This window comes from Methylobacterium sp. E-066 (assembly GCF_022829635.1).
Lineage (GTDB): Bacteria > Pseudomonadota > Alphaproteobacteria > Rhizobiales > Beijerinckiaceae > Methylobacterium.
The window spans coordinates 1-229,499 of record NZ_JAKSYO010000172.1 but is presented as its reverse complement, the minus strand read 5'-3'; the positions used below and the strand labels follow the sequence as shown (position 1 = coordinate 229,499).

Below are 229,499 nucleotides of genomic sequence, written 5' to 3'. Positions count from 1 at the left end.
TCACCGGCACCGTCGCCCCGAAGGCGCCGTTGCGGAACAGGCTGAAGGTCGTGCAGCCGGGCGCCGCGGTCGCGGCCGCGGCGCAGCCCCGCTGGTACGGGTTGATCCGGTACTGTGCCAGCGAGGAACGGGCGGCGAGATTGGTGTCGAGCGTGCTGTTGATCACCTTCAGGGTGAAGCGATTGTCCGGCGTCGGCGTGTAGCTCGCCAGAAGATTGATGGTCTGCGTGTCGAAGCTGGCGTGGTCCTGATAGCCGTTGCTGCGCACATCGCTGGCGAACAGGCTGATCTCGAACGGGCCGCTGGCCTTGCCGACGGTGAAATAATTGCTGAGGTAGCCGAAGCTGCCGGCGTCGGTCCCGATCTCGTAGCCGTCGATCTCCCGGCCGGTGCGGGTGCGGAACGCGATGGCGCCGCCCGTGGCGTAGTTGCCGAACAGGGGCGATTGCGGGCCGCGGAACACGTCGATGCGGCTGTAGGCCCGCGGGTCGGTCAGGTCGAAGCGGGACGCGCCGTCCGGCTGCGTGAGGATGAAACCGTCCTCCAGCACCACGGTGTTCTTGATCACGCCGGTGGAGCGGGCGTTGTTGCCGCGGATCGAGATGATCACGTCGCGTCCGCCATTGCCCTGGCGGACGGTGACGCCGGGGCTGTTCACCAGCACCGAGCCGATGCTGGTCGCCGGCCGGTTCGTGATGGTGTTGTCGCGCCCGATTCCGGTAACGACCTGGCCGACCGGGTGCTCGATCACCGAGGGGGCCGAGCCCTGGGGCGCGGCCACGCCGAACGGCACGGCGATGGCGGGTTGGCCGGCGCCAGGACCGGCCTCGCCTTCGACGGAGAGCTCGTCCAGCGTGACGGCTTGCTGCGCCGTTGCGGGTATGGCGGTGCCGGCGAGGAGCACGGCCAGCGTGCCGAACCGCGATGCGGCCTGGTGGATCGACATCTCAAAAGTCTCGTCTGATCGGTCGTGGGGCCGGACGGCGCGGTCGCCGCCCGAATGGAAGCCGTGATCAGGCGGGGACGGGTGGCGCGCGCGGTTGGCCTGCGACGCGCGGCGCCAACTTCGGATGGGACGGGGGCGGGATCGGCCAGACCGGCGCGACCCAGCGCAGCAGGCGGGCGAGACCGGGAGCTTCCGGATTGGGCGGGGGGACCATCCCGGCGCGGCACAGCCGGCACACGTCGCAGGTTGGCGGCGCCATCGGCTGGTCCACCGAGGCGCCGATTTCATCGCCTGCCGGTGGGTGACCGCACAGGATCGCGCCTTGCAGCCCGGGCACGGCCAGCGCCATCCGCAGGGCGGCCGCCGGCGCGAGGGCCTGCACCCACAGGGCGAGCAGGATCAGCCCGGTCCCGAGGAAGCCGGGCCGCCTGTGCAGAGTCATGCGGTCGGTCGACACGGGCATCGAGCCCGCTATCGTCAGATCAGGCCGCCTCGCGCCTGCGGACCATCTGCACGGCCAGATCGAGCCCGATCATCCCCAGGATCGCCAACCCGGTCAGGGGAAACAGCACCCCGAGCGCGGCGATCACCAGGGTCACGGTCGCGACCACGCGCCGATCCCGCGGCCAGGGCGGCACGCCGAGGCCGCCGGCCGGGCGGCGCTTCCACCACATCGTGGCGGCGGTGACGGCGAGCAGGATCGTGGCGAGGCAGAAGGCCAGCATGGCGAGCTGGTTGGCCCGGCCCCAATGCTCGCCCTTGTGGATCCCGATCCCGTACTGGACCGCCCGCCCGACCGGGCCGAGCTCGGCAAAGTGCACGTCGACCAGGGGCGCGCCGGTATATTGATCGAGGGAGATCAGCCGCTGCTGGGCGACATCATGCGGGTAGGCCGCCGCGGCGTAGACGCCATCGGCGCCGACCGGCAGAGCCAATTCGTAGCCCCGCGGCATCCCCAGCCGGGTGACGATCGCAGCAGCCTGATCGATCCCGATGGGCTCCGCAGCCCTGGCAGCCGGCTGCGAGCGCGGCACCGGCGCGTCCTGCAGGGTCCAGCCGGCATCCGGCAGCCGCGCCCGCATCGGCACCTTCGAGACCGGACGGTTGGCCCACAGGATCGCGGGCTGGCCGAGCCCGGCGGCGTTCGACCAGGTACGCAGCTGCTGCCCCCACCAGATCGACCAGGGCAGCCCGGTGATCGCCAGGAACAGCAGGCCGCCCCCGGCCACGAGCCCGGTCACGGCGTGCAGGTCCCGCCACCAGACCCGGCGGTTCGGGGTCCCGCGCAGGCTGACGACGCCGCCGGTCTGGCCGCGCGGCCACCAGAGATACAGGCCCGTGATCACGAGAACGATCGCGAAGCCCGCCACCACCTCGACCAATGCGTTGGCGAAGGGGCCGAAATAGCTGAGGCTGTGCAGCCCGCGCACGACCATCATGAACTCGCCGTCGCGGTCGACGCGGTCGAGCACGGAGCCGGTATACGGGTCGAGGTAGACGAGGCGCTTGCGGCCGTCCTTCGACAGGGTGACCACGGCCGAGGCGTCGGGCGCGGCGGGGTCCGTGTAGGAAACCGGTACCGCGTCCGGCTCCACTTGCAGGGCGTTGAAGATCAGCCGGTCCGGCCCGAGGGGCGCCGTCGCCTGGATGACCACGCGGGTCCGGTAGGCGAACAGGCTGCCGTTGATCTCGTCCTTGAACAGGTAGAGCGCCCCGGTCGCCGACAGGCTGATCAGGAACGGCAGGCACAGCAGGCCGGCATAGAAGTGCCAGCGCCACACGGCGCGATAGACGGCCTCGCGGGAGGCACGCAAAGCGGCGACGGCCCCGAAAGCGGGGGCGCTGCCGTGCAGGAGAATCGACATGGGAACAGTCCGGGCCTGAACGATCGGAAAGCGGGATCGTCAGGCGGCGGGCGGACCTCGGGCAGAGGTGGCTGAAGGCGGTGGACCGGTCTTCGGTCGCTCGGCTTCCGGTCGCCAGGCCAGGCGCAGAGCCGGCGCGAACGGCCACGCGACGGCGACCGGCTCGGACGGGGGCAGCGCCACGCCGACCGCCTGCACCAATGTGCAGCACGGATGGGCATGGAGCGGAGCCGCCCCGTCATCGGGCGTGCCGGAATCGTGCTCGGCGCACAGAACCGCGCCGGGGGACCCGAAGGCATGGGCCGGCGTTGCGAAGCCGAGGAAGGCCTGAATCAACAGCGCGTAGAGCGCGACCATCCCGATGATCGCGCGGCCTTGGACCATCTGGGGCAGGCACCGGCGCATGGCCTGATTGTTAGGCATCGCCGCCGCTGCACGTCAACGGGGCGTCGACGCTCGGTCGCCCGTCATGAGGCGTCGCGGATTTTTCGGCTGTGGACCTCAAGCCCTCAGACAGGAGGACCTGTCGCCCGCGCGCCTCACATGCCGGCCCGCCCAGCGCTCGCCCCGACCGAGTCGCCCGCGTTCAGTGGCAGACGACCTGAACCGTGAAATCCCGGGCCTTCTCGGCGATCCCGGCACCGTCCATCGGGTCGGTGGTGCGTACGGTGATCGGAGCCTCGACACCGTTCGCCTCCAGAAAATTCAGGGCGATCGTCGACTTGATCGCGAAGTTCACGTTCTGCGGCACGTCACCCGAGGCGAAGGCCACCTGCTTGGATTGGACCACCCCGATGACGTTCCCGTACTGGTCGAGCGCGGGGCCGCCGCTATTGCCCTGGTGAACCGGCGCGGAGATCTGGATCTTGCGCGTGTCGTCGCCCGATCCTGCGGTGGCCGTCACGTTGCCGATGGTGAAGTTGCCGGTGGAGGCCAGGACATCGCTCTGCGGGTAGCCGTAGACATAGACGTTCTCGCCGAGCCGCGCCCGGACCGACAGGGGCGGCACGGCCTTCTGCGGGGTATCGGTGGCCAGCACCGCCAAGTCGTTGGTCGCGTCCCGCGCCACGAGCCGCGCCGTCAGTAAGGGACGGCCGGGCTGCCGGACGGAAAAGTCCGAGCAGGATTCGACGACGTGGTTGTTGGTAAGCAGGTGCCCGCGCTCCGAGACGTAGAAGCCAGTCCCGGTGCTCACCATGCCGGCCTCGAGCTTGCGCGGTTTCGTCAGCCCCGGCGCCTCCTTGGCGGCGGCACTGATCACGTCCTTCTGGCAGCCCATCACGGCGTCGAACGCCTCCGTGGACCCGACGAGGGACAAGACCGCGATCTGCCGCCCCTGGAAGATCACGCTGATGCTGCCGGCATTGGACAGATCGGCGACGAACCGCTCCTTGAGGCCCGACTGGAACAGCCCGTGGGCCTCCCCGCGCTCGAAGCCCGTGAAGGTGCCGCGCCACTTCTCATGACCGGCGATCATCTGGATGTCGTACTGCCCCCCGACCTCCAGCGAGCGCCATTTAGCGTTCGTGAGCGCGAGGTAGGATGAGCCGCGCGCGCCGCCGAAGCCGAACCACAGGGTCGTGCCGTCCCCGTAACTCGCCGCCGCGAGGCAGCCGCCGAGGCTCTCGCTGTAGCCGATCGACCAGCCGGCCACCTTTCCGAAGGTCTTGTCGACCGTGAGGTTCGGTGGAGCTGGCGACGCCGCGGCCGGCGGCACCGCAAGGCCGACAGCCAACAGGAAAGCCCAGGCAACCTTCGATCGGGACATGCGGTCGGTCCGGCGTGCGGCGGGGGCGGGACGGCTCAGCGGGTCTGGTTCACGGAGGTGGTGGCGCTGCCCTGCGGCGAGGCGAACGGATCGGCCGACGCGTTCACCACCTGCGCTCCGGACGGGCCGGCGGCCGGCGGCATCGGACGCTGGCGCGCAACCTTCCGGCGCGGCGCATGACGCACCTCGTGGATGACCCGGACCGTGCGCCTGGGAACGTGGTAGACCACCACCGGCCGCTCCCGAGCCGCCTGCGCGGCGATCGAGCCGGCGATGACGCCGCCCAGCACGCCCCCGGCCAGCCCACCGAAGATGGCGCCGGCGCTCTGCGCCTGCGCGGGCATCGGCGCTAGGCCGACCATAGCAACGGAGCCCGCCGCGCAGACGGCAACCAGGAAACGCCGCATCATAAGCTTGCCCTCAACAGACCAGAATCGAATCACGATCCGCGGAAAGCTTATCTCGATGCCGGTCGTTGTGAAGTGGGCAAGTCCACGCCTGCGTATTTAAGGTTGCTGCTGAACTAACTGGTGCGTGATGATCTGCGTAGACAATACGGACGGATCGATGGAATTAGTTGGAGGCGTCGTTAATATTGTATCGCGCCGATCTGTTCGAGGGACGGCAGCCGATCCTTGAAACGCACCGGGCGGCGGACTCGCGCAGGACGAAGCTGGCGTTTGGTCGGAAGGATACGGGCCCGACGGATCGGATAAACAGTGCCGTGCCTGCCTCCGTGGAAAGACGCACGCTCGACCTTCCGGACCGAGACATCATCCGTTGTACCGGATGGGGCAGTCGCGCATTTTACATGCAGAAACTGCGGTCGGGTTCAGGCTGGCTATCGATACGGCTGAAAGGCCGAAAACTTAGGTGGCTGGGGGACCTGGATTCGAACCAGGACTAGAGGAGTCAGAGTCCACCGTTCTACCGTTAAACTATCCCCCACCGCGCCGGGCGGCCTGAAAGCCACAACCGGACAGCACCCGCGCCGACTTGGCGGCCCCGGGCGTGGCGGTGAGATATGCGGAATGGCGTGACAGGTCAACCGGGCGTTCTGCGGTTGACGCGGCGACCAGGGCAGCCATAACCGGAGGGCCGCAGGCGCGGCCGGGAAGGGTGGCCGAGTGGTTTAAGGCAGCGGTCTTGAAAACCGCCGTGGGGGCAACTCCACCGTGGGTTCGAATCCCACCCCTTCCGCCAGCACTCCGCTAAGTGGCTGATTTTCCACGAAGCTCACAGATATCAATGGCTTGCGACTAGGCGGCTGCTACCCCGTGGTGCTATCCGGGAGCATGAGCGACGTGAGCCGTCACACCTATCTGGCGCAGCGCAAAGGTAGCGCAAACTGGTACTTCAAGGCCAAGGTTCCCCGTGATCTCATAACTGCGTGGGGAAAAGAGCAGGTGTGGAAGACGCTCCACACAGCCGACCTTGCGGAGGCCAAAAGGCGTGTCCGCGACGAAGCCGACGCCTTTGACAAGCAGTGTCGCGCCCTTCGCGATCGGGCTGCAACAGACGGGTTGGAAATCGTTGGAAACGTGGCCCTTACGTCACTAACGGAGGCCGCCATCCGCGGAATGGTGCTCACGTGGTTCGACACTATTGATGCAGAGCGAGAAAGACGGCACGAGGTAGCAGTGCCCCAGGATCGGGCTGAAGCGCTTATCACGCTCGCTCAAGACGAAAACGACCTTACAGACCCTGACGACCTTGGCCTTGATGCCGCGTATCAGACTGCCGTTCGCCTTCTCCAGGCGCACGACGTTCGCCTCGTGCGGCGCCCGCTCGATCCAATTCGCACCTCCCAATCGCGTATGCCCTTCGTGGTGGCGCGCGAGGATGCAGCTTCCGCTCAATTCCGTCAGTTGCTGGCATTGCTACGCCGGGGACAGTTGGAGGATCTTCGCCGCAGCAGGGCGCGCCTATCAGACGACTTCCGAGAAATGGCGTTCGACCCGGCATTCGCGCCTAAGACGATACCGAATTCTCGAACTTTGGCACAGGCGATAGCTTCCTTCCGAGCCGAGCCACATCGAGCCACCCTCATCGCCAAATCGCAACAGACCTACGATGTCGTGTTTCGCCTCGCGAGTGAGCTGTTTGGGGCTGAGCGGTCCATACGTGATATTGGCCGGGAGGACTGCAAGTCGTTCCGTTCGACTGTGCAGGCGTTACCACCGAATGCCAGCAAACGCTTTCCTGGGAAGACGTTAGTGGAGGTTGCGAAGCAGGAAATGCCGGCTGCGGATCGGCTGCGCGATACGACCGTGAACCACTATCTCACCTCCCTGGCCACGCTCTTCAACTTTGTCGAGAAGGAAGGCTGGATCTCGCAGAACCCGGCCAAGGGCCTCGCGCTGAAGGGGGTGAAGAAGCGCCGCCGACGCGATCCGTTCACTGCCGCGGAACTCACGGCGATGTTCCAAGCGCCGCTCTATACAGGCTGCCAGGATGACGAGAATGGATACGCAAAGCCGGGACCGAACAAACCGCGTCGCGGGCGTTTCTGGATACCGCTGCTTGGGCTCTACACCGGAATGCGCCAAGGCGAGATCGCGCAGTTACAAACCAGCGACGTGCGTCTGTTCCAGGGCGTCCTCTGCATCTTTATCACTGCGGACGGCGACGATGTTGACGAAGCGGACCGCAAGCGTGTGAAGACGGAGGCAGGCGAGCGCTACGTGCCAGTGCATCCCATGCTGGAGCAGGTTGGCTTCGTTGAGTACGTGGAGAGAATGCGCAATGCCCGAGGAGAGAGACTGTTCCCAGACATCGTGCGCGGTGCCGATGGCTATTTCAGCCCTTTCTCAAAATGGTTTTCGCGCTTCCTAGATGCGGAGGAGGTGAAGCGTGACCGCAACGCTTTTCATTCTTTTCGGCACACCTTTCGAGATGCGATGCGCGAGGCGAGCGTGCCGCCCGATGTCGTGACGGCCTTGGGTGGATGGGTTCGAGGCGGAATGGAAGAACACTATGGGAGCGGGCGCATAACCGCCCCTGTGCTTCAAGAGCAGATGCGACGCATCCGCTACGATGGGCTGGATCTCTCACACCTGACTGATCGCTGATGCGCGGGATCCTGCCGGGCGATCACATGGGGGAAGCCGCTAGACGAGGTCAGTGAAACCGGTTTCACCGGCATGCCGCCGGAGCGCTACGCCGGAGCCGCACCCCCGGCCATTCCGACGAACCCACGCTCAATGGTGGGCTCCGACCTGCCGCCTGCCTCGCTCGACCTAGGGTCCGCTCGTACACCGCCCTGCACAGATAGACCCTATTTTCGTCTCCACGGTCCGGGGGCTGCTTCCGGATCCATGAACGCGATTGAGCATTCATGCCGGGTCGGTGCCACGTCGTCCCATGATCCCGTTCGTTGCGGGTAGCCTCTTCGACCGGTACATCATCGGATGGCGACGGAGGTGGGAATGGATGTATCTGTAGCGGTGGACACCCTGTTCGGTGGAGCGGTACCCGAACGCGAGACGGAACTCCGGACGCTTTGGGGACAGCAGGTCGACAGGGTCCGACTGCTCGATGCGGAGAAGTTTCTGCTCCACCAACTTTATGGCACCATCCAGGTCAACGAAATCGCCCTTCGCCAGATATGGCTGACCGGCTACGCCGCTTGGCGGGCCATCGAGGCGTATAGCGATCCGCTGAAGGATGCCTCGCAGAACCATCGCGCGTTCGATCCGCTCGCGTGGAACACCGACCCCACTCAGGCCGGGCTGGATGCCGATTTCGACGGTGTTCTCGGCGAGGTCGGCAAACTCTCCAAGGTCCGTTCCCTGAACGATTTCGATTGGCCGGCGGACGTGCCATTTCCCGAGGTTGGATTGAAGCTGCCCGTCGCCGGTGAAAAGGCTGCCTTCGACCTCGTTTGCATGGCCGGTGCATACGTGTTCGCGCATGAGATACGGCATGCGCTGTTCGAGGCCGCAGGCGATGCGCCGGATGACATCCTGAAGGAAGAACTCGCCTGCGATGCTTGGGCGCTCGGCCTGATGCTCGACGGGGCCGAGGATTATGAGCGACAGCATCACCCTGACCTACACGGATCGGTCAGGGCCAAGCGGATCCTCGGTATCCTCATCGCGCAACTCACGATCCTGGCGGTGACGCCCCGCCCCCTTTGGGATAACTCGACCGATCACCCTTCGGTCCGGGATCGCCTCCGGGCGGTCCTCGACGCGGTGACGGACCCCACGCCGGATTGGTTCTGGCTGAGCGTGGCGTCGATGCTCACGGCCTTCTCACGCTACCTGGGGACCCTCGGCGCTCCGGTGGTCTGCCCAGCGGATTGTCGGGTACTGGCCTATAACCTGTGCGACGGTTTCCGGTCGGCATGACACAGGCCTCGCGGAGATGGGCGGTTCGGCATCGCACGGCTCTACTTCGGCATGGGGATGGGTGCATCATCGCGGCAGCCGGCGGTCGGACACGTGGAAACAAGCGTGACGGGCGACGCCGTCTAGATGCCCAGGCCTTCCTCCAAATCGGGATCCTCGATCGGTTCCGGATCCGCAGGGGACCCCTCGCCGACCCCCCCGAGGTAATCCAGGTCGAAGGCCTGCCGGCTGGTCACGCTCACGTAGTCGTCCAGTAGGGCCGCCGCGTAAGGCATCCTGATTCGCCCGCACCGCCTCAGCCTCCATGTCACGCGATCCGGTGCGGCTACCGTCCTGCCGTCGGGCGTCGCCGTCGCTACAGGCTCGCGGACGCCCCTGAAGACGTGCTTGAAATTGTCGCCCGTAGAGAACGTGAGTTGGAGCGCGGGATCGAGGGACACCGGTTGCCTTCCTGCCGGAGGGCGCTGCCAGGGCGTCTTGAGAGCGGCGTCGGCTGCCGATGTTCTCGCTGAGTAGACGTCGTTCTGCCCTTGGAGCATGCCCTTGGGCGGTCCATGCCCCGCATCGACGCGGACACGACCGTCCGGGCGGAAGGATGCGAGGTCTAGGATGGAAAGCCTGACATTGGTCGCCGTGCGGAAATCGCAGGCGTACTGGATGCCGTCGAGGATGAACGGAAGGCGCGGAGCCTTCGGGTCCGTCCTGGTCTTCGGCTTCCCGGTTATGTCCTGAAGGAAGACGAGATATCCCGTATCCTGCTGCCGGGATTGGCCCGGTCGCAAGGAAATGTCGCAGGGTTGCCCCAAGAGCAGGAACTTCTTCTTGAAGGCCCTGGTCACCTGTTCCTCAAGGTCCATCTCGAAGACATCGCCGCAGGTGATGGGCGCCAGGGAGACGTTGATCAAGTCGTCGGATTCCCAGACCTCGGCCTTTCGAAAATCCGCGAGCCGAGGATCGGGCGCCAAGTCCCCCGGCGGTAGGGGGACGGTGCGGAGAGAGCGCATCCTTTCCGCGCTCGCCTGGATTTCCGGTTGCGTTCCGAACAGCACGCGCAGGCTGCGGGAGAGGTGGGCGGTAAGGGCGCGCTCGACGACATGCAGTTCCGAAGCACCCTCCTTGAAGGCGCGATCGACCACATGGAATTCGAGTTGATCGGCCGGAATACCGACCAATCCGGAAGCCGCCTGCTCGAACGCATCGGCGAGATGGTCCCGCGCATGCCAAAGGACCTCGTGAACGCTCCGACGCAGGCCGGCGCGCTTGACGGCGACCATCAACGCCTCTTGGGGTCCGACCCCGGTCGTCTCGTCGGCGAGCCGCTCCTTGGCGATGACGCAGATCGGGATGTCCAGGGTCTTCGGGTTCGTAGCGCCTTCCTGTATCAGCGCACGAAGCTCGATCTCCTTGGTCTCCTCGGCGGCCGCGGTGACGTCGTGGGTGAGGATGAAGGCCGTCCCCTTCGAGCCGGCCACGGCGAGGGCGATGAGGATGTCTACGCCCTCGGTCTTCGAACCCCTCGCGTTGTTCAGGTCGACCACATAGCTGACGTGTGCGTCGCCGGCTGCGCAAAGCTTCCTCATCTCGACGAAGGCATGGCCGAAATCCCACCGGTCGGCCGCCTTGACGTCGAGCAGGTCGCAGACCTTCTCGATCGTGGACGACGAGAGTTCCTTGCCCGCCTCTCCCATGCTCCTCAGCGCGTCGAAGAAGATGGCCTTGATTTGCCGGTTCCTCTCAGCCCCGGCACCGTCGAGGATCTCGGTCAGATCGACTTTCGCTTCTTCCAGGAGGTTGTCGCGCAGTTCCACGAAGGGCTCGGCTTCGGGAAACCCACACGTCTGGGTGACCTCGACATTGTCGAGGAGCATCGCCGCGAGACGGGCGGGCGTCTCGTTGAAATAGTCGTCGATCCAAACCACGCGGCTGGATCCGAGGCTGGTGAGAACGGCCCTGACATCCAACACGGTTAACGACCCTCGACGATGACGGGACTGAGGTTGACGCCGAACCGGTACAGGCGGCCCTCTGGGTTCCGGTCGGGAAGAAGGACGATGTCGCAGCCCTCAGCCTGAAGAAGGTTCTGAGCGATGAAGAGCCCAAGGCCCTGGCCCGTGGCGCCGTCGGTCTTGCCCGTCACGAAGATCTCGAACAACGAGTCCTCGTACCGGGGCGCTACCCCGGGTCCCGTGTCGGACACGATGAAGCCGGTGGGTCCGATCTCGACGGCTACGACCTTTTCCCGGACGATGCCTGCCTCGGCCTCCCCTCGCGAGAGCCAGTAGGTCGAATTCCGGACGAGGTTGTCGAGAACCTGCAAAAGGCGGCTCCTGTTGGTGCGGATCGTCGGGCCTTGCCGAGTGGTCACCTCGGTGCGGATACCGGCCCGCTCGAACGTGGCGGCCCTGTTGGACAGGTACTCGGTGACGAAGGTTTCCAGGGAGAATGTTTCCTTGGCGGCCCTAACCCTGGGCATCATCGGATCGATCAACGCTGCCGCCTTCCTGATCTCGGTGCAGGCGCCGCGGATGGCACGGAGGTTCGGGAGGAGGGTCGCGTCGATGCCGGACGACTTCGCGGACTTCTCCAGAAGGACTACCCGTTGCTGGATCTCCGTGAGGTGTGTCCGAAGCTCGTGGGCGAGGCCGCGGGCACTCATACCGACGGCCGCAGCCTCGAACAGCGACGAAATCCGGTCCTTGTTCTCGTCGAGCTGTAGCTGAAGGATCCGCAGGGCGGCATGGGAGTCCTCGTCGGGCTTGAGACGGCTTTCTACGTCCCGGAACGCGACGTAGGCATCCCTCGCCACTCGCAGGGCCTTCGCCGTCAGGTCGGACCGGTCCTCCGCCGCCGATTGCTTTTCCAGCTCGGCGATCTCGTCCGACAGGAAGTCGGCAGCGGTTTCCGCCAGCACCTTCGCATCCTCGGCGGTTCGCCTGCCGCGCTCCATCAAGTCGAGCGACGCCTCGGCCGTGATCGGTCCTTTCTTGACACTGTTCCTGATTTCGTTGCGGTGATGATCGTCGAAGCCGCGCCTGACGTTCTCAAGCGCTTCGTTGGCGAAGATGCGGCACCGCAATGCAACTTGCATAAAACCGCGAAACGCGGCGTTCTCGACGAACCCCTCGCGGTCCGATTTTTCCGTCAAGCGGTAGTTGTGCTCGCCCGTCAGGTTGAAATAGCCGACGGTGTTGTTGACCCTCATCTGGTATGTGCTGCCGGAGGTCATACCCTCCGCGAGACCGAGCCAGTCGCCTTGCGAGCGCACCCGAAACCCGTCCCTCAGGATCGTCACGCCGGCCATTTCCCGGATGAGCTCCCTGTCGAGGGGCATTATCGATTGCGATTGCAGGTCCTCGGATCCAGAGGTTTCCAGGTGGTAATAATAGAAGGCGCCTTCGAAAGGCCCCGGATCCTCAACGGGCTCATCCTTCGCGACAATCAGTTCGACCCATGGCGTGGTGTTCGTTAGGACGGCAAACCAGGAGCCGTCCTGAGGGAAGGATACGGTATCATACTGTTTCATTCTTGGGTATTTCAGAAGAAACTCCGAGAATGCTTTGCCATTGTCAGGAAGAAACGCCTCCGCAGACTTGTCCTTCATCTTGCCTTTTCGGGTTGGCGCGAACAGCCGCCTCCTGAACTTCGCCGTTGAAACCAACCGCAGGACGCCCGTATCCTTGTCCCTGATCCAGTCGAACGTGAATTGCGCGATGGCCTTATTCAGCACGTCATCGGTCACGGTGGTGAGGGATTGCTCCGGGCCGTTGATCCCGAGCGTCACCCTGAACGTCGCCTTGGCCTCAAACGGGGAGATGAGGCGTGCCAGGCCGCGTGTGATCTGGGTGGCGCGATTCCCCTCGGTCCACTCCTTCAGGTTGTGAAGCCCTAGCACCGACACCCGGGTGCCCTTGAACATTCCTGGGTTCGGTTCGGTGGTCATCATGACTGGGATCTGGTCGACGGTCCGGGCCGTCTCGCAATCCGCCCACCTGAATTGCGCTACCTCAAGCGGTCCGTCCTTCGAGGTGGCCGTCTCGATCAAGAGGATGTCGCCTAGCTTCATCGATCCCAGCCGACCGAGACCCTTGTCGCCGAGAGGAGTGCGGAGCTTGACGGTCTTGGGTTTCGGTCCCTCCGTGACACGCTTGACGGATCCGCTGATGACGAGCCATGAGGATCGAAGCTGCGCACGTGTCAGGCCTTCGCCACTATCCTCGATGGTGACGCGTCCGGTATACCTGAGGTGTCGCGTGATCGCTGTTCCGGATGCGAGCACGGCATCCTCGGCAACAGGATCGCCTCCCGCGTCCCGGATCTCGACGCGAACGTTCTTGGCATTCCTGCGGAAACGTCCCAACGCATCCGAGGACCCCGGCTCGACCCTCACGCCGACCTCGGTCGTGGAGACCTCGATCCTGCAACTCGGGGAGTCCGCGTCGTAGGCGTTCTTCACGCATTCGAGGATGGCTTGCTCGACGTCGGTGACAAGTTCGCTGCCGAGCTGGATTAGGACGTGCGCACCGATACGGAGCGCTGGGGAGGGCTCTTCCTCGCTCAAGCGAACTCGACGACGGTGGTCGTCTCCGACGTGATCATTGCGCCCATATTATTCCTCGATGGCATACGCTTACCCGGCACTCGCCGATGCAGCGAGGCTACCGATTTGCCACCGAGATAGCACGCCATCTCGTTACAGATCGCATCGAACGGAACGAGCAGGCCGGCGGCGGTCCTGTTTCCGGTGGTAAGGACCCAATGGGCGCTGCCAGGGGAGGTTTCCCTCAGATGCCTGAGGGCTTCTAGGAAGTCGGCCATGAAGTTGGCGACCTTACGGATCCGTGACCCACGCCCATCCGCGTCGGCGGCCTCGATGAAGGCGTCGAGGCTCGGCGAGATCCCCTTCACCTTGTCGGCCTTGGATCTCGCCTCCTTCAGGGAGCCTCCGAGACTGGCGGTATCCAGGCTGTGAGTGCTCGCGGTCAGCGGCTTGGCTCGGGCGTGGAGGTCGCACGCCGGTATCCAGCGTATGGCGAGGTAGGAGAATTGGCCGTAGGGGATCGTGGTGCCGTTATCGCCGTAAGGTGGCGAGGTCACCAGGATCTGGTGCACTGAGCCGGGCCGGCCAACGGATGCCCTTCGGACGTCGTCGCAGATGAGTTGGATGTCCGGGCTTCGCCGGGCGCGATCGGCGATAAGCGTGCGATACGCGCCGATCCTCTGGAGCGTCTGGCAGAGGTTCGCCTCGAACACCGAGGTGATGCGGTCGGCGTCGACGCGATCGTGGGGGCTTCGAAGATGGAGCTTGTAGGTGCTGGTACGGCTGTTCGAGCACACGCGGATCGTCTCGGCGAACGCGGTCCACATGACCTTTCGCGATGGCTGATCTTCGACGGACATGATCGCGCGGCGGATGCGGGACAACCTTACGGCGGCGGGCTCGTCGAACCACTTCGAAAGGCCTGGGAACGCCACGTCGACGCTGAACGCATCGTCCGCGCGGATGGCCAGCAGGATGGTCTGGGCCGCGCCCTCGACGTTCGCGCCGTCGTCGATCGCCGCCTTCGCCTCGCAGACCAGGACCGCGAGGGGATTGATGTCCACGCCGGTGAAATCGAGGCCGCGCAGGAGCGCTTCGGTCATGACTGTGCCGGAGCCGACAAAGGGATCTACGACCCGGCAATCAGGTCCTGTCGAGCCTAGGATCGCATCAATGATGTCGCCCTGCATCCGAGGGACCATCATGGCGGGGTAGCGAAGCAAGCCATGCAGGTTCGGGCGCGCGTTCGCTCCCGTCTGCCCCCACGATATTGGTGGCGAGGCCTCAAGGTCGCGAAGTCGTTGTCCGAGCGAGGTCGTCACGTTCCGGGTTCTTTCTGGACGGTCGGGACGCTTGCAGCCCCTCGCTTGTGCGAATCCATGATGAACGGCCAAGATGAAAATAGCCAGGTCATTCGCGCCATCGACATGGTGGAAAAGGCTCCTATTCCCACTATGCACGCTGTTTCGACGGCGGCGGACCCAGCGATCGAGTAGGTCCGCCGCGCGGGATGCGCTGCACTGTAGGAGCAGGCGCATGGCAGCCAAGAGCGGCTACCATGCGCTGTTGGCTTTCCCGTCATGCGAGCTTTGGAGATTGCCGTGGCGAGGCGTGGGTCGCCTCGATCCGCCTACGTCCGACCAGATCGGCCGCACGGACGCGTTCGCGTCGCCTACGCTCGATCTGAGCCGGACCGGATAACCCACCAAGGCGGGATGATTGCTCACGGGGTCGCCCCCCGGTATCCGGCACGGCGTGCGCCCGTCCCGTCGGCGGCGTTCGCCTGGTCCCGGGCGTCGGGCATCTCGTTGGAGGCGGCGCTGCGGGTGGGCGGACTGGACATGGCATCCTGTGGCATGGGGGGCAGTCGCTTTCAACGAGCGACGAGGCCCGGTCGACAAGGGGCCTCGCTCGGTTTCGATGCCTTTCCATGCAATCGATCCGATCCCTCGGTGCGCCTCGAAATCTTTCCGGATCGCTGGGGTCCATGCCGTCGAAGTCGCCACCGTGTACCGACCTCAGGGCGGGGATCTCGACGGGGCGCAGGCTGTCGCGCTGCCGCCTCCACTGGGCCTCGCGCTCGGCCTCGTCCAGGGCGGCCCTGCCCAGGGCGAAGAGGACGGCCCTGACGATGCGGTCGAAAGCGGGGGCGCCGAAGGTTCTTGACGCGTTCGGCGCCGCTTCGTCGCCGTTCACCTCGGGGTTGCGAGCCGGGCAGTAAACCCGGCGGAGCTGCTTGCAATGGCTCGGGCAGTCATGCGCGGCATCCTGACCGCCGGTGTTAAAATCTGAAACTTAAAATCAGCGGATGTCGTACCGCCTACAGACGACCCAAGAATGTTCGTGCCGAAGGCTCTGCTTCGGTACACGCTACCGCTTGGCCGAAAGGCAAATAACCATCAATTGACAAGATTTTATATATTGGAACAATGCCGAAAAATTTCTGTTGTGACGAAGGTTGAATATGGCATTCAGCACTCCAGGAAATCTTGCATGAAGAAGTTCACACTCGCCCTCTCCGCATTGACCGCCCTTGGCGGCATCGCACTCGCGACCGGTTCGGCCTCCGCCGCCCCGATGTCCGTCAACGGCCTCCAGTCCGAGAGCGGCGTCACCCAGGTCCGGATGATGCAGAGCGACCGGATGATGATGAAGAAGCGCATGATGCGTAAGCAGATGATGAAGCGCCGCATGATGAAGAAGCGGATGATGAACCGCGGCATGTGATCGGCGACGCTTCCGGAGGCTCCGTTACGGGGGCCTCCGCCCTGGACGACCGACATTCCGAGGACGACCGTTTGCCTCGCACCTACCTGACGCGCTCCGCGCCCGACACGGGCGAGGTCGAACGCCGCCGATGGATGTTCCGGCATCCCGTCGTGATCCGCCTCACCCATTGGGTCAACGCGGTCTGCCTCCTGGTCCTGCTGATGAGCGGATTACAGATCTTCAACGCCCACCCGGCCTTGTACTGGGGCAAGGTCTCGACCTTCGACACGCCACTGATGGCGATGTCCTCCACCGAGGATGACCCGCCCAAGGGTGTGACGACGGTATTCGGACACGGCTTCGATACAACGGGTTGGCTCGGCTCCTCGGTCGGCTCCAACGGCGAGGCCGCCGACCGCGGCTTTCCGGCCTGGTCGACCCTGCCGAGCGACCAAGACCTCACCGGCGGCCGGTCCTGGCACTTTTTCTTCGCCTGGGCCTTCGTCCTGAACGGCCTCGCCTACGTGCTCTATGGGTTGGTCAGCGGGCAGCTCCGGTTCCGCGTGATCCCATCGCGCGACCAGATCCGGCACTTCGGTACGTCGGTGTGGGAGCACCTGACGCTGCGCTTCCCGCAAGGCGACGAGGCCAAGCGCTACAACGTCATCCAGAAGCTGACCTACCTCGTCGTGCTGTTCGTGCTCCTGCCGGTGCAGGTCCTGGCCGGCCTCGCGATGTCCCCGGCGATGGACGCGGCCTTCCCGTTTCTGTTGACACTGTTCGACGGGCGCCAGTCGGCCCGCACGGTCCACTTCGTCGTGGCGGCCCTGCTGGTCCTGTTCGTGATCGTTCACGTCGCCCTCGTCCTGCTCTCGGGCTTCTGGAACAACATGCGCGGCATGCTCACCGGCTGGTTCGTGATCGAGCGCAAGATCGAGGCGGCACCCGTCACTGGGGAGACCCGCGCATGAGCCGCCTTCCCAGCCGACGCGCCCTCCTGACGGGGGCTTCCGCCATGGCCGCGGCGGCCATGCTCGGCGGGTGCGACCGCCTCGGTAACGCCGAGTGGTTCAAGCGTACCCTTCAGACCGGCGAGGACGCCAACCTGTTCGTCCAGCGCCTGCTCCTCACCGACCGGACTCTAGCCCCAGAATATGCCGAGGCGGACATCTCGCCGTGGTTCAAGCCGAACGGCACCGAGGACCCGCCGGACAAGGCCTACAAGGCCCTCGCGAAGGCCAAGTTCGCCAAGTACCACCTGGAGGTCGATGGCCTCGTAGAGGCGCCCTTCAAGCTGTCCCTGGCGGACCTCCGCAAACTTCCCGCCCGCACCCAGGTCACCCGGCACGACTGCGTCGAGGGCTGGAGCGCCATCGGTAAGTGGACTGGGGTACCGCTCGCTGACCTCCTGTCCCGGGCCAAGCTCAAGCCCGAGGGGCGCTACGTGGTGTTCCACTGCGCCGACACCATGGACCAGGGCAATGCACTCGAAGGCGGGGGAGAGGGTGAGGAGACCGACGAGGCCCCCGCCGGCAATGCCAACCCGAGCATGACCAAGCAATCGGGCAGCGGGGAGAGCAGGAAGGATGCTGGCGGCCAACAGGCGTCGGAGGACACCGCGGTCAGCGGCGGATCGCCGGTCCGGTACTACGAGAGCATCGACCTCGTCGACGCGTTCCACCCGCAGACGATCCTCGCCTACGACATGAACGGGCAAGCGCTTCCGGTCTCGAATGGCGCCCCGCTGCGCCTGCGCGTGGAACGCAACCTCGGCTACAAGCAGGCGAAGTACGTGATGCGCATCGAGGTGGTCGAGAGCTTCGCCCACCTCGGCGAAGGCAAGGGCGGCTACTGGGAGGACCAGGGCTACGCTTGGTACGCCGGCATCTGAGTTGGCGCGGACGTGACGTCTACGTCTCCGCGAGCATTGGAAGCGCAGCTCTCTCGTGGCGAACTCCGGTAGGGTCTTCCCGGTGACATCCGGCGCTTGCAAAACTGCAAAGTACGGTCGGCCCCGCGCCGCGTAGCTGGCTATCAGACCGGCGACGCGGCCTCGAAGCGTCCGATACGAGGGGCCCGCGGACCTAATTGGCACTCACGGCCTGACGAAATCTGCGACCGACCAATGTTCGGACTGCAGCGCGAACATTGAAGGACAATGCCATCATGTTCCTACATTCCGAACGCCTCGGCACGGGCCGGCCGCTACTGATGGTCCATGGACTGGGAGCCAATCTCCGCACCTGGGATCCGCTCTTGACCGCATTGCGCGGATCGCGCGAACTGATCTTAGTCGACCTGCCGGGGCATGGCAGATCGGCCCCGCTCGCGGGCCGGCAGACGGTGGAGGCCTTTGCGGACGCCCTTGCCGGCTTCGTGCAGTCGCAAGGCCTGACGACAGCGGACCTTGTCGGCAGTTCGGTGGGGGGGCGGCTGGTTCTAGAACTGGCGCGGCGGGGCATCGGTCGGCACTGCGTGGCGCTTGATCCCGGCGGTTTCTGGCGCGGGTGGGAAACGCGTTGGTTACACTGGACGCTCGCGGCATCGATACGCCTGGTTCGGTTGCTACGGCCCTTCCATCCCGGCCTGTCGCGCCACGCCGTCACCCGTACGCTGCTGCTAACCCAACTGTCGGCCCGTCCGTGGGTGCTGCCACCGCAGCTTGTCGCAGGGGAGTTGCAGAGCCTGGCGGCCACACCGGTGTTCGATGCGATGCTGCGTGAGCTGGCACGCGGGCCGTTGCAGCAGGGTTCCGCAAAGACCCCCGGCCTCGTCACCATAGGCTGGGGCCGCCAAGACCACCTGCTGCTGCCGCGTCAGGCTGCACGCGCCCGGGTCGCCTTCCCGTCAGCCCATCTGCACTGGTTCGAGCGCTGCGGCCACTTCCCGCATTGGGATCAGCCTGCCGAAACGGCGCGTGTAATCCTTGAAACGGTTGGGAAGGATGCGCCTTGAAATGGCTTGTGCACACCCGAGCCCACGGTCGTCCACGGGTCGTCGAGCATCTCGGCCGAGCTTGCCGCCTCCGCCCTGGAGCCGGTCCATGGTCCGGTCTTCTATTGCTGCGAAAACGAAGCAGCGCTTGTTAGTCAACTCATAGCGCAGCCGAACCCAAGCAGACTTTCGACGGACGCGAAGCCGTCCTTGGTCGGGAACGGCCCCCGGCCCCCTCGGTTTTCGGAAGGGGATGCCGTTTTGCGATTCGATACTTCGAACCTCGAACACGCTGCGCTCTTTCCGGCCGCGGTCCGCTTCAGTTCCCCGATCACCGTGAGGAAGATCATGACCTACCTTCGATACGCACCCGACATCGAGAAGCCCGCCGCGGACGAGCAGGAGACCATCGACGGCATCATCAACGGCATGACGCAGCAATCGGAGACCGTCGAGGCACGCGAGCACCATGCCGTGCGCGCCAGCCACGCCAAGAGCTCGGCCTGCGTCACCGGCGAGTTGACGATCGCCGCCGGCCTGCCGCCCGAACTGGCGCAAGGGCTCTTCGCCAGCCCCGGCACCCACCCCGTGGCGGTGCGCTTCGCCCAGGGTCCGGGCGAGACCCTGGGCGATCGGGTCTCCACCCACCGCGGCATGTCCATCAAGGTGTTCGACGTCCCCGGCGAGAAGCTGCCCGGCCACGCCGTCGACACCCAGGACTTCGTCCTCGCGACGGGTACCACCTTTCCGTCGGGGACGGCGGCCGGCTTCCTGCGGGACGGCACCGTCATCGGCAAGTCCACGGGATTGCCGGAAGGGGTCAAGAGTGTGGTCTCGTCGACCATGCGCAACCTCAACCGGGCACTGCACGCCTTCGGGACGGAGAGCGCCCTCGCCGACTTCTTCGGCCATCCCTACAGCCACCCCCTCGCCGACAGCTACTTCAGCCAGGCGCCGGTCCGCTTCGGCGATTACGTTGCCAAGCTCGGCGTCGTGCCGTCGACGGAAAGCCAGCGCGCCTTATCCGAATGGCGTCTCGACCCGCACCAGGACGAGGACGGCTTCCGCCACGCGACGGTGGCATTCTTCCAAGACCACGAGGTGATGTTCGAGCTGAAGGCCCAGCTTTGGGCCGATGCTGAGCAGCAGCCCATCGAGGACGCCTCGGTTGACTGGCCGGTCTCGATCAGCCCTTACCGCACCGTCGCGACGCTGCGCCTGCCGCGCCAGGAAGCCTATGCGCCGGGCCGCGTGCGCTACTTCGACGAGGTGATGACCTTCCGCCCGGCCCACAGCCTCGCGGCTCACCGGCCACTCGGTTCCGTGATGCGGGCGCGCCTTCAGGTCTACCGGGCGTTAAGCGACTTTCGCCACCGCAAGAATGGCGTTGCATCGGAGGATACGGCAAGTATCGGTCACGTACCGGCCTAGCTGTAAAAGTCTAATGCTCGGTACCCGCTCCGAACGTCCGCAAAGAGTGAGCAGCAAACTCGATCGCCGGATACCGAACATGCAAAGCTATCGACGACTATTTGTGCTTCGTAGTTTCGCTGTCGGCGAGGACCATGAATAGGCCACCCAACGGAAAACAAGCGCCCCGCAGGGCGCTTGCGCTTGTTATCAATTTGCCTCCCAGCCGATAGTGCATGAGCCTAGTTCGCCCGGGCGACCTCGACGAGGTTGTCCGAGAACGACGGGGCATGGCCCATGTCGGTGAAGGCCCCCGACGAGATGCTGTTGACCGTGCCCTCGTTGAGCTGGCGCCAGTAGCCTAGCGTCGCGACCACGATGCCGGCCTTCACGTCCTCGGTGATGCGCGCCACGCCCTTGAAGGCGCCGCGGTCGTTGGCGACCTGCACCCGGTCGCCATCCCGGATGCCGCGCACATCGGCGTCGGCCTGACAGATCATCACGAACTGCTTGCCCTGGCCCTTCTGCTTGTCCTCCATGTTCGCGTAGCAGGAGTTCAGGAAGTAGTGGCTCTTGGGCGAGACGATGTTGAGCGGGAAGCGCTTGGCAAGTTCTGGGTTGTTGGTGTGGGACTCGCGCGGGCCGAGGTAGTCGGGCAGCGGATCAAGTGCCTCGCCGGGCTGGAAGCCCTCGTACATCTGCCGGAACGGCGGGGCGACGAAGTTCGTGGCGCCTTCGACCATGAACATGCACTTGCCGGTCGGCGTTGGGAAGTTGCCCTCCCGGTGCGGGGCGCGGTCGTCCGGCGTGCCGACCTTGAGGCGGGCGAAGCCGTGCTCGCGCATGTACTGGAGGTCGATGCCCTCGCAGGCCGGGGCGTTCCAATCGACGTAGTGCTCCAGGCACTCCGTGTCGGTCCACTTGAAGTTCTCTTCCTCGAAGCCGAGCCGGGCGGCGAGCTGGCGGAAGATCTCGTTGTTCGGGACGGCCTCGCCGGGCGCATCCGCGCATTTGGTGTTGTAGGTCAGGTAGAGGTGGCCCCAGGACAGGATCATGTCCTCCATCTCCGCGCCCATCGTGGCGGGAAGCACGATGTCGGCATAGGATGACGTGTCGGAGATGAAGTGCTCGGCCGAGACCATGAACAGGTCCTCGCGCATCAGCCCGGCGACGATCTTGTCGGTCTCGGGCGCCTGCGTGACGGGGTTCGAGTTCCAGCACATCATCGACATGATCGGCGGGTCGAGCTTCAGCTCGCCGGTGAGCGCGCGTCCGATCTGAAGGTTGCTGATGACGCGGGTCCCCTCCGGGATCAGGTCGGGCCGGCACATCACGTCGAACTTGTAGGGATGCTCCCAGACGCCGAATTGCGTGACGCCGCCGCCGACGTGGCGCCAGGCACCCGTCAGGGCCGGGATGGACGACACCGCCCGGATGGTCTGGCCGCCGCCGTAATGACGCTCCAGCGCCACGCCCATGCGGATGCCGACCGGCTGCTCGGTCGCCATCTCGCGGGCGAGCTTGCGGATGTCCTCGGCCGGGACGCCGGTGATCTCGGCGGCCCACTCCGGCGTACGCGGAGCGGCCCGCTCCTTCAGTTCTTCGAAGCCGACCGTGTAGTTATCGACATAGTCCTGGTCGACGAGGCCCTGCTCGATGATTGAGTTGATGAGCGCCATGGCAAGCGCGCCGTCCGTGCCGGGCTTCGGTGCGATGTGCCAGTCAGCGGCCTTGGCCGTGCGCGAAGCGTAGGTGTCGATGACGACGACCTTGGCGCCTTGTCTCTGAGCGTCCTTGACGATGGCCCAGTGGTGCAGGTTCGTGCTGACCGAGTTGCAAGCCCAGATCACGATGTACTTGGAGTGGATGTAGCTGTCTGGATCGAGCCCGGCCGTCGGGCCGACCGTGAGGAGCCAGGCCGTGCACGAGCCCTCGCCGCAGAAGGTGCGCTCGGTCACGGTGGCGCCCATGCGGTTGAAGAAGGCGTCGCCGCCGTTCAGCCCGTGCACGAGGCCCTGGTTGCCGAGGTAGCTGTAGGGCGCGATGGCCTCGGGCCCGTACTGGTCGATGATCGCTTTCCAGCGCGTCACGATGGTGTCGAGCGCCTCGTCCCAGGTGATCCGCTCGAACTGCTTGGAGCCTTTCGGGCCGACCCGCTTCATTGGGTAGAGCAGCCGGTCCGGGTGGTAGTGGCGCTTCTCGTAATCCTTCAGCTTCACGCAGAGGCCACCGCGGGTCATCGGGTGGTCCGGGTTGCCGCGGACGCTCAGCAACTCCCCGTCCTTGACCTCGAACAGCATCGAGCACGTGTCCGGGCAATCATGCGGGCAACCGCCGAAGAAGGTCTCGGTCAGGCTCTCGGCCTGAGCGACGAGCAGGGAGTCGGGCTTGACGATCTCGTTCATGGTTCCTCCACGGCCGATCGTCTCGTCTTATTGTTCATGACGAGCCGGCCCGGTGCCTGGGCAGGATGCACTTAAGTGCGAAGAATTCCAAATTCAGGTCTCGGGTTGAGGGCCGAACCGGCATAAGTTCGTAGTGCCAACCGATTTATCGCGGCGCGTGTGTCGCTGCAGCCGGCGTTCGGGGCCATGACATCGAGGTAACTTCGGCCCCAGGGCGACTGGCGCCAGGATTTCTATTGGCTCGAACGGTTGAGGTCTGTGGCGGAACATCTGCTTCGAGGCGCAAACCCAAGGGCCGCTCCCAACCCCAAGCTGCTGTTCCGGTTTGGAGACATTGCGGACGGTAGAGGTTCAGTGAAACCGGTTTCACTGGGTTGATCAGATCGGATTAAAAATCCGAAGCTTTGCGGATTTCAACGAACGTGCACCAAACATATGGGCCCTAGCTGTGAAAAGGCTTTCCGCTATATATATGCGGAAAGATCCGGAAAGGGTTTCGCCAAAAAACTCCTGATTTTGACTAGGATTGAGCAGGCATCCAAGTTCGGATCGCCATAAAATTACGGCGGATAGTGTTTCTCCGTCGGCCTCGGACCTGCTTGGCCAAGATCCCTGATCGAACGCATCATTCCAGCAAAGTCGGTGCGTAGGCGGTAATGAGCCACATTGCGCGTCTGGGTCGATCGGACCCGAATTAGCAGCCGCCGTCTGATCAATTGAGGGACTAGGTGATCAAGGTCGGCATGTCCGGTCGGGATGATCCCGCCGTGAGCGAGCAGGATGCTCAATACTTTGGTAAGGAGGGGCCCACTCCCACACACGGCTGATAAGTGATCAATAAGCATGACAAGCTTATGAGCCGGTGCTCCCCGCGGGATACATTCCTGAAACTCTGCCACCCATCGTGCCAAACGTTTCGCCGCCTCTGCGGAAGTCCCGCTGAGTAGTTCGGCCATCCCATTTGGGCGTCTGGCGTACCCTGTAGACTGCAGGCCTGAAATAGCAGCGGGCTCTTTTTGGAACCGGACCTCGACGCGCACGCGATCGAGTGTCTTAGCGTAAAGGACCAGGTACGCACCTTGGCGATCTAAGCTCATTGAAAGGGATCGGGCGTTGTCCTGACGCATAGTTTCGGTACGCACGTAATTTTGGTATTGTCGAACTCGGATGCTCCGGCTCAAGCTTAGAGCGTAGGGCTCAACGCGTCGAACGACCTCGATCGCATTGACGGTTTTGTACTCTTGATAATGCTCGACTTGCCGGAGGCTCCAGGTTGCGGCCGCTGGCATAACCAACAGCGACTCGTCTTTATCTGGTGCGGTTTCCCAATCGCCACCGACATCGTGAACAAGGCCGATTTTCTCTTCCAAACACCGAGTAACTCCGTCAGCGTAGTCCTGAACGAATTGCGGCCAATTTAAGCGAATGGCTGCCGCAATGAGATTTTCCGGGATGACATTGTCTGACCCGTCTAGGGTTTGCTCCCGCAGCGTGTGGGTGCGATCGGGCCACGCTTGCAGTTCATAGGACGTAAGCGTGGGTACTCTTCCAGCTGACACCTCGGCAGCCAAATGAGCAAATAGACGCGTTGGATTGAGGATCACCTCGGCGTTACCGCGGTAGGCATGGAGCCGATGCGGGCCACGCTGTTTTGTACCATCCGTTTCCGGCCGGACCCGCCAGAAAGATAGCTTTGCGCTGAAGAGCCATTCCTTTGGCTGGAACGTAATTGTGTGCATACCGGTCGGTGTTAGTCCAAACCGAAATGATCCAATCTCTTTTCGATCTTGGAGGTATTCATAAAGATCACCCACTGTGCGGCGAATTGCGATGGTCGGCACATCTAAACGCACACGGTCTATCCAAAGGGGATCGAGCTGGGCGTTCTGGCTGGTGAAACCGGTTTCACTGGGGGAAAAGGTTCGGAGTCCTGTTACGCGTTCGCGATGGCGTAGGGGCGTCTTCGAGGGCTTTCGCATCAGAAAAAGCGATATCACTGGGCTTCTGTAGAAGCACTAGGCAAATCAGCACCTTCGTACGCGGCTTGCGGAGCCTCGCGTATCGTGGCCACCGAGCAGCATGCGCACGGGGAAATGCTTATTAGCTTGTCGATGGTCGTCAATCAGGGCTGCGGATGTGTAGCGGCGTCTTGATACCGGGGTGAGGACAGCCCTGTCGACGTGGCATCGAATCCATAAGTTCGAATTCCGAACCCTCCCCCAATGTCACAGCTGCTTCAAGCGGATTCACCGGGCTGATTAGCTGATCATCGATTGGCAGGGTGTTGTTTTCTGCTACACCTGGGTGCTACACCGCAACATCAGGCGCTTGTTCCAAGTCATTGATTTCGTTGGTTCGAGAAGTTGCGGGCGATTGTCCCACCCCTTCCGCCAGCCTGGGATAAATGCGAGACCGCCTCGTCCACGCGCGGCGGCTCCCGCCGGTGGATCCGATACAGCGAGCCGAACGCCGACGCGGCGGGAGGGGAACAGCAGACCCATCCGCTGCCGAACCGGCCTCTCCGGCGTAGCAGCTGGCACATGGTTGCGTAGCGCGTGCCGGTAGCCATGATGCAGCAACTTCGAGCGCCGAACGTCGCGATCGACCCCGCGAGGCCGTCGTGCACGAACCCTCTCTGCTTCCTCGGGCCCCGTAGTCCCTGGATGCGTCGGCCGCCAATGTGCGAACCACTATTCTAGCCGACCGGATTGGTGGGACCGAACATCTAGCGAGCCCGGCGCAGCAACTCATCTTTGCACGCCCCGGGCCCGAGCTCCGGCACCAGGACGAGCCGTCGATACGCCCGATAACGCAAATCCCGGCCGGATTTACGCGTCCTTAACCCTGCATTCGCAATCTCCGCGCGACGGGAGGGCGTGGAATGCTCGATCAATATGGCGGGCGGGCAACCGGTGCGCCCCGGGACGCTGCCTCCATGCGCAGCCTGGCCAAGGCTCGAGACCACCGCGCCTCCGGGCGATTCGACCGGGCCGAATCCAGCCTGCGCCGCGTGCTCGGTGCCGAGCCTGACCATCCCGAAGCGCATTACGAGCTCGGCCAGATCGCGGCGCGAACCGCCCCGGAGAAGGCCGTCACCCATTTCGTCACGGCGCTGCGGGGTGCGCCCGAGCGTCCGGGCTATTGGCTGGCGCTCGCCACCGCCCTGCTCGCCGTCGACCGGCAGCCCGACGCGCGGGCGATCCTGGAGCGCTACAAGGCGCAGAGCTTCGGCCCCGAGGCGCAAGCGCTGAACGCGACCTTCATTGCGAGCACCTTCGCGGCCGCTCAGCTCCGCTACGACCGGGGCGAGCACCGCCCGGCGGAGGCGCTGCTCGATCTCGTGCTGCTCCTCGACGACACCCACGCCCATGCGACCTACCTCGCCGGCGCCATCGCGGCCCGCACCAACCGGCCCGAACTCGCCTATGACCTGATCAGCATCGCGCTCTACCGCGAGCCCAAGAACCCGCTGTTCTTCAGCGGCCTCAGCTCGGTCCTCACCAACCGCGGCGACCACGACGGCGCCATCTCCGCCCTGGAGAAGGCCCTCGAACTCGATCCCGACTTGGCGATGGCGCATGCCAACCTCGCAGGCGTCTACCAGCGCCGGTTCCGGTACGGCGAGGCCCTGCGGCACGCCGAGCGCGCGATCGTCCTGGAGCCCGGCAATGCCGGCGCCCACAGCAACCGCGGCAGCGCCCTGCTGGCCCTCGGCCGTCTGGGCGAGGCCGTGGAGGCCTTCGACCGCGCCCTGAGCCTCGATCCGTCCAAGCTGTTCGTCGCCTCCAACCGCCTGTTCGCCAAGCTCTACGCCGCAGACATCCCGCACGCGGAATACGCCGCCGACGCGCTGGCCTATGGCCGCCGCTACGCGGACCCGCTGCTTCGCCGCCGCCCCTTCGCCAACGATCGCGACCCGGATCGCCGCCTGCGCGTCGGCTTCGTCTCGGGCGATTTCTGCAACCACGCCCTCGTCCGCTTCTTCGAGCCGTATCTGCGCGCCATCGACCGGGACGGCATCACGGCGCTGGCCTACATGACGCATGCGAGCGAGGACGCGGTCTCGGAGCGGCTCAAGCCGCTGTTCGACGGCTGGCTCAACCTCGCCGGCCTCGACGACGACGAGGCGGCCGACCGGATCGAGGCCGACGCCATCGACATCCTGGTCGACCTGTCCGGGCACAGTGCCGGCAATCGCCTGCTGGTGTTCGCCCGCAAGCCCGCGCCCGTGCAGGTGACCTGGATCGGGCATCCCGGAACCACCGGCCTGACGGCGATGGATTATCGCCTCACGGACCCGATCACTGATCCGCCCGGCCTCGCCGAGCCCCTGCATGCCGAGCGGCTCTGGCGCCTGCCGCGGGTGACCGCCACCTATGCCGGTGTCGACGATCTGCCGCCGGTGCGCGCGCGCGCGCCGTTCGAGGATGCCGGCCACATCACCTTCGGCTGCTTCAATCGCCTGACCAAGGTCTGCGACGACGCGCTGACGACCTGGGCCGCGATCCTGTCGGCGGTCCCGGATGCGCGGCTGTTCATGGTGGTGGGCGACATCGGCACGCCGGAGGTCCGTGAAGCCGTCGAGACGCGTCTCACCGCGGCGGGCCTGCCCCTCGATCGGGTGATCTTCCAGCCGCGGGTCAACAGCGGCTACCACGAGCTCTACCACCGGGTGGATATCGCCCTGGATCCGTACCCGTATAACGGCGGCACGACGAGCTACGACACCCTGTCGATGGGCGTGCCGTTCGTGACCCTGCGCGGCGGCCACGCGGCGGCGCGCACCGGCGTCTCGGTGCTCACCGCGATGGGCCTGCCGGAGCTGATCGCCGACAGCCAGGCGGATTACGTGGCGATCGCCCGGGATCTGGCCTGCGACCGTGCGCGCTTGCGGACGGTTCGGGAGGGGCTGCGCGAGCGCCTGCATGCCAGCCCGCTGATGGACCACACCGCCCTGGCCGCCGATGTCGATGCGGCGTTCCGGGGGATGTGGCGGGCCTGGCTGTCCGAGGGGCAGGCCTGAGACGCGGCCCCGACGGTAGCACAAGGTAGCGAATTCGGTCTGGGATCGGCGGAGCGTCCGCGCTCGCGCGAAGGGGTTGCGACGTCGCTGGAGATGCGCCCGATCGCGCCAGGCGCAGGGGCGAGAAATCCTTAGTCTGACGCGCTGAACGGCTCTCACCGTCCGGCGCCGCCCGCTCCGAGCCCGGTGCTGGTCGCTGGATCCTGCGCACGCTGTTCAGCGGATCCCGAGGGCGTCAGAACCCGTGACGCGGCAGTCGGCTGCCCGCAACGATCCTGTTCGTCCCGCGATTGAGGGCCGCCCGTGATCGGCCTTTGGGCAGCAGGGTCTGGGCCCGGATGGCGAAGCTCGGGCCGGCCGCAGGCGCTATCAAATGAATCGACTTAACATTTGACGGCCGAATATCAGTCGACCGCTAAGTCGTCTTACTAAGCAATCCGGACTTGATCGCGTTGCCGCCAGAAATAAAACGATCGCCATCTTGATATAGAGTGAGAGCAAGAGATCGAACGATTGCTGTTCGTCTCCGGAAAAGACTCATTAACGATGTCGCGCAGATACATTTTTTGGAAGATCGAATTAAGGTCTCAGCAAGTCGCCGGGCGATACACCGCGGGAGCCGCCAATAAGACGGCTTCGCGATCAAAAGGATCGACCCGATGTCTTCCAGCGTCACCCTCACCGCCGCCACCCGCCAGAACCTGCTCTCCCTGCAGGACACGGCGTCGCTGACCGCGACCACTCAGAACCGGCTCTCCACCGGCCTGAAGGTCTCCTCGGCCCTCGACAACCCGGTGAGCTTCTTCACCTCGCAGTCCCTCAGCCAGCGCTCGGGCGATCTCGGCAACCTGCTCGACGGTATCTCCAACGGGATCCAGTCGATCCAGGCCGCCAACCAGGGCATCACCTCGATCCAGAAGCTGGTCGATCAGGCCAAGTCGGTCGCCAACCAGGCGCTGTCCACCCAGATCACCACCACCGGCACCGCCTCGACCGCCTACTCGGCGCCGGCCGCCAACACCACGCTCAACCTCTACGTCAACGGCTCGGCGACCACCGTCGCGCTGGCCTCGACCGACACCCTCGACCAGGCCCTGACCAAGCTCAACACCGCGGTCGGCGCCGGCAGCTTCTCCAAGAGCACCGACGGCACCAAGATCGTGATGAACGCGTCTTCGGACGTGGAATTCAAGAGCTCGGCCGACCAGACCGCGCTGGGCTTCTCGGGTGGCACCGCCTCCTCCGGCCCGACCTACGGCACGACCGCTGCGGCCGGCCAGAGCTCGGACCTGAGCGTGTCGGGCGTCTCGGCCCGGGCGACGCTCGCCTCGCAGTACAACAGCCTGCTGACCCAGATCGATCAGCTCGCCGGCGATTCGAGCTTCAACGGCACGAACCTGATCAACGGCAAGGGCGACAACAACAACCTGACGATCAACTTCAACCCGAAGGGCAACTCGAACCTCACGGTCAGCGCGACCGACGAGACCTCGAGCGGCCTGGGCCTGACCTCGATCACCACGACCTCGGCCAAGACCTCGACGGTCGGGCAGGGCAGCTTCCTGCTCAACGGCGACATCAACACCACCCTGGGCAAGTTGACGACCGCCTCCAGCCAGCTGCGCACCGACGCTTCGACCTTCGGTTCGAACCTGTCGGTGGTGCAGAACCGCCAGGACTTCAGCAAGAACCTGATCAACGTGCTCGACACGGGCGCGTCGAACCTGACGGCGGCGGACCTGAACCAGGAGGCTGCGAACTCGCAGGCCCTGTCGACCCGTCAGTCGCTGGGCATCTCGGCCCTGTCGCTGGCGAACCAGGCCCAGCAGGGCATCCTGCAGCTGCTGCGCTGAGCATCAGCCGCATCGAAGTCGGAACGGCCGGGGCCACGCCCCGGCCGTTTCCGTTTGCGCGTCCGGTTCAGTTTCTTTTGGATGGGGAGGCCCCCGCCCGCCGGAGCGCGTCCGCCAGGGCCCCGCCGCCGGTTGCCGGCGTCGGGTTGGATTGCATCCGGCGCGGGTCGGGCGACGGTTCGCTGGTGCGCCGCGCCTGTGATCCCGGCTCGATCGGATCGTCGAGCCGCATCGACAGGGCGATGCGCTTGCGCGGGACATCGACGCTCAGCACCAGGACCCGGATGACCTCGCCGGTCCGGACCACCTCGGCGGGCGAGGCGATGCGCCGGCGCGCCATCGCGGAGATGTGGACCAAGCCGTCCTGGTGGACGCCGATATCCACGAAGGCGCCGAACGCAGCGACGTTGGTGACCACGCCTTCGAGCTGCATGCCGGGCCGGAGATCGCCGATGGTCTCCACACCCTCCTGAAAACTCGCCGTCTTGAAGGCCGGGCGCGGATCGCGGCCGGGCTTTTCCAGCTCACTGATGATGTCGCGCACGGTCGGGGGGCCGAAGCGGTCGTCGGCGAAGGCTTCGGGCGAGAGCTGGCTCAGGGTCGCGGTGTTGCCGAGCAGCACGCGGATGTCGCTCTTGGTCGCCTGCAGGATCCGGCGCACCACGGGATAGGATTCGGGATGGACCCCGGAGGCGTCGAGCGGATCGCCGCCACCCTGGATGCGCAGGAAGCCGGCGGCCAGCTCGAAGGTTTTCGGCCCGAGACCCTGCACCTTCTTGAGGGCCGTCCGCGTCCGGAACGGACCGTTGGCGTCGCGGTGCGCCACGATCCGGTCGGCCATCGACGTGCCGAGACCCGAGACCTGAGCCAGCAGGGCAGGGGAGGCGGTGTTCACGTCGACGCCCACCGCGTTCACCGCATCCTCGACCACCGCCGAGAGCTGGCGCGACAGCTTCGTCTCGCTGACATCGTGCTGGTACTGCCCGACCCCGATCGATTTCGGATCGATCTTCACCAGTTCGGCGAGCGGATCCTGGAGCCGGCGGGCGATCGAGGCGGCGCCGCGATGGGACACGTCGAGATCGGGCAGTTCCCGCGAGGCGATCTCCGAGGCCGAGTAGACCGAGGCGCCGGCCTCCGAGACCGTGACCTTCGCCAGCGTCAGGTCGGGATTAGCTGCCACGATTTCGGCGGCCAGCCGCTCGGTCTCCCGAGACGCGGTGCCGTTGCCGATGGCGATCAGCTCGACGCGGTGCTGGCGGCACAGCCGACCGAGGCTCGCCACCGCCTCCTTCCAGCGCCGCTGCGGCTCGTGCGGGTAGGTGGTCTCGACCGCCACGATCCGGCCGGTCGCATCCGCCACCGCGACCTTCACGCCGTTCCGGTAGCCGGGATCGAGCCCCAGCGTCGCCCGCCCGCCAGCGGGGGCGGCGAGCAGCAGATCCTTGAGGTTGCCGGCAAAAACCTTCACGGCCTCGTCCTCGGCGCGCTCGAACAGGCGGGTGCGCAGGTCCTGCTTGATCCCGGTCCGGATCTTGGTCCGCCAGGCGGTGCGCACGACCTCCATCAGCCAGGCATCCCCCGGCCGACCCCGGGCCGCGATACGATGCCGGCTGCAGATCGCGGTCTCGAACGGGCCGGGCTTCCCGGGCTCCGAATCCTCGCCTTCGGCGGTGAGATCGACATCGAGCACGCCTTCGCGTTCCCCGCGAAAGATCGCCAGGATCCGATGCGACGGCATCCGCTCCAGCCGCTCGCTCCACGCGAAGTAATCTGAAAACTTCGCGCCCTCGGCGGCTTTGCCCTTGCGCATTTTCGATGCGAGCTGACCGCTCCGCCAGAAATCCGCGCGCAGGCGGCCGACCAAGTCGGCATCCTCGGCGACATGCTCGATCAGGATCGCCTTGGCGCCCTCCAGGGCGGCCTCTGTGTCGGCGATGCCTTTCTCAGCGGAAACGAACGCCGCCGCCGTCCGCTCGGGCGCGATCTCGGGCTTCGCCAGCAGCGCCTGGGCCAGGGGTTCGAGGCCGGCCTCCCGGGCGGTCTGGGCCTTCGAGCGGCGCTTGGGCCGGTAGGGCAGGTAGAGATCCTCCAGCCGCGCCTTGGTGTCGGCGGCGGCGAGGGCGGCGGCGAGCGCCGGCGTCAGTTTTCCCTGGGCGCGGATGCTCTCCACGATGGTGGCGCGGCGCTCGTTGAGGTCGCGCAGGTAGCCGAGCCGCTCGTCGAGCTTGCGCAACTGCGCGTCGTCGAGACCGCCGGTGTTCTCCTTGCGGTAGCGGGCGATGAACGGGACGGTGGCGCCGCCATCGAGCAACGCCACGGCGGCGGCGACCTGCGCCTCCCCGACCCCGAGTTCTTCGGCGATCAGCGCGTTCACGGATGTCATGCGGGCTCCGGCAGGCGAAGGGCGGGGCCCTGCCATAGCCCCCGCGCCGTCGGATGCAAGGCGCCCGGGAGAAGCCGGTCAGGCGTCGCCAATCCGCGCATCGGAGGCGGCTTTGACGGTTTGGGCGAAATCCAGAACGCGACGTCGCTGCGAAGAATCCGTGATCGACAGCATGAGCTGGAGCAATTCTTCGGCGTCCGCGAGGTATTTGGGGGCCGTTTCGCCGAAGAATGTTTCAGGCGCGCAGCCCAGCGTTTTGGCGAGGTTCTGGAGTGTTCGGCGCGACCGGTCGACCGAGGATCCGCTGCCGTCCGCCATTGATTCGATCCGCTTCGTCGCCCCAGCAAGCGATGCCGCACAGACATCCGCTGACGAGGGCAACAGGTGACGGGAGTGGACTCCGATCGAACCGAGCACCTACGCGCGCAGGAATCGGGGTGACGATCGGATAGCGGGGCGCGGAGGCTGCAAAGCGATGCAAGACGCCCGCGTTGAGCGCGGGTGGATCGAACCCATTCCGGCTACCCCGGTCAAGGGATCCGGTGCGACATTCACGCGTGCGTACAGATTCAGACACTCAAGCGGCTGAGCGCAATGAGAGCATCTCAGCCTCCAGATCCCCCGCCGGCATCGGTGGCCGTCATCACCTCGTCACCCGCGCGTGCTGAGTTTTTGGCGGCACGTTGTGAATCGGCGAGCAGCCCGTGCGCTTCGAGATTCGCGCCAGCAACCGGTCGCACTGGTCCTGGGTCCTCGTGAACGAGACCGAGGAGACGGTGGTCGAGTCCCGGCGCGATTTTCCGTCCCAGGCGCAGGCGACGGCGGCGGCGATGGCGTTCGCGCAACTCGTCGCCAGGGCCGGGCGCAGTCTCGCGGGGGTGCCGCGCGCCGGCGGATTTTTGTGAGGCTCCCGGCTCAGGTCCGGTGACGCAGCAGACCCATCACACTCCAGCAGGCGATGAAGCAGCCGACCCCCATGGCGCCGAGGCAGCTGATGGTGCGCACCGGTTCGCCGCGGGCCAGCACGATGGCGATGGCGAGGGGCAGCAGCAGGAACGCGAGCAACAGGGTCATGGAGAGCTCCGTTTGGATCGGCCGACCCTAGGAGCCGTTGGTTAATCACTCCTGACGACGGCCGCCGGCCGGTCCGCCTCGGGCCGGTGACCTCTCGATCCGCGCTGTCCTCCATCCGGGTCCTGCGGCGATCACGAGGGCCAGCCGCCGGCTCACCCGACGCGATACTGGTCGTCGCTCACCGGTTCCAGCCACGTCACCGCTGTGCCGTCCAGGCGCTCCTGGATCGCGATATGGCTCATCGCCGTCGCCGCGGTGGCGCCGTGCCAGTGCCTCTCGCCAGGCTCGAACCAGACCACGTCGCCGGCTGCGATGTCTTGGATCGGGCCGCCCTCCCGCTGCACCCAGCCGCGGCCGAAGGTGACGATCAGCGTCTGGCCGAGCGGGTGCGTGTGCCAGTTGGTGCGTGCCCCCGGCTCGAAGGTCACATGCGCCCCCGCGACCCGGGCGGGATCCGGCGCGGAGAAGAGCGGGTCGATCCGGACGGTGCCGCTGAACCAGTCGGACGGGCCGGCCCCCGAGGGCTGCGATCCGCTGCGCTTGATCTCCATGGGATGTCTCCTTCGATCACCGTCAGGACCTGTTCAGAGCGACCAACCGCCATCGACCGAGATCGACGCGCCGGTGACGAAGGCGCCGAGGTCGGAACTCATCAACAGCACGGCCTCGGCAATTTCCTCGGGTTTGCCGAGCCGGCCGACCGGCTCCAGGTCGATCGCCTTCTGGATGTCGCCGCCGGTGAAACGGTCCATCATCGGCGTCTCGATATTGCCGGGCAGGATCGCGTTCACCCGGATGTTGGCCTTAGCGTAATCGAGCGCGGCCGATTTGGTGAGTCCGATGATGGCGTGTTTCGACGCCGCGTAGCTCGCGCCGCCGGTGACGCCCCGGATGCCCGCCCCCGACGCGGTGTTGACCACCACGCCGCCGCCCTGGCGCAGCATCTGGGTGATCTCGTGCTTCATGCACAGGAACGTCCCGCGCAGGTTGATGTCGAGGATGCGGTCCCAGTCCTCGAGGGTGATGTCCGCCACGGGGGCAGCGATATTCTCGACCCCGGCATTGTTGAACGCGATGTCGATCCGGCTGAAGGTCTCGACGGTGCGCGCCACCGCGGCCTCGACCTGCTCCGGCAGCGCGACGTCGCCGGCGAGAACCAGAACGTCGGCGCCCGCTTCCCGGATCGCGTCCGCGGTCTGCTGGAGGGCGGCTTCGGTCCGGTCGAGGATGGCGACGCGGGCGCCCTCCCGGGCGAAGGCGATGGCCGTCGCCCGTCCGATGCCGCTGGCGGCCCCGGTAATGAAGGCGGTTTTGCCGGGAAAGCGGTTGGCGTTGGACATGGCCTGACCTCATCGGTTCTGAGCGGATCGTCGCGTCGGGACCGATGTAGCGGCGGCGGCAGGGGCCCGTGAGGACCCAGCGCCTCATTGCAGCGATGAGCAGTGCTCATCGTGCGCGGGCCGGTGGCTGCCCGCTACAGGCCGAGGGGACGCAACTCGCGGATGAGGGCGATCAGCAGGCGCAGGCCGGTCGGGAGCTGGCGCCGGCCCGGATAGTAGATGTGGAATCCTGCGCCCGCGGGGGACCAATCGTCCAGGACGGTCCGCAGGGCGCCGTTGCTGATCAGCGGCGCCACGCTGGGCTCCGGCAGGTAGGCGAGCCCCGCCCCGGCACGGGCGAGGGCGACCACAAGCTCGGTGCTGTCGAGGGTCAGGGCGCCCGGCACATCGATCGCCACGGTCGCGTCGGCTTTCTCGAATTCCCAATGATAGATCTGGTCGTTGCCGAGGCGGATCCGCAGGCAGCGGTGGCTGCGCAGGTCGCCCGGCACCTTGGGCACGCCGACCGCCTCCAGATAGGCGGGCGCGCCCACGACGCGCCAGCGGATGTCGGCGGACAGGCGCTGAGCGATCATGTCCTCCGGCACCGTGTCACCGTAGCGGATCCCGGCATCGGCCCCGGCCTCGACCACGTCGATCAGGTGGTTCGACACGCGAATGTCGATCTCGACGTCCGGATAGCGGGCGAGGAAGATCGGCAGAACCGGGGCGAGCAGGAGGACGCTCGCATGTTCCAGGACGTTGAGCCGGATCCGGCCCGCCGGCGCACCGCGATGGCGGTTCAGTGCCTCGACCGCCGAGCCGATGGAGGCGAACGGGGCATCCACCGCGGCGAACAGCTCCTCGCCGGCGGCGGTGAGCGTGACGCTCCGGTTCGTCCGGTTGAGCAGGCGGACCCCGAGCCGCGTCTCCAACCCCTTCAGGGCATGGCTCAGCGCCGAAGCGCTGACGCCCAGTTCGAGACCGGCGCGCCGGAAGCTGCGATGCTTCGCGATCGCCAGGAAAGAGCCGACATCGGCCAGATTGGCACGGTTGCGCTGCACCGGGCGGTTGTGGCTTCGCGCAGGGTTCAGCGCAACCGTGGTGAGTGGTGTTCAACGTGGATGGAGGGCTGCGCTGGCGCGGTCGCCGATCGGAACACCAGGAAATCTTGCCGAATCCCGATCGGCGCCCCTCCCACCCGATCCCCTCACCCCCTCGGCGGCGCCGCCCTAATCCAGCCGCACCAGCCGGTCGAGGAGGGCGCGGTCGTGCAGCAGCGCCATGCGCTCCTTGGGCGAGAGCCAGGCCCGGGCCTCGGCGACAGTCTCGGCTTCGCAGATCTTGGCGGTGGCCAGCGTCTGGTCCGGGTCGATGGCGCCGCGGGGGCGGGACAGGCCGGCGGGCAACATGGTCGCGTGAGCCTCGGCCAGGGCGGGGTCGGCGTGGAGGGCCGCCAGGGCATCGGCCTCGTCGAGGCCCTGGGCGGCGTTGCGGGCAGCCAGGGCGCCGGCCCGGGTGGCGATCTCCGGCGGCGACGCCTCCTCGGGGGTGGCGAGCAGAAGGCGGCGCTTGAGGGCGAGGCCGAGGCCGAGCTGGCCGCTCGCCCAGGAGATCGGGATCGCCAGCACGAGGCCCACGATCGTCGGGCTCATCCACAGGAACAGCGAGGTCGCGAGCGCGAAGGCTGCGATTCCGGCGACGAGGCCGAAGACCATGTGCCAGCGGTGCCGGGCGACGATGTCGCGCATCGGGATCGAACCGTCGTCCCGGCGCTGCGGGTTCCAGCCGGTGTCGCGGCCGAGCAGGATGCCCATCACCGAGCCGGACTGGATCACCATCGCCACCGGGGCGACCAGGGCCGAGAGCAGGATCTCGACCAGGCTCGACAGGACCAGCCGGCCGGCGCCGCCGCAGGCCCGGCGCACCGGCCCGTCGAGGAGGGCCAGGATCAGGCCGAGGAATTTCGGCGCCAGCAGCACCGCCATGGTCAGGCCGAACAGCTGGAGCGCGCGGACCGGATCGAACCTCGGGAAGACCGGCGAGAACCCGGCGCCGCCGAAATAGTCCGGTCGCTCGGTGGCGGTCTGCAGGACGAGCAGGATACCCACCACGAGCTGGCACAGCCAGAGCGGGGAGGCGAGGTAGCCGGCGATGCCGGTGGCGAAGTGCTGGCGGGTCGCCGGGTGCAGGCCGGCGGCGCCGATCACCCTTGCATGCTGGAGGTTGCCCTGCGCCCAGCGCCGGTCGCGCACCGCCACGTCGATCAGCGAGGGTGGGCTCTCCTCGTAGGAGCCCGGCAGGCGGTGCAGCATGTAGACCGCCCAGCCGGCCCGGCGGATCAGCGCCGCCTCGACGAAATCATGGGACAGGATGTGGCCGCCGAAGGGCGGCTTTCCGGGCAGGTCGGGCAGGCCGCAGGCTTGCGCGAAGGCGCGGGTGCGGATGATGGCGTTGTGGCCCCAGTAATTGCCGTCGCGGCCCGACCAGGCCGACAGCCCGGCGGCGATCACCGGCCCGTAGATTCGGGCGGCGAATTGCTGGAGGCGGGCGAACAGGGTGTTGCGGTTGATGATCAGCGGCAGGGTCTGGATGATGCCGGCATCCGGGTCGGCCTCCATGGCGGCGGCGAGCGCGACGATCGCCGCGCCGCTCATCAGGCTGTCGGCGTCGAGCACCAGCATGTGGTCGTAATGGCCGCCCCAGCGGGTGACGAAGTCGCCGATATTGCCGGCCTTGCGGTGATGGTTCTTGGGCCGGTGGCGGTAATACAGCCGGGCGCCGGGGCCGAGGCGGCGGCGCAGTTCGAGGAAGGCGCGCTCCTCGGCGATCCAGGCATCGGCTTGCGTCGAATCCGAGAGCACGAACCAGTCGAAATGGTCGCCGAGCCCGGTGGCCTCCACGGCTTCGCGCATGGCCTCGACGCCGGCGAAGGTCCGGGCGGTGGCCTCGTTGTAGACCGGCATCAGCACGGCGGTCCGGGTGTGGAGCGCGGCCGGGACCGGGTTCGGGCGCGGCCGGCGCAGCAGCATCGCGAAGCCGAGCAGGCCGCTGGTGAAGGCCAGCGCGATCCACGAGAAGGTCAGGCAGAACAGCACCACCAGGACGAGCTGGAGGGCGGTCGGGCTGCCGGAGACGGACACAGTCTCGACCATCTGCCAGCCGCCGTAGCCGGTGAGCGCCAGGGCGCCGCCGAACACGAACAGCCGGGCCGCCCACGGACTTTTCGGCTTGCGCACCGGCCGGTGGGCCGCTGTGCGATCCCAGCGCGCGAGATCCTGCACCGGCATCGCCAGGGGCGCTTCCGGCGGCATCGCAGCGGTATTCTCGGACCGCGCGGGGCCGGCATCCGGTCGGGATGCGGGCGGCGGCAGGGTGATGGTCTCGTCCAGGTGCACGGTCGGGTGTGATCCTCGGAGTGATGGGCGAAAGGAAATCACGGCGTCCAGCGGTACAGCCAGGTCTCGCTGGCTCTTTCCTGGCCGCGCCGGAGCCCCAGACGCAATTCGCTCGCCCGCTCGCTGCCGGGATCGAGCTCGAACAACACCCGCAGGGTCCGGCGCTCTGGATAGTGGAAGCGGTCTTGCCGGGTGATCGTCCCGGTCGAGGCAGTGAGCGCGATCTCGATCTCGTCCGGCCGGGTCAGCCCGTCGCCCTCGAAATCGACCGCGAACAGGCGGCGGTTGCCGGAGCTGCCGCGGCCGGCGCGGCTGTCCTTCACCCGGGCGAGCTCCGGCGGCAGCGGATCGGGCCAGCCCTTGGACCAGTGCTGGCGGCAGAGGAAGCGCATCTCGCCGCCCTTGGCGAGCTTCGCCTTCGGGCGCCAATAGGCGAAGACGTTCTCGTTCAGCTCGGAATCGCTGGGGATCTCCAAGAGCGTCACCGCGCCCTCGCTCCAATCGTCCTGCGGCTCGATCCACAGGGACGGGCGCTGCTCCCAGTGCCGCCGGTCGTCCTCGAAATCGGCGTAGGCGCGGGCGCGCTGCATCAGGCCGAACCCCTTCGGCCCCCGGTCGAGGAAGGCCGAGACCTGCAAGGCCTCGGGATTGTGCACCGGGCGCCAGATCGGCTCGCCGTAGCCGTTGCGGATCGCCAGCCCCTCCACCGAGAAGGCGGCGGCGCGCAGATCGTCGACCTTCTGCCGGTCGAGGGGACCGAACAGGTAGCTGCCCTGCATGCCGCCGAGCCCGATATGGTCGAGCTCGGCCCGGGCGAACACGGTCCCGTCGATCCCGGCCACGGAGGCCTCCTTGCCCGGCGTCAGCGTCAGCCGGAACGCGGCGGCGGCGGATTCCGACTCGACCAGCGCGTGGACGGTGATCGGCTGCCCGGGCGCGGGTGCCTCGATGAACAGGGCCCGGAACAGCGGGAATTCCTCGCCGCGGGAATCGGCCGGTCGCAGGGCGAGCGCCCGGGCGTTGATGCCGAAATCCTGGCCCTCGGCCACCAGGCGGAAGAACGAGGCGCCCTGGAACAGCGCGAAGTTCGACAGGTCGCCGCCGTCGCCGAACCGGGCGCGCAGGCGGAAACCCGAGAAGGCGGTGTCGGCGGTCAGGTCCGGCAGGGCGATGTTGGCGGCGATCAGGCTGTCCTTGTCGTAGGGGATGGGCTGGACCAGCCCGTTCTCCACCACGAACAGCGAGACCGGCGTGTCGAAGATCGAGCCGCGCAGCAGCGGCTCGAACGCGTAGCCGAAATCGCGGTCGGTCCAGATGGCGCGGCCGGGCACCGGGTGGATCGCCTCGTAGGCATCCCGGGACAGGCCCTTCAGCACCGCCGGCACGTCGTCGGTCCTGGGCGCGACGTAGGGGGCTGCGGCCCGGGCGCGGGCGACGTCGATCAGGGTGTTGGCCTCGAACGGCGCGCCGGCACCGGGCAGGGTGGTCGCAGGGTTGGCGCCCTGATCCGCCGCGGTCGCTCCCGGAATCGCCGGCAGAAAACTCGCGGCGGTGCCCACGGCCCCGGCCAATACGGCGCGGCGGGTGGGAGCGGCGGCGAATCCGTCGGCGGTGGTCATGCAGGCCTGCGTCTCAAGTGGCGGAACGGTGCCTGTATACCGGGAGGCCGGCTGAACCCAGGGTTAAGCGCCGGTTCGGACGGAACGGGCGCGCCTCCGTTGACTTAGCGCAAGCCGGCTCTCTAATTCCGGGGACTGAATCGCACGGGGGAGGCAGCATGGGATCGTTGCGGGTCACAGGCCACGGCGTGGATCTCGGAGAGAGTCTGCGCGGCCGTATCGACGAGCGGATGTCCGCGACGCTCGACAAATACCTCGACTCGCACATGAACGATTCCTGCACCGGCCACGTCACGCTCAGGCGCGACGGAACCGCGTACCGGACGGGTTGCGTGCTCCATCTGGCGTCGGGTCTGACCATCGAGGCTGTGGGCGTGTCCCACGATGCCCGGTCGAGCTTCGAGCAGACCGCCGACAAGCTCGAGACGCGCCTGCGTCGCTACAAGCATCGGTTGAAGCAGCATGCCAGCGGCCCGAGCGAATCCGCGGCGATCGAGGCCGCCTACGCGGTGTTCGCCGCACCCGAGGAGGCGGACGACGACGAGCCGGAGGACGGTGACGCCCACCCGCCGATCGTCGCCGAGAGCACCAAGACCCTGCAACGCCGCACCATCGGCGAGGCGGTCACCGCCCTCGACATGACGGGATCCCCAGTGGTTGTGTTCGTCCACGCTGGCACCGGGCGCGTCAACGTCGTATACCGGCGTAGCGACGGTGCGATCGGCTGGGTGGACCCGCCGGGCGCCGTCGACTGACGCGTGTGGACCGTGGGAACGGAGCCGGAACCGGCCCGTTCTTCGGCCCATTGATAGTCGGGGGCGTGGTGCGAGACGCCTCTGCGACGAGGCCCGTTCCGACGCGGACGGGTGACGGGGCAACGGTCGATCGATGCCAATTCTGGAATTCCTCGACCCCGAATCGGTCGTGTCGTCCCTGCGTGCGCGCGCCAAGAAGCAGGTGCTTCAGGAGCTCGCGGCACAGGCGGTGCGTCGGTTGCCGGCGCTCGAGGAGCGGCCCGTCTTCGACACGCTGCTCCAGCGCGAGCGCCTCGGCTCGACCGGGATCGGCGAGGGCGTCGCGATCCCGCACGGCAAGCTGCCCGGTCTCGACCGGCTGTTCGGCCTGTTCGCGCGGTTCGACCGGCCGGTGGATTTCGAGGCCCTGGACGGGCAGCCCGTGGACGTCGCCTTCCTGTTGCTCGCTCCCGAGGGGGCAGGGGCCGATCACCTCAAGGCCCTGGCCCAGGTCGCCCGGGTCCTGCGCGAGCCCGGCATGCTCAACCACATCCGCGCCGCCCGCGATTCCAGCGCCCTCTACGCGCTCCTGACCCGCTCGACGGCGCCGCAGGCCGCCTGATGCCGCTGCGCCGTCTTGCTGCGACCCTGGTGATCCTCATGGGCTTTTCCCAGGTCGCCCAGGCACAGGGTGAAGCCACCTGCGGCCGCGACGTCCTGGTGGCGCAGTCGATGCAGCGCCAGGCCCTGGAGCAACTGGAACAGGCGGACGACGACGACGTCCAGAATTGCCGTGTCTGGCGCCGCCACGTCGACACGATGCGCCGGGTCGCGAGCGTCTACGGCCGCTGTCTCTCGGGCTCGGAGCGCGCCCAGCGGCTCGCCCAGGTGCAGGGCTCCGACCGGGAGTTTTCCGCGACGATCAAGGCGCGCTGCGGCGGGCGGTGACAAACCGTTCGACCGCGTTCCGATCGTTGAACGACGCTTCGGATCGACCGTTCTCCTATCCAACCCCCTCATCCTGAGGCGGCGGAGCGCAGCGTAGCCCTCGAAGGAGCCCTCCAGTACCCTCTCGATCCCTGGAGGGCTCCTTCGAGGCTTCCAAGTCGTGGAAGCACCTCAGGATGAGGGGGTTGGAAGGGAAAGCCGGGGATCCAGAAACTCGGCCCTCCAGGGCCCAAAAACCTCAATCGATCCCGCGCATCATCAGCGGCTCGGCGACCATCTTCACCGGCTTGCCGCGGCCGATCAGGATTGCCGCCCGGGAACGCTCCGGATCGTCCTCGAAGCGCGTGCGCACCCAGCTCGCCAGGAATTTCACGTATTCCGAGGCCAGGAGCTTGGCCGTGGGCGGGCTCTGCCACCAGTGATCGGCATCGAGGCCCTCGGTGACGACCGGATGCGGCAGAACGCGGTCGCTGTCCTGCAGGGCATGGTCCAGCTCGATCAGCGTCCGCGGCATGTGGTAGTTCGAGGTCACCACGGCGACGGTGCTGAAGCGGTGCGCCCGCATCCAGCGACGGGTCTCGATGGCATTGCCGATGGTGTTGCGCGCCCGGTAATCGAGATCGACGCAGCAGGCGATCAGGGCGCGCTGGGACGGGTTGAGCCGGGCGATCTCGTCGCGGCTGGTGCGCTCGTTGACGCCGGTGATGAGCAGGCGCCGCCCGTAGCCGCCGGCCAGGAGGTCGATCGCGTCACCGATCCGCTGCGCGCCGCCGGTGAGCGCGACGATGCCGTCGGCCCGGTCGGCCGGGCTGCGCTCGTGCCGGGCGAGGGCGCCGACGAAGACGAGGAAGCCCGCGAACAGCGCGAGGGCGCCGAGGCCGGCGCCGAGGCTGCAGACCCACAGGGCGCGCCGGCCCCGGGGAAGCGGGTGTGCCGGCGCAGCGAGGCGGCGCGGCGGAAACCGCTCGTTCCAGGCCCAGCCGATCGCGTCGGTCGGGCAGGGGGCCGGTGCGCGTTGCATCCGCGTGGTCATCCTCCGGAGGATCGGCGCCGAATGCGGCGGCCCGGAGGCAGCCGTATCGGCCTCACCCACACCGCCGCGATAACCTTTCCCGATCGTTAACGTTTGGCCCGGACGCCCTGTTTCCCCTGAATGCCCCTATCGTTACGGGTTCAGGACAGGAACCGCCGCACGGTGATCCGCGAGACCACACCGGTAACCAGCGACGCGATCACGCCGATCAGGATGATGCTGGCATAGCCGCGCAGCCCGACCTGGACGGCGCCGAACAGGGCCTCGACCTCCTGGCCGGCCGGTCCCGAGCGGGCCGCCCGGGCGAGCAGGCCGGCGATGGCGAAAGCGAGGATCGCCAGCCCGGCCCCGATCGCACCGCCGCGCAGGCCGAGCCCGAAGAATCGGCGCTGGAACGCCCGGGCGATGTAGTCGTCGTCAGCGCCGACGAAATGGAGCACCTCCACCACCTCGCGGTTGCCCGCCATGGCGCCGCGCGTGGCGAAGGTCACCGCCAACCCGGTGGCGACCAGAACCAGCACCACCATGCCGATGCCGATGCCCACGAAGGCGTTGGCTGCGGTGGACAGCCGCTGGAGCCAGAGCGCGTGGTCGTCGAGGCTCGCCACGCCGGGGAGCGCCTCGGTGAGGCGGGTGCGCAGGCGCTTCAGATCCGCGCTCCGGTTGTCGGCGAGCTTGAGGGCGATCAGGCGTGGCACCGGCAGGTCCGACAGATCGAGGCCGCTGCCCAGCCACGGCTCCAGCAGCCGCTCGGCCTCCGCCTTGGAGAAGACCCGCGCCTCGGCGATCCCGGGCTCGGACTTGGCGATCGTCTCGGCCCGGGCCACGTCGGCATCGACGTCCCGGCCGGGGCCGGGCCGGACCTGGATCGTTACCTCCTGGGCGACATCGCCCTGCCATTGCCCGGCATTGGTGGCGACGATCTCGGCGGCGCCCGCGCACAGCCCCGCCAGGAAGGTCAGGATCGCGATGACCGCCGCGAGCGAGCGTCCGGCCGCGGTGTCGGTGGGGACCAGGGCGGCGTTGCGGCGCAAATTCGTCGGCAGGCTCGGATCCGCGGGGCCGGACGGTGACTCGGCCTGGGCCCGGGTGGTGGCCGGTGCGCTCATTCCTCGATCCGCAGCCGGCCTTCGCCCAGCACCATGCGGCGGGCGTCGACGGCGTCCATGATGCCGAAATCGTGGGTCGCGATGATCACCGAGGTCCCGAGCTTGTTGAGTTCCAGGAACAGCCGCAGCAGCCGGCGGCCGAGGCTGGGATCGACGTTGCCGGTGGGCTCGTCGGCGAGCAGCAGGTCCGGCCGGGCGATCAGCGCCCGGGCGATGGCGGCGCGCTGCTTCTCCCCGCCCGACAGGAGCGGCGGCAGGGCATGCATGCGCTCGCCGAGGCCGACCCAGCGCAGCAGCTCGACCACCTCGGCCCGGTAGCTCGCCTCGGACCGACCCTGGACGCGCAGCGGCAGCGCCACGTTCTCGTAGGTGGTGAGATGGTCGAGCAGGCGGAAATCCTGGAACACCACGCCCATGCGCCGCCGCAGGCCGGTGAGCGCCTTCGCCGAGATGCCGCTGACCTCCTCACCGAAAATCGAGACGAGTCCGCGGGTCGGGCGCACCGACAGCAGGATCAGGCGCAGCAGCGTCGTCTTGCCGGCGCCGGACGGGCCCGTGAGGAACTGGAACGAGCGCGGTGCGATCCGGAAGCTCACATCCGACAGCACCTCCGGCCCGAGGCCGTAGCGCATGCCGACATTCTCGAACTGCACCACCGGCCGTTCCGCGCCGGGCAGCAGGCTCTTCATGCTCGCCTGTACGTTCAAAGCCGTGCCGGGTTTCGCCGATCCATGGTTCGGAAATCGCCGGATGGGCGGGCGTTTTCAAGGCCGGTGCCGTTTCACCGACGCTTAACCCTGTTCGGGCACGGTTTCGCAACTGATTTGCAGTCCGGCTGCGGCCTGTCCGATCGGAAACGGTCCCCGATGGAACGAATGGCGCGCGTATGCTGATCGTCTGCCCGAGCTGCGCCAGCGAGTACCGGCTCGAAGCCGGCAAGGTCGGCATGGACGGACGCTCGGTCCGCTGCGCCGCCTGCCGGGAGACCTGGTTCCTCACCCCGGCCGACGTGCTCGCCGGCCACGAGGCGGAGCTGGCGGAGAAGGGCGAGGCGGAGCCCGATCCGGTCGCGGACGCCGCCTGGCAGGAGGCTTCGGCCACGGTCCGGGCGGCCTCCGACACGTCCGAGCCGCCCCCAGCCCGCCGCCGGGCTCCGGTGCGCCCGACCCGCAGGGGCTGGCGCGGTATCCCGGGCCTGTCGCCCTCCCTGGCCGTCGGCCTGACGCTGCTGGCGGCTCTGCCGCTCCTGTGCCTCGCCCGAACCAGCGTGGTCCGGGTCGTTCCGCAGAGCGCCGCCCTGTTCGCCCGGGTCGGGCTGCCGGTGAATGTCCGCGGTATCGAGATCCACGACGTGGTGGCGTTCAGCACCCCCGCCGAGGATGGCCGGCCGGCCGAACTGGTGATCGAGGGCGATCTCGTCGGGATCGCCCGGACCGACGTGCCGGTCTCGGCCCTGAGCGTCGAGATCCGCGATGCCGGCGGCCGCGTGATCCGGACGTTCCCGGTGGCTGCGCCCCGGGCGGTGCTCGGCACCGCCGAGACGGCCCGGTTCCGCGGGAGCCTCACGAGCCCGCCGGCCTCCGGCCGCGCCGTGGTGCTGCGCTTCGCCGATGCCGAACCGTCGCGTGGGCCGTGACGGGGGCACCCGGCGCGCATCGATTCTGGTCCGTTGCCAACACACCGACCCGGCAATCCTGTGCGGCGGTGTCCGTCGTCGGTTCGGCCTTGCCCCCCGTCGGCGGATGCGCGCCAAGAAAAGTTCGCGATATTTATACTTATCAGTGCGGGATTTTGACGCACGTATAGTAAATGATGATGAGCTATTATTATTAGAGTGGTTTGATATTTCTGCTTAATCGATCCGTTTTATTTCCTTGGCGCCCCCGATTTGTGTGCGGAGCGGCCTAATAGCGAAATCTTCGCACGAGAAGGCATCTTTGCGGTTCACGGCCTGCCTATTGCTTATCTTTGTCGGATCTGAAATTCTACCGCTGCTGTTGCCTTAACGACAAATAGAATTCATTTAATTCTAAAATTACGGGATAAATCTTTTCCGTGAAGAGCAAGGATAAAATCCCATTTTTGGTCCAGACGACTGATTCCGTCGAACGAAAGCAGGCCTTCGACTATTGGCGGAATACGGTCATGGTCGGCACGGAGGTGGCGCCGATCGATCCGGTCCTGCCGTTCTCGGCGGCTCGAACGATCGTGCCCTCTGCGCACGGCGCAATCTCCCACACGGTCAGCGATCCCTACAGCCTGGAGCGCACCGCACAGCACGTGCGCCGTGATGGGCGTGAAGAGGTCGGCATCATGCTGATCCTACGCGGGAGCGGGTATATCGAGCAGGGCAACAACGGGGCGCTGCTGCAAGCCGGCGACATCACCTTCCATGCCTGGGACCGGCCGGGGGCCGGGGCCGGCCTGGACAACTTCGAGGAGTTGCGCCTCACGGTGCCCCGCGCCACTTTCCTCGAGCAGGTCGGCAACATGTACGATTTCGGCGGCCGCAAGCTGGCCGTGTCGCCGCTGAGCGGGATGTTTTCCGCCTATCTGCAGACGTTCGCCCGGTCCATCCAGCACATGTCGGTCGCGGAGACCGGCATCGCCGTCGAGGGGGCGCTTCACCTGCTGCGCGGCGTCAGCAACGGGCAGGAGGCGCGTGAGGATGGAGAACTCTCCGCGGAGGCGGTGCGCTCCCTGGCGCTCGCCCATATCCAGCGCCGTCTGCACGATCCCGAATTCGGTCCGAACTCCCTGGCCGCCTCCCTGCGGGTTTCCCGCAGCCGCCTCTACGCCGCTTTTTCCGGCGGCGAGGGGGTCGCGGCGACGATCCGCGACGCGCGGCTCGACCGTGCCCATGACCGGCTCGTGATGATGCGCAAGACCGGCGCCCGAATCGCGTCGATCATGGCGAGTTGCGGCTTCACCGATCCCGCTGCATTCAGCCGCGCGTTCCGCCAGCGCTTCGGCCTCTCGCCCCGGGACCTCGTCGCCCAGGGCGCGGGCTGATTGGATCGGATCCGACGCGGGAATGGCGCGGCGATCCGGCCCTTCGTGATCCATGGACCGTCGAGAGGCGCGATGTCGGCGGCTGGGCTACCGGGGTACTGCCCGGCACAGTCGGGACGCCGATTATCGATCAATCACGAAGATGGCTTCGAGTACGGGTTCGCAGGACGGTGCATCATCAGCAGATGGCTGGGTTGCTCGCGATACAGGCCCTATCAGCAGTCTCACCGAATACGAAACGAGATAATGAGGCAATGCGCTCAAACACATAGAAAATTTTCTGGATTGCTTAAACAAAAATCTGTATGTTGCCGAGAAACGTTATTTGAATCTTCGTGTTTTTGTGACGTGTACGTTAACGGATTTCGAAACACGATTCAGAGTTATGCCTTCATTCGCGCAACTTAAAATTCGGCCTGAAATATGATTTCGTGCCGTTTCTTGTCCGGCAATCCAATCTGCATGCAGTAAGAATTTGTTTCGTTGCGAGCAAATGGCAATCGATAGCGAATATAGGCGCTTGAACAGAAAGGCGTGCAAGCAGCATCGGCCGTCTTCAGCGGACCTGTGCTTCGCTATTGCCTGCGGATGTCCGATCTGAGACGCTCAGTGCGCGCTCGCTCAGGCGAGCGATCGCCTGGGCTCAAACCCGGGATCTTGAGGCAGATCCGCCGTGAACGCCAAGAAAACGGTCCCGGTCTTTTTTGGAACGACTGATTCCGTCGAGCCCAAGCAAGCGTTCGACTATTGGCGCAACGCCGTCGTCACCGGCACGGATCTGTCGCAGCTTGATTCGGCCAAGCCGTTCGCGGCCTCGCGCCTGGTCGCGTCGTCCAGCCACGGCGCGATCTTTCACACGGTCAGCAGCCCGTACAGTCTGGAACGTCGGCCGCTCCACCTGCGCCAGGATGGCCGCGACGACGTCGGCATCATGCTGATCCTCCACGGGAGCGGTTACCTGGAGCAGGTCAACAACGGGTCGCTGCTCGGCCCCGGCGACATCAGCTTTCAGACCTGGGGACGGCCCGGCGCTGCGGGGGCCTTGACCGACTTCGAGGAGATCCGCCTCACGGTGCCCCGGGCCACCTTCCTAGCTCAGGTCGGCAACGTAGACGATTTCGCCGCCCGGAAGTTCGCCGCCGGCCCGCTGAACCAGCTCTTCGCCGCCTATATGCGCACCTTCGCGGATTCGGTCGCCCAGATGTCGGACGCGGAGACCGGCATCGCCGTCGAAGGCGCGCTGCACCTGCTCCGCGGCGTCATCAGCGGCCGGAACGCGCAAGCGGATGGCGAGCTCTCGGCCAACGCCCTCCGCTCCCTGGCGCTGGCGCGGATCGAGCATCGTCTGCACGATCCCGAATTCGGGCCGGATTCCCTGGCGGCGGACCTTCGGGTCTCCCGCAGCCGCCTCTACGCCGCCTTCGCCGGCGGGGAGGGGATCGCGGCCACGATCCGCGAGGCGCGACTCAACCGCGCCCACGACCGCATCGTGATGATGCGGAAGGCGGGCGCCCGGATCGCGTCGATCATGGCGAGTTGCGGCTTCACCGACCCGGCCGCCTTCAGCCGCGCATTCCGCCAGCGCTTCGGCCTCCCGCCCCGGGACCTCATCGCGCAAGGCTGCGACTGACCGGATCCGTGGCGGCGATCGCGGGCTCCGGCAGATCGGTCAGCCGGCCGATGCAGTGTTGCGGCCCTCGCGTGCGATCGAGCACCGCGTTGGCCGGGGGCCGTCGCACAGGATTGCCGAGGGCGGCGCCAGGACAGCAAGCCTCATGCATAGGCCGCTTGGTCGATTGCGCAGAGCTGTGGGATCTGAGACGCCGTGATCGCTGAAGCCCGAGCCGGCAAGACGTCCGGGACGGTTCGAGCGTTGCGAGGCGAGCGCACCGTGCGTGGCAAGGATAAAGTCCCGGTCTTCATCGCTGAGACGGGGGCCGTCGAGCAGCCGAAGGCGTTCGCGTACTGGCGCGATACGGTGATGTCCGCCGCGGACATTACGCCGTTCGACTCGGTCGTGCCCTTCTCGGCCAGTCGCATGGTCGCGGCCTCCGCGCATGGCACGCTCCTGCGCACCGTCAGCGGCCCGATCGGTGTGGACCGCGACATGCGCCACATCCGCCGGGATGGGCGCGACGAGATGTCGATCATGCTGATCGTGGCGGGCGAGGGCTATGTCGAGCAGGGCGACCACGGCACGCTCCTGCGGGCCGGCGACGTGGCCTTCCACGCCATGGGCCAGCCCGGTGCCGCCGGCAGCCGGAAAGGCTACGAGGAGATCCGCCTCGTGGTGCCGCGCGCCACTTTCCTGGCGCAGGTCGGCAACACGCAGGACGTGGTCGGCCGCAAGCTCGGCGCCACGCCCGCCCGCGGGCTGCTGTCGGCTTATCTCGCCGCGTTCACGACATCGGTCTCCGGCATGTCGGAGGGGGAGGCGGGCATCGCCGTCGAAGGCGTGCTGCATCTGCTCCGCGGGGTGATCCACGGTCGGACCGAGCCAGCCGATGGCGAGCTCTCCGCTGAGGCGATGCGCTCCCTGGCGCTCGCCCATATCCAGCGGCGCCTGCACGAACCCGAATTCGGTCCGAACTCCCTAGCCGCTTCCCTGCGGGTCTCCCGCAGCCGCCTCTACGCGGCCTTTGCCGGGGGGCAGGGGATCGCGGCCACGATCCGCGACGCGCGGCTCGACCGCGCCCATGACCGGATCGTGATGATGCGAAACACCGGCGCCCGGATCGCGTCGATCATGACGAGTTGCGGCTTCACCGATCCGGCCGCCTTCAGCCGCGCGTTCCGCCAGCGCTTCGGCCTGTCGCCCCGGGACCTCGTCGCCCAGGGCGCCGGCTGACACCGGTACGGCTCCGCCGCTTGCCTAACGTTTGGGCCTCTTGGCCGATTGCGTAAAGCTCTCGGATCTGGAACGGCATGCGTCATGCAAAGTTAACCGGGCCGGCACTCGGTCTGCCAGAAGGTTTATGACGTGAGGGTTCCGTGAATGTCAAAGATAAGGTTCCGATCCTTATTCAGTCCACGGACGCTGTAGAGCCGAACAAAGCGTTCGAGTACTGGTGCGATACGGTAATGCCCGCCGGGGATATCACGGCGCTCGAGTCCATCGTGCCGTTCTCGGCCAGCCGCATGCTCGCGGCGTCCGCGCACGGCACGATCATGCGCACCGTCAGCGGCCCGATCGATGTCGAACGCGCGGGGCGGCACATCCGCCGCGACGGGGGCGACGAGATCGCGATCATGCTGATCACCGCGGGGCAGGGCTATGTCGAGCAGGGCAACAACGGCACGCTCCTGCGCACCGGCGACGTGGCGTTCCGCGCGATGGGCCAGCCGGGCGCCGCCGGCAGCCGGGACGGCTACGAAGAGATCCGCCTGATGGTGTCGCGTGCCGTCTTCCTGGAGCAGGTCGGCAATCCGCAGGATGTCGCCGGGCGCAAGCTCGGCAACACGCCGCTGAACGGGCTGCTGAAGGCTTATCTCGGCTCGCTGGCGACGTCGGTGTCCAACATGTCCGAGGCGGAGACCGGTATCGCCGTCGAAGGCGTGCTGCACCTGCTCCACGGAGTCCTCCACGGGCAGACCGAGCCCGGCACTGGTGAGCTCTCGACCGAGGCTTTGCGCTCGTTGGCGCTCACGCATATCCAGCGTCGGCTGCACGAGCCCGAATTCGGTCCGAATGCCCTGGCGGAAGCCCTGCAGGTCTCCCGCAGCCGCCTCTACGCGGCCTTTGCCGGCGGGGAGGGAATCGCGGCCACGATCCGCGATGCGCGGCTCGACCGCGCCCACGACCGGATCGTGATGATGCAGACAACCGGCGGCCGGATCGGGTCGATCATGGTGAGTTGCGGGTTCACCGACTCAGCCACCTTCAGCCGTGCGTTTCGCCAGCGCTTCGGCTTCTCGCCGCGCGACCTCGTCGCCCAGGGGGCCGGCTGGGGCGCGGTCCCGAAAGGCACCTACCGGCCGGAGGATTCGCGGCGTCTGTCAGTGCCGTTGCGCGCGTAGTAGCCCAGCGCAATGGACAATCCTCGAATGCCGAGGGGATGACCGCAGGCTAGATCCCTCCGCCGCGCGGATCGGCGACCGGACGCCTGGGGGTCGCCGCGTCCGCGGCCGAGCGGGCGAAGCCGGCGACGCGCTGGACCAGCCGGATCGCCGCGACGCCGACTCGCGCCAGCCGGATCTGGCCGGGAAGCTGGCGCGGACCGATCGGGCGGTACACCAGGCGCGGGCTGGCGCGCTCGGCCTCCGCGATGGCCTGCCCGAGTGGGAGCGCGGCGATCCGGCCGGCCTCCGCGGGAGCGATCCCGATGGCGCGCGCCCAGGCCTGATTCGCGCGCAGGCTGCCTCTGCCGTGCAGACGCCGGAACCGCCGCCGCCAGAGATAGCGGCGCACCACCCGGGGAAACGTCTCCATCCGGGCGTCGCACAGCGCGTCCGGCTCCTCGCAGCGCGAGCGGATCGTGTCGGCGACGCCGCCCGGCGCCCGGCCGGTGAGACGGGCCGAGATGGTCACGCAGACATCAGTGGCGTGGCGGACGCGCAAGCCGTGCTCGATCAGCCGCGCGATGAAGGCGCCGTCCTCGCCGAGCGGGATCTCCGGCATGCCGCCGACCGCGAGATAGGCCTTGCGGGTCACCGCCAGGGTGGCGCCGATCGCGGTGCGGTGGCAGGGCCACGGATCGTGCGGATCCGGATCGATCCGGGCCTCGGCCTCGGTGATCAGGGCGTCGTAGATGTCTTCGAGGCGGCCGCGGGCGGGCAGGGACGGCGGCAGCAAAGCGGCCTCTGCGGCGTCGAGCTCGACCCGGCCGGCCACCGCGTCGGCGCCGGCCTCGATGGCGGCGCGGTTGCGGACGACCCAGTTCGGCGGCACGCGGCTATCCGCATCCGTCGACAGGATCATCCCCACATTCCCCGCATCCCCCAGCCAGTCCGCCGCGGCATCCATGGCTTTGCGCCGGGCCCAGCCGGCATGCGCGCCGGAGAAATCCTCGGTCTCGACCCGCACCGGGATCGACAAAGTCGGCACCAGCCGGGCTACCAGGGCGTCGGTCCCGTCGGTGCAATTGTTCAGGAACAGCACCAGCCCGAGGCTATCCCGGGCGAGCCCGACCTGCGCGTCGATGGCCCGAAGGCAGGCCTCGATCCGCTCGACCTCGTTGCGCACCGGGATCGCGATGATCGCGCTCGGCGCGGAAGCGTTGTGCGGGGTGGTGCGCGTCACCGGGTACGGTCTCCGTCTCGCCCCCCGCGGACGGATCGGGGGCGAATTGGCTATGCCGGACGCCGCCTGAACGAAACCGGAAGGTTTTTCCGGCCGATCGGTCGAGGGCGGCGGTTCAGAGCGTCTTCTCAAGCAAGCCCTCGATCCATTCCGGCTGGGTCTCGCCCACCGAGCGGCCGGTCTCGGTCTCGCCCTTGTAGGCGATCAGCGTGCTCTGCATCCGCGCATTGAACCGGCGCAGCAGGTCCTTCTGGCTGTCGAAGTCGATGTCGAAGATCTGAAGCTCCTTGAAGCGCGGCTCGGTGGCGAGACGCGCCAGTATCGGCTTCTGGGTCTTGCAGATCGGGCACCAGGGGGCGCTGACCTCGATCAGGATCGGCTTGCCACTCTTCTGCGCGGCCTCGAAGGCTGCGGCCGAGAACGGCATCGCCTCACCGGCCAGGGCGGGCGACAGGCAGGCGGCGAGACCTGAGCAGACCAGCGCAAGGATGCCGCGGCGGCGCATCGTCATGGGTTTTCTCCCTGGCGGCACCGATTGTGTGTCGTCTCTCGGCATCCGTCCGGTCGTGGTTACACGAACGACAGGGAAACGCTGCCGCAATGGCGCGGCTCCCGCGGCCTCGGCCCGTCACATCATCGAGAGGCCTCGGCCTGCCGGTCCTGCTCGATCAGGTCGGCGATGTCCTGGGCATCCACCGCATCCATCGGACGCCGGATCCGCAGCGCCCGGGTCGGCGCGCCGGCGCGCATCACCAGCACGATCGTTTCCATGTCCGGGCAGCCGGGATCGGCGCAGGCGATCTCGTTCACCGCCAGTGCGTCGGCCTCGGTCAGGCCGAGGGCGGCGATCAGGTCCCGTTTCAATCGCGACGCGATCTCGGCGCGTTCCGCCGAGCGCGTGCGCCATGCTTTCAGACTCACGAAAGCCATGCCGAATGGTCTTCCCTCTGGCGAAGGCCGCAGTGATATGTCCGTCTTCGCAAAGGGCGATGCGATTCGGCCGAGCGCGATCCGATCCCGGTGCGCCTTTTGGAGTACCTCACAAAACGCCCGTTCATGGAGAGTCTCGTTCTGCACTGCAAAGCGCAGCGGGAGTTTTGTGAGAGGCTCTCCGGCGGGTCAAGCGATCGGCCCCCGTTCGCGACCGCAACAAACGTCGGGCTCGACCGTAATGCCTGCGCACGCGCGGAGGACATGACACCTTGCGACCCTGGCGAGACGGACCGGGCGACCGGCGAAGCTATCACCACGGGAACCTCAAGGAGGCCCTGATCGAGGCCGCGCGCCGGTTCATCGCCGAGCGTGGGATCGGCGGGTTCGCGCTCGTCGATGCCGCCCGCCTGGTGGGGGTGACGCCGGCGGCTCTGTACAGGCACTTTCGCGGTCGCGAGGCGCTGCTGGAAGAGCTAGCCGGGCGCGGTTTCGCGGAACTCGCGGCCCGCCTCGCGCGGGCGCTGACCTCTCGGGGCACGCCGCTCGAACGCTTCACCCGGATGGGCGAAGCCTATTTGGCCTTCGCCGAAGAGGAGCCGGCCTATTACGCGGCGATCTTCGAGACCCGCGGCACCGTCGCCGCCGCCCCCGAAACCGAGACGCCGCCCGGTCGCCCGTCCCCGTTCGACCTGCTGGTCGAGGCGCTGCAGGCCACCTTCGCGGATGGGTTCGGGGGCGTCGCGCCCCGGTTCATCGCCCTCGAGGTCTGGGCGCTGGCCCACGGCCTCGCGACCCTCTCGGCGGCCGGGCACCTGCCGCGGGGGCCGGGCTTTCCGGACAAGTACGAGCTTCTGCGCGCCGGGGTGCTGGCCCTGGTCCATGGCGCGGCACAATCGGGCGACCGATCGCGGTCTTGAAAGCCCGCCTGGGCACCCGCATGTTAACTCCGTTCACATGAGCAGCGGAGCCAAGCCGTGACCACGCAATCCTCCTCCCCCTGGGCGACCGGCAAGCTCTGCCGTTCAGGCCCCTTCCCCCGTCGCTCCCTCGAAATCGGCGCGATTGTCGTCGGCTTTATCTATTGGTGGCCGGTCGGCCTGGCGCTCGTCGCCTGGAAGATCGCCGGATATCCGGCCTTCGCGGAACTGCGCGATGCCGCCCGCCGGGGCGTCGCCGGCTTCGAGGGCGGCGGCCGCTCGGCCTCGCGCTTCGCCCAGGCCTTCGAGGCGGCCAATTCCGGCGGCACCGGCAACGCCGCCTTCGATGCCTACCGCCGTACCGAGCTGGACCGGCTCGAGGCGCAGCGCAAGGCGCTGGAAGACGAGAGCCGCGCCTTCACGGATTTCGTCGAGGAGCTGAGGCGGGCCAAGGACCGCGAGCAGTTCGACGCCTTCATGGCCAAGCGCCGGGGCGAGGGCGGCTCCTACACCGCCTGATATTCGTCTGCTCCACGGGACCCGGCCGACAAGCCGGGTCCTGCTTTCGATAGGCGTTACGCCGCCCGCACCGTGTCGAGGAAGCGGGAGACTTCGGCGCGGAGGTGCTCGGACTGGCGCGACAGCTCCGAGGCCGCGCCGAGGACCTGGGTCGCCGACCGTCCGGTTTCCTCGGCGGCATCTGCGACGCCCGAGATGTTGCTGGTGACCTCGCCGGTGCCCTGCGCCGCCTGACCGACGTTCCGGACGATCTCCTGCGTCGCCGCACCCTGCTCCTCGACCGCTGCGGCGATCGAGGTCGCGACGGTACTGATCTCCTGGATGCGGGCGGTGATCGAGCCGATCGCATTGACCGCCTGGCCGGTCGAGGCCTGGACTCGGGCAATCTGGCCGGCGATCTCCTCCGTCGCCTTGGCGGTCTGCTCGGCCAAGGCCTTCACCTCGGAAGCGACCACGGCGAAGCCCCGTCCCGCATCGCCGGCCCGCGCGGCTTCGATGGTCGCGTTCAGCGCCAGCAGATTGGTCTGCCCGGCGATCGAGGAGATAAGGCCGACCACGTCGCCGATCCGGGCGACGGCGCTGCTCAGCTCGTGCACCAGGGCACCGGTCTACCCGGCCTCGTCGACCGCGCCCTGCGCGAGCTTGGCCGAGCTGTCCATCTGCCGGCCGATCTCCTGCACTGAGGAGCCCAATTCCTCGGCCGCGGCGGCCACGGTGTTGACGTTGCTGGCGGCTTCCTCCGCGGCGGCCGCCACCGCGCCGGACTGTGCGGAGGTCTCTCCGGCCATGGCCGACATCGCTCCGGCCGTGGCCTGCAACTCCGTCGCCGAGGACGAGACCATGCCGATGATGCCGCCGACCGCCTGCTCGAAGCTGTCGGCCATCTGGCGCATGCCGGCCTTGCGCTGCTCCTCGGCGGCGGCGCGCGCCTGTGCGGTCTCGGCCTCCAACGCGCGGGTACGGATCAGGTTGTCCTTGAATACTTCCACGGCCGCCGCCATGGCGCCGATCTCGTCGCGCCGATTCCGGGCCGGCACCGTCACGCCGGTGTCGCCGCCGGCAAGCCGGGACATGACCTGCGTCATCCGCTGGATCGGACGCGAGATGCGATACAGAGAGAAGGCCGCCGCCGCGAGCGCCGCGAGAACGGAGAGGATGCCGTTGCCCCAGGCGGCCGCGGCCGCGGTGTTGGCCCGGTCTACCGCGACGGTGACTTCTTTCTTCGCGTTCTGCTCGTTGAAGACGACCAGGCGGGACAGCGCGGCGCGCGCATCGTCATAGATCTTGACCGTGTCGGCGCCGGTCAGCATCGCGAACGCGTCCGCCTGCCGGCCGGAACTCGTCAGCCGGCGCATCTCGCCATCCACCCGCTCGTAACGGACCCATTGGGCCGCGAAGGTGTCGTACAGGGCCTGTTCCTCGGGGTTGGTAATCAAGCGCTCGTAGGCCCGGCGCCGCTCGCCGAACTGCGCCAGCGTTGCCGCGAGCTGAGTCTCGCCCGCCGCGCGATGGTCGCTGTCGAGCGTCATCAGGCGGAATTGCTTGATGCGCACCTCCGAGGCCGCAATCTCGACTTCATTGATCTGGACCAGAGAGGGCAGCCAGTTGTTTGCCACTTCCGTCATCGAATGCCGGATGTCGGTCAGTTCGATGATCGACAAACCTCCCTGGCCGGCCGCGAGCAGAGCGAACAATCCGAAGATCGCCGCGAGCGTCGTCTTGAGAGAAACGGTGAGGCGCATGGTTTGGCCCAAGTTCGCAGTGGATGCGCCCAATAACAGCCTGAAGGCGGATCTGGAAAGAGCGTAAACATTGAGTCCGTAAGATTGTGGGGTGATTCATCAAAAAAGTTACACGGAAGTGAACGATCACGTAGATTTGTTTTCTCAACCGATTTAGTATTCGTGTGACACTGTATTTATATTGGAATCACCATCAGTTCGGAATGATTCCAAGATTCTGATCGAGTAGGACTTGTGAAACAGGTTTGCCGGTCAACCCGATAGGTCTTCTGCGGCTTCTGCTGTCGTTGCTGTAATCGGTCTACTTGAGGTTTAGAGACGTCCTCGTTGGTTTCCAAGCGTCGTCGCCACGCCGTCCGAGCCCTGCGTGGACTGCGCCGCCATGGGCGCGCGCAACCGCCGGCGGCCTCCGGCCCGTGCCGGGGGATGGACGGCTTCGAATACGGATATTCGCACCGAGTCATGTTGCGCCCCGGCCCCCGCTCCGGCATTCCTCCCCCTCCGGGTTGGAGGGATGTGCGATGCCGACGAGTCGGGTCACGGTGGTCGATCACCCTCTGGTGCAGCATAAGCTCACCTATCTGCGGGACAAGAATCGGTCGACCAAGGGGTTTCGCCAGATCCTGAACGAGATCGGCATGCTGCTCGCCTACGAGGTGACGCGGGATCTGCCGCTGGAGCCGGTCACCATCGAGACGCCGATCCAGTCGATGGAGGGGCGGCAGATCCAGGGCAAGAAACTGGTCTTCGCCCCAATCCTGCGGGCTGGAGTCGGCTTCCTCGACGGCATGCTGTCGCTGGTCCCGTCGGCGCGGGTCGCCCATGTCGGGCTCTACCGCGACCCGGAGACGCTCGAGGCCGTCGAGTACTATTTCAAGGCGCCATCCGACCTCGCCGACCGGACCGTGCTGGTGCTCGATCCCATGCTTGCCACCGCAAACTCCGCCATCGCGGCGCTTGACCGGCTGAAGGCCCGGGGCGCGTCGGACCTGCGCTTCGTCTGCTTGCTGGCCGCCCCGGAGGGGCTCGCCAAGTTTCAGGCCGCGCATCCGGACGTGCCGATCTGGACGGCGGCCATCGACAGCCACCTGAACGACCACGGCTACATCGTGCCGGGCCTCGGCGATGCCGGGGACCGGATGTACGGAACGAGGTGATCCGGCGTTCCGCTCGGACGAACGTCGGTTCTATCGATTTGCCGACCGGTGTTTCGTGATCCGGTCGGATGCACATTGTATTCATCTGCCCGAATGCTACAAAAATCGTCCGACCCCGATGCGGCGCCAAAAGCCGCACGGCCCGGAGGAGGAAGCACCATGGCGATGGACCGCAGCGTGACGAGCCGGGCTTTGGCCTTGCTGGCGGCCGGGTTGTTGGCCGCGGGCGAGGCGCGGGCCGCGGACCCGATCAGGATCGGGGTGATCGCCGAAGCGCAGTCGGTTGTCGGCGCCTCGATCCCGCAAGCAGTCCAGCTCGCCGCCGACGAGATCAATGCCAAGGGCGGCGTCGATGGACGCCAGATCCAGGTGGTCTCCTACGATGACAAGAGCTCGGCCTCCGACGCGGTCCGCGCTTTCCAGCGGGCGGTCAGCGAGGACAAGGTCAACCTCGTCATCGCCAGCTACATCTCCGAGGTGGTGCTGGCGCTGATGCCCTGGTCGGCCCGGCTCAAGACCCCGATGATCACCCCGGGCGCCGCCTCCAACGAGATCAGCCTGGCGGTCCACAAGGACTACGCCCGCAACAAGTACACCTTCCACGGATACCTCACGTCCGCGGCTTTGGCGCAGTCGATCTGCGACTCGACGAAGGACATGCTGCTTGATCTGATGAAGGTGAAGACCGCCGCCATCATGAGCGAGGACGCGGCCTGGACGCGTCCGCTCGATGTCGGTTACGAGAAGTGCCTGCCCGAGATCGGCGTGAAGGTCGTCGACCACATCCGGTTCTCGCCGGACACGGGCGACTTCACGCCGATCTACAACAAGATCGAGGCGGCCAAGCCCGACCTGATCGTCACCGGCATCTCGCATGTCGGCGTGCAGCCCACCGTGCAGTGGCGCAACCAGCAGGTGCCGCTCGCCATGACCGGCATGAACTCGCAGGCGACCTCCTCCACCTTTTGGGCCAACACCAATGGCGCGACGCAAGGCGTGATCTTCCAGAGCATTGCGGTGCCGGGCGCCGCGATCACCGACAAGTCGTTGGCGTTCAGCGAGGCGTTCAAGAAGCGCTTCGGCAGCGATCCGTCCTATGCCGGCTACATGGCCTACGATCAGGTCTACTACACCGCCGACGCGGTGAAGCGCGCCGGCTCCACCGAGGCCGACAAGCTGGTGGACGCCCTGGAGAAGACCGACTGGGTCGGCACGGTCGGCCGCACCCAATTCTACGGCAGGGACGACGACTTCACCCACTCGATCAAGTACGGGCCGGGCTTCGTCACCGGCCTGATGGCGCAGTGGCAGGACGGCAAGCAGGTGGCGATCTGGCCCAAAGGTCTCGCCCAGGGCCAGATCATCCTGCCACCAGCCGTGAAGGCCGCGGCGCGATAGGTTCGAGCCGTTCCCGATCGCGTCGCAATCGGGTTCGCCTCTAAGGTCTTGATGTGACGCGCTCGCCGCCGAACCGGTACCCACTTCGGCGGCGAGCGCTCGAACCCCGTCGCACGCTTGCCAAGCGCGCCCATTGCCGCAAGTACAGCCGGACCGCGCCTCCGGGCATGGCCCGGACCACGCATGCGTTGAGGATACTTCCATGGCCAGCCCCGCCCTGCCCGAGACCATGCGCCGGATCCACTTCACCGGCCCCGGCGGACCCGAGGTGATCGCGGTCGAGACCGCGCCGCTGCCGAGCCCCGGTCCGGGTCAGGTGCTGATCGAGGTCGTCGCCGCCGGGGTGAACCGGCCGGACGTGATGCAGCGTGCCGGCCTGTATCCGCCGCCGCCCAGTGCCACCGAGATCCCGGGCCTCGAAGTCGCCGGCCGCATCGCCGCGCTCGGTGAGGGGGTCGATACATTCTCGGTCGGCGATGAGGTCTGCGCGCTGGTGATCAGCGGCGGTTATGCCGAGTTCGCCGTCGCGGAGGCGTCCCATTGCCTGCCGCGCCCGAAGGCGCTGTCGCTGGTCGACGCGGCCGGGCTGCCGGAGACCTTCTTCACGGTCTATTCCAACGTCGTGCAGCGCGGCCGTCTTGCCCAGGGCGAAAGCTTTCTGGTGCATGGCGGGTCGAGCGGCATCGGCGCCACCGCGATCCAGATCGCCAAGCATGCCGGCGCCCGGGTGTTCGCCACAGCGGGCTCGGCCGAGAAGTGCCGGTTCTGCGAGGAACTCGGGGCCGACGCGGCGATCGACTACAAGCAGGCCGACTTCGCAGAGGAGATCAAACGGCTGACCGACGGGCGCGGCGTCGACGTGATCCTCGACATGATCGGCGCGAGCTACCTTGCCCGCAACCTCAAATCGCTGGCTCCGGATGGCCGCCTGGTGATGATCGCCCTGATGGGCGGCTACAAGGTTGACGGCCTGAACATCACCCCGATCATGCGCAACCGCCTGACCTTCACAGGCTCGACCCTGCGGCCCCGCCCGAAGGCCGACAAGGCCGCGATTGCCGAGGGGCTGCGCAAGGATGTCTGGCCGGAGCTCGAGGCCGGGCGGATCCGGTCGGTCACGCACGCGACCTTCCCGCTGGAGCAGGCGCAGAAGGCTCACGAACTGATGGAATCGAGCGCCCATCTCGGCAAGATCCTGCTCACCACCGGCCGCGAGAGTCTTTGATCTGGCGCGCTCGCTCGCGCTGAACCGGCATCCATTTCGGCGGCGTGCGCGCTAACCTCAGCGATCGGCAGGAACCCGTCTCGGCGACGCCGCGTTGGCGGCCGGTAACGAAATCGTGTCGCGCACGTCGCGTTCGGGCGGGGAAGGATTGGATATGGCCGAGAAACTGAACCCGCAGGAGAGCCGGCAGGGCGAGCGCGGCAAGCCCGTGCTCTGGGTCCTGGTCGCCAGCCTCGTCCTGCTGGCCATCGCCACGGTGGGCCTGCTGACCTGGAACGGCGCCAATGCGCCGAAGGATTACGCCAGCCAGAGCCAGGATGCGTCGCGGCGCGAAGTGACAGGTTCGGTCAACGGCCAGTCCGGCGGCGCTTCGCCGTCGAGCAGCAGCGCGGTCCCGGGCGGTAATCCGTCCTACCCGCAGCCGGCCCAGCCGAACGCGAACGGCGGCACCGCGAAGTGATGTTGTGATTTGGGGCGGCGCCCGGCGCCGTCCCACGTCACGATCGATCCGTGCCGGCGCCTCAGCGGGTCGGAATCGGCGTCGGCCCGCGGTAATCGTAAAACCCGCGCTTGGCCTTCCGGCCGAGCCATCCGGCCTCGACGTATTTCACCAGCAGCGGGCAGGGGCGGTACTTCGAATCCGCCAGCCCCTCGTAGAGCACCTGCATCACCGACAGGCAGGTATCCAGCCCGATGAAATCGGCGAGCTGAAGCGGACCCATCGGATGGTTCGCGCCGAGCTTCATGGCGGTGTCGATCGACTCGACCGATCCGACGCCCTCGTAGAGCGTGTAGATCGCCTCGTTGATCATCGGCAGCAGGATCCGGTTGACGATGAAGGCCGGGAAATCCTCGGACATCGTCGAGATCTTGCCGAGCTTGGCGATGAACGCCTTGGCCGATTCGTAAGTAGAATCTTCGGTTGCGATGCCGCGGATCAGCTCCACGAGCTGCATCACCGGCACCGGGTTCATGAAGTGGATGCCGATGAACCGCTCCGGCCGGTCGGTGGCTGCGGCGAGCCGGGTGATCGAGATCGACGAGGTGTTGGTCGCCACGATCGCGTCCGGGCGGAGCGACGCGCAGAGGCTGGAGAAGATCTCCCGCTTGGTCGCCTCGTTCTCGGTCGCGGCCTCGATGACGAGGTCGGCGGGCCCGAGATCGGCGAAGCCGTGGGCCGGCTGGATGCGGGCCCGGATCTCCCGGCTCTCGCCCTCGCCGATGGTGCCCTTCGACACGAGGCGGGCGAGGCCGGCGTCGATCGACGACAGGCCGTTCTCCAGACGGTTCGGGTCGCGGTCGTTCAGCAGGACGTCGAGACCGGCTGTCGCGCAGACCTGCGCGATGCCGCTGCCCATCTGGCCCGCGCCGATGATGCCGACCCGCTTGATCTCCATGTCCATCTGTCGACCCGTGCCCCCATACCGGCACCGACGTGCGACCACCCGACGGGGTGGCGCCAGCACCGACGCCGCGGCCCGCGCAAAGGCGAACCGTCCATGACTTCTAGACCATTCTCGTTCGCAGAAGGAACCCGCCGATACGCGTGTTGCGACAATGCTCGTCCGCTGAATCCGTCCGAGCGCGCAAGTTGTTTACTGGCCCTTCGCCTTCCCGATCTCCGCCTGCAGGTCCGGCACAACCTGGAATAGGTCGCCGACCAGGCCGTAATCGGCGACCTGGAAGATCGGCGCGTCCTCGTCCTTGTTGATCGCGACGATCACCTTCGAGTCCTTCATGCCGGCGAGGTGCTGGATCGCCCCGGAGATGCCCACCGCGACGTAGAGGTCCGGCGCCACGACCTTGCCGGTCTGGCCGACCTGCCAGTCGTTCGGCGCGTAGCCGGCATCGACCGCCGCGCGCGAGGCGCCGACCGCGGCGCCCAGCGCATCCGCCAGCGGCTCGATCAGCGCGTGGAACTTCTCGGAGGAGCCGAGCGAGCGGCCGCCCGACACGATGATCCGGGCCGAGGCCAGTTCCGGCCTGTCGGACTTGGCGATTTCCTCGCCCTTGAAGGTCGAGCCGCCGGCCTCGGGGGCCGCCGCGGAGACGGCCTCGACAGGGGCCGCAGCCCCGCCCTCTTCGGCCGCCTTGAACGCCGCGGTGCGGACCGTGATCACGGTCTTGCCGGCGGGAATCTGCACGGTCTGGATGGCGTTGCCGGCGTAGATCGGCCGCTCGAACGTGTCGGGCGCGACGACCTTGATGATGTCCGAGACCTGCGCGACGTCGAGCAGGGCGGCGACCCGTGGCAGCACGTTCTTGCCCGTGGTCGAGGCCGAGGCGATGACGATGTCGTAGGGCTCGGCGATCGACGCGATCAGCGCCGCCACCGGCTCGGCGAGGTCGTGGTCGTAGACCGCGTCATCGGCATTCAGGACCTTGTCGACGCCGTTGAGCTTGCCCGCCGCCTCGGCCACCGCCTTCGAATTGCTGCCCAGCACGAGGGCGTGGACCGGCGCGCCGATACCCTTGGCGGCGGTCAGCGCCTTCAGCGTGCCGTCCTTGATCTGACCGTTGCCGTGCTCGACGAAGAGGAGAGTCGTCATGTGCGCGTGAACCTCGGTTGCGGCTGGCCGCGCTCGACCGTCTCGACGGGAACGCGGCTCAGCTCAGGAAAATCAGATGACGCCGGCTTCGACCTTGAGCTTCTGCACGAGTTCCGCCGCGGACCCGACCTTGACGCCGGCGGAGCGTCCCGGCGGCTCGGCGGTCTTGAGCACCTTAAGCCGCGGGGTCACGTCGACGCCGAGCGCCTCGGGGCTCAGCTCCTCGAGCGGCTTCTTCTTGGCCTTCATGATGTTCGGCAAGCTCGCGTAGCGCGGCTCGTTGAGGCGCAGGTCGGTGGTGACGATCGCCGGGAGCTTGAGGCTCACGGTCTGCAGGCCGCCATCGACCTCGCGGGTCACGTCGAGGCTGCCCTCGGAGGCCTCGATCTTGTACGCGAAGGTGCCCTGCGGCCAGCCGAGCAGCGCGCCCAGCATCTGGCCGGTCTGGTTCGAATCGTCGTCGATCGCCTGCTTGCCGAGGATGACGAGCTGCGGCGTCTCCTTCTCGACCACGGCCTTCAGGAGCTTGGCCACCGCCAGCGGCTCGCAATTTACGTCGGTCTTGACCAGGATCGCCCGGTCGGCACCCATGGCGAGAGCGGTGCGCAGGGTCTCCTGCGCCTGCTGCGGGCCGATCGACACCGCCACGATCTCGGTGACGGTGCCCTTCTCCTTCAGACGGATCGCCTCTTCGACGGCGATCTCGTCGAACGGGTTCATCGACATCTTGACGTTGGCGAGTTCGACCCCGGAGCCGTCGGCTTTCACGCGGATCTTGACGTTGTAGTCCACCACCCTCTTGACGGGCACCAGCACCTTCATGGCGGTCTCGATCCTTCCCCGGGGATTCTTGTCGTCGGACCCGCCGGTCCTTCGCGCTTTCGGCGCTCAGGCTGGGCAGGCACGCAAAGCGCGCGGACCGTAACGGCCACATTTCCGCCTTGTCAACGCGGGGCGATCGCGCGGCGGGAGTGAGGTCGGGTTCTACGGATCGACGGGACCGCCGGGCCAATGCTTCGTCGGCTCGTCCGCCTCTCCCGATGGCGGGGCCAGCCATTCCTTCGGCCCTCGCGTCCTCGGCCGGACTGCGAGGACGAAGGCGGCACCGACGGTCAACACACCGATGCCGATCCCGAGAACGATGGAAGCCCATTCAGGCATATCGTTTGTCGGATCCTCAACAGACTCCAATCGAGCCGGCGCCAAACGGCCTCAGCGATTGGCGCCGGGCACCCACAACACGTCGTCGGCCCCGTCGGCATTCGCAGTGCGGCTCGCCACGAACAGGAAGTCCGAGAGGCGGTTCAGATACTGGATGGCCTCGGGCGAGACCGCCTCGCCCTCCCGGTCGGCGAGGCTCACGGCCAGCCGCTCGGCACGCCGGCAGATGGTGCGGGCGAGATGCAGAGCCGCCGAGGCCGGCGATCCACCGGGCAGCACGAAGGATTTCAGCGGCGGGATGGTCGCGTTCAGGGCGTCGATATCGCGCTCAAGCCGCTCGACCTGGCTGGCGACGATTCGCAGCGGCTCGTAGGGCAGGGGCTCCGGGCTCGGCGGTGTCGCGAGGTCGGCACCGAGATCGAACAGGTCGTTCTGGATCGCCCCGAGCATCGCGTCGAGGGGGCCTTCCGTGTGCAGCCGGACCATGCCGATGCAGGCATTGGTCTCGTCGACGGTGCCGTAGGTCTCGACCCGCAGGTCCGCCTTGGACCGGCGCTGCCCGTCCGCCAGGGCGGTGGTGCCCTTGTCGCCGGTGCGTGTGTAGATCCGGTTGAGCTTGACCAAAGGACCTGCGCCTCAAACCGGTCGCCGGGCGGGCGACCCCGTGAACGCTAGGGCGTAAGGCCGTTCTGCTGACGGCGCAATCGGCCTGAATCTCAGAACGTGTAGCCGATCTTGCCGCCAAAATTGGTCAGGCCGCGGTTATTCGCGCAGAGACCGGCATTGGACATGTGCTCGACCGTGGCCATGACGCTCCAATGTTCGGTCAGGCGGTAGCCGAGCGCCGCCGCCTCGCGGAACATCGGCGAGCAGCCCAGCGTGTTGAAGCCGTAGGGCGTCTGCGCCTTCGGTCCGGTATAGCCGTTATGGGCGACGCCGCCGAAGAAGCCGTCGAGGAAGACGCGCCGGCCCAAGGTCTCGGGGAAGATGTCCACGGTCCAGGTGGCGCCGAGATAGGCGTAGCTGGTCCGGCCGCCGGTGTTGTAGCTGCCGCCCACGGTCGGACGCGGCACGAAGGCCTGCCAGAACGGATCGGCGCTGACCTGCGGCTTGGCGAACAGGATCTCGCCGTTGACGTTGGCCTTGCTGAAGCCCGGGAGCTTGCCCTCGGCGCTGCCCGGATCCTGCACCGCGCCGCCGATGCGCACCTCCGACACGATGCTGAGTGGCTGGGCCGGTGCCGCGTAGGCCGCCGGCAGCGGGGGCGCATCGGCCGCGAAGGCCGGCAGGATCGCCGCACCGGTGATGAGGCTGACGGTGCAGATACGGAGGGCGGCAATCATGGGGCTCGGCCGGTTAGGCTTGGCGAATTGGCTCACCCGAGCGTAGCACGAGCCCCACTCACGCCAGCGGCCAATTCATCCCGGTCGCCCGCGAAAGGCGCGGGGTGCGGCGGGACGGACACAGTGCGGCGCCGTTCCGAAGGATGGTTTCCGCGTTCGGAAGGCCTCGTTCAGGCCGAGCGCCACCAGACGACGCCCATGATGATCAAGATCGCCACGAACTGGAGCAGCACGCGCAGGCGCATCAGTTTCTGGGAGAGGTTGGCGTTGCCGCCCCGCATCATGTTGGCGAGGCCGAACAGCAGGATCACGGCGACCGCCGCGCAGGCGACGAAGACGAGCAGATTGGACGACATGACGGGAGGGATCCGAATCCGACGGGCGCCGTGATCCGGCGCGCCGCCGCTTGACGAGACGATGGGCGTTCGACGCGCCGTCACGGAAAGCCGGTTCGGCGCCTAGGGGCGTGTCACGAGAGTGAGATAGGGCGCGCCCTCAGTTGCGCCGGAGCAGGCGCTCGAAATAGTCGAGCTCCTCCCTCGGCCGGGTCGGGTCGCCAAGCTTGCGCCGCAACTCTTCCATGATGCGGCGCGCACGCTGGACGGCGGATTCGTCGGCGGTCGGGACCCGGACGCGGCCGTCGCTCATGTCGCGGCCCTTGGTAGGGCGCCCGAGCGGGTCGTCGTCGCGGGCGCCGGCCTGACCCTGCTGCCCCGGCTGCTGGCCGCCTTCCTGCTGGCCTTCGTCCTGGCCCTCGGCCATTTCCTGCATCTGCTGCGCCATGCCCTCGGCGCCCTTCTTGAGCCCTTCGAGCGCGCGGCCCTGGGCGTCGACCGCCTCGTCGGCATCGCCCTGCTTCAGGGCGTTCTCGGCCTCGCGCATGGCATCTTCCGCGTCGGAGAGGCCCTGCTCGCCGCGCATGCCGTTCTCCTTCATGCGCTGCTCGAGGTCCTCCAGGCGCTGGCGCAGCGCCTGCTGGCGGTCGCCGACATTGCCCTGCTGTCCCTCACCCTGCTGACCTTGGCCTTGCTGCCCTTGGCCCTGTTTCCCTTGGCCTTGCTTGCCCTGTCCCTGCTGCGGCCGGCCCTGTTGGCCCCGGCTACCTTGCTGGCCTTGCTGCTGCTGCTGTCCGCGATTCGACGGGCGCTGGCCGCCTTGCGGCTCCTGCCCATCCTTGAACGTCTCGTCGCGCAGGCCCTGCTGCTCGCGCGCCATGGCGTCGAGGTCGCGCATTTGCTTCTGCATCTCGCGGCTGGCCTGATCGGACTTGCCGCCCTTCTCCGCGGTCTGCAGGTTCTCCAGGATGTTGCGCAGCTGCTCCATCAGGCGCTGCGCCTCGGCGGTGTCGCCGCGCTTCATCGCTTCGGCCATGTCCTGGATCATCTTGTCGAGATCCTTGGGCGTGACCGTCTTCGATTGCTGGTTGTTCTGGCTCTTCTCGCCCGGATCGCGGGGCTGGTGGCTCTGCTTCTCGGCCATCTGCGAGAGGAACTTGTCGAGGGCCTGCTTGAGGTCCTGCGTCAGGCGCTTGATCTCGTCGTCGGGGGCGTTGCGCTCGATCGCCTCCTTGAGCCGATCCTGGGCCTGCCGCAGCTGCTTTTCGGCATCCGACAAATCGCCGTCCTCGATCTTGAGGGCCATCTCCCAGAGGAGATCGGCGACGTCGATGAGGTCGGCATCGGTCTTGGCCTTGCGCAGGCGCTCAGTGGCGGTTCTGAGACCGAGGAACACCGGCGGCTGCGGCGTGAACATGTCGGGCGCGACCAGCAGCGCGTCGAGGGCGCCCTGGACCCAGAGGCGGTCGGTGTCGGGCGCCGTCACCAGGCGGCGGCGATCCTCCGCGAGCGCCCGTGCCAGGGGATCCCGGAACGGCCGAGCCGGCAGCGTGATCTCGGAGACTGGCGTGCGCCCTTCCTGGCCGGCCTCGTCCTTGACGACGATCTGGTAGCGGACGCGGGCGCCCGACCACGGGCTGTCGGTGAGGTCGACCAGGGTCTTGGTGTCGGTCTCACCCGAGGCGTCGGCCGGCAGCGCCAGGTTGATCCGCGGGATCGGCGCCAGCGAGCGGCCGGTTTTCATCGGCTCGATCACGCCTTCGGCGGAACTGATTCCGTAATCGTCCTTGGCCCGGTACGTCAGGTTGAAGGTGCCGCGGCCGTTCATCTCCGGACCGCCCACGGCCGTCACCTCCGGCGGCTTGTCCGGGATCGCCTCCACGGTCAGGCGCTGGCGCCCGGCCGGGGTGACGATCACCAGTTCGGCGCCGCCGACGATCCGGTAGCGCTCCTCGCGCAGGTCGGGGCGCTGGTCCTGCCCCGGGATCGGCGTGAGTCCGGCATTGGGCGTCAACGTCGTGTTCGCCGCCGCTCGGCCCTGGCCCGCGATCCGCACGATCAGCTGTGCATTGACCGGCGCCCGCAGGTGCTGGTCACTGCCATCCATGGCGATCAGGAGCGGCGGCAGCCTCGTGTAGAGCGGCGGATCGATCCAGCCGTCGACGCGGAAGTTCGGCCCCGGAGCGACCGGCTCGTGCCAGTCGAACGCGGCGCCGAGCCGGTCCCGCCATTCGGGGCTGGCCACGAACAGGCTGGCGACCGCGGCGACCACCATCCCGGCGCGCAGGGCGTAGGGGTCGCGCCGGGTCATGCCGGGGCGCGGCAGCCCGACCTTGAGGGAAGCGACCGCCTGGGCAGCCCGGCGCTGGTGCAGCGCCCAGAGGGTCCGGCTGCCCGGATCGCCGGCGCCGACCGCCAGCGAATCCTGCGCCGCCGAGGCGGGGCCATGGCGGAGCGCCGGATCACGCGCCGCCGCTTCCCGGTCCAGCCGAGCCAGGGCGATCCGGCGATCCGGCCGCGCGAGATGCACCAAGGGCAGGAGCGAGACGACCAGCAGGAGGGCCAGCACGGCCAGCCCGATCTGGCGCCAGAGCGGGGCGAGATCGAGCCAGAGGCCGGCCCAGGACAGGGCGAGAAACAGCAGCAGGACGCCAAGCCCACGCCAGAGTACCGGCCAGGCCTGCTCCCACAGGGATGCCACCCGCGCCTGGGCGACGAGCCGGTCGAGCCGCGCGGCGGCAGCCTGTCCCGTGTCGGTGCCGGTCGTGCCGGTCGCGTTGCCGAAGCCGTCCCTGTCGTCCACGCCGACCGTTCCGCCTCACGCCGAGGAATGTGTCAGGGGCGCCCGGAAGGATCCGGGCCCCGACAACCAGAGGCTAGCATGGTGGGCCGCGCCGGTCGGCGGGTCAAATCGGCGCGACCGAGAGGCAAGCGGTCGCTCAGTTATGCGCCTGGATGAAATTCCGCACCTGCGGGTAGATCTGCGTCTCCCAGCGCTTGCCGGCGAAGACGCCGTAATGGCCGACGCCGGCCTGGAGGTGGTGGGTCCGCATGTAGGGGGCGAGCCCGGTACAGAGGTCGTGCGCCGCCATGGTCTGGCCGGGGGCGCAGATGTCGTCGCGCTCGCCCTCGACGGTCATCAGCGCCGTGCGGCGGATCGCCCCCAGATCGATCGGCTCGCCGCAATAGCGCAGCTCGTTCTTGGCGAGGGTGTAGTCCTGGAACACGGTCTTGACCGTCTCCAGGTAGAACTCCGCCGCCAGGTCGAGGACCGCGAAATACTCGTCGTAGAAGGTCTCGATCGCCTCGGCCTTGTCGTCCTCGCCGTTGGCCATGTGCCAGAACAGGTCGGAATGGCCCTGGACGTGGCGCTTGGTGTTCATCGACATGAACGCCGAGACCTGCACGAAGCCCGGATAGACCCTGCGGCCGGCGCCCTTGTGTCGGGCCGGGACCGTGGCGATGAGGTTCTTCTCGAACCACTCGATCGGCTTCGAGGTCGCGAGCTCGTTCACGCCGGTCGGGTTGATCCGGCAATCCACCGGCCCGGCCATCAGGGTCATGCTACGCGGAGCGGCCGCATCCTTCGCCTGGGCCATGACGGCGGCGGCGACCAGCGCCTGCACGGTCGGCTGGCAGACCGCCACCACGTGCGATCCCTCGCCCATGACCTGGAGGAACTGGATCAGGTGCGCGACATACTCGTCGAACCCGAACCGGCCCGCCGACAAGGGGACGTCCCGGGCGTTGTGCCAGTCGGTGATGTAGACGTCGTGATCGGGCAGCATCACGCGCACGGTGGCGCGCAGCAGGGTCGCGAAGTGGCCCGACAACGGCGCGACCAGCAGCACCTTGGGCTGCTCGGTATGGATGTCCTTCTTGAAGTGCAGCAGGGTCCCGAACGGCGTGACCGTCACAGCCTCCTCGCTGACCGGCACGCTCCGGTTGCCGACGGTGACCGATTCGATCCCGTAGGCGGGCCGGGCGAAGGTCAGGCCCGCACGCATCATCATGCGGGCGTTGGCCGACATCCATCGGGCCGGCTCGCTCCAGCGGATCCAGGGCGACCACGCGTCGTTCAACATCCGGCCCCACGCCCGGGTCTGGGCGGCGAGGTCGGTCTGCAGGTCGAACGCATCGTACAGCATCGGGCGGGCACTCGCGGGCGCCCGGCCCGGCACGCGGGCGATCGGGACGGCAAACTTGGGCGGATGCCGGGATGGGAGATGCATCAGCATGGCCGGCGAGCATCGGCCCACCGCCCTAAGGTCGCAACTGTCCAAAAGACTGAGTCCCACAGGAAAGCGAGGGCCGTGGCTTTGATGCACCAACTCTAGACTGTGCCGGCCCGCGGGGCCGGACGGTGCCGTCAGCCAAACATCCGGTTCGGGGAAAGGTCCGTCCGCCTCATGAGGCGCGGCGCATGACCGGGACGGGCTCGGCCTCGGTCCGGCGATGCTCGCAGGCGATCTTGAGGTAGCGATCGCCGCCGCCGGGCAGCCCTGCCTGAGCCGCCATGGTCTGGGCGTGCATCAGGCACTCCATCGGCGAGTGGGCGGGCGCGACGATGATGTCGAGGGCGGTATCGCGGGAGCAATCCTGCGCCAGCAGGGTGCCGGCACAAATCAAGGCAACGGACAGCAATTCGGACATGACGGACCTCGGCTTCGATGGATCGAAAGGTCCGCGGGGTGCTCTTGGCGTCCGAGCCGCCGCGTTGTCGTTGCCTGGGTGGTTCCTCGCCTATTCCTAAATCGCAAAGCATGCGGCGTGCCAGCCGCGACGGATATTGCGAAGCGATTAATCTCGCCGGGCTCAGTCGCGGGTCGAAAGCCACTGGGTCTCCGGCTCGACGGCCGGGAGAAGGGCCGCCACGGCATCGAGATCGACGACGTAGTGGTCGGTCAGCGCCTGCCACATCTCGGCCGAGGATCTGACCTGCGGCCTCAGGCCGTCGAGAGCGCGGGCGAGGAGTGCCGCATTCACGAGCTTCGGGCGTGCCACGAGCGGATCAGCGTTCAGCATCGGAATCGATCCCGTTTCGATACCGGCACTGTCCGCCCGGTTTGGTTAATGCCGCGTTACGGATCTGTGCCAAACCTTTACGTCTTCTTGAGCCGGCGACACAAAGCCTTGCCAGACGGACAATGTCCAATTGGATGGTGGATTTGGCTGTTCTTGGGCCGACAGACTCTTGCCGAGGTGCTCTATCCGCCTCAATAGCTGGGCGATCGCAGGCCTCGACCGGTGCGGGGCGTCCGGTTCACAAGCCGGACCCCATCCCTTATCAGGCGGCAGAGATCGAGACGGTCCCGGCGGAGCGGGGATACGCCGCGCCCCGCGCGCGATCATCCGCATTGCGGGGCGGGCTCGGCCGAACGTGCGAGCGGAACACCATGGACGCCACACCTGAAGCGATCGGCCCGGCGCAGGGGCCGGCCACCCGGTTCGTGCTCGCCTCCGGCTCGCCGCGCCGCCTGGCGCTGCTGCAGCAGATCGGCATCGAGCCGGATTCGCTGCTGCCCGCCGACATCGACGAGACGCCGCGCAAGGCCGAACCGCCGCGCGACTTGGCCCGGCGCCTCGCCCGCACCAAGCTCGCCGCCGCGGAGGCCGCGCTGCATCACCAGGACCGGACGATCCCGACCTGGCTGCTCGCCGCCGACACGGTGGTGGCGGTCGGCCGCCGTGTCCTGCCGAAGGCCGAGGGGCCGGACGAGGCAGCCGATTGCCTGCGCCTCCTCTCCGGACGGCCGCACCGGGTCTTCACCGCGATTTGCCTGCTGTCGCCGAACGGACGGCGGGAGCGGATCGTCGAGACCCGCGTGCGGTTCAAGCGCCTCTCCGGCCGCGACATCCAGGGCTATCTCGCCTCGGGCGAATGGCGCGGGAAGGCGGGCGGCTACGCGATCCAGGGCCTGGCCGGCGCCTTCGTGGTGAAGCTCGTCGGCTCGTACAGCGCCGTGGTCGGCCTGCCCCTATACGAGACCCTGAGCCTGCTCGACGGCGAGGGCTATCCGGTCCGGGCCGCCTGGGGCAGCCTCGCATGATCGAGTTGCCCATTCTCCGAGAGCGCCGCCCGGCCTGCCCGATCTGCCGGCGGCCCGAGGCCGACGACTTCCGGCCGTTCTGTTCGCAGCGCTGCGCCGATGTCGATCTCGGCCGCTGGCTGAACGAGCGCTACGCGATTCCGGAGGAACTCGATCCAGACGCGCCGCCCCCGGAGCCGGATCAGGAGCGCTGAAATTTTTCCGCCGTCTTCGTCACGTCGATGTCACGGCAAGGCTGGACAGGCCCCAGACTCCTGACTATACCCCGCGGCGTCCGAGGCCCACAGCGGCGCGGGCGACGCCCAGGTAGCTCAGTTGGTAGAGCATGCGACTGAAAATCGCAGTGTCGGTGGTTCGATTCCGCCCCTGGGCACCATCATCCCGCTGAGCGGTGGATGGTGCTGAAGTAAAACTCCCCCGCGAGATTGACACGCCCAGGCGCGGAGAGCGGACGTTTTGCGTCCTGCTCGATCCGGCGCTTCGTACGGTGTGCCGTCCGGGCGAGTTGTATCTTAGATCATCCCTTCGAGGCTGACGGCTCGATCGTGCATCGCCGGGTCATTGCAACAACCTGGCTCCGGAAGCCTCACGCCTGACAGCCGGTAACGGGTCACGCCCGTAAGCCGCCCGGTCGGGGCAAAGCGATCGATCACCGAACAAAAATCCAACTCACCGGAGCGGTCAAATTTTTTGGTATGCCAGGCGAGTGGCATCCCAGGACAAGCTTCGCTACGCTGCCGAACACACGGCCGGCGCCGCCATGCGGAAAGCCTGAACCCGTACGCCATACGGGTTCGCCGCAGGACAAGACGAAGACGGACCTTGGGAGTCGAAGCATGCCCCGCAACATCCTGATCCTGGGGGCCTCGTACGGCTCCCTGCTGGCGACCAAGCTCCTGATGGCCGGGCACGACGTGACCCTGGTCTGCCGCCGGAAGACCGCGGACCTGATCAACCAGGAGGGGACCGAAGTCCGCATCAAGCTGCGGGACGAGCCGAACCATCGCGCCATCCTGTCGCGCGACCTGCCCGGCACCCTAGACGCCGCGCCGCCGGAGGATATCGACCCGTCGCGCTACGATCTGGTCGGCCTCGCAATGCAGGAGCCGCAGTACAACAACCACACGATCCGGGTGCTGATGATCAAGATCGCGGCGGCGAAGCTGCCGTGCCTGTCGATCATGAACATGCCGCCGCTCTCGTATCTCAAGCGGATCCCGGCCCTGGCCGCGATGGACCTCGAGGACGCCTACACCAATGCCGGCGTCTGGGACCGGTTCGAGCCTGGGCTGGTCTCCCTGTGTTCCCCGGATCCCCAGGCGTTCCGTCCGCCGGACGAGGGGGCGAACGTGCTCCATGTCGGCCTGCCGACCAACTTCAAGGCCGCGACCTTCGCGGACGAGGCGCATAACCGGCTGCTGCGCGAGCTGGAGGCCGACATCGACGCCGTGCGCCTCGATGGCCAGGACGTGCCGGTGAAGCTCAAGGTGTTCGATTCGCTGTTCGTCCCGCTGGCGAAATGGTCGATGCTGCTCACCGGCAATTACCGGTGCATCACGCCGCAGGAGCCGCAATCGATCCGCGACGCCGTGCATGGCGATCTCGCCAAGTCCCGGGCCATCTACGAGCATGTGGATGGCATCGCCCGGAGCCTGGGCGCCGATCCGCAGGATCAGGTGCCCTTCGAGAAATACGCCAAGGCTGCCGAGAGCCTGCTCAAGCCGTCCTCGGCCGCCCGGGCGGTTGCGAACGGCACACCGTTCATCGAGCGCGTCGACCTGCTGGTGAAGCTGATCTCGCACCAGCTCGGAACTCCGGACGCCGAGATCGACCGCACGGTCCAGATCGTCGACCGCAAGCTCGACGAGCGGGTGATCGAGGGCTGAACGGCCGCCGTGCGGTTTGCCGATCGTGTCCCACGCGGCCCACCCGGGAATAGTTTGCCGGATACGGTTGTGGCCGGCCCCCGGCACGGGTAGATGCGCCCGCTCGGAAGTGGGAGCCGGGGCACATGGATGGGCGATGACGTGGCCGCTCTCCTCCTGGCCCTGGCCACCGAGAATGCCGAGCTGCGCGCGCAATTGGCCGCCGCCCAGGACATGCTGATGGAAACGGCGATCGATGCCGGCCATCTGCACGCCCGGATCGAGGCGGTTCAGGCCGAGCGCGATTCCTGGCGAGCGGAGGCGGAGCGTCTGGCCCGGCCGAGCACTGGGACCGGCGCACGGTGACGGCGATAGCCTCTCGATCATCGCGAAACCTGTCCGGCAGACGCGGCGTAGAACCTTCCGGCGCGTCGGCGCCGGTATGGGACCGGAGGTCGGTCCTCACGTCGGCGAGGCCGGGCAGGCGCCACGCGTCACAATCACGCAAAAGTTGCGGTGAGATGCATATATTCTTCTTGAAGTTGTGACGTGATGGCCTAAACCCGGTTCGATTCCGGTCCGGAACCAGACCCTGCATGCCAAAACCGAAGTTCTCCGAATACCGGACTTGTGCGGCGGCGTTTCAAGGCGCGCTCGACGCCCTGGATGTGATCGGCACTTGGTCGTGGGATGCCGCCTCGGATAGCATCCAGGCCGACCTGTTCGTGGCGCTGCTGTTCAACGTCGATCCAGAGGAGGCCGAGGCGGGCCTGCCCCTCGACGCTTTCCTCGCCAGCATCCACCCGGAGGATCGAGACCGGGTCCAGGCGCATATCCGCAGGGGCGGCCGCGATAGCGGGCTCTACGTCATCGAGTATCGGGTCTGCTCGGCCGACGGCATCACCCGCTGGGTGCTGGGCCGGGGCCGCTTCCTGCACAACCACAGAGGGCAGCCGGTCAGCGGCCGCGGGATCATCGTCGACATCACCGACGTGCGGATGGGCGAGGCCACGATGGGCGCCGTCGAGACGACCGAATTTCATGAGCCCGAGCCGCCGCTGGAGCGCGCCGCCGACTTCGCCATGGCGGCGCATCGGGCGATCTGCGAGTTGCAGGACCCGGCCCTCAAGGCCCGGGCGGAAGCGCTCCTGCTTGATCTCGGTCGCAAGCTCGCCGAGCAGGAGTGGCGCATGCGCCGGACGCAGATGAACTGAGTCCGGCTTCGGCGGGATTCAGGCCGGGTCCGGTTCGGTGAGGTGCAGGTAGGCCGGGTCGAACTCGGCCGCCGCCTTCAACCCGTCCCAGTCGTGGACGATCAGGCGCCGGCTGCGAAGCGTGATCAATCCGGCTTCCTTCAGGTCGCGGATCGTGCGGTTGACGTGGACCGGCGTGATCCCGAGGGCATCCGCCAGCTCAGGCTGGATCATCGGCATCTCGCAGCTCCGATCCGGGGCGAGGCCGACGACGCCCAGGCGCGTCACCAGCTCGCAAAACAGATGGGCCATGCGAGCATAGGCATCCCGCCGGCCGGTGTTGAGCATCCACTCGCGAACTATGGCGGCGTCGATCAGCGTCGCGCGCCACAGGACGTCGCCCAACCGTGGAAACGCACGCAGCAATGCTCGCACCGCATCGTGCTGGACGAAGCCGATCCGACACGGGCCGACCGTGCCGATGCTGATGTCGAGGACCTTAAGATGCAGGCTCTGGATGTCGGGTATGTCGCCGGCGACGTGGTAGGCCATGACCTGCCGCTTGCCGCCCAGCGTCGTCTTGTAGGTGCAGGCGATCCCTTCGAACAACGCGAAGCAGCGTGCGGGACGATCGCCCTCGCGCACGATGTCCTGATACGCCTCGAACTGCACCATCTGCAGGGGCAGGGCGAGAAGCGCCGCCCGTTCGTCGTCCGTGAGTGTGAAGAGGGCGATGCTTTCGATTTTGCGGACGAACGGATGCTTGTCGGTTTGGTGAAGAGTACCCGTCATCGCGCCTCCGCCGACCGGCGAGCACCCCGGGCCTCGCCGCCATCGGCGCTCAAGGTCTGCGCCGATCCCGCCACCCCATAGCAGCCACACTTCACCTCTGCCACAGTCGAGTGACTGATACTCACCGGAAAGTACCGTATAATAACGTACAGTATTGATGGAAGGCATAAATACTTGTGCTGATCGGACGAAAGTATCAGATGACCTCAAGGAACGTAGAGTTTCCCAGGCATCGATCAAGTCGTATCGGACGGCATGGCGTCCCCGGGTACGGCCGAATCCCGCGATGCCAAGATCACCGTGTGTCGGGGCCATTTGCCGGTCGGATTGATGCTTCGCTTCGCCGTCGAGGTGGCTGAAGGCACGTTCTTAGGCTCGATCCCGTGAGGTGCGAAGGTCCGATCGGGCGCGTCGCCTTTGGGAAAAGGCGGGTGATCTGTCGAGGGCGCGCCATGACGGCAGCATCCTGAAAGATCCGGCACCGGTCTCCGAAAAAGACGGTGCTGCCGGACAGGACGATTCGCGCGACGGGTCTGAGTTCGGAGCGTTCGCTCGTTCCAAGGCACCGACCGACAGTCGATTCACGCGCGTCAGTCTTTATAGCCAGCTATTCATTTACATCGACGACCCGGTCAATGATCTAATGCGCGAGATTGAATAATTTTGCTATATTTTTAGATCAAGTCGTCTATTTGGAATAACATGATATCTCAGAAAATTTCAAGTCCGTGATGTAATAAATCATTCCTCTTTCATACTAATTTTGAGAAACTTGCTCGTCAATTTTGAATTATTTCCTGTGTTATATGAACGTTCTAAATGTTATGGAATTGCCATTGCCGCATGTCGAACACTTTTGTTGAGTGGGAGGGTGTTGTGAAGATATCGACATTGATTATTCTATTTACGACGTCAATCAGCGCCGTGTGCTTGGCCGTCACCGGTCAGGTGATAGTGAGAGAAGACCGTGATTATCAGAGTAGTGTCGATGCCCGCATCGGCGTTTCGACATCTCGGACGATTCTCGCAGCATCGACGCGGATTTCGCAGGAGCGTGGGCCGACCAACGCGGCTCTGGGGAGCGAGCGGCCCCTGTCGAGCGCGACCGAGCAGGCTCTTACCGAAATCCGCGGCTTGAGCGACGCGGCTTTGCGCGACGCGACAGCCGTCACGTCCGCATTGCCGGCGCAGTGGAAAGTCCAGGCGTCCGATGCCGTGGCGGACGCCACGCGTCTCCTCGCTGCAGCGCGCCGGCGTGTCGATGCCCTGACGGGCCAGCCCCTGGCGCAGCGGCGTCCGGATGAGGTGGCCGGCGTGGTGGACGCCCTGATCGCCGTTCCCCCCACCCTGGATTCCGCTCTGAACGCCGTGGACGAGATGGCGGTGACGGCCGATTCACGTCTGGGCTCCTGGCTGACGATGACGCGGACCGCCACCGAACTGCGCGATGTCGCCGGTCAGATCGGCTCGGTGTTCACGCCGGCATTGGTCGGCAAGCGGGCGATGACCATCGGGGAGATCGGCCAGTACAACCGCCTGAGCGGGCAGGTCGACGCCCAGATCCGGCAGATGCTCCTGGCGCGGGGCAAGATCGGCGAGGATGCGCGGGTCGACGAGTTCCTGAGGACGCTCCAGGCCAAGTACGTCGAGGGCGGCCGGCGGCTCGCGGCCGGGATCGTCGAGCAGAGCCTCGCCGGGCGCCCCTCCGACCTCTCGGTCCAGGACTTCGGGGGGCAGTATGTGCCGGCGATGCGGTCGATCATCGAATTGCGGGAGCGCCTGTTCGACCTGGTTTCCGATCAGATCGAGCGGCGGATCGAGGCGGCGCGGATCCGCCTGTACGTCTACCTGCTGTGCGGTCTCGCCGTGATCGCGACCTGTGCCGGTGTGATCGTCCTGTGCATCCGCAAGGTGTCGCTCCCGATCCGCCGGATGGCGCAGGTGATGAGCCGGATTTCCAACGGCGACACCGAGATCCGCGTCCCCGACACGGAGACGAAGAACGAGATCGGTGCGATGGCCGCGGCCGTGCAGGTGTTCAAGGACAACCTGATCCGCACCCGCGCCTTGGAGGCCGAGGCCGCAGAGGCGCGGGCTGCCGCCGAGGAGCAGCGCAAGGCCGGCATGCGCCAGATGGCCGAGGCCTTCGAGCATGCGGTCGGCGGCATCATCGGCATGGTCTCGTCCTCGGCCACCGAGCTGCAGGCCACCGCCGGCGCGATGTCGGCCATGGCCGACCAGACCTCGGCCCAATCCGGCGCCGCGGCCTCCGCAGCCGACGAGGCGGCCAGCAACGTCAATACCGTGGCGGCTGCCGCCGAAGAGCTGGGCTCGTCGGTCCAGGAGATCGGGCGGCAGGTGGACGACTCGGCCAAGCTCGCAAACAATGCCGTCGACGAGGCCGGGCAGACGGCGATCTTCGTGCAGGCGTTGAGCGAGGCTGCGGGCCGGATCGGCGATGTGGTGCAGCTGATCTCGGACATCGCCGGCCAGACCAATTTGCTGGCTTTGAACGCGACGATCGAAGCGGCTCGCGCCGGGGAAGCGGGGAGGGGCTTCGCGGTGGTCGCCTCCGAGGTGAAAGCCCTCGCCGAGCAGACCGCCAGGGCGACCGAAGAAATCGGTCAGCAGATCGGCCAGATCCAGGGCGTGACCGGCCAGGCCGTCTCGGCCATCGGCGCGATCACGGCACGGATCCGGGAAATCAGCGGTGTGGCGACGTCGATCGCCGAGGCGGTCGAAGAGCAGGGTGCGGCGACTCAGGAGATCGCCCGCAACGTCGCCCAGGCGGCGCAGGGCACCGGTACGGTGACCAGCAACATTGCCGGCGTGGCTGGCGCCGCCGAGGAAACCGGCGCCGCGGCGGCCCAGGTTCTGGACGCGGCCACGGAGCTGTCGCGCCAGTCCGAGCACCTCACCGCCGAGGTCGCACGCTTCCTGCACACTGTCCGTGCGGCCTGACCGATCGGCCCGGAGCGCTCCGGCCCCGGGGAAGGGACTGGAAATCTCCGGCCCGTCCGCGCACACACGCGATGCGGCGCGGTCGCCGTGCAGCCTGACGGAACGGTCCGATGAACACGGCAGATCTCGCCCCGCACGCCCTTCAGGTCCTGCGCGAGGCGACCCTGCCCGAGTTGCCGAACCATTACCGCGGCAAGGTCAGGGACAATTACGACCTGCCGGACGGGCGGCGCATCCTGATCACCTCGGACCGGATCAGCGCCTTCGACCGGGCGCTCGCCGCGATCCCGTTCAAGGGTCAGGTGCTGACGCAGACCGCGCGCTACTGGTTCGAGCGCACCGCCGATCTCTGCCCGAACCACGTGCTCGCCTATCCGGACCCGAACGTCGTGGTCGGACGCCGCCTGGAGATTCTACCGGTGGAGGTGGTGGTGCGCGGCTATCTCGCGGGCACGACCTCGACCTCCGTGCTGACGCGCTACCGGGCCGGCGAGCGGGAGATGTACGGGCATCGCTTCCCGGACGGCATGCGGCCGAACGAGCGCCTGGAGAAGCCCATCATCACGCCCACCACCAAGGCGTTCGACGGGGGCCACGACGAGCCGCTGACGGAAGCCGGGATCCTGGAGGGCAACCTGCTCAGTCCGGAGCAGTGGCGGACCGTCTCAGAGGCCGCTTTGGCGCTGTTCGCCCGCGGGCAGAACCTGGCGGCCGAGCGTGGGCTGATCCTGGCCGACACGAAATACGAATTCGGCACGGACGCGGAGGGCCGTATCGTTCTCGCCGACGAAATCCACACGCCGGACAGCAGCCGGTACTGGTTCGCCGCGAGCTATCCCGAGCGTTTCGCCGCGGGTTCCGCCCCGGAGAGCTTCGACAAGGACTTCGTGCGCAATTGGGTTGTCGCCCGCTGCGATCCCTACAAGGACCCGATCCCCGAGATTCCGGCGGAGGTCGTCCTGGAGACGGCCGCGGTCTACATCCGCGCCTACGAGACGATCACCGGAGCGCGTTTCGCGCTGCCCGACCCGAGCGAAGTGCCGCTCGATCGCATCCGGCGCAACCTCGCCGCCTATCTGGCGGCCGAGCCGATCCGCTGAGGGCGGGACGGCGCGCAGGGCGCCGTCCCCTCCCATCCCGTCAGGCGGCCGCCTTGATCGGGGCCGGGGCGGGCGCGTCCATGGCCCGCAGGTAGACGTCGAGCAGCGTCTCGTGCTCGTCGCGCTCGTCCTTGTCCTGCTTGCGGATCTTCAGGATCTCCTTGAGGATCTTGACGTCCAGGCCTTCGCCCTTGGCCTCGGCGAAGACCTCCTTCTTCGCCTCCATCAGGTCCTTGATCTCCTCCTCCAGCCGTTCCACGCGCTCGATGATCGAGCGGATGCGGTCGCCCGCGACGCCCACGGTGTCGGTCATGTCGGTCATGCAAAGCCTCGTCGTATGACGGGCCGTACCCTCGCGGCAGAGGGTAAGCAGGGGGTTAAGGCCGGGGTGCGCCGGCGCCTATCCGCGTCGCGATCCACCCGACGATCGCGTCGGCCACCTGATCGCTGTTCGATTCCAGCATCATCATGTGGCCGTTGCCGTGGATGCCCTGCTCGGCGAGGGCCAGCCGGTCCGGCTTGGCTCCGGCCTGGGTGAGGAAGGCGGCGGTACAATCGTCCATGGTCGCCCGGAACGAGGCTTCCGCAGTCACGATCACGGCCGGCACCTTGGCGAGGTTCGGCAGGGTGCGGGCGGGCTCCGCCTGTAGCCAGCAGCGGATCTGGTCCGGAGCAGCCGGGCGCTCGGCCTGGACCACAGTCAGGTCCGTCGGGCCGCTGACCGGCGGCTCGAAATGCAGCGGCACTCGGGTGATCCCGTAGGGGCGGGCCCGGGCGTCACCGACCCGCTCGTACCAATCGGTGCCGCCCTTGAACCGGATGTCGAAGAAGGTCGGCCCGTTCGGCTCGACGGCGACATGCGCCTTCACGAGGTCCGGCCGCTGGTCCGAGACCGCCCAGCCGAACACGCCGGCCTGCGAGTGGGTCAGCACGATCGCCGGCCCGATCTTCTCGAGCAGCGCGATCAGCGCCGGATCGACCAGCTCCTCGCTCCTCAGGGCGCTCGCGATGTAGGGCACCTGCGAGCGGTAGAACTGATCGAAGGCGGCATTGCCGCGCAGACCCGCTCCGCCGGGCCATTGGGTATGGAGCTTCGCCTGCGGGTAGAGTTCGGACCGCTCCTGCCCGGTGAACACCGTCTCCAGATCCTCCGCCGGCAAGCGCGCGTAGGGTCCGTATGTCTCCGCGTCGCCGCCCGAGCGGCCGCGCCCGACCTGATCGACCACGTAGACCGCAAACCCCTTGGCGGCGAAGCGGTCCGCCCAGCCGGGCCGTCCGTCGGGCGTGCCCAGGAAGTTGGTCCCGGTTTGCGCCGTGCCGTGAACCATCACGACCGGATAGGGCTGCGTGACCCGCTCCGGCGCGCGGTATGCGACGAACATCTGCCCGAGGGCGGTGGTCCGGCCGTTCGCCGTCTCGTAGCGGCCGCCGACGAAGAAGTAGCCGGAGGGCTGCGTCGGCTTGAACGGCCCGGACTCGTCGGCCTGGGTGCGTTGGGCGGCGCCGAGATAGAGCAGCGCCAGGGCGCCTGCGGCGGCACGGTTGAGCATGGTAGCCTCCCGCCGATGTCTCACGTGACCGGCGGGAGGCCGGTCATCGGAAAAGGCCCGGCCGCATTCCGAGCGGCCGGGCCACCGCGGTCAGGCGTGGGCGAAGCGGCGCTTTTTGCCCAGCGCCTCTTCCACCGTGCCGGCGCCGTCGAGGTAGCCGTGCACCTTCGGGTTCGGCATGATCAGCGAGCCCACGAAGGCCACCGCCATCAGCACGGTCACGTACCAGAAGAACGTGCTCTCCATGCCGTTGTCCTTGAACCACAGGGCGACGAACTCGGCGGTGCCGCCGAACATGGCGTTGGCCAGGGCGTATGACAGGCCGACCCCCAGCGCCCGCACGTTGGTCGGGAACAGCTCGGCTTTCACGATGCCACTGATACCGGTGTAGAACGACACCACCGAGAGGCCGAGCGTGATCAGCGCGAAGGCCAGGTAGGGATCCTTGTTGGTCCCCAAAGCCGTCATCAGCGGCACCACCATGAGTGTGCCGAGACCGCTATAGAGCAGCATGTTCGCCTTGCGGCCGATCTTGTCGGACAGCGCGCCGAACAGCGGCTGGATCGCCATGTAGACGAACAGCACGACGGTCATCACCTGCGACGCCGACGTCTTCGGCATGCCGGCGGTGTTGACCAGATACTTCTGCATGTAGGTCGTGAACGTGTAGAAGCTCAAGGACCCGCCGGCCGTGTAGGCCAGGACGACGCAGAACGCCCGCCAATGCTTGAACAGCTCGGCGAAGGTGCCGGCGGTCTCCTTGTCGCCGGCTTCCTTGGTCTCGGCGAGCGAGCGCCGGAGATAGAGCGCCACCACCGCCAGCCCGGCGCCGATGAAGAACGGGATGCGCCAGCCCCAGGCGGTCAGCTCGGACGCGGTCATCACGGTCTGGAGCAGCACCAGCACCAGCGAGGCGAGCAACTGCCCGCCGATCAGCGTGACGTACTGGAACGAGGCGAAGAACCCACGCTTCCCCTTGATCGCCACCTCGCTCATGTAGGTCGCCGAGGTACCGTACTCGCCACCCACCGACAGGCCCTGGAGCATGCGCGCGAGCAGAAGCAACACGGGCGCGAGCGTGCCGACATGCTCGTAGGTCGGCAGGATGCCGATCAGCAGCGATCCGAAGCACATCATCAGCACCGAGACGACCATTGAGGTCCGGCGCCCGACCCGGTCGGCGATGCGGCCGAACAGCCAGCCGCCCACGGGCCGCATGAAGAAGCCGACCGCGAAGATGCCGGCGGTCTGGAGGAGCTGGCTGGTGGAATCGCCCTTCGGGAAGAAGGCGGGCGCGAAGTAGAGCGCGAAGAACGCGTAGCAGTAGAAGTCGTACCACTCGACCAGATTGCCCGAGGATGAGCCGACGATCGCCCAGATGCGACGGCGGCGGTCCGCGGCGTCGTCGGCGGCGCTCGGCGCGATACCGATCGTATCGTCCCTCAAGGCGGACATGGCGTCTCCGTCTCACGGCTCATCGGCCGGTAACAAGCCGGCCTATTCTTCGATAAGCGCGACGTTACAGGCGACGATCGTGATCGCAAGTCCGTGATCGGACTTTGACCGGGACAGTCGCTGCCTGTGTCACTTCTCACAGGCCCCTATGGCAGGGCGGGACGGAACGGTTTCGCACGGGACCCCGTTGCGGCCCGGCATGGGTGCCGTGGGCGCCTCAACCACAACGGGACGAAATGCCATGACGCGGATCTTCAGGGACACGGTGGCGGTCGCCATTCTCATCGCCGGCGCGGCGACGGCCTTCGCGCAGGGTGGTCCAGGCGGAGGTGGCGGTCCGGGCGCCGGCGGCCCCGGCGGCGGTGCCGGCCCGGCGGCGGGCGGCGGCGCGGGACCGGGCGGAGCCGGCGGTGGTGGCATGCGCGGGGGTGCCGGCGGAGCCGAGGGCGGCGGGATGCGCGGTGGTGGCGCCGAAGGCGGTGCGCGCGGCGCCGAGCCCGGCGGTCCGGCCTCACGCGGGGCCGAGGGGCCTGGCCGGCCCGGACCGGCCGGCGGTCCTCCCGGCGAGCGCAACGGCGCTGCCGACAGGAACGGGCCGGGCGGCAATCCCGGTGCCGGCGAGCGGGGCGGGCGCGACGGCGGCCCGGCCGAGCAGCGCGGCGGTCGCGACGAGACCGGCCCCGGCCAGCGCGGCGATCGCGGCGCGGCGGGTGATCGGGGCGATCGGGGTGGTCGCGACGGTGCCCGGCGCGCCCGCGGCGGCGGTTCGGCCCGCGGCGCGGTCAACCGGCTCGACACCCGCCAGCGCACCGAGTTCCGCGGTTCGATCACCCGGCTCGGCGTCTCGCCGCTTCGTGACGTGGCGTTCGGGCTCGCGGTCGGTACGGCCATCCCGCGCTCCGTCAGCCTGCACCGGCTGCCGCCCGCGATCGTCGAGATCGTGCCGGAATACGAGGGCTACGATTTCATCCTCGTGCGCGACGACATCGTGATCATCGATCCCGACACCTACGAGATCGTGGACGTAATCCCGGCATAAGGCACGCGTCGGCCATCTGGCCGCTCACGCAAGGGTCAACACATCAAATGCCCGATCGCCAGGATGTAGAACGCCTGGCGATCGGGCATTTTTGCGAGACCTACGAAGAAGGATCTGACAACCTGACCGATGTGAGGCGGCCTGTTGAAAGAAACGTGAAAGATCCGGGAGGTTAAAAGAACGAACGGCACAGCTGATGCGTCTGCATCGAGCGCTGTCACGATTGGGCGGACGATCCAACGTCGAGTGCCTGGGACTTGCGCTTCGATGACGGGCAATGATGTTCATTGCCGGACTTGGCACGCGGGGCCTGCGGGATGGCCGATCGTTCATAGACAGATGAGGGACGAAGCATGTCGGAACCCGATTTCAAGGCGGCCGGACTTGCCGGCCTCCCGCGCCCGCGCATCGGCGTGTCCGGTCGTGCCGTGCTCCTGATCCTCGCTGTGGTGTGCACCGCCTTCGCGGCGAGTTCCGCCTACCTCTACGCCACGCAATCCGCCGCCCTGCGGACCAGTCTCAACGCCAGCATGTCCAGCCTGAGTGCCGCCTCTGCGCGGAGTGTCGGCAACTGGTTGCGCGGCAAGCTCGAACTGACGCAGCTCATGGCGCAGCAGATCGCGGTCGTCGGCGTCGGGCCCAAGGCGGACGACGTGCTCGGCTTGCCGTTGGCACGCGAGGTCTTCTTCAGCGCCTATCTCGGCCGTGTGGACGGATTCTTCACGGAGATGCCCAAGACGGAGCTGCCCGCGGGCTTCGATCCGCGTGAGCGGCCCTGGTTCAAGGATGCCCTGGCGGCGGGACAAGCGGTGCTGACCGAGCCCTACACCTCGGCCGGAACGGATGTCGTCACCATCACCGCGGCGGGGCCGATCCTCGGCGAGAACCGGGCGATCCTCGGCGTGATCGGCGGCGATTTCGACAGCGCCGCCCTGACCCGGATGATCGCGGAGGTCGCAACCGGTGACACAAGCTACGCCTACCTGGTGTCGGGCTCCGGAACCGTGCTGGTCCATCCGCGGGCGGAACTGATTGGCAAGCCGCTGTCGGACCTGTTGTCCGGGCCGCTCCCGAAGATCGGCAGCAGCCTGGCCGAGACCCGCGAGGGAGACCGGGCGACCTTCACGGTGTTCGCCCGCGTCCCGAACCTGCCGCCGTCGCTCGACTGGTACGTCGCCCTCTCAGTGGATAGCGCCACGGCGTTGGCCCCGACCACGGCCCTGGCGCGGGACCTGGCGGTGACCACCCTTCTCGTGCTCCTCGTCCTCGCGATCGTGATCGGCCGGCTGATGACGGTCACCGTGTCGCGTCCGCTGAACCGCCTGGTCGGGGTTCTGCAGCGGATGAGCCAGGGCGCGCTCGATACCGACATCGCGGAGGCGCGGCGCAACGACGAGATCGGCATGGTCGGCCGCGCCGTGGAGGGCATCAAGGCGCTGGTCGCGCAGAAGGCAGCGGAGCAGGCTGAAGCGAAGCGCCTGGCCGACGAGGCCGCTGCGGCCGAGCGCAAGCACGCCATGATCGCGCTGGCGGATGGGTTCGAACGGGCCGTGGGCGCGATCGTCGGCATGGTCGCGTCCTCGGCGACGCAGCTTCAAGGGACCGCGCAGACCCTCACCGCCACTGCGACGCAAGCTGCGGCCCAATCCACCAGCGTCGCTGCGGCGGCTGAGGAGGCCGCCACCAACGTCCGCACCGTCGCAGCCGCCGCCGAGCAACTCGGCTCCAGCGTGCAGGAGATCGCCAGTCAGGTCGGCGGCTCAGCCAGCCTTGCCCATGCGGCGGTCGGCGAGGCGGACCAGACCGGACAGCTGGTGCAGGAACTGGCCCAGGCGGTGTCCAAGATCGGCGACGCGGTCGGGCTGATCTCCAGCATCGCGGCGCAGACCAATCTTCTCGCGCTGAACGCGACGATCGAGGCGGCGCGCGCCGGCGAGGCGGGCCGAGGCTTCGCCGTCGTCGCCTCCGAAGTGAAGGAACTGGCCGCGCAGACCGCCCGGGCGACGGAAGAGATCACCGGCCTGATCGGCCGGATCCAGGGCTCGACCGATCACGCCGCGCAGGCGATCGGCGGGATCGTGATCCGCATCCGCGACATCAACGACGTGACCGGCGCGGTGGCGGCGGCCGTCGAGGAGCAGGGCGCGGCGACCCAGGAGATCGTGCGTAACGTCACGCAGGCGGCGAGCGGCACGGACGAGGTGACGACGAACATCACCGGCGTCGCCGAGGCGGCCGAGCAGACCGGCAATGCGGCCCATCAGGTCCTGGACGCGGCCTCCGCGCTTTCGCGGCAATCGGCGCAGCTCGACGCGGAGATTGCCCGCTTCCTGCACACCGTGCGCGCCGCCTGAGCCGCCGACGTGCCATCTTAGAATGCCGGCTGGGAGACGGACATGGTCACCAAGAGACGGTGGCTATTTTCCGCAGGACCCTCGTCGGCGCTTTCTTCCAGTGGTGACCCAGGAACGTAGATATTCTTCCCTTACTTCCCGTCCGATCAAAAAATCGCCTCGCAACGGGAAATCTGGTCAGATCGGGTCGTTTGTCGTATCTTTCTGCCGGATGCTTGCATCTTCTAATGACCATGAGGTCGGTTCAATCTCAAGATTTCGATTTCTGAAGCTTGGATTTTCGTGGGACGCCGTCAACGGCACTGGACGGTGACTTCGGAAAGCGCGACCTTTGCTGCAGAAATAGATTTGTCATCCTCGATTCGCGGAGACCGGCGTGTCTGACCTTGGCGGCAACGCGCCCGAGCCTGCGACGATCCCGCATCCGCGCCTCGGCCTGGCCGGCCGCGCGACGCTCCTGATCCTCGGGATCGTCTGCGCGGTCTTCGTTGCCTCCTCGACCTACATCTACGTCGTCCAGGCGGGTGCCCTGCGGGGCAACGTGGCGCTCACCATGACGAACTTGAGCGCCTCGGCGGCGCAGAGCGTCGGCAATTGGCTGCGGGGCAAGCTCGATCTGACACAGCTCATGGCACAGGAGGTCGTCACCGTGGGGCCAGGCCCAGAGGCGAGTCGCGTCCTCGGCGCGCCCATCGCGCTGGACGCCTTTCTGATGAACTTCTTCGGCCGTACCGACGGGTTATACACGCGGATGCCGAAGGGCGAGGTCAAGGCAGGCTACGATCCGCGCCAGCGCCCCTGGTACAAGGGCGTGGAGGCCGCCAAAGGCCCGTTCCTGACGGAGCCCTATATCGGCTCGAGCAACGGTAAGCTCACGATCACCGGTGCCGCTCCGGTGGTGGACGAGACGGGAACGTTCCACGGCGTGGTCGGCAGCGATTTCAACTCCGACGCGCTGGCCCGGATGATCGGCGCGGTGGCCACTGGTGGGAACGGCTACGCCTATCTGGTTTCCGGTTCCGGCAAGGTGCTGATCCATCCGCGCGCTGAGCTGATCGGCAAGCCGCTGTCGGAACTGCTCTCCGGGCCGCTGCCGACGATCGGCGAGCAGGTGTCGGAGACCCGGGAGGGCGACCGGGCGACGCTCACGGTCTTCGCCCGCGTCCCCAACCTGCCGGCCTCTATCGACTGGTTCGTCGCTCTCTCGGTCGACAAGGCCGCGGCCTTCGCGCCGGTCGATCGTCTGGCCCTCCTGCTGGCGGCGGCGACGCTGATCGCGCTGGTGGTACTCGGTCTCGTGGTCGGCCGGCTGATGACCGTCACCGTGTCGCGTCCGTTGAACCGCCTCGTCGAAGCGCTTCAGCGCATGAGCCAGGGTGAAATCGATACCGAGATCGCCGAGGCCAAGCGCAGCGACGAGATCGGCCTGGTCGGCCGCGCGGTCGAGAGCATCAAGGCGCTGGTCGCCCGGAAGGCCCGCGACGAGGCCGAGGCGAAGCGTGTTGCCGACGAAGCCGCCGCGGCCGAGCGCAAGCGCGCGATGATCGCGCTCGCCGACGGCTTCGAGCGGGCGGTGGGCAGCATCGTCGGCATGGTCTCATCCTCCGCCACCGAGCTGGAGGCGACGGCGCAGACCCTGACGGCGAGCGCGACCCAGGCGGCGGCGCAATCGACCAGCGTCGCTTCAGCGGCCGAGGAGGCCGCGACCAACGTCCGGACTGTAGCCGCGGCCGCCCAGCAACTCGGCAGCAGCGTGCAGGAGATCGCCGGGCAGGTCGAAGGCTCGGCGAGCCTCGCGCAAGCGGCCGTCGGCGAGGCGGACCAGACCGGACAACTGGTGCAGGAACTGGCCCAGGCGGTCTCGAAGATCGGCGATGCGGTCGGGCTGATCTCCACCATCGCGGCCCAGACCAACCTCCTGGCCCTGAACGCGACGATCGAGGCGGCGCGCGCCGGCGAGGCGGGCCGTGGCTTTGCCGTCGTCGCCTCCGAAGTGAAGGAACTGGCCGCGCAGACCGCCCGGGCGACGGAGGAGATCACCGGCCTGATCGGCCGGATCCAGGGCTCGACCGATCACGCCGCCCAGGCGATCGGCGGCATCGTCACGCGCATCCGCGACCTCAACCAAGTGACCGGCGCGGTGGCGGCGGCGGTGGAACAGCAGGGCGCGGCCACCCAAGAGATCGTCCGCAATGTCGGCCAGGCCGCCGGCGGGACGGACGAGGTCACCACCAACATCACCGGGGTCGCCGACGCGGCCGAGCAGACCGGCGCGGCGGCCCATCAGGTGCTGGCCGCGGCCTCCGAATTGTCGCGGCAATCGGCGCAGCTCACCCGGGAGGTCGCCGGGTTTCTGCACACCGTGCGCACTGCCTGAGCCGGGCTATCATCGCCCGCCGTCGAGCAGCTTCGAGACCACGCGGGCGGTGTAGTCGACCATCGGCACGATGCGGGCGTAGTTCAGCCGCGTCGGGCCGATCACTCCGACGACGCCGACGATCTTCTGCGACCCGTCCCGGAACGGCGCGGCGATCAGCGACGAGCCGGACAGCGAGAACAGCTTGTTCTCCGAGCCGATGAAGATCCGTACGCCCTCGCCGCCCTCGGCCCGGGCCAGGAGGTCGATGACGTCCTTCTGGGTCTCCAGGTCGTTGAACAGCAGGCGGATGCGTTCGAGATCCTCGACGGCGCGCAGGTCGTCGAGCAGGTTCGCTTGGCCGCGCACGATCAGCTGACGGGCCTCGCTCGGGCCCACCGGGGTCGCCAGGCCGGCATCGACCAGGCGCTCGGTCAGCGCGTCGAGCTCCCGTTTCATCGCGGTGCGGCCGGCCTCGATCTCGGCCCGCAGGGTCCCGAGGGTGCGGCCCTGCAGGCGGGCGTTGAGAAAATTCGTCGCTTCCTGGAGCGCGCCGGCGGGCAGGCCCGGCGGCAGGTCGACCAGACGGTTCTCCACCGAGCCGTCATCCGAGACCAGCACCACCAGGGCCCGGGCCGGATCGAGGCGGACGAACTCGATATGCTTGAGGTGCACGTTCGCCTTGGTGGTCAGCACGACGCCGGCCCCGCGGGAGATGCCCGACAGCATGGTCGAGGCTGCGGCCAGCGCCGAATCGAAGGTGTGCCCGGAGGCGGCGGCGCGCATCTCCGCCTCGATCCGGGCCTGCTCCTCCTGGCCGACATCGCCGAGTTCGAGCATGGCGTCGACGAAGAAGCGCAGGCCGAGCTCGGTCGGCAGGCGGCCGGCCGAGGTGTGGGGCGCGAAGATCAGGCCGGAATGCTCCAGATCCGCCATGACGTTGCGGATCGAGGCCGGCGACAGCGCCATGGGAAGGATGCGCGCCAGGTTGCGCGATCCCACCGGCTCGCCGGTCGTGAGGTAGCTCTCGACGATCTGCCGGAAGATCTCGCGGGCGCGCTCGTTGAGGGCGGCGAGAGCCTGCATCGAAGGATCGAGCGGAAAGGGGGTGTTCGGGTCGGTCACGCGGTCATCCTGTCGTGCGATCATGTCCGCCCGGTGTCCGGGGAGCAATCCTTGCGGCGATGCTTGCCCGCGCAGGCTCCGCGGCCTAAGAGCCCGGCCCTCACTCTCTCATCAGAAAGGGCCCGCGATGAGGCCTTCGAAGCGCGCCGCCGACGAGCTGCGGCCCGTCACCCTGGAGCGCGCGGTCTCGCGCTACGCCGAGGGCTCGTGCCTGGTCAGCTTCGGCAACACCCGCGTGCTCTGCACCGCCTCCCTCGAGGAGCGCGGTCCCCCGTGGCTGCGCGGCTCCGGCAAGGGCTGGATCACGGCCGAGTATGCCATGTTGCCGCGCGCGACGCACGACCGGACCCGGCGCGAGATCAACTCGGGCAAACCGTCGGGCCGCACCCAGGAGATCCAGCGCCTGATCGGCCGCTCGCTCCGGGCGGTGACGAACCTCCCCGCTATGGGCGAGCGCCAGGTTACGGTCGATTGCGACGTGATCCAGGCCGATGGCGGCACCCGCACCGCCGCGATCACCGGCGCGTGGGTCGCACTCTACGATTGTTTCGCCTGGATGCGCACCCGCTCGATCATCTCGGTGGACCCGCTGCGCGACCATGTCGCCGCCGTGTCCTGTGGCCTGTACAAGAACACGCCCGTGCTCGACCTCGACTATGCCGAGGATTCGGCGGCCGAGACCGACGCCAACTTCGTGCTGACCGGCAGGGGCGGCATCGTCGAGGTGCAGGGCACCGCCGAGATGGAGCCGTTCTCCGAAGAGCAGCTCCTCGAATTGCTGCGTCTCGCCCGCGCCGGCACCGACCGGCTTGTGGCGCTCCAGAAGGAGGCGATCGCGTGAGCCCACAACGGAGCGGCAACCGCAGGCTGACCGGCAAGGTGGTCATCGCCACACACAATGCCGGCAAGCTCACGGAGATGCGCGAACTCCTGGCGCCGTTCGGGATCGAGGCGGTCTCGGCCGGCGAGCTCGGCCTGCCCGAGCCCGACGAAACCGGCACGATGTTCTCCGAGAACGCCGCTATCAAGGCCCACGCCGCCGCGAAGGCGACTGGGTTGCCGGCCTTCGCCGATGATTCCGGCCTGTGCGTCGACGCGCTCGACGGGGCGCCGGGCATCTTCTCCGCCCGCTGGGCCGGCCCGGCCAAGGACTTTTCCGGCGCCATGGCCCGGATCTCTTCCGAGCTGGAGCAGCGCGGGGCGTCGAACCGGAAGGCGCATTTCGTCTCCGCCCTCGTGCTCGCCTGGCCGGACGGCCATACCGAGCTGTTCGAGGGCCGCGTGTTCGGCGCGCTCGTTCCGCCGCGTGGCGATGCCGGCTTCGGCTACGATCCGATCTTCCAGCCGGACGGTCATGACCGGACCTTCGGCGAGATGAGCGCCGAGGAGAAGCACGGGGTCGATTGGCAGAAGGGGGAGGGGCTGTCGCACCGGGCTCGCGCCTTCGTGCTGTTGAGCCGCGCCTGCCTGGCGTCGGCACCCTGATTGCCAAACCGGGCCGGCACGCGCACATCCCGTCGATCATGACTTCGACCGGCCCGGACCATCCGACCCGCGACGCGGGCTTCGGGATCTACCTGCACTGGCCCTTCTGCGCCGCGAAGTGCCCGTATTGCGACTTCAACAGCCACGTCCGGCACGGGGGCGTGGACCAGCCGCGCTTCCTCGACGCCTTCCGGGCCGAGATCGCCCACAATGCCGCCCGCACGCCCGACCGCACCGTCACCAGCATCTTTCTTGGCGGCGGCACGCCCTCGCTGATGGAGCCCGCGACGGTAGCGGGGCTCCTCGACGCGGTGGCCGGCCACTGGGCGATGGCGCCCGATGCCGAGATCACCCTGGAGGCCAACCCGTCGAGCGTCGAGGCCGGCCGCTTTCGCGGCTATCGGACCGCCGGGGTCAACCGCGTCTCCCTCGGCGTTCAGGCTTTCGACGACGCCTCCCTGAAAAGACTTGGCCGGCTGCATAATGCCGAGGAGGCTTTCGCGGCGATCGGCATCGCCCAGGCCGTGTTCGAGCGAACCTCGTTCGACCTGATCTATGCTCGGCCCGACCAGACGCCCGATCTGTGGCGGGCTGAATTGACCGAGGCGCTCCGGCGGGCCGCCGAGCATCTGTCGCTCTATCAGCTCACCATCGAGCCCGGCACGCCGTTCCACGGCCTCGCCGCCGCCGGCAAGCTGGTGACCCCGGACGACGAGACTGGCCGGGTTCTCTACGACGTGACCCAGGAGGTCTGCGGACAGGCCGGCCTGCCGTCCTACGAGATATCCAACCACGCCCGACCGGGCGCCGAATCCCGGCACAACCTGCTTTACTGGCGCTACGGCGAATATGCCGGCATCGGCCCCGGGGCGCATGGCCGGCTGGTGACGCCGGAGGGACGGCTTGGCACCGTCACCGAGCGCGGCCCGGAGGCTTGGCTCGCGAAGGTCGAGCGCGAGGGCCATGGCATCGTCGAGACTGAGACGCTCTCGCCCGCCGACCAGGCCGACGAGTTTCTGGTGATGGGCCTGCGGCTGGCCGAGGGGATCGATCCCGAGCGCTACGCCGCCCTGAAGGGCCGGCCGCTTAATGGCAACCGCATCGGCATGCTGATCGGCGACGGCCTGCTGCATCGCTTGCCCGGCGGCCGGATCGCCGCCACGCCCCGCGGGGCACCGGTGCTCAACGCCCTCGTGGCCGAGCTGGCGGCATAGCTTATCGTTCCGGGTAGTGGACCCGTGCGAGACACGACCAGGGCTCGCCTGTGCCTGACCTTCCTGATCGGCGCCCCTCCAAGCCAATCCCCTCATCCTGAGGCGACGGAGCGCAGCGGAGGCCTCGAAGGAGGCCTCCAGCCAGCGGCGCGATCCCTGGAGCGCTCCTTCGAGGCTGCTGCGCAGCACCTCAGGATGAGGTCGTGGGTGGGATAGACGCTGATAGCGTGTATCAGCCGGTATCTGTCGTGTACCGTGACCGAATTCGGGACGATGCTTTGATCAAGTCCCCGGCTTCGCCAAAACGCGCGGTGCCGGGCTGACCACGGGCGCGGCGTTGTTGCGGATCTCGTAGACGGCGAGCGCCCGCTCGCTCAGGCCCTCCGGGCGGAACCGGAAGGTGCCGTCCGTGCCGGCGAAGCCCGACGCGTTGGTCAGCGTCGTCTCGGCGAAGCGCTGCGAGCCGTATTGCCGGGTCAGCGCAGCCGACAGCATCACCGCGTCGTAGGCTAGCGAGGCGACCCGCGGCGGCACCGAGCCGAACCGGGCCTGATACCGGCCGCTGAAATTGGAAAACCCGTTCCGGTCGGGCGAGGCGAAGCGTCCGCCCTGGAGCGCCGGCAGCGCGAACAGGGCCGGCTCGTTCCAGAGGGCGGTGCCGATCGGCCGGACCCGGGCGGGGTTGTAGCCGGCCTTGGTCAGGGCAGCGGCGACCGCCGGCATGGCCTCGGCGGTCTCCGGGATGAACAGCGCGTCGGCCGTGGCCCCGGCCCCGGTGATGACCCGCGCCAGCCGCTCGACCGCCGGCCCCGGTGCCCCAGTGGCGTAGCGCTCCACCGCCGCGACCCGGGCGCCCTTGCGGGCCACGGCCTCGCGGAACTCGGCCTCGACCGCGTTGCCGTAGGCCGTCTCCGGGATCAGAGCCGCGAAGGAGCGCTTTCCGTCCGCGACGGATTCGTCGACGATCCGGTCGACCTCCGGCTGCGGCAGGAAGCTCAGCAGATAGACCCCCCGGGACGCCACGGAGGCGTCCGTCGAGAAGCCGATCACCGGCTTGCCCGCGGCCTTGGCCGGTACGGCGGCGGCCTGGACGTTGGCGGCGAAGACCGGACCGAGCACGATGTCGGCCCCCTGCTTCAGGGCGTCCTGTGTCGCGTCCCGGGCGCCGTCGGGGCTGCCGCGGTCGTCCTCGACCAGGATGGTCAGGTCCGGCTGCTGCCCCTCGTCATAGGCGAGCTGGGCGGCGTTGCGCATTGCGCTGCCCACCGCCACGCCGGTGCCGGTGAGCGGCAGGACCAGCGCGACCTTCACGGTTCCCGAACCGATCCGGTTGCCGCCCGCAGCCGCGGGCGTGAGAGGAGGTGGGGAGCCGGCCGGACTCGCCGGGGTGACGCCCAGCGGCACGTCCGCCGGCGGCGACAGCTCGGCCCGGGCGGGAGGCGCGCGCCGGGACACGCTCGAACCGCCGAATCCGAGGCAGCCGCCCAGCGTCGGCGACAAGGCGCCGAGGATGGCGGTCAGGGCGGCGACGCGCGCGAGACGGTCCCGCCGACACTTCGGACGCGCCATGGCGCGGTCTCCTTCGGGCAGGCGCAAACAACCTGACCGGGCAGTTTTCAAATGTAAACGCGCCGGTGGCGACTTGCCCCCGGTCTCGACGCGCGACCGCGACGTCGGGTGCGGAGTGTGGCAAGATCGCCCGCGATGACACGCCGATTCGATGCCCCGGGGCCCCCGATCTCAACAAAACCCACGTCTCACAAGCCGGGTGCGGACCGTCCGCGCAACACCACCTTCACGGCCTTCGGGCTGGCCAGCGAGACGGAGCCGCTGTCGCCGGGGCTGCATATCGTGGCGACGCCGATCGGCAACCTCCGCGACATCACCATCCGGGCGCTCGCGACCCTGGCGGCGGCCGATGCGGTGCTGGCCGAGGATACCCGCGTGACCCGGACGCTGCTGGCGCATTACGGCATCACCACGCCGCTGCTCGCCTATCACGAGCATTCGAACGAGGCGGTGCGCGACCGGATGGTGGCGCGGCTCCAGGCCGGCGAGGCCCTGGCCCTGGTCTCGGATGCCGGCACGCCGCTGGTGTCGGATCCCGGCTACAAGCTCGTCCAGGCGGCGATCGAGGCCGGGATCGCGATCACGCCGGTGCCCGGGCCGTCGGCCGTGATGACCGCCCTGGTGGCGGCCGGCCTGCCCACCGACCGGTTCTTCTTCGAGGGTTTCCTGCCCCAGAAGGCCGGGGCAAGGCGCAACCGGCTCGAAGCCCTGATCCAGGTGCCGGGCACGCTGGTCCTGTTCGAGTCGCCCCACCGCCTGCCCGAGATGCTGGCCGATGCCGCCGCGGTGCTCGGTGCCGACCGTCCGGCCGCGGTGACCCGGGAACTGACCAAGTTCTACGAGACGATCCGCCGGGATACGCTGGGCTCTCTCAGTGAGCGGTTCGGGCAAGAGGGCGCGCCGAAGGGCGAGATCGTCGTGATTATCGGCGCCGCGATCACGCCGGACCGCCCAGCCGAGGGGGATGCCGCCCTCGACGGGTTGATCCGCACTGCGCTGGAACGGCATTCGATCAAGGATGCGGCGAGCCTCGTCGCGGACGAGACCGGGCAGCCGCGCCGCGCCATCTATGCCCGGGCGCTGGTGCTCGCCCGGGACAGCCAGGGTTGAGCTGAGCCGTGCCGGACCAAGCGTTGCGGCGTCGCGCCGCCCATCTGCGCGGACACCGGGCCGAATGGCTGGCGATGGGGGCGCTGCTGCTGAAGGGCTACTGGCCGCTGGAGCGCCGGGTCAGCTTTGCTGGCGGCGAGATCGACCTGATCGTCCGCCGGCCGCGCACCATCGTGTTCGTCGAGGTGAAGGCGCGGTCGAGCCTGGATGACGCACGCGTGGCGATCGATGCGGCCAAGAGGCGGCGCTTCTCTCGCGCCGCGCGGGCCTGGGTCGGCCGCAATCCCTGGTGTGCGGGGATGACCCTGCGGGCCGATGCGGTGTTCATCGGCCCCGGCGAATGGCCGGTGCATGTGCCGGAGGTCTTCACCATCGAGGGGCTGTAAGGGACTTCGTCAGCCCCGGGCGGCGCGGATCGCGCTGATCAGCGTGCGCTTGAGATCGGCCTGGCTGAACGGCTTCTGGACCACGGGACGGTCGCGGAACGGCTCGCGGATGCCGGCGCCGCCGTAGCCCGTAGAGAACACGAGCGGCAGGTCGCGCTGCACGATCGCCTCGGCGACCGGGTAGATCGGTTCCCCGGCGACGTTCACGTCGAGGATCGCGATCTCGAACGTCTCCTGCGACGCCATCTCAAGGGCGGTCGACAGGCGTGCGGCCGGACCGACCACGGCGCAGCCGAAGTCGAGCAGCATGTCCTCGAGCAGCATCGAGATCGCGGCTTCGTCCTCGACGACGAGCACACGGACGCCGTTCAGAACGTCATCGTTGGGGTCAGCAGTCACGCCGGGCCGTCTTCCCTTCGATCGCCCCCGTACCGGGGATCTTGCCGTGCCATTGATACGCCTCGCGAGCCGCAAGAGCAGCGCTGGGAAGCGCCGAGGCGGCATCGCCAGGCGGTCCGCGAGACCACCTGTGGCGTCGCCCGGAATACCGGATGTGTCAAGCGTTCGCTGGCCGTTCCCCGATCAATGACCGCATCGATGTTAACCGGCGATACATTTTTGTCGGCATTCGCGCCCGGACAACGCGCGCCTCGGCTCAATCATCCTTGAAGGACACCTTGGCGCCCCGGCTCACGTGGGCGGCGAGGTCGCGGGCGTTCCAGTTGGTCAGCCGGATACAGCCGTGGGATTCGGTCTTGCCGACCTTCTCGGGCTCGGGCGTGCCGTGGATGCCGTAGCTCGGGATCGCGAGGTCGATCCAGACGAGCCCGACCGGGTTGTTCGGCCCCGGCTTGATCGAGAACTTCTGCTTGGTCTTCACGCCCTTGAACGCGTATTTCGGATTGTAGGTGTAGTCCGGGTCGAAGGCGACGCCCTTCACCTTGGTCTCGCCGCTCGGCGCCGGCTTCTCGGTGCTGCCGATCGAGGCCGGGTAATAGCCGAGGAGCTTGCCGTCGGCCCCGAAGGCGCGCACGTCGCGGCTCGACTTGTCGACCTCGATCCGCTCGACCTTGGGCTCCTGCGGCAGATCCTTGCCCTTCGGCTTGTCCGTGCCCATCGGATCCACCGCCGCCACGGTGATCGACGCGCCGGCCTTGTCGAGGGGCTTGCCCGGATTGAGCGCGCTGACGAGGTCGCGGCTCATGTGGAACCGCTCGGCCAGCATCTCCCGCGGGTTGGTGTAGCCGAGTTCCTTGAGATCGGCCTGCTCTTCCATCTTGGGCGGGATTTTTTCCACGTAGGGACCGGAGGCGTCGGCCTCGGTGAGCGCGTAGTCGGAGACGGCCGGCTTGTCGCTCGTGGCCTGAAGCTTGTCCCAGAGCTCGGGCGTCAGGTCCTGGGTGGCGGGCAGGCCCTGGGCCACCGCGAAGGCTGAGAGGGCGCGCTGGTAGTTCTCGCCCTTCAGGCCGTCGATCGCGCCCGGGAAGAACCGGGCTCGGTCGAGCAGGACCTGCGCCTTCACGATGAGCGGGTCGGGTTTGTCGTCTGTCTTTTTAGCGCTCCGGGATTTCTTGCCGGACTTCTTGGTCTCGGCCTTCTTCGAATCCGGCTTGTCGGCCTCCGGCGGCTTAAAAGTTGCGGCGTTGATCGCCTCCGCGGTCAGGGCCGGCGCCTTGTCCGGCTGCGCCGACGCTACCGATGCCGTGAGGCTCATCGCCAGCAGAGCCGCGCAAACCGGCCGCGTGGATCTCTGCGTCATCGCCGTCAAGTTCTCCGGAAGCGGGCGCGCTCCGGTCGCACAAGTATCGAGCGGGCTTGAACGTTCCGCCGCCACGGCCGCGCTACTCGCACAGGCGATGGCCGGCGTTGCGCTCGCGGTCATCGAAGTGGAAGTGGTTGGCATGGGCAGCGTTGCTGCCGGGGCCCAGCACCGTGCGGAAGAAGCCGCAGGCCTTGCCGCGGACGGAGGCCAGGAACTCAGTGTCCTCAGTCCCCGCCGGCATCGCCTTGACCGGGATGCTGGCACGGCCGGCGAACGAAAACCCCATCACGTCGACGGCGGCCGCGAAGGCGTGATCGCTCAGCTTGGCATCGACATCGTGGTTCTGGCCCCGGCAGACATAGGTGCCGCCGAGTTCGAGCCCGGTGAGCGGATGCTTGAGCGTCCTTTCGGCCACGACCTGCACCTCGGTCGCCCAGCGGGCGAAGGATTCGGCCACCTGGCAGGTCAGCGTCGCGCCTCCGGGCAGCGCGATGTCGTCGGCGAGCTTGGTGACCTTCAGCGGCAGCGGCGCCGTACATTGGCCCTCGGCGATGGGCGGCAGCGGCTCGAACGCGACGCCGAGGCGCTTGAGGCGTGCGCGGCAGGCGGTGTCGTCCGGGGGCGCCACCTTGAGGGCCAGCGCCGCCTCGCCGGAGAGTTCCGGCGGCCGCTCCGGCGGCGTCGGCGGCGGCGTTGGGATCTCCGGCTTCTGAGCCTCCGGGGCCGCATCCTTGGTCGGCGGCGTCAGCTCGGCCGGCCGGACCGGCGGTGTCGGCGTTGCGGCTTCGGATGTCGGGGGCTTCTGCTCCGCCGGTTGGGCCGGCTTCAGCTCGCTCGGCCGCTCCGGCGGAAGCGGCGGCGGCACCGGCACGGCCGGAGCTTCGGCAGCTGAGGCGGGCGTAGGCACCATCGCGCAGAGCCCGAGAGCGAGGACGCTTCGTGCCAGAATAATGGTCGGTCGGCGGGGCGGCATGGGACCTCAAAGCGCGGGCGTAGGCCGGGGGAAACGAACGGAACCGCATTCGGATCGCTCCAATCCGGTTGACGAGGCTTCCGATCGGGCCTCTGTCTTCCGTGAAAGGGCCGCGGACCCCACCTCGCGACCTCGAGAACGGGCCGAACTACCTGTCGGACCAACGCACCATTGAGGACCGAATGCCGGATGTCGCCGATGCCGGGCTCTCGAGCCTGCCGCAGGACAACCCCTTCCGCGACGCGCAGTGGAGCACGCCCCACGGCCTGCCGCCGTTCGAGCGCATCCAGCCGGAGCATTACATGCCGGCGTTCGAGGCGGCGCTCGCGGCCCATAACGCCGAGATCCAGGGGATCGCGTCCGACACGGCGCCTGCGACCTTCGCGAACACCGTCGCGGCGATGGAGCGGGCGGGCCAGGCCCTCGAGCGGGTGGCCGGCGTCTTCTACAACCTGACCGGCAGCCACACGAACCCGGAGCTGCAGGCGATCGAGCGGACGATCGGCCCAAAACTGTCCCGGCACGGCAGCGCCATCTACCTGAACCCGCAGCTCTGGGCGCGGATCTCGGCCGTCGATGCCGAGGCGGAGGGCCTCGGATCCGAAGAACGCCGGGTCCTCGACCGCTACCGCATCCGCTTCCGCCGCGCCGGCGCCGATCTCGCCCCGGCCGACAAGGCGCGCATCGCCGAGATCGCCGCCCGGATGTCGGAACTCGGAACCCAGTTCAGCCAGAACCTGCTGGCCGACGAGAGCAGCTTCACCCTGCCGCTGACCAGCGAGGACGATCTCGCCGGCCTGCCGCCGTTCCTGCGCGCCGCCGCCGAGAGCGCGGCTCGGGAGCGCGGGCTGGAGGGTCACGTCATCACCCTGTCGCGCTCGCTGATCGAGCCGTTCCTGGTGTTCTCGACCCGGCGCGATCTGCGCGAGAAGGCCTACGCGGCCTGGACGAAGCGCGGCGAGAATGGTGGCGCCACCGACAACCGGGCGATCATCGTCGAGATGGTCGGGCTGCGCGCCGAGCACGCGCGGCTGCTCGGCTTCGACAGCTTCGCGCATTTCAAGCTCGACGACACGATGGCGGCGAGCCCCGACGCCGCCATGGAATTGCTGCGGGATGTCTGGACCCCGGCCCGGGCGCGGGCGGGCGAGGAGCGCGAGCGGCTCCAGGCGCTGGTCCAGCAGGAGGGCCACAACTTCGCGCTCCAGGCGCATGATTGGCGCCACTACACCGAGAAGCTGCGGCGGGCCGAGCACGACCTCGATGAGAGCGAGGTCAAGGCGTACCTGCCTCTCGACCGGATGATCCAGGCGGCCTTCGACACGGCCTCGCGCCTGTTCGGGCTGACCTTCGAGGAGCTGTCCGACGTCCCGCGCTACCACCCGGACGTGCGCGTCTGGCGGGTCGGCAACCCGGACGGGTCCGAGGTCGGCCTGTTCCTCGGCGATTACTTCGCCCGGTCCTCGAAGCGCTCCGGTGCCTGGATGAGCGCATTCCGCTCGCAGGAGCGCCTGAACGGCACGGTCACGCCGGTCATCGTCAACGTGATGAACTTCGCCAAGGCCCCCGCCGGCGAGAGCGCGCTCCTGTCCTTCGACGATGCCCGCACCCTGTTCCACGAATTCGGCCACGCCCTGCATGGGCTTCTGTCGGACGTGACCTACCCGCTGCTCTCCGGGACATCGGTGTCGCGGGACTTCGTCGAGTTGCCCTCGCAGCTCTACGAGCATTGGCTGGAGCAGCCGGAGGTCCTGCAGGCCCATGCCCGCCACCACCGGACCGGCGAGCCGATGCCCGACACGCTGCTGCGCAAGCTGCTCGCGGCGCGCACCTTCAACCAGGGCTTCGCCACCGTCGAATACACCGCCTCGGCGATCGTCGACATGACCCTGCACCTCTCGTCGGGCGGCGAATCCGGCCTCGACGTGCCGGCCTTCGAGGCCGACGCCTTGCAGCGGATCGGCATGCCGGCCGAGATCAGCATGCGCCACAGGACGCCGCACTTCGCCCATATCTTCTCGGGCGACGGCTACGCCGCCGGCTATTACAGCTATCTCTGGTCCGAGGTGCTGGACGCCGACGCCTTCGACGCCTTCCGGGAGGCCGGCGACATCTTCGATCCGGAGACGGCGAAGCGCCTGCGCACCTTCGTGTACGGCGCCGGCAACCTGCGCGACCCGCGGGACGCCTACACGGCCTTCCGCGGCCGCATGCCGAGCATCGCGCCGCTGCTGAAGAAGCGGGGGCTTGCCGCTTAGGTTGTTTCGGGAAGGCACGGGCGGACCGATGATCTTGGTCCGGCCGCAGATGGCGCGGGTCCCCTCTCCCGTGCGGGAGAGGGACAGGGTGAGGGACCAGGTTCTTCCGGATAACGCGCATCCCTCACCCCAACCCTCTCCCGCACGGGAGAGGGGGTGCGTCGCGGTCTGGGAGAGGTGTTGCGCCGTATAACCCCTATCGCCAGTCCGGGTGCCGGTAAGGGTTTCGTAAACAAACGTCCTTAACGAACGCTTGCACAGATACCCTGCAGGCGGAGTTGGGGGCGATGACGAAGAGTGATGCCAAGCCGGCCCTCTCTCCCGAGGAACTGCTCAAGGCGGTCGTGGCCGGCAAGGGCGAGCCGAAGCCCGAGCCCGTCGCCGCGCCGGCGGCCCCGCGCTTCGCCATGCCGTCGCTCGCCGGGATCGACCTGCGGCGCTACGCGATTCCCGGTGCCGCCCTCGCGGTCGGGCTCGTGCTCGGGGCCGGCGTCGCCGCCCGTTCCGGATCTGGCGGCGTGCCGAACGATGCCGTCGTGGCGCTGAGCACCACCGTCGATGCCGGACGGACCGAGACCGCCCGGCTCGGCGCCGATATCGCACAGCTCCACCAAGTGCTGGCCGACCTGCGCGCCGCCACCGACACTGCCCGCAAGGAGGCCAGCAGCCGCAGCAGCGCGCTGGGCGAACGCCTGGCGCAGCTCGACAAGAACCTGAACGCCAAGACCGCCGCCCTGGGCGAGCGCCTCGAACAGGTCGAGCGCGAGCAGAGCGGCCGGATTGCCAACCTCGCCACCCAGATCGAGCGCCGCGCTGCCGCGGCACCGGTCGCAAAAGCCGAGCCTACCCAGACCGGAAGCCTCGCCGAGACGCGCAGCGTCGACGCGAAGGTCAGCGACGCGAAGGCTGCCGATCTGAAGAATGCAGAGGCGAAGGCCGCGGACGCGAAGCCGAAGCCCGTCGCGGCGGACAAGCCGCCGGTGATCGACGGCTGGGCGGTCCGCGATGTCTATGACGGCGCTGCGATCCTGGAAAACCGGCGGCGGCGCATCGTCGAGGTCGGGCCGGGCGACATGCTGCCGGGCGTCGGACGGGTCGAGGGCGTCGAGCGCCGCGGCCGCGAGTGGGTTGTGGTCACCCGCCAGGGCCTCGTGACACCCCAGCCCTGGTAGCGACAGGAGGGCTCAGCGCCCGTGGAAGGTGGCCGCGGCGAGTTCGTCGTTCGCGGTCGGGAAGCGCGGCTCGATCGTCAGCGGATCGGCCAGAGCCGCAGCGCGCTCGGCCCGGCGGCGACCGTGGCGCAGGGCGCGGGTCTGGGCGGCGCGGGTCGGGTGCAGAATCGCGGCAAGGAGCGCTTGGCCCTCGAACGCACTGTCCAGATTCTTGGCTTCGAAGACGGGCATGGCCGGCCTGCTTGAGTACGAACCGGTCATCCGCCGATGGCGCTGACCCGGATCGCATCCCGAATAACGGGGATCGCGGGGACGGGTTCCGCCAAGCTTTCGCGGCGAAACCACATTTTTACGATCGATCAGGTGCAGCCCGAAAACAGTGCGGCGGCACACGTGCCGCCCGCCCGAAATGCGTCCCGGAACGTGGTTCCGACCGTTCGGGACGCTGATCTCGTCAGACGAACTGGTTGAGGCCCGGGATCGAGCCGATGATCGGCCCCATCGCATCCTCGCCGACCTTCTCGCGGCCGAAGGCGAACAGCTCCTGACCGAGCGGCTGCATCTGGCCCATGGGCACGCCCGCCGCCATCAGCTTCTGACCGAGCGCCATCACCCCGCCGCCGCCCATCATCCCGCCCAGCATGCCCATCAAGCCGCCGCCGCCGCTCTCGCCGGCATTCGATTCGGCCACGAGCGCTTCGGAGCCCGGCAGGGCGGCCAGGAGCTGATTGACCTCGGTCTCGGGACCCTCCTTCTGCAGGAAAGCCAGGATGTGCCCGATGGCCGTCTGTGCCGTCGCGGCGTCGAGCCCGGTGCGGGCGGTGACGCGGGCGAGCAGTTCTTCCATGGCGCTGATCTCTTTGACGCTGATCTCTTCGGAACGTTTCCAGACGTCCTTCGACTCTGAGGCGCCGGAAATCAAGCGCGGGTCCCGACTTCCCTGGGAAACAGGGCTGCCGAGCCGTCAGTGGGTGCTAACCCCCGCAAGCGCAGGTCCGGCCTTGCGTCGCGCGGCGCTCCGTGGCCTCGTAGGCGGCGAAGCAGGACGGGTTTAAGGTCTGGTCCCCGGACGCTCCGGTACGGCGATTCTCGCGGCCATCGCGGGGCCTCTCCGGCGGATCGACCGCAGGCGCATTTGGGAGATACGGGTGAGCGATCTCAAGACCCTTCGCAGCCTGTCCGGGCTAAGCCCGGAGCCCGCCAGCCTGAAGAAGGCCGCGCTCATCCTCATCGACATCCAGAACACCTATCGCGACGGGGTGCTGCGCCTGGCCGGCGTCGAGCCGGCGGTCGCGCAGGCCAAGATCCTGCTGCGACGGGCGCGGGAGGCCGAAACGCCGGTGTTCCATATCCGGCACAATGCCGGGCCGGGTTCGCCCTTCGACATCACGGCGGCGAACGGGCAGATCTCCGAGGAGGTCGCGCCGCAGGACGGCGAGGCTGTGATCACCAAAGCCTTCCCCAGCGCCTTCGTGGGCACGGACCTGGAGGATCGGCTCAAGCGGGCCGGGGTCACCGACCTGATCCTGGCGGGCTTCATGACCCATATGTGCGTCAACTCGACGGCCCGCTCCGCCTTCAACCTCGGCTTCCAGCCGACCGTGGTCGCCTCCACCACCGCGACGCGGGATCTCCCGGCGCCGGACGGCTCGGTGGTGCCGGCGGCTCAGCTCCAGGCGGCCAGCCTGGCGGCGCTGAGCGACCTGTTCGCCGTGGTCGCCCGGGATGTCGACGCCGTTCGGCACTAGGGTGCCGGCCGAAGTTTTAGCTTCGGCGCGCGAACGTGTCGCCTCGCCCCGCTTGCGGGGAGAGGGCCGCGACGACCTCGTCGTCGGCGCGGCGAGGCGGCAGCCGAGGGTGAGGGGGCGGCTCAGGGCACGCGCCCCGTTCTGAGCCGCCCCCTCACCGCCGCTCCGGCTTCGCCTGCGCTTCCCGCACGGACGACGAGGTCCGTGCGGGCCTCACCCAGCAAGCGGGGCGAGGGGAACCCGCGCATTGTTTCGCGAAGTGTGCATCGCACCATGGATCGGCGGAACATCACCCGCGGCGCAGCGGTTCGGATCCGAAAATGCGGAGTGCCGAACCATGCGCATCGAGAACGTCGCCGATCTCATCGCCGAGACCCTTCAGGCAGCGGGCGTCGCCCGCGTCTACGGGGTGGTCGGCGACAGCCTGAACGGGATCACCGAGGCCCTGCGCGCCCGTGGGCGGATCGACTGGATCCACACCCGCCACGAGGAGGCTGCGGCCTTCGCGGCGAGCGCCGAGGCGCAGGTCACCGGCAAGCTCGCGGTCTGCGCCGGCTCCTGCGGCCCCGGCAACCTACACCTGATCAACGGCCTCTACGACGCGCATCGCAGCCGGACCCCGGTCCTGGCCATTGCCGCACAGATCCCCTCGGCCGAGATCGGTTCGGGCTATTTCCAGGAAACCCGGCCGACCGAGCTGTTCCGCGAATGCAGCCATTACTGCGAGCTGATCTCCGATCCGTCGCAGATGCCGTTCGTGCTGGAGAACGCGATCCGCGCCGCCGTGGGGGAGGGGGGCGTCGCCGTCATCGTCATCCCGGGCGACGTGGCGCTGCGTGATGCGCCCAAGCGGGCGCTCGCCCCCCATGCCGGGCTGATCCCGGCCAAGCCCGTTGTTCGCCCGGCCGATTCGGAGCTCGACGCCCTCGCGGCGCTGCTCAATGCCGGCAAGCGCGTGACCCTGCTCTGCGGGCGCGGCTGCGCCGGCGCGCATTCCGAGCTGCTGCAACTCGCCGAGGCGCTCAAGAGCCCGATCGTCCACGCGCTCGGCGGCAAGGAATTTGTTGAGTTCGACAATCCCTACGATGTCGGCATGACCGGCCTGATCGGCTACGCGTCCGGCTACGCCGCCATGATGGCCTGCGACACCCTGCTGATGCTGGGCACGGGCTTCCCCTACAAGCAGTTCTACCCGCAGGACGCCAAGATCGCCCAGGTCGACCTCCGCCCCTCCGAGCTCGGTCGCCGCTGCCGGATCGAGCACGGGCTGGTCGGCGATGTCGGCGCGACGATCCGGGCGCTGCTGCCCCGGCTCAAGCCCAAGGCCGACCGGTCCTTCCTCGATGCCAGCCTGAAACACTACGCCAAGGCCCGCACCGGCCTCGACGAGCTTGCCACCGGCAAGGCGGGCGGCCCGCTCCACCCGCAATATCTCGCCAAGACGATCAGCGAGGCGGCCGCGGACGACGCGATCTTCACCGCCGATGTCGGCACGCCGACCATCTGGGCGGCGCGCTACCTGGCGATGAACGGCAAAAGGCGCCTGCTCGGCTCCTGGGTCCACGGCTCGATGGCCAACGCCCTGTCGCAGGGCATCGGCGCCCAGGCCGCGGAGCCGAATCGGCAGGTGATCGCACTGTGCGGCGACGGCGGCTTCGCCATGCTGATGGGCGACTTCCTGACGCTCCGCCAGCACCGCCTGCCGCTGAAGGTCGTGGTGTTCAACAACGGCACCCTCGGCTTCGTCGAGCTGGAGATGAAGGCGGCGGGCTATCTCGAGACCGGCGTCGCCCTCGACAATCCGGACTTCGCCGCGATGTCCCGGGCCGCCGGCATCTTTGCGATTCGGGTCGAGGACCCGGCCGAGCTGCCGGGCGCCATGCGCGAGTTCCTGGCCTTCGACGGCCCCTCGCTTCTCGACGTCCGCACCGCCCGCAACGAGCTGTCGATGCCGCCCAAGATCGACGGGCAGCAGGTCAAGGGCTTCAGCCTGTACGTGCTGCGGGCCGTGATGGACGGGCGCGGTGACGCAGTTCTCGACCTCGCCAAAACCAACCTCATCCGGTAGACCTCCCTGGGTAATCTAGACCCGTTCCAGTGCAACGGCGCGGGCGATCCAGGGAGGTTCCGGACCATGCGGGTCGGCCTGTTCGTGCCGTGCTACGTCGACGCCTTCGAGCCGGAAGTCGGGATCGCCACGCTGGAATTGCTGGAGCGGGTCGGCTGCACTGTCGAGTACCCGTTCGACCAGACCTGCTGCGGCCAGCCCATGGCCAATACCGGCTGTCACGCCGAGGCCGCCGCCACCGAAGCCCTGTTCGTCAAGAACTTTTCGGATTTTGACTACGTGGTGGCGCCCTCGGGCTCCTGCGTGCATCAGGTGCGCGAGCACCTGACCGCGATCCCGTTGACGGAGGAGGTCAAGAAGGTCCGGGCCAGCACCTACGAGCTGGTCGAGTTCCTGCACGACGTTCTCAAGATCGAGGCGCTGCCCTGGGCCGAGTTCCCGCACAAGGTCGCCTATCACGGCAATTGCAATGCGCTGCGCGGTATCCACCACGCCCGGCCCTCCGAGATCGTGAAGCCGTATTTCTCAAAACCCCTCGACCTGCTCCGTCTGGTGAAGGGCGTCGAACTGGTGGACCTCGCCCGGCCCGACGAGTGCTGCGGCTTCGGCGGCACCTTCTCGGTGTTCGAGCCCGCGGTCTCGGCCAAGATGGGCTACGACAAGGTCGCCGATCAGAATCGGGCCGGGGCGCAATACGTGGTCTCGGCCGATTCCTCGTGCCTGATGCACCAGAAGGGCTGCGCCGAGCGCCTCGGGCTGCCGCTCCGGTACATCCACATCGCGCAAGTGCTGAATGGAGCCGCCGCATGAGCGTCGAGGACCTGAACCCGCGCGCCCGCGACGGCGTCATCCACCCCGAGGTCCGCGCCGCCGACGACGAGAGCGAGCGCGGCCAGGATGGTGGACGCCTCCAGCACGCCGAGGCCGCGACCAAACCGATCCGTGCGCCGAAGGTCCGGGAGGCTCAGCCCCGGGGCGCGAAGATCCGCGGCGATCGCCCGATCGACCAGGCCGAGGCCGCCGAGCGCTTCCTCGCCGCGCCGCTGCACCAGGCCGCCCATGACGAGCGCCTGTGGGACCTGCGCAAGAAGCGCGACGCGTCGGCCCACGGCATCCCGGAATGGGAGGAGCTGCGCGAGCTGGCCTCCGCCATCAAGGCGCACACGCTCACCCATCTCGATCAGTATCTCGAGCAATTCGAAGCCGCCGCGAAGGCCAACGGCGTGCAGGTCCACTGGGCCGCGGACGGCGCCGACCACAACCGCATCGTCCTGGAGATCCTGCGCAGCCGCGGCGCCGAGACCCTGGTGAAGTCGAAGTCGATGCTCACCGAGGAATGCGGCTTCCGCCATCACATGGCGGCCAACGGCATCGAGATCATCGAGACCGACCTCGGCGAGCGCATTCAGCAGCTCGACAACGAGGAGCCGAGCCACATCGTGGCCCCGGCGGTCCACAAGACCCGCATGGACGTGGCCGAAGTTTTTTCGCGGACGCTCGGTACGGATCCCGACAACGACGACGCACACTACCTCGCAGAAAGCCAGCGCGAGACGACCCGGCCCTACATCCTGAAAGCCGATGCCGGCATGACCGGCTGCAACTTCGCCATCGCGGAGACCGGCACGGTCGTCACCTGCACCAACGAGGGCAACGCCGACCTCTCCGGCAACGTCCCGCCGCTGCAGATCCATTCGATCGGCATCGAGAAGATCATCCCCAAGGTCGAGCATCTCGGGGTGTTCATCCGGCTGCTGTCGCGCTCGGCTTTGGGCTCGCCGATCACCCAGTACACCTCGCATTTCCGCGGACCCCGTGCGGGCACCGAGATGCACATGGTGCTGGTCGATAACGGCCGCTCGGCCCGGCTCGGGCTGGAGGAATTCTGGACCTCGCTCAAATGCATCCGCTGCGGCGCCTGCATGAACACCTGCCCAGTCTACCGGCGCTCGGGCGGGCTCTCCTACGGGGCGACCTATTCCGGGCCGATCGGTCTGATCATCGACCCGACCTTCAACAAGCGGAAATACTCGACCCTGCCGTTCTCCTCGACGATGAACGGCTCCTGCACCAACGTCTGCCCTGTGAAGATCAACATCCACGAGCAGATCTTTGCCTGGCGCAAGGTGCTGGTCGAGGAGCATCACATCCCGGCGCTCAAGCAGGGGATGATGAAGGCCGCGGGCGCGGTCCTGTCCCGGCCGGCCGCCTACCGGGCGGCGATCGGGGCTGCGGATTCGGCCTTGAAGGTCCTGCCGCGCTTCGCGGTCTACAACCCACTCAACACCTGGGGGAAGAAGCGCGAGATGCCCGACGCGCCGCGCCAGACCTTCCACGCCTGGTACAAGCAGAACCGGATGCAGAAGGCGGCCAAGGACGCCACCGTGAAGGACGCCGCCCGATGAGCGCCCGCGCGGGCATCCTGGCGGCGCTCAAGGCCAACCGTCCGGCGGGCGATTACCCGCTGCCGGACGTGCCGACCTTCGTGCCGCTGGTCGGCGACGATCTCGTCGAGGAGTTCGGCGAGCGGCTGAAGCGCATGGGCGGCCGCATCGAAGACGGCCGCACCGGCGACCCCCTGGCCGGCGTCCAGGAGCGTCTGGCCGAGGCCAAGGTGATCGCCTCCGCGGTCCCGGAGATCGCGGGTAACCGCGACCTGCGGGCGGTGCGCTACCCGCAGGAGGTCGAGGATGTCGACGTTGCGGTGGTGCGCGCGGTGTTCGGCATCGCCGAGACCGGATCGGTGCTGTTCACCGAAGGCGAGCTGATCGTGAACGCGGTCGCCTACCTGGCCCAGCACCTGATCGTGCTGCTCGATCCCGCCGACATTTTGCCGAACGTGCAGGCGGCCTACAAGCGCCCTGAATTCGGCTGCTCCGCCTACGCGGTGCTACATACCGGCCCCTCGGCCACGGCCGATATCGAGGGCGTGCTGATCCACGGGGCGCAGGGCGTGCGCTCGCTGACGGTGCTGCTCATGCCGCGCTGACCGGGAACCGCGATCGGGCGCGCCGCTTGCTTGGGCAGCGATCATCTCGTCGCCCGGCAAGGAGATCCGATGCGCTATACCCTCGGTTGCAGCCTATCCTACAATATACTCTCGGACACGACCTTCATCTTCAACCTGGAGGTCGCCAAGCTGAGAAGCGTCGAGATCCTCAGCGAGAGCCTGGTGCTCACGCCGAACCTGAAGCGCGACCTCTACACCACGCCCGACCTGCTCAACCGCTATCTCGGCGTCAACGTGCCGATGGGCCAGTTCGCGCTCGAGTATAATGCGGAGGTCGATCTGACCGTCCACCGGGCCGACCCGGCGACCATCAACGAGACCCCGATCGGGGTGCTCCCCCTCGACATCCTGCCGTTCCTGCTGCCGAGCCGGTTCGTCTCGTCCGACCGGCTGACGCCGTTCGCGCAGGCCGAGTTCGGCGCGCTGCCCAAGGGCCACAGCCGCGTGAACGAGATCTGCAACTGGATCCACGACCACATCACCTACCAGCCCGGCACCAGCGACGGCGAGACTACGGCCGACGAGTCGCTGCTGAAGCGCGCCGGCGTCTGCCGCGACTTCGCGCATATCGGCACCGCCTTCTGCCGGGCACTCGGCATCCCGGCCCGGTTCGTGAGCTGCTACGCCCACGGCCTCGTGCCGAGCGATTTCCACGCGGTGTTCGAGGCCTATCTCGACGGGCGCTGGTGGCTGTTCGACGCCACCCGCCAGGCCGATCTCGACGGGCTGGTCCGGATCGGCGTCGGCCGCGACGCCGCCGAGATCGCCTTCTCGACGCCGTTCGGCAACATGCAGCCGGTCAACCAGCAGGTCCGGATCCAGCGCTCGGACGGGCAGGGCAGCCCGATGCCCCGCACGGTCGACGCGATCTCCACCGAGGTCCCGGCGCCGAACGCCGGTGCCGCCTGACCGGACAGCCGCACCGGATCACGCTATCCTGTGATCCTCGGAAGCAAGGACGGGGTGAAACCGCATGGCCTACCGCCACGTCGTCGGCCCGCGCACCCACGTCTTCGCCGATCTCGCCACCTTGATGGCCAAGGCGACGCCGGTGCGCTCCGGCGACCGGCTCGCCGGCATCGCGGCCGAATCCGCCGAGGAGAACGCGGCGGCGCGCTGGTGTCTCGCCGAGGTGCCGCTTTCCGAGATCCTGGCCCGGCCGCTGATCCCCTACGAGCAGGACGACGTTACCCGGCTGATCCTCGACACGCACGACGCCGCCGCCTTCAAAGAGATCGCCCCTCTGACGGTCGGCGATTTCCGCGAGTTTCTGCTGACCGCCACCCCGGAGGTGCTCTCCCGGATCGCCCCCGGCGTCACGCCGGAGATCGCCGCGGCCGTCTCAAAGATCATGCGCAATCAGGACCTGATCTCGGTGGCCCGCAAGGTCCGCGTGGTCACCCGCTTCCGCAACACGATCGGGCTCCCCGGTACGCTCGCGGTGCGGTTGCAGCCGAACCACCCCACCGATGATCCGAAGGGCATCACCGCGGCGATCCTCGATGGGCTCACCCTCGGCTGCGGCGACGCGGTGATCGGCATCAACCCGGCTTCCGATTCTGTCCAGGCGCTCGGCGACCTGCTCCAGCTTCTCGACGGGCTGATCCAGAAGCACGCCATTCCCACGCAGGCCTGCGTGCTCACCCACGTCACCACCACGCTCGCCGCCATGGAGCGTGGGCTGCCCGTCGACCTCGTGTTCCAGTCGATTGCCGGCACCGAAAAGGCGAACGCCGGCTTCGGGGTGACGCTCCCCCTGCTCAAGGAGGCCTACGAGGCGGCCCTGGCGCTCAAGCGCGGCCCGCTCGGCGACAACTGCATGTATTTCGAGACCGGCCAGGGCTCGGCGCTGTCGGCGGATGCCCATCACGGCATCGACCAGCAGACCCTGGAGGCCCGGGCCTACGCGGTCGCCCGGCCGTTCCGGCCGCTCCTCGTCAACACCGTCGTCGGCTTCATCGGGCCCGAATACCTCTACGACGGCAAGGAGATCATCCGGGCCGGGCTGGAGGACCATTTCTGCGGCAAGCTGATGGGCGTGCCGCTGGGCGTCGACGTTTGCTACACCAACCATGCCGAGGCCGATCAGGACGACATGGACACGCTGCTGACACTGCTCGGCGCGGCCGGCTGCACCTACGTCATGGGCGTCCCGGGGGCCGACGACGTGATGCTCAATTACCAATCCACGTCGTTCCACGATTCCCTCTACCTGCGCGAGGTTTTGGGCCTGAAGCGCGCCCCCGAATTCGAGGCCTGGCTCCACGGCATCGGCCTGACCGACGCGGCCGGTGCCCTGCTGCCGGGTTCAGGCGCCCCGCTGCTCTCAGCGGCGCCGGACCTGGCCGCGTGAGCGACCCCGGGGAGATCTGGGCGCGACTCGCCGGGCTGACGCCGGCCCGGATCGGGCTCGGCCGCGCCGGCAGCGGCTTGCCGACCCGGGAGGTGCTGCGCTTCGGCCTCGACCACGCTCAGGCCCGGGACGCCGTGCACGCGCCGATGGATGCGGAGGCGCTGGCCGGCGCCATCGCGGAACTCGGCCTCACCACGATCCCGGTGGCCTCACAGGCCCCCGACCGGGCGACGTACCTGCGCCGCCCCGATCTCGGCCGCCGCCTCGATCCGGAAAACCTTGCCAAGCTTCAAGCCGCAGTCGAACCGGCCGACCTCGCTATCGTGGTGGCCGATGGGCTTTCGGCCCGGGCGGTGCACGAGAACGCGGCGCCGCTGCTGAAGGCGTTCAAGCCCCTGGCGGAGAAATCCGGCTGGCGCCTCGCTCCCGTGGTGATCGCCAGTCAGGCCCGCGTGGCGCTCGGCGACGCGATCGGCGAGGCCCTGAAGGCCCGGGCGGTGGCGGTGCTGATCGGCGAGCGGCCCGGCCTGTCCTCACCGGACAGCCTCGGCATCTACCTGACCTTCGGGCCGCAGGTCGGCCGCTCGGATGCAGAGCGCAATTGCATCTCGAACGTGCGAACGGCCGGCCTCACACATGAGAAAGCAGCGTTCAAGCTGCACTGGCTGCTCGCCCGCGCACTGACCCTGGGCTTGAGCGGCGTGACGCTGAAGGACGAGAGCGACCGTGCGCTGGAAACCGGTGGTGCGTCGGCCGCTTTGCCGGAGCCGGGCGGCGGCTGAACGGGGGCACGTGTTTCGTGCTCTGTGCCGAACGGAGTATCGGCTCAGTCATGTGGATAGCAGTTTAAGGTCCATGTCTGCGGTCCGGAGATTGTCATCGACACCCGATCCATCACCCCCGTCATCCCGGGGCCGCGGAGCGGAGCCCGGGATCCAGAAACGCAAGCAATTCAGTACCTTGCACCGCCGGCGGCTCCGGATTCCGGGCTCGCCTGCACTGTCTCAGAATGAAAACGGAGCGTTCTGAGCGGCAGGGCTCCGGCGATACCGCTCGTCTGTGAGCCTTAGAAGCGGTGTCGATTAAGCCTAATTGGCCCGGTCATGCGGCCGAACGATTATCCTTAACCTAATCTCGCGCCGGCAATCGACCCCAAGCGTGGCTGTGGCGGGGTCGCAACACCGTAAAACGATCCCGGGTCTGCCCCGAGACCTGCCCGCAAACGCCGCGATCCCGCCATAGTCCGAGCCCACCTCAACATCCGCGGTAAACGGCAAGTTCGACAACGATTTACCGTTTCGAAACGAGGATTTCCCGAGCACGCGGACGGCCCCCACGGCGCATCGCGAACGGCGACGCGCCGCGGTCTCCTGCACCCTCGGGACTGGCGGCGCGAAGGCTTGGTTCGGGTTGATGGACACGCGTTTGAACGACAAGTCGAAGCTGCCCAGCCGTCACGTCACGGAGGGTCCGGACCGCGCTCCGCATCGCTCGTATCTCTACGCGATGGGCCTGACCCGGGAGCAGATCCACCAGCCGCTGGTGGGTGTCGCCTCCTGCTGGAACGAGGCCGCGCCCTGCAACATCTCGCTGATGCGCCAGGCGCAGGCGGTGAAGAAGGGCGTCGCCGCCGCCCACGGCACGCCGCGCGAATTCTGCACCATCACGGTCACCGACGGCATCGCCATGGGCCATGGCGGCATGCGCGCCTCGCTGCCGTCGCGTGAGGTCATCGCCGACTCGGTCGAGCTGACCATGCGCGGCCACGCCTACGACGCCCTCGTGGGCCTCGCCGGCTGCGACAAGTCGCTGCCCGGCATGATGATGGCGATGGTGCGCCTCAACGTCCCGTCGATCTTCATCTACGGCGGCTCGATCCTGCCCGGCTCGTTCCGCGGCAAGCCGGTCACCGTCCAGGACCTGTTCGAGGCGGTCGGCAAGGTCGCGGTCGGCGACATGAGCCTGGAAGACCTCGACGAGCTGGAGCAGGTGGCCTGCCCGTCAGCCGGCGCCTGCGGCGCGCAGTTCACCGCCAACACCATGGCGACCGTCTCCGAGGCGATCGGCCTGGCGCTGCCCTACTCGGCCGGCGCCCCGGCGCCCTACGAGATCCGGGACAAGTTCTGCGCCACCGCCGGCGAGAAGGTGATGGAGCTGCTGGCCAAGCAGATCCGCCCGCGCGACATCGTCACCCGCAAGGCGCTCGAGAACGCCGCCACCGTGGTGGCCGCCTCCGGCGGCTCGACCAACGCGGCCCTGCACCTGCCGGCGATCGCCCATGAATGCGGCATCGAGTTCACGCTGTTCGACGTCGCCGAGATTTTCCGGCGCACGCCCTACATCGCCGACCTCAAGCCCGGCGGGCGCTACGTCGCCAAGGACATGTTCGAGGTCGGCGGCATCCCGCTGCTGATGAAGACCCTGCTCGACCACGGCTTCATGCACGGCGACTGCCTGACGGTCACCGGCCGCACCATTGCGGAGAACATGGACCGGGTGACCTGGAACCCGGACCAGGACGTGGTCTACCCGGCCAACCGCCCGATCACCCCGACCGGCGGCGTCGTCGGCCTCAAGGGCAACCTCGCCCCCGAGGGCGCGATCGTGAAGGTCGCCGGCATGCCGGCCGAGAAACAGGTCTTCACCGGCCCGGCCCGGGTGTTCGATGGCGAGGAGGCCTGCTTCGAGGCGGTGCAGTCGCGGACCTACAAGGAAGGCGACGTCCTCGTCATCCGCTACGAGGGTCCGCGCGGCGGCCCCGGCATGCGCGAGATGCTGTCCACGACCGCGGCCCTCTACGGCCAGGGCATGGGCGACAAGGTCGCTCTGATCACGGACGGGCGCTTCTCCGGCGCGACCCGTGGCTTCTGCGTCGGCCATGTCGGCCCCGAGGCGGCGGTGGGCGGCCCGATCGGCCTGATCCGCGACGGCGACATCATCACCCTGGACGCGATCCAGGGCACGCTCAACGTCGCCCTGTCGGACGAGGAGTTGGCCGAGCGCCGCAAGGCGTGGGCGCCCCGGACCAACACCGCGACCTCCGGCTACCTGTGGAAATACGCGCAGGGCGTCGGCCCGGCGCTGTACGGCGCCGTGACCCATCCGGGCGGCGCCAAGGAGATGGAGAGCTATGCGGACGTCTAGGACTGACCTCAGCCGGCGCAGGGCGCCGGCCGGGGCCGATCCCGGTCGGTCCCGCCTGATTGCCAGAATCGCGGCGTCCGCTGGCGTCTTGATCCTGCTCGCCCTGCCCACGGAGGCGCCGCGCGCGCTCGACGCCAGCGTCCGCACGCCGGTGCAGGTGCCGGTGGCGGACAAGAGCTATCGCTCGGCCAAGGACGCGCTGCGCGCCGGCGTGCGCGAGTACAATGCCGGCGACAAGCAGGGCGCCGCCCGCGCCCTCGAATACGCCGCCGGGCAGGGCCATGCCCTGGCCCTGTGGAAGCTCGGCCGGATGTACGCCGAGGGCGACGGCGTGCCCCATGACGACCTGAAGGCGTTCGAGTTCTTCTCCCGGATCGCCGATGCCAGCACCGACGACGGTCCCGATCCGCAGAATTCGGCGGTGACCGGCAGCGCGTTCACGGCGCTCGGTACCTACTTCCTGGAAGGGATCAAGGGCACCTATGTGCGCCCGAACCCCGAGCGCGCCTACGACATGTTCAACTACGCGGCTTCGTATTACGGCGAGCCCAACGCGCAGTACAACCTCGCCCGGCTCTACCTTGACGGCACCGGCGTCGAGGCCGACCCCCGCCAGGCGGCCCGCTGGTTCAACCTGGCGGCCGAGAAGGGCCACCATCCGGCGCAGGCGCTGCTCGGCGACATGCTCCTGAACGGACTGGGCGGCGTGCCGATCCAGCGCGTGAAGGGCCTGATGTGGCTCTCGCTCGCCCGCGAGGGCGCGGAGGGCCGCAAGGACGATTGGATCGTGGCGCTCTACGAGAAGAACTGGGCGGCCGCCAACGAGGATGACCGGGCCGAGGCCCAGAGCCAGCTCCAGACCGTCGGCTCGATCCGGCGGCGGCACTAGACCACGATGCAGAAAAGCGGATTCCGGTTTTCCGAAAGCATCACGCGATAACGAAGGTCGAGACCATGCCGCTGTTTTCCCGAAACAGCGGCATGGTTTGACGCCGCCGGTCGGGATCAGCCCTTCTTGGCGTCCTGCGCGGCCTTGAACGACGGGCGCGCCAGGGTCTCGGCGACGTAGGCCGACAGCTTCGGCCAGCGGCCGGCATCGACATGCGCGTCGGCCAAGTGGAAGTTGTAGAAACCCGTGGCGATCGAGATGTCGGCGATGCCGAACGCGTCGCCGACGAGGTACGGCCCCGAGATCTGCCGCTCCAGATAGTCGAACAGCGGCGGCAGATCCTCGTTGAGCGCCTTCGTGACCGCGGCCTCGTCGGTGGGCTTGCCCATCATGTTGGGCTTCAGGACCCGCTCGACGAACGGCACGACCAGCTTCCCGAACAGCTCCGTGTCGCCGAACTTGTCGAACCAGATCGCGCGGCCGAGCGCCTGCGGGTCGGACGGGACCAGGGCCGGGGTCGGATGCTTACGCTCCAGGTACCAGAGGATCGCCGAGGAATCGGCGAGCTTGAAGCCGCCATCTTCGATCGCCGGAATCTTACCCAGGGGGCTGGCCGCCTGGAAGTCCTGGTCGGGCGCGTGGAACATCACCGGTCTGTGCTCGAAGGGCACGTTCTTCTCGGTGAGCGAGACCAGGACCTTGCGGACGTAGGGCGAGTAACCGGTACCGTAGACGATCATCATAACTCCATCGGGGCAGGGACCGCGGTCTGTCGATCCGCCGGTCCATGACGATGGAGATAGGGCCGATTGTCGGTCTGCCGACCAGGCCGCACTCACCGGTCCGTGATGAGGCCGCGCGGGCTCACCAGGCCGGGGCCGCGATTGCCGTGACGAAGGACGGTCGGTCGAGGGTCAGGGCGACCCAGCCGGCGAGCTTCGGCCAGCGCGCCGCATCGACCTCGACCTTCGCGAGCCGGAGATTGTGGAACGGCGACGCCACCGCGATGTCGGCGATCCCGAAGGCATCGCCGACGAGGAACGGACCGGTGATCTGCGTTTCGAGATAATCGAACAGGAGCGGCAGGTTCTGGTCGAGCGCCTGCTGCGCCAACGCCTCGTCGCCCGGCACCTTGAAGATCCGCGGCTTCAGGAAGCGCTCCGCGAACACGACCGAAAGTCTCCGGTCGAGCTCGATCTCGCCGAACTTGTCGAACCAGCGGGCGCGGGCGGCACCCTGCGCATCGGCCGGGATCAGTGCGGGCTGCGGGTACAGGCGCTCGAGGTAGTCGAGGATCGCGCTGGAATCGGCCAGCCGAAAGCCGTCGTGGTCGATCGCCGGGATCTTGCCCACGGGGCTTGCCGCCCGGAACGCGGCATCCTCCGCCTGCGGCGACACCGGCCGATGCTCGTACCGGATGCCCTTCTCGGCCAGAGCCACGAGGACCTTCCGTACGAAGGGCGAGATGCTGGTGCCGTAGACGATCATGGTCGAGTCCCCCGAAAGCTCGGCGGCTTCCTAGACCTGTTGCCGATCGCGTTGCAATCGGCGGCGCGTCCAAGCCTTCGATCGCTCATGTTTGCTTGCGCAGCGCCGAGATTGACTTCGGCAGCGCGCGATTTGGCGATCGCTTACAGGGACGAAGCCAATTTCAGCTTCTCGAAGCGCTTGAGCAGACGATCCCGCTTCAATCGCGACAGGCGGTCGATCCAGAAGACGCCGTCGAGCTGATCAATCTCATGCTGGACGACGGCGGCCTCGAAGCCGTCCACCTCCTCCTCGTGGGTTGCTCCGTCGAGGTCGCGATAGCCGAACCGGATGCGGGCGGCCCGGGTGATCCGCTCCCGCACGCCCGGCATGCTGACGCTGCCCTCGTCATGGACCGCCGTGTCGGGGGACGCCCAGAGGATTTTTGGGTTCACGAAGACGCGCAGATCCTCGTCCGGCGACAGCCTGATGACCATGACGCGCTCGCAGATGCCGATATGCGGTGCCGTCAGTCCGATGGCGCTCGCGGCCAGGAGAGTGTCTGCCACATCGTCGGCGAGGGCCTTCAGGCCGGGCCCGAACGCATCGGTCGGGGCTGCCGGAAGCGAGAGCCGGGGATCAGGGAACAGGACGAGGGAGTGGGCCGGCATGGTCGATTGATTCACCTGCGACGGTGCGGGATGCCTTGTCCTCCACCGGAGCGGGGGGGCGCCGTCAACCGGCAAGATGGGCGGGATGTCTTCGGCCGATGTCGGAAGGCGGTTCTCAGCAACAGGTATCCCAATCCCTGCCCTCATCCTGAGGCGCCGGGCGATCGAAGATCGGCTGGCCTCGAAGGAGCCCTCCAGGGGTCGCGGAGCTGTCTGGAGGGCTCCTTCGAGGCCCGCTTGCGCGGGCACCTCAGGATGAGGTCGAGGGTCGGAAAAGCGGATCAAACCGGCTTTGAAAACGAGTTTCGGGGAAGCCTCCCACGTGGGATGACGGTAGCAACGTCCAGAAAGCCGTCTGTCCGCCGCCAAACCCAAGGGGCGTGACCAAAGCTCATGCGATGAGGCTTTCGACCCTACCCCGCCGTCAGCTCCACCGTCACCGGCACGTGGTCGGACGGCTTGTCGAGGCCGCGCAGATGCTTCTGCACGGCGGCCGAGACTAGCCGGTCGGCGGCTTGGGGGGAGAGCAGCAGGTGGTCGATGCGGATGCCCGCGTTCCGCTGCCAGCAGCCGGCTTGGTAGTCCCAGAAGGTGTAGAGCCCGTCGCGCGGGTCGCAGGCGCGCAGGCCGTCGGTGTAGCCCTCGGCCAGGAGCGCGCGGAACGCCGCCCGGGTGCTGGGCAGGAACAGCGCGTCGGAGCGCCACGCCTCCGGGTCTGCCGCATCGGCGGGTTCGGGGATGACGTTGTAGTCGCCCGCCAGCACCACGGCGTTCTCGTCCTCCATGAGGGCGCGGGCGTGGAGCCGCAGCCGTTCCATGAAGGCGAGCTTGTAGGGGTATTTCGGGCTGTCCACCGGGTTGCCGTTCGGCAGGTAGATCGAGGCCACCCGCACCGGCTTGGTGTCGGCGCCGGAGATCAGCGCCTCGATGTAGCGGGACTGCTCGTCGGACGCGTCCCCCGGCAGGCCACGGCGGATCTCGGTCATCGCCAGCGGCGCCCGCACCAGCATCGCCACGCCGTTATAGGCCTTCTGGCCCAGGGTCTCGACCGCGTAGCCGGCGCTTTCGACCTCGGCGCGGGGGAACGCGTCGTCCTGGCACTTCAGCTCCTGCAGGCAGACCACGTCGGGTTTTGCCTCGTCGAGGAAGCCCAGCAGATGCGGCAGCCGCTGCTTGATCGAGTTGACGTTCCAGGTGGTAATCCGCATCGCCTCGCTTCCGCTCGCCGTCCGGTCGTCATCCGCGCTTCGCGCCGCGCTGACAAGGCCATGGCGGCGCAAGATCGGGGCGGTATGGGCGCCAGGATGACGATGGGGTGGTTCGAGCCGGTCATGGCCTATTGCGAGCGGACCGGGCCGGAGGTCTGGGCCGAGCCGGTCAACGCGGCCTCCAACCTGGCCTTCCTGCTGGCCGCCGCCGCCTCGGCGCGTCGAGCCCGCGCGGTTGAGCCGCCGGATCGCGCTTGCCTGGGTCTGGCCGGGCTGATCGCCGTCGTCGGAATCGGCTCGTTCCTGTTCCACACCCTGGCGGTGACCTGGGCGATGTATGCCGACATCATCCCGATCACGCTGTTCATCGTCGCCTATCTGGCGCTGGCGCTGCACCGCTTCCTGAAGCTGCCCCGTCTCCGGGTCGAGGCGGCCACCGCGGGCTTCGTCCTGTTCAGCTTCACGCTGGTGCCGACCCTCGACGGGCTGACCGGAGCCGACATCTCCGCCCTCACCAACGGCTCGATCGATTACCTGCCGGCGGCCCTGGCCCTGTTTACCGTGGCCGTGCTCGATCGCCCGGAGACGCGCTTCGTCGGCACCGGGCGACGGCTCACCGAGATCGGCGTGCTGTTCCTCGTCTCGCTCACCGCGCGCACCCTGGACCGCAGCGTCTGCGCGGTGCTGCCGATGGGCACGCACGCGCTCTGGCATGTTCTGAACGCCCTGGTGCTCTACGCGCTCGTTGCCACGGCCATCCGGCACCGCGTAGTCGCGGGCTGAGCGGGACAGCGGTTTTCTTGCGGGCCGGATGGAATTCTTGCACAGATGCGCCGCATCGGGGGCCCGGCCTCAAGCGGGCGCCCGGCACGGAAGGAATCATGACAGTGAGCTACCGCATCGGCGTCGCCGGCCTCGGCACCGTCGGCGCGTCCGTCGTCCGGATGATCGCCCGCCGCCGTGACACCCTGACCGCCTCCGGCCTCGACATTCGCGTCGCCGCGGTGTCGTCCCGCGACCGGACCCGCGACCGCGGCCTCGATCTCGCCGGTGTCACCTGGTTCGACGATCCGGTGGCGCTGGCGCGCTCGGGCGAGGTCGATTGCGTGGTCGAGCTGATCGGCGGCGCCGAGGGGCCGGCCAAGGACGTGGTCGAGGCGGCGCTCCAGGCCGGCAAGACGGTGGTGACCGCCAACAAGGCCCTGCTCGCCCGCCACGGCGCGGCGCTGGCGGCGCTCGCCGAGGCGAACGGCGTGGCACTCGCCTACGAGGCCGCGGTGGCCGGCGGCATCCCGGTGATCAAGACCCTGCGCGAGGGCCTGCCCGGCAACGCCGTCGCCCGCGTCTACGGGATCCTCAACGGTACCTGCAACTACATCCTCAGCCGCATGGAGCGCGAGGGCCTGACCTTCGAAGCCTGCCTCAAGGATGCGCAGGCATTGGGCTATGCCGAGGCCGACCCGACCTTCGACGTCGAGGGTTTCGACACCGCCCACAAGCTCGCGATCCTGACGAGCCTCGCCTACGGCACCACCATCGACGCCGATGGCGTGTCGGTGGAGGGTATCTCCCGCGTGCAGCCCCTCGATCTGCGCATGGCCGACGAGCTCGGCTATCGGATCAAGCTGCTCGGCGTCGCCCAGGCCTCGGAGGCCGGCATCGAGCAGCGCGTCCACCCGACCATGGTGCCGAAATCCTCCGCCATCGCCCAGGTGATGGGCGTGACCAACGCGGTGACCATTGACGCCGACGCCGTCGGCGAGCTGACCCTGATCGGCCCGGGCGCCGGCGGCGAGGCGACCGCCTCCGCGGTGGTGGCCGACATCGCCGACGTGGCCCGGGGCATCGTCCGCCCGACCTTCGGGGTGCCGGCTTCGGCGATGCGCGCCAGCGAGCGGGTCGAGATGCAGCGCCACGAGGGCGGCTACTACATCCGCCTCACCGTGCACGACCGTCCGGGCGTCGCCGCCGGCGTCGCCCAGCGCATGGCCGACCGGGAAATCTCCCTGGAGAGCATCCTGCAGCGCCGCACCGAGGGCGCTGGGACCGATCCGCGCGGGCGCTCGGGACGGCCGGTGCCGCTCGTGCTCATCACCTACGCGGCCACCGAGGGCAGCATCCGGGCCGCCCTCGACGCGATCGACGCCGATGGGCTGCTCGCCGAGCCGCCGCAGGTCATCCGCATCGAGCGTGAATAAGCGTGCACAATGTCGCGCCACGTGCCGCAATTTTGATGCAGGATAAGTGATATTTTTGCGGCGTGCGTAGACTGACAGGTGTTGGTCGACGACGAACGCGCCGGGATCCGACCATAAGATCGGCCCGGGACACAGGCAGGAAACGATGGCCGTGCCCCCCAAGTCCGAACCGCGCGGCGTGCCGCGCACGCTCGCCCTCGAACTCGCCCGCGTCACAGAGCGGGCCGCCATCGCGGCGGCGCGGCTGCGCGGCATGGGCGACGAGAAGGCGGCCGACCAGGCTGCGGTCGACGCGATGCGCGACGAGCTCAACGGCCTGCCGATCCGCGGCACCGTGGTGATCGGGGAGGGCGAGCGCGACGAGGCGCCGATGCTGTTCATCGGCGAGCAGCTCGGGCGCGGCGAGGGGCCCGAGGTCGACATCGCGGTCGATCCCCTGGAGGGCACGACGCTCTGCGCCAAGGACATGCCCGGCGCCATCGCGGTGATGGCGATGGCCGAGCGCGGCTCGCTGCTGGCCGCCCCCGACGTCTACATGCAGAAGATCGCGATCGGTCCGGGCTACAAGCCGGGCCTGGTCGATCTCGACGCCAGCCCCGCCGACAACATCGCCGCGCTCGCCCGGGCCAAGGGCGTCGAGCCCGATCAGATCACGGCGCTGATCCTCGACCGCCCCCGCCACGCCGCCCTGATCGCCGACGTGCGCGCCGCTGGCGCCGCGGTCCGGCTGATCTCGGACGGCGACATCGCCGGCATCATCTTCACGGCAAGTCCCGCCGAGACCGGCATCGACATCTATCTCGGCACCGGCGCCGCCCCCGAGGGCGTCCTGGCCGCCGCGGCCATGCGGTGCATCGGCGGCCAGATGCAGGGGCGGCTGATCCTCGATACGCCCGAGCGCCGTCGCCGCGCCGCCGAGATGGGCATCGACGACTACAACCGGAAATACGATCTGGTCGATCTCGCCAGCGGTGACGTGATCGTGGCCGCCACCGGCGTTACAGACGGAGCGCTGCTGCGCGGCGTCCGGTTCCGGCCCGACCGGATCCAGACCGAGACGGTGGTCTACCGCTCGGAAGCTGGGACGGTCCGACGGATTCTGGGTGAGCACCGCCGCGGCGTGGCCTGACGGCGCTCCCGAAGTCTTAAACCAAGTCCCAAAAAATCAGTTCAGGACGACGACCTTGCTGCCGACATTGACGCGGCTGAACAGGTCGATCGCGTCCTGGTTGATCATCCGGATGCAGCCCGAGGACACGCTCTTGCCGATCGAGAATGGCTCGAGGGTGCCGTGGATGCGGAACAGCGTGTCCTTGTTGCCCTGCCAGAGATACATGGCGCGCGCGCCCAGCGGGTTGCGCAGGCCGCCTTCGACGCCCAGCCCGCTCTGGAGCTTGTCGACCTCGCTGGCGAGCTTCGGGCTGCGGGCGATCATCTCCTTGGGCGGGTACCAATCCGGCCAGGCCTGCTTGGAATTGACCGTCGCGGTCCCGGACCACGAAAAGCCCTGCTTGCCGACGCCGACGCCGTAGCGGCGGGCGCGACCACCCGTCTCGACCAGGGTGAGCTGGTGGGCGCGCGGGTCGACGATGATCGTGCCCGGCTCGTAGGGGCCGTTATAGGCGATCTCCTGACGGAGGAAGGCCGGGTTCATCTTCTTGTAGTTGAAGGCCTGGATCGGGAACACGTCGTCCGGGATCGGTCCGTAGGCCTTGGCGTAGTCGATCGGCCCTTCATCGGGGGTGCGGAGCACGGCCTTCGCCTTGGCGGCCTCGATCGGCGAGAGACCCTCGGCCGGGGGCGCTCCGGCAGCGCGCCGGGGCGGCGCGGTCGGGTCATCATATTCCAGCGCGTAGACCGGGGCGGCCTGCGGTGCTGGGGCAGCCTGCGGCGCTTGGGCTGCCGGCGGGGCGGCGCGGACCACCGGGGCGCGGCCGGTATAGGGCAGGTAGCGGTCGCCGCGGCGCACGTAGAAGGCACCGTTCTGGTCCTGGTAGAGCTGGCCGTCGTCACCGAGCCCGTCGATGCCGGACTCGGCCACCGGGCCGCGGCCCTGGGCGTGGGCTGTCGAGGCAAGCGCGAGGACGGTGAAGCCAGCCAGGACGAGGCGGCGGATCGGGGCGGACATGGTTCGGTTTTCCCTGGATGGCGCGGCGTCACCGAAAGCGTGCGGCGGCGCGCGATCGAGCAGGCCGGCACGAATACAGGGCCAAGCTCATCCCAGGCCTTAGCAAAGATCGTGCGGTATCGCCAAGTTGCGTGAGTCCCCTACGGTCGAAGTCTGATGATGCGGTTGGTACTTCTCTTCGCCTGTGTTGCCTTCGTGCCTCAACCGACGGCCCGCCCGTTCACCCTGCCGCGCGATCATGCGGGACGGCCCCGGTTCCCGGCCAACATGGCCTTGCGCCGACCCTCAACGCAAGGTTGATGGCGCTGACCGGCATCTCCGCCGGGCGAGAGGTTCTGGCCGTGCGCGCAAGCGTTTTACGAGGCGCTGCCATCTTGGCTGTCGCCCTGGTGCTCGGCCCGCCCGCGCAGGCGCGCCGGGCCACCACCGCAGAGCCGCCCAAGGTTGCCGAGCCGGCCGGAACCTGGACCTCCGGCACCCAGCCCGACCGCGATTGCGGCCGCGCCCGCCGCAAGTTCTGGCTGCCGCAGGAAGGCTGGATCGTCCGCACCGTCGTGTCGTGCCGGTGATGGGGACGCTTATTGGGAGCGCCCGATTCCCAAGCAGTGCTGCCCGGATCACGGGCAATCCCGCTGCCGGACGAGATCAGGTTTGAAGGCAGGCCGCGCCGTCTCGCGAAGGTGAGAGGCTTGATGAGACTTTGACTGATCATCCCACCCGCCATCTCAAGATGAAGGAGGGAGTGGGATATGCGCGGCACTGGTTGCCGCCCGTCTCGTCATTGCGAGCGCAGCGAAGCAACCCAGGGAAACGCTACGTTCGGATATCGCGCGCCGCCCTGGGTTGCATCGCTGCGCTCGCAATGACGGCGTGGGTCGATCGGAGGCCGTGATCGTCGCCACTCCGATCCCCTAGAAGCTGGCACGCATGCTGCATTGCCCACTGCGCCGCGCTCGATGCTGCGGCGGAGCAACGGCGCTCCAAACAGCGGACGGTGTGAGTCCGGATCCCCGGCATGAGCGACCGCGTGACGGTTCGCCTCTCATAAGACGAGCACCACCTATGGCCAGCTTCAAGACGGTGATGAAGTCGGGGCACCCCCCGACGCTGTTCGCGGCATTCCTCTACTTCGATTTCTGCTTCGCCATCTGGGTCCTGAACGGGGCCATGGGCCCGTTCATCACCGAGACCTACAAGCTGACGCCGGCGCAGACCGGCTTCATGATCTCGCTGCCGATCCTCGCCGGGGCGCTGATGCGCTTCCCGCTCGGAATCCTGGCCCAGTATATCGGCCGCAAGAACGCCGCCATCACCGAGATGACGGTGATCATGCTGGCGATGGCATACGGATACTTCGTGGTCTCGTCGTACAACGACGTGCTCGCCATGGGCGTGCTGCTCGGCATCGCCGGCGCCTCGTTCGGCGTAGCTTTGTCCCTCGGGTCGGGCTGGTTCCCGCCGGAGCACAAGGGCCTGGCGATGGGCATCGCGGGTGCCGGCAACTCGGGCACCGTGCTCGCCGTGCTGTTCGCCCCGCCGCTGGCGCAGGCCTATGGCTGGCAGACCACCTACGCCTTCGCAGGCGTGGTGATGCTGATTCCGCTCGCGGTCATGATCGTGTTCGCCAAGGAGCCGCCGGACAACGCCCACCAGTCCTTCAAGGAGCACATCTCCTGCCTGTTCACCAAGGACGGCTGGGCGTTCTCGCTGATCTACGTCATCACCTTCGGGGGCTTCGTCGGCCTGTCGAATTTCCTGCCGACCTTCTTCTACGAGCAGTTCTCGGTGACCAAGGTCGAGGCGGGTCGGCTGACCATGCTGGCGGCCTTCATGGGCTCGGGCATCCGGATCGTCGGCGGCTACTTCGCCGACCGGATGGGCGGGATCGCGGTCCTGTCGGTGGTGCTGCTCGCCGCGATTGCGACCTTCCTGTCGCTGATGGCGACGCCCTCGCTCGCCGTGACCACGCTGCTGTTCATGCTCTGCTTCGCGGCGCTCGGCGCCGGCAACGGTGCGCTGTTCCAGCTCGTGCCCCTGCGCTGGCCGGCCAACACCGCCGTTGCCGGCTCGATGATCGGCGAGGTCGGAGCCTTGGGCGGCGCGATCCTGCCGAACGTCATGGGCCTGTCGAAGCAGTATACCGGCTCGTTTTCCACGGGCTTCATCGGCTACGCGGTGTTCACCGCCGCGGTGCTGGGCTGCCTGATGCTGTGGCAGCGCAAGTGGGTCGGCAGCTGGGTCGGCCCGCGCGGCAAGGCGCTGGGCACCGAGACGGAGACCGGACAGCTGCAGCCGGCAGCGGTCTGAAGACGCCCGTTACAGGGCCGGTTCCACCGCGAGCGGGGGACCGGCCCGGGGGAGGCGATCACCCTCAGGAGATCGGCATATCCCTTCGTCCACCTCATCCTGAGGCGACGGAGCGAAGCGGAGGCCTCGAAGGAGCCCTCCAGCCAGCCGCGCGATCCCTGGATGCCGCCTTCGAGGCCGCGAATGCTGCACCTCAGGATGAGGGGGTGATTGGGAGATCCACCGGTCTCGAACGGGGTCAGCACGACACGGCCGCTCCGAGCCGCACTCAAAGACGATTCACCTTCATCGAAACGGGACCCTCGTGGCTCCCGTTTCCCGTTCCCGCTAGCGATTGAATTCGTGCCGATCCCCTCGACGCACGGTTGCCTTCCGGTGCAAGAGGCGATTGAATAACGAATACCAAAGAGCGCCCGTCCTCGGGACGAGGCGCCCGGCGACCGCGGAACGCGGCGCCTTTGAGCGGAGGAACGGTCGATGCTGAAGCGCGTGAGCGCCACCCAGGGCGTGCTCGGCCTGCTCTGCGTGATGTATTTCATCACGTATCTCGACCGGGTGAACATCGCGACCGCCGGCGCCGAGATCATCCGCGAATTCGGCATGTCGAAGACCGATTTCGGTCTGATCCTCTCGGCCTTCGCCTACCCCTACGCGATCTTCCAGGTGATCGGCGGCTCGGTCGGCGACAAGTTCGGCGCGCGGCGCACGCTCCTCGTCTGCGGCATGATCTGGGCTTCGGCCACGATCCTGACCGGCCTGGTCGGCGGGCTGATCAGCCTGTTCCTGGCGCGGGTGCTGCTCGGCTTCGGCGAGGGCGCGACCTTCCCGACCGCGACCCGGGCGATGCAGAACTGGACGGCGCCGGGCCGGCGCGGCTTCGCCCAGGGCATCACCCACGCCTTCGCCCGGCTCGGCAACGCGGTAGCGCCGCCGATCGTGGCCTTCCTGATGTACCATTTCGGCTGGCGGACCAGCTTCGTGATCCTGGGCGGGATCAGCTTCATCTGGGTGGTGATCTGGTACCTGTATTTCCGCGACGACCCGTCCGACCACCCGACCATCACGGCCAAGGAGCTCGAAGCCCTGCCGCCGCCCAAGAAGGTCGGTGCCAAGCAGTCGGTGCCGTGGGGGCCGCTGACCCGACGCATGCTGCCGGTGACGGTGACGTATTTCTGCTACGGCTGGACCCTGTGGCTGTTCCTCGGCTGGCTGCCGAGCTTCTTCAAGGAGAATTACGGCCTCGACCTCAAGAACTCGGCCCTGTTCGCCTCGGGGGTCTTCTTCGCCGGCGTCGTCGGCGATACGGTCGGCGGCATGCTGAGCGACTCGATTCTCCATCGCACTGGCAACGTGAAGCTCGCCCGCCTGTCGGTGATCGTCGTCGGCTTCCTGGGTGCGGCCGCGAGCCTGGCCGGGGTGTTCCTCACCCGGGACCTCACCCTGGTGGCTTTGCTGCTCTCCTCCGGCTTCTTCTTCGCCGAGCTGGTGATCGGGCCGATCTGGTCGGTGCCGATGGACATCGCGCCGAAATATGCCGGCACCGCCAGCGGGTTGATGAATACCGGCTCGGCGATTGCGGCGATCGTCTCGCCGATCGTATTCGGACTGATCGTGGACCTGACCGGGAGCTGGACGCTGCCCTTCGTCGGCTCGGTCGGCCTGTGCCTGCTCGGCGCTGCGCTCGCCTTTACCATGCATCCCGAGCGCGAATTCGTGGACCCCGTCACCGGGCCGGTCGGCCCCGTGGCGACCGTGCCGGCCGGGGAGTAGCGCCGCGATGGCGGAACAGACGGGACGTTCCGGGCCGCTCGCCGGCATGCGGGTGATCGAGCTGGCGCATATCATGGCCGGTCCGGTCTGCGGGCTGATGCTCGCCGACATGGGCGCGGAGGTGATCAAGGTCGAGAAGATGGAGGGCGACGACACCCGTCGCACCGTCCCGCCAGCGCTGGAGGGCGAGAGCGCCGCCTACATGATGATGAACCGCGGCAAGCGCGGGCTCAGCCTCGACCTGAAGAACCCGGACGGCGTCGCGGTCCTGCGCCGCCTGCTGGCGAACGCCGACGCGCTCATCGAGAATTACCGCGGCGGCACCATGGAGCGCCTCGGCATCGGCTATGAGACCCTGCGGCAGGAGTTTCCGGCGCTGGTCTACTGCTCGCTCTCGGGCTTCGGCCGCACCGGGCCCTATGCCGACCGGGCCGGGTTCGATCTGGTCGCGCAAGGCATGAGCGGGCTGATGTCGGTGACCGGCGAGGGACCGGGCCGGCCGCCGATGAAGTGCGGGCCGCCGGTGACCGACATCACCGCCGGGATCCTGGCCGCCATGGGCGTGCTGGCAGCCTATACCCACCGCCTCCGGACCGGGCAGGGCCAGGCGGTCGACACCTCGCTGTTCGAGGCCGGGATCACCCACACCTACTGGCAATCGGCCATCGCCATGGCCACCGGGATCGCCCCGGGGCCGATGGGCTCGGCCCATCCGCTGAACGCGCCCTACGAGGCGTTCGAGACGGCGGATGGCTGGATCACCATCGGGGCGGCCAACCAGACCAATTGGCTGCGGATGCTCAAGGCGATCGACGCCGAGACGCTGGCCGAGGATCCGCGCTTCGCCCTCAACCGCGACCGCATGGCCAACCGCCACGACCTCGCCGCCACCCTGGCGCCGATTTTTCGCGGCGAGACCTCGGAGGTCTGGCTAGGCCGCCTGGAAGCCGGCGGCGTCCCGGCCGGCCCCGTGCTCGACGTCAACGCCATGCACCAGGACCCGCAGGCGCTCGCCCGCGAGATGGTGGTGGAGGTCGAGCACAGCCGGGTCGGCCGGATGAAGACGCTCGGCCTGCCGGTGAAGTTTTCGGACACGCCCGGCCGGGTCCATGGGCCAGCCCCGTTGCTCGGCGAGCATTCCCGGGCGATCCTGGCCGAGGCCGGCTACACCGCCTCCGAGATCGACGGCCTGATCGACCGGGGCGTGGTCCGCGAGACCGTGGCCTGAACCCCAGAGGACCTGCGATGAGTGCCACGCCCGCCGCCACCGACGAGCTGCTGTTCACCACGGACGAGGCCGGGATCGCCCGGATCGTCCTCAACCGGCCGCAGGCCCGCAACGCGCTCACCTTCGCGATGTACCAGGGCCTGATCACCTGCTGCGAGGCGATCGCCTCGAACCCGTCTGTGAAGGCGCTGATCATCACCGGCGCCGGCGACAAGGCCTTCGCGGCCGGCACCGACATCGCCCAGTTCCGCGCTTTCGAGACCGCCGAGGATGCGCTGGGCTACGAGCGCTTCATGGACAAGGTGCTGGGCACCCTGGAGCGGCTGCGGGTGCCGACCATCGCGGCGATCGCGGGCGCCTGCACGGGCGGGGGCGCGGCCATCGCGGCGGCCTGCGACCTGCGCATCGCGACCCGGGACGCGCGGTTCGGCTTCCCGATCGCCCGGACGCTCGGCAATTGCCTGAGCCAGGGCAATCTCAAGCGGCTCTCCGGGCTGATCGGCCCGGCGCGGGTCAAGGACATCATCTTCACGGCCCGCCTCCTCGGCGCCGAGGAGGCGCTGGCCATCGGCCTGGTCGGCGAGGTCGTGGATGACCGCGCGGCCCTGACCGAGCGGGTCGACGTCCTGGCCGAGCTGCTTGCCGGCCACGCCCCGCTCACCATGCAGGCCACCAAGGAGGGCCTGCGCCGCCTCGCCGAGGAAGACCCCACGGCCGACGGTGCCCCGCATCCCGGCGATGACCTGATCCTCCTCTGCTACATGAGCCAGGATTTTCGCGAGGGCATGGAGGCGTTTTTGGGCAAGCGCACGCCGGCCTGGAGCGGTCGTTGAACGCCTGACCACGCGGCGCTACATTCGCGCGGTACACGAGAGACACGACCCTTCGGCGATGGCGCTGTCTGATCTTCCCCGTACCCGACCGACCGAGACCGACGCGCAGACGCGTGCGCGGGAGGGCGCCGCGCGGGTTGAGACGGCGCGCCGGGACTTTGACAGCATGTCCGCCCGAATCGCCGCCGCCCGCCCGCTGGTACCCGCAAAGGACGACTTGAGCGATCTCGACCTGCTCGAGGCCGCAACCGCGCTCAGCACCGCGAAGAGGTGAGTGCAGGCCACGGGACTGGCGGCGGCGGCAGCCAGGTGCCGTCACGCACGGTGCTACGCCTCTGCCTCGATGTGAACGTCTGGGTCGCCTACCTTCTCGCCCTGCAGCGCGGCCGGACCGGCACCGCGCCGATGCGCTTGGTTGCGATGGTGCGGGACGGTGCGGCTGGCGAGATTCCCCTTCAACTGACGATCTCGCGTGAGATGCTCGGCACCCTCGAACGGGTGCTGAAGCGGCAGGGTCTTCCGGATCGCCTCGCCGAAGGATTTCCCCAGGTTGTCGACGGATTGATGCGCGTCGGACCTGAGAAACTGCATCCGGCCATGCTGACGGCAGGGCGGGATCAACTCGCCATGGGCGATCGCGAGGATGCCGGCGTGTTGGCCTTCTGCATCGCCGATCGCGTCGACCTGCTGGTCACCGACAACCTCGTCGATTTCGCGACCAACGATTCCGAGCGTCGCGACACGCAGCACGTCAGCCGTTCGAACGGCACGACTCGTCAGCTCTTCGCCCTGTTCCATGAGCGCGCCGACGGTGTATCGCTCGTGGTGGCGCACCCGATCGACGCCGTCCAATGGCTCACGACCGGGTTTCGCCCCACCGCCGCTGCCCTACGCCAGCGCTATTTTTGACAACCAGACCGGTCCGCCGCCGCTTACCCCGGCTCCTGGCAGACATCGACCCACGCGGCCCCGGTCAGCGCGGCCATGCGGTCCGGCGCGATGCGCACGGCGCTGTGGGTGCTGCCGGCGGCGGGGACGACCTCGTCGAAGGATTTGAGCGAGACGTCGCAATAGATCGGCAGCGGCACGATCAGGCCGAACGGGCAGACCCCGCCGACCGGGTGGCCGGTGATCGCCTCGACCTCGGCCAGATCGAGCATCCGGACCTTGCCGCCGAACACCGCCTTGGCCTTCTTGTTGTCGAGCCGGGCATCGCCCCGGGTGACCACCAGGGCGACCTGATCGCCGATGCGGATCGAGAGCGTCTTGGCGATCTGCGCCGGCGCGACCCCGTGGCCGGCGGCGGCCTCCGCGACGGTCGCGGTGCTGGTGGTCAGCTCGATCACCGCGATGTCGGGCGCCTTCTCGGCGAAGAACGCCCGGACCGTTTCAAGACTCATGCAAGGTGTCCTCCGAATAAAACAGGCCGCGGCGGCGACGGCCGGAAGATCAGGGACGCATCCCGGTGAAATCGATGCCTCGATCATAGATGATGGGCGCGGTGGCGCGAAAGTGGCCGTGGACGCCGCGCAGACGGTCCCGAGCCGATCTCCGGCGCCGCGCCACCAAGAGACTATCTTTTACCGCCGCCCGGGCGCAGGATCACCCGATCATCGGAAGAGCGGCCACAGGCTCCGGTGACTGAGGACGGCCTGTCCCCGCCTGTGATCGGCGGCCGAGTACATGGCAGAGCTCTTCGTTTTCCCGACCGTGTCGCCCAGCGCGGCGGCGACCTATCAGGCCTACCGGTTCTCATCGAACGGCAGCGTCCGCTCGACCGTCCCGGTGAACGCCCTGGACGACGACGCGGCCGAGCGCCACGCCGTCACCCTGCTCGACGGACACCGGATCGAACTCTGGGCGCGCGGGCGCTTCATCGCGCACGTCAAACCGTAGGCGATCGCCGCCCGGACCGCGCCGACACGTCACCCGCATCGAACCGAAGGATCGACAGCATGGCCACCGAGAAGCAACGCGGCAACCGCGAGACGAAGAAGCCGAAGAAGCCGGTGCCGAAGACGAACGCCGCGGCCCCGTCGCAGAAGAACACCGTCTCGGCGGCGGTGAAGAAGTCCGAGGGGCGTTGAGTTCGAGCGGAACCCATTGTCTGCACTGTCGCGCCCGCAGCGAGCCGTGGAGGTGCCACGTTCGGAGATCGCGCGCTGCGCTGGGTTGCTTCGCTGCGCTCGCAATGACGGTGTGAGTGGCCGCCGAACCGTCGGAAGTCCCGCCCACGCCCCCCATCCTGAGGTGCTGAGCCGCAGCCTCGACGGAGGGCTCCATCGATCAAGGCGGCTTCTGGAGAACTCCTTCGCGGCTTTCGCTTTGCGGAAGCTCTTCAGGATGCGGTTCGGGATGAGAGAGTCCGATCCTCACCCCTTCAGCGGCCGCGCCTGCAGAATCGCCGCGCGCACGAACGGCCGTTTCAACTGGGTGCCGACATTCGCCCGGCCGACGAATTCCTGAGCGCCGGGGTGGCTGCGCACCGCCTTCACGAGGTTGACCCGGTGGCCGCTGCGGAACCGGTAGGGCTCGGCCACGGCGCCGTCGAGGAACGCCTCGACGCTGGCGTCGATCTCGTCCTCGGCGATCACGTTCGCCGTGTGCAGCATCTGGATGGTCTGAAGGTCGGTCATGGCGGATAGATAGGGCGGCGGCGCCGGTTACGCAGCCAAGGTTACCGGCGCCGCCGTCCGTGGGGAAGTCCGGTGCTACCGCGTCGTCGCCAGCAGCAGGTCCGGCAGCCAGAGGGCGATGCCCGGCACCAGGCACAGGATCAGGATCGCCACCGCCATCAGCATCACGAAGGGCAGGGTGCCCCAGATGATGTCCGAGAGCGGGATGTCGGGGGCGATGTTCTTGATGACGAAGATGTTGAGCCCCACCGGCGGGTGGATCAAACCCATCTCCATGGTGATGGTCATCACCACGCCGAACCACACCAGATCGAAGCCCGCGGCTTTGAGCGGCGGCAGGATGATCGGCGCGGTCATCAGGATGATCGAGACCGGCGGCAGGAAGAAGCCGAGGACGATCACCAGCGCGAGGATCGTCACCAGCAGCACCCAGGGCGAGAGCTGCATCGCCACGATCGCGGCCGCGGACGATTGCGACAGGTGCAGGTAGCTCATCACGTAGGCGTAGAGCAGCGACATGCCGATGATCAGCATCAGCATGGTCGATTCGCGTAAGGTCGCGATCAGGATCGGGCTGACGTCCCGGAACCGCCAGACGCCGTAGATCGCGGCGATCAGGCCAAGCGCCAGCAGGCCGCCGAGGCCGGCCGTCTCCGAGGGCGTCGCGTAGCCGCCGTAGAGCGCCACCATCACGCCGGTGAGCAGGATCACGAAGGGCAGCACCCGCGGCAGCGTCGAGAAGCGCTGGGCCATGCTGTACTGCTCGTCGGCCAGGATCGGCGAGGTCGGCCCCCCGCCCTCCAGCACCGCCTTGGCGGCCGTGTATTCCGACCTGAACCGATACATCGACCAGGCCGCGAACAGCCCGACCAGCAGCAGCCCCGGCCCGATCCCGGCCAGGAACAGGCGTCCGAGGGACTGCTCGGAGGCGACCGCGTACAGGATCATGGTGATTGAGGGCGGCAGCAGGATCCCGAGCGTGCCGCCGGCCGCGATGATCCCGGCGGCGAAGCCCGGCGAGTAACCGCGCTTGCGCATCTCCGGGATGCCGGCCGAGCCGATCGCCGAGCAGGTCGCCGGGCTCGATCCCGCCATGGCGGCGAACAGCGCGCAGGCGAAGACGTTGGCGATGCCGAGCCCCCCGGGGATGCGGTGCATCCAGGCATGCATGGCCGAGTAGAGGTCCTGCCCCGCCCGGGACCGGCCGATCGCGGCGCCCTTCAGGATGAACAGCGGGATCGACAGCAGGGTGATCGAGGCCATCTCCTCGTAGACGTTCTGCGCCACCGTATCGAGGGAGGCACCCGGCATGAACACGACCATGAAGGCCAGGGCCACGGCGCCGAGCGCGAACGCGATGGGGATGCCCGACAGCATCGCCCCGAGGGTGGCCCCCGCGTAGAGGAAGCCGATCGCCGCCGTGCTCATCACTTCACCCTCGCGTCGACCGTGCGGCCCATCGGATCGGGCCCCTGGGGCGTGACCCCGGGCGCACCGTGCATGTCCGTGTTCACGTCGGCGCCGATGCCGATCTTCGGCTTGGCCCAGCCGGCAGCCCGCGGCCCGTAGAGCGCAGCCTCGGCGATCTGCAGCACGAACTGGAGGCACAGCAGGCTCATGCCGGCGGCCATCAGCGTGTAGGGGATCCAGAGCGGCGGCCCCCAGGTCGATTGCGAGGTCTGGCCGTCGATCCAGGCCTCGTGATCGAGGGTCCAGCTCTTCCAGGCGAAGAACGCGCAGAAGGCGAGGCTGACGATGTCGACGAACAGCAGCCGGATCCGGTTGATTGTGGGCGACAGCAAGCCGGTCAGCGCCTCGATCGCGACATGGCCGCGCTTGGCCTGCACCCCGGCGGCCGAGAAGAACGTCGCGCCGACGATCAGGAAGACCGCCATCTCGTCCTGCCAGTCGGTGGGCTCCTTCAGCAGGTAGCGGACCACGACGCTGTGGCTCAGCACCAGGCAGGCGCCGACCAGGCAGAGCCCGCCCAGCCCGAGGATGACGCGGTTGATGCCGCGCAGTGTCCGGTCGAACAGGCCGAGCAGGCCGGGGAGCCGGGGCTCCTCGGCGCCCTTCGGATCCGGGATCGCGGTGGCCGCGTCGAAGCCGTGGCTCACGCGACCTGCTCCGCCAGCTTCAGCAGTTCCGCGCAGCCGGCATTGCGGCCGGCATAATCCTTCCAGGCGGTCTCCCGGGCGAGTTCGCGCCACTGGCCGAGCGACTTCTCGTCGAGCTGCGAGACCTTGGCGCCGGCCTTGGAGAAAATCTGCTCGACGCGGGTGTCGTCCTCCTTGGCGCCGGTCTGGCCGAAGGCTTCGAGCTCGGCGCCCACCGCCATGATCAGGTCCTGCTGGTCCTTGGGCAGGCCCGAGAACACGGTCTTGGACATCATGATCGGCTCGAGCATGAACCAATAGGAGCGCTCGCGGCCGGAGGTCAGGGCCTTCGAGAGTTCCTCCAGCCGGAACGAGATCAGGCTGGTGGACGAGGTGATCACCGCGTCGCAGGCGCCGGTCTGCATCGCCGCGTAGGATTCGTTCGACGGGATCGAGAGCGTGGCGGCGCCGGCCTGCTTCATCATCAGGTCCATCTCGCGGGAGCCGCCGCGGACCTTCATGCCCTTGGCGTCGGACGGCGCGATCAGCGGCCGCTCGCGGCTGGCGACGCCGCCGGATTGCCAGACCCACGAGACCAGGACGATGCCCTTGGATTCCAGGATCTCGGTGAGCTTGCGGCCCACGGGGGCCGACTTCCACGCCACCGCCTGCGCGTAGGAGGTCACGAGCGCCGGCATCAGGCCGATGTTCAGCTCCGCCACCTCGCCGCCCGCGTAGGGGCTCGGGTAGAGCGACATGTCGAGCGCGCCCTTGCGCATGGCGCCGAACTGGGCGTTCGTCTTCATCAGCGAGGAGCCCGGATAGACCTGAACCTCCAGGGCGCCCTTGGAGCGCTCGCCCACCGCCTGGGCGAATTTCCGGCACATCCGATCGCGAAAGTCGCCCTCGTCGATCGTGCCGCCCGGGAACTGGTGCGACAGCTTCAGGATCGTGGCAGCCTGGGCCGCGCCGAGACCGAATCTCAGGATGGCGGGCGCCGCGAGGGCGGCCGCGACCAGCGTGCGACGTGTCGGCATCATCGATCTCTCCCGCACCGCCAATAAGAAGGCGGATCTATTTTGTGCATTGCAATATTAGCGATGCAATCCTTGTATGCACGAAAAACTGTCTTGTATATTTTGTCAACAGTCGAGCATATGTGAACGGCGTAAGCCGGACCGATCCTTCAAGAAGGCTGGCGACGCACCATCCGCCGAGGGGGAAGGACCGGAGGGATGAACCACGCCCAGCGCCTGCGGCAGCGGATCGAGGACGAGATCGTTTCGGGCGAACTCGCCCTCGGGGCGCGTCTCGACGAGAACCAGCTGGCCGAGCGCTTCGGGGTCTCGCGCACGCCGATCCGGGAGGCGCTGCTGCAACTGGCGGCCACCGGCCTGATCCAGACCAAGCCTCGGCGCGGCGCCATCGTCAGCGCGCCGGAGCCGCATCTGCTGCTGGCGATGTTCGAGACCATGGCGGAAATCGAGGCCGCCTGCGGCCGGCTCGCGGCGCGGCGGCTGGTTCCAGAGGATGCGGAGGCCCTGCAGGCGGCCCTGGCGGGCTGCCGGGCGGCGATCCTTACGGATGCCGAGAGCTACTACGCCGAAAACTACGTGTTCCACACGGTGGTCTATCGGGCGAGCCGCAACGCTTTTCTGGCTGAGCAGGCCCTGTCGCTGCACAGGCGGCTCGCGCCCTATCGCAGGTTGCAATTGCGCGCCCGTCAGCGGCTGCCGCAATCGCTGGCCGAGCACGAGGCCATCGTCGCCGCCATCGTCGCCGGCGATGAGGCCGGCGCCGCCGAGGCCCTGCGCAGCCACGTCATCGTCCAGGGCGACCGCTTCACCGACCTCGTGGCCGGCCTCCGGGCACCCAGCGCGGCCTGACGAAACGGAAAGCGCAGCTTAACCGCATTCCCGCGAGGATTGCGTAGGCCCGCGATCTGACTCGACTAGAAGTTGCGGCATCAGCATTGTCGTCGCGTGGAAGCGAGGACGGCCATGCTGAAGGACATCGTGAGAAACGCCGGGCGCCGCGCCGGAATCGACATCTTCCGGGCGAGTACCGAGCCGTTCCGCTGGAGCCATACGGTCCACGATTACCACCCGGTGGTGCCGTCCTCCCGCTGGACGCCCGGCAGCGCGCCGCACGGTCACCTCCGGTCGGTCCTCGCCCGCGAGACGACCGCCTACGCGGCGTTCCTCGATGCGCTGGAGGCGCGGGCCGACCTGCTCCACAGCGTCCCGCATCAATCCGGCGTCGTCGATCCGGTGACGCCGCACTGGAACAACACGTGGTTCACCGCGCTCGACGCCGCCGCGCTGATGACCATGCTCGCCTGGAAGCGGCCGGCCCGCTACCTCGAGATCGGGTCCGGCTCCTCGACCTGCTTTGCCCGCTATACGATCGATGCGCTGAAACTGCCGACCAAAATCACCTCGATCGACCCGATGCCCCGCCGGGAGATCGACGCGATCTGCGACTGGACGCTTCGCTCGCCCCTCGAAGGCTGCGACCTCAAGATCTTCGAAGAATTGCGCGCCGGGGACATCGTCTTCTTCGACGGATCGCACCGCTCCTTCGCCAATTCCGACGTGACGGTCTTTTTCTTCGAAGTGATGCCGCGGCTCGCACCGGGGGTGATCGTGCAGATCCACGACATCTTCATCCCGGACGACTACCCGGCCGCGTGGAACTGCCGGCTCTACAACGAGCAGTACCTGCTGGCCGCCATGCTGATGTGCGGCGCGCCGCCGTTCCGGGTGACGGTGCCGGTGATGTATCTCTGCCAGGATCCGGCGATGAGCGCCCGGGTCAAGGCCGTCTTCGCGGCACGCCGGCCGGGGCCCGACATCCCGTTCCTCTACCCGAACGATTCCGGCACGCCGGGCGCCTCGTTCTGGTTCGAGATGACGGCTCAGCCGGCTCCCGCGACCCCGTAATTGGCGGCGATCACGGTCTTTTTCCCGCGGATATGCGCGCGCATCAGGGTGGCGAGGGCGGCGCCGTCCCGGGCGCGCAGCAGCACGATCATCTGCTCGTGCTCCGACACGGCCCGGGCCCATTGGTCCGGGGTCTGGTGGGCCGAGTAGCGCGACCGCTGGATCCGGCCCGACAGGCTTTCGTAGATGTTGGCCAGGATGCCGTTGCGGCTCGCCGCCATGATGCCTTCGTGGATCCGGCGGTTGTGGCTGAAATACCCGGCCTCGTCGCCGCCCTTCCAGGCCGCGACCATCGCCCGGTGATCGACCTCGATCGCGTCGATCTCGGCCTCCGAGATCGTCCGGCAGGCGAGATCGCCGGCGGTGGCCTCGAGCCCGGCGATCACCTCCAGCATCTCCTCGAGTTCGACTTCGGAGATGCTGGCGACCCGCGCGCCGCGGTTCGGGAGCAGTTCGAGCAGGCCCTCGGTCGCCAGGATCTTGATCGCCTCGCGCAGCGGCGTGCGCGAGATCCCGAAGCGTTCGGTCAGCTCGCCCTCGTTGATGCGCGCCTTCGGCTCCATCTCGCCGGTGCGGATCAGTTCACGCATCCGGTCGGCCACCTCATCGTGGAGGTAACGACGGCTGATTCCGATGCCGGTGTCGATTTTGTTCATGAGCCGACGGTGCACGCGAGGTCGAAGCGACCTATCCTGCCTGTGTAGGTGCCCAACAATTCAGTGTCGAGGCGGGGGGCCCTGCACGAGCGCGTCATCAAGAACGCGGGCCACATGGTCCGCGCGGATGCCGAGGCCATCATGGATCTGGTGGCGGCAGCTGGTTCCGTCGGCCACCACGATGTCGTCGGGCCCGGCCGCCCGCAGGGCAGGGAACAGGGATAGCTCGGCCATGGCGAAGGAGGTTTCGATCGTCTCCGCCCCGTAGCCGAAGGCGCCGGCCATGCCGCAGCAGCTCGACTCGATGACCCGCACGTCGAGGCCCGGCACGCTCCGCAGCACCGTTTCCACCGAGCCCATCACGCCGAACGATTTCTGGTGACAATGCCCGTGCAGGTGCGCGACCCGGCCGCCCTGGTTCGCGAGCGGCAGCGCGATCCGACCCGATGCGAGGTCGGCGGCCAGCAATTCCTCGAACAGCAGCGATTGCTTGGCCAGCAGCACCGTGTCCTCGCCCGGCAGCAGCGCCGAGAACTCGTCGCGGAAGGTCAGCAGGCAGGACGGCTCCAGGCCGACCACCCGGGCGCCGGCCCGGACGAACGGTAGCAGCGTGTCGAGGGTCCGGCGTGCCTCGGCGCGGGCCCGGTCGGTCTGGCCCGAAGCCAGCCAGGTCCGGCCGCAGCAGAGCGGCCGCCGCCCGCGGGTCGGGTAGACCCGGTGGATGCGATAGCCCGCGGCCAGCAACACCCGCTCGGCGGCTTCCAGGTTCTCCCGCTCGAAGGCGCGGTTGAACGTGTCGCCGAACAGGATGACGTCGCGGAAGTCCCCGGTGACGTCTCCCGGATGGGCCGCCTCGCCCTGCTCGCTCCAGGGACGCCGCCAGCGCGGCAGCGAGCGCTTGGCCGAGAGCCCGACCATCCGCTCCGACAGGGCGGCCAGCGCCGGGAGCCGGTCGCGCAGGTTGAGGAGCGGGGCGAGCTTGGCGGCGATGCCGGCGTAGTGCGGCATCAGCCCAATGAGCCGGTCGCGCACGGGCAGGCCATGGCGGGCGTGGTAGTGATGCAGGAACTCGACCTTCATCTTGGCCATGTCGACGCCCGTGGGGCATTCCCGGCGGCAGGCCTTGCAGGAGACGCACAGGTCGAGGGTACGCTTCATCGCCTTGCTGGTGAAGGCGTCCGGCCCGAGCTGGCCCGAGATCGCGAGCCGCAAGGTGTTGGCGCGGCCGCGGGTGAGGTGTTCCTCCTCCCGGGTCGCCCGGTAGGACGGGCACATCGCGCCGCCGGCGAGCTTCCGGCAGGTGCCGTTGTTGTTGCACATCTCGACGGCCGAGCCGAAGCCGCCCCAATCCGACCAGTCGAGGGCGGGCTTGAGCGGCTCCGTCACCGCGTAATCGGGCTTGAACCGGAACAGGCTCCGGTCGTCCATGGTCAGCGGCCGGACGATCTTGCCGGGATTGAGCCGGTTCTCCGGGTCGAACGCGTCCTTCACGGTCTCGAAGGCGCGGGTCAGGACCGGGCCGAACAGCGGCGCGATGTATTCCGAGCGCGAGATGCCGTCGCCGTGCTCGCCGGAATAGGAGCCCTTGTAGCGGCGGACCAGCTCGGAGGTCTCCTCCGCGATGGCGCGCATCCGTTTCACGTCGCCGCCATCCTTCATGTCGAGGATCGGGCGGACGTGCAGGCAGCCGACGGAGGCGTGGGCGTACCAGGTGCCGCGGGTGCCGTGCTTGGTGAACACCTCGGTCACCGCATCGGTGTAGTCGGCCAGGTGCTCCAGCGGCACCGCGCAATCCTCGATGAACGAGACCGGCTTCGCGTCGCCCTTCATCGACATCATGATGTTGAGGCAGGCCTCGCGCACCTCCCAGACGGAGCGCTGCCGGGCCGGCTCCAGGATCTCGACGACGGCGCCGGGGAAGCCGTGATCGGCCATGCAGGCATCGAGGCGCTTCAGGTCGCGCTTCAGGGCGGGGAGGTCGTCGCCAGCGAATTCCGCCAGCAGCAGGCAGTTCGGCTTGCCGCGGGTGATGTCGGCGAGCGTCGCCCGGAACAGCGGGATGTCGGCGCCGAGCACCAGCACGTTGTTGTCGACCAGTTCCACAGCCACGGGATCGAGGGCGACGATGTGCTGCGTCGTTTCCATGGCGGCCCGGAACGACGGGAAATGGCAGACGCCCATCACCCGGTGCGCGGGCAGGCGCGACAGCTTGAGGGTTACCGAGGTGGTGGCGGCCAGGGTCCCCTCCGAGCCGACCAGAAGATGCGCAAGGTTCGGGCGCGACTCGACCAGGGCGTCGAGGTTGTAGCCGCCCACGCGGCGCTGCACCTTCGGGTAGCGGGCCGCGATCTCGTCGCGATGGAGGAGGGCGAGGGCGCGCATGCGCTCGGCCAGGGATTCGGCGTGCGCCGAGCCGGTGACCCCCGAGGCCGCGTTGCCGGTCAGGCCGAAGCCGAACGCCTCGCCGTCGGGCAGCAGCGCGTCCATCGCCAGGACGTTGTCGCTCATCTTGCCGTAGCGCAGCGAGCGGGCACCGCAGGAATTGTTGCCGGCCATGCCGCCGATGGTGCAGCGGGTCGCCGTCGAGGGTTCGACGGGGAAGAACCAGCCATCGGCCTTCACCCGGGTGTTCAGCCGCTCCAGCACGAGGCCGGGCTCGACCGTGATCGTGCCGCCCTCCGGGTCGTAGGCGCGAATGCCGTTGAAGTGGCGCGCGCAATCGACCACCAGCCCCGAGCCGATCGGCTGGCCGTTCTGCGAGGTGCCGCCGCCGCGCAGGATCACCGGCGCGCCGTGGTCGGCCGCGATCCGTAAGGTCGCGGCGATGTCCGCGGCCGAGCGCGGCAGGACCACGCCGGCCGGCATGATCTGGTAGATCGAGGCATCGGTGCTGTAGCGGCCGCGGGTGAACGCGTCGAACCGCGCTTCCCCCTGAAGCTGATCCGCGAGCTTGCGGGCCAATCCGCCATCGTGACGTGCCGCCGCGCGCGGCGACACCGCACTCCGAGCCTTGGCTTGCGTCACGGCCGATCCCTCCCGAGGGCGCGTCCCCGCCCATCGGAAGGATTGTATTCAAAATTCACGATCGGGAAAGCCGCGGTCGTGCCGCACCGGCGATGCGGACGATCAATCGACCCCGGCTTGCCCCATCGGGCCGACCGTCAGATCGTCATGCCACCGTCGATGGAATAGCTCTGGCCGGTCACGAACGCGGCCTCGTCGCTCGCCAGGAACACCACCAGCGGGGCGATTTCTTCGGCCTTCGCCAGCCGGCCCATGGGCTGGCGGGCGATGAAGGCCTTGCGGGCCTCCACGGGATCGTCGAACGCGTTGATCCGGTCGGCCAGCGACGGCGTGTCGACCGTGCCGGGGCAGACGCAATTGCAGCGGATTCCGCGGCCGACGTAATCCGCCGCCACCGACTTGGTCAGGCCGATCACTGCGGCCTTGGTCAGCCCGTAGACGAAGCGGTTCGGCAGGCCGCGCAGCGAACCGGCGACGCTCGCCATGTTGACGATGCTGCCGGCGCCGGCCTCCAGCATCCGGGGCAGGACCGCGCGGATCGTCCAGAACTGCGACCGGACGTTGAGGTTCACGGCGAAGTCGAAATCGGCGTCGCTGGCGTCGAGCACCGTGCCGGCGTGGACGTAGCCGGCGCAGTTGAACAGCACGTCGATCCGGTCGAGCCCGCCGGCCACAGCCTCGATCTGCGCCCGGTCCAGCACGTCGAGAGGCGCGGTGGTGACGTTCTCCACCCCGTCGAAGGTCCGGAGCGCCTCCGCCCGGACATCGGTGGCCAGTACCCGCGCGCCTTCACGCGCCATCGCCAGGACGCTCGCCCGGCCGATGCCCTGGCCGGCCGCCGTGACCAATGCTGTCTTGCCTGCGAGACGCATGCTCCGATCCTCCCCTTGGTGCGGTCGTCGTGCCGCTTCGGCTCCAGTCTGCCGCGATCCGGGCCGCGGCGTAAGCCAGGGCGCGGTGTTTCAGGACAGCATCCGGGTATCGCCGTCGATGGAGATCGCTTGCCCCGAGATGGTCCGGCCCCGGGGCGAGCAGAGCAAGAGGATCTGATCGGCCAGCTGGCGGGCGGTGACGTAGTCCTTCACCGACACGAACGAGAAGGCGCGGGCCTCCATCTCGGCGAAGCTCGTGCCCTGCTGCTGCGCCTTGGCCTCCAGGACCCGGCGCTGCCGGTCGCCGGCGACCAGACCGGGCAGGATCGCGTTCACCCGGATGCCGGCCTCGCCCAGCTCGATCGCCAGGGACTTCGTGAAGCCGATCACGCCCCATTTCGCCGCCGCGTAGGGGCTGCGCAGGCCGAAGCCGAACTTGCCGGCCGCCGAGGACAGGTTGACGATAGAGCCGTTGCTGCTCGCGCGCAGGTGCGGCGCCGCGAGCCGGGCGCAGTTGAACTGGCTGGTCAGGCAGACCGTCAGGCAGCGGTCCCATTCCTCCGGGGCGATCTCCTCGACCCGCCCGGTCGGCCCGGCGATGCCGGCATTGTTGACCAGCACGTCGAGGCCGCCGAGGTGATCGACGGCCTGATCCATCATGGCGGCGACCTGCTCGCGGTCGGCGACGTCGGTCCGGCTGCGCCCGACCTCGCCAGGAAGAGCCGCGAGCGCCGCCTCGTCGATGTCGCAAGCGAAGACCCGCGCCCCTTCCTCCAGGAAGGCGTCGACGATGCCGCGTCCAATTCCGGCGGCGCCTGCGGTCACGAGCACGCGCAGTCCGGCGATTCCGAGATCCATATTTTTTCTTCCTCTCTCAAGGCATCGTCCCGGAAGGCGGCAGCGGGCCTCCCGGAACGAGGCGCACGAAAAGCTACGCGTCCCGCAGACCCCCGCGGGACAGGATGAAATCCGCCGCCTCGCGGATGTCGGCGGCCAGAGCGGCGGCTGCAGCGGGCCCGTCCCGGGCCTCGATCGCGACGAGCGTCTCGGCGTGCCGCCGCAGCGCGAAGCCCTGGAGCAGCCGCTCGGGATGGGCGCGCAGGTCGAGGTTGATCACCGGCCCCGCCTTCAGCCACAGCCGGGCGATGACCTCTTGGAGCGGCGTCAGCCCGCAGGCGGCGTAGATCGCGAAATGCAGGTCGCGGTTGAGCCGGACCGCCCGGGTGCAATCAGGCTCCGCAGACTCGGCCTCGGCCCGGAACGCCGCCTCGGCCCGGCGGATCGCGGTGAGCTCCGCCTCGCTCCGATGCTCGGCGGTCCGGGCGGCGGCGATGCCTTCGATCGCCATGCGGGTCTCGGCCAAAGCCCGGAAGTCCCGCGCGGTCATGACCGGCACCCGAATCGCGCGGGTCGGCGCGACTTCGAGGACGCCGTCGGCCACGAGGCGGCTCACCGCTTCGCGCACCGGCATCACCGAGACGCCGAGCGCCGCCGCGCTCTGGCGCAGGGACAGCCGGTCGCCGGGCGTCAGCCGCCCGGAGGCGAGCAGATCCGCCAGGGCCTCGTAGGCGGTGTCGGCGAGGGTGCGCCGCTCCAACTGGGGCAATTCGGCCAGAGCCAATCTAGAACTCATGTGCCGACACTAGACGCATGTGGCACTATCGCGCTAGTGATCTGTGATCACAGTTCGGGTGAGGGCCACCAGAGCCCGTCAAAAATGCCCGGCTGGAGGAAACGCACGGGAGCGGAACGATGACGGACCGGTTCGGGGATTCTCTCTCTCGCCGCGGCCTGTTGCAGGTCGGTGGCGCGGCGCTCATCGCACCGGCGTTGGCAAGCCCGGCCCTGTCCCAGGGGCAGTCCGACGTGATCCGGATCGGCCACCTGACCCCGCGCACCGGCTTCCTCGGCCCTCTGGGCGAGTTCGCCGTCCAGGCCGCCCAGCTCGCCGTCGAGGAGATCAATGCCGGCGGCGGCATCGCCGGCCGCAAGGTCGAGCTGTTGTCGGAGGACAGCGTCAATCCGCAGACCGCCTCGGCCAAGGCCGAGCGCATGGTCCAGCGCGACCGCGTCGCCTGCCTGGTCGGCGAGATCAACTCGGCCTCGGCGCTGGCGATCAGCCAGGTGGCGCAGCGCGAGAAGGTGCTGTTCATCAACACCGGCGCCAACTCCGACGCGCTGCGGGGCGCCGATTGCAAGCGCTACCTGTTCCACGTCGAAGCGCAGAACACCATGATGGTGCGCGCCGCCGGGCGCGCTCTGGTCGAGAAGGGGCTGATCAAGGGCAAGAAGGTCTACGCGCTCACCGCCGACTACGCCTTCGGCCACGACCTGCTGAAGCAGGCGAAAAAATTCTTCGTCGCCAACGAGGCGACCATCGCGGGCGAGGACCTGATCCCCACCGAGCTCACCGACTTCTCGCCCTTCCTGCTCAAGCTGCGCCAAGGTCGGCCGGATCTGGTGATCTGCAACCTCGCGGGCGCCCAGATCACCAACTTCCTCAAGCAGTACAGCGAGTTCGGGCTGCCGTTCCCGGTCGCCGGCTTCGGGTTCGACACGGCGCTGGCCTGGGGCGCCGGCCCCGGCAACTTCCTCGGCACCTGGCCGGTGATCTGGCACCACCGGATCGACTCGCCCTCGGCCCAAAAATTTGTGGCGGCGTTCCGGGCGAAGTACAAGAAGCCGCCGGAGAACCAGGGCTGGGGCGACTACACGGCGATGAAGATCGTCGCCCAATCCATGAACGAGCTGAAGTCCACCGACTCCACCAAGATCGTCGAGCACCTGGAGAAGGGCGCGACCTTCGACATCGCCAAGACCCGGGAGGGCTATTTCCGTCCCTGGGACCACGAGCTGATGCAGGAGATGTACGCGATCACCGCGCTGCCGGCGGATCAGGTCAAGAATCCCTACGACATCTTCACGGCCACCGGGCCGCTGCCCGGTGCCGGCGAGAACCTCGAGGTGCTCGCGACCACCCGCGACGAGAACGCCTGCACCTTCCCGGCGTGAGGCGGCCATGCAGCTCGTCTTCATCCTGGAGCAGGTGCTCAACGGCCTGCTGATCGGCGTCCAGTACTTGCTGATCGCGCTGGGCCTGTCGCTGATCTTCAGCCTCGGCGGGATCGTGAATCTCGCCCACGGCGCGTTCTACGCCATCGGCGCCTACCTGACGGTGGTGCTGACCCCGACGATCGGCTTCGGCGGCGCGCTGGTCGCCTCGCCGTTGCTGGTGGGGGTGCTCGGCCTCGTGATCGAACGGTTCCTGCTCCGGCGGTTCTACCGGGGCGATCCCACCCTCGGCCTGCTCCTGACCTTCGGCCTCGCGATGGTCGCCGAGCAGGCCCTGCGCATGGCTTTCGGGGCGGCGCCTTTGCCCTACGGGATCCCGAGCTGGCTGCGCGGCCAGGTCTTCATCGGCGACTTGATCTACTCGCGCTACCGGCTGTCCATCCTTGTGGTTGCGCTCGCCTGCGTCGGCGGCCTGTGGCTGCTCCTGACCCGCACCAGCTTCGGCCGCGTGGTCCGGGCCGGGGTCCAGGACCCCGACATGGTCGCCGCGCTGGGCATCTCGCTGCGGCCCTACATGACCGCGGTCGTGACGATCGCGGTCGGGCTCGCGGCGCTCGCCGGCACCATGATGGCACCGGTCACCGGCGTGCACCCCGCCATGGGCGCCGAGATCCTGACCTTCGCCTTCGTGGTGGTGGTGATCGGCGGTCTCGGCTCCTTCTGGGGCGTCGTCCTCGCGGCGCTGATCGTCGGCGTCGTCCGGGGGCTCACCGCCTACGCCTACCCGCCGGCCACGGAGGCCGCCGTCTACGGCCTCATGGTGCTCGTCCTGCTGCTGCGCCCGCGCGGCCTGTTCGGCGAGCAGATCGCCCGATTCGAGTGAGCGGGAGCAGCCCCATGTCCGGAACCGCCGAACCGCTGCCGCTCGCCATCCCTCAGCGCGGCCTGATCCTGCGCGAGAGCCGCCAGCTCTGGGCGGCGCTCGCCGCCCTGATCGTCCTGCCCTTCGCCCTCGACGCGATCGGCCTGACCCTGATCACCGCCACCGATGTAGTGATCTTCACCCTCGCCGTGCTCGGCCTCAACATCCTGGTCGGCTGGACCGGCCTCGTCTCCTTCGGCCACGGAGCGTGGTTCGGGATCGGCGCCTACGCGGTGGCGATCCTCCAGACCCGCCTGGCCCCCGGCGACATGGCCCTGCCGCTGTTCGGCGCGCTGGCGATCACCGGCCTTGCGGCGCTCGCCGGCGGCGCGCTGATTTTGCGGCGGCGGGGCGTCTACTTCTCGCTGCTGACGCTCGCTTTCACCGCGATGCTTTACGCCATCGCGTTCCGTTGGACCGACCTCACCGGCGGCGAGAACGGCATCGGCAACCTGCACCGCTGGGAGGTGCTACAGCAGCCCGGCGCCTATTACGCGGCGGTCTCCAGCATCGCCTTCGTGGTTCTGGTGGGGCTCTGGCGGTTCCGCCGCTCGCCCATGGGGACGGTGCTGGTCGCGATCCGCGAGAACGAGCAGCGCGCCGGCTTCCTCGGCTACGCCACCAACCGCTACAAGCTCGCCGCCTTCGTGATCTCGGCCTCGATCACCGGGCTCGCCGGGGCGCTCTCGGCCTACAGCCACCGCTTCACCTCGGCCGACCCGATCTCCATCGCGTTCTCGGGCGAGCTGCTCGCCATGGTGGTGATCGGCGGGATGCGCTCGTTCCTCGGGCCGGCGCTCGGCGCCCTGTTCTACATCCTGTTCCGGGAGTTCCTGTCGATCTACACCGCCGACTGGCTGCTGTATTTCGGGCTGCTGTTCGTCGGCTTCATCGTGTTCTCGCCGGACGGGCTCGTGGGCATCGCAGCGCAGCTGATGCGGCCGTTCCGCCGCGTGCCAAGCGAGGGCGCCGCCATGTCCGCCCGCCGGGCCGGCGCCTCGGGCCGGGTGCCCGCCCGGTTCATCGCCGAGGGGCGGACCCACGGGCCGGTCCTGATCGCCGAGGACATCCGGAAGAGCTTCGGGCCGGTGGCGGCGGTGCGCGGCGTGTCCTTCGCGGTGGCCGACCGGACGCTGCACGCGCTGATCGGACCGAACGGCGCCGGCAAGACCACGGCGTTCAACCTGCTCTCCGGGATGTTCCGGCCGAATGCCGGCCGAATCCTCCTCGACGGGCGCGAGATCGCCGGGCTCGAGCCGCACGCGATCACCCGGGCCGGGCTCGGCCGGTCGTTCCAGATCACCAACCTGTTTCCCGGCCTGTCCGTGGAGGAGAACATCCGGCTCGCGGTCCAGGCGCGCCATCCGGCCCATATGAGCCCCTGGCGCGACGCCCTCGGCGTCCGGGAGATCGCCGACGACACGGCCGAGTTGCTGCGCTGGACAGGCCTCGGCGGGATCGAGAAGGCGGAGGCCGGCAGCCTCTCCTATGGCGGCCAGCGGCTCCTCGACATGGGGCTGGCTCTGGCGACGCGGCCCCGGGTGCTGCTGCTGGACGAGCCCCTGGCCGGCCTCGCCGCCGCCGAGCGCGAGCGCGTCGGCGACTTGATCAAGGCGCTCTCGGCCGACATCCCGGTGCTGCTGGTGGAGCACGACATCGACCGGGTGTTCCGCCTCGCCGACCGGGTCACCGTGATGGCCGACGGTGCCGTGCTGGTCGACGGCTCCGTGGCCGATGCCCGGGACGACGAACGCGTCCAGGCGGTCTATCTCGGCTCGGGCACGGAGGCGATCGCCGCCAAGCCCCGGGCGAGTGCGGCGGCGCCCGAGACGCTGCTCTCCATGGCCGGCGTCGATACCTTCTACGGCAAGTCGCACATCCTCAACGGCGTCGATCTCACCGTGCATAAGGGCGAGGTGGTGGCGCTGCTCGGCCGCAATGGCGCCGGCAAGTCGACCCTGCTGAAGACGCTGATCGGCACCGCGCCGCCAGCCGCAGGCCGGATCGTGCTGGCCGGCCACGACATTGCCGGGCTGACGCCCGACCGGATCGCCCGGCTCGGCATCGGCTACGTGCCGCAGGGCCGGGCTCTGTTCTCCGGGATGAGCGTCGCCGAGAATCTCGGCCTCGGCCGGCTGCGGCGGCTCACCGGCGCCGGCATCCACTGGGACGAGGACAAGGTCCTGGAGTTCTTCCCGCGGCTGAAGCAGCGCTGGAGCGTCGATGCGGCGCGCCTGTCGGGGGGCGAGCAGCAGATGGTCGCGGTGGCCCGGGCGCTGTCCGGCGATACGCGGCTCCTGCTCCTCGACGAGCCGTTCGAGGGCCTGTCGCCGGCCGTGACCGAGGAACTGTTCGAGGCGTTCGACCGTCTGCGCCGGGAGATCGCGATCATCTTGGTCGACCACCACCTCGACCTCGCGCTGGCGCTCTCGGACCGGACCGTCGCGCTGGAGCGCGGCAGCGTCCAATGGACCGGCGAGTCGCGCCTGCTGCGCGAGGATCAGGAGCTGCGGCGAAAGGTTTTGTGGCTATGACCGACAGCGTCGCGATCATCGGCTCCGGCCTGATCGGCCGGGCCTGGGCGATGATTTTTGCCCGCGCGAGCTGGGACGTGCGCCTGTTCGACGCCGCCGACGGCGTCGCCGAGGCCGCGATCCCGCTCTGTGCCGAGGGCCTGCGGACGCTCGCCGAGCACGGGCTCTGCCGCGATCCGGAAGGGGCCGCGGGCCGCATCCGGGCTCCGGAAGGCCTTGCCGCCTGCCTCGACGGCGTCGGCTTCGTCCAGGAGAACGGGCCGGAACGGCTCGACGTGAAGCAGGCCCTGTTCGCCGAGCTCGATGCGCTGGCGCCGCCGGAGGCGATCATCGCCTCGTCGTCCTCGGCGATCCGCTGCTCGCTGTTCACGGAAGGCCTGCCCGGACGCGGGCGCTGCCTGATCGGCCATCCGGTTAACCCGCCGCACCTGATCCCGCTTGTGGAGATCTCCGGTGCGCCGTGGACGGACGCGGCGGTCCTGGACCGCGCCCGGCTGATCTACGAAGCCATCGGCCAGGTGCCGATCACCGTCCTCAAGGAAATCGAGGGCTTCATCCTCAACCGGCTCCAGGGGGCGCTGCTGGCCGAAGCGTTCCGCTTGGCATCCGAGGGCTACGTGACCCCGCAGGATCTCGACAGGACCGTCGCGGACGGGCTCGGCCTGCGCTGGAGCTTCATGGGGCCGTTCGAGACGATCGAGCTGAACGCCCCCGGCGGCATCGCCGATTACTGCGCGCGCTACACCGGCTTCTACAAGTGCCTCGCGGCCGATCCGGCCCCACCCGCTGTCTACGAGGCTCCGGCGACCGAAGCGATCCTGGCGCAATGGCGGGCGCCCGCGGATCTCCCCGCCCGCATGCGCCGCCGGGATGCCCGGCTCGCTTCCCTGCGGGCCCACAAGCTTTCACAGAAGGACTGAGCATGGCCCCCCAGCGGAAAGTCATCATCACCTGCGCCGTCACCGGCGCGATCCACACGCCGAGTATGTCGCCGCATCTGCCGGTGACGCCGGAAGAGATCGCCGACGCCGCCATCGGCGCTGCCGAAGCCGGGGCGGCGATCGTCCACTTGCACGCCCGCGACCCCGAGACTGGGCAGCCCGACCAGACGCCCGAGGCGTTCGCCAAGTTCCTCCCGGTGATCAAGCAGCGCTCGGGCTGCGTGGTGAACCTCACCACCGGCGGCGCGCCGACCATGTCGATCGAGGAGCGCGTGCGCCCGGCTGCCACGTTTCAGCCGGAGGTCGCCTCGCTCAACCTCGGCTCGATGAATTTCGGCCTGTTCGGCATGCTCGACCGCTTCAAGGACCTGAAGCACCAATGGGAGCGCGACTATCTCGGCAACAAGGACATCATTTTCCGCAACTCGTTCGGCCAGATCGAGCATATCCTCACCACCTGCTCGCCGAATGGCACCAAGTTCGAGTTCGAGTGCTACGACACCGCCCACCTCTACAATCTCAAATACTTCTTCGACCGCGGGCTGGTGAAGGCGCCGCTGTTCATCCAAACGGTGTTCGGCCTTCAGGGCGGCATCGGCGCCCATCCGGACGACGTGATGCACATGAAGCGCACCGCCGACCGGCTGTTCGGCGATCAGTACCACTGGTCGGTGCTGGGGGCCGGCCGCAACCAGATGAACATCGCCGCCATGGCCGCCGCGATGGGCGGCAACGTCCGCGTCGGCCTGGAGGACAGCCTGTGGGACGGCCCCGGCAAGCTCGCCGAGACCAACGCCACGCAGGTCCGCCGCGTCCGCTCGATCATCGAGGGGCTGGGCCTTGCGGTCGCCTCACCCGATGAGGCGCGGGAGATGCTGGCGCTGAAGGGCGGGGACAAGGTCGCGTTCTGAGGGAACGGGCCGCCGCTTCGAGGGCTCTCGCGTGCCGGCGGCCCTTTCGCCCTGTGTCGTCATTGCGAGCGCAGCGAAGCAACCTAGGGAAACACCACATTCGGAGATCGCGCGCCGCACTGGGTTGCTTCGCTACGCTCGCAATGACGGTGGCGGCCGAGGGCGTTCCTGGCCTGGACATGGAAGAGGCGCCTGTTCCGTCAGGCGCCTATCCCGGCACGCCAAAGACTTTGGCGAGGGCCTCATCGCCCACGCCGGTGATCTCCAGGCGCTTCACCCGGCCCTGATGGCCGGCAACGATCTGGACGGCGCCGGCCGCGATCCTGAGAGAGCCGGCGATCAACCGCTCGAGCGCCGTGTTGGCGGCGCCGTCGACGGGCGGGGCGGCCACCCGGACCTTGAGACACGGAGCGCCGTCCGCATCGCGAATCCAGCCTTCCACGGCGTCGCGTCCGCCGCGCGGGGTTAGCCGGACGGTCAGCCGCAGCGGTTTGACCGCCGTCTCCGACGGAGCTCGTGCCACCGGTCGCGCCTTCAGAAAATCTTGCCCGGGTTCAGCCGGTTGTCCGGATCGAGCGCGCGCTTGATCAGCCGCATGGCGCCGATCTCTTCCGGGGAGCGCGACAGGGGCAGCTTGCCGCGCTTCTCCAGGCCGATGCCGTGCTCGGCCGAGACCGAGCCGTTCAGCTCGGCGAGCGGCGCGTAGATCGCGGCGTCGATGGCCGCGTTGCCGGCGGCGTCGAGGCGGGTCGTGTTCCAGTGCAGGTTGTTGTCGCCGATATGCCCGTAGACCACCGCGCGGCAGCCCGGGATCGCCGCCAAGCCTTCCAGGGCACCTTGGACGTAGCCGTTCATCTTCGAGAGCGGCACGCTGATGTCGAAGGCGCGCTCGATCCCATCGGCGTTCAGGTGCTCGACCCGGTCGCGGATGCGCCACATTCCCCGGCGCTGCTCTTCCGAGGAGGCCACGGCCGCGTCGAGGATCGTGCCCTCGCCCATCAGGCCTTCCAGCAGGCCGAGGAACCGGTCCGACTCCTCCGGCACGCACTCGACCTCGATGATGGCGTAGAACGGATAGTCGTAGCCCAGCGGCGGCGTCGCCCGGCCGGGAGCGGTCATCAGCTTATAAAAGTCCGGCCAGAGGCCCTCGAAGGAGGAGACGCGCCCCTGGAACGCGCTCTGCGCGGCGCGCAGGACCCGGGCGCCGTCATCGACCCCCGGGCAGGCGATCAGCGCGGTGGCGTAGCCGGCCGGCTCCGGGCGCAGGCGCAGGACGGCGCGGGTGACGATGCCGAGCGTCCCCTCGGTGCCGATGAAGACCTGCTTCAGGTCGAGCCCGGTGTTGTTCTTGATCAGCGGCCGCATGGACGACACCACCGTGCCGTCGGCCAGCACCGCCTCCAGACCCAGCACCATCTCGCGCATCATGCCGTAGCGCAGCACCCGCAGGCCGCCGGCATTGGTGGAGATCGCGCCGCCGATCGTGGCCGAGCCCCGGGCGCCGAGATCGAGGGGAAAGAACAGGCCGCTTTCCGTTGCCGCGTTCTGCACGCTCCCGAGGGTGGCGCCGGTGCCGACCACCACGGTCATGCCCAGCGGATCGACCGGCTCGATGCCGGTCATGCGCTCGGTGGACAGGGTGATCTCGTCCGGCGCGCAGAGGGTGCCGTCGACAAGGCCGGTGGCGCCGCCGCGCGGGACGACCGCGATACCGGCTTCGTGGCAGGCGGCCATCACGGCGCTGGTCTCGGCGGTATTGCGCGGCCGGACCAGGGCGAGCGCGGCGCAGGGCTCGGTCGGCCGGGTCCAGTTCGCCGAGCGGCCGCGCAACTCCTCGCCAGTGACGAGGCCGGACGGCCCGACGATGTCGGAGAGACGCGCGAGGATGGATCCGGCTTCTGTCATCGGCTTGTTCCGGGGAGCTTCAGCGCGAGCCTCTGTCACAGAATCCCGCGCGCCGCGAGGTTGCGCATCAGCGCGCGGGCGCCGAACGTCCAGGGCTCGCAGGCATCGCAGGGGCGCATGCGGTTGACGAGGCGGCCAAGTTCCGGGCTCGCCACGACGACGCGGTCGTTCTCCGCGTGGGTGAAGCCGAGGCCCGGTCCGTGCCGGTCCTGGATCGGCGCGAACATGGTGCCGAGCAGCAGGATCGCCCCGTCCGGGTAATCGTGCGTGCGCCCCATCAGGGCCGTCACCAGCTCTTCCGGATCGCGGCTGATCTCGGCCAGCGGCGAGGTGCCCTCCATCCGGAACCCGTCGGTGCCGATGACTTCGAGGGTCACGGTGGTGCGCCGGATGTCGTCCAGGCCAAACGTTTCGTCGAACAGCCGGAGGAACGGTCCGAGAGCGCAGGAGGCGTTGTTGTCCTTCGCCTTACCGAGGAGCAGTGCCGATCGCCCTTCGAAGTCGCGCAGGTTCACGTCGTTGGCGAGGGTCGCCCCGACGATTTTTTGTTGGGATGAGACGGCCAGCGCGACTTCCGGCTCGGGGTTGTTCCAATGCGATTCCGGATGCAGCCCGGCATCGGCGCCGCAGCCGACCGCGGAGAGCGGCTGCGCTTTGGTGAAGATCTCGGCGTCCGGCCCGATCCCGACTTCAAGATACTGGCTCCAGGCGCCCTGGGCGACCAGCACGTCCTTCAACGCCATCGCCTCGGGCGATCCGGGTTTCAGCTGGCGCAGGTCGCGGCCGACCAGGCGCTCGACCTCGGCGCGGATCGCCGAGGCGGCGGCGAGGTCGCCCCGGGCCCGCTCCTCGATGACCCGCTCCAGCATGGAGGTCGCGAAGGTGACGCCGGCGGCCTTCAGCGCCTGGAGATCCACCGGGGCGAGGAGCCACGGACGCCCGGCATCGCGGCTGTCCGGCGGGGTGTTGGCCACGATCGCGTCGAGGCTGCCGAGATCCGCACCCTCGGCGGCGCGCAACGCGGCGGCGGGATCCGGCGCCTCGCACAGGTCGCTGACGGTGGCGAACCGGGCGGTGATGTCGACGACCCGCAGGTCGCCGTCCGAACCCGCCCGGATCGCCACCACGCTCGGGCCGTTCACATCCGGGCGCCACACCCGGCCGACCAGGGCACCGCGACCGGCATCGTCGGGCAGGATCTCGCGGGCGCTCAGACCGGATAATGCCATGCTGTCCTCATCCCTCGGGATTTTGTGGTCTTTCGCCTCGCTGGTCCGCGCGCGATCCGTCCTGGACATCGCGCCGCCAGCGGGGCCGACACGACCCGCCTTAGCATCCGCCGTCGATTCGAGCGCCGGCAGAGTGTTTCATGCCGGCAGCCTCGTCACCGATCCAAAGCGGTGGTCCAAACGGATCGATCTTCGGGACGGCTCGACGCCTAATCCCATCGGCTGCACAAAAAATCCATAGGAAGACCCTGACAGAAGCGGGCTATGATTTAAAATTCAGATGCGGTCGGCTTGCTTTCCGAAAGGCGCTCCCGTGTACTGCTTCCAGAGGAGTCGCCGTCAGAGCGACCCTGATCGGGAGGACGCATGGCCTCGGTGGGAATCCGCGAGGTTCGCAAGGCTTTCGGGTCGACGAACGTCCTGCACGGTGTGTCCGTGGACATCCGGGATGGGGAGTTCGTGATCCTGGTCGGGCCTTCGGGCTGCGGAAAGTCGACCTTGCTGCGGATGATTGCCGGCTTGGAGAATATCTCCGGCGGCGAGATCCGTATCGGCGAGCGTGTCGTCAATGATGTTCCGCCCAAGGAGCGGGACATCGCGATGGTGTTCCAGAACTACGCGCTCTATCCGCATCTCACGGTGCGGGAGAACATGGCGTTCTCCATGCGGATCCGGAAGGCGGGTGCTGCCGAGATCGACACGCGGGTCAGCAAGGCCGCGCAGATCCTCGGGCTGACCCATCTCCTCGACCGCTATCCGCGCCAGCTCTCCGGCGGGCAGCGCCAGCGCGTCGCCATGGGGCGGGCGATCGTGCGCGATCCGCAGGTCTTCTTGTTCGACGAGCCGCTGTCCAACCTCGACGCCAAGCTGCGCGTGGCGATGCGCACCGAGATCAAGGAACTCCACCAGCGCCTGAAGACCACGACCATCTACGTCACCCACGATCAGATCGAGGCCATGACCATGGCCGACCGGATCGTGGTCATGCATGACGGCGTGGTCGAGCAGATCGGCCCGCCGCTGGAACTCTACGACCGGCCCGACAACCTGTTCGTGGCGGGCTTCATCGGATCGCCGGCGATGAATTTCGTGCACGGCACGGTCCGGCGGAACGGCCACCTGGTCTTCGCCGCCGATACGGGGCTGATCATCCCCCTGACCCAGGCACCGGCGGGCGTCGAGGGCCGCAAGCTCGTCCTCGGGATGCGGCCGGAGCATTTCGATTTGGCGCCGGACGGGATCGCCGCCGAGGTCGTGGTCGTCGAGCCGACCGGTTCCGAGACCATGCTGGCGGTGCGGGCCCAGGGTCAGGATTTCACCTGCGTGCTGCGCGAGCGCGTCAGTGAGGGGCCGGGCGAGACCGTCCACCTGCGGCCGAACCGCGTGCACTTCTTCGATGCCGAGACCGGCCGGCGCCTGCCGACCTGACCGCACCCGATCCACCCAGGGAGTGACGCCACGATGCCCAAACTCGACCGCCGTTCCCTCCTGGCGGGTGCCGCCGCGACCGGCCTCGCCGCCGGCGCCGACCTCCTCGGCTTCGCGCGGGCCTGGGCGCAGACCGCCGAGTGGAAGCCCGAGCCCGGCGCCAGCCTGTCGGTGCTACGCTGGAAGCGCTTCATCCCCAGCGAGGACGAGGCGTTCCTGCGGATGGTGGACGCCTTCACCAAGGCGACCGGCGTGAAGGTCTCGGTCACCAACGAATCCTTCGACGACATCCAGCCCAAGGCATCGGTGGCGGCCAATACCGGGCAGGGGCCCGACATGGTCTGGGGCCTGTTCTCGTTCCCGGCCCTGTTCCCCGACAAGTGCCTGCCGCTGGAGGACGTCGCCGAGTCGCTGGCCAAGAAATACGGCCCGTGGTTCCCGTCGGCGGAGGCCTACGGCAAGGTCAAGGGCAAGTGGATCGCGATCCCGGTGGGCTTCAACGGCGGATACCCGAACTACCGCATCTCGGCCATGCAGAAGGCCGGGTTCAGCAAGTTCCCCGAGGATACCGCCGGCTTCCTCGAACTGTGCCGGGCGCTCAAGAAGAACAACACGCCGGCCGGCTTCGCCCTCGGCCACGCCACCGGCGACGCCAACACTTGGTGTCACTGGGCGCTGTGGTCCCATGGCGGCAACCTCGTCGACGCCAACGAGAAGATCGTGATCAACTCGCCGGAGACCGCCAAGGCGCTCGAATACGTCAAGTCGATGTACGAGACCTTCGTGCCGGGCACCGTGTCCTGGAACGATTCCTCCAACAACAAGGCGTTCCTGGCGGGCGACCTGTACCTCACCCACAACGGCATCTCGATCTACGCCGCCGCCAAGAAGGACAACCCGAAGCTCGCCGAGGACATGGACCACGCGGTCTGGCCGATCGGCCCCGCCGGCAAGCCGACCGAGTTCCAGCTCGCCTTCCCGATCCTGGCGTTCAAGTACTCGAAGGCGCCCAACGCCTGTAAGGCGTTCATCGCGTTCATGATGGAGGCGTCGAACTACGGTCCGTGGATCGAGGGGGCGCAGGGCTACCTGTGCGAGCCGCTGTCGAACTACCCCAAGAACCCGATCTGGACGAGCGATCCGAAGAACGCGGTGTTCGCCGAGGCGGGACGGCGGTCGCTGGCGGCCGGCGGCCAGGCGCCGGTGAGCGAGCGCATCGCCGCGGTGCTCGCCGACTTCGTGGTGGTCGACATGTTCGCCAGCCACTGCACCGGCCGGGAGGACGTGAAGACCGCGATCCGCAATGCCGAGCGCGCCGCCCAGCGCATCTTCCGCAACACCTGACGCGGCGACGCATCCCGGCCCTGTTCCCGAGGCGAACCCATGGCGCACACGGCCCTGACACAGCCTGCCCCGCTCGCGGTCCCGACGCGCTCGGCCTGGCACCGCCTGCGTGCCAGCCGCGGCTGGGCGGGCTTCTGGTTCATGCTGCCGACCGCGCTGATCCTCGGCCTGTTCCTGGCCTATCCGCTGCTGAAGGGCATCTGGCTGTCCTTCACCAACACCCGGATCGGCCGCGAGGGCACGTTCATCGGCCTGGAGAACTATGCCTGGCTCTGGGACGACGACGTATTCTGGCTCTCGGTGTTCAACACCTGCCTGTACACGGCCGTGGCGTCGGTGGTGAAGTTCGCGGTCGGCCTCTACCTGGCCCTGCTGCTTAACAAGAATATGCCGTTCAAGTCGATCGTCCGGTCGATCGTGCTGATCCCGTTCGTGGTGCCCACGGTCCTGTCGGCGATCGCGTTCTGGTGGATCTTCGACAGCCAGTTCTCGATCATCTCGTGGTCGCTGCGCCATCTCGGCATCATCGACGGCAATATCGACTTCCTTGGCGAGCCCAGCATGGCGCGGGCCTGCGTGATCTTCGCCAATATCTGGCGCGGCGTGCCGTTCATCGCGATCACGCTGCTCGCCGGGCTGCAGACGGTCTCGCCCTCGCTCTACGAGGCCGCGACGCTCGACGGCGCCTCGAACTGGCAGATCTTCTCGCGCATCACCCTGCCGCTGCTGACGCCGATCATCGCGGTGGTGATGACCTTCTCGGTGCTGTTCACCTTTACCGACTTCCAGCTGATCTGGGCGATGACCCGGGGCGGCCCGGTCAACGCCACGCACCTGATGGCGACCCTGTCGTACCAGCGCGGCATCCTCTCCGGGACGCTCGGCGAGGGCGCAGCGATCGCCACCGCGATGGTGCCGTTCCTGCTCGCCGCGATCGGCATCTCGTGGTTCGGCCTTCAGCGCCGGGCCTGGCAATCCGGGGGAACCGACCGATGAGCGCGCCCGCTCCGCCCGCCCATGCCGACCCGCGCCTCGCTTCCGTCATGGCGGCCCGCCCCGCCGGGCTCACCGACGACAGCGAGGGGATGGCCTATCTGGAGCGCCTGCCCCGGCGGCTCGTGACCACCTACCTGCCGCTCCTGATCATCCTCGCGGTGCTGCTGTTCCCGTTCTACTGGATGGCGCTGACGGCGATCAAACCGGACGAGCAGCTGATCGACATGGAGCACTACAACCCGTTCTGGGTTGTGGAGCCCACGTTCAAGCACATCAACAAGCTGCTGTTCGAGACGCAGTATCCGCGTTGGCTCTGGAACACGATGTACGTGTCGGTGGCCGCCACGTTGCTGTCGCTGTTCGCCAGCGTGCTCGCCGCCTATGCCTGCGTGCGCGTCCGCTTCAACGGCGCGGGCTGGGTCGGCGCCGCGATCTTCCTCGCCTATCTGGTGCCGCCCTCGATCCTGTTCATCCCGCTCGCCACGATCATCCAGGCCTACGGGCTGTTCGATTCGCCGATCGCCCTGATCCTGGCCTATCCGACCATCCTGATCCCGTTCTCGACCTGGCTCCTGATGGGCTACTTCAAGACCATCCCCTACGAGCTGGAGGAATGCGCGCTGATGGACGGCGCCAGCCGCTGGCAGATCCTGACCAAGATCATCCTGCCGCTCGCTTTCCCAGGCCTGATCTCGGCCGGCATCTTCTCGCTGACGCTGTGCTGGAACGAGTTCATCTACGCCCTGACCTTCCTGTCCTCGACGCAGAACAAGACCGTGCCGATCGCGGTGGTCAGCGAGTTCGTGGACGGCGACGTCTACAAGTGGGGCTCGCTGATGGCCGGCGCCCTGCTCGGCTCCCTGCCGCTGGTGATCCTCTACTCGTTCTTCGTGGAATATTACGTCTCCGCGCTCACCGGCGCCGTGAAGGAATAGGCCGACACGCCGGGGAAACCTGCCGCCGGCCGTTGCGCCGGCGGCCGCGATTGCTCAGACAAGCCGCTGTGACGGCGCGCAGGGAGACACCTGCGGACCGCGATCGCAGAAGGTCACGCCATGGCCCATTTTATCGAGACCCGCGCCACCCTGGTCACCGACGCCATCGCGGGTCTGCTGGCCGCCAGCGGCGGCCGCCTCGCCCGGCTCGACGGCGATCCCGGGATCCGGGTCGTGCTGCGGGCCGAGATCGATACCGGCAAGGTCGCGGTGATCTCGGGCGGCGGCTCCGGCCACGAGCCGGCCCATGCCGGCTTCGTCGGGCCGGGCATGCTGAGCGCGGCGGTGTGCGGCGATGTCTTCGCTTCCCCCAGCGTCGATGCGGTGCTGGCGGGCATCCTGGCCGTGACCGGGCCGGCCGGGTGCCTGCTGATCATCAAGAACTACGCGGGCGACCGACTGAATTTCGGCCTCGCCGCCGAGCGCGCCCGGGCGCTCGGCAAGACGATCGAGACCGTGATCGTGGCCGACGACATCGCGCTGCCGGAGGCGAAGCAGCCCCGGGGCGTGGCCGGCACCCTGTTCGTGCACAAGGTCGCGGGTCATGCCGCGGAGGCCGGCGCGCCGCTGGAAGCGGTCGCGGCCCTCGCACGCCGGGTGGCGGCCTCGGCCCAGTCGCTCGGGATCGCGGTCTCCACCGCCACGATCCCCGGGTCGCCGCGGAGCGAGCGCCTCGCCGAGGGGCAGGCGGAACTCGGCCTCGGCATCCATGGCGAGCCGGGGGTCGAGCGGATCACGCTGCCGAAGGCGGGTGATCTGGCGCGGCTGATGACCGAGCGTTTTTCGGGGACCGGGCCGCTGGCGCTGCTGGTCAACAATCTCGGTTCGGCGACCGCCCTGGAGATGCAGGTCCTGACCCAGGCCGTCCTGGCCACCGACCTCGGCCAGCGGGTACGCCTGCTCCTCGGCCCGGCACCGCTGATGACGGCGCTCGACATGCACGGTGCCTCGCTCTCGATCCTGCCCCTGGACGACGAACTCGAAGCGGCGCTCCTGGCACCGGTGCCTCTGCCGACCTGGCCCGGCGCGGTCCGGATCGCGCCTTCTGTCCTGCGACCGATCCCGGAGGGACTCGCGGGCGAGGCCTTCACGCCGTCGCGGGATCCGATCGTGGCCGCCCGGATCGCCGCCGTTACGCGGGCGCTCATCGCCGCCGAGGGGGCGCTGAACGCCCTGGACGCGAAAGTCGGCGACGGCGACACCGGCACCACCTTCGCGGGCGCGGCCCGGGCGGTCGAGGCCGATCTCGACCGGCTTCCTCAAGCCGACCCACCCGCCCTGTGCCGCGTCCTGGCTGAGCGGATCGGCCGCGCCGTCGGTGGCTCCAGCGGCGTGCTGGCCTCGATCTTCTTCGCCGCCACCGCGTCCGCGCTCTCCGACGGTGCCGGCTGGCCCGACGCCCTGGCCCAGGGCGTGGCCCGGGTGCGGAACTACGGCGGTGCTGGCCCGGGCGACCGCACGCTGCTGGACGCTCTGATCCCGGCGCTCGAAGCCCTGAAATCCGGGGGGCTCGATCCCGCTGCCGCCGCCGCTCGCACGGGTGCCGCCGCCACGGCCCGGATGGACCGCGCCGCCACCGGCCGATCGAGCTACCTCGCGGCGGCGGATCTCGCCGGTGTCGAGGATCCCGGGGCAGCCGGAGTCGCGGCGGCGTTCGAGGCGCTGGCGGCCGCCGGTTGAAGGTCGAAGGCAGATTGTGGAGCGCCCCGCGGCGATCGGGTGTCGCCCCCTTCCGGGAGCTGGCGCGGGGGCTCGGCGAACACCGCGCTTTCGCGGGCGTTGCACGCAGTAGTCGTGGAGAGAGACCGCCGTGCAAACCTGCCTGATCCTCGACGATTACCAGGACGCGGCGCGCGGCCTCGCCGACTGGGCGCGCCTGGCCGATCGGGTCGCCGTCTCGACCATCACCGATCACATCGCGGATCGGGAGGCCCTCGTTTCCCGAATCGAGCAGGCCGAGATCCTGGTGATCATGCGCGAGCGCACGCCTTTCCCGGCGGCTCTGCTGGAGCGGTTGCCCCGGCTGAAGCTGCTGGTCACCAGCGGCATGCGCAACCTGGCGATCGACGTGGCGGCGGCGCGGGCGCGGGGCATCGCGGTCTGCGGCACGGAGTCGAGCCCCACGCCGCCGACCGAATTGACCTGGGCCCTGATCCTCGGACTCGCCCGTCATCTCCCGATCGAGAACCGGAACCTGCGCGACGGCGGCCCGTGGCAGAGCACGGTCGGGACCGATCTCGCCGGGGCGACCCTGGGCGTGCTCGGGCTCGGGAAGATCGGCACGCGGGTTGCCGCGATCGGCCGGGCCTTCGGCATGCGGGTGATCGCCTGGAGCCCGAATCTCGACGACGCCCGGGCGGCTGCCGCCGGCGTCGAGCGCGCCGAGTCCAAGGAAGCGTTGCTGGACGCGAGCGATGTGGTGACCATCCACCTCGTCCTCGGCGACCGGACGCGCGGGCTTCTCGGCGAGGCCGAGCTGCGCCGGATGCGGCCGGGCGCCGTCCTGGTGAACACTGCGCGGGCGCCGATCGTCGATCAGGCCGCCTTGGTCCGGGCCCTGGAGGAGGGCTGGATCTCGGGGGCGGGGCTCGACGTGTTCGAGACCGAGCCGCTGCCAGCCGACAGCCCGTTCCGGTGCCTGCCGAATGTTCTGGCGCTGCCGCATGTCGGCTACGTCACGCGCAACAATTACCGGACGTTCTTCACCCAGGCGGTGGAGGATATCGAGGCGTGGCTCGCCGGCGCGCCGATCCGGCAACTGAGCTGAGGCTAGTCGGCCCTGGGGTCGACGGCATCGGCGAGACCATCGCCGAGCAAGGTCAGGGCCACCAGCGTCGTGATCAGGAAGGCGGCTGGGCCGGCCAGCATATGCGGCGCCGACTCGATCGCCCGGGCGCCCTCGGCGATGAGCACGCCCCAGCTCGTGTCCGGCTCCTGCACGCCGAGCCCGAGGAACGACAAAAAACTTTCCAGCAGGATCACCTGCGGCACCAGCAGGGTGGCGGCCACCACCACCGGCCCAAAAGTGTTCGGCACGATGTGGCGCAGGATGATCCGGGGTGTGCCGAGACCGAGGGCGCGGGCGGCGCGGACGAAATCGCGTTCGCGCAGGGACAGAGTCTGCGCCCGGACGATGCGAGCCATGTCGAGCCATTCCACCGCGCCGATCACCACCAGCATCAGCGTCAGGCTCGCCCGGAAGAACACCAGCAGCAGGATGACGAAGAACACGAAGGGCAGGGCGTAGAGCACGTCCACCAGCCGCATCATCACGGCATCGACGGCGCCGCCGATGAAGCCGGCCGTCGCGCCGTAGCCGACGCCGATGAGCAGGGCGACCAGGGTGGCGGTGAGCCCGATCAGCAGCGAGACCCGTCCGGCGACGAGGCAGCGGGTGAGCAGGTCGCGGCCATGCACATCAGTGCCGAGCGGGAAGGACAGGCGCCGAAGCGGCACAGCCACGACCAGACGCTTCCCGCCCTCCGTGTCGGCGATCACGTGCGGCTCGCCGAACAGGTCGGAGCGCGGCAGGTAGACGAGGCTGCGCCGATCCACCCCGGCCTCGGCGCTGAGGGTGAGGCGCAGCGCATCGCCGTCGCGGGCCACGTCGTCGAGGCGTGCGCGCATGCGGAAGGCGAGGCGTTCCAGAGCCGGGCGCAGATGGTCGGGATCGGGCTGCGCCGTCAGGCCGGCCGGGAGCTGGCGCAGGTCCGGATAGGCCCGGGTCGGATCGTGCCCGGTCAGCGCCGGCCCGAACAGGCAGGCCAGCGCGATCAGGATCAGGACGGCGAGTGAGACCATCGCCACCCGCTCGCGGGCGAGACGCGACAGGGTGCGGGCGACCGGGCCGGCCAAGGCGCGGGTGGCGCTCACGCGGCGCTCCGCAGGCGCGGGTCGAGCCAGGCGCAGGCGAGGTCGGCGATCAGGTTGAGCACGATCACCAGGGCCGCCACCAGCAGGACGGTGCCCATCACCAGCGTGTAGTCGCGGTTGAGCGCCCCCTCGACGAAGTAGCGGCCGATCCCGGGCAGGCCGAAGATCGTCTCGACCACCACGGATCCCGTGAGCAGGGCCGCCGTCAGCGGCGCCAGATAGGCCACCACCGGCAACAGCGCCCCGCGCAAGGCGTGCCGGGTGATGCGCGCGGGCGGCAGCCCGAGGCTGCGCATCGTCCGCACCGGCTGGGTGCGCAGGACTTCACCGAGCGAGGCCCGCGTCAGCCGGGCCAGGGCGCCGATTTGCGGCAGCGCCAGGGTGATCACCGGCAGGATCAGGTGGCTCGGCGCGCCGCCCTCCCAACCGCTCAAGGGCAGCCAGCGGAGGCTCAGCCCGAAGACGATCTGCAGGAGCGGCGCCACGACGAAGCTCGGCAGCGACAGGGTCAGCGCCGCGCCGAGGCCGAGCATCCGGTCGAGGGCGCCCCCGCGCCGGAGCGCCGCTACGGTCCCGAGCCCGATGCCGAGGCAGGCGGCCAGCGCCAGCGCCAGGGCGCCGAGCGTCGCCGAGACCGGCAGGCCCCGGGCGATCAGGTCGAGGACGCTCATGTCGCGGAACGAGAAGGAGGGCCCGAGATCGCCCCGCGCCAGGGCCGTCAGGTAGCGGCCGAACTGCTCGATCAGCGGCTGGTCCAGGCCGTAGACCCGGCGCAGGTTCTCCATGGCGGTCGGCGCCAGGGGGCGCTCCAGGTCGAATGGGCCGCCGGGGGCGAGCCGCATCAGGAAGAAGCTGACGGCCACCACCGCGAACAGCGTCGGCACCGACTGGACGAGGCGGCGCAGGATGAAGCGGATCACGCGTCGAGCCTCAGGAAGCGGGTCGGCGCGGCGTTGCGGACGTTCGGGATGTAGCCGTGCAGCCGCGGCGCGATCAGCGCCTTCGAGCGGTAATGCATCAGCGGGATCCAGGGCAGCTCGCGCAACGCGATGGCCTCGGCCTCGTAGAGCAGGTCGGCGCGGCGGGCGAGGTCGCGCTCGGCGGCGGCCTTGGCCAGGAGCGCGTCATAGGCCGCGTCCGACCAGCGGCCGGCGTTCAGCCCGTCATTGCCGCTCTGGAGCAAAAACAGAAAATTCTGCGGGTCGGAATAATCGGCGATCCAGGCATAGCGAGCGACGTCGAAGGACCCGCCGTCGCGCAGATAGGCGAAATGGGTCTTGGCGTCGGTGTAGACGAACCGGGTCTCGATCCCGAGATCGCGCCACATCTCAGCCACCGCCACGGCGGTGTTGCGGTTGTTGTCGCTGACGTTGAACCGGTACTCCACGGTGAGCGGCCGGCTTGGGCCGAAGCCCGCCTCGGCCAGCAGGCGGCGCGCCTCGGCCTCGTGATCGATCGGCAGGCCCTGCCGCCCCGCCGTCTCGGGGGGCGTGCGGTAATTGTCGATGCCCGGCGGGCAGATAGAATAGGCCGGGCTCATGGTGCCGCCGTAGAGCCCGTCGGCGAGGTATTCGCGGTCGATCAGCAGGGACAGGGCCTGGCGGACGCGCCGGTCCGAGAACGGCGCCTTGCGGGTGTTGATCGCCAGGACTTCGAGCCCGAGCGAGGGCCCGAGCACCACCTGCGTGCCGAAGCGGCGGCGCAGGTCGACGATCTGGTCGACCGGCAGCTCGGACAGGGAGTCGAGTTCCCCGGCGGCGTAGCGGCGGACGGCGGCCGACATGTCCGACATCGGCAGGAAGGCGACGCGGCGGATCGCGGTCGCTGCGGCCTCGGGATGGTGCGGATTGACCTCCAGGGTGATCGCGCCGCCCGGCACCCGGTCGATCAGCCGGTAGGGGCCGTTGGTCACGAAGTTGCCCGGGCGGGTGAAGGAGTCGCCGTAGCGCTCCACCGAGGCCCGGTGCACCGGCAGGGCGGTCTGGTGGGTCAGCAATTCGAGGAAGTAGGGCGTCGGCTGTTCGAGGATGATCGCGAGCTTGAGCGGCCCCTCCGCAGTCACCCCGAGGGCATCGCCGGCGATCTCGCCGCGGTTGACCGCCGCCGCTCCGCGGATCGGCGAAAGGATCTCGGCGTATTTCGCCCCCGTGGCCGGGGCGAGCATCCGGCGGAACGCGTAGACGAAATCCTCCGCGGTCACCGGATCGCCGTTCGACCACTTGCCGTCCGGGCGCAGGTCGAAGCGGAAGGTCAGGCCGTCCTCGGAGACAGTCCAGGCTCGGGCGGCGCCCGGGATGATGGTGCCGTGATTGTCGTAGGTCAGGAGGCCGTCGAACAGGTCGCGCAGGATATGCGCTTCCGCCACCGAGGAGGAACGGTGCGGGTCGAGCGTCTCCGGGTCCGCATCGTTGCCGCGCCGGTAGAGCACGGGCTCGGCGGCTCGGGCGGGCCGCGCGACCGCGAGGGCGGCGGCGCCGGCCAGCCAGGCGCGCCGACGGATCGCCATGCTCAGGCGCCGGTCTCGGCCGCCAAGCCGGCGGCTTCGATGCCCGCCACCGCGCAGATCTCGTCGTTGTCGGAGGTGTCGCCGGAGATGCCGACCGCGCCAAGCAGCCGTCCTTCCTGGGAGCGGATCAGCACGCCACCCGCCACCGGCACCAGCGCGGCCGGGCCGGCGACATGGCTCACCGCCGCTACGAAATAGGGCTGCGCCTCGGCGCGGGCATGGATCGCTCGGGAGCCGAGGCCCAGAGCCAGGGCGCCGTTGGCCTTGCCGCTGGCGATCTCGGCCCGGCGGAGCGACGTGCCATCCTCGACGGCGACGGATTTGAGCGCGCCCCGGGCATCGTAGACCACGACGGCCATCGGCTTCAGGCTGCGGGTCCGGGCTTCGCGCAGGGCGGTGTCCACGATGCTGCGGGCGGCCTCGAGCGTCAGGTCGATCATCGGATTCCACGGGCTGTCGCCGCTCCGGGCGGCGGGTTCACACTTAGAGCTTGTTTGACCGGTCTTTCCCATCCTCGCCCTCATCCTGAGGCGACGGAGCGAAGCGGAGGCCTCGAAGGAGCCCTCCAGCCAGCCGCGCGATCCCTGGAGGGCTCCTTCGAGGCTGCTCCACAGTACCTCAGGATGAGGGGAGAGATTGGGATCTCCATCGGCAGAACCATCATTCGACTGCGAGCGTGCGGTCAAACAGGCTCTTAGAGGATCGGGGCCGGGCCGGTCCACCACGCGGGGCCGCCCGTGGCCTCAACCGCCACGCAGGAGCCGGCCGAGCAGCGTGCCGGCCCGATCGATCGTCTCGGATGTCAGCGACGAATACCCCACCACGATCCCGGTTTCGCGCTTTTCCGCGCCATGCAGGGCGGCGGTTTGCAGCGTTAGGCTGTTCTGGCGGCAGCTTTACTCGAAACGCGCGGCGTCCAGCCCATCGGGCAGCCGCAGGAAGAAATGGAACCCGCCATGCGCGCCGAGCACGCGGAGCGGACTGCCATAGCCCTGTCGGATCGCCTCCAGGCTCCGGGCGCACTTGTCCTTGTAGACCCGCTCCATGCGGCGGATGTGCTGAGCGAAATGGCCCTCGGCGATGAACCGGGACAGGATGTCCTGGTCCAGGGTGCTGTTGCCCCGCCCGGTATCGGCCCGCAGGCTGCGCATGCGCGCGCGGATCGCCCGCGGCACGACCATGTAGCCGAACCAATATCGGCTGGTTCGGCGCGCCATCGCGAACCTCAGAGCGCGGCGAGAAGTGGCTCGGTCCCGAGCCGCGATAGTGGATCTTCAGTTCGCATGTCCGGGTGCTCTACGGTTCTTTCGATGCGGCCGCCAACGTCGCGGACCGGCACTTCGCATGACCAGGCTTGATCTCGATGGACATGTTTTGGTTCTGGATGCAAATAAGCTAGGTACCTGAATGATGAGATGGTTCTTATCTTCAAGTGCATCAGTAATTTTCTTTATTAAGAGATTACCTATCATCATGACTTTGATAAAATCACGCTGACACGTCGCGATTATCTCAATCTTTTCCCTCATCCTGAGGTGCCGGGCGATCGAAGATCGCTTGGCCTCGAAGGAGCCCTCCAGGTATCGTTGAGGCATCTGGAGGGCTCCTTCGAGGCCTCCGCTTCGCTTCGGCACCTCAGGATGAGGGAAGAGATAGGGATATCCCTGGCTCGGAATTGTATTCCACCCTATATACCGAGATCAATCAGCCTTTAAATCTTCATATCATCTGTGAAACAGAAAATAAATCGGTCAAACAACTCATTTATGATGGATGACAATTGATGTACGCAGCCATGCACTTGGCCAGTGATCTCGTGTCGCGGATGCTGCCGGCCTACGGCGCCATCGCAGCCGGGTTCTGTGTCGGACGTCTGTCGGGTCGCGACTGGATCCGGCACCTCTCCAGCCTGCTGATGTACGTCCTGATCCCGCTGGTCGTGTTCAAGAACGCCCTGGCGCTGGATTTTGGCGCGGCGATCGGCAACGTCGTCTTGTCGATGGCCTTCAGCACGGTCATGGTTCTGTGCGCGGTGCTGATCGTGCCGCGCTGCAAGTCCGATGTTCCCCGACGTCTGGCGTTCTGCGCCTTCAGCTACACCAATATCGGCTGGTTCGGCGTCCCAACCGGCTTGGCCCTGTTCGGTCCCGACAGCCTGCCGATCCTGGTCATGGCCTATGTCGGCGGGCTGATCTTCGGCAACACGGTCGGCTTCTACTGCGTGGCGCGCGATCGGTTCTCGGTCCGCACGAGCCTGTGGAAGGTCGCCACCACCCCGGCGCTCTATGCCTTCGGCGCGGGCCTCGCCGGTCAGGCGCTCGGGCTGCGCGACCTGCTGCCGGCCGGCTCGGAAGCGCCGTTCCGGGTGGTGACACTGCTCATGTCGGGCTGCGGCATGATGGTGGTCGGGCTGGGGGCCAGTCAGGTCCGCTTCACCGCCGCCGCGATCCGGGGAACGCTGAACCTGGTGATCTGGCGCCACGTCGCGTCGGTCGGCGCAATCGCGGCGGTCATCGGCTTGTTCGCTCTGGTCGGAGCGCCGGTCGCGACAGAGAACCTGAATACGGTGCGCCTGCTGGGCCTGCTGCCGGTTGCGGGCAATGTCGTGGTCTTCGCTGCGCAGTTGCGCAGCGACGTGGCGGCGGCCTCCCTGATCGTTGCGCTCTCGACGGCGGTCTCGACGCTGAGCGTCCTGTGCTGGGGCGTGTTCCTCCACGGCACGTAGGGGCCTCGTCTGGCTGGAGTGGTCGCCGATCGGCCATGTTTCCGGCTTGTATCCCGCGCCGACGGGCGGCATGTGTCGGCGCGGCCGACAGGCGTTCAGGAGATGGCGGGGCTTTGGCTCAGACAGGCGCGCGGGGTATCGCGGTCGGGCGGGACGGCTGGCTGTTCTGGGTCGGCCGCAAGAACGAGTTGGTCGATCTGTACTCCGAGTCCGCGGCGACCCGTCGGCTGCTGCGCCGCTGGGTGCGGCTGGTTGAAGCCCGCGTCCGCCGGGCGAAAGCGCTGGGTGCGACCTACGTCCACGCCATCGTGCCGGAAAAGATCGCGATCCATGCCGACACGCTCGACCGGCCGTTCCCGAACCTGACCGACCCGCCCGGCACGCGGCTCGGACGGCTCCTGGCGGCGGAAACGCAAGCCGAATTGCTCGACCTGTACGAGCCGCTGCAGGCGGCGCGGGCCGAAGGGCCGGTCTACCTGCAGACCGACACGCACTGGAACCATCGCGGCTACATCGCCGCATACCGGGCGCTGTGCGCCGCGCTCGGGATCGCCCCGGCCGCGCATGTGGTCGAGGCGACCGGGCATCTCGAGCGCTTCGTGTTCGACCTCGGCGGCAAGCTCAAACCGCCCGTGGACGAGGCCTACTTCGCCCACGATTTCCCGCGGCGCGCCCAGCGCAGCGAGGCCAACGCGCTGGTGCAGCTGCGCGAGACCGGCCGGGTCGCCGGCCGGGGCGGGTTCTTCGTCGGATCGCGCGCCGTGATGCGCAATCCCGAAGCCGCCGATCCCCGACGCATCGTGCTGTTCGGCGATTCCTATGTTTTCGACCAGGGACCGCGGCTCACCGCGATGCTGGCCGAGAGTTTTCGCGAGGTCCACGCGATCTGGTCCGCCGAGATCGACTGGGCCTACGTTGCCGCAGTGAAGCCGGACCTCGTGGTCTACGAGATCGCCGAGCGGTTCCTGCGGCGCGTGCCGACCGACCGGTTTTCGGTCGACGCCTTCGCGGAAAGCCGGGTCCGGCGGGAACTGAACCCCAACGTCATCGATCGCCTGCGCCGCCTGCTGCGCCTTCGTTGACGCGCCGGAAAACCGAGCGGCGCGTTGTCGGGCGGCCTCTCGCCCCTATCGTTTCGATCAGAGTCTAAAGACCGGAACACGACATGGCCGACGCGCAACGCCCTTACGTCATCTGTCACATGACCACCTCGGTGGACGGTCGGATCAAGTCCCGCCGCTGGAAGACCCTCGACGCCGACAGCCATTACGAACGCGTCCACGGCGAATTGAATGGCGATGCCTGGATCTGCGGGCGGGTAACCATGCAGGGCTACGCCGACAGCGCCGATCCCTTGCCCGAACCGGTCCTCGACGACACGAGTCCGATCCCCCGGGACGATCACGTCGCGAAGGGCGGGGCGTCCAGCTACGCCGTGGCCCTCGACGCCCGGGGCCGCCTGGATTGGGGCGCCCGGAACGAGATCGAGGGCGACCACATCGTGGTCGTGCTGACCGAATCCGTGCCGGACGCGCACCTGAGGACGCTGCGGGCCGGCGGCCAATCCTACCTGTTCGCCGGCGAGACAACGGTCGATTTTGCGCTGGCGGTGACCAAGCTGCGGGCGCTGTTCGGGATCGAGCGGCTCTTGGTCGAAGGTGGTGGCCACATCAACGGCTCGATGCTGAAAGCCGGCGTGATCGACGAACTCAGCCTGCTGCTCGCGCCGGCGGTCGACGGCGTGTCCGGCACGCCGGCCCTGTTCGATTTCGCCGGGGAGGAGGCCGATTCCATGGGCGGCCGCTGCAAGCTGGATCTGACGTCCTGCGAGACGTTGTCGGGCGGCGTCGTCTGGCTGCGCTACCGCATCACGCCGGTGGCCGAGGCGGAGCCCAGGTGAGATCCGTCAGGAAGGCGTCGTAATCGGCGGTGACATCGTCGAGCCGCTCGAAATGCGGGAAGGCGCCGGTCGGCAGGCTGACCACGCGCCAGTTCGGCCGTCCGGCGACCCGGGGCGCCAGCCGGTAATCGACGAAGTCGCCGCGGCGTCCGTGGACCATCCAGACCGGCAGACGCAGCTCTTCGTAGAGCCGCGTCGAATCGGTCGGGAACAGGTGGCCGGAGATGAAGCAATACGGGGCGTGCTCGGCGCCCAGCTGATGCGCCGAGGCATAGTCGTACGCGAACAGACCCTCGTCGATATCCCGCGAGCCAAAGGTCTTCTGCAGGAAGAAGCGCATGCTTGGACGCGAGGCAAGCGCATCGAACAGGGGTCGGCCGAACGGTTTTCGATCCAGAAGATCCCGCACGGCATCCCGCCCACGGTGACCATCCGGCGGTCCGTCACCGGACAGCCGTGCGTCAAAACCTGTCGGGCTGATCAGGCCGAGGCTGCGGTAATCGTCGGGCCGCTCGAGGGCCGCGCGGGCGAGGTAGGAGCACGACAGCGACAGCGCCATGGCGTCGATCGCCCCGCCCCGGTGCCGGCGGCGGATCTCGGCCACCGCCGCGTTGATCGCCTCCACCATCAAGCGCGGGGTGTAGCGGCGGCGCGAGCGTTCGGAGAACCCGAAGCCCGGCAGGTCGAGCGCATAGACCGGACGGGACCTGCGGTAATGCTTGTAAAGGGGGCGAACCTCATAAGCATTCGCGGCCGCGTTGATCGAATGGATCAACAGGAGCGGCACGCCCTCCACATCGTTCGTCCCGTAGAGCGAGATCACACCGGCGCGCTCCGTCGCGAGCCGGTCATGCCGGCCGGGCAGGGCCGGCGGCAGATCCATCTGCCGGTTCACGGCAAATCGGCTCCAGCCGACGAGGCTTCCTGCGGAGCCGAGAAACGTCAGGGCCGCGGCGATCCCGTAGGATTTGGCGCGACCCTGCTTGTGCGGCTCACGACTCATCGGGCTCCCCAACCTCAGTAGGCCCCGGCCCGGACTGCGCGGTGCGCCGGTAGAGGGGAGACAGTGCCGTCGTTTCAGGATGCGTGGCCGGCCAGGCTACCCGCGGCGACGGCCGGGGTGCGTCCGGTCGGCCGGATCGGGCTGATGTCCCGGCCCGCGGCCTCGCGGAAGAAATCCACGGTCGCCGGATCGTTGCGCCAGCCCTGAACGCGCTGCGAGACCAAAGCCTCGCGCGGGCGCCGGTCGTAATTCGCGTAGGCCGCGGCCACGAATTCCGCCCGGGTCATCGTGCGGGCGGGGCCCGAGCGGCGTGTCTCCGCCTTGAAGAACAGGGCGCTGCCGGGAATGCCGTAATGCGCGGCGATCTCCGGATAGACCGGCCAGCTGCCCTGGCCGCCGAGATCGTCGGGCACGAACGCGTCGAGGTCGCATTCGGGAAAGGCCACGCCGGATTTGGTCAGGAGCCCGCGGGCCAGGTCGGCGACCACGTAGAGCTTGGTGTGGTTGATCGAGTGCATGAAGCAGCCCCGCCGCGCCCAGCGCGTGAGGTGCGTGTCGAGATCGTACTGCGCCTGGGCGCCGAGGCCGCGCAGGTAGGACACCGACTCGTTCCAGAGGTCGAAGTAGCCCAGCCGCTCGAACACCGGCTCGGCGAACAGGCGCAAGGCCTGCGCCTGCGAGAAGCCCGCCAGGTAGGCGTAGAGCGTGATCGCAGAGTGCGAATGCCCCATCGGCCCGGAGATCAGGCCGTTCAGCGAAACGGCATCCTGCACGCCGACATGGATCAGGTCGGGATGGTAGGCGCCGAACACGATGGTCGGGATCAGCCGGACCTTGGGGTGGGTCCGGAACCGGTCGATCGTGCCGCCGTCCTTGAACCGCGGCAGGTAGATGCTGGAATAGACGTGGTCGTAGCCGTCGGCATGCGCCATCAGGTCGACGAGCTTCGGGAAGCGCCGCGTCGCCGTGAAGGCCGAGACGAAATCCACCTGCGCGTCTGGCAGCAGGAAGCGCAGCACCTTGGCCATGGAGCCGGCCTGGCAGACTCCAACCACCAGGATGCGGGGCGAGCCCGTCCGCTTCTTCCCGATCTGCGCGAGCCGGTGCCGCGCGCGCCAAAGGCTGTCCACCGTCAACATGCCGCTTCTCTCGCATGTCCGCGGGCGGCGGGCAAACCGGCCCAACGGCTATTGACGCGTATCGCGCGCGCGAAGCCGCGCGTGATGCAAGGCCATGACAGTCGAACGAAGTTGTCGTGCACCGGCACTGGCAGCCAGGCCGCCGCTGATCCAAGCCGGGGGCGGCAGAGCCCGGAGGATTACGATGGCCCCGACAAACGTGCCGGATGCAATCCCGGATATCGAGCGGGAGACCCTGCGCAAGGTCACCTGGCGGATCCTGCCGTTCCTGATGCTCGCCTACTTCATCGCCTTCGTCGACCGGGTGAATGCCGGCTTCGCCGCCTTGCAGATGAACCACGATATCGGCCTCTCCGCGGCGCAGTTCGGGCTGGGCGGCGGCCTGTTCTACGTGTCCTATGTGCTGTGCGAGGTGCCGAGCAACCTCGCCATGGAGCGGTTCGGCGCGCGGATCTGGATCGCCCGGATCATGATCACCTGGGGCCTCGTCTCGGCCGCCATGGCCTTCGTGGCCGGACCCACCTCCTTCTACGCCGTTCGCCTGCTGCTCGGCGCTGCCGAGGCGGGCTTCTTCCCCGGCGTGATCCTGTACCTGACCTACTGGTTCCCCCGCGCCTATCGGGGGCGGATCGTGGCCGTGTTCATGGTGGCGATCCCGATCTCCAGCTTCCTCGGCTCGCCGATCTCGGCCTCGATCCTCAACACCGACGGGATGCTGGGCTTCCGCGGCTGGCAATGGCTGTTCATCCTGGAGGCGCTCCCGGCCGTGCTGCTTGGCGTCATCGCCTTCGCGGTCCTGCCCGATGGGCCCGGACGGGCGCGCTGGCTCACCCCGCAGCAGAGCGCCTGGCTCCAGGACCGGCTGTCCGCCGAGCGCGCCTCGGTGGTCGCTGGCGAAGGTGCGCCGGCCCGCCACCTCTCGGTTTGGCAGGTGATGCGCAACCGCTACGTGCTGGCTGCCTCGCTGATCTACGCGGGGGCCTCCGGCGCCAGCCAGTGCCTGTCGCTCTGGCAGCCGCAGATCATCAAGTCGTTCGGGCTGACGAACCTGGAGACCGGGTTGCTGAACTCGATCCCGTTCGGCATCGCCTCGGTGCTGATGATCCTGTGGGGTCGCTCCTCGGACCGGAGGCAGGAACGGGTCTGGCACACGGCCTTGCCCCTCGGTCTGCTGGCCCTGAGCCTGGCGGCCTCGATCGCCACCGCGCAGCTGCTGCCGACGATCCTGATCCTGTGCCTCGCCGTCACGGCCACCTACATGGTGAAAGGGCCGTTCTGGGCGCTGTCCACGGAATGGCTCTCGGCCGGTGCGGCGGCGGCCGGCATCGCGCAGATCAACGCGATCGGCAATATCGGCGGCTTCGTCGGCACCTACCTGCTCGGGGTGATCAAGGACTCCACCGGCAGCTATCCGCTCGGCCTGCTGCCGCTGGTGGTGCTCTCGGGGGCCGGCTGCCTGCTGGTACTCGGGCTCGGGCGGGGCCGCCCTCAGGCTGCCGCGGCAGCACAGGCTTGAGCGCGTCGCTGATTCGCACGCGGCTATCCTTTCAGGCGCGACTCGGACGAAGGCGCCCCTCAAGCGCGATTCATCCTGCCGGACGGTCCTCCAACCGCTCAGACCCTCAAATTTCTGTGGTGGACCGGCACGTTACGACGAGCGCGATAGGAGCGGCGAACTTTACGATGTGATCAGTATCGCTGAAATTGCCCAATTCTGACGGGTCGTGGGCGTTTTTTCAGATCTGCGCGAAAAATATCAGCGCCGGATTTCTGTAAGTCTCCCCGCGCGCTGCTTGGCAGCCTGGCGTGTTGACATGTCAAGGCTGTGATGTGCTTATTCCTATGCTTGGAGTATGAAACTCCGGGCGGGCTCTTCCTCGGCCATGATAGCCTTCGGAAGATCGGGAGCGCAGCAATGGCGCGCTTCAATTTAAAAACCCGGATTTTATATTCATATTGCAGTCGCTGTTGCGCTTGGCAATTGGTATTCGCCGTATGGCAACGTGTATTCATGCGAGTGAGGTTATTTTATGCTGCAACGGGACGCTGCCAGCTCGTGCGGCTGGCAGCGTCGCAACGACAGCGTCGGAGTTGGGTTGTCGACGCTCGAAATTGGGGAGGGGACGATTTTTTAATTGAGTGACTCATGAAGAAAATAATACTGCCTTGATATTTTATATGAGAATAGGTGGTGCAGTACTTCGTTGAGGTGCGATTTTATGCGGAATGTCGTCAGACCAAGCACTTGGAGCTCGTGAGATGTTTGCTATCAGTCCCGTCGTGTCTACGTCCGTCACCGCATTGAGGCCTCTCCAGGTCGATGCGCCGGAGCGGGTCGCGTCGGTGATAGCCAGCGTGCTTCCCGTGCCGGTGGCGCTGGATCCGAGGACGAATTACACCCTCTCGACCCAGGCGGCCGATGCCGTGCTGTCTCTTGTTCAGGTGAAGGCGCCCACACAGGATACGCTCGCGCTTCTCCCGCAACAGGTGGAAACTCCGCCGGTCAACGATACCGAGAACGCGACACAGCCCAAGCTCGTCGGCGATACGCGCCCGGATGGGAGCGCGAACGGCGACGAAACTTCGGCACCCCCGATTTCTAACGGTCGAACCACGACAGCAGGTTTCGAATCATCGCCTGTCGAACCGAAGACCGCCCAGCAGGCCAAGCACGCCGCCGACTGGGAGGCGTATCTTTATAAAATCACGCATATCGACAACAACGTCATGAATGCGATCAGTTTCTATCTGATGGCCAACGACGCCAATTATCGGGATTTCAAGAACGAACATCCCAGTGTCGATATTCATTGGATCAACGTTGATAATAAAAAGATCGTCTCTCTCTGGCCGAGGATAACCGACAAGTGGTTCCCTGAGGCGGTCTGACGAATTTTTGTCCTTGATCAACAACGGGTCGAACGCGCTGCGACGATGCGAAGGTTTGATCCTGTTCCGGACGTGATCGAACGGCGTTTGTCCGTCGGGGGCCACGGACCCAGGGCCATCGGCCTCCTGTGATCGAAGTTTCGGCGGCGATCAGACGGAGACAGCTCGGGATCACAGAACCGGCAGCAGGCTCCGGATATGGGCCGCGAAGGCACGGGTGAGCGGCGAGGCGTGCCGCTCCTCGAGCCGGACCACGAGGCCGATCTTCGGCAGGGCGGGTAAGCCGGCGGTGCGCGAGAGAATGCGCAAGTCGCCAGGCACGGCGGCCTGGGTGAGCACCGCGATCGCCTGCCCGGAGCGCACCACCGCAAGAAGGCCCGAGAGGCTGCCGCTGGCATAGGCGATCCGGTAGTTGCGCCCGGCCTGAGACAGGGCTGCAAGCGCCGCGCGATGGTCGAGCGTATCCGGATCACCCAGCGCGAGGCGGAGCGGGTCCGGCCGGTCGGTCCCACCGTCCTTGGCACCGACCCAGACGAGCGCCTCGCGGCGCAGGATCGCCCGCTCAGCATCGAGGGGGATCGACACCAGCGCCAAGTCGAGGCCGCCCCGCTCGTAACGACTCACGAGCCGGGGCGTCGCGGCGCAGACAACCTCGATCACCACGGCCGGATGGAGCTGGGCGAAGCTGCGCAGCAGCGCCGGCAGGAAGGCATCGGCGTAATCGTCCGGGCAGCCGAAGCGCAGCGTCCCGTCCAGGCGCCCGCCGGAGAGTTCCGCCAGGGCGTCGTCGTGTGAGGCCAGGATCCGGCGCGCATGGACCAGCAGGCGCTCGCCATGGACCGTCAGGACCACGCCGCGCCCGGTCCGGGTCAGGAGGGGCTGGCCGACGATGTCCTCCAGGCGCTTCATCTGCATGCTGAGCGCGGCCTGGCTACGACCGACCCGCTCCGCGGCCCGGCTCAGGGCACCGCTCTCGGCGACGTGGGCGAAGCTGCGCAGCAGGTCGATATCCAGGCTCACAGCCATCAGAAATCCTGAAGCCTCGGTTCAGATCTATAAGCTACCGTGACGGCGCGTCCGTCCCTAGCATGGCCTGACCTTCGACGGAGCCGAGGCAGCCATGACGCGGAACGCAGACCCCGATTTCTGGACCCGGGCGCGCCGGCATCTCGTACGCTACGGCGGGACCTTCGCGCCGCTGATCATCGAGCGCGCGCAGGGCAGCTTCGTCTACGACGCCGACGGCCGCGCCATCCTCGACTTCACCTCCGGCCAGATGAGCGCCATCCTGGGCCACGGCCATCCCGAGATCGCCGCCGTGGTGGCCGATCACGCGGCGCAGCTCGACCACCTGTTCAGCGGCATGCTGACCCGCCCGGTGGTCGACCTCGCCACGGAGCTGGCCCGCCTGGCACCAGGCGACCTCGAGCGCGCGATGCTGCTCACCACCGGTGGCGAGGCCAACGAGGCGGCCCTGCGCATGGCCAAGCTCGCCACCGGCGGCTGGGAGGTGGTGAGCTTCGCCCAGTCCTGGCACGGCATGACCGCGGGGGCCGCGGCGGCGACCTACAGCGCCGGCCGCAAGGGCTACGGCCCGGCCGCGATCGGCTCCTTCGCGATCCCGGTCCCGAACGCCTATCGACCGGCCTTCGAGAAGGACGGCGCCGCGGATTGGCAGGCCGAGCTGGATTACGCCTTCGCGCTGATCGACCAGCAATCCACTGGCAACCTCGCGGCCTTCCTGGCCGAGCCGATCCTGAGCTCGGGCGGCATCATCGAACTGCCCCTCGGCTATCTCGCCGCGCTGAAGCGCAAATGCGTCGCGCGGGGCATGCTGCTGATCCTCGACGAGGCCCAGACCGGCATCGGCCGCACCGGCCTGATGTTCGCTTGCGAGCGCGACGGCGTGGTGCCGGACATCCTGACCCTGTCGAAGACCCTGGGCGCCGGCCTGCCGCTCGCCGCCCTCGTCACCACGGCGGAGATCGAGGAACGCTGCCACGCCCGCGGCTTCCTGTTCTACACGACCCACGTCTCCGACCCGCTCCCGGCGGCGGTGGGCCTGAAGGTGCTGGAGATCGTCCAGCGCGACGGGCTCGCCGCCCGGGCCGCGGAAGCGGGCGAGCGGCTATCGGCGCGGCTGCATGCGCTGCAGCAGCGCTTCGCCTGCATCGGCGATCTGCGCGGGCGCGGGCTGCTGCAGGGCATGGAGATCGTGGCGGATCGCCGGACCAAGGTCCCGGCGCCGGACCTCGGGGACACGATCACCCGGCGCTGCCTGGAACTCGGCCTCAGCATGAACATCGTGCAGCTGCCGGGCATGGGCGGCGTCTTCCGCATCGCCCCGCCGCTGACCGTCTCCGACGCCGAGATTGATCAGGGCGTAGACATCCTGGAGCGGGCCCTCGAAGCCTCGGTGTAACCCGCCCAAGACCGGGATCCCAAAGGGCTCAGCCCTTTGGCGGGGTTCGGGGCAAGATTTCAGGGCTTGGCCCACGAGAAACCAGGGCTCCGCCCTGGACCCGCAAACGGTCGGAGACCTTTTGAAACCAGGACTTTCGCGATCGGTCCTGGAAGCAACGCCTCAGGCCGCCTCGATCTCTTCGCTGACCATCAGCCATTCCTCCTCGGCGGCGGCCAGGGCGCTCGCGGCGTCCGCGCGCATCTTGGCGATCTCGCCGGCCTTGGCGGCGTTCTCCCGGAAGGCCGAGCCGTCCTCCAGCGCCGCGTCGATCTTCTGGATCGCCGCTGTGAGCTTGGCCATGCGCGCCTCGATCCCGTCGAGCTTCTTCCGCAGCGGGGCGAGGGCGGCGCGGCGCTCGACGCCAGCCCGGCGGGCCTCGGCCTTCTGGCCGCCCGCGGGCTCCACGTCGCGCGTCTCCTCGCGCTCCGGGCCGGACAGGACGAAGCGGCGGTAATCGTCCATGTCGCCGTCGAAGGTTTTTACCGTGCCGTCGGCCACCAGCCATAGCCGGTCGGCGCAGGCCTCGACCAGGAACCGGTCGTGGCTCACCAGGATGACGGCGCCCTCATAGTCGTTGATCGCCTCGACCAGCGCTTGGCGGCTCTCGATGTCGAGGTGGTTGGTCGGCTCGTCGAGGATCAGCAGGTGCGGGCCGTGGAAGGCCGCGAGCCCCATCAGCAGCCGCGCCTTCTCGCCGCCGGAGAGTTTTTCCACCGGCGTGTCGGCCTTGTTGGCGCCGAAGCCGAGCCGGGCGGTGGCCGAGCGCACCTTCGCCTCCGGCACGTCCGGCATCAGCGTGCGGACATGCGCGTAGGCGCTCTCGGCAGGGCGCAGCTCGTCGAGCTGGTGCTGGGCGAAGTAGGCCACCTCCATCTTGGAGGAGCGCCGCACCTCGCCACCGATCGGCCCCATCCGACCGCCGATCAGCTTGCAGAAGGTCGACTTGCCGTTGCCGTTGGCGCCGAGCAGCGCGACGCGATCGTCGGGCGCCAGGCTGAGGTCGAGCCCGCTGAGCACGACGCGGTCGCCGTAGCCGGCCTTGACCCGCTCCATGGAGACGATGGGTGGCGACAGGGGCTTTTCCGGGCTCGGCAGGTGGATCACCGGCACGTCGTCCTCGATCAGGGCCGCGATCGGCTCCATCTTGGCGAGCCGCTTCACGCGCGACTGGGCCTGGCGCGCCTTGGTCGCCTTCGCCTTGAACCGGTCGATGAAGCTCTGGAGATGCGCCCGCTCGGCATCCTGTTTCACCTTGGCCTTGGCGAGCAGCATGCGCTTCTCGGAGAGCTGCTTGGCGAAGCTGGTGTAGCCGCCCCGGTAAATCGTCAGCTTGCCGCGGTCGAGGTGCAGGATGTGATCGACGCTGGTGTCGAGCAGATCGCGATCGTGGCTGATGATGATCGCGGTGCGCGGGTAGCGCTCCAGATAGTCGTAGAGCCAGAGCGTGCCCTCGATATCGAGGTAGTTGGTTGGCTCGTCCAGCAGCAGCAGGTCGGGCTCGGAGAACAGCACGGCGGCAAGTGCCACGCGCATCCGCCAGCCGCCGGAGAAATCCGCGCAGGGGCGGGCCTGCGCGGCCGCGTCGAAGCCGAGGCCGTGCAGGATGGCGGCGGCCCGCGCCGGCGCCGAGTGGGCTCCGATATCGACCAGCCGGGTCTCGATCTCGGCCCGGCGCAGGCCGTCGGCGTGCTCGGCCTCGGCCATCAGCCGGGCGCGCTCGGTGTCGGCGGCGAGCACCACCGCGTGCAGCGTCTCCGGTCCGGCCGGCGCCTCCTGGGCGACCGCGCCGATGCGCATGCCCTTGGGCAGCGAGACCGATTTCGCGTCCACGGGCAGGTCGCCGAGGATCGCCTTGAACAGCGTCGTCTTGCCGGCGCCGTTGCGCCCGACGAGACCCACGCGCGCGCCCTCGGGGATCGAGAAATTCGCGGCGTCGAGGATCAGGCGATCGCCGATGCGGTAGGTGAGGTCATGGACGCGCAGCATGGCGGCGTTCTGGCCGTCCGGGCCCGGAGAGGCAAGCGCCCTGTCGGCCCCTTCGCACGTTGCCCGGCCGGGCAAGAAGACGCGCCTGCGGAGCCTTCATGGCTGCGCTGAAACGCGTGATCGAAAGCAGTCGCTTTAACGGAATTGCATCACTCTCGGTCGAATATAGGACACTTCTTCGGTGCCGGCGCCGCGGATAGTGTTCAGCCCGCTCGATGGCCGATGCCGGAAAGCCGGAGTTTCGCGGTTGCGGAGCGGCGCCGTGAAGGCGGGTCCGCTGCGTTGTGCGCCCATCAAGGGGGCGTGTGGTGGGAGAGGCGCTTTGGGTCGCACCGTGATCCTGACCGATGATCTCAGCCGTGGCGAGCGCCTGGTGCGCAACCTCGGTGGCGGTCCCGGCCTCGTCCTCCACGATCTCTACGGCGATGCGGAGCCGCCCCCGGGCGCTGCGCTGGTGATCAGCGATGTCAGCGCGCTGACCTCGGATGCCGTCCTCCGGCTGCGCCGGGCGCTCGCCGTCGCGCGCGACAGGACCACGCCGTTCCTCGCGCTGATCCACGGCAATCTCGGGCGCGGCGAAATCCAGGCGACCGCCCTTGGGGCCACGCGGATCCTTCCGGCCTCCGCGGCGAACGCGATGCTCGTCAACGCGGTCTCAGCGCTCAGCAAGCCGGGACCCGAGCGCGAAGACGGTGGCGACCTGCAACGCTGCGCCGAGGAGGCGCGGTCCGCCTTCGCGGCAATCTTCCACGGAGACACGGCGCCGGCCGCCGCGATCGTCGATGCCGGCACCACCATCGTGAACCGGGCGATCCGCGAATCGAAGGTCCGCGACTGGCTGAACGTGGTCGCCGGCTTCGACAACGTGACGCATCGGCATTGCCTGACGGTCGCCGGCCTGGCCGCGGCCTTCGCCCAGAGCCTGGGGCTCAACGAGGCCGACGCCCATCACCTGACCAAGGGCGCGCTGCTGCACGATATCGGCAAGTCGAAAATTCCGCTGGCGATCCTCAACAAGCCGGCGCCGCTGACCCCGGCGGAGCGGGTCGAGATGGATCGGCATCCGGCGATCGGCCATGCCATGCTGGTCGACGGCGATTACGATGCCGGGACGCTCGCCGTCGTCCGCTCGCACCATGAATATCTCGACGGGTCGGGCTATCCGGACGGCCTTCGAGCGGCGCAGATTCCCGACCTCGTCCGGCTGATCACGATCTGCGATATCTTCGCGGCGCTCATCGAGGCCCGGCCGTACAAGGCGCCGAAGTCGATCCAGGAGGCTTATGCGATCTTGACGGCGATGGGCCCGAAGCTCGATGCCGATCTCCTCCGCGCCTTCCGCCAGGTGGCGATGGCCTGCGAGCAGCCCGGCCAGCGGCTGTCGGCCTGAACCGAAGCCGTCAGATCAGCTCCCAGGCCGTTCTCTCGCGCATCAACGCGCCGACCAGGGCGTGATTCAACTCGTGCCCGGTATGGAAGGCCATCACCCGGCCCTCGACCGGGTGTCCCGCCAGCATCAGATCGCCGACGAGGTCCAGGACCCTGTGGCGGACCGGCTCATTCGGGACGCGCATCCCGCCGAGGACGCTCCCCCGCCAGAGCAGCGCCGCCGAGCGCGGCGACACCCCCTGCAGGAAGTCCCGGCCCGTGGCGTAGCCGTAGGCGCGGCCGGCCATGGCCCGAAGATACCGGCCGAAGCTGCGCGCGGGCGCGATCTCCCGCAGGAAGCTCTCCGGCGTGATGGCGCCGGACCAGTCGATCGCGCCGAAATGGGCGAGCGCGACATGGCCGGTCACGTGGAGACCCGCGCCCGGCCCGATCTGGATCCGGCGTCGTCCGTCCTCGACGGCGATCGTCTGGCGCATCCGGATCACCCGGCAGGGGAAGGGCTGCTCGACCCGGCCCACCCGCCGGATCGCGTCGCACCAGGGCAGCGCGCTGCCGTCGAAGATCGGCAGCTCGTCGGCATCGATCTCGGCCAGCACGTTGTCGATCCGGAGCGCGTGCAGCGACGCCATCAGATGCTCGATCGTGCGCACCAGCGCGCCCTCGTGCCGGATCGCCGTCGAGAGCGGCTGCGATTCCCGATACTGCCAGAGCGCGGGCACATCGATGGTGCGCCCAGTCTCCAGGCGGCGCCGAAAGACAATGCCGTGCCCCGCAGGCGCCGGGCAGACCCGGACGGTGGCATAGCGGCCCGAATGCAAGCTATGGCCGGACCGCTCGAACGCATCGGCCAATGTCGCCTGACACCGGCCGACCGGCACGACCGGGCCGGAATTCAAAGCTGCAATGTCGAACTCTTGGTGCATCGGGAATCGTCGGGCGCTGCGGCGCGGGCAATTATCCCTCTGCACCGATCCACGCTAATAAACTCCTGTTCAGCCAAGCGCGGCTTGACCGGCCAGCGCGTGACCGTCACGATCGGTCCCGCCTCATCGATCGAGCGCGGCCGGATCGGTGCGCGGCTCCGAGATGCGGGCTGCTCCCGTCCCAAGTGTTGCTGGTCCAGAGTTGCTGGTCGGCCCCGTCAGGGCAGGGACGGAGGCCGGGGCCGAAGGGACAGGATCGATGGCGCGGTTGGGGACGATACCCTTCTTCAAGGATCCGGGCATCGAGCTCGGTCCATTCGAGACCCGCTGCCACTGGCGCCGCTTCGACGAGAACGAGGTGCTGGTCGACTTCGACGACATCTCCACGGACGTCTACTTCATCGCCTCGGGCGAGGTCCGCATCCTGAACCGGACCCAGTCCGGCAAGGAGGTGATCCTCGGCGAGATGCGCGGCGGGGCCTTCTTCGGCGAGCTCGCCGCCATCGACGGCATCGGCCGCTCGGCCAACGTCACGGCGCTCACCCGCGGCGAAGTCTGCGTGGTCCCGGCCACGGTGTTCCGCCAGATGGTGTTCGCCTCCGAGGCCATCGCCGACCGGCTGTTCCGGCTGCTGGCGAAGCGCGTGCGTGAACTCAACACCCGGCTCATGGAGCACGCGCTCCTCGACCTGAAGCACAGGCTCTACGCCGAACTGCTGCGCCTCTCGGTCCCGAGATCCGGAACGTCGGGCGAGCGGGTCGTGTCGCCGCCGCCCTATCACCACGTGCTGGCCGCCCGGATCGGCTGCCGCCGCGAGCAGGTCACCCGCGAGTTCACCGCGATGGCGGCCGAGGGGCTGGTCGATCGCACCCGCGGTGCCCTGGTCCTGCGCCGGCCCGACCTGCTCGAAGCGCGCGTGGCCGAGGCGCTGCGCGAGGATTCCTGAGGCCTTGCCGGACGCACCCGCGCTGCGCCTGCGCCTGGAGGATCTGACCAAGCGCTTCGGCACGCATGTCGCCGTCGATGCGGTGAACCTCGACTTGGAGCCCGGAGAGTTCTTCTGCCTGCTCGGGCCGTCCGGCTGCGGGAAGAGCACCCTGCTGCGCATGATCGCGGGCTTCGAGACACCGAGCTCCGGCCGTGTGCGCCTGGGCGAGCAGGACCTGACCGCCCTGCCGCCGCATCGGCGGCCGGTGAACATGATGGTCCAGTCCTACGCGCTGTTCCCGCATATGAGCGTGGCCGGGAATGTCGGCTACGGCCTGAAGGGTCTGGGCCGGGCCGCCGCGTCCGCCCGGGTGGCGGAGCTGCTGCGCCTCGTCCGCCTCGACGGTTTCGGGGATCGCCGCCCCGACACGCTATCGGGCGGGCAGCGCCAGCGGGTCGCGCTCGCCCGGGCGCTCGCCCGCGAGCCGAAATTGCTTCTCTTGGACGAGCCTCTCGGCGCCCTCGATCGCGGCTTGCGCGAGGAGACACAGGCCGAGTTGCGCGCCGTGCAGCGCCGTCTGGGCACCGCCTTCGTGGTGGTGACCCACGATCCCGAGGAGGCGATGATGCTCGCCGACCGCATCGGCGTGATGGAGGGCGGCCGGCTCGCCCAGGTCGGGCCCGCGGCCGAGCTGTACCGGCGCCCGGCCAGCCGGTTCGTGGCGGGCCTGCTCGGCGACGTGAATCTCATCCCCGGCCGGCTCGGACCCGCCGAGCCCGGCGACAGCCGCGCGGTGCAGACCGCACATGGGACGATCCGCGGTTCCGCGACGGCGCTGCCAGACGGCGCGTCAGTGGTCGTCGCGGTGCGCCCGGAAGACCTCGTCATCGGCACCGACGGGCTGCCGGTGACGATCGCCGATACGGTTTTCTTGGGCGACCGCCTGCGCCGGACCCTGCGCCTGCCGGATGGCACTGTGTTGCGGTCGAGCGGGCGGCCGGGCGACGAGAACGACCCCGTAGGATCGGAGATCCGCGCCGGCTTCGCCGCCGCGGACGCCGTGATCCTGCCGGCATGAGGGGCACGGTGCCGGGAAAACGCCTGTTCGACCGGCTCGTGCGCCTGCCGCCGTTCCTGTGGCTGACGGCGTTCTTCCTGCTGCCCTTCGCGATCACCCTGAAGATCAGCCTGTCGGAGCCGGCGACCGCGATCCCGCCCTACCTGCCGGTGCTCGATTGGCAGGGCGGGCTCGACGGCTGGTCGAGCTTCCTCGAAGCCCTGAACCTCGACAATTACACGACGCTCGCCGCCGACACGCTCTATCGCGACGCCGCCCTCGGCTCGCTCGGCTACGCGCTGGCCGCCAGCCTGATCCTGGTCGCCCTCGGCACGCCGCTCGCCTACGCGCTGGCCCGGACGCCGTCCGGCTGGCAACCGCTCCTCGTCGCCCTGGTGGTGGTGCCGTTCTGGACGAGCTTTCTGATCCGGATCTACGCCTGGATCGCGATCCTCAAGCCCGAGGGCCTGCTGAACCTGATCCTGCGCCGGCTCGGCCTGATTACCGAGCCGCTGATCATGCTGAACACCGACGCCGCGGTGATCGTCGGGCTGGTCTACGCCTACCTGCCGTTCATGGTCCTGCCGCTCCACGCGGTGATGAACCGCCTCGACCCGGCCCTGCGCGAGGCCGCGGCGGATCTCGGCGCCTCGCCGACCCGGGTGTTCTGGACCGTGACCCTGCCGCTCAGCCTGCCCGGGATCGCGGCCGGTGCCGGCCTCTGCTTCATCCCGATGGTCGGCGAGTTCGTGATCCCGGATCTGCTCGGCGGCTCCGAGACCCTGATGCTCGGGCGCGTGCTCTGGAGCGAGTTCTTCTCGAACCGCGACTGGCCTCTCGCCTCCGCGGTGGCGGTGCTGATCCTCGCGATCATCATCGGCCCGGTTGTGCTGTTCCGCGACAGCCTGCGCGCCAGCGAGGAGGGCCGCCCGTGACCTGGGTGACCCGCACCGCTCTCGTGCTCGGGCTCGGCTTCCTCTACGCGCCGATCGTGGTGCTGATCGCCTACTCGTTCAACGCCTCAAGCCTGGTCACCGTCTGGGGCGGCTTCTCGACGAAGTGGTACGGCGCGCTGCTGGCCGATGCGCCGCTGATGGCGGCGGCCTGGGTGTCGTTTAGGGTCGCGCTGCTGGCGAGCCTGATCGCCACGATCCTCGGGACGCTCGCGGCGCTCGCCCTGGAGCGCCACGGCCGCTTCCGCGGACGGGCGCTGTTCACCGGGCTGATCTTCGGGCCGATGGTCATGCCGGAGGTGATGATCGGCCTGTCGCTCCTCCTGATGTTCATCGGCATCGGAATCGACCGGGGCATCGCCACGATCGTGATCGCGCATGCCACCTTCTGCACCGGCTTCGTCGCCGTCGTCGTGGCGGCCCGCCTTCGCGGGCTCGACCGCGGCCTCGAAGAGGCGGCCGCCGATCTCGGCGCGGGGCCGATGCGGGTGTTCCTCACCATCACGCTGCCGCTGCTCGCGCCAGCGGTGCTCGCCGGCGCGCTGCTGGCCTTCACCCTGTCGCTCGACGACCTCGTCATCGCGAGCTTCGTCTCGGGCCCGGGCTCGACCACCCTGCCGATGCGGCTCTACGGCCAGGTCCGGCTCGGGGTGAACCCGGAGATCAACGCCGCCTCGACGCTCCTCGTGGTGCTGGTCAGCGCCTTCGTGCTGCTGGCCTCATGGCTCACCGTCAGGCGCTCGCGCGCCTGACGCGGTTTTCATCCGGCTCGGACCCGACCCCTCATACACGACGTGCGCTCGCGCACGCAGCCACGCTTCCTCTGACCATACTCTCGCGGAGAGCCCGCTGCTTCATGCAGCGAATCCATGAGGGACCCTCGTCATGATTCGTGCTCTGACTCTGTTTTCCCTGGCCGCATTACTCACCGCATCGGCCGCAGAAGCCCGCTCCGCCCGCGTCCACGCAAAGCCCCTGCCCAACCCGGCCACCAAGGCACGTGAGTCGGCGCTGAAGGATTTCGACGCCCGCATGAGCCGGCTGGATGCCCTGATGGGTCTGTCGCCCAAGACCTCTCCGCGCTCGCGCTCGGCGGATGCCGGCCGCTGAGAACGGTCAACCGATGGGGTCGGGTCAGCGGCCGAGGCCGCCGGCCTCCTCGATGAAGCGCGCGACGGCATCCGCGCCGTCGCCGCCCCGCAAGGACGCGAACACGTAGGGTCGTGCGCCTCGCATCCGCTTGGTGTCGGCTTCCATCACCGAGAGATCGGCGCCGACCAGCGGCGCCAGATCAGTCTTGTTGACGATCAGCAGGTCCGATCGGGTGATGCCCGGGCCACCCTTGCGGGGAATTTTTTCGCCCCCTGCCACATCGATCACGTAGAGGGTGATGTCGGCGAGTTCCGGCGAGAACGTCGCCGCCAGGTTGTCGCCGCCGGATTCGATCAGCACCAGATCGAGCTTCGGGAAGCGCCGGCTCATCTCGGCGACTGCCGCCAGATTGATCGAGGCATCCTCGCGGATCGCCGTATGCGGGCAGCCGCCGGTCTCGACCCCCAGGATGCGCTCCTCCGGCAGGGCGCCGGCCACTGTCAGGATCCGGGCATCTTCCTTCGTGTAGATGTCGTTGGTTATCGCGCAGATCTCGTAGCGCTCACGAAAACGCTTGCAGAGTTGCTCCATCAGGGCCGTCTTGCCGGAGCCCACGGGGCCGCCGATGCCGACGCGGAGCGGGCCGTTCGAGGAGGTCATGCTGCGCCCTCAGGATCGAAAGATGCGGGAATATTGCGTCTCGTGCCGGAACGAGCCGAGATCGAGGCGGAAGGTGGCGGAGCCGATCGCGTCGAGATCCGCGTCGCCCGCGTCCTCGGCGAGCCGGACGATGCGGGGCGTCAGGGCGGCGATCACCCGCGTGCCCGCGGCCTGCCCGACCGGCGCCGCCCGCAAGGCTGCCGAGACGAGGTTTTGAACGAAGGCGAGCCCGTAGGCGGCCAGCAGCGGCGGCAGCGGCATCCCGTGCGCGCCCGCCGCCGCACCGACCGCCACCGGATACGCGACCGGCCCCGGTAACTGCTCGGCCAAGATCGAGAAGGTTTCGCAGGGCCAGGCGCCGAGCGTGGCGTCGAGGAAGCTGCGGCCCTGCTGGCTGGTCTCCAGATGCAACTCGCGCGACGGCGCCAGGGCCAGGGCCAGGTCGTTGATCGCGACGATCGCGTCCGGGGAGTCCGAACCCGCCACCCGATGGGCATGGGCCGCGAGGATCAGATCGTTGCGCAGGGCACCGTGCACGCAGACATCGGCGAGCCAGGCGGTGAGGCTCGGCTCGTCGCGCACGTCGCCGGTCTCGGCGGCCCATTCCAGCCCGTGCGAATAGGCGTAGGCGCCCACCGGATAGCCCTGCGACAACCACGCCATCAGCCGCAACGCGTCCAGGCTCTCACCCATCGGCGTGGTGGTGATGGTGGCCGCCATGGGGGTGATCGTGGCCGTGGGCGTGGCCGCCGGAATAGGCCCCGCCCTCCGGCCGGAACGGGCGCTCGACCGGCTCGGCGGTGCCGCCCAGGCCCCGGACCATGTCGGCCAGCACATGATCGTCGGCGATCCAGACTGCCTCCGCGCCGATCTCGGCCGGGATGTGCCGGTTGCCGATATGCCAGATCAGCCGCTTGAGGGCGTGGTCGCTCGCGGCGCGGATCTCCAGCAGCCGCTCGGGGGCCGCCTCGACCCAGACGAGCCGGCCATCCTCCAGCACCAGGGCGTCGCCGTCATCGAGCACGGCGGCCTCCGGCAGATCGAGCAGAAACCCCAAGCCCCCGGCGCCGCGCATGGCGACGCGGCGGCGATGGCGCTCGCCGGAATCCAGGACGACCCGGTCGACGATCTCGCCGCCGGACAGGTGCTCGCGGCGGAGGATGCGGGTGGCGCGGATCATGATCGTCGCGCGATGTCGATGTGGCTCCTCGTCGTCACACGAGATCCTCTTCGGGTGGCCCAGGATAGAACGCGAGATCGAGGATCTGTTTCACGGCATACGGACACGTCTCTGGAAATGTCTTCTCCGGAAGACGTGTTTCACTGGACGCGCCGAGCGCGGCGAGGCGATAAGCACTTTGCAGCACATGATCGGGCCAGGATCGCAAGCTCGGGCTCGTATCCAATAGGCCGTCTATCCGGATGCGCTGCTCCACGATGGTGGTACGCCAGCCGTATTTCCGCTTCTCCGGCTGAAACTCCCATTTCAGCAGGTGAAGAATCAGGACGGCGAGGCGGCTTCGGATCTCGGATTTTTGCGACCCGCCCAAACTCTCGATCTCCTCGGCAACGTTTAGCTCGTCGATCTCCGACCATCGGCCAGCCCGGAGCAGAGCGGATTGCTGCTCGGTCCAGAGGTAGAGATCGGTGCCATAGAGATCTGATTCTGGCGTTTTCAGCGCGGCCTTCGCCATTTCTGGCCTCCTGTCCGTCCGCTCCACGATAGCTCAGAACAGAAAATAGCGCTGCGCCATCGGCAGCACCTCGGCCGGCTCGCAGACCAGCAGTTCGCCGTCGGCCCGGACATCGTAGGTCTCGGGATCGACCTCGATCACCGGCGTTGCGTCGTTCAGCACCATGTCCTTCTTGGAGATACCGCCACGGACGTTCTCCACCGCGACCAGCTGCTTCTGCACGCCGAGCCGCTCCCGCAACCCGTCCTCCACCGCCGCCCGGGAGACGAAGGTCAGCGCCGTCGCGTAGGGCACGCGGCCGTAGGCGCCGAACATCGGGCGGTAATGCACCGGCTGGGGCGTCGGGATCGAGGCGTTCGGGTCGCCCATCGGCGCGGCCGCGATGCTGCCGCCCTTCAGCACCAGATCGGGCTTCACCCCGAAGAAGGCCGGCGTCCAGAGCACGAGGTCGGCGAGCTTGCCGGGCTCCACCGAGCCGATATGCTTCGACACGCCGTGCGCGATGGCCGGGTTGATCGTGTATTTGGCGACGTAGCGCCGGGCGCGCAGGTTGTCGGTGCCGGAGGTGTCGCCTGCCAGCGCGCCCCGCTGGCGCTTCATCTTATCGGCAGTCTGCCAGGTGCGGATCACGACCTCGCCGACCCGGCCCATGGCCTGGCTGTCCGACGACATCATCGAGAGCGCGCCGATATCGTGGAGGATGTCCTCGGCCGCGATGGTCTCGCGCCGGATCCGGCTCTCCGCGAAGGCGAGGTCCTCCGGAATCGACGGGTCGAGGTGGTGACAGACCATGAGCATGTCGAGATGCTCGTCGATCGTATTCTTCGTGTAGGGCCGCGTCGGGTTCGTGGACGACGGGAGCACGTTCGGCAGCCCGGCGACCTTGATGATGTCGGGTGCGTGGCCGCCGCCCGCCCCCTCGGTGTGGAAGGCGTGGATGGTGCGGCCCTTGAAGGCCGCGATCGTGTCCTCGACAAACCCCGATTCGTTGAGCGTGTCGGTGTGGATCATGACCTGGATGTCGTGGGCATCCGCCACCGACAGGCAGGTGTCGATCGCCGCCGGTGTCGTGCCCCAATCCTCGTGGAGCTTGAGCGCGCAGGCTCCGGCCCGGACCATCTCGATCAGGCTTTCCGGCCGCGAGGCGTTGCCCTTGCCGGCAAAGGCCAGGTTCATCGGGAAAGCATCGGCGGCCTCGATCATCCGGGCGATGTGCCAGGGGCCGGGCGTGCAGGTGGTGGCGAAGGTGCCGTGCGCCGGCCCGGTGCCGCCGCCCAGCATTGTGGTGACCCCCGAGCACAGGGCCTCCTCGATCTGCTGCGGGCAGATGAAGTGGATGTGGCTGTCGAAGCCCCCGGCCGTGAGGATCTTGCCCTCGCCGGCGATCACCTCCGTGCCGGGGCCGACCACGATGTCGACACCCGGCTGCACGTCGGGGTTGCCGGCCTTGCCGAGCTTGAAGATCCGCCCGCGCACAATGCCGACATCGCATTTCACGATGCCCCAATGGTCAAGCACCACCGCGTTGGTGATCACCGTGTCGACCGCTCCGGCCGCGTTCGTGACCTGGCTCTGGCCCATCCCGTCGCGGATGACCTTGCCGCCGCCGAACTTCACCTCCTCGCCGTAGGTGGTGAAGTCGCGTTCCACCGTGATCTCGAGGCAGGTGTCGGCGAGCCGGATGCGGTCCCCCGTGGTCGGGCCGAACATGTCGGCATAGGCCGAGCGGGGGAGGGCGGCGGGCTTCGGGGTGTTGGCCATGCGGGTCAGGGCTCCCGGCGCAATCGGGTGAGGGCGTCCGCGGGTTCGGCCTTCCGATCGAAGGTCAGCGTGGTCCCGCATCCGGCCGAGCGGTTGATGGCGCCGATGAGGTGATCGGCGAAATCGCCCCGGCCGCCGGCCCAGGCCGACAAGGCGGACTCGGCCGCTTCGCGGTGATCGAGGACGACGTTCGATGCGTTGAGCAAGCGGCGGATCACCGAGACGAGAGCGGCCTTCTTCTGGCGCAAGGGCCGCGCCAGAATCCAGACGGTCTCGGCGAGCACCACCGCATTGACGAAGAACTGGGCGTCGCGCCGGCTCAAGGCTTCCGCAGCGAGCGCGGTCTGTTCCGGCGCATCGTCCGGCCAAACCGTTTCATCGACGAGCCAGCGCAGCAGCACGTTCGTGTCCAGCCCGATCACGCCTCGTCGTCCTCGGCCACATCGTGCCTCCGGTTCCAGCGGGCGGCGCGGCTGGCCTCGATCCAGTCAGACATACGCGCGTCATCGACCGGCGCGAGCGGATCACAGCTCTCGCGGCCGACGATGCCGCGAAGCGCGCCCAGCGCATCGGTCCGTGCCTCGACCAGGAAACGGCCATGCGCATCCTGGGTGAAGACCAGCTTGTCGCCCGCCTTCACGCCGAGTGCTTTGCGCAGCGAGGCCGGCACGGTCACCTGACCCTTAGACGTAATCTTGGCCTCCGCCGCCTTCATGCGCCTCTCCTTACCGTACGCAACATCAGTAAGGAGATCGGGGAGAGACCCGCAAGGGCAGCGAGCCGGCTTTCGGCCGAGTTATAGCTTACCCATCACGTCGCCGCGGAACCCGTACACGGTGCGCCCGCCCGAGAGCGGCACCAGCACCACCTCCCGGGTCGAGCCCGGCTCAAAACGCACGGCGGTGCCGGGTGCGATGTCGAGGCGCTGCCCGCGCGCCTTCTCGCGCTCGAAGACGAGGCCCGGATTCACCTCGTAGAAGTGATAGTGCGAGCCGACCTGGATCGGCCGGTCGCCGGTATTGGCCACCGTGATCACCGTGCGGTCCGCGCCCGCGTTGAACACGATCTCGCCGGGCAACGTCGTCACCATGCCGGGCACATCGGTGGAGACCGCCCCCCGGATCGGGTGATGCACGGTCACGAGCTTGGTCCCGTCCGGAAACGTCGCTTCCACCTGGATGTCGTGGATCATCTCGGCGATGCCGGGCATCACTTGGTCGGCGGTGAGCACGTTCGCCCCCGCCTGCATCAGCTCGGCGACGCTGCGCCCGTCGCGGGCGCCCTCGACGACGAAGTCGGTGATCAGCGCCACCGCCTCGGGATGGTTGAGCTTGACCCCGCGCGCCAGGCGGTTGCGCGCCACCTGCGCCGCCATGGCGATGAGCAGCTTGTCCTTCTCGCGGGGCGTCAGCAGCACGGGATACCTCGTCGTCGCGGCGACGGGAGCAAGGATCATGCGTGGCGCGGGGTCAAGGGTACCGCTGACCCGTCCGACATCGGCGAGAAGCGGCACACCGGTCGAGACGCGCCGCGCTCTGGATCCGGCTAGGCAGATCGCGGGGATCGATGCAAAACCAGCGCTCGGTGAGCGCAGTCATGCGCGTCTTCGCGGATGTCATGGACACGCAAGCTTGGGTCGCTGCGTCGGCGCCGTTCAGGCCCGCGCCGGCCTCCTCGAATCCCTCGGCACGCCCCTCATGAACGATCCCGGCCCGCACGAACGCGACGCACAGCGACCTGACCCATACGACATCGATGTCAGGCTGGGACAGCACGCGGTCGGGCTGCTCCTAGCCGCCCAAGACAGTGGCGACCCGGCCCTGATCGCGCAGGCCGAGGCGATGGCCGTGGCGGTCGGGTTCGCCCTGGCGTCGCGTCTGCCGGGTTCTGGAGAGGCTGGCGAGTCCTGACGCCTGGCGAATCGTCAGACCGCCTCGTCGTACCCACCGATCAGCTGCATGGCCCGCAGCCGCGCCGTCCGCTCGTCGCGGGCGCGGCGATCCGCCTCCAGGGCGGTCCAGAGGGCGATCAGGTCGGCATTGGGCTGCGGCTCGGTCGCCGCATCGGCCTCAGTCGCTGTATCGGTGGGATCGAAGGCGTCCATGTCGTGGCATCCCGCGCCTTGAGCTGCGGTCCGGTATCAGCACAGCACTTACGCAGTCCAGCCTCAAATACAGGCATCACCTGTACAACCGGCCGGCTTCGTCACGCGGAACGGGGATTCGGGCGACCCCATTGCGACCGGATGCTTCCGCGCGAGCCCGTGATCCGAATCCGTCGGCGGTCTTAGCCTCCGCAAGCTTGCGCAAACTTGAGAAACAAAACGGACACGCGGACGTGGCACCTGTCCGATCCGCTCGGCCGCGCGTCATCCGCACGGTGGGCCGCTCTCAACCCCTCGTCAGCGTGGCGATGATGGATTCGACGACGTCGATCTGGTGTTGCACCGCGACCAGCCGCGGGCCCGCGGCCGCGCCGTCGCCGAGCACGAAGGTGCCCTTCTGCCGGCGCGTGTCGCGCAGCTTCCGCACCGAGGCGACGATGGTCTGCCGCTCTTCGAGAAGGGCGGCCCGCAGCTCGTTCAAGCCGTCCAGTTCCAGCGTTTCGGCCATGCGGGGTTCCGGTCTCCTGGCTGTAGGGCCGGACGCGACGGCATCCGATCCCGAGCGCGTCCGCGCCGCGGATTGCCGCGCGGCGATCCGATCGTGCGGCTCATCTGCGATGCCTTTGCCGCGCGTGCAATCGGCGCCGCCCGCAGCGCTCGCCTCGCTTATAACGGATGCTTCCACGGCGGCGATCGGCAGAGCGCCCGAATATCGCCGCATCGATTGTATGCTAGGGAATGCAATAATCTCGATCGGCGTTCTGCAGCGTCCGGCGCAGCCCGAACACGCAAGGGCCAGTCAGGCATGCTGAGCCACGATGACAGCCATCGCGAAGCGACTCGATCGGACGAGGCTGTCGCATTCCACGGTGAGGGGGAACCGCGGCCGATGACGGGTGAGCGGAAGCCGCGGCGGTCCCGCGGTTTGGTGACGACGATCGTGGCCCTCGCCCTCCTGGGCGGCGGGGCCTACGGCTACGTGCGCACGACGCAGCGGCCGGTGACCAAGGCGAAGGCGGCGGCGCCCGTACTCGTGCCGGTGACCCTCGGGATGGTCGAGCAGGGGCCGTTCGCGCTGGTGCTGAACGGGCTCGGCACGGTCCAGGCCTACAACACCGTTCAGGTGCGGACCCGCGTCGATGGCGAGATCCGCCAAATCGCCTTCCGCGAGGGCCAGACGGTCCGCGCGGGCGATATCCTGGTCCAGATCGACCCACGCCCCTATCAGGCCGCCCTGGACCAGGCGAAGGCCAAGAAGGAGCAGGACACCGCCAACCTCAACAACGCCAAGGCGGATCTCGTCCGCTACACCGGGCTCGGCGCCTACGCGTCGCGCCAGCAGACCGAGACCCAGACCGCCATGGTCGCTCAGCTGACCGCGCAGGTCGCCTCCGACCAAGCGTCCATCGACAACGCCACCACGCAGCTCAGCTACGCCACGATCCGGGCGCCGATCGACGGCGTCACCGGTTTCCGGCAGGTCGATATCGGCAACATCGTCACCGCGGCGGGCCTGTCGGCGATCGTCACCATCACCCAGGTCGAGCCGATCTTCGTGGTGTTCACCGCGCCGGAGGACCAATTGCCCTCGATCGTCGTGGCCCTGCGGGCGGGCGATGTGCCGGTCTCGGCCTGGACCTCGGACGGGCTGACCAAGCTGGCCGAGGGCAAGCTCGCCCTGTTCAACAACCAGGTCGATACCGCCACCGGCACGATCCGCCTGAAGGCGGTGTTCCAGAACCAGAACCACGCTTTGTGGCCCGGCCTCTCGGTCTCGACCAAGATGCGGGTCGGTACGGTGGCGGCGGCCACGACGGTGCCGGACGATGCCGTCCAGCACGGGCCCGACGGCCTGTTCGCCTTCGTGATCGACGAATCCGGCCACGCGCATCAGCGGGTGCTGAAGGCCGGGCGCTCCGATTCCGGCCGGACGCAGGTGCTGGCTGGAGAGCTGAAGCCCGGCGAGCGGGTGATCACCGCCGGGCAGTACAAGGTCCAGGACGGCAGCCTCGTGGCCGATCCGCATGCGTCCCACACGGCGCAAGCCGAGGAAACGGCGCCGGGGCGGTCGGCCAAGGCCGATCCGTGATGGGCTCCGGCATCGAGAGGGCGGCTGCGATGCCGCGTGAGGATCTGCGAGAGGATCTGCCATGAAGGCTGGCATCTCGGCGCCCTTTATCCGCTTCCCAGTGGCGACCACACTGATCATGGTCGGCATCCTGTTCCTCGGGATGGTGGCCTATCCGCTGCTCGGCGTCGCGCCGCTACCGCAGGTGGATTTCCCGACAATCCAGGTCACCGCGCAATTGCCCGGCGCCAGCCCGGAGACCATGGCCTCCTCGGTGGCCCAGCCCCTGGAGCGGCAATTCTCGCAGATCCCGGGCGTCGCGCAGATGACCTCGACAAGCTCGCTCGGAATCTCGACGGTCACGGTCCAGTTCGACCTCAACCGCAATATCGACGGCGCGGCCAGCGACATCCAGGCGGCGATCAACGCGGCGAGCGGCCAGCTGCCGAAGAACCTGCCGACCCCGCCGACCTACCGGAAGGTCAACCCAGCCGATTCGCCGATCCTCCTGCTCTCGGCGACCTCCCACAGCATGCCGCTGATCGAGGTTGACGATGCGGTGGACGTGCAGCTCGCCCAGCGGATCAGCCAGATCTCGGGCGTCGCGCAGGTGTTCATCGGCGGCCAGCAGAAGCCCGCGGTGCGGATCCAAGTCGATCCGGCCAAGCTCGTGGCCAAGGGCCTGTCGCTGGAGGATATCCGCACGCCCCTGTCGCTCACCACGGTGAACAACCCGAAGGGCAGCATCGACGGCGTGAGCCACAGCTACACGATCTTCGCCAACGACCAGCTCACCACGGCGCAGAACTGGAACGACGTGATCGTCGCCTATCGCGACGGCGCGCCCCTGCGGGTGCGCGACATCGGCACCGCAATCGCCGGTCCCGAGGACACCAAGCAGGCGGGCTGGACCAACGGCCAGCGCGGCGTGTTCCTGGTGGTCTTCAAGCAGCCCGGCGCCAACGTCATCGACACAGTGGACAGCATCAAGGCGCAGCTGCCGCGCCTGACCGCGACCCTGCCGGCCGGCATCAAGATCGGCATCCTCAGCGACCGCACGCAGACAATCCGCGCCTCCGTGGAGGACGTGCAGTTCACGCTTCTGATCACCATCGTGTTGGTGGTCGGGGTGATCTTCGTGTTCCTGCGCAGCTTCTGGGCGACCGTGATCCCGAGCGTGACCGTGCCGCTCGCCCTGCTCGGGGCCTGCGCGCTGATGTGGCTGGCCGGCTATACCCTCGACAACCTGTCCCTGATGGCGCTCACCATTTCGGTTGGCTTCGTGGTCGACGACGCCATCGTCGTGCTGGAGAACATCAGCCGTTACGTCGAGGAGGGGATGCGGCCCATGGAGGCCGCGTTCAAAGGCGCGGGCGAGATCGGCTTCACCATCGTCTCCATCTCGGTGTCGCTGATCGCCGTGCTGATTCCGCTGCTGCTGATGGGCGGCATCATCGGCCGCCTGTTCCGGGAATTCGCCGTCGTCCTGTCGATGACCATCGCGGTCTCGGCCTTCGTGGCGCTGACGCTCACGCCGATGATGGCGGCCCGCCTCCTCAAGCCCCACGGCACCGGCCACCACGGCCGCCTGTACCGGGCGAGCGAGGCGGTGTTCGACGGGCTGCTGGCCTCCTACGCGAACGGCCTCGACCTCGCCCTGCGCTTCCGGTTCATCACGCTGCTGACCTTCTTCGCGACCCTGGCGCTGACGATCCACCTGTTCATCGTCATCCCGAAGGGGTTCTTCCCGCAGCAGGACACCGGCTTCATGATCGGCGTCACCGAGGCGGGCCAGGACATCTCGTTCTCGGCGATGAAGGCCCTGCAGGAGAAGGTCGGGGCGATCGTCCAGGCCGATCCGGACGTGGCGACGGTCGGCATGTCGCTCGGCGGCAACGGACAGGCGCTCAATTCGGGGCGCATGTACATCACCCTCAAGCCCCGCGAGGAGCGCGAGGCCGACGCGTTCCAGATCATCGGCCGCCTGCGGCCGAAGCTGGAGCGGGTCGCAGGGATCCGCACCTACATCCAGGCGACGCAGGACGTGCGCACCGGCGGCCGGACCTCGCGGACGCAGTTCGAATACACCCTCCAGGACCCGGATCTCGCCGAACTGAACGCCTGGGCGCCGCGCATCCTCGACAAGATGAAGACGCTGCCGGAATTGCGCGACGTCGCCACCGACCAGCAGAACCGCGGCACCACCCTGACGCTGGCGATCGACCGCGACGCCGCCTCCCGCTACGGCATCACGCCCCAACTGATCGACGACACCCTCTATGACGCGTTCGGCCAGCGGCAGATCGCCCAGTACTTCACGCAGCTCAACAGCTATCACGTGATCCTGGAGGTGCTCCCGGCCCTGCAGGGCAGTGTCGAGAGCCTGGACAAGATCTACATCAAAGCCCCGATCGGTGGCGGGCAGGTGCCGCTCGCGGCCTTCGCCCGCTGGACCACCGATCCGGTGGCGGCGCTAGCGGTCAACCACCAGGGCCAGTTCCCGGCGGTGACGATCAGCTTCAACCTCGGACCCAACGTCGCGCTGGGGCAGGCCACCGACGCGATTGGCCGGGCCATGAAGGACCTCGAGGTGCCGCCCACCGTGGTCACCGGCTTCCAGGGCACCGCGCAGGCATTCCAGCAATCGCTGTCGACGGTGCCGCTGCTGATCCTGGCGGCCCTGTTCGTCGTCTACCTGATCCTCGGCATCCTCTACGAGAGCTTCATCCACCCGATCACGATCCTCTCGACCCTGCCCTCGGCCGGCGTCGGTGCGTTGGCCGTGCTGATGTGGGCGGGTTACGATTTCAGCCTGATCGCGCTGATCGGCATCATCCTCTTGATCGGCATCGTGAAGAAGAACGGCATCATGCTGATCGACTTCGCCATCGTGGCCGAGCGCGAAGAGGGCTTGAGCCCGGAGGAAGCGATCCGCAAGGCGGCGCTGCTGCGGTTCCGACCGATCTTGATGACCACCATGGCGGCTTTGCTCGGCGGCATCCCGCTGATGCTCGCCACCGGTACCGGCTCCGAGATCCGCCAGCCCCTCGGCTACGCCATGGTCGGCGGCCTCGCTGTGAGCCAGATCCTGACCCTGTTCACGACGCCGGTGATCTACGTCTATCTCGACCGGCTGGCGCATCGCTTCTCCTTCCGGGACAAGCCCGAGGCGGTGGACGCATTGCTGGCCGAGCCGGGCGAGGCAGCCCACGACCATCGGCCTCTGCGCGCCGCGGAGTAGCGCCGCGGTTGCGCGCCGGATGTCAGCCGCCCCCGCTTGGCGGCGCGCGCGGCCGACCCAGTTCCTCCCGTTCCGGCCTCGCGAAGCGGGGCGTTCGGGAGATTGGGGGCCTGGATGCGTGTGAACCGGCCGTTGCAGGGGCTGACCGTCCTGGCTCTGGAGCAGGCCGTTGCCGCGCCCTACTGCACCTCGCGGCTGGCCGATGCCGGCGCCCGGGTGATCAAGATCGAGCGCCCGGAGGGGGATTTCGCCCGCGGCTACGATTCCGCCGTCAACGGGCTGGCGAGCTACTTCGTCTGGCTCAACCGCGGCAAGGAGAGCCTCGTCGCCGACATCAAGGATCCGGACGATGCCCGCCTGCTGCACGCGATCCTGGAAGACGCCGACGTGTTCGTGCAGAACCTCGCCCCCGGGGCCGCCGCCCGGGCGGGCTTCGGCTCGGCGGAGTTGCGGGCGCGCCACCCGCGGCTGATCACGGTCGATATCTCGGGCTACGGGTCCGGCCACGCCTACAGCGACATGAAGGCCTACGACCTGCTGGTGCAGGCGGAAAGCGGCATGGCCGGCATCACCGGCCACCCGGCCGGCCCGGGCCGCGTCGGCGTCTCGGTCTGCGACATCGCCTGCGGGATGAACGCCCATGCGGCGGTGCTGGAGGCGCTGATCGCCCGCTCCATAACCGGCGAAGGCTGCGCCCTGGAGGTCAGCCTGTTCAGCGGCGCGGCCGACTGGATGAATGTGCCGCTGCTCTACTTCGAGGGCACCGGCCGGGAGCCGCAGCGGGTCGGCCTCGCCCATCCCTCGATCTCGCCCTACGGCGCCTATCCCACCGCCGACGACAGCCTCGTACTGATCTCGATCCAGAACGAGCGCGAATGGGCGAATTTTTGCGACACGGTGCTGGGCGAGCCGGATCTCGCCCGGGCCGAGGGGTTTTCGTCGAACAACGCTAGGGTGGCGAACCGCGCCGCCGTGGACCTGCGCGTCGGCGCCGCCCTGGTTCGTTTGAGCCGCGACGCGGCCGCCGCCCGGCTCAAGGCCGCCGGCACCGCCTACGGCTTCGTCAACTCCCTGGCCGACCTCGCCACCCATCCGGCCCTGGTCCGCGCCGAGGTCGAGACCTCGGCGGGAACGGCCCGCATCGTCGCGCCACCGGTCCTGATCGACGGCGAGGTCCGTGCGCTCGGCCGGGTGCCCGATATCGGCGAGCACAGCGCAAAGATCCGACGCGAGTTTGAGGCGGAGAGATGAGTGCGCGATGCACCAGGAAACCCACCCGCGCCCTCATCTTGAGGTGCTTGCGCGAAGCGCGAGCCTCGAAGGAGCCCTCCAGATGGCGCCGCGATCCCTGGAGGGCTCCTTCGAGGCGGCCGCTGCGCGTCCGCACCTCAGGATGAGGTGGTGGTCTGGAGAGGCGTAAGCGTTGAACACGCTTGAAAACAAAATCCGGGAGGAAACGATGAGGCTAAGCGAAAAAATCGCACTCGTGACGGGCGCCGGGAGCGGGTTCGGCGCGGGCATCGCCGAGCGCTTCGCCGCCGAGGGCGCCCGGGTCGCCTGCGTGGATATCGACCGGGCGGCGGCCGAGCGGGTCGCTTCAGGCATCGGCGCGAATGCCATCGCGATCGCCGCGGATGTCGGCTCGGCGGCCGATGTCGAGGCCAGCGTTGCCGAAACCCGGGAGCGGTTCGGCATCCCCCACATCCTGGTCAACAATGCCGGCACCACCCACCGCAACAAGCCGCTGCTGGAGGTGACCGAGGACGAGTTCGACCGGGTGTTCCGGGTGAACGTGAAGTCGATCTTCCACTCCGTCCGGACGATCGCCCCGCTGATGCGCGACCAGGGCGGCGGCGTGATCCTCAACGTCAGCTCGACGGCGGCGCTCCGGCCGCGCCCGGGGCTGACCTGGTACAACGCCTCCAAGGGGGCGGCGAGCCTCGCCTCGAAGTCGCTGGCGCTTGAGCTGGCCCCCTGGAAGATCCGGGTGAACGCCCTGTGCCCGGTGATGGGCGCCACCGCGCTCCTCGAGCACTTCATGGGCGTGCCCGACATCCCCGAGAACCGCGAAAAATTCATCGCGACGATCCCCCTCGGGCGGATGTCGCGCGCCGAGGACATCGCCGCCGCGGCCCTGTTCCTGGCCTCCGACGAGGCCGAATTCATCACCGGAATCGACCTGCCGGTCGATGGCGGCCGCACGGCCTGAGGCGCGCGATGGAAGCCTATACAGAGATCCGCGAGGCGGTCGCCAAGCTCTGCGCCAGGTTCCCCGGCCCGTACTGGCGGGCGCTCGACCGGGAGATGGCCTATCCGACCGCGTTCGTGACCGCGCTCACCGAGAGCGGCTATCTCTCGGTCCTGATCCCGGAAGCGTATGGCGGCTCCGGCCTGCCGCTCTCGGCCGCCGCCGCGATCCTGGAGGAGGTCCAGCGGGCGGGCTGCAACGGCGGCGCCTGCCACGCGCAGATGTACACGATGGGCACGCTGCTCCGGCACGGTTCGGAGGCCCAGAAGGCCGCCTACTTGCCGGCGATCGCCGAGGGCCGCCTGCGGCTTCAGGCCTTCGGGGTGACCGAGCCGAGTTCGGGCACCGATACCGGCAGCCTGAAGACCACCGCCCGGCGCGACGGGGACCACTACGTCGTCAACGGCCAAAAAATCTGGACCAGCCGGGCCGAGCATTCGGACCTGATGCTGCTCCTGGCCGGCACGACGCCGAAGACCGAGGACATGAAGCGCACCGATGGCCTATCGGTGCTGCTCGTCGACATGCGGGAGGCGATCGGCAACGGCCTGACCATCCGGCCGATCCGCACCATGATGAACCACGCCACCACAGAGGTTTTTTTCGACAACCTCCGGGTGCCGGCGGAGAACCTGATCGGCGAGGAGGGCAGGGGTTTCCGCTACATCCTATCCGGCATGAATGCCGAGCGCATCCTCATCGCCGCCGAATGCGTCGGCGACGCCAAGTGGTTCATCGACAAGGCGAAGGCCTACGCGTCGGACCGGTCGGTGTTCGGCCGGCCGATTGGCGCCAACCAGGGCGTGCAATTCCCCATCGCCAAAGCCTACGCCAACATGCGCGCGGCCGAGCTGATGGTCCGCGAGGCGCTGAGTCTCTACGAATCCGGCGCCAATCCGGGCGCGGAGGCCAACATGGCCAAGATGCTCGCCGCCGACGCCTCGTTCGAGGCCGCCAATGCCTGCATCCAGACCCATGGCGGGTTCGGCTTCGCCGAGGAATACGACATCGAGCGCAAATTTCGCGAGACCCGCCTCTACCAAGTCGCGCCGATCTCCACGAACCTGATCCTCGCCTACCTGTCCGAGCACGTGCTCGGCCTGCCGCGTTCGTACTGACATGACCGACCTCAAAGCCTGGATCGGCCGCACCCGCGAGACCTCGGACCTCGTCACGCCGCGTCTGCTGGCCGAGTTCCGGGCGACCTTCGCGCCGCACCTCGCTCCGATGCCGGATGGCGCGGCCCCGCCGGCCTTGCACTGGTGCCTCGCCCCGGAGACGCCGCCCGCCGATTCCCTCGGGCCGGACGGCCATGCCGCCAAGGGCGGGTTCCTGCCGCCGGTGCCGCTGCCGCGGCGGATGTGGGCCGGTGGGCAGGTCGAGACGCTGTCCGAGTTGCGCGAGGGCGACCTCGTCACCCGCACCGAGACCGTGCGTAACGTGGCCTTCAAGGAGGGGCGTAGCGGCCAGCTCTGCTTCGTCACCGTCGAGCATGCGGTCGCCACGGCGCGCGGGCTGGCGATCCGGGAGCGGCAGGACATCGTCTACCGGGAGGCCGCCGGGGCGCAGAGCGGGGCGGGGGGCGTGGCCGAACGCGACGACGCGTCCAATTACGAGCAGGTCTGGGCCGTGCCGGCGACGCCGACGCTGCTGTTCCGCTACTCGGCCATGACCTTCAACGGCCACCGCTTCCACTACGACCAGCCCTACGCGACCCAGGTGGAAGGCTACGCTGACCTCGTGGTCCACGGACCGATCCAGGCGACGCTGCTGATGAACCTCGCCGCGACCCTGCTCGGACGCATGCCGCGGACCTTCACGCATCGCGGCGTCTCGCCGATGACCGCCAACCAGATGTTTCGGGTCTGCGGGCGGCGGACAGGGGAGGGGTTCGAGGGCGTGACCCTCGACGAGGCCGGCCATGTCTGCATGCGGGCGCAGGCGGCGGCGTAAGCGCTTACCCTTCGGAATTCAGCTGTGCCGTCATCGCGAGCGCAGCGAAGCGACCCAGTGCAGCGCGCGATTTGCGGACGTAGCGCGACCCTGGGTTGCTTCGCTGCGCTCGCAATGACGGGGAGGGCACTGCCGACCCTACAAATATCCCACCCGCGACCTCATCCTGAGGTGGCGCCACTTGGCGGCGCCCTCGAAGGAGGGCTCCAGCGATCGCTGCGACCGCTGGAGGGCTCCTTCGAGGCGCGCGCTTCGCGCGCACCTCAGGATGAGGGGGAGGGTTGGAGAAGGGCCGAATGACGGCCCGGCTCAGGCGAGCGTCAGACCGACATCGACGTTGCCGCGGGTGGCGTTCGAGTACGGGCAGACCTGGTGGGCGGCGTCCACGAGCTTCTGCGCGTCGGCGCGGTCGAGGCCCGGCAGGCTGACGGTCAGGTCGGCCGTGATGCCGAAGCCGCCCTCGGAGCGCGGGCCGATGCCGACATCGGCGGTGACGGTGGTCTCGGCCGGGACCTTGAGCTTCAGCGAGGGGGCGACCGCCTTCAGGGCGCCGAGGAAGCAGGCCGAGTAGCCAGAGGCGAAGAGCTGCTCCGGGTTCGCGCCCGGGCCGCCAGCGCCGCCGAGCTCCTTCGGGGTCGCGAGCTTCACCTCGAAGCTGCCATCGGCGGTCTTCGCCGAGCCGTCGCGGCCCCCGGTGGCAGTCGCGGTGGTGCGGTACTTCACGTCTACGGACATGGGAGACTCTCCGATTCCAGGAAGAGAGTCGGCATCTAGGGCCGCCTCCCTTCTCTGCATAGTCCCGAGATAGATTGCGCGCAATTCATTTTCAAGGATCGACCAGCGCGAACCGGTCGACATCCACAAGCCCCTTGTCGGTGATCTTGAGGTGCGGGATCACCGGCAGCGGCAGGAACGCCACTTGGAGGAACGGCTCCGGCAGCACGACGCCGAGGCCGCGCGCCGCCGCCCGCAGGGTCACGAGCGCGGAACGAATTGAATCGAACGGCAGAAGGCTCATCAGCCCGGCCACCGGCAGGGCGATCTCGGCCAGAACCCGGCCGCCCTCGACCACGACGAAGCCGCCCTCGATGGCGCCGAGCCGGTTCACCGCCACGGCCATGTCGGCATCGTCGGCGCCGACGACGGTGATGTTGTGGCTGTCATGCCCGACCGAGGAGGCGATGGCGCCGCGCTTCAGCCCGAACCCCTTCACGAAGGCGACGCCGATGCCGCGCTCCCCCGGCGGCGTCTTTCCGTGGCGCTCGACCACGGCGACCTTGATCACGTCCTGGTCCAGGTCGATCCGGCGCTCGCCATCGACATAGGGCAGGGACAGGTCGTGCCGGAGGGTGATGATCTTGCCCGGCATGACGCCGATTACCGGGGTCGAGGGCCCGGAGCCCGGGGCCGCGAAATCGGCCGCCGTCACCCGGCGCGCCCGCAAGCTGCCCCGGCCGATCGGCTGGATGGCCGGCCGATTCGCGAACAAGGCGTCCTCCACCAGCCGCCCGGCGCTGAACACCTGCGCGACGCGGCAATCCAAGAAATCATCGAGTACGACGAGGTCGGCGCGTTGGCCTGGCGCCACGAGGCCGCGGTCGTGCAGCCCGAAGGCCCGGGCCGCCGACCACGAGGCGGCGCGATAGGCCGCCAGCGGCGGCGCCCCCAGCACGATGGCGGTGCGGATGACGAAGTCGAGATGGCCCTCCTCGGCGATGTCGAGGGGGTTCCGGTCGTCGGTGCAGAAGGCCAGGAACGGCGCCGTGCCTTCGGTCAGGATCGGCGCAAGGGCATGCAGGTCCTTGGAGACCGAGCCCTCCCGGATCAGCACGGTCATGCCCTTCGAGAGTTTCTCCATCGCCTCTTCGGGCGTGGTCGCCTCGTGCTCGGTGCGGATGCCGGCGGCGATGTAGCCGTTGAGCGCGGCGCCGCGCAGCAGCGGTGCGTGGCCGTCGATATGCCGGCCCTGGAACGCCGCGAGCTTTTCCAACGCGCCCGGGTCGCCGGCGAGCACGCCCGGAAAATTCATGAACTCGGCGAGCCCGATCACCTTCGGATGGTTGGCAAAGGCCAGCAGGTCAGCCGCCGCGATCCGCGCCCCTGAGGTCTCGAGATGGTCGGTGGCCGGCACGCAGGAGGAGAGCTGGACCCGCAGGTCCATCGACAGGGTCTCGGACGAGGCCAGGAACCACGCGAAGGCGTCGGTGCCGAGCACGTTCGCCATCTCGTGCGGGTCGCAGATGCCGGTGGTGACGCCGTGGGGCAGGACGCAGCGCTCGAATTCCTGCGGCGGCATCAGCGAGGATTCGACGTGGAAATGCGTGTCGATGAAGCCCGGCACCACGACCTTGCCGGACACGTCCACTTCGCGCCGGCCGCGATAGCTGCCGAAGGTGCCGACGATCCGGTCCCCGCAGATGGCGATGTCAGAGGCCACGAGATCGCCGGTGACAAGGTCGAGGAAGCGCCCGCCCTTGAGCACGAGGTCGGCCTCGGTCCGGCCCTGGCCCTGGTCGATGGCGCGCCGCAGGAAATCCACTCGGTCCATCGCGCGACTCAGCCCCTCTTCGATCCTGGTATTTGCCAGGAGCATGCCACGGTCGCACCCGTTCCGGCGACGCTTGCAGCGGCGCGGCGGCGGGCGCAGAAGCCCCCCACCTTTGAAAGATCCGCTTCTGAACCGATTGAACCGCGCGATGCCAGCCTATCGTTCCCGCACCACCACCCATGGCCGCAACATGGCCGGCGCCCGCGGCCTGTGGCGCGCCACCGGCATGAAGGACGGCGATTTCGGCAAGCCGATCATCGCGGTGGTGAACTCGTTCACGCAGTTCGTTCCCGGCCACGTGCATTTGAAGGATCTCGGCCAGCTGGTGGCGTGGGAGATCGAGAAGGCCGGCGGCGTCGCCAAGGAGTTCAACACCATCGCGGTCGATGACGGCATCGCGATGGGCCATGACGGCATGCTCTACTCGCTGCCCTCCCGGGAGCTGATCGCCGATTCCGTCGAGTACATGGTCAACGCGCACTGCGCCGACGCGATGGTGTGCATCTCGAATTGCGACAAGATCACCCCCGGCATGCTCATGGCCTGCCTGCGGCTGAACATCCCCACCGTGTTCGTCTCCGGCGGCCCAATGGAGGCCGGCAAGGTCCAGCTCCCCGGCATCGCGAAGAAAGTGGATCTGGTCGATGCCATGATCGCGGCGGCCGACGACCGGATCTCGGACGCCGATGTCGAGGTGATCGAGCGCTCGGCCTGCCCCACCTGCGGCTCGTGCTCGGGCATGTTCACGGCCAACTCGATGAACTGCCTCACCGAGGCTCTGGGCCTCGCCCTGCCGGGCAACGGCTCGGTGCTGGCGACCCATGCCGACCGAAAGCGCCTGTTCGTGGAGGCCGGCCACCTGATCGTCGACCTCGCCCGCCGTCATTACGAGCAGGACGACGCGAGCGTGCTGCCGCGCGCCGTGGCAAGTTTTTCCGCGTTCGAGAACGCCATGACGCTCGACATCGCCATGGGCGGCTCGACCAACACGGTGCTGCACCTGCTGGCCGCCGCCCATGAGGGCGAGGTGCCGTTCACCATGGCCGATATCGACCGGCTGTCCCGGCGTGTGCCGGTGCTGTGCAAGGTCGCCCCGGCGGTGGCCAACGTCCACATGGAGGATGTCCACCGGGCGGGCGGGATCATGGGCATCCTGGGTGAGCTCGACCGGGCCGGGCTGATCGACACCGAGACCGGCAACGTCTCGGCCGGGACCCTCGGCGCGGCGCTCGCCCGTTGGGATGTGCGTAACGACCCGAGCGCCTCGGTCCAAGAGTTCTACCGCGCAGCCCCCGGCGGCGTGCCGACCCAGGTGGCGTTCAGCCAGGAATCCCGCTTCGACGCGCTCGACCTCGACCGGGAGGGCGGCGTGATCCGCAATGCCGCCCATGCCTATTCGCAGGATGGCGGGCTGGCGGTGCTCTACGGCAACCTCGCCGAGCAGGGCTGCATCGTGAAGACGGCGGGCGTCGATGCCTCGATCCTCACCTTCGAGGGGCGGGCCCGGGTGTTCGAGAGCCAGGACGCGGCGGTGGACGGCATCCTCAACGGCAAGGTCACGGCCGGCGAGGTGGTGCTGATCCGCTACGAGGGCCCGCGCGGCGGCCCCGGCATGCAGGAGATGCTCTATCCGACGAGCTACCTGAAATCGAAGGGCCTCGGCAAAGCCTGCGCGCTGGTCACCGACGGCCGCTTCTCCGGCGGCTCCTCGGGCCTGTCGATCGGCCACGTCTCCCCCGAGGCGGCCGAGGGCGGCCTGATCGGCCTCGTGCGCGACGGCGACACCATCGCCATCGACATCCCGGCCCGGAGCATCCACCTCGCGGTCGAGCCTGCTGAGCTGGAGCGGCGCCGGGCCGCACAGGAGGCGGCCGGCTGGCAGCCGGCGAGCCCGCGCAAGCGCAAGGTCAGCACGGCGCTCCGCGCCTACGCGATGCTGACCACCAGCGCGGCGCATGGGGCAGTGCGGCGGGTGTGATTGAGGGCTGGCTTTCAGAGAGGCTGTCTTTCGAGCCTGGGAAATCGAGGTGACGATCTCAGGTTCGATCGCCTTGTCATTCCGGGGCGCCGCAGGCGAGCCCGGAATCCAGAGCCGCCGACAGCGCAAGACCTTGACCTGTCGGCGGTTATGGATCCCGGGCTCCGCTTCGCGGCCCCGGGAGGACGCGTCGGATATCAATGCCTTGAGATAATTCCGGGGCTTATCGCCGAGCCAACTTTCTCATCAGCGCAGAACCAACATGAGGACCAGGCCGGCAATCACGATCGCAACTGCGGCGACAAGCACCGCACGCCACCGTCCGCCGAACTTCCGCCCCGTCGCACCACTGGACGCCTGAACCACATCCCCCGCCGGCGCCCGCCCCAACGCCGCCAGCATCAGCGGCTCGATCGCCTTGTACCCGGCCGGGCTGAGATGCAGCCCGTCGGTGGTGTAGGCCCGGCGCAGCGCCCCAGATTCGTCCGCCAGAACGGCATGGTAGTCGATGAAGATCGCGCCGTGCTCGTGCGCGTGATCGCGCAGCCACGCATTCACCGCCGCGATCATCGCCGGGGCGTCCGGGACCTCGGGGTTCCAGGGGATCCGGGCGGCCGGCAGGATCGACCCGATCCAGGCCGTCACGCCCAGCGCCCGGGCCTCGTCGAGCATGCCGGCGAGCGTCCGGGCGATGTCGTCGGCCGGGACGAAGAAGCCCTCGTTGCGCCCGATGTCGTTGACGCCGCATAGGAGATGGACGCCCCGGGCGCCGGTCTCCTCCAGGTCGCGGCGGAACCGCATGGTGATCCAGCGCGCCGTCTGGCCGGACCCGCCCCGCGGGATCAGGTCGTGCGCCGCGAAGGTCGCCGCCCGGTGGAAGCCCCAGGCCTCGGTGATCGAGTCCCCGATGAAGACGATCGGCCGGACCAAGGCTTACGCCTCCGCGGGAAGGCCGAGCATCTCCGCGACCTCGTCGGCCAGCCTGTCGGCCATCACCTGGCGGCCCTCCGAGGTGACGTGGACGATGTCGGTGAACAGGAAGCGCGTGTCGGCCTCGAAGATCCGGCTCAAGTCCCGGGTGGTGAACGGCCCCTGCGCCAGGCCATCCGCTTCGAGCCGGCCGAGAACCTGCTCGATCCGGGTGTATTGCCGGTCGAGATATCCCAAAAACTCGCCGGAAGCGGCGTTGTGCTCGTCGCCGACCCGCTCGGTCTTGCGCACGATCGCCGGCTGCAGGAGGAACCGCACCGGCGCGCCGATGCCGCCGGAGAGGCGGGCCAGGCGCTTCAGCGCCAGCTCGAACTGGCGCACCACCTCCCATTCCCAGATGTCCGACTGCCAGTTCGTCAGCGCCCGAAGGTTGTCGAGCCGATTGAAGATCAGCGCCTGCAGGCTGTCGTAGGACAGGTCCTCGGCCTCTTCGTTCGTCTTCATCGTGTTGAAGAAGTAGTCGTACAGGCATTCCTGGGCGAAGTGGTTGTAGGGATAGCCGGCGCGCGGATCGAAGCTCCAGGGCTGGAAGATATCGGTGGCGCCGCCGAGCACGAAGATCACGTCGGGCTGGAGGTCCATCAGCCGGGTCGTGATCAAGGCGATCATCTGGTTCAGGCAGGCCGAGGTCGCGCCGAAATTGTAGACCCGCGCGCCCGCGCCGTGGCGCTGCTTCAACCCGGTCTCCAGGCGGCCCGGAATTGTGTCGGCAAAGACTTGGCCGTCGACCAGCGTGCTGTCGCCGACCACGAAGACGCGCAGCGTCTCGGACGCCGGGCGCGCCTCCGGATGGGCATCGTTCCGGTAGCCGAGTGCGTCGTAGCGCCAGCCCTGTTCCGCCGCTGGGGTCAGCGGCTTGCCGGCGAATTGCGTATAGGGCGCCGGAAAACGGATATTCGAATCGAAATTGTGGAAGTCGCGCAAAAACTTGCGCCGTCGCGCCTGCTCGGCATCGTCAGGGGCCCGCGGGGCCATGCTGGTTCTCCTGCCTGATCGGATGTCGCGCGGTGGACGTGATCAGCCGCGCAGCGTGGCGTGGTTCTCGAGGAACCAGCCATAGGTCTGCCGCAGCCCGTGCTCCAGGCCGATCTCCGGCTGCCAGCCCATGGCGCGCAGCCGCGACACGTCCATCAGCTTGCGCGGCGTGCCGTCCGGCTTGGTCGCGTCGAATTCGAGCCGGCCCTCGTAGCCGATCACCCGGGCCAACGCCTCGGCCAGCTCGCGGATCGTGCAATCCTCGCCGGTGCCGACATTGATATGCGATAGGTCCGGCCGGGTGTTGGCCGAATAGACCGCGTCGTCGAGCTCCATCACGAACACGCTGGCGCGGGCCATGTCATCGACGTGCAGGAACTCGCGCATCGCCCGGCCGGTGCCCCAGACCGTGACGGATGGGCTTCCCGCCTGCTTGGCCTCGTGCAGGCGCCGCATCAGCGCCGGCAGGACGTGCGCGTTCTGCGGGTGGAAGTTGTCGTTGGGGCCGTACAGGTTGGTCGGCATCACGCTGCGGTAGCGCCGCCCGTACTGGCGATTGTAGCTCTCGCACATCTTGATCCCGGCGATCTTGGCGATCGCGTAGGGCTCGTTGGTCGGCTCCAGCAGCCCGGTCAGCAGCGCGTCCTCGCGCATCGGCTGCTCGGCGTGCTTCGGGTAGATGCACGAGGAGCCGAGGAACAGCAGCCGGTCGACATCCGCCACGTGCGCGGCGTGGATGAGGTTCGACTGGATCAGCAGGTTCTCGTGGATGAACTCGGCCGGGTAGGCATTGTTGGCGTGGATGCCGCCGACCTTGGCGGCGGCCAGATAGACCATGTCGATCCGGTTCGCCGCGAAGAAGGCCCGGACTGCGGCTTGGTCGAGCAGGTCGAGGGCCTGCCGGTCCGCCGTGAGGATCCGCCCGTAGCCGAGCTCCCGCAGCCGGCGCACGATCGCCGATCCCACCATGCCCCGGTGGCCCGCAACGAAGATGGTCCTGTCCCGCCCGTCCATCACGCGTCCATTCCCTGCGGCCAGCGCTCGCGTGGCCCCTATACCCCCGGTTCGCGCGGATATCGCTGGGAAAAGGCGCGTTTTCTGAGGCGAATGGAACCTCCGCCGTCCCGCTGCGGGTGATACTGCGTCAGACGCGAAGTGACGATTACCAATACAACCGAAAGTTGGTGTTAAGCATTCTACCAGAAGGTGTGTCTGTACCCGCCTAGCGCCCTCCGGACTTCAGGACCGGGCCGGGATCTGCAGGGCCGCGCAGCAATGGAGTCCCAGATGCGTAACTCGACCGACGTCCCGGCGTTGCCGCGGACATCGCATGCCGTCCTGCGCCGGTCGGTTGGCCGGATCGCGCCGCTCTTGGCCGGTACGCTGCTCGCGATCCCGGTCGTCGCGCCGGCGCAGGCGCAACTTCTGCGTGGAACCCTCGATACAACCTCCGGCGGTATTTTGGGAACCGGTCTCACCGTCGGCACCTCAAGCCCCGGCAACGGCCTCTTGGGCACCGGCCTGAATGTCGGCACGACCAGCGGCGGCCTGCTGGGGACCGGCGTGACCGCCGGCACCACGAACCCCGGCACGGGCCTCCTCGGCACCGGCCTGAATGTCGGCACCACCAGCGGCGGCGTGCTCGGGACCGGAATTCTCATCGGGACCACCGGGCCGGGTGACGGCCTGCTCGGGACCGGGCTGGTCATCGGCACCGCGGGCGGAACGGCCGGGGGCGGTGGCGGCGGAGGCACCGGCGGCGGCGGCACGGGCGGCGGCGGAACTGGTGGCGGTACGGGCGGCGGCGGCACGGGCCAGGGCCTCTACATCATCACCGGCAACGTCACCCAGTCCCAGGGCCAGACCGTCATCGCCGATCTGCGGCTCTCTCAGCTCTCCAGCGCCACCGGAATCGCCGCCAACAACACCAGCGGTCAGGCGGGCCCGATCGCCACCGGCGGCGATGCCCTCGCGGTCGGCTACGGATCGAGTGCGTCCGGCAGCGCCTCGACGGCGGTCGGCACCGGCGCCGCCGCGGCCAATACCGGCAGCGTCGCCATCGGCTATGCGGCGAGCGCGCAGGGGCTCGGCGGCACGGCGGTAGGCACCGCCTCGGCGGCGTCGGGAGCCGGCAGCACGGCGCTCGGCTTCGTCGCCGGGGCCACCGGGACGGGATCCACGGCGATCGGTGCGGCGGCCTCGGCGGCCGGCAACAACAGCGTGGCGCTCGGCAACGGCGCCGCCGCCAACCAGGCGAACACCATCGCGATCGGTGCCAACGTCAAGACGACCCAGGCCAACCAAGTGGCGATCGGCAACGCCGCCAACACCTACACCCTGGCCGGCATCGCCTCCCAGGCGAGCGCTGCGGCCCAGAGCGGCGCGACGAACTTCGTGACCACCGACGCCGCCGGCAACCTCGCCGCCTCGGCCTACGGCCCCTCGACCATCGCGGGCCTCGGCAACCGGATCGATTCGGTCCAATCCCAGGTCAACAACCTGGAGGCCAAGACCGACACGATGCAGCGCTACGCCGTCCAGACCCGCAAGGAAGCCCGCCAGGGTGTCGCCATGGCGATCGCGATGGCCACGGCGCCGATGCCCTCGGCCCCCGGCAAGACCACCTGGGCGACCAACGGCGCGACCTATCGCGGTGAGTGGGCCGGCGGCGTCGCCGTGGCGCATCGGCTGCCGACCTGCTGCGTCCCGATCGCCATCACGGCCGGCGTCGCTTACGCCGGCGACAGCAACCTCGGCGTCCGCGCCGGCTTGGCCGGCGAGTTCTGAGGGCAACCTGCGTCAGCGAGGCCGGACCCGCGTTTCGGCCTTGCGTATGAAAAAATCCCCGGCATAGTGTCAAGTTATGTTGACACTCGCGGTCGAACCGGCGGAACGGCAGAAGACGGATCGACGACCGCACGCGGTCGTCGTCGGCTCGGGCTTCGGCGGCTTGGCCGCCGCGATCCGGCTCGGGGCGCGGGGCTACCGGGTCACCGTGCTGGAGCGGCTGGAGCAGGCGGGCGGTCGCGCCCGGGTCCATCGGCAGGACGGCTTCACCTTCGATGCCGGGCCGACCATCGTCACGGCGCCGCAGCTGTTCGAGGAGCTGTGGCAGCTCGCCGGCCGCCGGCTCTCCGACGATGTCGCCCTGGTGCCGATCGATCCGTTCTACCGGATCCGCTTCGCCGATGGCGAAACCTTCGAGTACAGCGGCGATCCTGAGCGGATGCGCGCCGAGGTGGCGCGGTTCGCTCCCGACGATGTCGCCGGCTATGACCGCTTCATGGCGCACAGCCGCGCCGTCTGCCGGATCGGCTTCGAGCAGCTCGGCCATGTCCCGTTCGGCAGCGTCGGTTCGATGTTGAAGATCGCCCCGGACCTGCTGCGCCTATCCGGCCACCGCTCGGTCCATTCCGTGGTGGCGCGCTTCATCCGCGACGAGCGGCTGCGCACCGTGTTCAGCTTCCACCCGCTGCTGATCGGCGGCAACCCGTTCCGGGCGAGCGCGATCTACTGCCTGATCGCCGATCTCGAGCGGCGCTGGGGCGTCCATTTCGCCATGGGCGGCACGGGCAAGCTGGTCGAGGGACTGGTGCGGCTGATCCGCAGCCAGAACGGGCGGGTGCGGCTCGGCGTCGATGTCGCCCGCATCCGCGTCGAGAACGGGACCGCCACCGGCGTCGAGCTGGCGAGCGGCGAGACGATCGCGGCCGATCTCGTGGTCTCGAACGCCGATTCGGCGGTGACGCATGCGCGGCTGCTGCCGAAACCCCGGCGCTGGAGCCCCGGGCGGCTGAAGCGTGCACGCTCCTCGATGGGGCTGTTCGTCTGGTATTTCGGTACGAAGCGCCGCTACCCGGATGTCGCCCACCACATGATCCTGCTTGGGCCGCGCTATCGCGGGCTGCTGGCCGACATCTTCGACAAGAAGGTGCTGGCCGAGGATGCGAGCCTCTACCTGCACCGGCCGACGGCCACGGATCCGAGCCTCGCGCCGCCGGGCTGCGACGCCTTCTACGTGCTGGCGCCGGTGCCGAACCTGGCTGGCGGCCAGGATTGGCGCGAACTCGCCGAGCCGTATCGACGCCGGATCGCCGCGATGCTCGAATCGAGCGTGCTGCCGGGTCTGTCGGAGGCCATCGTCACCTCGAAGGTGACGACGCCCCAGGAATTCCAGGACGACTTCCAGAGCTACCGGGGATCGGGCTTCGGCCTCGAACCGGTCCTGACCCAATCCGCGTGGTTCCGGCCGCACAACCGGTCGAGCGACGTGCGCAACCTGTACCTGGTGGGAGCCGGCACGCATCCCGGAGCCGGATTGCCCGGCGTGCTCTCCTCCGCCCGTATCCTCGATCTGGTGGTTCCGGATGCCCGTGTTTCCGCCTGAATTCGCCGCGGCTGCCGACCGCACCGCCTGCCGGGTGGCGATCCGCGCCGGCTCGAAGAGCTTTTTCGCCGCCGGACGGCTGTTGCCCGGGGAGGTGCGCGAGGCCGCCTACGGGCTCTACGCCTTCTGCCGCCTATCGGACGATCTGGTCGACGAGGCCGAGAACCCGTCCGACCGGCGCGACGCTGTGGCCCGCCTCGGCACCCGAGTGGCGCTGGCCTATGCCGGCACCCCCGCCGACGCGCCCGCAGACCGGGCCTTCTCGGAGATCGTCGGCACCTACGCGATCCCCGAAGCGCTGCCCTACGCCCTGATCGAGGGTTTTTGCTGGGACGCGGAGGGACGGCTTTACGCCGATATGGCCGCGCTGCACGCCTACGCGGCCCGCGTGGCGGGCTCGGTCGGGGCCATGATGGCGCTGATCATGGGCGCGCGCTCCCCCGACGCGCTCGCCCGCGCCTGCGATCTCGGCGCGGCCATGCAGCTCACCAACATCGCCCGCGATGTCGGTGAGGATGCGAGGATGGGCCGGCTCTACCTGCCGCTCGACTGGATGGTCGCCGCCGGGCTCGACCCGGAGGCGTTCCTCGCCGATCCGCGGCCGAGCTCGGCGTTGGCCGGCGTTGTTGCCAGGCTGCTCGCCGAGGCCGATAGGTTGTACCGGCGGGCCGAGGCCGGGATCGCGGCCCTGCCGGCTCCCTGCCAGCCGGCGATCCGGGCCGCGGCCCTGATCTATGCCGAGATCGGCCGGGTCGTGGCGGCGCAGGGATACGATTCCGTCGGCAGCCGCGCCCGGGTCGGGACCGGACGCAAGCTGGCCCTGATCGCCCGTGCCCTGCGCGCCAGTCCGGCGGTTCCCGGCCTCGCGTCGCCGGCCCTGCCGGAGGTTGCGTTCCTGATCGACGCGGTGATGCGTCACCCGCCCTTGCCCGACCGACGGCTTTCCGTGTTGCGCCCCTGGTGGGACGTGGGCGGCCGGGTCGTGCACGTGCTGGAACTGATCGAGCGGATGCGCGAGCGCGAGGCCTTCGGCCCCTCCGCGCCGTCGTGAGGCCCACCCGCGAGCGACAGCCTGTTCGCGGCCTTCGATATCGGGCTGGTCTTCGCGCTCGCCTTCGGGCTCGGCCTCTGGCAGCTCATCGCCGTCCGCCGCAGCATCCGCCGGGATTGTGCACGGGGTGACGAGCGGGAGTGATTTTGCTTCTGGTCGAGCGGTCTATCCTGAACCGTCATCGCGAGCGCAGCGAAGCGACCCAGGGATACGCCAAGGTCTAAGGTCGCGCGCTGCCCTGGGTTGCTTCGCTGCGCTCGCAATGACGGGGTTGGCCCCGGCAAACCCTCAAGGGGGCGCGCCGCCTATTGCAGGTGGCGCGCGTAGGTCTCCCCCGCCGCCTCCTTCAGCACGGCGCCGGCCTCGCGGCCGATGCGCTCGGCCTCCGTCACGGGGCCTTGCCGAGAGACCGACCAGTGCCGGCTGCCGTCGGGCAGGAACAGCAGACCATCGAGGGTGAGGCTATCGCCGTCGATCTGCGCAAGAGCGGCGATCGGCGTCCGGCAGGAGCCGTCGAGCTCGGCCAGCAGCGCGCGTTCGGCCGCGATCGCCGTCGTGGTGCGGGCGCAGGCGATCGGCGCGAGCAGGTCACGGACTGCGCCATCATCGGCCCGGCACTCGATCCCGAGCGCCCCCTGGGCCACCGCGGGCAGCATCTCGTCCACCGACAGGATGCTGCGGGCCATATCCTGCAGGCCGAGGCGCTGCAGGCCGGCGAGCGCCAGCAGGGTGGCGTCGCATTCGCCGGATTCGAGCTTGCGCATCCGGGTGTTGGCGTTGCCGCGCAGGGGCACGACCTTCAGGTCGGGCCGGGTCATCAGCACCTGCGCGCCCCGCCGCAGCGACGAGGTGCCGACCCGTGCACCGTGCGGAAGGCCCGCCAGCCCGTCCGCATGCGGCGACAGGAACGCGTCGCGTGGGTCGTCGCGCTCCAGGATGCAGGCGATCACCAGGCCGTCCGGCAGCCAGGTCTCCACGTCCTTCATGGAATGGACCGCCACATCGACCTCGTCGGCGAACAGCGCCTGCTCGAGTTCCTTGGTGAACAGGCCCTTGCCGCCGATCTCCGAGAGCGGGCGATCCAGGATCTTGTCGGCCACCGTGGTGACCACCACCAGCTCGGTCTCGAGCCCCGGATTGGCCGCCACGATCTTGTCGCGCACCATCCCGGTCTGTGCGAGCGCCATCGGGCTGCCGCGGGTGCCGATGCGCAGGGGGCGGTTCAACATTGGGGTCCGGACGTTTCTTGCGGCGTTATGCGCCCGTTATAGCCTGCCCGTAGCCGCAGGCCATCGCCGGATGCGGGATTCAGACTCGCTGAAGCGTCTTCGTGTCAGGCTGGGCGCCGCCCCGGTTTCGCCGGACTGCGCGCTTAGCGGCTCGCAGGTCAATTCGAGAGCCCTTGGACGCCCCATGCTGATCGTGCCGAGCCGACGGCAGTTCCTCACCGGACTCGGGGCCGGCGCCGGGCTCGTGGCCGCCACGGGGGTCTACGCCGTCGATGTCGAGCCGCTGCACCGGCTGGTGGTGACCAATTATGCGCCGACTTTGCCGCGCTGGGACCCGGCCCTGCGCCTGCGCGTGGCGGTGCTGGCCGACTTCCACATCTGCGAGCCGTACATGCCGTTCGACCGGGTGGCGGAGATCATCGACGCCACCAATGCGCTCAAGCCCGACTTGGTGCTGATGCTCGGCGACTACCCGGCCGGCAAGATCGCCTGGCGCAAGCTGCCGCTCGAGCAATTCGCCCGGATGGTCGAGGGCCTGAAGGCGCCGCTCGGCACCCACGCGATCCTGGGCAACCACGACTGGTGGGACGATCACGCCGTCCAGCGCTCCCGCCGCGGATCGCCGGCGGTGAAGCACCTGCTGGAGGCCCGCGGCATCCCGGTTATGGAGAACGAGGCGGTCCGGCTGGTGAAGGATGGGCGGCCGTTCTGGCTCGCCGGCCTCGCCGACCAGCAGCCCTACTTCAACAGCTTCGATATCGGCCTCGACGACCTGCCCGCCACCCTCGGCACGATCACCGACGATGCGCCGGTGATCCTGATGGCCCACGAGCCCGACATCTTCGCGGACGTGCCCGATCGGGTCTCGCTAACGCTCGCCGGCCATACCCATGGCGGCCAGATCCGGCTGTTCGGCCACTCGCCCGCGATCCGGCGGGTGCGCGGCCACGATTACGCCTACGGCCATATCATCCAGGACGGGCGCCACCTGATCGTCTCCGGTGGCTTCGGGATGAGCCGGATCCCGGTGCGCTTCGGCGTACCGCCGGAGATTGTTTTGCTGGACCTCGGAATGGCGGAGGCAGGCGCGACGGCCGCCTGACCCGGGGCAATCTTGCCGAGCGCTCGGCAACGACCTGCGTCAAATTGACCCTGCCTCCAGGGCGTGTCGAGATCGCGGCGTCGAATCGTGGGCGAGGCGACGTTGCCGATCCTGATCGCCGTCGTCGGCATCCTAGCCGCCATCGTATTCTGGATCCTTCGGGCACACCGCACGGTCCAGCACCTCAACGACGTCAACCACGACACGAAGGGGCTTCAGCGGCGGGCGAAATCCGTCCTTGAGGACGTGTTCGTCACGTTTCTCGAGCGTGTGCGCGACGTGCACTTGGCCGCCGTGATCCTCATGATCCAGCTCGTGCGCACCGGGAGCCCCGTGACGGCGGGCGAGAAGACGCGCATCCTCGAATTCATGGCGTCGCCCCTCGGGATCACGACGATGTCCGCGATGTTCGAGCGCGCCCGGCGCTACACGCAGGCGCATCAGCCCTTCTCGCAGGTGGCTGACCCGTTGATCCCCCTGCTGCGTGGGCAACTCACTGTCGCCGAGCGCACCGAACTGATCGACATGCTGACGAAGGTCGCTGGCGCCCATTCCGAGCCGAGCGCATTGCAACGCGAGGCCATCGGCCGCCTCAAGGAGCGCCTGCCGACGGAAAACCCGAGCGGTGTCGTGGATCGGCGCCGCGCGTTCGGCTGACAGACGGCAGCGGTGCATCGCGCCCGAACGCCGCGCCCCAACGCCGCGTCCCTCGCGGGGTTCGGTCTTCGCGCTATGTACACGCGATGCGTGCACTTCTTCCCATCGTCACCCTAGCGGTCCTCGCTGCCGGCCCAGGTTCCGCCTGGGCCCAATCCTGCGACACGCTCATCGACCAAGTCACGTCGGAGACGGCCGCGAAGGTGACCGAGCGGCGCAGCGATTACGCCGGCTTTGCCGTCGGTCCCGACATGACCCTGACGCTGGCTTGCGGCACCCCGGATCTGTCCTCGGTCGGCGCGCAGTATCGCGGCGCGAGCCCGCCGGACGCGTATTACGAGACCTTCGGCCGGGCCGGCCATGCGGTGACCGGCATCGATGCCGCGACCATCACGGAGGCCGCGCACCGCGCCCAGGCCGCCGCCGTGCGCCTGCGGCACAGCAATGTCGATCTCGGCGGCGCCCGGATCACCTGCTCGGCAATGGTCTCGCCCGACAAGGGGCCGCTGACCCTGTGCGCCGTGATCGAGCACAGTGACCGGAGCTGAGGCTCACGAGGTTTGGTCGAAGCGGCTTATTGAGGTCTCGACGCGCCCCCTCTCCCGTTCGGCCTAGCGGATTCACAGATCGCGTTCGGACGTTTTGCGCGGCGGCCTGTGCTGCGGCTTCGGCGCAGGGATCCCCTCGCCCCGCTTGCGGGGAGAGGGCTTCGGCGACCTTGTCGTCGCCGGAGCGAGGCGGCAGCCGAGGGTGAGGGGGCGGTTCAGGCCGCGCTCCTCGTTCTAAGCCGCCCCCTCACCGCCGCTCCGGCTTCGCCTGCGCTTCACGCACGGACGACGAGGTCCGTGCGGGCCTCTCCCCGCAAGCGGGGCGAGGGGGACCCGCGCCTCGTCCGGAGATGCGCGGTTTTGTGCGACGTCGTGGTCAGCGATCAAAACCGCCAACTGTATCCCCGCCTCAGAGCGGAATATTGTCGTGCTTCTTCCAGGGCTGCTCCATCTCCTTGGTGCGGAGCATGCCGAGCGCCCGGGCGATCCGGCGGCGGGTCGAGTGCGGCATGATCACCTCGTCGATGTAGCCGCGCTCGGCCGCCACGAAGGGTGAGAGGAACCGGTCCTCGTACTCGCCGGTCCGCGCCGCGATCTTGTCCGGGTCGCCGAGCTCGCTGCGGAAGATGATCTCCACCGCGCCCTTGGCGCCCATCACGGCGATCTGGGCGGTGGGCCAGGCGTAGTTGAGATCGGCGCCCACATGCTTCGAGGCCATCACGTCGTAGGCGCCGCCGAAGGCCTTGCGGGTGATGATCGTGACCAGCGGTACCGTCGCCTGCGAATAGGCGAAGAGCAGCTTGGCGCCGTGCTTGATCAGGCCGCCATATTCCTGCGCCGTGCCCGGCAGAAAGCCCGGCACGTCGACGAAGGTGACGATCGGGATCGCGAAGGCGTCGCAGAAGCGCACGAACCGGGCGGCCTTGCGCGAGGCATCCGAATCCAGCACCCCGGCCAGCACCATCGGCTGGTTGGCGACGAACCCGACGGTGCGGCCCTCGATCCGGCCGAAGCCGGTCATGATGTTGCGGGCGTAGGCCGCCTGAATTTCAAAAAAGTCGCCCTCGTCGACGACGCGGCGGATCAGCTCGCCCATGTCGTAGGGCTTGTTCGGATTGTCGGGGATCAGGGTGTCCAGCGACATGTCGAGCCGGTCGACATCGTCGAAGCTCTCGATCTCCGGAACGCCCTCGATGTTGTTGGCCGGCAGGAAGTCGAGGAGGCGGCGGATCTGCAGGATCGCCTCGACATCGTTCTCGAACGAGCCGTCGGCGATGGAGGACTTGGTGGTGTGGACCTTGGCGCCGCCGAGTTCCTCAGCGGTCACGACCTCGTTGGTAACGGTCTTCACCACGTCCGGGCCGGTCACGAACATGTAGCTCGTGTCGCGGACCATGAAGATGAAGTCGGTCATGGCCGGCGAGTAGACGTCGCCGCCCGCGCAAGGCCCCATGATCACCGAGATCTGCGGGATCACCCCCGAGGCCATGACGTTGCGGCGGAACACCTCGCCGTAGCCGCCGAGCGCCGCGACGCCCTCCTGGATGCGCGCGCCGCCGGCATCGAAGATGCCGATGATCGGGGCGCGCATCTTCAGCGCCATGTCCTGGACCTTCACGATCTTCTGCGCGTGGGCCTCCGAGAGGGAGCCGCCGAACACCGTGAAGTCCTTCGAGAACAGGAAGACGGTGCGGCCGTTGATCGTGCCCCAGCCGGTGACGACGCCGTCGCCGGGGATCTTCTGCTTCTCCATGCCGAAATCGGTGGAGCGGTGCTGCACGAACATGTCGAACTCCTCGAACGACCCGTGGTCGAGGAGGAGTTCGATCCGCTCGCGTGCCGTGAGCTTGCCGCGGTTGTGCTGGGCCTCGACGCGCTTCTCGCCGCCGCCCAGGCGCGCCTGGGCCCGCCGCTCCGCGAGCTTGTCGAGGATGTCCTTCATGGCTGTTCCCGCCCTTACCCTGCTCGTGCCGCCTTGCCCGGTTGAGGCCGGGTCGAAGCTTGTGCGTTCACCGATCACGCGGCCTTAGCACGGGCTTTTCGGGTGGCAAACCGACGCCAATGTCAGACACGTCGGACATTCGGGGGGAGGAAGGAGAATGGTGGACGGTGCAGGGATCGAACCTGCGACCTTTCCCGTGTGAAGGGAACGCACTACCGCTGTGCTAACCGTCCGTGCCGCCGAGGGGCCAAACCCCAGGGGCGGAACCAACGCGGTCGAACACGCCTGGAGCAGGCGGCGACCGGATGCCGGGCCTTCTAGGGCGCGCCGACCCGAAACGTCAAGCACCCCGCATGAGGTTGACAAGCTAGGCGCCGCAATGCGCTGTTGCTCCATGCACGAGAAGCAAGCGGGCGTTCGGCCCGACAGCGACGTGACGGGGGAGGACGGCGTGCGCCCGGCGGGGCCGCGCGTCGCGATCACCTACTGCACGCAGTGCAATTGGCTGCTGCGCTCGGCCTGGATGGCGCAGGAGCTGCTCTCGACCTTCCGGGACGATCTCGGTGAGGTCGCCCTCGTGCCCGCCACCGGCGGCGCCTTCCGCATCGAGATCGCAGGCGTGCTGCTGTGGGAGCGGGTCCGCGACGGCGGCTTCCCCGACGTGAAGGCTCTCAAGCAGAGAGTGCGCGACCACCTCGACCCGGAGCGCGATCTCGGTCATATCGACCGGTCATGAAGCGAGGGAACGGCGAGGAGCCCGCGGGGCACCGCGGGCCGGGGACGGGCGCCGCTTGAGCCCGGAGCAGGAGGCCGAGGGCGTGAACCTCCCGGCAGTCCTTCCCGCGCGCCGGTCGTGGCTGTCGCGCCGGCTGTACCGGTTCGGGCGCAACGGCTTCTCGACCCAGGTCTACCTGATCGCCCTGGTGGTGGCGCTGATCGGCCCGGGGCTGCTGTTCACCAGCATCCTGCTGATGCGCTACGCCTCGGCCGAGCGCGCCCGCTTCGAGCAGGACGCCCGCGAGAACGTGCGCGGCATCGGCCTGTCGCTGGACCGCGACACCGCCGGCCTCGTCTCGGTGCTGCAGACGCTGGCGACCTCGCCGCGGATTCGCCAAGGCGACTTCGAGGCCTTCGACGCGCAGGCCCGCTTGGTCCGCGAGTCGATCGACCTCGACGTGCTGCTCCGGCGGCCGAACGGCCAGGAGGTGGTCAATACCGGCGCGCCCCGCGGCGCGCCGATGCCGATGATGCCGCTGCCGTTCGACCCGGACCTGACCCAGGGCGCCCAGCGGGCGATGGTCAGCGGCTACATCCCGGGCCCGACCCCGAGCGAGGCGACCTACGCGGTCGGCGTCCCCGTGATGGTGGACGGCGAGGTCGCCTACATCCTGAGCTTCACGGTGCCGCTGTCGAGGCTCCAGGGCATCCTGTCCCGGGAGGTCGTGCCAGGCTGGACCACCGGCATCTCGGACCGGAACGGGATCGTCCTCGCGCGACTGCCGGACCCGGATCCGGTGATCGGCAAGCCCCGGCTCGCGAGCCTGCGCCAGGTGCAGACCGCGACGCCGGGCGTCTGGGAGGGCCAGGACCGCCAGCACAAGCCGGTGGTGGTCATCGAGGCGCGCTCGCGCCTTACCGGCTGGATGGTCGCCACCAGCATCCCCCAGGCCCTGGTGGATGCCCGTGTGCGCCGCTGGATCTGGGCGTTCGCGGGCTTCGGCCTGCTGGTGCTCGCCACCTCGTCGGTTCTGGCGGTCAACCTCTGGTCCCGGGTCTCGCGCCCGCTGCGGCTGCTGGCGGCGTCGGGTCCGGCCCTGTCGCGGGGTGAGGCGATCCCCCGGGTGCCGTCGCCGGTCCACGAGATTCAGCGGCTCGGGGCGGTGCTGTCCGACGCGTCCCTGCGGCTGCGGACCCGCGAGGCCGAGCGCGACCGCGCCCTTGCCGACACCCGCCGCGGCCTGACCGCGCTCAGCGAGAGCGAGGCCCGGTTCCGCCACATGGCCGATTCCGCGCCGGCGCTGATCTGGATGACCGACGAGACCGGCGGGGTCAGCTTCGCCAACCTCCATTTCGAGCACATGTTCGGGATCCCGGCAGCGCAGCTCACCAACGAGGGTTGGGAGCGGATCGTCCATCCGGACGATCTCGAAAACTTTCGCACGGCCTTCTCCGAGGCCTTCGACGCGCGCGCGCCGTTCCGCACCGAGGTCCGGGTCATCGACCGGGGCGGGGCCGTGCGCTGGCTGCGCTGCGAGGGCGTGCCGCGCCTCGACGACGACCAGACCTTCCTCGGCTATACCGGCTGCAACATCGACATCACCGACGCGAAGTTCGCCGAGGAGCACCTGCTGCTCCTGATCCACGAGCTGAACCACCGGGTGAAGAACACCCTCGCCACGGTGCAGTCGATCGCCGGCCAGTCCCTGCGCAATCTCGAGGGCCCGGAGGCCGACGCCGCCCGGGCGGCGTTCGAGGCGCGGCTCCTGGCCCTCGCCCGGGTCCACGACGTGCTCACCCGCGAGAGCTGGGAAGGCGCGGAGCTGTCGGCCGTGGTGGCGGACGCGATCCGGCCGCTCGAATCGGGCGATGGGCACGCCTCGCGCTTCGCGGTGATCGGCCCGGCCCTGCGCCTGCCGCCGCGGCTCGCCCTGTCGATCGCCATGGCGCTGCACGAACTCGGCACCAACGCGGTGAAGTACGGCGCGCTCTCTGTCGAGGGCGGCACGGTCGAGATCTCCTGGACGGTGCGGCGCGAGGCGGAGATCCGCCTGTACCTGCGCTGGGCCGAGCGCGGCGGCCCGCCGGTGAAGAAGCCGACCCGCACCGGCTTCGGCTCCCGCTTGATCGAGCGCAGCCTCGCCCGCGAGCTCGCCGGCGAGGTGACGCTGACCTACGAGGAGACCGGCGTGATCTGCACGATCGACGCGCCGGTCCCGCCGCCGGGGCTGCTGGAGCGCAAGAGCGCCGTGGCGCCCGCACGGATCGCGCCGCTGCCGTTGGCGGGGTAGGGACGGGGGATTGTTTGCCAGCTGCACATACGTGTTGCGGCTGGACCTCTCGATTCTGTTGTGCTGCCACTTAGAGACAGCCCCGAATACCCGTGCCGTCGCTCAGCGCCGATCGAAGCGTCGGGCGCTCTGCGCGTCCCGTTGAGCATTAACGTACGCGTTTTCTTCGCGTCGAGCGCGGTCTTTGTCCCGTTGCGCCTGCTCGCGGGCGAGCTCGAGCTGCTGCCGTTGGCTGGACTCGATGTCTTTCAAAACATTGAGTTCGCGTTGCCTCTCGAAATCGTTGGCCAGAACGGGAACGACAGTTGAACCGAAAACGAGAGCGCCGCAGATAAAAGCACGCATGTTTACCCTCCTCATCAAAACAAGCTGCATCGCGCTGTCAGCATAGCGACGACGCCATAAGACCGCTGACTTTGTTTTGGTGCGGCAACCGCTCTGATCTCATCAGATCCTTTGTATTTTCGGACACGCGGCATGAACATATTCTGAGTGGTCTGGTTCTGCTCGCGTTCAGATCGAACGATGCGTCCTATTGTATTTCATGCCCCGCATCGCCGTAAGCACAAGAAGATGCAGAGCCAACGCCGAAACCGCCTGAAAAATTTCTGATGATTATACGATGGTAAAAGATAATAAGAATATATCAGCTTCTGCTGCCAATGTCGACGGAGCGCAACAATAATTACTAGGTGATAACGAACTATAACGCCGTATCGACTGGAGAGATGAGCGAGATACCGGACACTTCACCCTCTCGGTGATCACTTTACACAATTTATAAATCGGCAGGTCGACAGTGTGCGTTACAGTTTTACGACCGACCTAGTGGGTGCAGGCCATAGCTTGCTTGAAAGGCGTGATGCCAAGCTCGAAGTGCCGCGATCCTCGCTGATCGAGAGCGAGGCTGCCTACGACGTCCGAGATTTCAACGGGGCGGCGTTCCTCGCTTGGATGGGCCAGCCCACCGGACGGTAGTCCGCGTCGACCACTAAGGCGTCGAACTCGGCCTCCGCCGATATAAAGGCGACTTTGTCGATATTTTCGGCTTTCCCGATATTAACCGAAGTCTTAATGTCGAATTATGTTGTGCATATATTACCGACTATATAATAATTGCATAATTTGTCTATAAAATTTTTGCCGTAAAATACCGTAACCGCCACTGACGATTCACGGCTTTGATTGCGGGAGTAGGCGAATCAAAATCAAGCTCATATCTTCTAAGGCGAACGACGTTCACCGAGTGGCATCGATGCTATCTGAATTCCTTATTCTGGCCGCGATCGTTTCAAGTTCGCTTGGCTCGGCAGCGCCCAATCGCACCTTTGATCCTCAACGTCTTACCGTGGTGCAGGCTGATCCCGTGGAACATCATAGCGAAGGCGTGGGTGGGGCCGGTCAGCCAGGCCAGCCCGGTCAACCCGGACAGCCGGGTCACTTCGGGAAAGGCGGTGCGGGAGGCGCTGGCGGAGCCGGGGGTGGACCCGGTCAGCCGGGCCAGCCCGGTCAACCCGGACAGCCCGGCCGCTTCGGAAAAGGCGGGGCCGGGGGCGCAGGCGATGCCGGAGGTGCAGGCGGTGCTGGAGGTGCAGGTGGTGCCGGAGGTGCGGGGGGGGCCGGTGGCAGCGCTAACCGCTAGCGCGATGCGTTGATCGAAGAACGACTCATCTCTTATCGCCCGCTATTGATGACCGATGAGAGATTACAGTTGTTCGGAGATCAAAGAGCGGACAAAGCCTTTTTGAGGCTCCGCTCTCGTGACTGCCTGGAGAGCTGCTGCCCTTTCGAACGTCAGTCTTGGTTGCGCAGGCATCTCGATGCCGGTCTGCGGCCCGAACACCGTCAATGATACGGATCCGCCGCGTCCCGCAAACCGTCGCCCATAAAGTTGAAGGCCAGGACCGTCACCAGGACCGGCAGCACCGGCAGCAGCAGCCAGGGATAGAGCTGCACCGCCGCCAGATTCTGCGCCTCGTTGAGCAGCACGCCCCAGCTCGTCACCGGCGGGCGCAGGCCCAGGCCTAGGAAGGAGAGGGCGGTCTCACCCAGGATCATGGTCGGGATCGACAGGGTCGCCGAGGCGATCAGGTGGCTCATGAAGTTCGGGATCAGGTGGCGGCCGATGACGCGCGCCGGCGAGGCGCCCATCAGCTCGGCGGCCTGGACGAAATCCTCCTCGCGCAAGGCCAAGAGCTTGCCGCGCACCGCCCGGGCGAGGCCCGGCCAGTCGAGCAGGCCGAGGATCACGGTAATGCCGAGGAAGACGAGCAGCGGGCTCCAGTTCGGCGGCAGGGCCGCCGACAGGGCGAGCCAGAGCGGCAGTTCGGGCAGGGAGCGCACCACCTCGATCAGGCGCTGCACCCCGGCATCGACGATCCCGCCGAAATAGCCCGCGATCCCGCCGAACAGCATGCCCAACGTGAAGGAGATCGCCACGCCGACGAGCCCGATGGTGAGCGAGATCCGCGCCCCGTAGATCATGCGGGAGAACAGGTCGCGCCCGAGCCGGTCGGTGCCGAGCAGGAACAGGGTGCCGTTCTCCGGCGGGCAGACGAGGTGCAGGTCGGTGTGGATCAGCCCGAGCCAGTCGTAGCCGTCGCCGCGGCACAGGAAGCGCAGCGGCTGCGGCTGGCCGGCATCGACTACGTAGTCCCGCCGGAAGGTATCGAGATCGAGATGGGCCCGGTAGGGATAGACGAACGGGCCGACGAAGCGGCCGTCGTGGAACAGGTGTACGCCCTGCGGCGGCGCGTGCAGGAAGTCGCCGTTGCGCCGCGCCTGGCCGTAGGGTGCCAGCATCTCGACGAACGGCACCGTCGCGTAGAGCGCCAGCAGGATCAGCGCCGAGGCGACGGCGATCCGGTGGCGCAGGAATTTTCGGAGGATCAGCCGCCAGGCCGAGGCGCTGCCGGCCGGGCTCTCGCCGAGCGCCTGCGGCTCGAACGGCGCCGGATCGACGAAGTGGGCGCCAAGCGGGCCGGTCACCGCGCACCCATGCGGATGCGCGGATCGAGCCAGACCAAGATCAGGTCGGAGATCAGCATGCCGACCAGCGTGAGGCCGGCGACGAACATCAGGATGAACCCGGCCATGAACTGGTCCTGGCTGCGCAGGGCGTCCAGCAGCAGCGGCCCCACGGTCGGCAAACTCAGCACCAGCGAGACCAGCACCGAGCCCGAGACCAAGTGCGGCAGCAGGTTGCCGATATCGGCCACGAACGGGTTCAGCGACATCCGGAACGGGTATTTCAGGAGCGCCCGCATCGGCGGCAGGCCCTTGGCGCGGGCGGTGACCGTGTAGGGCTTGGCCAGCTCGTCGAGGAGGTTCGCCCGCATCCGCCGGATCATCGCGGCGGTGCCGCCGAGCCCGATCACCAGGGTCGGCACCACGAGATGCGCCAGCAGCGAGCGGATCTTGGGCCAGTCCCAGGGCTGGTTGGTCAGCGCCGAATCGTAGAGGCCGCCGATCGACAGGTCGAACCAGCGGTTGGCGTAGAAGAGCAGGATCAGCGCCAGCAGGAAGCCGGGCACGGCCAGGCCGACATAGCCGAGCAGGGTCACCACCGCGTCCCCGACCGTGTGCCGGTGGGTCGCCGAATAGATCGCCGCCGGGATCGCCACCACGTGGACGAAGACCACCGCGGTCAGGTTGATCAGCAGGGTCAGCCACAGGGCGTCGCCGACGACATCGGCCACCGGCTTGTCATACTCGAACGACCAGCCCCAGTCGCCCTGGAGCAGGCCGGAGAACCCGACCGGGCCGGGCATGAGGCCGATCCACATCAGGTATTGCTGCCAGACCGGCCGGTCGAGCCCGTATTGGCGGATCAGCAATTCGGCCTTGGCCACCGAGCCCGCCTCGCCGGTGGCGCGCAGCTCCATGATCCGGTTGGTCAGGTAGTCGCCCGGCGGCAGCTTGATGATGAAGAACACCAAAGCCGAGATGACGAGCAGCGTCAGCGCCATGGTGACGACGCGGCGAAGGACGGGAACGATCACCTTGCCTCCGCGCGCGTGTCGGCGGCCTTGTCCCAGAAGACCTCGTCGAGGCGCTGCACGCCGATGAGGGCCGTGGGATCCCAGGAATACAGGGCGCGCTTGGGCAGGTTGACGAGGCGATCGGCCCCGACCACCGGCTGGAGCGCGCCTGCCACCGTGCCGATCACCCAGGTGTTCTGCGCGTGGTTCATCAGCATCTCGCGCCAGATCGCGGCCTGTCTCTCGGCGTCGTCGGTGTGGCGCCACTGGCGGTCGAGGTCGAGGAGATGCTGCACCTCCGGGATGTCGCAGGCCTCGCCGGACTTGCCGCGGCTCTCGACATGGGCGCTCCAGAGCGGCCAGGCATAGTGCTCGGGCTGGGCCGGGCTCAGCTCGGTGGGCGGCATGATCGCGGTCGGCACCGCGAGGTCGAGGCCCTGGGCCGCGACCATCACGGTCATGCCGCCGATCGAGCGGCGGTGCAGGTTGGTGCGCTCCTGCGGCTTGGTCACCAGGCGGATGCCGACCTCGCGCCAGAACTCGGTGATGAGCAGGAGCGCGTCGAGCACCATCTCGGCCTCGCCGTCGCTGTCGACCACCAATTCCATGGCCCGGCCGTCCGGCATCAGCCGGATGCCGGAGCCGTCGCGGCGGGTCAGCCCGATGGAATCGAGGAGGCGCGAGGCCTCGGCCGGGTCGTATCCGGCGTGGAGCGTGCGCAATTCGGGCGAATAGAGCGGGCTGTCGGACACGATCGTGTCGTTGCCCTCGGTGCCCAGCCCGAACAGCAGCGTGTTGTTGAGGGTGCGCCGGTCGATGGCGAGCGACAGGGCCTGGCGGTAGCGCACGTCCCGGTTCAGCGCCCGCCAACCGGCATCCTGGGTGGTCAGGTTCGGATAGAGGGCGATCTCCGAGCCCCTTGCCACCGGCCACAGGTTGGTGCGGTAGCGATGCGCCTTTTCGCCCTCCTTGAGGCTCGGGATGTCGGGCATCGACAGGCCGCGGAACATCAGGTCGGCCTCGCCGGCATTGGTCTTGGCGACGAGCAGCCCCTGCGAGGCGACGTCCATCACGATGGAATCGACGTAGGGCAGCTGCGTGCCGGCGGTGTCGACCCGGTGGTAGCTGCGGTTGCGCTCGAACCGGAACCGCGTCGCCGGCGACCGGGTCTTCGGCACCCAGCCCTGGAGGGTCGGGCAGTCCGGGTTGTTCAGCTCGTAATTGTCGTCCAGGCGGTTGTGCAGGGCCGCCCAGCCGCGCAGCTTCAGCGCCTTGGCCTTCGCATCCGCCGCCTCCTTGCCGAGATAGCGGGCATGGACGGTCTTGAGGTAATGCGCCGGGCGGTAGATCAGCGGGTCCCGGGGGGCGGCCAGCGCCGGCAAGAACATCGGGTTCGGCCGGTCCCAGCTGTAGCGGATCGTCTCCGGGTCGAGGAACTCGACCTTGGGGAGCTTGCCGTCGACGAGGAAGAACGCCGGCGGCCCCTCGGGGCTGAGGGCCTTCTCGTTGGCGACGTCCTCCCAGTAATAGCGAAAGTCCTCGCTGGTGAACGGGTGCCCGTCCGACCAGCGGTGGCCCTGGCGCAGGGTGAAGGTGAAGACCCCGCTTTCGACATCGACCCGCTCCAGCAGGTCCGGCCGCAGCTGCAGATCAGCATCGTAACCGACCAGCCGCGTGTAGCCGTAGACCGAGAGGTAGCGGACGTCCCGGGCCTTGGCGATCAGCGTCCGGATCGTCCCGCCGGCGGTTCCGGTGCGCCGGCCGCGGGCGGCGAGGTCGATCACGAAGGGTTTTTCGGGCGGGGCGGGGGCGTCGGTGGGAGGCGTGTCGGCGAGGGCCTTGCGCGGGCGGACGAGCAGGGCGGCGGCACCGAGGCCGGCGATCAGGGCCCGGCGGGAGACGCCGCTTCGGCTTCCTTCCTCACCACGGTCGAACATCGTTTCGCGCGGGTCGCCACGTGCCCCCTCTCCCGTGCGGGAGAGGGTTGGGGTGAGGGACCAGGGCTTTCCGGACAAGCCGCAGCCCTCACCCTGTCCCTCTCCCGCACGGGAGAGGGGACCCGCGCCTCGTTCGGACACGTTGGCGTCCAGCCGCTCCCAGAGCGCGGCAGGCGAGCCGCGGGTCTCGATATCGCTCACGACCCGCCCCCCGCAGGATGCAGCGCCACATAGGTCAGCCGCGCCGGCGAATACCCCGTGGCGCGGTGGAGATCGTCGAAGGCGTGCGCCCGGGCGATCAGCCCGGCGGCCTGCCGCACCAGCGCGTCGTCGGCCGGTTGCTCGAAGTGGCGGCCGTTGCGGGTCCAGCGGATCGGCTCCGGGCTGTGCGCGGGGCCGGTGATCATCGCGATGGTCGGGTGCGCCGGGCCGCCATGGGCGTGGATCCGGTGGCCGGCGGCGTCGTCGTCGAACAGCAGCCGGCTCAGGCCGCGGGCGTGGGCCTCCACCACCCGGCGCCCCTGGGCGACGTGATCGTCGAAGAACGCCACCGTCCTGGCCGGGTCGAGGCCGGACCAGTCGGCTTTGGACCAGTCGTCGGTGCTGTAGCGCGCCTGGGGGTCGCGGTAGTGCAGGCCGGACAGGTCCGGATCGTGGCAGAAGATCTTGGCCGAGGGCCGCGCCATGCGGATCACCCAGGTGGTGAGCCCGCGGAACACGCCAGATTCGATCACGAAATCCGGCTTCAGCGCCCGCATCAGGACGTAGAGCTGGAGCGCGCCGTTGAACCCGCTGCCGCCCCTTCGCTGCCGGACCGGGGCGGTCGGGATCAGCGCCCAGAACGCCCGGACGCTGTCGAGAAGATCGCCGTCCGGCACGAGGCCGGAGGCGGCAAAATCCCGCTCCAGGATCGCGGCGGCGGATTCCAGCAGGGTGGCGACTTCCCGCGGCGAGGTCGGGCGGTGGCTCCAGTCGGGAGCGGCCGGCACGAGGTCGTAGCCCAGGCGGTCGAACAGGGGCGACAGCACCTTCCGGCGCAGGCGTTCCAGCATCACGGGCGGACGCGGCTGCATCAGGCGGCCTCCGCGTCCTGCGCGGTGGAGAACCGGACCCGGTGGCCCGGCTCGATCGCCCGCATCGCGCCGGCCTCGTCGGGGCCGAGCAGGTAGGGCGCTTCCCAGCGGGTCGGGTCGTTCTGGTCGCCGGTGATGGCGGCGAAATCGAGCGGGTGGTCGAGGCTCGGGTCCGGCACGGCGGCGAGCAACGCCCGCGTGTAGGGATGGACCGGGTGGCGGAACAGGGCGGCGCGGGGCGCCTCCTCGACGATCCGGCCCCGGCACATCACGCTGATCGTATCCGCCATGTAGTCGATCACTGCCAGGTTGTGGGAGACGATGAGGTAGGACAGGCCGAGGGCCGCCTGCAAATCCTTGAGCAGGTTCAGGATCTGCGCCTGGACCGAGACGTCGAGCGCCGAGACCGGCTCGTCCAGCACCAGCAGGCGCGGGCGCGGCGCCAGGGCCCGGGCGATGCCGATCCGCTGGCGCTGCCCGCCCGAGAAGGCGTGCGGGTAGCGGCCGAGGCCGCTCGCCTCCAGCCCGACCATGGCCATCAGCTCCCGGCAGCGCGCACGCCGCTCGGCAACGGGAACGCCGTGGATCTCCATGGGCTCGGACAGGATCTGGCGCACGGTCATGCGCGGATCGAGGGAGGCGTAAGGATCCTGAAAGACGAACTGGACCGTGCGCCGATAGGCGAACAGGGCGTCGCCCGAAAGGCCATGGACGTCCCGCGGACCGCTGCCGTCGTCGAACAGGATTGTTCCGGAATCGGGGGCCAGCGCCCGCATGATCATCTTCGAGACCGTGGTCTTGCCGGAGCCGGATTCGCCGACCAGCCCCAGGGTCTCCCCGGCCGCGAGGCTCAGCGACAGGTCGGAGACGGCGTGGACCATCCGGGGCTTCTGCCAGAAACGGCCGGACCGCAGGGTGTAGCTCTTGCTGACATTCTCGACCTGGAGCAGGGGCCCCGCGAGCTTCGCCAGCGGCTGGACCGGCGGGATCTCGGCGCGCGCCGGGCGGATCGGGGTGAGGCGCTCGCCGGGCGCCATGTCGAACCGCGGCACCGCGTGGAGCAGCGCCTTCAGATAGGCGTGGCCGGGGGCTCGCATGACGGTGTCGCGGGGGCCGGCCTCCACCAGGCGCCCCCGGTAAAGCACTGCGACATCGTGGGCGATGTTGGCGACCACCCCGAGATCGTGGGTGATCAGCAGGATCGCCATGCCGGTCTCGTCCTGGAGCCGGGCCAGCAGGGCGAGGATCTGGGCCTGGGTGGTGACATCCAAGGCCGTGGTCGGCTCGTCGGCGACCAGCAGGGCGGGTTTCAGGATCAGCGCCATGGCGATCATGGCGCGCTGGCGCAGGCCGCCGGAGAGCTCGAACGGGTAGGTCTTGAGGGCGCGCTTCGGGTCCGGGAACCCGACCCGGGCCAGGGCCTCCTGGGTGCGGGCATCGGCCTCCTTCCGGTCGGCGCCGGTATGGATGCGCAGGGCTTCGCCGATCTGATCGCCGACCGTGTGGAGCGGCGACAGGCAGGTCATCGGCTCCTGGAAGATCATCGCGATCCGCTGGCCGCGGATCGCCCGCATGGCCGCCCCCTCGGTGTCGAGCCGGGCGATGTCGGTCTCGTCCGAGGTATCGCGGAACAGGATCTTTCCGCGTGTGATCGACGCGGAGGCCGGCAGGATGCCCATGATCGCCTGGGCGGTGACCGACTTGCCCGAGCCGGATTCACCGACCAGCGCCAGGGTCTGCCCGCGCATCACGTCCAGCGACAGGCCGTGCAGCGCCTCGAACGGTCCGGTTTCCGTGCGGAACGCGACCGCGAGGTCGCGGATGGACAGAAGCGGGCTCAACCTTTCCTCGCAGCGACCGAGCGCTGAAGAGTAGATCCGGCCGCGCCGGTTTCCACTGCGGCGCCGCTGAATAGGCTTCGCGGATCCAAACATGTCACGGCCGGATGTCCGCAGCATGTCTCCAGCAGATCGGCGACGAAGGCCCAGAGCGCGGCATCATGGGTGAGATGGTGGGTCAGCAGGCCGTTGGGCCGTGCCGGATCGCGGGTGATGCCGGCAGCGAGGTTTTGGAGCAGCGCGTCGGGATCGCGCAGCGAGCGGGTACCGCGCCAGTCGATCGGATCCAGTGTTGCGTCCAGCCGATCGAGCCCGGGAATCGCCGGTCCGGGCACGGCCGACAGCCCGCGATAGCCCAGACCGGGCAAGGCGGCGGCGAGGTCCGGCGCCAGCCGGTTCCACGGGGGCACGAAGACCGGCAGCAGCATGGCCTCCGGCAGCCGCTCCCGTGCGATCCGCAACCCGGCGGCGGCCTCCGCCACCAGCGTGTCGAGAGGGCGATGGGCGCCGAACTCCGCAGGTTTTTCGCAGGGTGGAGCGTGGTTGTGGTGGGCCAAGCCGTGGACGGCGACGCTGACAGTGTTTTTTGCCGCGGCCAGCCGCTGTCCGAGCGACGGTTCGATCCGGTCCGGGATGGCGGCGAGCAGGAGGGGGATGGCATGGGCCTCGGCCAGATCGATCAGCCGATCGAGGGCAGGGGAGGCCGCCACGGCATCGTCGTCCCGCCACCAGAACGGCACGCGCTGGCCGCGCGCGGCCACTTCGTCCAGGGTTTTTCGGAGTGTCGTGAAGCCGGGGCTGTCGCGGTTGTCGGTTTCACCTGCGGATCGAGACACCCGCGCGCTCTCCCTCCCCCCTCTGCGGGCTACGATATTCACACATCGGCTTGCGAAAGCCGCCACGCGCCCCCTCTCCCGTGCGGGAGAGGGTTGGGGTGAGGGACCAGGTCTTTCCGGAGAGGTCGCATCCCTCACCCTGTCCCTCTCCCGCACGGGAGAGGGGACCCGCGCCACATTCGGGGATGTGTGAATCCGATAGCCTCTGCGGGGGAGGGTACCCGGCGCAGCACGGGAGGAGAGGGGAGCGCCCTGTCCGGAGAGGTGACGACGGGCGCCGAAACCCGCACCGTCGCGCTGCCCCTCTCCCGACCCCCTTCGGGGGCCACCCTCCCCCGCAGAGGGGGGAGGGAAGGGCGCGTGTGGGCGACCGGTGCTTTGATCCGCAACGGCGGCAAGGCCCACGGACCGGCCCGTGCCGGTTGCGACGCGCCCCCTCTCCCGTGCGGGAGAGGGTTGGGGTGAGGGATCGGGGTCTTCCGGAAAGGTCGCACCCCTCACCCTGTCCCTCTCCCGCACGGGAGAGGGGACCAGCGCCGCATCCGGCAGCGTCCGATCCGCCGGGAAGACCTGAGCGCTGCAACCAATCAAAATATCCTCGACGATCCCGACCGTCCGCCTCGCCCCGCCGAGATCGATCCCGTGCGGCTCGGGCGGCGTTGCGCCGAGCTGGGCGGC

204 protein-coding genes, 4 tRNA genes and 2 pseudogenes (1 of these 210 running past the window's edge) are annotated in these 229,499 nt (G+C 68.3%); 109 read left to right on the top strand and 101 right to left on the bottom strand.

Going from position 1 to position 229,499, the window contains the following annotated elements; genetic code table 11:
* The 7 genes from MKL20_RS24720 to MKL20_RS24690 all read right to left on the bottom strand — a co-directional run.
* On the bottom strand, positions 1–946 hold the 5' portion of the coding sequence (locus MKL20_RS24720) for a TonB-dependent receptor family protein (protein ID WP_244038888.1). 1,367 nt of this gene lie to the left of the window's left edge; the window shows 946 of its 2,313 coding nt (coding positions 1–946); its start codon is at positions 944–946; the stop codon falls past the left edge of the window.
* 67 nt (positions 947–1,013) lie between these two features.
* A complete protein-coding gene (locus tag MKL20_RS24715; RefSeq protein WP_244038887.1) occupies positions 1,014–1,388 on the bottom strand; it encodes a DUF2946 family protein in 375 nt (124 codons plus the stop codon).
* A gap of 40 nt (positions 1,389–1,428) precedes the next feature.
* Positions 1,429–2,811 (bottom strand): PepSY-associated TM helix domain-containing protein, encoded by a 1,383-nt coding sequence (locus MKL20_RS24710; protein ID WP_244038886.1) that lies wholly within the window; start codon positions 2,809–2,811, stop codon positions 1,429–1,431.
* Between the two features lie 39 nt (positions 2,812–2,850).
* Complete coding sequence (locus MKL20_RS24705; protein ID WP_244038885.1) at positions 2,851–3,195, bottom strand: hypothetical protein; 345 nt, start codon at positions 3,193–3,195, stop codon at positions 2,851–2,853.
* A gap of 202 nt (positions 3,196–3,397) precedes the next feature.
* Complete coding sequence (locus MKL20_RS24700) at positions 3,398–4,579, bottom strand: S1C family serine protease (protein ID WP_244038884.1); 1,182 nt, start codon at positions 4,577–4,579, stop codon at positions 3,398–3,400.
* Positions 4,580–4,614: 35 nt separating this feature from the next.
* Entirely contained in the window at positions 4,615–4,989 is a 375-nt protein-coding gene (locus tag MKL20_RS24695) for a hypothetical protein (RefSeq protein ID WP_244038883.1), read from the bottom strand.
* 464 nt (positions 4,990–5,453) lie between these two features.
* A tRNA-Gln gene (locus MKL20_RS24690) sits at positions 5,454–5,527 on the bottom strand.
* Positions 5,528–5,692: 165 nt separating this feature from the next.
* Between MKL20_RS24690 and MKL20_RS24685 the strand changes: the two genes are divergently transcribed.
* The 3 genes from MKL20_RS24685 (at position 5,693) to MKL20_RS24675 (ending at position 8,931) form a co-directional block, all read left to right on the top strand.
* Positions 5,693–5,782, top strand: a tRNA-Ser gene (locus MKL20_RS24685).
* 101 nt (positions 5,783–5,883) lie between these two features.
* Positions 5,884–7,650: a site-specific integrase gene (locus MKL20_RS33190; RefSeq protein ID WP_244038882.1), complete on the top strand. Its 1,767-nt coding sequence runs from the start codon at positions 5,884–5,886 to the stop codon at positions 7,648–7,650.
* A gap of 357 nt (positions 7,651–8,007) precedes the next feature.
* The gene (locus tag MKL20_RS24675; RefSeq protein ID WP_244038881.1) at positions 8,008–8,931 is read left to right on the top strand and encodes a phage exclusion protein Lit family protein; all 924 of its coding nucleotides are present in this window, start codon (positions 8,008–8,010) and stop codon (positions 8,929–8,931) included.
* Between the two features lie 122 nt (positions 8,932–9,053).
* Here MKL20_RS24675 and MKL20_RS24670 read toward each other — a convergent pair whose 3' ends face one another.
* The 3 genes from MKL20_RS24670 to MKL20_RS24660 are packed head-to-tail and all read right to left on the bottom strand — an operon-like array spanning position 9,054 to position 14,658.
* Positions 9,054–10,850, bottom strand: a complete 1,797-nt coding sequence (locus tag MKL20_RS24670; protein ID WP_244038880.1) for a hypothetical protein — start codon at positions 10,848–10,850, stop codon at positions 9,054–9,056.
* A gap of 47 nt (positions 10,851–10,897) precedes the next feature.
* Positions 10,898–13,489 carry a sensor histidine kinase gene (locus MKL20_RS24665; RefSeq protein WP_244038879.1) on the bottom strand — a complete coding sequence of 864 codons (2,592 nt, stop codon included), beginning with the start codon at positions 13,487–13,489 and terminating at the stop codon, positions 10,898–10,900.
* Complete coding sequence (locus MKL20_RS24660; RefSeq protein ID WP_244038878.1) at positions 13,486–14,658, bottom strand: RsmD family RNA methyltransferase; 1,173 nt, start codon at positions 14,656–14,658, stop codon at positions 13,486–13,488. The genes MKL20_RS24665 and MKL20_RS24660 overlap by 4 nt, the downstream gene beginning before the upstream one ends.
* A 1,303-nt stretch (positions 14,659–15,961) precedes the next feature.
* Between MKL20_RS24660 and MKL20_RS24655 the strand changes: the two genes are divergently transcribed.
* The 5 genes from MKL20_RS24655 to MKL20_RS24635 all read left to right on the top strand — a co-directional run bounded on the left by MKL20_RS24655 (position 15,962) and on the right by MKL20_RS24635 (position 20,542).
* Positions 15,962–16,195: a hypothetical protein gene (locus MKL20_RS24655; RefSeq protein WP_244038877.1), complete on the top strand. Its 234-nt coding sequence runs from the start codon at positions 15,962–15,964 to the stop codon at positions 16,193–16,195.
* A 71-nt stretch (positions 16,196–16,266) separates the two neighbouring features.
* Entirely contained in the window at positions 16,267–17,148 is an 882-nt protein-coding gene (locus tag MKL20_RS24650) for a cytochrome b/b6 domain-containing protein (protein ID WP_409568195.1), read from the top strand.
* The gene (locus MKL20_RS24645) at positions 17,145–18,068 is read left to right on the top strand and encodes a molybdopterin-dependent oxidoreductase (protein WP_244038876.1); all 924 of its coding nucleotides are present in this window, start codon (positions 17,145–17,147) and stop codon (positions 18,066–18,068) included. The genes MKL20_RS24650 and MKL20_RS24645 overlap by 4 nt, the downstream gene beginning before the upstream one ends.
* 275 nt (positions 18,069–18,343) lie before the next feature.
* Complete coding sequence (locus MKL20_RS24640; RefSeq protein WP_244038875.1) at positions 18,344–19,132, top strand: alpha/beta fold hydrolase; 789 nt, start codon at positions 18,344–18,346, stop codon at positions 19,130–19,132.
* Between the two features lie 327 nt (positions 19,133–19,459).
* Positions 19,460–20,542: a catalase family protein gene (locus tag MKL20_RS24635; protein ID WP_244038874.1), complete on the top strand. Its 1,083-nt coding sequence runs from the start codon at positions 19,460–19,462 to the stop codon at positions 20,540–20,542.
* A 221-nt stretch (positions 20,543–20,763) separates the two neighbouring features.
* Here MKL20_RS24635 and MKL20_RS24630 read toward each other — a convergent pair whose 3' ends face one another.
* Complete coding sequence (locus MKL20_RS24630; protein ID WP_244038873.1) at positions 20,764–22,926, bottom strand: molybdopterin-dependent oxidoreductase; 2,163 nt, start codon at positions 22,924–22,926, stop codon at positions 20,764–20,766.
* Between the two features lie 560 nt (positions 22,927–23,486).
* Positions 23,487–24,779: a hypothetical protein gene (locus tag MKL20_RS24625; protein ID WP_244038872.1), complete on the bottom strand. Its 1,293-nt coding sequence runs from the start codon at positions 24,777–24,779 to the stop codon at positions 23,487–23,489.
* A 1,082-nt stretch (positions 24,780–25,861) separates the two neighbouring features.
* Between MKL20_RS24625 and MKL20_RS24620 the strand changes: the two genes are divergently transcribed.
* Entirely contained in the window at positions 25,862–27,949 is a 2,088-nt protein-coding gene (locus tag MKL20_RS24620; RefSeq protein ID WP_244038871.1) for a tetratricopeptide repeat protein, read from the top strand.
* A 659-nt stretch (positions 27,950–28,608) separates the two neighbouring features.
* Positions 28,609–29,802, top strand: a complete 1,194-nt coding sequence (locus MKL20_RS24615; protein WP_244038870.1) for a flagellin — start codon at positions 28,609–28,611, stop codon at positions 29,800–29,802.
* A gap of 67 nt (positions 29,803–29,869) precedes the next feature.
* Here MKL20_RS24615 and MKL20_RS24610 read toward each other — a convergent pair whose 3' ends face one another.
* Positions 29,870–32,188 (bottom strand): Tex family protein, encoded by a 2,319-nt coding sequence (locus tag MKL20_RS24610; RefSeq protein WP_244038869.1) that lies wholly within the window; start codon positions 32,186–32,188, stop codon positions 29,870–29,872.
* Between the two features lie 78 nt (positions 32,189–32,266).
* Positions 32,267–32,506 carry a hypothetical protein gene (locus MKL20_RS24605; protein WP_244038868.1) on the bottom strand — a complete coding sequence of 80 codons (240 nt, stop codon included), beginning with the start codon at positions 32,504–32,506 and terminating at the stop codon, positions 32,267–32,269.
* A gap of 386 nt (positions 32,507–32,892) precedes the next feature.
* Between MKL20_RS24605 and MKL20_RS24600 the strand changes: the two genes are divergently transcribed.
* Entirely contained in the window at positions 32,893–33,093 is a 201-nt protein-coding gene (locus tag MKL20_RS24600; protein WP_244038867.1) for a hypothetical protein, read from the top strand.
* 10 nt (positions 33,094–33,103) lie between these two features.
* On the opposite strand, the gene MKL20_RS24595 is transcribed toward MKL20_RS24600, so the two are convergent.
* The 6 genes from MKL20_RS24595 to MKL20_RS24570 all read right to left on the bottom strand — a co-directional run bounded on the left by MKL20_RS24595 (position 33,104) and on the right by MKL20_RS24570 (position 39,598).
* On the bottom strand, positions 33,104–33,262 hold the full coding sequence (locus MKL20_RS24595; RefSeq protein ID WP_243961462.1) for a hypothetical protein: 159 nt from the start codon (positions 33,260–33,262) through the stop codon (positions 33,104–33,106).
* A 152-nt stretch (positions 33,263–33,414) separates the two neighbouring features.
* Complete coding sequence (locus MKL20_RS24590; protein WP_244038866.1) at positions 33,415–33,813, bottom strand: cupin domain-containing protein; 399 nt, start codon at positions 33,811–33,813, stop codon at positions 33,415–33,417.
* A gap of 33 nt (positions 33,814–33,846) precedes the next feature.
* Positions 33,847–34,602, bottom strand: coding sequence for an SDR family NAD(P)-dependent oxidoreductase (locus tag MKL20_RS24585; RefSeq protein WP_244038865.1), 756 nt, complete (start codon positions 34,600–34,602; stop codon positions 33,847–33,849).
* Between the two features lie 134 nt (positions 34,603–34,736).
* A complete protein-coding gene (locus tag MKL20_RS24580) occupies positions 34,737–35,645 on the bottom strand; it encodes a LysR substrate-binding domain-containing protein (protein ID WP_244038864.1) in 909 nt (302 codons plus the stop codon).
* A gap of 168 nt (positions 35,646–35,813) precedes the next feature.
* Entirely contained in the window at positions 35,814–37,979 is a 2,166-nt protein-coding gene (gene mdoH / locus MKL20_RS24575) for a glucans biosynthesis glucosyltransferase MdoH (protein ID WP_409568194.1), read from the bottom strand.
* A gap of 38 nt (positions 37,980–38,017) precedes the next feature.
* Complete coding sequence (locus tag MKL20_RS24570; protein WP_244038863.1) at positions 38,018–39,598, bottom strand: glucan biosynthesis protein D; 1,581 nt, start codon at positions 39,596–39,598, stop codon at positions 38,018–38,020.
* 158 nt (positions 39,599–39,756) lie between these two features.
* Between MKL20_RS24570 and MKL20_RS24565 the strand changes: the two genes are divergently transcribed.
* From MKL20_RS24565 to MKL20_RS24555, 3 genes are all read left to right on the top strand, one after another.
* On the top strand, positions 39,757–40,353 hold the full coding sequence (locus MKL20_RS24565) for an HPF/RaiA family ribosome-associated protein (RefSeq protein WP_244038862.1): 597 nt from the start codon (positions 39,757–39,759) through the stop codon (positions 40,351–40,353).
* Positions 40,354–40,486: 133 nt separating this feature from the next.
* Positions 40,487–40,954 (top strand): PTS IIA-like nitrogen regulatory protein PtsN, encoded by a 468-nt coding sequence (gene ptsN, locus MKL20_RS24560; protein WP_243961481.1) that lies wholly within the window; start codon positions 40,487–40,489, stop codon positions 40,952–40,954.
* Entirely contained in the window at positions 40,954–41,280 is a 327-nt protein-coding gene (locus MKL20_RS24555; protein ID WP_244038861.1) for a hypothetical protein, read from the top strand. Before ptsN ends, MKL20_RS24555 begins: the two co-directional genes overlap by 1 nt.
* A gap of 238 nt (positions 41,281–41,518) precedes the next feature.
* On the opposite strand, the gene MKL20_RS24550 is transcribed toward MKL20_RS24555, so the two are convergent.
* The 3 genes from MKL20_RS24550 to ftsE form a co-directional block, all read right to left on the bottom strand.
* Positions 41,519–42,301: a YdcF family protein gene (locus tag MKL20_RS24550; RefSeq protein ID WP_243961486.1), complete on the bottom strand. Its 783-nt coding sequence runs from the start codon at positions 42,299–42,301 to the stop codon at positions 41,519–41,521.
* A 152-nt stretch (positions 42,302–42,453) separates the two neighbouring features.
* Positions 42,454–43,422, bottom strand: a complete 969-nt coding sequence (locus MKL20_RS24545; RefSeq protein WP_243961490.1) for a cell division protein FtsX — start codon at positions 43,420–43,422, stop codon at positions 42,454–42,456.
* Entirely contained in the window at positions 43,419–44,111 is a 693-nt protein-coding gene (gene ftsE / locus MKL20_RS24540) for a cell division ATP-binding protein FtsE (protein ID WP_243961492.1), read from the bottom strand. The genes MKL20_RS24545 and ftsE overlap by 4 nt, the downstream gene beginning before the upstream one ends.
* Positions 44,112–44,308: 197 nt before the next feature.
* On the opposite strand from ftsE, the gene MKL20_RS24535 reads away from it, so the two are divergent.
* From MKL20_RS24535 to MKL20_RS24515, 5 genes are all read left to right on the top strand, one after another.
* The gene (locus tag MKL20_RS24535) at positions 44,309–45,058 is read left to right on the top strand and encodes a zinc-ribbon domain-containing protein (protein WP_244038860.1); all 750 of its coding nucleotides are present in this window, start codon (positions 44,309–44,311) and stop codon (positions 45,056–45,058) included.
* Between the two features lie 509 nt (positions 45,059–45,567).
* Positions 45,568–46,434: a helix-turn-helix domain-containing protein gene (locus MKL20_RS24530; protein WP_244038859.1), complete on the top strand. Its 867-nt coding sequence runs from the start codon at positions 45,568–45,570 to the stop codon at positions 46,432–46,434.
* 673 nt (positions 46,435–47,107) lie between these two features.
* Positions 47,108–48,064, top strand: coding sequence for a helix-turn-helix domain-containing protein (locus tag MKL20_RS24525; RefSeq protein ID WP_244038858.1), 957 nt, complete (start codon positions 47,108–47,110; stop codon positions 48,062–48,064).
* A 261-nt stretch (positions 48,065–48,325) separates the two neighbouring features.
* Positions 48,326–49,282, top strand: a complete 957-nt coding sequence (locus MKL20_RS24520) for a helix-turn-helix domain-containing protein (RefSeq protein ID WP_244038857.1) — start codon at positions 48,326–48,328, stop codon at positions 49,280–49,282.
* 233 nt (positions 49,283–49,515) lie between these two features.
* The gene (locus tag MKL20_RS24515) at positions 49,516–50,451 is read left to right on the top strand and encodes a helix-turn-helix domain-containing protein (RefSeq protein WP_244038856.1); all 936 of its coding nucleotides are present in this window, start codon (positions 49,516–49,518) and stop codon (positions 50,449–50,451) included.
* 49 nt (positions 50,452–50,500) lie between these two features.
* On the opposite strand, the gene MKL20_RS24510 is transcribed toward MKL20_RS24515, so the two are convergent.
* The 3 genes from MKL20_RS24510 to MKL20_RS24500 all read right to left on the bottom strand — a co-directional run bounded on the left by MKL20_RS24510 (position 50,501) and on the right by MKL20_RS24500 (position 52,603).
* Positions 50,501–51,673, bottom strand: a complete 1,173-nt coding sequence (locus tag MKL20_RS24510) for a glycosyltransferase (RefSeq protein ID WP_244038855.1) — start codon at positions 51,671–51,673, stop codon at positions 50,501–50,503.
* Positions 51,674–51,788: 115 nt separating this feature from the next.
* On the bottom strand, positions 51,789–52,184 hold the full coding sequence (locus MKL20_RS24505) for a thioredoxin family protein (RefSeq protein ID WP_244038854.1): 396 nt from the start codon (positions 52,182–52,184) through the stop codon (positions 51,789–51,791).
* Between the two features lie 122 nt (positions 52,185–52,306).
* Complete coding sequence (locus tag MKL20_RS24500; protein ID WP_243961520.1) at positions 52,307–52,603, bottom strand: hypothetical protein; 297 nt, start codon at positions 52,601–52,603, stop codon at positions 52,307–52,309.
* Between the two features lie 272 nt (positions 52,604–52,875).
* Between MKL20_RS24500 and MKL20_RS24495 the strand changes: the two genes are divergently transcribed.
* Complete coding sequence (locus MKL20_RS24495) at positions 52,876–53,523, top strand: TetR/AcrR family transcriptional regulator (RefSeq protein ID WP_244038853.1); 648 nt, start codon at positions 52,876–52,878, stop codon at positions 53,521–53,523.
* A 57-nt stretch (positions 53,524–53,580) separates the two neighbouring features.
* Positions 53,581–54,042 (top strand): DUF2852 domain-containing protein, encoded by a 462-nt coding sequence (locus MKL20_RS24490; RefSeq protein WP_244038852.1) that lies wholly within the window; start codon positions 53,581–53,583, stop codon positions 54,040–54,042.
* 56 nt (positions 54,043–54,098) lie between these two features.
* Here the strand turns inward: MKL20_RS24490 and MKL20_RS24485 are convergent.
* Positions 54,099–55,784 (bottom strand): annotated as a pseudogene (locus MKL20_RS24485) (methyl-accepting chemotaxis protein).
* A 521-nt stretch (positions 55,785–56,305) separates the two neighbouring features.
* On the opposite strand from MKL20_RS24485, the gene upp reads away from it, so the two are divergent.
* The 4 genes from upp to MKL20_RS24465 all read left to right on the top strand — a co-directional run bounded on the left by upp (position 56,306) and on the right by MKL20_RS24465 (position 60,024).
* A complete protein-coding gene (upp, locus tag MKL20_RS24480) occupies positions 56,306–56,941 on the top strand; it encodes a uracil phosphoribosyltransferase (RefSeq protein ID WP_244021021.1) in 636 nt (211 codons plus the stop codon).
* Positions 56,942–57,100: 159 nt separating this feature from the next.
* Positions 57,101–58,339: an ABC transporter substrate-binding protein gene (locus MKL20_RS24475; RefSeq protein ID WP_244038851.1), complete on the top strand. Its 1,239-nt coding sequence runs from the start codon at positions 57,101–57,103 to the stop codon at positions 58,337–58,339.
* A gap of 202 nt (positions 58,340–58,541) precedes the next feature.
* Positions 58,542–59,564 (top strand): NAD(P)H-quinone oxidoreductase, encoded by a 1,023-nt coding sequence (locus MKL20_RS24470; protein ID WP_244038850.1) that lies wholly within the window; start codon positions 58,542–58,544, stop codon positions 59,562–59,564.
* A gap of 154 nt (positions 59,565–59,718) precedes the next feature.
* A complete protein-coding gene (locus tag MKL20_RS24465) occupies positions 59,719–60,024 on the top strand; it encodes a hypothetical protein (protein WP_244038849.1) in 306 nt (101 codons plus the stop codon).
* A 61-nt stretch (positions 60,025–60,085) separates the two neighbouring features.
* Here MKL20_RS24465 and MKL20_RS24460 read toward each other — a convergent pair whose 3' ends face one another.
* The 10 genes from MKL20_RS24460 to MKL20_RS24415 form a co-directional block, all read right to left on the bottom strand.
* A complete protein-coding gene (locus MKL20_RS24460) occupies positions 60,086–60,967 on the bottom strand; it encodes a 3-hydroxybutyryl-CoA dehydrogenase (RefSeq protein ID WP_244038848.1) in 882 nt (293 codons plus the stop codon).
* 192 nt (positions 60,968–61,159) lie between these two features.
* Positions 61,160–62,113 (bottom strand): electron transfer flavoprotein subunit alpha/FixB family protein, encoded by a 954-nt coding sequence (locus MKL20_RS24455; protein ID WP_244038847.1) that lies wholly within the window; start codon positions 62,111–62,113, stop codon positions 61,160–61,162.
* A 72-nt stretch (positions 62,114–62,185) separates the two neighbouring features.
* Positions 62,186–62,935, bottom strand: coding sequence for an electron transfer flavoprotein subunit beta/FixA family protein (locus MKL20_RS24450; protein ID WP_243961558.1), 750 nt, complete (start codon positions 62,933–62,935; stop codon positions 62,186–62,188).
* 390 nt (positions 62,936–63,325) lie between these two features.
* Positions 63,326–63,898 (bottom strand): cob(I)yrinic acid a,c-diamide adenosyltransferase, encoded by a 573-nt coding sequence (locus tag MKL20_RS24445; RefSeq protein ID WP_243961568.1) that lies wholly within the window; start codon positions 63,896–63,898, stop codon positions 63,326–63,328.
* 92 nt (positions 63,899–63,990) lie between these two features.
* The gene (locus MKL20_RS24440; protein WP_244038846.1) at positions 63,991–64,617 is read right to left on the bottom strand and encodes an acyloxyacyl hydrolase; all 627 of its coding nucleotides are present in this window, start codon (positions 64,615–64,617) and stop codon (positions 63,991–63,993) included.
* 170 nt (positions 64,618–64,787) lie between these two features.
* Positions 64,788–64,973, bottom strand: coding sequence for a twin transmembrane helix small protein (locus MKL20_RS24435; protein WP_243961574.1), 186 nt, complete (start codon positions 64,971–64,973; stop codon positions 64,788–64,790).
* A 139-nt stretch (positions 64,974–65,112) separates the two neighbouring features.
* Positions 65,113–67,755 (bottom strand): TIGR02302 family protein, encoded by a 2,643-nt coding sequence (locus MKL20_RS24430; RefSeq protein ID WP_244038845.1) that lies wholly within the window; start codon positions 67,753–67,755, stop codon positions 65,113–65,115.
* Positions 67,756–67,891: 136 nt separating this feature from the next.
* Positions 67,892–69,100, bottom strand: a complete 1,209-nt coding sequence (locus MKL20_RS24425) for a polyhydroxyalkanoate depolymerase (protein WP_244038972.1) — start codon at positions 69,098–69,100, stop codon at positions 67,892–67,894.
* A gap of 259 nt (positions 69,101–69,359) precedes the next feature.
* Positions 69,360–69,605, bottom strand: a complete 246-nt coding sequence (locus MKL20_RS24420; protein WP_244038844.1) for a hypothetical protein — start codon at positions 69,603–69,605, stop codon at positions 69,360–69,362.
* Positions 69,606–69,767: 162 nt separating this feature from the next.
* The gene (locus MKL20_RS24415) at positions 69,768–69,977 is read right to left on the bottom strand and encodes a hypothetical protein (RefSeq protein ID WP_244038843.1); all 210 of its coding nucleotides are present in this window, start codon (positions 69,975–69,977) and stop codon (positions 69,768–69,770) included.
* Positions 69,978–70,348: 371 nt separating this feature from the next.
* Here MKL20_RS24415 and MKL20_RS24410 point away from each other — a divergent pair, with 371 nt between their 5' ends.
* The 6 genes from MKL20_RS24410 to MKL20_RS24385 all read left to right on the top strand — a co-directional run bounded on the left by MKL20_RS24410 (position 70,349) and on the right by MKL20_RS24385 (position 74,081).
* On the top strand, positions 70,349–71,002 hold the full coding sequence (locus tag MKL20_RS24410; RefSeq protein WP_243961584.1) for a Maf-like protein: 654 nt from the start codon (positions 70,349–70,351) through the stop codon (positions 71,000–71,002).
* Positions 70,999–71,196 carry a DNA gyrase inhibitor YacG gene (locus MKL20_RS24405; protein ID WP_243961586.1) on the top strand — a complete coding sequence of 66 codons (198 nt, stop codon included), beginning with the start codon at positions 70,999–71,001 and terminating at the stop codon, positions 71,194–71,196. Before MKL20_RS24410 ends, MKL20_RS24405 begins: the two co-directional genes overlap by 4 nt.
* Before the next feature lie 106 nt (positions 71,197–71,302).
* Positions 71,303–71,378 (top strand) — tRNA-Phe (locus tag MKL20_RS24400).
* Positions 71,379–71,838: 460 nt separating this feature from the next.
* On the top strand, positions 71,839–72,888 hold the full coding sequence (locus tag MKL20_RS24395) for a ketopantoate reductase family protein (protein WP_244038842.1): 1,050 nt from the start codon (positions 71,839–71,841) through the stop codon (positions 72,886–72,888).
* Positions 72,889–73,017: 129 nt separating this feature from the next.
* Complete coding sequence (locus tag MKL20_RS24390; protein ID WP_244038841.1) at positions 73,018–73,233, top strand: hypothetical protein; 216 nt, start codon at positions 73,018–73,020, stop codon at positions 73,231–73,233.
* 230 nt (positions 73,234–73,463) lie between these two features.
* Positions 73,464–74,081: a PAS domain-containing protein gene (locus tag MKL20_RS24385; protein ID WP_244038840.1), complete on the top strand. Its 618-nt coding sequence runs from the start codon at positions 73,464–73,466 to the stop codon at positions 74,079–74,081.
* 18 nt (positions 74,082–74,099) lie between these two features.
* Here MKL20_RS24385 and MKL20_RS24380 read toward each other — a convergent pair whose 3' ends face one another.
* Positions 74,100–74,852: a Crp/Fnr family transcriptional regulator gene (locus tag MKL20_RS24380; protein ID WP_243961649.1), complete on the bottom strand. Its 753-nt coding sequence runs from the start codon at positions 74,850–74,852 to the stop codon at positions 74,100–74,102.
* Between the two features lie 388 nt (positions 74,853–75,240).
* Between MKL20_RS24380 and MKL20_RS24375 the strand changes: the two genes are divergently transcribed.
* The 3 genes from MKL20_RS24375 to MKL20_RS24365 all read left to right on the top strand — a co-directional run bounded on the left by MKL20_RS24375 (position 75,241) and on the right by MKL20_RS24365 (position 78,913).
* Positions 75,241–75,513, top strand: coding sequence for a hypothetical protein (locus MKL20_RS24375; RefSeq protein WP_243961600.1), 273 nt, complete (start codon positions 75,241–75,243; stop codon positions 75,511–75,513).
* Positions 75,514–75,986: 473 nt separating this feature from the next.
* Positions 75,987–77,813, top strand: a complete 1,827-nt coding sequence (locus tag MKL20_RS24370; RefSeq protein ID WP_244038839.1) for a methyl-accepting chemotaxis protein — start codon at positions 75,987–75,989, stop codon at positions 77,811–77,813.
* 110 nt (positions 77,814–77,923) lie between these two features.
* Entirely contained in the window at positions 77,924–78,913 is a 990-nt protein-coding gene (locus tag MKL20_RS24365) for a phosphoribosylaminoimidazolesuccinocarboxamide synthase (protein WP_244038838.1), read from the top strand.
* 40 nt (positions 78,914–78,953) lie between these two features.
* Here the strand turns inward: MKL20_RS24365 and MKL20_RS24360 are convergent, their stop codons facing one another.
* From MKL20_RS24360 to MKL20_RS24350, 3 genes are all read right to left on the bottom strand, one after another.
* On the bottom strand, positions 78,954–79,235 hold the full coding sequence (locus tag MKL20_RS24360) for a DUF2312 domain-containing protein (RefSeq protein WP_058193308.1): 282 nt from the start codon (positions 79,233–79,235) through the stop codon (positions 78,954–78,956).
* A 55-nt stretch (positions 79,236–79,290) separates the two neighbouring features.
* Positions 79,291–80,463 carry an alpha/beta hydrolase gene (locus tag MKL20_RS24355; protein ID WP_244038837.1) on the bottom strand — a complete coding sequence of 391 codons (1,173 nt, stop codon included), beginning with the start codon at positions 80,461–80,463 and terminating at the stop codon, positions 79,291–79,293.
* A gap of 90 nt (positions 80,464–80,553) precedes the next feature.
* Positions 80,554–81,918, bottom strand: coding sequence for an MFS family transporter (locus MKL20_RS24350; RefSeq protein ID WP_244038836.1), 1,365 nt, complete (start codon positions 81,916–81,918; stop codon positions 80,554–80,556).
* A gap of 241 nt (positions 81,919–82,159) precedes the next feature.
* Here MKL20_RS24350 and MKL20_RS24345 point away from each other — a divergent pair, with 241 nt between their 5' ends.
* From MKL20_RS24345 to MKL20_RS24335, 3 genes are all read left to right on the top strand, one after another.
* Positions 82,160–82,957, top strand: coding sequence for a DUF1236 domain-containing protein (locus tag MKL20_RS24345; RefSeq protein ID WP_244038835.1), 798 nt, complete (start codon positions 82,160–82,162; stop codon positions 82,955–82,957).
* A 353-nt stretch (positions 82,958–83,310) separates the two neighbouring features.
* Positions 83,311–85,311: a methyl-accepting chemotaxis protein gene (locus MKL20_RS24340; RefSeq protein WP_244038834.1), complete on the top strand. Its 2,001-nt coding sequence runs from the start codon at positions 83,311–83,313 to the stop codon at positions 85,309–85,311.
* A gap of 376 nt (positions 85,312–85,687) precedes the next feature.
* On the top strand, positions 85,688–87,688 hold the full coding sequence (locus MKL20_RS24335) for a methyl-accepting chemotaxis protein (RefSeq protein WP_244038833.1): 2,001 nt from the start codon (positions 85,688–85,690) through the stop codon (positions 87,686–87,688).
* A gap of 9 nt (positions 87,689–87,697) precedes the next feature.
* On the opposite strand, the gene hrcA is transcribed toward MKL20_RS24335, so the two are convergent.
* A complete protein-coding gene (hrcA, locus tag MKL20_RS24330; protein WP_244038971.1) occupies positions 87,698–88,753 on the bottom strand; it encodes a heat-inducible transcriptional repressor HrcA in 1,056 nt (351 codons plus the stop codon).
* Between the two features lie 166 nt (positions 88,754–88,919).
* Between hrcA and rph the strand changes: the two genes are divergently transcribed.
* The 3 genes from rph to hemW are packed head-to-tail and all read left to right on the top strand — an operon-like array spanning position 88,920 to position 91,491.
* Positions 88,920–89,633, top strand: coding sequence for a ribonuclease PH (gene rph / locus MKL20_RS24325; RefSeq protein ID WP_243961623.1), 714 nt, complete (start codon positions 88,920–88,922; stop codon positions 89,631–89,633).
* Positions 89,630–90,277: an RdgB/HAM1 family non-canonical purine NTP pyrophosphatase gene (gene rdgB / locus MKL20_RS24320; protein ID WP_244038832.1), complete on the top strand. Its 648-nt coding sequence runs from the start codon at positions 89,630–89,632 to the stop codon at positions 90,275–90,277. Before rph ends, rdgB begins: the two co-directional genes overlap by 4 nt.
* Positions 90,278–90,315: 38 nt before the next feature.
* Positions 90,316–91,491, top strand: coding sequence for a radical SAM family heme chaperone HemW (gene hemW / locus MKL20_RS24315; RefSeq protein WP_244038831.1), 1,176 nt, complete (start codon positions 90,316–90,318; stop codon positions 91,489–91,491).
* A 282-nt stretch (positions 91,492–91,773) separates the two neighbouring features.
* On the opposite strand, the gene MKL20_RS24310 is transcribed toward hemW, so the two are convergent.
* A complete protein-coding gene (locus MKL20_RS24310; RefSeq protein WP_244038830.1) occupies positions 91,774–93,060 on the bottom strand; it encodes a penicillin-binding protein activator in 1,287 nt (428 codons plus the stop codon).
* Positions 93,061–93,195: 135 nt separating this feature from the next.
* Here MKL20_RS24310 and rsmI point away from each other — a divergent pair, with 135 nt between their 5' ends.
* A complete protein-coding gene (gene rsmI, locus MKL20_RS24305; RefSeq protein ID WP_244038829.1) occupies positions 93,196–94,170 on the top strand; it encodes a 16S rRNA (cytidine(1402)-2'-O)-methyltransferase in 975 nt (324 codons plus the stop codon).
* An 8-nt stretch (positions 94,171–94,178) separates the two neighbouring features.
* Complete coding sequence (locus MKL20_RS24300) at positions 94,179–94,556, top strand: YraN family protein (protein WP_313902751.1); 378 nt, start codon at positions 94,179–94,181, stop codon at positions 94,554–94,556.
* A gap of 9 nt (positions 94,557–94,565) precedes the next feature.
* Here MKL20_RS24300 and MKL20_RS24295 read toward each other — a convergent pair whose 3' ends face one another.
* From MKL20_RS24295 to MKL20_RS24285, 3 genes are all read right to left on the bottom strand, one after another.
* On the bottom strand, positions 94,566–94,955 hold the full coding sequence (locus MKL20_RS24295) for a response regulator (RefSeq protein ID WP_243961638.1): 390 nt from the start codon (positions 94,953–94,955) through the stop codon (positions 94,566–94,568).
* 256 nt (positions 94,956–95,211) lie between these two features.
* Positions 95,212–96,315 (bottom strand): L,D-transpeptidase, encoded by a 1,104-nt coding sequence (locus tag MKL20_RS24290; protein WP_244038827.1) that lies wholly within the window; start codon positions 96,313–96,315, stop codon positions 95,212–95,214.
* Between the two features lie 82 nt (positions 96,316–96,397).
* On the bottom strand, positions 96,398–97,291 hold the full coding sequence (locus MKL20_RS24285; RefSeq protein WP_244038826.1) for an extensin family protein: 894 nt from the start codon (positions 97,289–97,291) through the stop codon (positions 96,398–96,400).
* 182 nt (positions 97,292–97,473) lie between these two features.
* On the opposite strand from MKL20_RS24285, the gene MKL20_RS24280 reads away from it, so the two are divergent.
* Together MKL20_RS24280 and MKL20_RS24275 are read left to right on the top strand one after the other, a co-directional pair.
* Positions 97,474–99,549, top strand: coding sequence for a M3 family metallopeptidase (locus MKL20_RS24280; protein WP_244038825.1), 2,076 nt, complete (start codon positions 97,474–97,476; stop codon positions 99,547–99,549).
* A 287-nt stretch (positions 99,550–99,836) separates the two neighbouring features.
* Positions 99,837–100,721, top strand: coding sequence for a hypothetical protein (locus MKL20_RS24275; RefSeq protein WP_244038824.1), 885 nt, complete (start codon positions 99,837–99,839; stop codon positions 100,719–100,721).
* A gap of 12 nt (positions 100,722–100,733) precedes the next feature.
* On the opposite strand, the gene MKL20_RS24270 is transcribed toward MKL20_RS24275, so the two are convergent.
* Positions 100,734–100,952, bottom strand: coding sequence for a hypothetical protein (locus MKL20_RS24270; protein WP_243962572.1), 219 nt, complete (start codon positions 100,950–100,952; stop codon positions 100,734–100,736).
* 223 nt (positions 100,953–101,175) lie between these two features.
* Positions 101,176–101,568: a DUF2267 domain-containing protein gene (locus MKL20_RS24265; RefSeq protein ID WP_243962573.1), complete on the bottom strand. Its 393-nt coding sequence runs from the start codon at positions 101,566–101,568 to the stop codon at positions 101,176–101,178.
* 301 nt (positions 101,569–101,869) lie between these two features.
* Between MKL20_RS24265 and MKL20_RS24260 the strand changes: the two genes are divergently transcribed.
* The 10 genes from MKL20_RS24260 (at position 101,870) to MKL20_RS24215 (ending at position 113,933) form a co-directional block, all read left to right on the top strand.
* Positions 101,870–102,469, top strand: coding sequence for a cysteine hydrolase family protein (locus MKL20_RS24260; protein WP_244038823.1), 600 nt, complete (start codon positions 101,870–101,872; stop codon positions 102,467–102,469).
* Positions 102,470–102,806: 337 nt separating this feature from the next.
* Positions 102,807–104,537, top strand: coding sequence for a ubiquinone-dependent pyruvate dehydrogenase (gene poxB / locus MKL20_RS24255; protein ID WP_244038822.1), 1,731 nt, complete (start codon positions 102,807–102,809; stop codon positions 104,535–104,537).
* Positions 104,538–104,603: 66 nt separating this feature from the next.
* Entirely contained in the window at positions 104,604–105,347 is a 744-nt protein-coding gene (locus MKL20_RS24250) for a (Fe-S)-binding protein (protein ID WP_244038821.1), read from the top strand.
* Complete coding sequence (locus tag MKL20_RS24245) at positions 105,344–106,942, top strand: lactate utilization protein B (RefSeq protein ID WP_244038820.1); 1,599 nt, start codon at positions 105,344–105,346, stop codon at positions 106,940–106,942. The genes MKL20_RS24250 and MKL20_RS24245 overlap by 4 nt, the downstream gene beginning before the upstream one ends.
* Complete coding sequence (locus MKL20_RS24240; protein ID WP_244038819.1) at positions 106,939–107,526, top strand: lactate utilization protein C; 588 nt, start codon at positions 106,939–106,941, stop codon at positions 107,524–107,526. The genes MKL20_RS24245 and MKL20_RS24240 overlap by 4 nt, the downstream gene beginning before the upstream one ends.
* A 69-nt stretch (positions 107,527–107,595) precedes the next feature.
* Positions 107,596–108,456 (top strand): transglutaminase-like domain-containing protein, encoded by an 861-nt coding sequence (locus tag MKL20_RS24235; protein ID WP_243946509.1) that lies wholly within the window; start codon positions 107,596–107,598, stop codon positions 108,454–108,456.
* Between the two features lie 64 nt (positions 108,457–108,520).
* Complete coding sequence (locus MKL20_RS24230) at positions 108,521–109,900, top strand: ethanolamine ammonia-lyase subunit EutB (protein ID WP_244038818.1); 1,380 nt, start codon at positions 108,521–108,523, stop codon at positions 109,898–109,900.
* Entirely contained in the window at positions 109,897–110,682 is a 786-nt protein-coding gene (eutC, locus tag MKL20_RS24225; RefSeq protein ID WP_244038817.1) for an ethanolamine ammonia-lyase subunit EutC, read from the top strand. Before MKL20_RS24230 ends, eutC begins: the two co-directional genes overlap by 4 nt.
* 631 nt (positions 110,683–111,313) lie before the next feature.
* Complete coding sequence (gene ilvD / locus MKL20_RS24220) at positions 111,314–113,044, top strand: dihydroxy-acid dehydratase (protein WP_244038816.1); 1,731 nt, start codon at positions 111,314–111,316, stop codon at positions 113,042–113,044.
* The gene (locus tag MKL20_RS24215; RefSeq protein WP_244038815.1) at positions 113,031–113,933 is read left to right on the top strand and encodes a tetratricopeptide repeat protein; all 903 of its coding nucleotides are present in this window, start codon (positions 113,031–113,033) and stop codon (positions 113,931–113,933) included. Before ilvD (MKL20_RS24220) ends, MKL20_RS24215 begins: the two co-directional genes overlap by 14 nt.
* A gap of 116 nt (positions 113,934–114,049) precedes the next feature.
* On the opposite strand, the gene MKL20_RS24210 is transcribed toward MKL20_RS24215, so the two are convergent.
* The 4 genes from MKL20_RS24210 to xth form a co-directional block, all read right to left on the bottom strand.
* Positions 114,050–114,673: a glutathione S-transferase family protein gene (locus MKL20_RS24210; protein WP_244038970.1), complete on the bottom strand. Its 624-nt coding sequence runs from the start codon at positions 114,671–114,673 to the stop codon at positions 114,050–114,052.
* A gap of 124 nt (positions 114,674–114,797) precedes the next feature.
* Positions 114,798–115,421: a glutathione S-transferase family protein gene (locus MKL20_RS24205; RefSeq protein WP_244038814.1), complete on the bottom strand. Its 624-nt coding sequence runs from the start codon at positions 115,419–115,421 to the stop codon at positions 114,798–114,800.
* A gap of 143 nt (positions 115,422–115,564) precedes the next feature.
* Complete coding sequence (locus MKL20_RS24200; RefSeq protein ID WP_244038813.1) at positions 115,565–116,071, bottom strand: peptide deformylase; 507 nt, start codon at positions 116,069–116,071, stop codon at positions 115,565–115,567.
* Positions 116,072–116,484: 413 nt separating this feature from the next.
* Complete coding sequence (xth, locus tag MKL20_RS24195) at positions 116,485–117,279, bottom strand: exodeoxyribonuclease III (RefSeq protein WP_244038812.1); 795 nt, start codon at positions 117,277–117,279, stop codon at positions 116,485–116,487.
* 102 nt (positions 117,280–117,381) lie between these two features.
* Here xth and MKL20_RS24190 point away from each other — a divergent pair, with 102 nt between their 5' ends.
* The 3 genes from MKL20_RS24190 (at position 117,382) to glpX (ending at position 120,606) form a co-directional block, all read left to right on the top strand.
* Positions 117,382–118,062: a ceramidase domain-containing protein gene (locus tag MKL20_RS24190; RefSeq protein ID WP_409568197.1), complete on the top strand. Its 681-nt coding sequence runs from the start codon at positions 117,382–117,384 to the stop codon at positions 118,060–118,062.
* 98 nt (positions 118,063–118,160) lie between these two features.
* Positions 118,161–119,477: a homoserine dehydrogenase gene (locus MKL20_RS24185; protein WP_244038811.1), complete on the top strand. Its 1,317-nt coding sequence runs from the start codon at positions 118,161–118,163 to the stop codon at positions 119,475–119,477.
* A 145-nt stretch (positions 119,478–119,622) separates the two neighbouring features.
* Positions 119,623–120,606 carry a class II fructose-bisphosphatase gene (gene glpX, locus MKL20_RS24180; protein ID WP_243962595.1) on the top strand — a complete coding sequence of 328 codons (984 nt, stop codon included), beginning with the start codon at positions 119,623–119,625 and terminating at the stop codon, positions 120,604–120,606.
* Positions 120,607–120,642: 36 nt separating this feature from the next.
* Here glpX and MKL20_RS24175 read toward each other — a convergent pair whose 3' ends face one another.
* A complete protein-coding gene (locus tag MKL20_RS24175) occupies positions 120,643–121,605 on the bottom strand; it encodes a L,D-transpeptidase (protein ID WP_244038810.1) in 963 nt (320 codons plus the stop codon).
* Between the two features lie 374 nt (positions 121,606–121,979).
* Here MKL20_RS24175 and MKL20_RS24170 point away from each other — a divergent pair, with 374 nt between their 5' ends.
* The 7 genes from MKL20_RS24170 to MKL20_RS24140 all read left to right on the top strand — a co-directional run bounded on the left by MKL20_RS24170 (position 121,980) and on the right by MKL20_RS24140 (position 128,652).
* On the top strand, positions 121,980–122,174 hold the full coding sequence (locus MKL20_RS24170; RefSeq protein ID WP_244038809.1) for a hypothetical protein: 195 nt from the start codon (positions 121,980–121,982) through the stop codon (positions 122,172–122,174).
* A 493-nt stretch (positions 122,175–122,667) separates the two neighbouring features.
* The gene (locus MKL20_RS24165; RefSeq protein ID WP_244038808.1) at positions 122,668–123,912 is read left to right on the top strand and encodes a nitrate/nitrite transporter; all 1,245 of its coding nucleotides are present in this window, start codon (positions 122,668–122,670) and stop codon (positions 123,910–123,912) included.
* Between the two features lie 477 nt (positions 123,913–124,389).
* A complete protein-coding gene (locus MKL20_RS24160; RefSeq protein ID WP_244038807.1) occupies positions 124,390–125,682 on the top strand; it encodes an MFS transporter in 1,293 nt (430 codons plus the stop codon).
* 7 nt (positions 125,683–125,689) lie between these two features.
* On the top strand, positions 125,690–126,910 hold the full coding sequence (locus tag MKL20_RS24155; protein ID WP_244038806.1) for a CaiB/BaiF CoA transferase family protein: 1,221 nt from the start codon (positions 125,690–125,692) through the stop codon (positions 126,908–126,910).
* Positions 126,911–126,927: 17 nt separating this feature from the next.
* Positions 126,928–127,743, top strand: a complete 816-nt coding sequence (locus MKL20_RS24150; RefSeq protein WP_244038805.1) for an enoyl-CoA hydratase/isomerase family protein — start codon at positions 126,928–126,930, stop codon at positions 127,741–127,743.
* A 58-nt stretch (positions 127,744–127,801) separates the two neighbouring features.
* Positions 127,802–128,017 (top strand): hypothetical protein, encoded by a 216-nt coding sequence (locus MKL20_RS24145; protein WP_244038804.1) that lies wholly within the window; start codon positions 127,802–127,804, stop codon positions 128,015–128,017.
* Positions 128,014–128,652 carry a PIN domain-containing protein gene (locus MKL20_RS24140; protein ID WP_313902750.1) on the top strand — a complete coding sequence of 213 codons (639 nt, stop codon included), beginning with the start codon at positions 128,014–128,016 and terminating at the stop codon, positions 128,650–128,652. The genes MKL20_RS24145 and MKL20_RS24140 overlap by 4 nt, the downstream gene beginning before the upstream one ends.
* A gap of 23 nt (positions 128,653–128,675) precedes the next feature.
* On the opposite strand, the gene MKL20_RS24135 is transcribed toward MKL20_RS24140, so the two are convergent.
* Positions 128,676–129,143 (bottom strand): YbaK/EbsC family protein, encoded by a 468-nt coding sequence (locus MKL20_RS24135; protein ID WP_244038802.1) that lies wholly within the window; start codon positions 129,141–129,143, stop codon positions 128,676–128,678.
* Positions 129,144–129,426: 283 nt separating this feature from the next.
* Between MKL20_RS24135 and MKL20_RS24130 the strand changes: the two genes are divergently transcribed.
* Entirely contained in the window at positions 129,427–129,639 is a 213-nt protein-coding gene (locus tag MKL20_RS24130; RefSeq protein ID WP_244038801.1) for a hypothetical protein, read from the top strand.
* Positions 129,640–129,698: 59 nt separating this feature from the next.
* On the top strand, positions 129,699–129,830 hold the full coding sequence (locus MKL20_RS33075) for a hypothetical protein (RefSeq protein ID WP_279594953.1): 132 nt from the start codon (positions 129,699–129,701) through the stop codon (positions 129,828–129,830).
* Positions 129,831–130,115: 285 nt separating this feature from the next.
* On the opposite strand, the gene MKL20_RS24125 is transcribed toward MKL20_RS33075, so the two are convergent.
* The 4 genes from MKL20_RS24125 to dctP form a co-directional block, all read right to left on the bottom strand.
* The gene (locus MKL20_RS24125) at positions 130,116–130,379 is read right to left on the bottom strand and encodes a hypothetical protein (protein WP_244038800.1); all 264 of its coding nucleotides are present in this window, start codon (positions 130,377–130,379) and stop codon (positions 130,116–130,118) included.
* A 75-nt stretch (positions 130,380–130,454) separates the two neighbouring features.
* On the bottom strand, positions 130,455–131,807 hold the full coding sequence (locus MKL20_RS24120; RefSeq protein ID WP_244038799.1) for a TRAP transporter large permease: 1,353 nt from the start codon (positions 131,805–131,807) through the stop codon (positions 130,455–130,457).
* Positions 131,807–132,496: a TRAP transporter small permease gene (locus tag MKL20_RS24115; protein ID WP_244038798.1), complete on the bottom strand. Its 690-nt coding sequence runs from the start codon at positions 132,494–132,496 to the stop codon at positions 131,807–131,809. Before MKL20_RS24115 ends, MKL20_RS24120 begins: the two co-directional genes overlap by 1 nt.
* Entirely contained in the window at positions 132,493–133,515 is a 1,023-nt protein-coding gene (gene dctP, locus MKL20_RS24110; protein ID WP_244038797.1) for a TRAP transporter substrate-binding protein DctP, read from the bottom strand. Before dctP ends, MKL20_RS24115 begins: the two co-directional genes overlap by 4 nt.
* Positions 133,516–133,710: 195 nt before the next feature.
* Between dctP and MKL20_RS24105 the strand changes: the two genes are divergently transcribed.
* Complete coding sequence (locus MKL20_RS24105) at positions 133,711–134,361, top strand: GntR family transcriptional regulator (RefSeq protein ID WP_244038796.1); 651 nt, start codon at positions 133,711–133,713, stop codon at positions 134,359–134,361.
* A gap of 114 nt (positions 134,362–134,475) precedes the next feature.
* Positions 134,476–135,417, top strand: a complete 942-nt coding sequence (locus MKL20_RS24100; protein WP_244038795.1) for a class I SAM-dependent methyltransferase — start codon at positions 134,476–134,478, stop codon at positions 135,415–135,417.
* On the opposite strand, the gene MKL20_RS24095 is transcribed toward MKL20_RS24100, so the two are convergent.
* The 5 genes from MKL20_RS24095 to MKL20_RS24075 all read right to left on the bottom strand — a co-directional run bounded on the left by MKL20_RS24095 (position 135,393) and on the right by MKL20_RS24075 (position 141,602).
* A complete protein-coding gene (locus MKL20_RS24095; protein ID WP_244038794.1) occupies positions 135,393–136,073 on the bottom strand; it encodes a GntR family transcriptional regulator in 681 nt (226 codons plus the stop codon). The two genes, MKL20_RS24100 and MKL20_RS24095, sit on opposite strands and share 25 nt — an antisense overlap.
* A gap of 60 nt (positions 136,074–136,133) precedes the next feature.
* The gene (locus MKL20_RS24090) at positions 136,134–139,097 is read right to left on the bottom strand and encodes an FAD-binding and (Fe-S)-binding domain-containing protein (protein WP_244038793.1); all 2,964 of its coding nucleotides are present in this window, start codon (positions 139,095–139,097) and stop codon (positions 136,134–136,136) included.
* Positions 139,098–139,234: 137 nt separating this feature from the next.
* Positions 139,235–139,969: an SDR family oxidoreductase gene (locus tag MKL20_RS24085; RefSeq protein WP_244038792.1), complete on the bottom strand. Its 735-nt coding sequence runs from the start codon at positions 139,967–139,969 to the stop codon at positions 139,235–139,237.
* Positions 139,970–140,059: 90 nt separating this feature from the next.
* Positions 140,060–140,827 (bottom strand): SDR family oxidoreductase, encoded by a 768-nt coding sequence (locus tag MKL20_RS24080; RefSeq protein ID WP_244038791.1) that lies wholly within the window; start codon positions 140,825–140,827, stop codon positions 140,060–140,062.
* A gap of 73 nt (positions 140,828–140,900) precedes the next feature.
* Positions 140,901–141,602 (bottom strand): GntR family transcriptional regulator, encoded by a 702-nt coding sequence (locus MKL20_RS24075; RefSeq protein ID WP_244038790.1) that lies wholly within the window; start codon positions 141,600–141,602, stop codon positions 140,901–140,903.
* 119 nt (positions 141,603–141,721) lie between these two features.
* Here MKL20_RS24075 and MKL20_RS24070 point away from each other — a divergent pair, with 119 nt between their 5' ends.
* Genes MKL20_RS24070 through MKL20_RS24050 form a run of 5 tightly spaced genes read left to right on the top strand, consistent with a single transcriptional unit; the run spans position 141,722 to position 148,289 of the window.
* Positions 141,722–142,981: an ABC transporter substrate-binding protein gene (locus MKL20_RS24070; protein WP_244038789.1), complete on the top strand. Its 1,260-nt coding sequence runs from the start codon at positions 141,722–141,724 to the stop codon at positions 142,979–142,981.
* A 7-nt stretch (positions 142,982–142,988) separates the two neighbouring features.
* Positions 142,989–143,864, top strand: a complete 876-nt coding sequence (locus tag MKL20_RS24065; RefSeq protein WP_243962618.1) for a branched-chain amino acid ABC transporter permease — start codon at positions 142,989–142,991, stop codon at positions 143,862–143,864.
* A 14-nt stretch (positions 143,865–143,878) separates the two neighbouring features.
* Positions 143,879–146,437 (top strand): branched-chain amino acid ABC transporter ATP-binding protein/permease, encoded by a 2,559-nt coding sequence (locus MKL20_RS24060; protein WP_244038788.1) that lies wholly within the window; start codon positions 143,879–143,881, stop codon positions 146,435–146,437.
* Complete coding sequence (locus tag MKL20_RS24055; protein ID WP_244038787.1) at positions 146,434–147,357, top strand: 3-hydroxyacyl-CoA dehydrogenase; 924 nt, start codon at positions 146,434–146,436, stop codon at positions 147,355–147,357. The genes MKL20_RS24060 and MKL20_RS24055 overlap by 4 nt, the downstream gene beginning before the upstream one ends.
* Before the next feature lie 2 nt (positions 147,358–147,359).
* Positions 147,360–148,289: a 3-keto-5-aminohexanoate cleavage protein gene (locus MKL20_RS24050; protein ID WP_244038786.1), complete on the top strand. Its 930-nt coding sequence runs from the start codon at positions 147,360–147,362 to the stop codon at positions 148,287–148,289.
* Between the two features lie 208 nt (positions 148,290–148,497).
* Here MKL20_RS24050 and MKL20_RS24045 read toward each other — a convergent pair whose 3' ends face one another.
* From MKL20_RS24045 to MKL20_RS24035, 3 genes are read right to left on the bottom strand one after another with little or no spacing between them, the layout of a single operon-like run.
* Positions 148,498–148,812 (bottom strand): DUF167 domain-containing protein, encoded by a 315-nt coding sequence (locus MKL20_RS24045; RefSeq protein WP_244038785.1) that lies wholly within the window; start codon positions 148,810–148,812, stop codon positions 148,498–148,500.
* 11 nt (positions 148,813–148,823) lie between these two features.
* A complete protein-coding gene (locus MKL20_RS24040; RefSeq protein ID WP_244038784.1) occupies positions 148,824–150,194 on the bottom strand; it encodes an FAD-binding oxidoreductase in 1,371 nt (456 codons plus the stop codon).
* A 35-nt stretch (positions 150,195–150,229) separates the two neighbouring features.
* The gene (locus tag MKL20_RS24035) at positions 150,230–151,423 is read right to left on the bottom strand and encodes a fumarylacetoacetate hydrolase family protein (RefSeq protein WP_244038783.1); all 1,194 of its coding nucleotides are present in this window, start codon (positions 151,421–151,423) and stop codon (positions 150,230–150,232) included.
* Between the two features lie 366 nt (positions 151,424–151,789).
* Here MKL20_RS24035 and MKL20_RS24030 point away from each other — a divergent pair, with 366 nt between their 5' ends.
* From MKL20_RS24030 to MKL20_RS24005, 6 genes are all read left to right on the top strand, one after another.
* Entirely contained in the window at positions 151,790–152,851 is a 1,062-nt protein-coding gene (locus MKL20_RS24030; protein WP_244038782.1) for an ABC transporter ATP-binding protein, read from the top strand.
* Between the two features lie 33 nt (positions 152,852–152,884).
* Positions 152,885–154,195 (top strand): ABC transporter substrate-binding protein, encoded by a 1,311-nt coding sequence (locus MKL20_RS24025; RefSeq protein WP_244038781.1) that lies wholly within the window; start codon positions 152,885–152,887, stop codon positions 154,193–154,195.
* A 39-nt stretch (positions 154,196–154,234) separates the two neighbouring features.
* Positions 154,235–155,191, top strand: a complete 957-nt coding sequence (locus tag MKL20_RS24020) for a carbohydrate ABC transporter permease (protein WP_243962628.1) — start codon at positions 154,235–154,237, stop codon at positions 155,189–155,191.
* Positions 155,188–156,126: a carbohydrate ABC transporter permease gene (locus MKL20_RS24015; RefSeq protein WP_409568193.1), complete on the top strand. Its 939-nt coding sequence runs from the start codon at positions 155,188–155,190 to the stop codon at positions 156,124–156,126. Before MKL20_RS24020 ends, MKL20_RS24015 begins: the two co-directional genes overlap by 4 nt.
* Before the next feature lie 120 nt (positions 156,127–156,246).
* A complete protein-coding gene (locus MKL20_RS24010; protein WP_244038780.1) occupies positions 156,247–157,866 on the top strand; it encodes a dihydroxyacetone kinase subunit DhaK in 1,620 nt (539 codons plus the stop codon).
* A gap of 130 nt (positions 157,867–157,996) precedes the next feature.
* A complete protein-coding gene (locus tag MKL20_RS24005; protein WP_244038779.1) occupies positions 157,997–158,953 on the top strand; it encodes a D-2-hydroxyacid dehydrogenase family protein in 957 nt (318 codons plus the stop codon).
* A 2-nt stretch (positions 158,954–158,955) separates the two neighbouring features.
* On the opposite strand, the gene MKL20_RS24000 is transcribed toward MKL20_RS24005, so the two are convergent.
* From MKL20_RS24000 to MKL20_RS23980, 5 genes are all read right to left on the bottom strand, one after another.
* Positions 158,956–160,059 (bottom strand): ABC transporter permease, encoded by a 1,104-nt coding sequence (locus MKL20_RS24000; protein ID WP_313902749.1) that lies wholly within the window; start codon positions 160,057–160,059, stop codon positions 158,956–158,958.
* Positions 160,056–160,979 (bottom strand): ABC transporter permease, encoded by a 924-nt coding sequence (locus MKL20_RS23995; RefSeq protein WP_244038778.1) that lies wholly within the window; start codon positions 160,977–160,979, stop codon positions 160,056–160,058. Before MKL20_RS23995 ends, MKL20_RS24000 begins: the two co-directional genes overlap by 4 nt.
* Positions 160,976–162,565, bottom strand: coding sequence for a peptide ABC transporter substrate-binding protein (locus MKL20_RS23990; protein ID WP_244038777.1), 1,590 nt, complete (start codon positions 162,563–162,565; stop codon positions 160,976–160,978). The genes MKL20_RS23995 and MKL20_RS23990 overlap by 4 nt, the downstream gene beginning before the upstream one ends.
* Before the next feature lie 2 nt (positions 162,566–162,567).
* On the bottom strand, positions 162,568–163,005 hold the full coding sequence (locus MKL20_RS23985) for a GlcG/HbpS family heme-binding protein (RefSeq protein WP_244038776.1): 438 nt from the start codon (positions 163,003–163,005) through the stop codon (positions 162,568–162,570).
* 456 nt (positions 163,006–163,461) lie between these two features.
* Positions 163,462–163,782 carry a hypothetical protein gene (locus tag MKL20_RS23980; RefSeq protein ID WP_244038775.1) on the bottom strand — a complete coding sequence of 107 codons (321 nt, stop codon included), beginning with the start codon at positions 163,780–163,782 and terminating at the stop codon, positions 163,462–163,464.
* A 566-nt stretch (positions 163,783–164,348) separates the two neighbouring features.
* On the opposite strand from MKL20_RS23980, the gene MKL20_RS23975 reads away from it, so the two are divergent.
* The 3 genes from MKL20_RS23975 (at position 164,349) to MKL20_RS23965 (ending at position 167,190) form a co-directional block, all read left to right on the top strand.
* A complete protein-coding gene (locus tag MKL20_RS23975; protein WP_244038774.1) occupies positions 164,349–165,290 on the top strand; it encodes an AEC family transporter in 942 nt (313 codons plus the stop codon).
* A gap of 113 nt (positions 165,291–165,403) precedes the next feature.
* On the top strand, positions 165,404–166,372 hold the full coding sequence (locus tag MKL20_RS23970) for an alginate O-acetyltransferase AlgX-related protein (protein ID WP_244038773.1): 969 nt from the start codon (positions 165,404–165,406) through the stop codon (positions 166,370–166,372).
* A gap of 83 nt (positions 166,373–166,455) precedes the next feature.
* A complete protein-coding gene (locus tag MKL20_RS23965; RefSeq protein ID WP_244038772.1) occupies positions 166,456–167,190 on the top strand; it encodes a dihydrofolate reductase family protein in 735 nt (244 codons plus the stop codon).
* Here MKL20_RS23965 and MKL20_RS23960 read toward each other — a convergent pair.
* On the bottom strand, positions 167,159–168,193 hold the full coding sequence (locus MKL20_RS23960) for an alpha/beta fold hydrolase (RefSeq protein WP_244038771.1): 1,035 nt from the start codon (positions 168,191–168,193) through the stop codon (positions 167,159–167,161). The genes MKL20_RS23965 and MKL20_RS23960 overlap by 32 nt on opposite strands.
* 74 nt (positions 168,194–168,267) lie before the next feature.
* Entirely contained in the window at positions 168,268–169,332 is a 1,065-nt protein-coding gene (locus MKL20_RS23955) for a WcbI family polysaccharide biosynthesis putative acetyltransferase (protein ID WP_244038770.1), read from the bottom strand.
* 184 nt (positions 169,333–169,516) lie between these two features.
* Here MKL20_RS23955 and MKL20_RS23950 point away from each other — a divergent pair, with 184 nt between their 5' ends.
* Positions 169,517–170,848 carry an MFS transporter gene (locus MKL20_RS23950; RefSeq protein WP_244038769.1) on the top strand — a complete coding sequence of 444 codons (1,332 nt, stop codon included), beginning with the start codon at positions 169,517–169,519 and terminating at the stop codon, positions 170,846–170,848.
* Positions 170,849–171,591: 743 nt separating this feature from the next.
* Entirely contained in the window at positions 171,592–172,221 is a 630-nt protein-coding gene (locus MKL20_RS23945) for a hypothetical protein (protein ID WP_244038768.1), read from the top strand.
* 171 nt (positions 172,222–172,392) lie between these two features.
* On the opposite strand, the gene MKL20_RS23940 is transcribed toward MKL20_RS23945, so the two are convergent.
* The gene (locus MKL20_RS23940) at positions 172,393–173,247 is read right to left on the bottom strand and encodes a LysR family transcriptional regulator (protein ID WP_244038767.1); all 855 of its coding nucleotides are present in this window, start codon (positions 173,245–173,247) and stop codon (positions 172,393–172,395) included.
* A 94-nt stretch (positions 173,248–173,341) separates the two neighbouring features.
* Here MKL20_RS23940 and MKL20_RS23935 point away from each other — a divergent pair, with 94 nt between their 5' ends.
* Entirely contained in the window at positions 173,342–174,643 is a 1,302-nt protein-coding gene (locus MKL20_RS23935) for an aspartate aminotransferase family protein (protein ID WP_244038766.1), read from the top strand.
* A 162-nt stretch (positions 174,644–174,805) separates the two neighbouring features.
* On the opposite strand, the gene MKL20_RS23930 is transcribed toward MKL20_RS23935, so the two are convergent.
* Positions 174,806–176,671 (bottom strand): ABC-F family ATP-binding cassette domain-containing protein, encoded by a 1,866-nt coding sequence (locus MKL20_RS23930; protein ID WP_244038765.1) that lies wholly within the window; start codon positions 176,669–176,671, stop codon positions 174,806–174,808.
* 322 nt (positions 176,672–176,993) lie between these two features.
* Between MKL20_RS23930 and MKL20_RS23925 the strand changes: the two genes are divergently transcribed.
* Positions 176,994–178,061 (top strand): HD-GYP domain-containing protein, encoded by a 1,068-nt coding sequence (locus tag MKL20_RS23925; protein ID WP_244038764.1) that lies wholly within the window; start codon positions 176,994–176,996, stop codon positions 178,059–178,061.
* A 10-nt stretch (positions 178,062–178,071) separates the two neighbouring features.
* Here the strand turns inward: MKL20_RS23925 and MKL20_RS23920 are convergent, their stop codons facing one another.
* Complete coding sequence (locus MKL20_RS23920) at positions 178,072–178,983, bottom strand: UDP-3-O-acyl-N-acetylglucosamine deacetylase (protein ID WP_244038763.1); 912 nt, start codon at positions 178,981–178,983, stop codon at positions 178,072–178,074.
* A 259-nt stretch (positions 178,984–179,242) separates the two neighbouring features.
* On the opposite strand from MKL20_RS23920, the gene MKL20_RS23915 reads away from it, so the two are divergent.
* The 5 genes from MKL20_RS23915 (at position 179,243) to MKL20_RS23895 (ending at position 183,031) form a co-directional block, all read left to right on the top strand.
* On the top strand, positions 179,243–179,929 hold the full coding sequence (locus MKL20_RS23915) for a Crp/Fnr family transcriptional regulator (protein ID WP_243965547.1): 687 nt from the start codon (positions 179,243–179,245) through the stop codon (positions 179,927–179,929).
* Positions 179,930–179,933: 4 nt separating this feature from the next.
* Entirely contained in the window at positions 179,934–180,989 is a 1,056-nt protein-coding gene (locus MKL20_RS23910; RefSeq protein ID WP_244038762.1) for an ABC transporter ATP-binding protein, read from the top strand.
* A complete protein-coding gene (locus MKL20_RS23905) occupies positions 180,986–181,903 on the top strand; it encodes an ABC transporter permease (RefSeq protein ID WP_244038761.1) in 918 nt (305 codons plus the stop codon). Before MKL20_RS23910 ends, MKL20_RS23905 begins: the two co-directional genes overlap by 4 nt.
* Positions 181,900–182,673, top strand: a complete 774-nt coding sequence (locus tag MKL20_RS23900; protein WP_244038760.1) for an ABC transporter permease — start codon at positions 181,900–181,902, stop codon at positions 182,671–182,673. Before MKL20_RS23905 ends, MKL20_RS23900 begins: the two co-directional genes overlap by 4 nt.
* A gap of 133 nt (positions 182,674–182,806) precedes the next feature.
* Positions 182,807–183,031 (top strand): hypothetical protein, encoded by a 225-nt coding sequence (locus tag MKL20_RS23895; protein WP_244038759.1) that lies wholly within the window; start codon positions 182,807–182,809, stop codon positions 183,029–183,031.
* A gap of 24 nt (positions 183,032–183,055) precedes the next feature.
* Here MKL20_RS23895 and ureG read toward each other — a convergent pair whose 3' ends face one another.
* The 8 genes from ureG to MKL20_RS23855 form a co-directional block, all read right to left on the bottom strand.
* On the bottom strand, positions 183,056–183,673 hold the full coding sequence (gene ureG, locus MKL20_RS23890) for an urease accessory protein UreG (RefSeq protein WP_244038758.1): 618 nt from the start codon (positions 183,671–183,673) through the stop codon (positions 183,056–183,058).
* 9 nt (positions 183,674–183,682) lie between these two features.
* A complete protein-coding gene (locus tag MKL20_RS23885) occupies positions 183,683–184,393 on the bottom strand; it encodes an urease accessory protein UreF (RefSeq protein WP_244038757.1) in 711 nt (236 codons plus the stop codon).
* Positions 184,359–184,853, bottom strand: a complete 495-nt coding sequence (locus MKL20_RS23880; protein WP_244038756.1) for an urease accessory protein UreE — start codon at positions 184,851–184,853, stop codon at positions 184,359–184,361. Before MKL20_RS23880 ends, MKL20_RS23885 begins: the two co-directional genes overlap by 35 nt.
* 34 nt (positions 184,854–184,887) lie before the next feature.
* Positions 184,888–185,367, bottom strand: coding sequence for a DUF29 domain-containing protein (locus MKL20_RS23875; RefSeq protein WP_244038755.1), 480 nt, complete (start codon positions 185,365–185,367; stop codon positions 184,888–184,890).
* 33 nt (positions 185,368–185,400) lie between these two features.
* Positions 185,401–187,128: an urease subunit alpha gene (ureC, locus tag MKL20_RS23870; RefSeq protein WP_244038754.1), complete on the bottom strand. Its 1,728-nt coding sequence runs from the start codon at positions 187,126–187,128 to the stop codon at positions 185,401–185,403.
* A gap of 5 nt (positions 187,129–187,133) precedes the next feature.
* Complete coding sequence (locus MKL20_RS23865) at positions 187,134–187,550, bottom strand: PIN domain-containing protein (protein ID WP_244038753.1); 417 nt, start codon at positions 187,548–187,550, stop codon at positions 187,134–187,136.
* On the bottom strand, positions 187,547–187,843 hold the full coding sequence (locus MKL20_RS23860) for an AbrB/MazE/SpoVT family DNA-binding domain-containing protein (protein WP_244038752.1): 297 nt from the start codon (positions 187,841–187,843) through the stop codon (positions 187,547–187,549). The genes MKL20_RS23865 and MKL20_RS23860 overlap by 4 nt, the downstream gene beginning before the upstream one ends.
* Positions 187,844–187,924: 81 nt before the next feature.
* Positions 187,925–188,545, bottom strand: a complete 621-nt coding sequence (locus MKL20_RS23855; RefSeq protein WP_244038751.1) for an urease subunit gamma — start codon at positions 188,543–188,545, stop codon at positions 187,925–187,927.
* A 214-nt stretch (positions 188,546–188,759) separates the two neighbouring features.
* Here MKL20_RS23855 and MKL20_RS23850 point away from each other — a divergent pair, with 214 nt between their 5' ends.
* Complete coding sequence (locus tag MKL20_RS23850) at positions 188,760–189,038, top strand: hypothetical protein (protein ID WP_244038750.1); 279 nt, start codon at positions 188,760–188,762, stop codon at positions 189,036–189,038.
* A gap of 14 nt (positions 189,039–189,052) precedes the next feature.
* Here MKL20_RS23850 and MKL20_RS23845 read toward each other — a convergent pair whose 3' ends face one another.
* Positions 189,053–189,232 (bottom strand): hypothetical protein, encoded by a 180-nt coding sequence (locus MKL20_RS23845; RefSeq protein WP_244038749.1) that lies wholly within the window; start codon positions 189,230–189,232, stop codon positions 189,053–189,055.
* Positions 189,233–189,518: 286 nt separating this feature from the next.
* The gene (locus tag MKL20_RS23840; RefSeq protein WP_244038748.1) at positions 189,519–189,740 is read right to left on the bottom strand and encodes an HOOK family protein; all 222 of its coding nucleotides are present in this window, start codon (positions 189,738–189,740) and stop codon (positions 189,519–189,521) included.
* 381 nt (positions 189,741–190,121) lie between these two features.
* Between MKL20_RS23840 and MKL20_RS23835 the strand changes: the two genes are divergently transcribed.
* The 6 genes from MKL20_RS23835 (at position 190,122) to MKL20_RS23810 (ending at position 198,742) form a co-directional block, all read left to right on the top strand.
* Positions 190,122–191,321: an efflux RND transporter periplasmic adaptor subunit gene (locus MKL20_RS23835; RefSeq protein ID WP_409568192.1), complete on the top strand. Its 1,200-nt coding sequence runs from the start codon at positions 190,122–190,124 to the stop codon at positions 191,319–191,321.
* 61 nt (positions 191,322–191,382) lie between these two features.
* Positions 191,383–194,541 (top strand): efflux RND transporter permease subunit, encoded by a 3,159-nt coding sequence (locus tag MKL20_RS23830; RefSeq protein WP_244038746.1) that lies wholly within the window; start codon positions 191,383–191,385, stop codon positions 194,539–194,541.
* A gap of 114 nt (positions 194,542–194,655) precedes the next feature.
* Positions 194,656–195,792 carry a CaiB/BaiF CoA transferase family protein gene (locus MKL20_RS23825; protein WP_244038745.1) on the top strand — a complete coding sequence of 379 codons (1,137 nt, stop codon included), beginning with the start codon at positions 194,656–194,658 and terminating at the stop codon, positions 195,790–195,792.
* 208 nt (positions 195,793–196,000) lie between these two features.
* A complete protein-coding gene (locus MKL20_RS23820; protein WP_244038744.1) occupies positions 196,001–196,750 on the top strand; it encodes a glucose 1-dehydrogenase in 750 nt (249 codons plus the stop codon).
* Positions 196,751–196,758: 8 nt separating this feature from the next.
* Positions 196,759–197,907, top strand: coding sequence for an acyl-CoA dehydrogenase family protein (locus MKL20_RS23815; protein ID WP_244038743.1), 1,149 nt, complete (start codon positions 196,759–196,761; stop codon positions 197,905–197,907).
* Position 197,908: 1 nt separating this feature from the next.
* A complete protein-coding gene (locus MKL20_RS23810) occupies positions 197,909–198,742 on the top strand; it encodes a MaoC family dehydratase N-terminal domain-containing protein (RefSeq protein WP_244038742.1) in 834 nt (277 codons plus the stop codon).
* Positions 198,743–199,051: 309 nt separating this feature from the next.
* Here MKL20_RS23810 and MKL20_RS23805 read toward each other — a convergent pair whose 3' ends face one another.
* Both MKL20_RS23805 and ade read right to left on the bottom strand, forming a co-directional pair.
* On the bottom strand, positions 199,052–199,477 hold the full coding sequence (locus tag MKL20_RS23805) for an organic hydroperoxide resistance protein (protein WP_092039214.1): 426 nt from the start codon (positions 199,475–199,477) through the stop codon (positions 199,052–199,054).
* 91 nt (positions 199,478–199,568) lie between these two features.
* Complete coding sequence (gene ade / locus MKL20_RS23800) at positions 199,569–201,290, bottom strand: adenine deaminase (protein WP_244038741.1); 1,722 nt, start codon at positions 201,288–201,290, stop codon at positions 199,569–199,571.
* Between the two features lie 148 nt (positions 201,291–201,438).
* Here ade and ilvD (MKL20_RS23795) point away from each other — a divergent pair, with 148 nt between their 5' ends.
* The gene (ilvD, locus tag MKL20_RS23795) at positions 201,439–203,268 is read left to right on the top strand and encodes a dihydroxy-acid dehydratase (RefSeq protein WP_244038740.1); all 1,830 of its coding nucleotides are present in this window, start codon (positions 201,439–201,441) and stop codon (positions 203,266–203,268) included.
* 246 nt (positions 203,269–203,514) lie between these two features.
* Here the strand turns inward: ilvD (MKL20_RS23795) and MKL20_RS23790 are convergent, their stop codons facing one another.
* Genes MKL20_RS23790 through MKL20_RS23780 form a run of 3 tightly spaced genes read right to left on the bottom strand, consistent with a single transcriptional unit; the run spans position 203,515 to position 206,247 of the window.
* Complete coding sequence (locus MKL20_RS23790; RefSeq protein ID WP_244038739.1) at positions 203,515–204,198, bottom strand: GDSL-type esterase/lipase family protein; 684 nt, start codon at positions 204,196–204,198, stop codon at positions 203,515–203,517.
* 3 nt (positions 204,199–204,201) lie between these two features.
* On the bottom strand, positions 204,202–205,233 hold the full coding sequence (locus MKL20_RS23785; RefSeq protein ID WP_244038738.1) for an SGNH/GDSL hydrolase family protein: 1,032 nt from the start codon (positions 205,231–205,233) through the stop codon (positions 204,202–204,204).
* Positions 205,234–205,275: 42 nt separating this feature from the next.
* The gene (locus tag MKL20_RS23780) at positions 205,276–206,247 is read right to left on the bottom strand and encodes a GDP-L-fucose synthase family protein (RefSeq protein ID WP_244038737.1); all 972 of its coding nucleotides are present in this window, start codon (positions 206,245–206,247) and stop codon (positions 205,276–205,278) included.
* Positions 206,248–206,520: 273 nt separating this feature from the next.
* Here MKL20_RS23780 and MKL20_RS23775 point away from each other — a divergent pair, with 273 nt between their 5' ends.
* The 3 genes from MKL20_RS23775 to MKL20_RS23765 all read left to right on the top strand — a co-directional run bounded on the left by MKL20_RS23775 (position 206,521) and on the right by MKL20_RS23765 (position 210,671).
* Complete coding sequence (locus MKL20_RS23775; RefSeq protein WP_244038736.1) at positions 206,521–208,020, top strand: hypothetical protein; 1,500 nt, start codon at positions 206,521–206,523, stop codon at positions 208,018–208,020.
* Positions 208,021–208,096: 76 nt separating this feature from the next.
* Positions 208,097–209,620, top strand: coding sequence for a phytoene desaturase (locus MKL20_RS23770; protein WP_244038735.1), 1,524 nt, complete (start codon positions 208,097–208,099; stop codon positions 209,618–209,620).
* Positions 209,601–210,671: a phytoene/squalene synthase family protein gene (locus MKL20_RS23765; protein WP_244038734.1), complete on the top strand. Its 1,071-nt coding sequence runs from the start codon at positions 209,601–209,603 to the stop codon at positions 210,669–210,671. The genes MKL20_RS23770 and MKL20_RS23765 overlap by 20 nt, the downstream gene beginning before the upstream one ends.
* 305 nt (positions 210,672–210,976) lie before the next feature.
* Here the strand turns inward: MKL20_RS23765 and hemC are convergent, their stop codons facing one another.
* Positions 210,977–211,900, bottom strand: a complete 924-nt coding sequence (hemC, locus tag MKL20_RS23760) for a hydroxymethylbilane synthase (RefSeq protein ID WP_244038733.1) — start codon at positions 211,898–211,900, stop codon at positions 210,977–210,979.
* Between the two features lie 184 nt (positions 211,901–212,084).
* On the opposite strand from hemC, the gene MKL20_RS23755 reads away from it, so the two are divergent.
* The 3 genes from MKL20_RS23755 (at position 212,085) to MKL20_RS23745 (ending at position 214,207) form a co-directional block, all read left to right on the top strand.
* Positions 212,085–213,002 carry a metallophosphoesterase gene (locus MKL20_RS23755; RefSeq protein ID WP_244038732.1) on the top strand — a complete coding sequence of 306 codons (918 nt, stop codon included), beginning with the start codon at positions 212,085–212,087 and terminating at the stop codon, positions 213,000–213,002.
* 102 nt (positions 213,003–213,104) lie between these two features.
* Positions 213,105–213,659, top strand: a complete 555-nt coding sequence (locus MKL20_RS23750) for a TerB family tellurite resistance protein (protein WP_244038731.1) — start codon at positions 213,105–213,107, stop codon at positions 213,657–213,659.
* An 86-nt stretch (positions 213,660–213,745) separates the two neighbouring features.
* Complete coding sequence (locus tag MKL20_RS23745) at positions 213,746–214,207, top strand: ABC transporter ATPase (protein ID WP_244038730.1); 462 nt, start codon at positions 213,746–213,748, stop codon at positions 214,205–214,207.
* A 409-nt stretch (positions 214,208–214,616) separates the two neighbouring features.
* Here MKL20_RS23745 and MKL20_RS23740 read toward each other — a convergent pair whose 3' ends face one another.
* Together MKL20_RS23740 and MKL20_RS23735 are read right to left on the bottom strand one after the other, a co-directional pair.
* Positions 214,617–216,149: an acyl-CoA carboxylase subunit beta gene (locus MKL20_RS23740; RefSeq protein WP_244038729.1), complete on the bottom strand. Its 1,533-nt coding sequence runs from the start codon at positions 216,147–216,149 to the stop codon at positions 214,617–214,619.
* A gap of 158 nt (positions 216,150–216,307) precedes the next feature.
* A tRNA-Val gene (locus MKL20_RS23735) sits at positions 216,308–216,382 on the bottom strand.
* A 161-nt stretch (positions 216,383–216,543) separates the two neighbouring features.
* Here MKL20_RS23735 and MKL20_RS23730 point away from each other — a divergent pair.
* Together MKL20_RS23730 and MKL20_RS23725 are read left to right on the top strand one after the other, a co-directional pair.
* The gene (locus MKL20_RS23730) at positions 216,544–216,885 is read left to right on the top strand and encodes a SelT/SelW/SelH family protein (protein ID WP_243965581.1); all 342 of its coding nucleotides are present in this window, start codon (positions 216,544–216,546) and stop codon (positions 216,883–216,885) included.
* 82 nt (positions 216,886–216,967) lie between these two features.
* On the top strand, positions 216,968–219,157 hold the full coding sequence (locus MKL20_RS23725) for a sensor histidine kinase (protein ID WP_409568196.1): 2,190 nt from the start codon (positions 216,968–216,970) through the stop codon (positions 219,155–219,157).
* Positions 219,158–219,259: 102 nt separating this feature from the next.
* Here the strand turns inward: MKL20_RS23725 and MKL20_RS23720 are convergent, their stop codons facing one another.
* The gene (locus tag MKL20_RS23720; RefSeq protein ID WP_244038727.1) at positions 219,260–219,502 is read right to left on the bottom strand and encodes a hypothetical protein; all 243 of its coding nucleotides are present in this window, start codon (positions 219,500–219,502) and stop codon (positions 219,260–219,262) included.
* 423 nt (positions 219,503–219,925) lie between these two features.
* Here MKL20_RS23720 and MKL20_RS23715 point away from each other — a divergent pair.
* Together MKL20_RS23715 and MKL20_RS23710 are read left to right on the top strand one after the other, a co-directional pair.
* Positions 219,926–220,135, top strand: a pseudogene (locus MKL20_RS23715) (type II toxin-antitoxin system ParD family antitoxin); the annotation flags it as partial.
* Positions 220,136–220,485: 350 nt separating this feature from the next.
* Positions 220,486–220,812, top strand: coding sequence for a hypothetical protein (locus tag MKL20_RS23710; protein WP_244038725.1), 327 nt, complete (start codon positions 220,486–220,488; stop codon positions 220,810–220,812).
* A 190-nt stretch (positions 220,813–221,002) separates the two neighbouring features.
* Here the strand turns inward: MKL20_RS23710 and MKL20_RS23705 are convergent, their stop codons facing one another.
* Genes MKL20_RS23705 through MKL20_RS23680 form a run of 6 tightly spaced genes read right to left on the bottom strand, consistent with a single transcriptional unit; the run spans position 221,003 to position 228,821 of the window.
* Positions 221,003–222,145 (bottom strand): ABC transporter permease, encoded by a 1,143-nt coding sequence (locus tag MKL20_RS23705; RefSeq protein WP_244038724.1) that lies wholly within the window; start codon positions 222,143–222,145, stop codon positions 221,003–221,005.
* Positions 222,142–223,158, bottom strand: coding sequence for an ABC transporter permease (locus MKL20_RS23700; protein ID WP_244038723.1), 1,017 nt, complete (start codon positions 223,156–223,158; stop codon positions 222,142–222,144). The genes MKL20_RS23705 and MKL20_RS23700 overlap by 4 nt, the downstream gene beginning before the upstream one ends.
* On the bottom strand, positions 223,155–225,275 hold the full coding sequence (locus MKL20_RS23695; RefSeq protein WP_409568191.1) for an ABC transporter substrate-binding protein: 2,121 nt from the start codon (positions 225,273–225,275) through the stop codon (positions 223,155–223,157). The genes MKL20_RS23700 and MKL20_RS23695 overlap by 4 nt, the downstream gene beginning before the upstream one ends.
* Positions 225,272–226,147 carry a hypothetical protein gene (locus MKL20_RS23690; RefSeq protein WP_244038721.1) on the bottom strand — a complete coding sequence of 292 codons (876 nt, stop codon included), beginning with the start codon at positions 226,145–226,147 and terminating at the stop codon, positions 225,272–225,274. Before MKL20_RS23690 ends, MKL20_RS23695 begins: the two co-directional genes overlap by 4 nt.
* Positions 226,147–227,988, bottom strand: coding sequence for an ABC transporter ATP-binding protein (locus MKL20_RS23685; protein ID WP_244038720.1), 1,842 nt, complete (start codon positions 227,986–227,988; stop codon positions 226,147–226,149). The genes MKL20_RS23690 and MKL20_RS23685 overlap by 1 nt, the downstream gene beginning before the upstream one ends.
* Positions 227,985–228,821: a polysaccharide deacetylase family protein gene (locus MKL20_RS23680; protein WP_244038719.1), complete on the bottom strand. Its 837-nt coding sequence runs from the start codon at positions 228,819–228,821 to the stop codon at positions 227,985–227,987. The genes MKL20_RS23685 and MKL20_RS23680 overlap by 4 nt, the downstream gene beginning before the upstream one ends.
* Between the last annotated feature and the right edge of the window lie 678 nt (positions 228,822–229,499).

Bases quoted from the DNA above. Each gene is read 5' to 3' on its own strand.
- MKL20_RS24715 (WP_244038887.1), bottom strand. From the start codon at position 1,388: ATGACTCTGCACAGGCGGCCCGGCTTCCTCGGGACCGGGCTGATCCTG.
- MKL20_RS24710 (WP_244038886.1), bottom strand. From the start codon at position 2,811: ATGTCGATTCTCCTGCACGGCAGCGCCCCCGCTTTCGGGGCCGTCGCC.
- MKL20_RS24705 (WP_244038885.1), bottom strand. From the start codon at position 3,195: ATGGTCCAAGGCCGCGCGATCATCGGGATGGTCGCGCTCTACGCGCTG.
- MKL20_RS24700 (WP_244038884.1), bottom strand. From the start codon at position 4,579: ATGTCCCGATCGAAGGTTGCCTGGGCTTTCCTGTTGGCTGTCGGCCTT.
- MKL20_RS24695 (WP_244038883.1), bottom strand. From the start codon at position 4,989: ATGATGCGGCGTTTCCTGGTTGCCGTCTGCGCGGCGGGCTCCGTTGCT.
- MKL20_RS24675 (WP_244038881.1), top strand. From the start codon at position 8,008: ATGGATGTATCTGTAGCGGTGGACACCCTGTTCGGTGGAGCGGTACCC.
- MKL20_RS24660 (WP_244038878.1), bottom strand. From the start codon at position 14,658: ATGCAGGGCGACATCATTGATGCGATCCTAGGCTCGACAGGACCTGAT.
- MKL20_RS24655 (WP_244038877.1), top strand. From the start codon at position 15,962: ATGAAGAAGTTCACACTCGCCCTCTCCGCATTGACCGCCCTTGGCGGC.
- MKL20_RS24645 (WP_244038876.1), top strand. From the start codon at position 17,145: ATGAGCCGCCTTCCCAGCCGACGCGCCCTCCTGACGGGGGCTTCCGCC.
- MKL20_RS24640 (WP_244038875.1), top strand. From the start codon at position 18,344: ATGTTCCTACATTCCGAACGCCTCGGCACGGGCCGGCCGCTACTGATG.
- MKL20_RS24635 (WP_244038874.1), top strand. From the start codon at position 19,460: ATGACCTACCTTCGATACGCACCCGACATCGAGAAGCCCGCCGCGGAC.
- MKL20_RS24630 (WP_244038873.1), bottom strand. From the start codon at position 22,926: ATGAACGAGATCGTCAAGCCCGACTCCCTGCTCGTCGCTCAGGCCGAG.
- MKL20_RS24620 (WP_244038871.1), top strand. From the start codon at position 25,862: ATGCGCAGCCTGGCCAAGGCTCGAGACCACCGCGCCTCCGGGCGATTC.
- MKL20_RS24615 (WP_244038870.1), top strand. From the start codon at position 28,609: ATGTCTTCCAGCGTCACCCTCACCGCCGCCACCCGCCAGAACCTGCTC.
- MKL20_RS24610 (WP_244038869.1), bottom strand. From the start codon at position 32,188: ATGACATCCGTGAACGCGCTGATCGCCGAAGAACTCGGGGTCGGGGAG.
- MKL20_RS24605 (WP_244038868.1), bottom strand. From the start codon at position 32,506: ATGGCGGACGGCAGCGGATCCTCGGTCGACCGGTCGCGCCGAACACTC.
- MKL20_RS24595 (WP_243961462.1), bottom strand. From the start codon at position 33,262: ATGACCCTGTTGCTCGCGTTCCTGCTGCTGCCCCTCGCCATCGCCATC.
- MKL20_RS24590 (WP_244038866.1), bottom strand. From the start codon at position 33,813: ATGGAGATCAAGCGCAGCGGATCGCAGCCCTCGGGGGCCGGCCCGTCC.
- MKL20_RS24585 (WP_244038865.1), bottom strand. From the start codon at position 34,602: ATGTCCAACGCCAACCGCTTTCCCGGCAAAACCGCCTTCATTACCGGG.
- MKL20_RS24570 (WP_244038863.1), bottom strand. From the start codon at position 39,598: ATGACCACCGCCGACGGATTCGCCGCCGCTCCCACCCGCCGCGCCGTA.
- MKL20_RS24565 (WP_244038862.1), top strand. From the start codon at position 39,757: ATGGGATCGTTGCGGGTCACAGGCCACGGCGTGGATCTCGGAGAGAGT.
- ptsN (WP_243961481.1), top strand. From the start codon at position 40,487: ATGCCAATTCTGGAATTCCTCGACCCCGAATCGGTCGTGTCGTCCCTG.
- MKL20_RS24555 (WP_244038861.1), top strand. From the start codon at position 40,954: ATGCCGCTGCGCCGTCTTGCTGCGACCCTGGTGATCCTCATGGGCTTT.
- MKL20_RS24550 (WP_243961486.1), bottom strand. From the start codon at position 42,301: ATGCAACGCGCACCGGCCCCCTGCCCGACCGACGCGATCGGCTGGGCC.
- MKL20_RS24545 (WP_243961490.1), bottom strand. From the start codon at position 43,422: ATGAGCGCACCGGCCACCACCCGGGCCCAGGCCGAGTCACCGTCCGGC.
- ftsE (WP_243961492.1), bottom strand. From the start codon at position 44,111: ATGAAGAGCCTGCTGCCCGGCGCGGAACGGCCGGTGGTGCAGTTCGAG.
- MKL20_RS24535 (WP_244038860.1), top strand. From the start codon at position 44,309: ATGCTGATCGTCTGCCCGAGCTGCGCCAGCGAGTACCGGCTCGAAGCC.
- MKL20_RS24530 (WP_244038859.1), top strand. From the start codon at position 45,568: ATGGTCGGCACGGAGGTGGCGCCGATCGATCCGGTCCTGCCGTTCTCG.
- MKL20_RS24515 (WP_244038856.1), top strand. From the start codon at position 49,516: ATGCCCGCCGGGGATATCACGGCGCTCGAGTCCATCGTGCCGTTCTCG.
- MKL20_RS24505 (WP_244038854.1), bottom strand. From the start codon at position 52,184: ATGACGATGCGCCGCCGCGGCATCCTTGCGCTGGTCTGCTCAGGTCTC.
- MKL20_RS24500 (WP_243961520.1), bottom strand. From the start codon at position 52,603: ATGGCTTTCGTGAGTCTGAAAGCATGGCGCACGCGCTCGGCGGAACGC.
- upp (WP_244021021.1), top strand. From the start codon at position 56,306: ATGCCGACGAGTCGGGTCACGGTGGTCGATCACCCTCTGGTGCAGCAT.
- MKL20_RS24475 (WP_244038851.1), top strand. From the start codon at position 57,101: ATGGCGATGGACCGCAGCGTGACGAGCCGGGCTTTGGCCTTGCTGGCG.
- MKL20_RS24470 (WP_244038850.1), top strand. From the start codon at position 58,542: ATGGCCAGCCCCGCCCTGCCCGAGACCATGCGCCGGATCCACTTCACC.
- MKL20_RS24465 (WP_244038849.1), top strand. From the start codon at position 59,719: ATGGCCGAGAAACTGAACCCGCAGGAGAGCCGGCAGGGCGAGCGCGGC.
- MKL20_RS24460 (WP_244038848.1), bottom strand. From the start codon at position 60,967: ATGGACATGGAGATCAAGCGGGTCGGCATCATCGGCGCGGGCCAGATG.
- MKL20_RS24455 (WP_244038847.1), bottom strand. From the start codon at position 62,113: ATGACGACTCTCCTCTTCGTCGAGCACGGCAACGGTCAGATCAAGGAC.
- MKL20_RS24450 (WP_243961558.1), bottom strand. From the start codon at position 62,935: ATGAAGGTGCTGGTGCCCGTCAAGAGGGTGGTGGACTACAACGTCAAG.
- MKL20_RS24440 (WP_244038846.1), bottom strand. From the start codon at position 64,617: ATGATTGCCGCCCTCCGTATCTGCACCGTCAGCCTCATCACCGGTGCG.
- MKL20_RS24435 (WP_243961574.1), bottom strand. From the start codon at position 64,973: ATGTCGTCCAATCTGCTCGTCTTCGTCGCCTGCGCGGCGGTCGCCGTG.
- MKL20_RS24425 (WP_244038972.1), bottom strand. From the start codon at position 69,100: ATGCTGTACGATGCGTTCGACCTGCAGACCGACCTCGCCGCCCAGACC.
- MKL20_RS24420 (WP_244038844.1), bottom strand. From the start codon at position 69,605: ATGTCCGAATTGCTGTCCGTTGCCTTGATTTGTGCCGGCACCCTGCTG.
- MKL20_RS24415 (WP_244038843.1), bottom strand. From the start codon at position 69,977: ATGCTGAACGCTGATCCGCTCGTGGCACGCCCGAAGCTCGTGAATGCG.
- MKL20_RS24410 (WP_243961584.1), top strand. From the start codon at position 70,349: ATGGACGCCACACCTGAAGCGATCGGCCCGGCGCAGGGGCCGGCCACC.
- MKL20_RS24405 (WP_243961586.1), top strand. From the start codon at position 70,999: ATGATCGAGTTGCCCATTCTCCGAGAGCGCCGCCCGGCCTGCCCGATC.
- MKL20_RS24395 (WP_244038842.1), top strand. From the start codon at position 71,839: ATGCCCCGCAACATCCTGATCCTGGGGGCCTCGTACGGCTCCCTGCTG.
- MKL20_RS24390 (WP_244038841.1), top strand. From the start codon at position 73,018: ATGGGCGATGACGTGGCCGCTCTCCTCCTGGCCCTGGCCACCGAGAAT.
- MKL20_RS24385 (WP_244038840.1), top strand. From the start codon at position 73,464: ATGCCAAAACCGAAGTTCTCCGAATACCGGACTTGTGCGGCGGCGTTT.
- MKL20_RS24380 (WP_243961649.1), bottom strand. From the start codon at position 74,852: ATGACGGGTACTCTTCACCAAACCGACAAGCATCCGTTCGTCCGCAAA.
- MKL20_RS24365 (WP_244038838.1), top strand. From the start codon at position 77,924: ATGAACACGGCAGATCTCGCCCCGCACGCCCTTCAGGTCCTGCGCGAG.
- MKL20_RS24360 (WP_058193308.1), bottom strand. From the start codon at position 79,235: ATGACCGACATGACCGACACCGTGGGCGTCGCGGGCGACCGCATCCGC.
- MKL20_RS24355 (WP_244038837.1), bottom strand. From the start codon at position 80,463: ATGCTCAACCGTGCCGCCGCAGGCGCCCTGGCGCTGCTCTATCTCGGC.
- MKL20_RS24350 (WP_244038836.1), bottom strand. From the start codon at position 81,918: ATGTCCGCCTTGAGGGACGATACGATCGGTATCGCGCCGAGCGCCGCC.
- MKL20_RS24345 (WP_244038835.1), top strand. From the start codon at position 82,160: ATGACGCGGATCTTCAGGGACACGGTGGCGGTCGCCATTCTCATCGCC.
- MKL20_RS24340 (WP_244038834.1), top strand. From the start codon at position 83,311: ATGTCGGAACCCGATTTCAAGGCGGCCGGACTTGCCGGCCTCCCGCGC.
- hrcA (WP_244038971.1), bottom strand. From the start codon at position 88,753: ATGCAGGCTCTCGCCGCCCTCAACGAGCGCGCCCGCGAGATCTTCCGG.
- rph (WP_243961623.1), top strand. From the start codon at position 88,920: ATGAGGCCTTCGAAGCGCGCCGCCGACGAGCTGCGGCCCGTCACCCTG.
- hemW (WP_244038831.1), top strand. From the start codon at position 90,316: ATGACTTCGACCGGCCCGGACCATCCGACCCGCGACGCGGGCTTCGGG.
- MKL20_RS24310 (WP_244038830.1), bottom strand. From the start codon at position 93,060: ATGGCGCGTCCGAAGTGTCGGCGGGACCGTCTCGCGCGCGTCGCCGCC.
- rsmI (WP_244038829.1), top strand. From the start codon at position 93,196: ATGACACGCCGATTCGATGCCCCGGGGCCCCCGATCTCAACAAAACCC.
- MKL20_RS24290 (WP_244038827.1), bottom strand. From the start codon at position 96,315: ATGACGCAGAGATCCACGCGGCCGGTTTGCGCGGCTCTGCTGGCGATG.
- MKL20_RS24285 (WP_244038826.1), bottom strand. From the start codon at position 97,291: ATGCCGCCCCGCCGACCGACCATTATTCTGGCACGAAGCGTCCTCGCT.
- MKL20_RS24280 (WP_244038825.1), top strand. From the start codon at position 97,474: ATGCCGGATGTCGCCGATGCCGGGCTCTCGAGCCTGCCGCAGGACAAC.
- MKL20_RS24275 (WP_244038824.1), top strand. From the start codon at position 99,837: ATGACGAAGAGTGATGCCAAGCCGGCCCTCTCTCCCGAGGAACTGCTC.
- MKL20_RS24270 (WP_243962572.1), bottom strand. From the start codon at position 100,952: ATGCCCGTCTTCGAAGCCAAGAATCTGGACAGTGCGTTCGAGGGCCAA.
- MKL20_RS24265 (WP_243962573.1), bottom strand. From the start codon at position 101,568: ATGGAAGAACTGCTCGCCCGCGTCACCGCCCGCACCGGGCTCGACGCC.
- poxB (WP_244038822.1), top strand. From the start codon at position 102,807: ATGCGCATCGAGAACGTCGCCGATCTCATCGCCGAGACCCTTCAGGCA.
- MKL20_RS24250 (WP_244038821.1), top strand. From the start codon at position 104,604: ATGCGGGTCGGCCTGTTCGTGCCGTGCTACGTCGACGCCTTCGAGCCG.
- MKL20_RS24245 (WP_244038820.1), top strand. From the start codon at position 105,344: ATGAGCGTCGAGGACCTGAACCCGCGCGCCCGCGACGGCGTCATCCAC.
- MKL20_RS24240 (WP_244038819.1), top strand. From the start codon at position 106,939: ATGAGCGCCCGCGCGGGCATCCTGGCGGCGCTCAAGGCCAACCGTCCG.
- MKL20_RS24235 (WP_243946509.1), top strand. From the start codon at position 107,596: ATGCGCTATACCCTCGGTTGCAGCCTATCCTACAATATACTCTCGGAC.
- MKL20_RS24230 (WP_244038818.1), top strand. From the start codon at position 108,521: ATGGCCTACCGCCACGTCGTCGGCCCGCGCACCCACGTCTTCGCCGAT.
- ilvD (WP_244038816.1), top strand. From the start codon at position 111,314: ATGGACACGCGTTTGAACGACAAGTCGAAGCTGCCCAGCCGTCACGTC.
- MKL20_RS24215 (WP_244038815.1), top strand. From the start codon at position 113,031: ATGCGGACGTCTAGGACTGACCTCAGCCGGCGCAGGGCGCCGGCCGGG.
- MKL20_RS24210 (WP_244038970.1), bottom strand. From the start codon at position 114,673: ATGATCGTCTACGGTACCGGTTACTCGCCCTACGTCCGCAAGGTCCTG.
- MKL20_RS24205 (WP_244038814.1), bottom strand. From the start codon at position 115,421: ATGATCGTCTACGGCACCAGCATCTCGCCCTTCGTACGGAAGGTCCTC.
- MKL20_RS24200 (WP_244038813.1), bottom strand. From the start codon at position 116,071: ATGCCGGCCCACTCCCTCGTCCTGTTCCCTGATCCCCGGCTCTCGCTT.
- xth (WP_244038812.1), bottom strand. From the start codon at position 117,279: ATGCGGATTACCACCTGGAACGTCAACTCGATCAAGCAGCGGCTGCCG.
- MKL20_RS24190 (WP_409568197.1), top strand. From the start codon at position 117,382: ATGGGGTGGTTCGAGCCGGTCATGGCCTATTGCGAGCGGACCGGGCCG.
- MKL20_RS24185 (WP_244038811.1), top strand. From the start codon at position 118,161: ATGACAGTGAGCTACCGCATCGGCGTCGCCGGCCTCGGCACCGTCGGC.
- glpX (WP_243962595.1), top strand. From the start codon at position 119,623: ATGGCCGTGCCCCCCAAGTCCGAACCGCGCGGCGTGCCGCGCACGCTC.
- MKL20_RS24175 (WP_244038810.1), bottom strand. From the start codon at position 121,605: ATGTCCGCCCCGATCCGCCGCCTCGTCCTGGCTGGCTTCACCGTCCTC.
- MKL20_RS24165 (WP_244038808.1), top strand. From the start codon at position 122,668: ATGGCCAGCTTCAAGACGGTGATGAAGTCGGGGCACCCCCCGACGCTG.
- MKL20_RS24160 (WP_244038807.1), top strand. From the start codon at position 124,390: ATGCTGAAGCGCGTGAGCGCCACCCAGGGCGTGCTCGGCCTGCTCTGC.
- MKL20_RS24155 (WP_244038806.1), top strand. From the start codon at position 125,690: ATGGCGGAACAGACGGGACGTTCCGGGCCGCTCGCCGGCATGCGGGTG.
- MKL20_RS24150 (WP_244038805.1), top strand. From the start codon at position 126,928: ATGAGTGCCACGCCCGCCGCCACCGACGAGCTGCTGTTCACCACGGAC.
- MKL20_RS24145 (WP_244038804.1), top strand. From the start codon at position 127,802: ATGGCGCTGTCTGATCTTCCCCGTACCCGACCGACCGAGACCGACGCG.
- MKL20_RS24135 (WP_244038802.1), bottom strand. From the start codon at position 129,143: ATGAGTCTTGAAACGGTCCGGGCGTTCTTCGCCGAGAAGGCGCCCGAC.
- MKL20_RS24130 (WP_244038801.1), top strand. From the start codon at position 129,427: ATGGCAGAGCTCTTCGTTTTCCCGACCGTGTCGCCCAGCGCGGCGGCG.
- MKL20_RS33075 (WP_279594953.1), top strand. From the start codon at position 129,699: ATGGCCACCGAGAAGCAACGCGGCAACCGCGAGACGAAGAAGCCGAAG.
- MKL20_RS24125 (WP_244038800.1), bottom strand. From the start codon at position 130,379: ATGACCGACCTTCAGACCATCCAGATGCTGCACACGGCGAACGTGATC.
- MKL20_RS24120 (WP_244038799.1), bottom strand. From the start codon at position 131,807: ATGAGCACGGCGGCGATCGGCTTCCTCTACGCGGGGGCCACCCTCGGG.
- dctP (WP_244038797.1), bottom strand. From the start codon at position 133,515: ATGATGCCGACACGTCGCACGCTGGTCGCGGCCGCCCTCGCGGCGCCC.
- MKL20_RS24105 (WP_244038796.1), top strand. From the start codon at position 133,711: ATGAACCACGCCCAGCGCCTGCGGCAGCGGATCGAGGACGAGATCGTT.
- MKL20_RS24100 (WP_244038795.1), top strand. From the start codon at position 134,476: ATGCTGAAGGACATCGTGAGAAACGCCGGGCGCCGCGCCGGAATCGAC.
- MKL20_RS24095 (WP_244038794.1), bottom strand. From the start codon at position 136,073: ATGAACAAAATCGACACCGGCATCGGAATCAGCCGTCGTTACCTCCAC.
- MKL20_RS24085 (WP_244038792.1), bottom strand. From the start codon at position 139,969: ATGCGTCTCGCAGGCAAGACAGCATTGGTCACGGCGGCCGGCCAGGGC.
- MKL20_RS24080 (WP_244038791.1), bottom strand. From the start codon at position 140,827: ATGGATCTCGGAATCGCCGGACTGCGCGTGCTCGTGACCGCAGGCGCC.
- MKL20_RS24075 (WP_244038790.1), bottom strand. From the start codon at position 141,602: ATGAGTTCTAGATTGGCTCTGGCCGAATTGCCCCAGTTGGAGCGGCGC.
- MKL20_RS24070 (WP_244038789.1), top strand. From the start codon at position 141,722: ATGACGGACCGGTTCGGGGATTCTCTCTCTCGCCGCGGCCTGTTGCAG.
- MKL20_RS24065 (WP_243962618.1), top strand. From the start codon at position 142,989: ATGCAGCTCGTCTTCATCCTGGAGCAGGTGCTCAACGGCCTGCTGATC.
- MKL20_RS24060 (WP_244038788.1), top strand. From the start codon at position 143,879: ATGTCCGGAACCGCCGAACCGCTGCCGCTCGCCATCCCTCAGCGCGGC.
- MKL20_RS24055 (WP_244038787.1), top strand. From the start codon at position 146,434: ATGACCGACAGCGTCGCGATCATCGGCTCCGGCCTGATCGGCCGGGCC.
- MKL20_RS24050 (WP_244038786.1), top strand. From the start codon at position 147,360: ATGGCCCCCCAGCGGAAAGTCATCATCACCTGCGCCGTCACCGGCGCG.
- MKL20_RS24040 (WP_244038784.1), bottom strand. From the start codon at position 150,194: ATGACAGAAGCCGGATCCATCCTCGCGCGTCTCTCCGACATCGTCGGG.
- MKL20_RS24035 (WP_244038783.1), bottom strand. From the start codon at position 151,423: ATGGCATTATCCGGTCTGAGCGCCCGCGAGATCCTGCCCGACGATGCC.
- MKL20_RS24030 (WP_244038782.1), top strand. From the start codon at position 151,790: ATGGCCTCGGTGGGAATCCGCGAGGTTCGCAAGGCTTTCGGGTCGACG.
- MKL20_RS24025 (WP_244038781.1), top strand. From the start codon at position 152,885: ATGCCCAAACTCGACCGCCGTTCCCTCCTGGCGGGTGCCGCCGCGACC.
- MKL20_RS24020 (WP_243962628.1), top strand. From the start codon at position 154,235: ATGGCGCACACGGCCCTGACACAGCCTGCCCCGCTCGCGGTCCCGACG.
- MKL20_RS24015 (WP_409568193.1), top strand. From the start codon at position 155,188: ATGAGCGCGCCCGCTCCGCCCGCCCATGCCGACCCGCGCCTCGCTTCC.
- MKL20_RS24010 (WP_244038780.1), top strand. From the start codon at position 156,247: ATGGCCCATTTTATCGAGACCCGCGCCACCCTGGTCACCGACGCCATC.
- MKL20_RS23990 (WP_244038777.1), bottom strand. From the start codon at position 162,565: ATGGCGATCCGTCGGCGCGCCTGGCTGGCCGGCGCCGCCGCCCTCGCG.
- MKL20_RS23985 (WP_244038776.1), bottom strand. From the start codon at position 163,005: ATGATCGACCTGACGCTCGAGGCCGCCCGCAGCATCGTGGACACCGCC.
- MKL20_RS23980 (WP_244038775.1), bottom strand. From the start codon at position 163,782: ATGGCGCGCCGAACCAGCCGATATTGGTTCGGCTACATGGTCGTGCCG.
- MKL20_RS23975 (WP_244038774.1), top strand. From the start codon at position 164,349: ATGTACGCAGCCATGCACTTGGCCAGTGATCTCGTGTCGCGGATGCTG.
- MKL20_RS23965 (WP_244038772.1), top strand. From the start codon at position 166,456: ATGGCCGACGCGCAACGCCCTTACGTCATCTGTCACATGACCACCTCG.
- MKL20_RS23960 (WP_244038771.1), bottom strand. From the start codon at position 168,193: ATGAGTCGTGAGCCGCACAAGCAGGGTCGCGCCAAATCCTACGGGATC.
- MKL20_RS23955 (WP_244038770.1), bottom strand. From the start codon at position 169,332: ATGTTGACGGTGGACAGCCTTTGGCGCGCGCGGCACCGGCTCGCGCAG.
- MKL20_RS23950 (WP_244038769.1), top strand. From the start codon at position 169,517: ATGGCCCCGACAAACGTGCCGGATGCAATCCCGGATATCGAGCGGGAG.
- MKL20_RS23945 (WP_244038768.1), top strand. From the start codon at position 171,592: ATGTTTGCTATCAGTCCCGTCGTGTCTACGTCCGTCACCGCATTGAGG.
- MKL20_RS23940 (WP_244038767.1), bottom strand. From the start codon at position 173,247: ATGGCTGTGAGCCTGGATATCGACCTGCTGCGCAGCTTCGCCCACGTC.
- MKL20_RS23935 (WP_244038766.1), top strand. From the start codon at position 173,342: ATGACGCGGAACGCAGACCCCGATTTCTGGACCCGGGCGCGCCGGCAT.
- MKL20_RS23930 (WP_244038765.1), bottom strand. From the start codon at position 176,671: ATGCTGCGCGTCCATGACCTCACCTACCGCATCGGCGATCGCCTGATC.
- MKL20_RS23920 (WP_244038763.1), bottom strand. From the start codon at position 178,983: ATGCACCAAGAGTTCGACATTGCAGCTTTGAATTCCGGCCCGGTCGTG.
- MKL20_RS23915 (WP_243965547.1), top strand. From the start codon at position 179,243: ATGGCGCGGTTGGGGACGATACCCTTCTTCAAGGATCCGGGCATCGAG.
- MKL20_RS23905 (WP_244038761.1), top strand. From the start codon at position 180,986: ATGAGGGGCACGGTGCCGGGAAAACGCCTGTTCGACCGGCTCGTGCGC.
- MKL20_RS23895 (WP_244038759.1), top strand. From the start codon at position 182,807: ATGATTCGTGCTCTGACTCTGTTTTCCCTGGCCGCATTACTCACCGCA.
- ureG (WP_244038758.1), bottom strand. From the start codon at position 183,673: ATGACCTCCTCGAACGGCCCGCTCCGCGTCGGCATCGGCGGCCCCGTG.
- MKL20_RS23885 (WP_244038757.1), bottom strand. From the start codon at position 184,393: ATGGCGGCCACCATCACCACCACGCCGATGGGTGAGAGCCTGGACGCG.
- MKL20_RS23880 (WP_244038756.1), bottom strand. From the start codon at position 184,853: ATGATCCGCGCCACCCGCATCCTCCGCCGCGAGCACCTGTCCGGCGGC.
- MKL20_RS23875 (WP_244038755.1), bottom strand. From the start codon at position 185,367: ATGGCGAAGGCCGCGCTGAAAACGCCAGAATCAGATCTCTATGGCACC.
- ureC (WP_244038754.1), bottom strand. From the start codon at position 187,128: ATGGCCAACACCCCGAAGCCCGCCGCCCTCCCCCGCTCGGCCTATGCC.
- MKL20_RS23860 (WP_244038752.1), bottom strand. From the start codon at position 187,843: ATGAAGGCGGCGGAGGCCAAGATTACGTCTAAGGGTCAGGTGACCGTG.
- MKL20_RS23845 (WP_244038749.1), bottom strand. From the start codon at position 189,232: ATGGACGCCTTCGATCCCACCGATACAGCGACTGAGGCCGATGCGGCG.
- MKL20_RS23840 (WP_244038748.1), bottom strand. From the start codon at position 189,740: ATGGCCGAAACGCTGGAACTGGACGGCTTGAACGAGCTGCGGGCCGCC.
- MKL20_RS23835 (WP_409568192.1), top strand. From the start codon at position 190,122: ATGACGGGTGAGCGGAAGCCGCGGCGGTCCCGCGGTTTGGTGACGACG.
- MKL20_RS23830 (WP_244038746.1), top strand. From the start codon at position 191,383: ATGAAGGCTGGCATCTCGGCGCCCTTTATCCGCTTCCCAGTGGCGACC.
- MKL20_RS23825 (WP_244038745.1), top strand. From the start codon at position 194,656: ATGCGTGTGAACCGGCCGTTGCAGGGGCTGACCGTCCTGGCTCTGGAG.
- MKL20_RS23820 (WP_244038744.1), top strand. From the start codon at position 196,001: ATGAGGCTAAGCGAAAAAATCGCACTCGTGACGGGCGCCGGGAGCGGG.
- MKL20_RS23815 (WP_244038743.1), top strand. From the start codon at position 196,759: ATGGAAGCCTATACAGAGATCCGCGAGGCGGTCGCCAAGCTCTGCGCC.
- MKL20_RS23810 (WP_244038742.1), top strand. From the start codon at position 197,909: ATGACCGACCTCAAAGCCTGGATCGGCCGCACCCGCGAGACCTCGGAC.
- MKL20_RS23805 (WP_092039214.1), bottom strand. From the start codon at position 199,477: ATGTCCGTAGACGTGAAGTACCGCACCACCGCGACTGCCACCGGGGGC.
- ade (WP_244038741.1), bottom strand. From the start codon at position 201,290: ATGGACCGAGTGGATTTCCTGCGGCGCGCCATCGACCAGGGCCAGGGC.
- ilvD (WP_244038740.1), top strand. From the start codon at position 201,439: ATGCCAGCCTATCGTTCCCGCACCACCACCCATGGCCGCAACATGGCC.
- MKL20_RS23785 (WP_244038738.1), bottom strand. From the start codon at position 205,233: ATGGCCCCGCGGGCCCCTGACGATGCCGAGCAGGCGCGACGGCGCAAG.
- MKL20_RS23780 (WP_244038737.1), bottom strand. From the start codon at position 206,247: ATGGACGGGCGGGACAGGACCATCTTCGTTGCGGGCCACCGGGGCATG.
- MKL20_RS23775 (WP_244038736.1), top strand. From the start codon at position 206,521: ATGCGTAACTCGACCGACGTCCCGGCGTTGCCGCGGACATCGCATGCC.
- MKL20_RS23770 (WP_244038735.1), top strand. From the start codon at position 208,097: ATGTTGACACTCGCGGTCGAACCGGCGGAACGGCAGAAGACGGATCGA.
- MKL20_RS23765 (WP_244038734.1), top strand. From the start codon at position 209,601: ATGCCCGTGTTTCCGCCTGAATTCGCCGCGGCTGCCGACCGCACCGCC.
- hemC (WP_244038733.1), bottom strand. From the start codon at position 211,900: ATGTTGAACCGCCCCCTGCGCATCGGCACCCGCGGCAGCCCGATGGCG.
- MKL20_RS23755 (WP_244038732.1), top strand. From the start codon at position 212,085: ATGCTGATCGTGCCGAGCCGACGGCAGTTCCTCACCGGACTCGGGGCC.
- MKL20_RS23745 (WP_244038730.1), top strand. From the start codon at position 213,746: ATGCGTGCACTTCTTCCCATCGTCACCCTAGCGGTCCTCGCTGCCGGC.
- MKL20_RS23740 (WP_244038729.1), bottom strand. From the start codon at position 216,149: ATGAAGGACATCCTCGACAAGCTCGCGGAGCGGCGGGCCCAGGCGCGC.
- MKL20_RS23730 (WP_243965581.1), top strand. From the start codon at position 216,544: ATGCACGAGAAGCAAGCGGGCGTTCGGCCCGACAGCGACGTGACGGGG.
- MKL20_RS23720 (WP_244038727.1), bottom strand. From the start codon at position 219,502: ATGCGTGCTTTTATCTGCGGCGCTCTCGTTTTCGGTTCAACTGTCGTT.
- MKL20_RS23690 (WP_244038721.1), bottom strand. From the start codon at position 226,147: ATGCAGCCGCGTCCGCCCGTGATGCTGGAACGCCTGCGCCGGAAGGTG.